Consider the following 168,272-nt stretch of genomic DNA (forward strand, 5'->3'; position numbering starts at 1 on the left):
GATGCCGGCGGGGACGGCGCCCTTGACCTCGCTGTAGCCGTTCTCGGTCCAGCGGAAGATGTGGGAGCCGCCGCCGTTCTGGGCGTGCGACAGCGAGTCGTTCATGGTGACCCCGCCGTCCTTGGACGGGTCGAGGACGGGGCTGTCGGGGAAGTAGTTCCCGATGAGGATGTCGTTGTGGCCGTCACCGTCGAAGTCCGCGACGGCGGCGGTGTTGGAGTTCCACAGCGGGCCGTTGTACGTCGTGCCGCCGGCGCCGGGGACGAGTTCGACGGGGGTGAAGCCGTCGGGGCTCATCTTCGTGAGGTCCTGGCCGGCGCCCCGCGTGCCCTGGAAGATCACCGGCGTACGGCCCCAGTAGGTGACCAGGAGGTCGGTGACGCCGTCCTCGTTGAAGTCACCGGGGGTGCAGCCCATGGGGGCCATGGTCGTGCTGGTCGGCAGCGGGGCCGGGGCCAGCACGAACGGCTCGTAGGCGGGGCTGGTGCGGTTCGGGGAGGGGGCCGGTGTCACCACGACCTGGTCGATGCGCGGGTCGGTGACGCACAGGTCGTTGGGCAGGGAGTCGCCGTCGATGTCGTTCATGGCGATGCCGGCGCCGACGGAGGAGATCCAGGCGTCGATGTGCTCGTACGCCTTGTTGACCTTGCGGATGGTCTGCTGCTTGTAGCCGGCGGGCATCGCGATCGACTCGGCCTTGAAGGTGAAGTGCGAGGCCATGGCGCTCTTGTCGGCCGCGCTGGAGACGGGCAGGCGCACCGCGTAGAAGGTGCCCACCATCAGGGCGAGGGCGAGAACACCCGGCGCCTGCTTCCGCAACCAGATCCGTGGGTGGGTCATGAGAGGGCATCTTTCTGCGCGAGGGGAAGGGCGGTGAGCCGGCCGGCGATCTGCTGCCGCCAGGTCTCGTATGCGGGTTCGCCGGACGGCCCGGTGGCGCGGGCGTCCGGGCCGGGCATGAGGTCGGTGCAGATCCGGGCCGCCTCGGCGGGGGTCCGGCCGCAGAGCACGCGTGCGGCGAGGTGGGTGTGGTCGATGGTCAGACCGGCCTTCTCCCGGGCCTCGGCGGCGAAGGCGGCGCCCTGGGCGAGCTGGTCGCGGTGCGGGCCGGACTGCTCGGCGAAGCGCCGGAGTTCGTCCTCGCCGACGCTGCCCGCGTAGGTGGCCGCGAGGCCGGCCCCGGCGTACATGTCCGCGTGCCGGTGCTCGGCGTAGGAGCGGATGAGTCCGGTGACGACGTCGGGGTCGGTCCCGCCGACGAACCACAGGGCCCGTCCGATGCCCTGGTCGACCGCGCGCAGGCTGTAGTCCGCGGGGCCGCCCGCCCAGGTGAAGGGGTGGACGCGGTCCGGGTCGCGCACATAGGCGTCGGTGCGGAAGTACGCCTGGTGGAAGCCGTAGCCGTCCAGGATCAGCCAGCGCAGCAGCGGGTCGGTGCGGGTCACGTCCGGCCACAGGAAGCGCGGGAGCCGGGCCATCGCCCAGCCGATGCCGACGTACACCATGTAGATGTGGTGCTGTCCCTGCCCGGCCAGGAGGCCGTCGAGCCGCTTGGTGCTGCCGGCGAGCGAGTCGAGCATGACGGCGCCCATGCCGGCGCCCTCGTACGCGAATCCGCGGTACCGCTCGTCGATGGTTTCGAGGCGTTCCTCGGCCTCGGCGGACGACCGTGCCTCGACCACGTACGCATACCCGTCGAGGAACGTTTTGCCGATCATTTCCAGCTGGTTCTTCGACGCCGCATCCTTCACGTGGAATCCGCGAACGTCCATTCTGGTCGCCGACACATTCGGCGTGAGAATCCTGCGCCTCGCCGCGCGAAGAAGTTTTGACACGTGAAGACCGTCCCTCGTCGTCATTTCTGCGATCGCATCCGATGCCTTCGGCTTTCCGGAAAAAAGTGCCTTCCGCAGCCGATCGGTGTCTACTCCGGGAATGCTCAGCCGGCGTTCACGGGGAGTTTTCCGCGCACCGATTCCCGCCACAGCTCATAGGCGGGCAGCGCGCCGTCGCCGGATTCCACCGCGCAGTCGTCGGCGAGTGCGGCGGCGTCCTCCACGGACAGGCCCGCGAGTTCGCGTACGGCGATACGGGTGTGCTCGGGGACCACGCGGGAGTGGTGCCGGGCCTTGCCGGCGAAGACCGAGCCCTGCGCCACCTGCGGCGCGTGCTCCCCGGCCAGCCGGCGCAGGGCGGCCAGGTCCTCGGCGTGGGACGAGCCGGCGAAGGTGGCCGCGAGTCCGACCCCGCTCCACAGGTCGGCGTGGCGCGCGGAGGCGAAGCGGCGGACGGCGGCGTCCACGTGGGCGGTGTGCGCGCCGTGGATGAACCACAGCGCGCGGCCGATGCCCTGGTCCACCGCGCGCGAGAAGTAGGCGGCGTCGCCCTGCCAGGGGTAGGCGGCGGGGGTGTGCTGCGCGTCGACGTGCCGGGCGGTGTCGAAGTACGCCTTGTCGAAGCCGTAGCCGTCCACGGCGAGCCAGCTCATCTGCGGGTAGAGCGGGGGGCCGTCCGCGCTGTCCGTGAGGTCGGGGAGGACCTTCTTCCACAGCGGCCGCGGCAGCCGGGCCATGGCGAACCCGATGCCGATGTAGTTCAGGAAGATGTGCGGGGCGCCGGGGCCGCGCAGCAGGTCGAGGGTCCGGTGGCCCTTCCCGGGGCCCATCGCGTCGCGCACGACGCAGGCCATGGTCGCGCCCTCGTAGGCGAAGCCCTGGAGCTCCGGGTCGACCAGGGCGAGATGGCGCTCGGTCTCCTTCGGGTCGCCGGCCTCGATGGCCCACTCGAACCCGCAGACGACCGCCTGCGGAATGGTCTCCAGCGCGCGGGTGTGCGCCGTCTCCTCGACGGGAAAACCTCGTCGGGCGAAGGTCACTTCGTCCAGGGACGGCGCCATGAGAATCCGGCGCAGTGCTCCCACAGCCGTCACGATCTGCCTCCTTCGGACCGCCACGGGAGGCGGTGGAGGCTTCATGGTGGGCGGGGCGCCGGGGGCGGGCATCTTCCGCTGTGCGCTGTTGACCGGGCAGCCGGAATGTCCGCGCTCAGCGGGTCCGGCGGACCGCCACCTCGTCCGTGTGCACCTCGCGGTCGCAGTCCGTGCACCGCAGCTGGGCATGCACCGATCCGTCGCAGCCGAGGTGTTCGGCGGTACGCGGGGGCCCGTCGGCGAGGTGGAGGTTGCGGTCGCCCCACTGCATCAGCGCGATGACGGGCTTGGCGAGGTCGCGGCCTTTCGGGGTGAGTACGTATTCGTACCGGACGGGCTTCTCCTGATAGAGCACCTTCTCCATCAGACCGTGCTCGACAAGCCTCCCCAGGCGGTTGGCCAGCACGTTCCGAGCAATTCCGAGGTTGCTCAGGAATCCGTCGAACCGTTTGATACCGAGGAACGCCGAACGAGCGATGAGGAGGGTCCACCGTTCGCCTATCACTTCCAGCGAGCGGGCGACGTTGCAATCCTGTCCTTCATAGGTGTTCTTCAACATCCATCCACCGTAGGGACCGAGTGAGTCTCTTGAAAACACCAAGGTGGTGAAGTGTGCACGAGCGATCCGTCCGGACCCGGGAAGCCATTTTGAGCGGAGCCGCCGAGGTATTCGGAGAAAAGGGGTATCTGGGCACACGACTGGAGGACGTCGCGACGCGGCGGCAACTGAGCAAGGGCGCCGTGTACTTCCACTTCGCGTCGAAGACCGACCTCGCGAAGGCCGTCATCGCACGGCAGTACGACCTGGTGCCGCGGCTGATCGGCCGGCTGCGCCCGCGCTTCCCCCGGGCCGCCGGCCTGCTGACCGCGCTCGCCCAGGAGGTCGCGCGACTGCTGGCGGACGACCCGGAGGTACGCGGGAGCTTCCGGCTGCTGGCCGAACGAGGGCTCATCGACGCCTCGGTGGACGATCCGTTCGCCGCCTGGTCGGCGGCCGTGGAGGACGTCCTGCGGGAGGCGGAGCACCAGGGCGCGGTCCCGGCCGGTACGCACAGCGCGGCCGTGGCGGGACTCGTCGTCTCCGCGCTGGTGGGGCTGCACCACATGGGCGAGGGAGCCGCCGGCCCCGGAGTGCCGGGTGACTGGCCGCCGCTGCTCGGCGCGCTGCTCGCCCTGGACTCCCCCTACGAGGCCCGCGCCAGCGCCGGGGCGTCCGTGCCCAGCCGGGCGTGCATGTAGGCGGCGGACATCAGCGCCATGTGGTGGTGCCAGCCCGGATACGAGCGGCCCTCGAAGTCGGCCATCCCGTAGTCCTGCTCCAGCCGTTCCAGCGTCTGCGTGGAACGGGTCCGCAGCCGGGTGAGCCGCAGTACGTCGTCCAGCCGCCGGCTGACCATGTTGGTGAGCCACAGGGTCTGCGGGCCCGTCCCCCGCGCGGGGCCGGCGATGAGCCGGTACGCGCGGGCGGCCGCCGGGTCCGCGACGGGTCCCGGGAGCCGTACGAGCGCGGTACGGAAGGTCAGCGGGCGGCCGATGCCGTCCCGGATCGTGTGCGAGCCCACCAGGTGCTGGTCGCGCGCGGCCTCGAAGAGGTCGGCGGCCGGTGTCACGAGGGGCGCGGCGCTGTCGCAGGGCCGCACGCGCAGGTGGCGGTCGGGGACGACCGGGAAGCGGGCCGGCACGCCGACGAGGAAGTCCCGGTGGCTTCTGCCCAGTCCGCGGATCAGCGACGTACCGGGGCAGTGGCTGCTGAGGTCGGCCACGAAGGGCACCTCGCCGAGCCGGGACCTCTCCCCCATGGCCCGGACGAGTTCGAGCGCACACGTCTCCAGGCCCCGCGCGTCGACGTCCTGGGGGATGCGGGTGCGGCTCCGGCGCGCCGGGTCCTCGGTCCAGAGGCGGGGCAGCAGCAGCCGCCAGCCGACCGGCAGCGCGTCGTCGTCGGTGACCAGGAAGGCGCCGATGCCCACCTGGCAGTTGACGGACCGCCCGGTGCTCGGCACGAAGCGGCGGTGGACCCCGCAGGAGTGCTCCCCGCGCTTGCGGACCACGGAGACGTCGATGGTCCAGGCGCGCGGCACCGTGTGCTCCTCCGCCCACCGCAGCAGTTCCCCGTACGCCGGTTCCCACGGCCAGGGGCTGGCGTTGACGAACTGGTGCAGCGACTGCGCGGTGGACGTCGATCCGGCCAGCGACTCGGCGAGCCGGCGGACCGACTTCTTGCCGGGCGTGGCCAGGAGGGCGCCGAGGTAGGCGTGGGCCCAACGGCGCTGGTCCACCCGGGGGAGGTGGCCGAAGACGACCTCGGTGAAGTCGAAGGCCGAGACCGGTCCGGGGCGCGGCGGGAGGGACGTGAGCACAGTGCGACTCCCTGTCGGCAGGGTGACTGGACTCGCAAAAGAATAGCGGACGTCCTCTTTTTTTCCTCCCGCCGGTACGGCCTCGGTTCCACTTCGCCACGTCGGAACCGGGTCCGGTGTGATACGGCGCCCGAACTGTCGCACTTTGCCAACTCCCCCTTGTCAACCCTCCGTTGCCCCGTGATCGTGACCGCGTATTGGATACGGCAGGACAGATCCGGAGTGACTATGGCTAAGCGGGTCAAGGCCCTGCGCACACGTGCTCTCCTCCTGGAGGCGGCGGCTTCGGCGTTCAGCGGGAACGGCTTCCACGGCACGTCGCTGGCGCAGGTGGTGGAGAAGTCGGGCATGACGATGGGGGCGCTGACCTACCACTTCGCCAGCAAGGACGATCTGGCCGACGCCGTCGAGGAGGAGGGCACGGAGGTGACGCGCTCGATGGTGCGCACCTTCGCGGCACAGGCGTCGCCGCCGCTCACCCGGCTGGCCGACCTGTTGCTGGGGCTGGCCCGGCTCCTGGAGGAGGACCCCCTCGTGCAGTGCGCGGTCCGGCTGTCACGGGAGCGGTCGACCGCCCCCTGGTCCCGGCTGTGGCTGCCCCTGGTGACGGCGCTGGTGGACGACGCCTGCAAGCAGGGCCAGGTACGGGCGGCGGCACGGCCCGACGACGTCACCGAACTGATCAGGCTGCTGCTGCACGGCACGGCGCTCGGCCCGGACACGCAGCGCAAGGACGCGCTGGCGAGGCTGCGGGGGGCCTGGCAGGTGGCGCTGGGCGGCATCACCGCCGAACCCGAGCCGGCGGTACCGGCCTGAGACCCCGGGCACCGGCCCCCGCGTCAGGCGGGCTGCTTCCGGTACCAGTCCGCCGCGTCCGCGAGAGCCGCCAGCGGCCCGGGCCCGGGATCGCACTGCGCCACGTCCCAGATCTCCTCGCTCCGGTACCAGTGGTCGCGCGCCAGCAGCTCGAACTGCCGCTCGCTGACGGGCCCCGGGACCGCGCGCAGCCGCTCCAGGCAGCCGGGCCAGTCGAGTTCGCCGCGCTGGGCGGGCAGTACGGCGTGCGCCGCGAGGGTGTCCATCAGGTCCCGGTTGCGCACGGGCCGCGGGTGCGAGGCGTGGAAGACGCCCCCGGCGGCCGGACCGGACCCCGGCGACAGGGCGAGTGCGGCGATCAGCCGGGCGAGGTCGTCCACGGCCACCGCGGACAGCAGCCCCCGGCCGCCGTCCCACCGCGACGGCACCCTCCGTACGAGCTCCGCCAGGGCCGGAACGACCCAGCGGTCGCCGCTCCCCAGCACGAGGCCCGGCCGGAGCACGAACGCGCCGGCCTCGCGGGCGGGGCGCTCGGCGAGCAGCCGGCTGCGGCTGGCGGCGGAGACCGGTGCGGGCACGATCTCGTCCACGCCGATGCCCCGGTGCGGACCCCGGCCGTAGACCGCGGCGGTCGACAGATGCACGATGCGCCGGACCCCGGCCCGGACGGCGTCGGCCATCACGGCCGCCGTTCCGCCGGCGTTGACCGCCTCGCAGCGGGCCGCGTCCGGGCCCAGCGTGGAGGCCAGGTGCAGGAGCACGTCGGCGCCCTCGCAGGCACCCCTGAGCGAATCCGGGTCGGTGAGCTCGGCGGACACCCACTCGTCGGCCGCGGAGGCCGGCCCCTCCGGACGCGGGCCGCGCCCGACCGCGCGGAGCACGGTCCCGGACGCGGCGCGGTGCCGGCCGAGTTCGCGCAGGACCGCGCCGCCGATGAAGCCGGTGGCCCCGGTGAGCACGACCCGTACGGGGCTCACCCCCGCGGCTCCGCCCAGTCCGGCCGCACGGTGAGCCGGGCACGGGCCTCGGGGGCGGCGATCCCGGGGAGGAGGTACCGCCAGAGCGAGGCGATGCGCTCGATGAGGTCGACGGACCCGGTGGCGACCTTCGAGTAGAGCTGGGTGCCGCTGTACGCGCCCACCAGGACCTGGGCGAACTCGCGCTCGTCCACCTCGGGGAGGAGTTCGTCGTCCTCGCGCGCCTCGACGAGGATCGCGTAGAACTGGTCGGCCCAGCCCTGGTAGGCGCTGGCGTCCTGGATCCCGATCTCGCCCTGTTCCACGGCGAGCCGGACGCCCGCACGGAAGAGAACGTTCCGCTGGAGCTCCCTGGCCAGGTAGAAGTTGACGTCCAGGAGCCGTTGCAGGCCCCTGCCCCCGTCGGGTATCTGCACGAAGGTGCCCTGCGCGTGCATGACCTCCTGCGCGATGGCCTGCTTCGTCTTGAAGTGGAAATAGAGAGCGCCCTGAGTGACGCCGGCCTTGGCGCTGATCCTGGCGACGCTCGCGGCGTGGTAACCGCTCTCCTCGAACACCTCGGCCGCCGCACGAACAATCAAGTCCCTTGTCCTGATTGCTCGTTCCTGTTTCGGATCCCTTGTCGCCACCACACGCGCCCCTCTTGGAAAAATACCGAGCAACCGTTATTTTATCAGCCTGCTCCACATCCCTAGAAGGTTGCATCCAGCCCACCCCGCTAGGAGTCACCATGCTGACTGAGCACGTGGACACGACCGCTCGACATGACCTGACCACGACTGTGGCCAAAGAGTATGTGCATCGAGCGGCTCTCGCCGAGGTCTTCCTGACCGGATGGCGGCGCACCGGGCCGGACGCCTTCACCCTCACCGCGCAGTGGCCCCGCAGCCACAGCTTCTACTCCGTCAGCCAGGCGGTGTACGACCCGATGCTGTTGTGCGAGACCATCCGCCAGACGTTCCCGCTCCTGATGCACGCGGCGTACGAGGTCCCGTTCGGCTACCAGCTCAGCTGGAAGGACTTCCGGTACACGGCCGATCCCGAGGCCATGCGGGTCACCGGCACCCCGGCGGAGATCGTCCTGCGGGTGTGGTGCCACGAGATCAGACGCGTCCGCGGACTGCCCTCGGCCCTGGCGATGCGGTTCGAGATCAGCCGCGGCGACGCCCTCCTGGCGGTGGCGAGCACCCGCATCGGATGCAGTTCCCCCGCCGTCTACCGGAAGGTCCGCGCCGGCCGGGGCGGTGTCGTACCGGAGCCGGTCGCCGCCGAGCGGCGCAGGCCCCTGGCCCCCCACACCGTGGACCGCCGCTTCGCCGCCGACGTCGTCCTCGCCGAGCCGGCCCGGCCGGCGGCCGGTGGTCCGCCCGGCTCCGTGGAGTGGCAGCTCCTCCTCGACCCGACCCACCCCGTCCTCTTCGACCACCCGGTCGACCACGCACCCGGCATGGTCCTCTTCGAGGCGGTGCAGCAGGCGGTCCTCGCGCTCGGTGATCAACCTGACATGAGCATGCCAATTTCGATGGACATGGCCTTCCACCGCTACGTCGAGTTCGACAGCCCCTGCACCATCACCGCCGAACCGGCCGCGTCTCCGGCGGCCGGGACGCGCCGCGCCCTCCGGGTCAGCGGTCTCCAGAACGGGGCCTGCGCCTTCGAGGCGACCGTCGAGGCCGACACGGTCCGCCCGCTCCCCGCACCCGGTCTCCGGTCCGGGGCGGTCGCCGCCGGCACGGCCTGATCCACCCCGTACGACGCACCCCCCGCCACTGGCCGCCGGTCCGCCGGCGGCCAGGACGGACCCCAGGAGACCTGATGCACGTGCACGGCAGCCCGTTCGAGGCGGCGCGGTGAGCCTTTCCGACCCGGCCGAGCTGAACGTCGCCTTCGAGCTCGAACTGGGACGGCGTGCACCGTTCACCATGCTCGGGGACTGGGTGCTCCTCTCGGGGGCCTCGTCGGAGGCGCGCGCGCTGTGGTGGGCGCTGTCGTCGCACCTGAACGTGAAGCGCAACGACGCCGAGGTGTGGCCGGGGCTGGCGACCCTGGCCCGGCTGCTCCACCTCAAGAAGCCCGAGCACGTGGCCCGTTACCTCCTCGAACTGGAGGTCATCGAGGCGGTGACCGTGAAGCGGGTGGAGGCGGGCCTCAAGCGCCGGCACCGTTACGTCATCCACCAGACCCCGTCCGCCGGATACGCGGGCCCCCGCTCGATGGGCGAGTGGTACGCCCTCAACCGGGGGCCCAGGTCCGAGACGGACGAGCAGCGGCGGCAGCGCGAGTCGGAGTTCGACCTCTGGCTGGAGGCCGTCCGCAAGGGGCTCAAGGAGCACTGCGCGCGGGTCGCCGCCGAGCGCACCCGGGCCCGCCGGGACAAGGAACGGCCTCCACCGCTGACCGCGTTCCGCGCTCCGGCCATCGAGGATTTCCGTACCCCCCTGGGAGGAGGTACGGAGCCGTCGGCGCAGACGTCCGCCCTCGAAGACGTACCCCTCTCCGAGGGGGTACGGCCCCCTGCGCGAAGGGGTTCGGTACCCCCTCCGGGAGGGGTGGAAGAAGACGAAGGTGAAGCAGACCAACATCAACGAGACCGCGATGCGCCTGCGGCGCGCAGCGCCGGTGACGGCCGTAGGCCAACTCACCGTAGTAAGGCCGCGGATCCGCGCCCGGCGCTCACCCGGGAACGGTCGTTCCGGATGAGCGCGGAGCAGAGCCGCGCGGTACGCACGGTGGAGGCGGCCTTCCCGTCCGAGCTCAGGGAGGGGCTGCCCGGGTACCGCCCGAAGGTGCTGCGCGACGCGGTCCTCGCCGCGCTGGAGTGGCGGTCGGCCGAGGAGGTCGCCGAGCGGGTGGGCCGCCGCTGGTACACCTGGGGCTTCTGCGACGACGCGGCGCACGGCCGGCTGGAGCGGCCCGTGGGCATCGCGGTCCGCCTCGTCGGCGACGGGGACTGCGGGGCGCCGCGCTGCGAGGACGGGGTGGACATCGACACGGGCAGCGTGTGCCCCCGGTGCGCGGAACGCGCCGCCCGCCGCTCCCGCTCGTCGGCCCGCCCCGTGGAGGCCCCGCCGGAGCCCCCGGCCACGCCGTCGCGGCCGGGCCCGATGTGGGAGTGCCGGCGGCCGGACTGCCGGACCCCGGTCAAGGGCCCGCGCCCGTCCGACCAGCTGTGCCCGTCCTGCGCGGCGGAGTACGGGGGGAACTAGTCGTTCATCACCCGGCGCACCTCGACCGGCTGCTGCGTGGGGACGCCGCCGGGGCCGGGGACGGCGGAGATGCGGGCGGCGATCTCCAGGGCGCGGGCCTCGGAGGCGACGTCGAAGATGTTGAAGCCGGCCAGGTGCTCCTTGGCCTTGGGGTCGGGGCTGTCGGCCACCTTCGGTGCCGCCGCCCCGTCCGCGCGCACGATCTTGGTGAGCTGGGGGTCGGCGAGCGCGGTGAACTGGATCATCTCGCCGCTCTCGGTGAGTTCCTTGGTCAGGACCTCGTAGTACTGGAAGTGCGCGGCGATGTCGCTGGGGTCCCACTCGTCCATGGGCTGCTCGAAGACGCCGCCGTCGTGGTTGACCATCAGCATGAACTTCGGCATGGGAACTCCTTGTGTCGTGGTGGTGCGCCGGTGCGCTTTCTCACCCCTGGGTCGGAGCGGGCGGGCCGTTCTCGACATCCCCCGGGAAGAAAGTTGAGAAGTTTTCCGGCGGGGCCCCGGCCCCGGGTCAGCGCAGCTTCCGGGCGAACTCGCGTACGTCGTCAACGAACAGTCCGGGCTGCTCCAGGGCGGCGAAGTGCCCGCCCCGGTCGTGCTCCGTCCAGTGCGCGAGGGACGGCAGGATGCGCTCGGCGAAGCCGCGGACCGGCCGGACGATGTCCCCGGCGAAGTACGCCACGCCGACCGGCATGGTGAGCGGCCACGGACCGGCCCAGGTCTCCAGGAAGTCCTCGACGGTGCGGTTGGACTCGTAGTACAGCTGGGCGCTGGTCCCGGCGGACGCGGTCAGCCAGTACACCGAGGCCACGGCCAGCAGCTGGTCGCGCTCCACCGCCTCCTCGGGGGCGTCCTTCGAGGACGTCCACTCCTTGTACTTCTCCGCGATCCAGGCCAGCTGGCCGACCGGTGAGTCGGTGAGCGCGTACGCGAGGGTCTGCGGGCGGGTGGACTGGATCTTCCGCCACCCCGTGCCGTCCTCCTCGAAGGCGACCGCGTGCGCGAGCCGTGCCGCGTCGGTCTCGCCGAGGCCGGCCATCGCGGCGGGGTCCTCCGGCGGGATCGTCACCAGCATGTTCACGTGCACCCCGGCGACGTGCTCCGGGTCGGCGAGGCCGAGGTGGAGGGAGATGGAGGAGCCCCAGTCCCCGCCCTGGGCGATGTACCGGTCGTAGCCCAGGGACGCCATGAGCTGCGCCCACGCCCGCGCGACCCGCTTCACCCCCCAGCCGGCTTCGGCGGGCGCGCCGGAGAATCCGTACCCGGGCAGGGACGGGATGACCACGTGGAAAGCGTCGCCCGGGTCCCCGCCGTGGGCGGCCGGGTCGGTCAGCGGCCCGATGACGTCGAGGAACTCGGTCACCGAACCGGGCCAGCCGTGGGTGAGGATCAGGGGCGTCGCCGTCGGTTCGGGCGAGCGCACGTGGAGGAAGTGCACGTCGACGCCGTCGATCCCGGTGACGTACTGGGGCACCTGGTTCAGCCGGTCCTCGACGGCGCGCCAGTCGAACTTCGTGCGCCAGTGGTCCGCCAGGTCCTTCAGGTATTCCAGGGGGACGCCGCGGTCCCACTGGACGCCGGGCAGTTCGGCCGGCCACCGCGCGTCGGCGATCCGGCGGTCCAGGTCGTCCAGGGCGGCCTGGGGGATGTCTATGCGGAACGGGCGCATGGTGTCACCTTTCATCGGCCCGGGGCCGAGATCACGAGGCCGGTCTCAGGGAGCGCCGGAGCACCCGGAGAAGAACGCGGGGGCGCATCAGCGCCTGGGGTGGATCGATGAGGCCCGCCGCCCGGATGAAGGCGTTGGATATCTCCGCATCGTGCTCCGCCGCTTTCTGGAGCCGCGCCACATAGGCGTTCACCAGGCGGGTCTTCACCGTGCGCTTTCCCCCGACGCCGGGAAATCCGAGATCGGATCCGGCCGACAGGTCCCAGGGCGCGTCGACGTCCTGGGAGATGTCGCGGAAGAAGGAGAGCGGCTGCGGGAGCGCGCCGTTGCGCAGATGCCGGAGCAGGGTCAGTGATTCCAGGGCGGACACGGTCATGCCCTGCGCGTAGATCGGGTTGAAACTGCAGAAGGCGTCGCCCATGACGAGCAGCCGCTCGGGGAATGCGGCGAGTCCTTCGTAATGGCGGCGCACACTGGCCGGGAATCGGAAGGTCACCGGATCGTCCAGGGGTTCCGCCGTACGAATGGCCTCGTAGATCTCCGGGACCGGAAGGGATTTCGCGAAGGCGAGGAAGCCCTCCGGATCGGTCGGCGGATGGTCCCCCAGCATTCCGGTCAGGGAGAGTTCGAAGCGGTTTCCGTCGCCGGGCAGCCGGTAGAAGAACGCGCCGCGCGGGTACGCCGGGGTGGGCGCGGGGATGATCGCCAGGTCGGTGCCCAGGGGGTCCTCGGCCAGCTGGTAGTGGCGCGTGGTGTAGGCCAGGTCGACCTTGACGTGCTCCTCGCGGGGGGCCGCGTACCCCAGCTCGCGCAGCCATGCCGGGGTGCGCGAGCCACGCCCGGTGGTGTCGACGACCAGGTCGGCGTGGAGCGTCCGCTCGGCGCCGCCCGGGGTCCGGGGCTGGACGCGGGCGCCGGTGACGCGGGCGCGGTCGGGGGTGGTCTCCAGGCCGGTGATGTCGTGGCCGTCCAGGAAGGTGATGTTGTGGATCTTCCGGACCCGCTCGCGCACGTGGTATTCGAGCACCGGTCTGGTGGCCGGGACGCAGAGGAGTCCCGAGTGCCCGGGGCGCATCCGGCGGCCGTTGAAGCACCACCGGTTGTCGCCGTTGAAGTCGCCGGAGGTGATGCCGGCGGCCGTGAGCTCGGCCGTGAGACCGGGGAAGTGCGATTCCAGGATCTGCTGGCCCCTGGCCACCAGGCCGTGGGCGTGGCGGGCGTGCGGAACCCCGCGGCGGTACTCCACGGTGTTCGGGAGTTCGTCGCGTTCCACGATCGTCACGTCTGTGAAGAATTCCGCGAGGACCCGGGCGGCGAGCATTCCCGCCATACTCCCGCCCAGGACGACCACGCGATCTCCGACGAGGCTGGTCACCACCAGCGCCTCCTCAATTCATAGGTGTCACCGCGATGTTCGAATGGTCGTCCTCAGCCGTTCGTGCGGCATCTTCCCGTGTGCGCTCCCTTGCCTCTACGGTTCAGCCGCCGGCCATCGGAGGGATCAGGACGACGGTGCTTCCCTCGGGCACCTCGGTGGTGGCCCGGGATTTACGGGGAATGAGCGTGTCACCCACGCACATATTGATGTAGCCGGCGGGTTCGCGGTCGGTACCGAGCAGCCGGCGGGCGTAGGACGGGTGGTCGGCGACGAATCGCTTGATGACCTCGTGCAGCAGCCCGGCGGGTACCTCGAACTCCGTCTGGCCGTCGGCAGCCCACACCGAGGGAAGAACGACCTTCACCATGGAATCCTCCTTTATTTCAATCGTCTTTCGCGCACCGGAATCCGTGCGCGAAACTGGCCCATCCGCTGGGATCGCCGTGCATTCTTTCGGCGCAGCGCACCTGGTACCGGAGATTCATCCAGGAGCCGCCGCGGATGACGCGGTACCGGCCCAGGGCCATGCGCACGGTCGGGTCGCAGTCCACCGCGTCGTCGTAGAGGTGCGAGAGCGTCGACGTCCACTCGTAGACGTTGCCGGCCATGTCGGCGCAGCCGAACGGGCTGTCGCCCCGGTCCGAGAAGGCGCCCACCGGCGTCGTGCGCGGCAGCGCCCCCTCACGGGCGCACTCCGCGGCCCACCACTCCTGCCATGCCGCGTACGAGGTGAACGAACGCGCGTGGAACTCCGTGGTGTTGGCGTTCCCCGCGTCCCAGCTGTCGCCCCACGGCCAGATCCTGAACCCGGTCCCGCGCGCCGCGAACTCCCACTCCGCCTCGGTCGGCAGCCGCTTGCCGGCCCACCGGGCGTACGCGCTCGCGTCGCCCCACGAGACGTGGACGACCGGGTGGTCCTCGTATCCGCTCACCGTGAGGCCCGGGCCGCCGGGCGCGTCCCAGCGGGCGCCGGGCTGTTCCACCCAGCCGCCCGCCCCGTAGACGAGGCTGAAGCCGCGCTCCTCCGCGTCGGTCCGGTAGCCGGTCTCCGCGACGAACCTGCCGAACTCGCCGACCGTCACCGGGTACTGGTCGATCCGGTAGGGGGCGACGGTCCGCGCGACGACCGGGGTCTCGTCGGCGAACCACTGGCGCGGGAACGGCTGGTCCGCCTCGTCCAGGAGGTCGAGCATCCGCTGCGGCGAGCCCTGGAGGAACTCACCGCCCGGGACCCGGACCATCCGGCCCGTCGCGATCGTGCTCCCCGTCGCGGTCATGCCGCACGCGCCACGGGGGCGGCGGCCTCCGCCAGCAGCTCCCGCAGGACCTCCCGGTACTCGTCGGCCATCCTCACCACCGTCGCCTCGTCGAAGCGGTCGGTGCGGTACATCAGGTTGCCCATGGCCTCGCCGGAGGGCTCGAAGCTGAGGGTCCACAGGGCGCCGTCCGGGAGCTCGGAGACCACCGGCGCCGACTGCGGCTGCCAGGGGATCTCGGAGAACGCCGGTGTGCCGGCGTCCGGGTCGCCCTCGTCCTCCTCCAGGGCGCGGGCGCGCGGGAACACCTGGAAGGTGACCGGCGCGTGGTCGTCCCGCATCGCGAGGGACATCAGGTCGGGCAGCGCCTCGAAGAGCTGGATCGCGGGGATGTCGTGCGCGTAGGCGTCCAGGCAGGTGGCGCGGGTGCGGCGCAGCAGCTCCCCGACGTCCGCGCACCCGGCGAGGTCGACCCGGAGCGGCAGGAAGTTGAAGAACGAGCCCACGGTGTCGTTGAACTTCCCGTTGGCGCGCCCGGGGGTGTGCGTCGAGACCACGACGTCCGTGGCACCGGTGATCCGGTGGACGAGCCGGTAGTACGCGGCGAGCAGCACCATGAACGGTGAGCAGCAGGCGTCCTTGGCCAGCGCGGTCGCGCCGGAGACGAGGTCCGCGCCGACCGTGAACCGGTAGGCGGCGGTGACGGACGGCAGCCCGGCGGACTTGAGGTGGTCGGTCCTGAGGGCGGTCAGCCGGGCGTCGCGCAGCTTCCGCCGCCAGTGGTCCAGCGATCTGGCCGTCGCCGCGCTCGCCGCCTGCTCCCGCTCCCAGGCGACGAACTCGTGGTACGGCCGTACGGGCGGCAGCCCGGCGTCGGTGCCGTCCTTGCGGGCGGTGTAGTACGCGGCGAGGTCCCGCGCGAGCAGGCGCATCGACATGCCGTCGGTCGCGGTGTGGTGGGTCTGGAGCAGCAGGACCGCGTCGCGGGCGTCGAAGCGGAGGAGCACGGCCCGCAGGTGGGGCAGCTCGTTGATGTCGAGCGTCCCGGCCTCGATCTCGCGGCGCAGTTCCTGCGCCCGCCGCGCCCGCTCCGCGACCGGGACACCGGGGCACTCCCGGACGTCGAGGCGGGGCGGGGTGGCGGGGAAGACCCGCTGGTGGCCGGCGCCCGCCTCGCGGACGATCTGGCTGCGCAGCGGTTCGTGCCGGTCCACCACGTCGGCCAGGGCCCCGCGCAGGTGGTCCGGGTCGACCGGACCGGTCAGCCGCCAGACGCCGACCATGTGGAACCGGGGTCCGAACGGGCCCGACTCGTCGCCCGAGTCGAACATGCGGAGGAACTCCTGGTTGAACGACAGCGGCAGCCGGGTCGTCCCGTCCGCCGTGCTGGATGCGGTCATGCCTGCGTACTCCTACTCCTGTGACGTGCGGGCCGGAGGTGCGTGCTCAGCGGGCGAGGGCGAGCTTTTCGAGGGTCGGGACGATGTCGCTGGGGCTCGGCGACGCCATCAGGTCCATCCGCAGCCGCCCGGCGCCGTCGCGGAACGCCGGGTCGGTCAGGAGCCGGGTGACCTGTTCGCGTATGGCCTCCACGGACGGGCTGCCGAGGTCCATCACCTCGCCCGCGCCGAATCCGGTGATGTAGGCGCCGGTCACCGGCGCGAGCTTGTACCGGGGGTAGGCGATCCGCTCGGACGGCGGCTCGTCCTCCTTCTTCTCGTCGGTCTCCGGGAAGTCCACGACGATCTGCGGGACGCCCACGCAACCGGCGGCGGCCATGGTGCCGATCCCGCCGTGGTGGATGAGGAGTTGGCAGGTCTGCATCAGGTTGTCGAGCGGCAGGTAGTCGACCACCCGGATGTTCGCGGGGAGTTCGCCGGCGTCCGCGAGCTGGCTGGCGTCCAGCGTCGCGACGACCTCGATGTCCAGACCGCCCAGCGCGTCCAGCAGCGTCCGGACGTACGCCCAGTCGGTGGCCGGCACGTACTTGCGTACCGAGAGCCCGAGCGAGAGCGCGACCCGGGGCCGGTCCGGCACGGGGTACAGCCAGTCGGGCATGGCTGTCTGGGCGGTGTGCGGTATCCACCGCATCGGGAGCCGCCGGGTGTCCACGTCGAAGTTCATGCCGCTGGGGACGACGTCGATCGTCCACTGCCCGTAGAGGGTGTCGTGGTCGATCGGGACGTCGTACCGCTCGGCCATCGCCCGGATCGTCTCGACCATGGGGTTGGGCTCGTCGGGGGCGTCCGGGCCCTCGGTCAGCTTCTCGTACAGGTCGAGGAACCAGCCGTTGTAGTCCGTCCCGGACTGCCGGGCGTGCCGGGCGCCGACCGCGCGCGCGGCGACGGCCGCGCCGGGCATGCAGGGGTCCCAGATGACCAGGTCGGGCTGCCAGCTGCGGAAGAAGCCCACCATCCCGTCCATGGCGGGCAGGGGTTCGTCGGGCGAGCCCTGGAAGGGGGTGAAGTCCCACATCGCCGGCAGGAAGCCGTGGCAGATGGTGCCCCACTCCATTTCGTTCTCCTCCGGGACGCGCAGTGCCTCGGTGATGCGGGTGACTTCCTTACGGGCCTGCGGCCACGCCCCGGTCGGTCCGGTGGGTTCGGGCATCTCGTCCGCGCCGCACATCTCCTTGAAGGTGAGGCCGGACGCCGTGACCGTGGGGCCGAGCGTGGGGTGGGAGACGACGACGACGTCATGTCCTGCGGCGCGCAGCGCCCAGGCCAGGGGGACGAAGGGGTAGAGGTGGGCGGCCGCGGGCCAGACCGCGAAGGCGACACGCATGGGAGGGCTCCTTACTCGTTTTCTTCGGACGGTTCGGGCGAGGAGCCGATCGGCCGGACGCCGCGCAGGGTCTTGTGGGCGACGAACGCGAGCCCGAGGAAGAGCAGCATGGCCAGCAGCGCGACGGAGGTGGCTCCGGTGTTGAAGGTGTCCCGCGCGGCCGCCAGGACCTGGCTCCCGGCCCGGGCCGGGAGCCGGCCGGCGGCGTCGATCGCGTGGGGAAGGGTCTCGTTGATCGCGGAGGCGGTCTTTCCGGTGACGGATGCGGGGATGTTCACGTGTCCGGCGTAGAAGGCCGTCATGAGGCTGCCGAACACGGCGACGCCGAGCGCGGAGCCGAATTCGCCGCTGATCCCGCTCAGGGAACCGGCCGAACCCGCCCGCTCCTGCGGCACCGCCTGCATGACCAGCTGGCCGCTCAGCACGCCGACGGGGCTGGTCCCCAGCATCACGACGCACAGCCCGCCGATCAGCGTGGCCACCCCGCTCTCCGCGGTCATCCGCGTCAGCACGGCCTCGCCGGTGGCGGCGAGCAGCAGGCCGCCGGTGAGTACCCTGCCGGGCGGGAAGCGCTTCGCGAGCATCGTGGACAGATGCACCCCGAGGATCGCCATCGAGACCGGCAGCACCATCCACAGGGCCGTCTGGAACGCCGAGTAGCCGTCGACCAGTTGGAGGTGCTGGTTGAGCACCAGGCCGTTTCCGCTCTGCACGATCCCGACGAGCAGGAACACCAGCAGCGTCGCGCCGACCGTGCGGACCCGGAAGAACCCCATGTCGACCAGCGGGTCGGCCAGCCGGCGCTGGCGGCGCGCGAAGGCGACGCCGAACGCCAGCCCGACCGCGATGGCCACCAGCGGGAGCACGGACAGGCTGCGGGCCAGCGCGGTCAGGCCCCAGATGGCGGGGAGCATCGTCGCCAGCGACAGGCCCACGCTGACGAGGTCGAGCGGCTGCGCCGAGTCGTCCCGGGACTCGGGCAGGACGAACGGCCCCACCACGAGCAGCAGGACCATCACCGGCACGGCGATGAGGAACGTGGACCCCCACCAGAAGACGCCCAGCAGGAAGCCGCCGACGGTGGGGCCGAGCAGCACGCCGAGCATCGCCGCGGTCGCCATCATCGAGAAGGCGGTGGCCATCTTCTTGGGGTCGGGGAACATCTCCTTGATCAGGGCCATGACGGCCGGCCCGATGGTCGCCCCGGCGATGCCCAGCAGGGCACGCACCACGATGAGGACCGCCGGACTGTGCGAGAGCGCCGCGAGCACCGACAGGACGGCGAACGCGGCGGCACCGATCAGCAGGAGCTTCCGGCGGCCGATCCGGTCGCCCAGGCGTCCGATGGTGACCATGAATCCGACGACGAAGAAGCCGTAGATGTCGATGATCCACAGCGCTTCGAGGTTGCTGAGGGACAGGTCGCTGACCATGTAGGGGATCGCCAGGAAGATGACGCCGAGGTCCAGCATCACCAGCATCATCGGCAGCAGGAGTACGACGAGACCGAGCCACGCCTTCCTTCCGGACGGCCCGGTCTCCTCCCTCGCGGGTTTCTGACTCACGGAAGTGCTCATCATGCTCCTGTACTCAAGGGCTCGTGGTGGTTGCCCGGTCGGGCGGACTCGTGTGCGCGGATCGTCAGGGGGACGGCCGGGGTGTAGTGGACGTCGCCGTACGCCATGACCTTGACCAGCGCCCAGGACGCGGCCGGGTCCGTGCCGTGCGGCACGCGCACCGGATAGGCGAGATCGGTCCGGGCGCCGGGGCCGAGGGCGAACGTCCGCGTCCACGGACCGGCGAACTCCCAGGTGCCGTACGGGGTGATGAGCTGGGCCTCACCGCGCACCTCGTCCAGGCTGTGGCTGGTCAGCCGGACCCGCAGCTCGCCGTCTCCCCCGGCGTCGACCACCAGCTCCGGGGTCAGGCTCTCGACGCTCAGCCGCCCCTCCTCGCCGGGGGCGCCCATCCGGACGGTGGCGACGTCCTCGACCGGCGGGCAGCCCTCGCCGGCCAGCCGGGCCGTGAGGTGCCGGATGCCCGGGGGCGCGCCCTCCTCGGGGCGCAGCAGCACGTCGAAGCACCGGTGGTCGTCGTCCAGGTCGAAGCGCAGGTCGTCCGGCGCGCTCGCGGTCACGCCCGGCGGGAGGGTCAGTTCCACGGTGCCGGACGCCGTGCCGACGGCGGAGACCGTCACCCGCACGGTCACCGGACCGGTGAGGTCGATGTCCCGGGGCTCCACGTACACGGTGGCCGGCTGGTGGCCCAGCGGGGCGGCGCCCTTGTTGTGGAGCCAGTACCGGGCGAACACCGGTGCGTCCGGCCCGGTGCCGGACCTGGCCGGTCGCACCTGGTCCGGTACGGCGGGCAGGGCCGTCGCGGTGACGGTCGCAGCCGGGCCGAGGGCGAGGCGGAGTGTGCCGTCGTCGGTGTCCAGGGGTGCGCGCGGCTGTTCGTGGAGGTCGGCCTCGGCGCCGTCGTGGAGCGGGACGAAGGAGTGGACGCGGGCCCGCGTGGCGCGGCCGCGGGTCTCGTAGCAGCGGAGGGTGATTCCGGCGCCCGGGTCGCCGTGCCGGGGCTTGAGCGCCGTGACCACCACGTTGTCGGGTTCGGCCCGGAGCAGGCTCGCGGAGGCGGGCAGCTCGCCGTCGTGGGAGTCGGTGAGCCGGGTCAGGAAGCGGCTGTTGTAGGCGTGGCCGGCCCGTACGAAGCCGGCGTCCCGCCAGTCCCCGGCGCCGCTGACGAGGGCGTATGCGAAGGTGTGGCTCCAGTGCTGGAGGGCGAAGCTCGATCCGTCGGGGGCGGTGCGCTGCGGCGGCTCGATCCAGGTCCCGGCCGGCCATCCGCTGCACGCCCGCAGCAGGGACAGGCAGAGCGTCCCGTCGGGCTCGACCACGACTCCGGGGGTGCCCCGGTGGAGCACCGCCGCCGAGTGGTCCTCCAGCATCTCGTCGGCGGGGACGGCGTCGGGGGCCCCGGGCTGCTCGATCCAGATCTCCGCGCCGGACAGTCCGGCGACGAGGTCCGCGACGGCGCCCGCGAGGGCCGGGCCGTCGTGTCCGGCGACGACGAGGACGGGCAGGTCGCGTGCGCCGCGCAGATCGGTGCCCGGCGCCCACATCTCCGTACGGGAACGGGTCGCCGGCACCCAGAGGCAGGCCGTGCCGTGCTCCTTCAGCAGGGCGTCGAGCCGGTCGGTGTACCAGTCACCGGCCGCCGCGAGGACGCGGGCCGTGAAGGCGTTCTCGGCGGGCCCGCCCACGCTCACCCGGACGTCGGGGAGGTTGGAGTCGACGTCGAGCGAGCCGTACCGGGAGCCGTCCGGGCGCGAGGTGGTCGCCGTGACGCCCTGCTGGGCGAGGGCGGCGACCAGGGCGCGCACCGCCGCGTCCTGGTCCTCACCGCGCCCGTGGTGCGCGACGACCTCGGCGACGCCGATCGCCTGCGTGGCGACGGGGACGCCGTGGCTTTCGAGCACGACGCGTGCGGCGGAGGAGAGGCCCGCCCAGTTGTACGCGGGGCTGTCGAGCGCGTACGGATGCTCGGCGACGTCGAGCTGGGACGAGCCGAAGGTGCGGCCGATGACGGCGTTGCCCACCTCGTACACCGGCCGGGCGCCCGCGATGTCCAGCGGGAAGCGGACGCGCAGCAGCCGGTCCTGGCCGCTCGCGCCGTCGACGCGGGTCCGGAACTCCAGGCGGTCGAGCCCGTGGAGGAGCGTGACCTCGGTGGTGATGCGGAGGTCCCCGATGCGGCACGCCGAGACCAGGCGCAGGCCGGCCGGGGACGTCTCGACGTGCACCTCGGCCGGTGCCTCGGCCGGGGTGCGGCGGTGGCCGGTCGGGACGATGTGCCACGGTCCTTTGCCGAACGCCGGGTGGTCGGGGTACTCGTCGTCCAGGACAGGACCGGCCGCCTCACCGGGCCGCAGCAGCTCCTTGCCGGTGCGCTTGTCCAGGACGCGGGTCAGCGCACCGCCGCGCGCCGGGTCCGCCTCGACGAGGAAGGCGTCGTTCTCCGCGCGGTGGCCCTCGGTCCGTTGCCAGCCCTCCTCGGCCGGGGCCGCCGCGTCCACGAGGCGGAACACCCGGTGGCCGGTGGCGGGGACGCGGGCGGCCACGAACGACAGGGTGACCGTGGCGAGTGCGCCGCCGGGGTGCCGGGAGACGCCCGTGGCGACGGCGGGGACCTCCTGGCCCTCGGTGTCGAGCACCCGCACTCCGGCCGGGCCGTTCTCGGGGAGGCGGACGGTGACGGTGGCGAGGTCGGTGCGCTCCCAGGACTGGGTGTTCACGACGAGCAGCGGGCGCCCGGCGCCCCGGGTGTCCGTGCGCCCGGCCAGGTGGGCCAGGGCCTCGTCGCGCACCCCGGCCCCCAGCTCGTACGCCTCCCGCCAGCCGGCCGCGAGGTCGAGGTAGACCTGGTCGGAGGTGACGCCGGTGATCCCGTCGTGGTGCGCGCCGAAGAACAGCTGCCGCCAGGCTTTGTCGATGGCCCCTTCCGGGTAGGGCGCGCCGAGGACGGAGGCGAGCGTGGACAGCTTCTCCGCGTCCAGGACCGCCGTCTCGGCGGCGCGCTGGGCCTGCTTGATGTCGATGTACGAGACGTCCTTGCCGGGGTAGACCGGGTTCATGTCGCGGGACTGCGGGGTGAACGCGATGTGGTCCCGGTCCGCGTCCTCCCGTACCCGGGCGAAGAACTCGCCGGGCAGCGCGACGACGAACCGGGGCCAGACGTACCGCTCGTTCCAGTGGCGGTGGATCTCGGTCGTCCAGCGGCCGGGGGCCACGTGGTTGTAGCCGACCGGCAGGAGCACGTTGCGGGTGGACGCCACCCGTTTCAGGGTCCGGAACTGGTGGTACGCCTCGTCCTCCGCCTCGGCGAGGGTGTCCACCTCGTTGAGCCGCCATCCGGCGGGGTAGTGGTGGGCGAGGTAGCAGGCCGGCAGCCCCGTGCCGTCCGGCCCGATCCACTCGATCTCGCTGGCGAACTGCATCCCGGTGTCGTCGCCGCCGGTCACCTGCGGCCCCCACTGGTGGAACGGGCCGCGCGCGAAGGCCAGTTCGGTGAGCCCGGCGTCGGCCATCAGGGACGGGAACGCGGGGTCGTGCCCGAACACGTCGAGCATCCATCCGGTACGCGGTTCACCGCCGATCAGGCCGCGCTGGAAGCGCACCCCGTGGGCGATGTTGCGGATGGTGGCTTCCAGGCTCGTCAGGTTGGTGTTCGGCTCGTTGTACATGCCGCCCACCAGTTCGATCCGCCCCTCGGCGATGAACCGGCGCAGGTCCGCCCGGTCCTCCGGGCAGACGTCCCAGTACGGCTTGAGGTAGTCGAACTCGGCGAGGACGAACTTGTAGTCCGGGTCCCGGCGGGCGAAGTCGAGATGGGCCCGTACGAGGTCGAAGGCGGCGGCCTGGTGGGGCTTGCGGAGCTTCTGCGCCTCGGCCGGCTGGGAGTCCCACTCGGAGAGGTAGCCGGCCTGGGTGTTCCACCAGAACGGGTCGTAGTGGAAGTGCGGGACCATGAACATGGTCCACCCCGGGGCGGCCGCGACGAGTTCGGCGGTCGTCTCCCGGCGCCGGCCCCCCGCCTCGACGGACACCGTCACCGCGAGGCGCGTTCCCTCCTCGGTGCCGGGGCCGACGGCGACCGGCACGTCGAGGACGCGTTCCTCGCCCGGCCGCATCCCCGTCACGACCACGGGCCGGGGCGTGGTCACCCGTGCGCCCTCGATCCGGACGGTGACCGGCTCGTCCTCGCGTACGGACTCCGCCCCGCGGTTGGTCAGGGTCACGCGCTGCACCTGGAGCGGATGCCGCTCCGAACCCACGAAGAGTTCGGTCGAAACCACCTGGTCGATGTCCACGAAAATCTCCGGCCTTCGCGCCCCGTTGAGCTCGGTCGTCCAACGTCCTCGGCGGCGCCGCCGGATGTCATCTCCCCGGTTGCGCTGCACGCCCCCGCAGGCCGTTCCGCCGCGTCGGCCACCCCGGCGGGCAACCAGGAAGATGCGCGCGCCCGGGCGGCCCGGCACGGTGGCGGCCGGACGTCATCCACGGGTGCCACGGCCTCACGGCCGCCAACAGAAGGGTCGGACGATGAAGCCGCTGGGAATTCCAGGTGCCTGGACCGAGGAGAAGAAGCTGTTCCGCGACGACCGCGGCAGCTTCCACGAGTGGTTCCGGAACGACGCGCTGCACACCGCGACCGGCCGGGAGATGGACGTCCGTCAGGCCAACTGCGCGGTGTCGCGGAAGGGCGTCCTGCGCGGCATCCACTTCACCGAGAACCCGCCGGGCCAGGCCAAGTACGTCACCTGTCTGCGGGGTGCGGTGGTCGGCGCGGTCGTGGACATCAGGGTCGGCTCCCCGACCTTCGGCCAGTGGCGTACGGCGGAACTGGACGACACCAACTGCGCCGCGCTGTACGTCTCCGAGGGCCTGGGCTTCGGCTTCATGGCCGTCAGCGACGAGGCAACGGTCATCTACCTCAGCTCCGCCACGTACGACCCGAAGCGGGAACACGGCCTGGACCCGCTCGATCCGGAGCTGGGCATCCAGTGGCCCGCGGACATCACGCCCGTCGTCTCCGACCGGGACGCGAGCGCACCGGGCCTGGCCCGCGCCGGAGAGCTCGGGCTGCTCCCCGTCTACTCCGATTGAGCAACGAGCGACCCCCAGGAGGGCCCCATGGCACTGACCCCGCACGAGCGTGAAGCGTTTCTCGCCGAGCCGCACATCGGCGCCCTGTCCGTCGCCCTCGAACCGGGGCGGGCCCCGCTCACCGTCCCGATCTGGTACGCCTACGAGCCCGGCGGGGAGCTGTGGATCCTCACGGCCACCGGCTGCCCCAAGCACCGGGCGATCGAGGCGTCCGGACGGTTCTCGCTCATGGTGCAGCGCACCGAGCCGACGACCCGTTACGTCACGGTGGAGGGGCCGGTCGTCGCCGTGGTGCCGGGCAGGGAGGAGGAGCTGCGGCGCGAGCTGGCCAAGCGCTATCTCCCCGCCGACCAGGTGGAGGGCTACCTCGCCATGGCCCGCGAGGTGTACTCCGCCAGCGACCAGATCCGGATCCGTCCGGAGCGCTGGCTCTCCGCCGACTTCGGGGGCCCCGGGGCGCGGCTGTCCGCCGAGGAGGTGCGCGCCGCGCTCGGCGACGTCTGGTCCGACGCGGTGGGGGTCCGCCCGCGCGACGAGGACGACTTCTTCGGGCTGGGCGGCGGGTCCATGGAGCTGGTCATGCTGCTGATGGCGGTGGAGGACCGCCTCGGGGTGAACATGTCGATGGACGAGCTCTTCACGGACGAGTTCACGTTCGGCGCGAGCGTGGCCGCCGTCACCCGGGCCCTGGACGCTCCTCGGTGACCAGGTTCCTGCTCCTCGCCCACGGCACGCGCGGTGACGTCGATCCGTTCGTCGCGCTGGCCGGCGTCCTCGTCCGGCGGCACCAGGACGTCACCGTCCTCACGCACGCCCCGTACGGGGAGGCCGTCGCGGCCACGGGGGCGGACTTCCGGGCGGTGGACGACGCGGCGGGCTACGCGCGCCATCTGCGACGCGCCCGGGACCTGCTGGGCGGGCGGCACCTGCTGGGCGGGCGGCACCACACCCGCGTCGCCGACTACTACGGCGACGCGGACCTCTTCCTGGACCGGGTGTCCGTGGCCGGCGGCTTCGGGCAGATCCGGCGCGAGGCCGAGGCGATGGCCGGTGCCGGCGGCGACACCGTGGTGGTCGGCCGGCTGACCTCGTGCCTGTCCGGGCTGATGGCGGCCGAGCTGACGGGCAGCCCGGTCTGCCAGGTCTCGCTGTCCCCCTTCCAGTCGTTGACCGCCCCGATGACCGCGCTGCACCTGGCGCGGTCGGCCGGGACCGGACTCAACGCCGTCCGGGCCGGCCTCGGACTCCCCCCGGTCACCGGCTGGTCGCGGTGGCTCCAGCGGGCGGACCTGACCGTCGGCCTCTGGCCCCGGTGGTTCGACGCGGCGGGACCGGCGTCCCCCGGCCCGCTGGTGCTGACCGGCTTCCCGCTCGGGGACCGTGCCGCCGGGGAGACCCGGCGCGCCCCGGTCCCGGACGCCGGCCGGGAGGACGTCGTCGTGGTCACCGGCGGCACGGGCCGGATGCTGCACCCCGCCTTCTACACCTCGGCCGTCGCCGGACTGGCCGCGGCCGGACGGCGTGGCATCGTCGTCACCCCGCACGCCGACCTGGTCCCCCGCGTGCTGCCGCCCGGGGTGGTGCACCGGACCTCGCTGCCCTTCGCGGACGTCCTGCCGCGCGTGGCCGGTGTCGTGCACCACGGCGGCATGGGCACCCTCGCCCGGGCCCTCGCCTCGGGCACCCCCCAACTGCTGCTCGCGGACGGCGCGGACCGCCCGGACAACGGCGCCCGGCTGGAACGCCTGGGCCTCGCCCGGAGCCTCGAAGCGCACGACTGGTCCGCCGGGACGGTCGGACGCGAGATCGCCCGGCTGGGCCCGGCGGGCACGCAGGACCTGATGAACGGTCCGGACCCCGTGGAGCTGCTGGCGGACCGGGTCGTGGCGCTCGCCGGCCGGGCGCGGGCGAAGAGCGCGGAAGGGTGGGCGGTCCGGTGAAGGTGCTGCTGGCGCAGAACATGTACTACCTGCCGTCGCACGGCGGGGCCAACAAGTCGAACCGGCTGATCATGGAGCGGCTCGCCGGGCGCGGCCACGCATGCCATGTGGTCGCTCCGGTGACGGGGCGGCTGAGCCACATCGGCCCGGACCGGATGCCCGGCTACCTCGCCGAACGCGGGGGCGAGGTCCTCGAACACACCGACCGGATACTCCGGTACCGGCACGAGGGCGTCACCGTGCACGGGGTCCTGCGCGCCCAGGACCTGCCGCGCACGGTGATGGACGTGGCGGAGGACCTCGGGGCCGACTGGACGCTCGTCCCCTCCGACGACCCGGGCATGATGATGCTCTCGGCGGCGCTGCGGTCGACGGAGCGCGTCCTCTATCTCGTACACACGCTTCAGCAGCTGCCGTTCGGGCCGCGTTCGTTCCGGCCCAGCAGGGCGGCGACGGCGATGATCGGGCGGTCGGCCGGGCTGGTGTCGGTGAGCCGGGCGGCGCGGGAGTACGTGGAGCGGTGGGCGGGTCTCGACTCCGAGCTGATCTACCCCGACATCTACTCCTGTGCGCCGGTCCGCGAACCGCGGCCCGCCGAGCAGACGTACGTCACCCTCGTGAATCCGTGCGGCTACAAGGGGATCGACGTCTTCCTCGCCCTGGCGGATGCCCTGCCGCACGTGCCGTTCCTCGCCGTGGAGAGCTGGGGCATGACCGACCGGGACCGTGCGGCGCTCGCCGCCCGGGCGAACGTCGTCGTGCACCCGGGCGCCGACGACATGGAGCAGGTGTACGGGCGCACCAAGGTGCTGCTCATGCCGTCGTTGTGGGACGAGACCTTCGGCTACTGCAGTGTGGAGGCCATGCTGCGCGGCATCCCGGTGCTGGCGGCCGACGTCGGCGGATTGCGTGAGGCGAAGCTCGGGGTGGGCGATCTGCTTCCCGTGCGGCCCATCACGCGCTACCCGGGCGCCGGGCCCGTGGCCCTTCCGGACGCCGAGATCCCCGCGCAGGACGTGGGGCCGTGGCTGGACGCGCTGCGGGGCCTGCTGGACGACGAGGAGGACTACGGGCGGCTGTCCCGGGAGTCCCGCCGGGCGGCGCGCGGGTTCGTGGACGGTCTGGACCCGGACGCGATCGAGGCGTACCTGACGCGGCTCAGTACCCCAGCGCCTCGTTGACGGCGGCGCCGACGGCCCGGGCGGGTCCCGGCTCCATCATCTCCGTGTGGCGGCCGTCGACGCTGCGGGCGAGGACGCGGCCGCCGACGAACGGCTGCCAGGACCGCCGGGCGGGGCCGCCCGGTGCGGAGGGTTCGAGGCTGAGCGCGTCACCGTCGAACACCCTGCTGACCGGTGTCCGGTACAGGTGCTCGTTGGTGCGGTAGACCTCGTACACCGCTGTGAGCGCCGGTTCCGTCAGGCGGCGCATGGGGTGCCCGGTCCGTACGAGATGGGCGCTGAGGGACGCGTAGTCCAGGGGGAGGCGGCAGAGGCGCGCCAGTCCGGCGTCCAGTTCGTCCACGCCGGGCGGCAGCAGCATGGCCCGCAGGATCTCCTCGGGGCCGGGCAGCGGCTCGGGCCCGGGCGGCGAGGTGCTGACGAGCGCCAGGAGGCCGACGTGCTCGCCCTGGGCGCGGAGCCGGCACGCGATCTCGAAGGCCAGCCGGCCGCCCACGCACCAGCCGAGCAGCCGGTACGGCCCTGCGGGCTGGACCCGGCGGATCTGCTCGGTGTAGTCCGCCGCCATCTCATCGAGCGAGGACGGCAGCCCGTCCGCCGTCACCAGGCCGCGCGCCTGGACGGCGTGGACCGGCACCCGCGCGTCGAGATGCGGCAGCAGGCCGGCGTACGGCAGTCCGAAGCCGCTGCCGGGGTGGACGCAGAACAGGGGCGCACCGCTGCCGCCGCGCCGCAGCGGCAGCATCACGTTCCGGTCGGCGGTGGGCCGTTGGGTGGGTGCCGTCATCTCGTCTCCCCGGGAAAAGTCCCCCCAGGCTCCCCGCCGGTGTTTCCGGATGTCATCCTCCCGATTGCGGACGCACACCCCCGGCGCATTCCGCGCGGGCCGGAAAAGGCGGCGCAACCGGGAAGATGACACGCCTGGCGCCGACGCGAATTCTGGGTGCGCAGAAATCGCGCCGGTTGGCCCGCCCTTCGCCGCACGCGACGCCGAGGCGCCGGCAAAGGAGGCTTTGTGTACCCCGCGAATCGCTCCCCCGAGCCGATCCGGATCAGGCTCGCGTCCACTTTCACCGCCGACCCGCTCGCCGATGTACTGGAATTCTGGGGCGACGAACTGGGAGGGGAACTGGAAGCCGCATTCGCGCCCTACGGGCAGGTGTTCCAGGAGCTCCTGGCCTCCCAGGACGAACCGGAATCCGCCCGTCCGGCCGCCCGGGTGCTCCTCCTGCGCCTCGACGACTGGCTGGCCGAGGGCACCCGCCTCGCCGCATCGGTGGCCGATCTCGCGGCGGCCGTGCGCACGACGGCCGCGCGCGGCGGCAGCCCGGTCATCGTGCTGATGTGCCCCTCCCCGCCGGGCGCGCCCGACGCCGTACGGGCCGCCGAGGACCAGCTCGTCGCCGCCCTGCACGGGGTGCCACGGGTCCAGGTCGTCTCCTCGGCCCGGGTCCTGTCCGGCTTCCCGGACAGCGGCTGGCACGCCCCGTACACCGACCGGCTCGGCGCGGTCCCCTACACCGAGGCCGCGTTCGCCGCGCTCGGGACGGTGGTCGCGCGGGCCGTCCACGCCTGGGTGGCGCCCCGGCCGAAGGTGATCGCGGTGGACTGCGACAACACCCTCTGGGACGGCGAGATCGCCGAGGGCGGCATCACCGTGCCGCCCGCCCGCCGGGAGCTGCAACGGATGCTGGTGGACCAGACGCGCGCCGGCCGCCTGGTCTGTCTGTGCACCCGCAACGACGAGGCGGACGTCCTCGGCGTGCTCCGGGACCACCCCGACATGGTCCTGCGGCCCGAGCACGTGATCGCGGTCCGGGCCAACTGGCGGCCCAAGTCGGAGAACCTGCGCTCGCTGGCCGGCGAACTGGACCTGGGCCTCGACACCTTCGTGTTCCTGGACGACGACCCGCTGCAAGTGGCGGAGGTGCGCGCCGCGACCCCCGAGGTCACCGCGCTGCACCTGCCCGCCGACGCCGGAGCGGCCGCCGCGTTCCTGACCCACTGCTGGCCGCTCGACGCGCCGCAGGTGACCGCCGAGGACGCCCGCCGGACGGCCAGCTACCGGGACAACCACCGCCGCGAGGAGGTGCGCCGGCGGTCGGCGACGCTCGCGGACTTCCTGGACCGCCTCGAACTGGTGGTGACCGTACGCCCTCTCGCCGCGCCCGAGCTGGACCGGGCGGCCCAGCTGACCCAGCGCACCACCCAGTTCAACCTCGGCGGCGTCCGGCGCACGGCCGGGGAGATCGCCGCCCTCGCCGACCGGGGCACGGAATGCCTGGTGGTCGATGTCCGGGACCGCTTCGGCACCTACGGCATCGTGGGCCTCATGCTCTTCGACGCCCGTGACGGGGCGCTGTGCGTGGACACGTTCCTGCTGAGCTGCCGTTCGACCGGACGCGGCGTCGAGCACCGGATGCTCGCCCACCTGGGCCGGCTCGCCGAGGAACGCGGGCTGGCCGAACTCCGGCTGCCGTACGTGCCCACCGCCCGCAACGTCCCGGCCGCCGACTTCCTGGAGGAGGCCGGGGGCAGCTGGGAGGCGTCCGAGGACGGGCGCCGCGTCCGTGTGCTCTCCGCCGGACGGGCCGCCGGGGCCCGGCACGCGCCGGACCGGGGGACGCCGGACCGGGGCACGTCCGCCCGTAAGGCGCCGGACCGTCCCGCGCCGAGCGGCCGCCCCGCGCACCGGGACGCGGCGGAGCTGGTCCACCGCACCGCCGAGGAGCTGGCGACCCCGGCCCAGGTCGTCGCCGCGATGCGGGCCCGGCGGACGGACGCCGGCCGGCACGCGGTGGCCGGGTCCGGCGCCGTACCCCCGCGCACCCCGCTCGAAGCGCGCGTGCTGCGGCGCTGGGAGGAACTGCTCTCGCCCCGGCCGCTCTCGGTGCACGACGACTTCTTCGCACTCGACGGCGACTCGTTGAAGGTCGTCCAGTTCCTGGGCTGGGTGTACGAGGAATTCGGCGTCGAACTCCCCGTCGGCGCCTGGTCCGAGGGCTCGCTGACGGCGGCCGACGCGGCGGCGGCGATCGAGGAAGCGCTTCACCCGGCACCCGTCCCGGCCTCGTAAACCCCGCGGCACTTCCCCGCTCCGGAGCACGGCAATCCAAGAGATGACCCGCCCGCCGCCGTGGGATGGGATAGGCGTTCGGTGGGCGGCCTCTGCCCATCCGGACGCATTCCGGTCCGGGACCGGAAGCGACTACGGAAGGCAGTGGATCGTGAAGGCACTGGTACTGGCGGGCGGTTCCGGAGTACGCCTCCGGCCCTTCACCTACTCGACCCCGAAAGCGCTCATTCCCCTCGCGAACAAACCGGCTCTGGAATATGTCGTCGCCCATCTCCGGGATCTCGGCGCGCGGGACATCTGTCTGGTCGTCGGCGACTGGGCGGACACCATCGCGGAGGCCATGGGCGACGGCTCCCGCTTCGGGGTGCGCCTCACCTACCTGCGGCAGGAGCAGCCGCTCGGCCTGGCGCACGCGGTGCGCACGGCCCGCCCGTTCCTGCGCGACGACGACTTCCTGCTGCATCTCGGGGACAACGTGTTCCCGGACGGCGCGGCCGGCATCGTCGAGGAGTTCCGGCGGGCCCGCCCGGCCGCGGGGCTCGTGGTGCAGCAGGTCGCGGACCCGCGCGCCTACGGGGTGGCGGAGGTGGCGGCGGACGGCGCGGTGCTGCGGGTCGCGGAGAAGCCGGCGCAGCCGCGTACCGACCTCGCCGTGCTCGGCCTGTACTACCTCACCGCCGCCGTCCACGAGGCGATCGGCTCCATCGCGCCGAGCGCCCGGGGCGAGCTGGAGATCACGGACGCGATCCAGTGGCTCATCGACCGGGGACGGACGGTCGAGGCGAGGCGGTACAGCGGCTTCTGGAAGGACATCGGCCGCTCCGACGACGTCCTCGCGTGCAACCGCCGGCTCCTGGACGACCTCGTCCCGGCCGTCGACGGGCACATCGACCCGGCGAGCGAGATCCGCGGCCGGGTCGTCATCGAACCCGGCGCCCGGGTGGTCCGCTCCCGCGTCCACGGCCCCGCGGTCATCGGCGCCGGCACCCTCGTCGAGGACAGCTGGATCGGCCCGGGGACCTCCGTCGGGCGCGACTGCACCGTGCGCGCCACGCACCTGTCCGACTCGATCGTCCTCCAGGGTGCCCATGTCCACACCCCGCGCGGCCTGTACGGGTCGCTCGTCGGCCGGTACGCCACCGTCGGCCCGGCGGAGCCGGACGAACCGGCCCACCGCCTCGTGGTCGGCGACCACGCGCGCGTCGAAATCATCGCGGCATGAGGGCCGGCCCCTCCGAAGCGCCGGCTCGCGCGTTCCGAAGAACCGCCCCCGATCAGGAGACTGCCATGACTGACGACCGGATACCGCCCGAGGACCACGGATCACCGGACGCGCCCACCGTGGCCGTGGTCGGACTGGGATACGTGGGCTCCTGCCTGGCCGCGACGCTGGCCGACCGGGGCTCGCACGTGGTGGGGGTGGACGTCGACACCGCCCTCGTGGACGAACTCGGCGCGGGGGTCGTCCGCTTCGCCGAGCAGGGGCTGAAGGACATGGTGGGCCGCGCCGTCTCGGCGGGGCGGCTCCGGGTCACGACGGACTTCACCGCGGTCACCGCCGCCGACGTCGTGGTCATCGCCGTCGGCACCCCCGCCCACGACGACGGCTCGCTGGACGACCGGCAGTTGCGCGGCGCGTGTCTGGCCCTGAGCGGCCACCTCCGCGCGGGGCAGCTGATCGTGGTCAAGAGCACGGTCACGCCCGGCACCACCAGGAGCCTGGTGGCCTCGTCGCTCGGCAGCGGTGGTCTGCGCGCGGGCGCCGACTTCCTGCTGGCCTACAGCCCCGAACGGCTGGCCGAGTCCACCGCGCTCGCCGAGCTGCGCGCGTTCCCCATCGTCGTCGGCGGGCTCGACGCGCCGAGCACCCGGGCGGCGGCGGACTTCTGGCGGCGCGCCCTGGGCGTCGACGTCATCGAGCAGGACTCCCTCGAAGCGGCCGAGATCGTGAAGCTGGCCGACAACTGGTGGATCGACCTCAACATCGCCCTCGCCAACGAACTCGCCAAGTTCTGCGCGCTGTACGAGGTGGACGTCCTCGACGTCATCGAGGCGGCCAACTCCATCCCCAAGGGCAGCGGCCACGTCAACATCCTGCGCCCGAGCGCCGGGGTCGGCGGCTCCTGCCTCACCAAGGACCCGTGGCTGGTCTGGCGGGCGGCCCGCGGCCACGACGTGGACCTCCTCACCGTCCCGGCGAGCCGCGCGGTCAACGACGGCATGCCCGGGCACACCGCGCGGCTGATCACCGACGAGCTGACCGCGCTCGGCAAGGACCCGGCCGCTTCGACGGTCGCGGTCCTCGGCGTCGCCTTCAAGAACAACACCAGTGACCTGCGCAGCAGCCCCGCCCGGGCGGCGGTCCAGGCGCTCGCGGCGGCGGGGGTGCGGATACGCGTCCACGATCCGCTGGTGGACACCGTGCAGGCGGAGGAGCTGCTGAACGTACGGCCGAGCGCCACGGTGGACGAGGCGGTGCGCGACGCGGACTGCATCGCCGTGCTGGCGCTGCACAAGGAGTTCGAGGACATCGACTTCGGCGCGCTGGCCGTCGCCGACTCGTGCATCGTCATGGACGGGCGCGCCTACTACTCGAAGGAGAAGATCGCCGTGCTGCGTCGGCTGGGCTACCGCTACCTCGGGATCGGCCGATGAGCGCGCGGCGCGTGGTCGTCACCGGCGGCTGCGGGTTCGTCGGAAGCCATCTGGTGGAGCGCCTGGTGGCTCGCGGCGACGAGGTGACCGTCTTCGACGGTGCGCCGTACCCGGCCGACCTGGACGACGACGTACGCAAGCAGGCTCGGCACGTCCGGGGCGACATCCGCGACGCCGACGCGCTCACGGCCGCGATCCGCCCCGGCACCGATGCCGTCTACCACCTGGCCGCCGTCGTCGGCGTGGACCAGTACCTGGCCCGGCCGCTCGACGTGATCGACGTCAACTTCACCGGCACGCGCAACGTGCTGGAGGCGGCGGCGCGGGCCGGGGCGAAGGTGGTGGCCGCGAGCACCAGCGAGGTCTACGGCAAGAACCCGGTCGTGCCCTGGGCCGAGGACGGGGACCGGGTGCTCGGTCCCACGACCGCCGACCGCTGGACGTACTCGACCAGCAAGGCGCTCGCCGAGCACATGACCTTCGCGTTCGCCCGCCAGCACGGCCTGGAGGCGACGGTCGTCCGCTACTTCAACGTGTACGGGGCCCGTCAGCGCCCGGCGTACATCGTGAGCCGCACCGTGCACCGCGTGCTCAACGGCCTCGCCCCGGTCGTCTACGACCAGGGCCTCCAGACCCGGTGCTTCACCCATGTGAGCGACTGCGTCGAGGGCACCGTCCTGGCGGCGGAGAAGCCCTCTGCGGCGGGCGGCGTCTTCAACATCGGCAGCATGGACGAGACCACGGTCGGCGAGGCGGTGGGCCTGGTCGCCGAACTCGCCGGTTCGGACGGCGCCGTGATCGAGGTGGACACGAAGGACCGGCTCGGACCGGCGTACGAGGACCTGCTGCGCCGGGTCCCGGACAACTCCCGGGCCAGGACCGAGCTCGGCTGGACCTGCGGGACGTCCCTGCGCGACGGGCTGGCCGACACCATCGCCTGGGCCCGCGCCCATCCGTGGTGGCTCGCCCTACCCGACAACGGCGCGCTCTGACCCGGCCCCCGCGCATCCGACTGCACCGGCGACTCCTGGACCCTCGGCCCGCACGGGTTTGCCGTCAGCCGAGGATCAGCGGGAGCCGTGCCGCCAGGTCGCCCAGGTCCGCGGTCTGCGCCGGGGTCGGGGTGCCGCGGCCCGTGCCGGTCCGCAGCGCGTCGGCGTCCGTGAGCGAGGCGGGGAACGCGGCGCCCGCGACGGCCTCCAGCGCGGTGCGCGCCGCGGCCAGGGTCTCGACGGGCGGCCCGGGGGCGGCGGGCAGGTGGGCCACGAGGTCGAGGTGGTGCAGGGTGCCTTCGAGGACGTACGCCGAGAGGTAGTCGGCGACCGTGAGAACCATGTCCTGCGTACGGACCCGGGCCGCCGGGTCCGCGAGACCGGCGGCGCGGACGGCCGCCGTGCCGACGTCGTCGATGTGGTGCTTGAGCAGGCGCGGTTCGCCGTACGCGGCTGCCAGCCGGGGGATCAGGGCGTCGAGCGGGTCGTCGCCCGTCGGTGGTTCGGGGAGCAGCGTCCAGTAGCCGGGCGCGTCGGTCGTGGCGGGCGCGTCGGCGGGGGTGACCAGGGTGATCAGGACGTCCTGCGCGTCGATGACCAGGTGGCACACCAGATCCCGGACGAGCCACCCCGTACAGCCCGAAGGTTTCCCGAAGTCCTCGTCGGGAAGACCGGCCACGGCGTCGAGCAGCGCCGTCCAGGAACGCGAAAAGGGATGCATGGGGCCACGCTAGGTGTACTGACCCGTGAGGTTAGGGACGCGGCTGGCGGGTGGTTGGCCCTTGAGCGCGGTGTGTCCGCGGTGGTGATTGTAGGTGTGGAGCCATCGCGAGTAGGCGTCACGCCGTTCGGTCTCGGTCCGATATGCCTTGGCGTAGGCCCACTCGTCCAGCAGGGTCCGGTTGAACCGCTCGACCTTCCCGTTTGTCTGGGGCCGGTAGGGGCGGGTGCGCTTGTGTGAAATGCCCTGTGAAACAAGTGAGTTGCGCCAGAGGTACGACGTGTAGCAGGAACCGTTGTCGGTCAGGACGCGCTGGACGGTGATCCCGGCGGCGGCGAAGTAGGCGTGGGCGCGCTGCCAGAATCCGACGGCGGTTTCCTTCTTCTCATCGGTGAGGATCTCGCTGTAGGCGAGACGGGAATGATCATCGACTGCGTTGTGCAGGAAACTCATGCCGGCGCCCGCCCGGTTCTTGCGGCCTGCTTGCCGGCCGAGGGCCTTGTGGCCGCCGCCGTCGGGAATGTTGCCGAGCTTTTTGATGTCGACGTGCACGAGGTCACCGGGGGCGGCATGCTCGTAGCGGCGGATCACCCGGCCGGTCGCTCGGTCCAGATGGGCCAGGCGGGCGAGTTTGTAGCGAGTCAGGACGCGGTGCACGGTCGCCGGGTTCAGCCCGAGCAGATAGGCGATGCGGGCTGGTCCCCAGCGCCGCAGGACACGGACCTTGATGATCCGCCGCTCGGTACGGGTCGGTGTCCGGCGCGGGCTGTAGTGGGGCCGGGAGGAGCGGTCGGTCATCCCGGCCTCGCCCCGCTCGCGGTAGCGCCCCGCCCACCGCTGAGCCGTGGTGGGCGAGACCTGGAAGCGCTCGGCGGCCCGGCGCAGAGGCCAGCCGTCCTCGACGACGCAGCGGGCCAGACGCAGACGCCCGGTCTCGGTCAGGGGTGCATTACGGTGGGGCATGAGGGCCTTCTGATCGTTCCGTGTAGATGTCGCAATCCACACCGAACCCGGAAGGCCCTCACTCGTTCAAGATCCCCAAGCCGTGGGATCCGTCACCAACCTCCATGGACAGAACAGCTAGGGCGTGTGCGCCTCATCCGTAGTGACGCAGCCGCGGCCACATCTCGGCCCAGGGGTGACGCGGGTCCGTACAGACGTAGACGTGACCGCCCCATTCCACGTTGTGCATGCCGTACGGGTTGGTGAGGCCGGCGGCCGCGGTGACGTGCCGGAAGTACCTGCGCAACTGGGCCTCGTAGCCGGGGGCGTGCTCCGGGCCGGGGGCGACCGCCAGGACCGTGGTGGCGGCCGGGTCGCCGGGGCCCCACCACCAGTCGGTGTTGTGGGCGCTCACGGCGTGCGGCAGGCCGGTGCCGCGCCCGAGTTCGTTGAGGGCGCCGGCCTCTCCGTAGTCGGCCGTGTAGATCACCGTGTGGGCGCGCCGCTCCTGGGGGAGGCCGTCCCACACCTGGCGCACGGTGCCGACGAGTTGGGGCCAGCCCAGGGTCTCCCCCGCGTTCGTGCTGACGCCGTACGTCCAGGCGACCGCGCCCGGCGGCAGGACGGGCAGGACGATGACGGCGAGCACCGCGGTCGAGACGGCGGTCGCGATCGTGAGGGAGCGCAGGCGGTCGCGGCGGGCGCGCAGCCACCCGTCGAGCCCGACGGCACCGGCCGCCAGCAGGCAGACGTACAGACCGCCCAGGTAGTAGATCTGGGCGCCCGTCGTCACGGCGAACACCACGAACAGCACGGCGTACGCGGCGACGAGGCACTGCCACAGGGGCCGCCCCGAGCGCCAGAGGAAGCGCAGGCCCCCGAACCACAGGACCGCCGTGGCGAACCCGGCCGTGGCGAGCTGCCCGACGATCCAGGTGGGGATCTGCCCGGGGCCCCCGTTCTTCTCGTTGAGCGCCCGGGTCATCTCGAACATGGCCCAGTCGTGGTGCGCCTGCCACCACAGGTCCGGCAGCACGAGCAGCACGGCGAGCGCGGCCCCCGCCAGGAGCCACCGGTCGGCCGCCGTGCGCCGGGCCGGGCCGAGCAGGACGGCGGCCACCAGGACGATCCCGAAGATCCCGGCGAGGTGGTTGAACTCGGCCCCGATCCCGGCGAGCGCCCCGGCCGCGAGCCACCAGCGGGTGTCGCCGGTGCGGCCGATCCGTACGACCACGAGCGCGATCGCCGCCCAGGCCAGCACCTCGTACGCCGTGGTGTTGGCGAGGTGCGCGCCGCCCAGGAGCACGGGCATGGCGGCGGTCGCGACCGCCGCGAGGAGCTGCGTCCGCCGGGCGCCGCCGAGCTCCCGCGCCGTCAGCCCGCCCACGACGACCGTGCCGGCCGCGGCGAGCGCGGGCCAGAGCCGCAGCCCGGCCTCCGAGACGCCGAACAGCTCCAGCGAGACGCGTGCCAGCAGCGGGGCCAGGACCGGCTGGTCGACGTAACTCGCCTGGAGGTGCCGGGCGCTGTCGAGGAAGTACAGCTCATCGATGTGGAAGCCGTAGCGCGTGGACAGCGCCATGAGGAGGACGAAGACCGCGCCGGCGACGAGGAGGACGCGGCGGTCGGGCGGGGCGAGGGGGCGGCTCGCGGTGTCCGGTGCGGGGGTGTCCGGTGCGGCCGTGTCCGGTCCCGGTGCGTCCGTCTCGTCCGCCATGTCGTCCGTCCCCCGGGTGCGGCGTCCCGGGGCGTCGTCCGTGGCCCGGGCGGCCCGTGCGCTGCGGGCCGCCCACACCCTAAGCCCCTTACCTGTCAGGGGTGTTGGGGCGGCTCACGCCTCCTGCCGGACAGCCCACTGCCCCTCAGCGCCCCGGCCAGGCGAGTTCGTCCACGGCGAGAAACGGTTCGGCGGCCAGCGTCGCCGGGGTGGCCCCGGTGAACGCCATGACGTCGCGGTGCAGGTGGGACTGGTCGGCGTACCCGGTGTCGGCGGCCACCCGGGCCGGGCCCTCGCCCGCGACCAGGCGGTGGGCGGCGTGGTCGAAGCGGACCAGGGTCGCCGCGCGCTTGGGCGGCAGGCCGAGCTGGGAGCGGAAGCGGGACCACAGCCGCTTGCGGCTCCAGCCGACGTCGGCGGCGAGCTCCTCGATCCGGGGCCGGCCGTGCCCCTCGGTGAGCCGCCGCCAGGCCCGGGCCACCTCCGGGTCCACCGGCGCCCCGGCCGCGTACCGGCGGGTGATCAAAGCGTCCGTGAGCGCGAAGCGGGCCTGCCAGGACGGGGCCTCGCCGAGCTGTTCGCGGATCCGGGACGCCTCACGGCCCCACAGCGCGTCCAGCGGCACGACGGCGCCGTCGAGCTCGGAGGGCGGCACGCCGAGGACCGCGCGGGCGATCACCGGGGACAGCCGCACCTGCACGCACTCCACGTTCTCCCCGCGCACCCGCACCGCTCCCCCGGAACCGAGCCCGGGCCCGGCGACCAGGCACCCGCGCTGCTGCTCACCGGTGGCGCGGTCGAGAACGGGCGTGCCGGCGCCGAATTCGAGGAGCAGCGTGACCGCGGGGTGCGGGACCATGCGCAACGCGTCCAGGTCGAACACGCCGAACCCGGCCATGGTGACTCCGGCCACCCGGCTCGGCCGCTGCGGACGGGCGACGTCCCACACAGCCGTACCGTGCGTGAACGTGTTCACCCCTCCATGCTACGGGTGCTTGCGCCTACCGGAACATTCGTTCAATACGCGGGCGGCGCCGGTCGCGACAGTGGGGGCATGACTGCTTCCGGAACCACCGAGGCGTCGTCGCTCCTCACGCTGGACGACGGCGACACCCTCCATGTGTGCCAGGACGGGCCGCGCGAGGCCCCCGTGCTCCTGCTGATCCACGGTTCGGCGTCCTCTGCCCGCTCGTGGGACGCGCTGGTACCCCTGCTGACGGCGCCCGGGACCCACCGCGTCGTGCGGGTCGATCTGCTCGGGCACGGCGGGTCCGACAAGCCGGACGACGGCCGCTACGCGATCCCGGACCAGGCGCGGCGGGTCGGCGAGGTGCTGGACCGGCTCGGTGCCGAACGGGCCGTGGTGGTGGGCCATTCCAGCGGCGGGGTGACCGCGACGGCCCTCGCCGAGGAGCGCCCCGGGCTGGTGTCCGCCGTGGTGCTCGTGAACACCGGGCCGAGCCTGGGCGCGTTCATCGCCACCGGCTCCGGCGCCGCCGGTCCCGCGCAGTGGCCGCCGGGCGACGAGCAGATCCGGCAGCTCGCGAGCACCGGCTTCAGCCGCCCCGGCTACCGGGTGCCGGACGCACTGCTGGGCGAGGTGCGCGCCATGACGCTGCACTCCTTCACGGCCACCATGCGGGCCACCCGCGCGTATCTGGAGGAGCGGGCGCTGCCGGAGCGCCTGGCGGTGCCCGGGAAGCCGCTGCTGGTGCTCTTCGGCGAGGACGACCGCCGCTGGCGCTCCTCGTCCGCCGCCGACTACCGCGCCGTCCCGGGCGCCCGGGTGGAGCTGCTGCCGGGGCTGGGGCACTCTCCCATCCTGGAGGACCCGCCCCGGGTCGCCGGGCCCCTGCTGGACTTCGCCGCGCTCCACGGCTGAGGGGAGGACATCGTGCGGATTCTCGTCTCCGGGGCCGGGATCGCCGGTCCGGTGCTCGCCCACTGGCTCACCCGCGCAGCGCGCGCCTCTCCCACGCGATGACCGTCGAGGACTACGCACCGCCCGCCGCCCGCTGACGGCCACCCGACCTGTGTGACGCACACCACAATCGCCCCATGTCACATCCGAGGGCCCCGCCCCCATCCCCTGGTCGTCAGCGACGGATGAGGGAAGGGCCGGTCATGAACACGCAGCGGAAGACCCGTACGGAGGACACGCACCACGTGGTGGTTCTGGGGGCCGGGTACGCGGGCATGGCCGCGGCCGTGCAGCTGGCGGCCCGGACCGGGAAGCGGCGGGACGCGGTGCGGGTGACCGTGGTGAACGCGCGGGAGCGGTTCACCGAGCGGATGCGGCTGCACATGGTGGCCGCCGGGCAGCCCCTCGACGCGATGAGCATCCCGGAGATGCTGGAGGGCACGGGCGCGCGGTTCACACGGGGCTGGGTGACGGCGGTGGACGCCGGGGCCAGGACCGTACGCATCGACGACGAGCGCGTCCTGTCGTACGACACGCTGGTGTACGCGCTGGGCGGGGTCGCCGACACCTCGGCGGTGCCGGGCGCCGACGACCACGCGTACACCCTGAGCAGCGCCGAGGACGCGCAGCTGCTCGCCGGCCGGCTGGAATCGCTCGGCCGCGAAGGCGGCCACGGCACCGTGGTCGTCGTCGGCACCGGGCTCACCGGCATCGAGTCGGCGGCGGAGATCGCCGAACGGTACCCCCGCCTCGACGTGGTCCTGCTCGGCGGCGAGGAGCCCGGCGCGACCATGAACGACAGGGCGGCGGCGCATGTGCGGGCCGCCCTCGACCGGCTCGGCGTGCGGGTGCGCGGCGGCGCGGACGTGGTGAAGGTGCTCGCCGGTTCGGTGGAGCCGGCGGACGGCGAGAGCATCGCGGCCGACGCGGTCCTGTGGACCGGCGGCACCCGGGTGGCACCGCTCGCCGCAGCGGCCGGCCTGGACGTGGACGAGCGCGGACGCATCGTCACCGACCGGGCGCTGCGTTCCGTTTCGCACCCCGAGGTGTACGCGGTCGGCGACGCGGCCGCGATCCGCCAGGGCTACGGGGTCCTGCACGGGACCTGCCAGGGCGGCATGCCGACCGGGGTGCACGCCGCGCTGTCGATCGACCGGGTGCTGCGCGGCAAGGAGCCCAAGCCGTTCCGGTTCGGCTACTACCACACGCCGGTGAGCCTGGGCCGGGGCGACGCGGTCGTCCAGTTCACCCGGCCCGACGACAGCCCGCGCCGGATCTGCCTGGTGGGGGCGGTGGCCGTCCGGTACAAGGAGACCGTGACCGCATCGCCCTGGCCGACGTACGGCCGTATGAAGAAGATGCCCGCGTCGGGCGCGTTCTGGCCGCGCGGAGGGCGTTTCACCCGCATCCGAGGAGACAATTGACCGGCGCCGCCGACCGTTTCGCCCATCCCGCTCAGCAGGTGTTCCTGGAATACCGGCGGCTGCTGTTCTCCGTGGCGTACCGCGTCCTCGGCACCGCCGCCGATGCCGAGGACGCCGTGCAGGACGCCTGGCTCAAGTGGTCCGCCGCCGACCGTTCGCAGGTGGCCGACCCCAAGGCGTACCTGACCCGGATCGTGACGAACCTGGCGCTTGAGCGGCTGCGGTCCGCCCGGTACCAGCGGGAGACGTACGTCGGGCCGTGGCTGCCGGAGCCCATCCTGACCGGCGGCGGCCCCTCCGAGCCCGTTCCGGACGCCGAATCGGCCGCGCTGGGAGCCGAGTCGGTGTCGATGGCCCTGCTGGTGGTGCTCGAAACGCTCAGTCCGCTGGAGCGCGCCGTGTTCGTGCTGAGGGAGGTGTTCGCCTTCAGCCACGCCGAGATCGCCGAGGCGGTGGAGCGTTCCGAGGCGTCGGTACGGCAGGCCGCGCACCGCGCCCGTGAGCATGTGCGGGCCCGGCGCCCGCGCTTCGAGGCGGACCGGTCTCGGCAGCGCGAGGCGGCGGAACGTTTCCACGCCGCCGCGACGGGCGGTGACGTCAACGCGCTCCTCGAACTCCTCTCCCCCGACGTCACCCTGTGGACCGACGGCGGCGGCAAGGTCCGCCAGGCCCTGCGCCCGGTGAACGGCGCGGCCACGGTGGCCGGCTGGTTCGCGGCGATCGGCACGGTCGCGTACCAGGGCGTCGAGCCCGCCGACATGAAGGCCGGACTCGCGGAGATCAACGGCGGTCCCGGGCTCGTGTTCAGCGGCCCGGACCGCGTCATCGCCACCATGACCTTCGACTTCGACGCGCGGGGGCTCATCACCGCGATCCACAACGTGGCCAACCCGGACAAGTTGCGGGCGGTCGCCGAGGGCGTCGCGTACGACCTCGGGGCACGGTAGCCGTCACCCTCGCCCGATCGGGTCGAAAACCGGCGGCTCCGCTCCGCCTTCCCCACCTTCCGGTGCGACGGCTACAAGATCGTCAACGAGTCGTCACCGGCTCGGCGGAGCGCGCCCGGGTACGTCATGGCGCCACGTCACCGACACGGCCGGGCCCCGGCCGTGTCCCCCAAGTCCCGCCCGGCCGCACGACGCCGGGCTCGTACGAAGGAGATCCCGTGATCGCACAGGGCAAGCGGATCCTCGGCTCCCTGGCCATGGCATTCGCCGCCGCGGCCTCGCTGACCGTCGCCGTACCCGTAGGGTCCGCCTACGCCATCGACCACGTGGAGTGCGTCGGCGGCGCGGACTTCCTGAAGATCTACTCCCACCTCGACGGCCGTCAGAGCGTCGACTGCTACGCCAACGCGGGCAGGACCGACTTCGGCAGCTGGTGGGCCGACCGGATCGTCACCGGCAACAACGACCTCATCTACTACGACGTCAACGGGGACTCGGTCCGGATCAACCGCTGGACGGACATCACGTTCCCGAACAACCCGCCCCGGATCAAGAGCATCCAGATCCTCTGAGCGCCCGGAAGTGAACCACCGGTCACCGCCGTTGCCGAGCGGCGGTGACCGTCAGACCACGTCGAACTCGTTGCCCTCCGGGTCCAGCATGGCGGTGGCGTAGAAGTCCATGTCCGGCAGCTCCCTGACCTGCGCGACCGTGGCACCGGCCCCGACCAGCCGCGCCACCGCGGCGTCGACCCGCCGCTTGCGCACCTCCCGTGGGACGGCACGCCCCCCGCCGACCTTGAGGTCGAAGTGCCACCGGTTCTTGACCGCCTTCACCTCCGGGACCTGCTGGAACCACACCCGCGGCCCGTGCCCGGCCGGATCGATGATCGACTCCGGTACGTCCCCCACCCCGGGCGGCAGCTCCTCCTCGGGCACCCCCATGTCCTCCCAGTAGGCGCGCCAGCTGGCATGCCCCTCCGGCGGCGGCTCGGGGACGTACCCCAGAGCCTCGGCCCAGAAGGCCACCATGCGTTGCGGATCGGCACAGTCGATCGTCAGCTGCACCGCCATCTCGGGCGCCATCTCCCTGTCCATCCCCATCTCCATCCCCATCTTCATCTCCATCGCCGGAGCATCCCAGACGGGTCTGACAACGGGGGCCGCGCGTTCCCTACCGAGACGCCTTCGTCCGGGTGTGGCGGGGGTCACGGGAACCCGCCGCACCGGCCGGAGAGGTAGAGGTGTGAGATGTGATGATCAGGAAGACCGGGAGCGTATGCGCACACGCATCAGGGCGGGCGACCGCCAGGCGTTCGCCGCGCTCTACGAGGAGTACGCGCGGCCGGTCTACAACCATGCCTATCGGCTGACGGGCGACTGGTCGGCGGCCGAGGAGGTCATGTCCGAGACCTTCCTCGCCGCCTGGCGCACCCGGCAATCCGTCGAGCCGGAGGGTGATTCGCTGCTGCCGTGGCTGCTCGGCATCGCCACCAACAAGGCGCGCAACGCCAACCGGGGCACCGGCCGGCGCCTCGCCTTCCTGGCCCGCCGCCCCGCCCCGGAGCCCGTCGCGGACATCGCGGACGCCACGGCCGGGCAGGTGGACGACGCCCGGCGGCTCGCCGCCGTCCGGCAGGCGCTGGACGGACTGTGCCGCCAGGACCGCGAGGTGCTGGCCCTCTGCGTCTGGTCCGGCCTCGATTACGCGGAGGCCGCCGAGGCGCTCGGCGTCCCGGTGGGCACGGTGCGGTCGCGGCTGTCCCGCGCCCGCGAACGGCTGCGGCGGCTCACGGACGACCGGCTGGCCAGGGAACGGGAACGGAACGGCGACCGCACGGAACCCCAACCCCGTCGCGGAGAGGTACAGGGCAGGGCCGCGTTCGTGGCCCTGCCCCTCCAGGAGGAAGCCCGATGAACGACCGCACCTCCGGCCCCACCCGGGCCGAACGCGAGGAACTGGCCCGGCTGGTGCCGGCCCCGGCCGAACGGGATCTGCCCCCGGGGCGCCATCTCCACCACAAGGAAAACCTGATGCAGCTGATCGACCAGGACGGCGACCGCACCACCGCCCGCCCCCGGCCCCGCCTCCTGCGCCCCGCCGTCCTGCTGCCCGCCGCCGGGCTGGCCCTGGGCGGGGTCCTGTTCACCACCCTCGCCGTGACCGGCCGGGACGAGACCCCCCGCGCCGCCGCCACGGCCCCGGCCCCGCGCGGTGCGACCGTGCTGCTGGACCGGATCGCCACGGTCGCCTCGAAGAGCGACGCGATCGAGGTCACCGACGCCCAGTACGTGTACGTCAGGACGTTGCAGGCCGGGAACACGGGCGCGTACGGCGGTCCGGTGAAGCTGGGGAAGCCCGGTGAGCGCGAGGTCTGGATGACGCAGAAGTCCGGGCCGGTGATCGATGAGGGCCTGATCCACCAGGACGGCAGGTACTTCCCGATCACGGTCGGCGTCCCGGACGGCGAGAAGCCCGTCGGCTATCCGGCGGGCCTCAACCGGCCGACGTACACCTGGCTCGCCTCCCTGCCCACCGACCCCGACGCCCTGCTCCGCAGGCTCGCCGCCGAGATCACCGCGGACCAGGACGCGCGCGACACCCCGGCCGACGAGCGGGACCCGGACCAGGACGCCTTCGAGGCCATCGGCGAGCTGCTGCCGGAGACCCTGATGCCGCCGAGGACCGCGGCCGCCCTGTACAAGGCCGCGGCGAGGATTCCGGGCGTGAGCGTGGATTCCGACGCGGTGGACGCGGCCGGGCGGCACGGCATAGGCGTGGCCCGCGACAACGAGCGCGCCGGCTGGCGCACCGCCTGGGTCTTCGACGCGAAGACCCTGGCGTACCTGGGCGAGCGGACCTACCTCATCCGGAACACCTCCATGGGCCCGAAGGGCACCGTCACGAACACGTCGGCGGTCCTGGAACGCGCGGTGGTCGACGCCCTCCGCGAGAAGCCGTCGACCACCGCGTGACCTCGCGGGTCCTACCCTGACGGCATGACAGACGCGGTACGGGGAAGCGGCGAGGCGGCACCCTGGCGTCCCGAGGGGGAACCGGGCGGGGCGCCCCTCGCCGTGCCCAACGCCTCGCTGTCCCACTGGCAGGGCGACGGCCACCGCCTGAGCCTGCGGCTCTGGGGCGGGACCGCGCACCTGGAAGGCGGCGGGGCCGCGTGACGGGCGACGACGTGCTGGAGATCCTGGACCTGCTGCGGGAGGCCGGTGCGGAGGTCTGGGTCGGTGGGGGGCTGGGGCATCGACGCGCTGGTGGGGCGGCAGACGCGGGAGCACGAGGATCTGGACCTGATGCACCGCCTGGAGCAGGAGCCGGCGGTCCTCGGTGCTCTCGCCTCGGCCGGGTTCGCCGAAACGCTCGACTGGCGGCCCGTGCGGTTCGTCGTTTCGGATGCGACGGGGCGCCAGATCGACCTGCATCCGCTTGTGTTCGGCGCCGACGGGGGCGCCCTCCAGGAGTCGTTGGAGCCCGGGAAGCCGTTCGTCTATCCGGCGGACTGCTTCGTCACGGGCAGCGTCGGGGGCCGCACCGTGCCCTGCCTGTCCGCCGGACAGCAGGTCTCCTTCCATCAGGGTTACGAGCCCAGGGACCGGGATCTCCACGACATGGCACAACTCCGCGAGGCGTTCGGGATCGGCACGCACTTCTGACCCTGGATTCAGGTCGACCGGCAGCCCAACCGCACACGTGAAGCGCTCGAAGACGACTTGAGGCCCGCTCGCGAAGTTCCTTGGCGCACCACGCGAAACACCCGTGCGCCCGGGGTCGGGTGCTTGAATGACCTCGATCAACACGGTATTCGACCCAGGGGGGCGAACTCCGCCATGCGGAAGTCGTATTACGCAGCACACGTCTACATGATCGTCGGAGTGATCTCGGGTCTGTTCTACCGGGAGTTCACGAAAATGAAGGACTTCCACGGCGACACCCAGCTGGCGCTCATGCACACGCACCTGCTGGCGCTGGGCATGCTCGCCTTCCTGATCGTCCTCGCCCTGGACAAGGTCTTCGGACTGTCCGGCTCGAAGCTGTTCACCGCGTTCTTCTGGTTCTACAACATCGGCATCGCCATCTCGACGGCGATGATGGGCGTCCACGGCATCCTGACGGTGCTCGGCCGCGACGAGGACCACATCGCGGAGGCCGTGCCGCTGACCGCCGGACTCGGCCACATCCTGCTGACCGTCGGGCTGATCCTGCTCTTCATCCTGCTCGGCAAGCGCGTCAACGAGCACGTCAAGCCGGCTTCCACGCCGAACGAGCCGACCGCGGAGACGGCGGGCGCCGTCTGAGCTCGCACCCGGGGGCCTCGATTATTACGGCGTAATAATCGAGGCCCCCGCGCCGCGCAACCGCGCGCCCTCTACCGCGCGGGCGCCTGGAACGTCACCTCGGGATTGCCCGGCGTCGGGCCGTCGAGCAGACGCTGCGGTACGCCCTTGAGGTGGAGGTCGAAGAAGGCGGCGACGTAGTCGCGGGTGATGTCGCCGGACCGGTCGGCCGGCAGCGGTGCCGAGGGGTCGGTGATGCCCAACTCCGCCGCGAGTATGGGCAGGTCGGTGAACGTGAAGTGGCCGGCGTCGGCCACCGTGAGCCACCTCTTCCAGCCGTCGAGGCGCGCCCAGTCACGGTCCCACGTGGTGTCGAAGGTGCCCCCGGACGTGTGGTCGACCTCGGTGCCGAGCATCATGAACGGCCGGCCCCGGAGCCCTGCGGCGGGGACCGGCTCGTAGAAGGTCCCGTCCATGTTCACGCCCGCGCGCACGCGCCGGTCGGCGGCCATCGTGGACGCGGCGGAGTTGCCGCCGATGGAGTGCCCGGCCATGCCGATGCGCCGCCGGTCGATCATCGAGGCGTACCGCCAGGCGGGGTGACCGCCCGTCAGCCGGTCCAGCAGGAACGAGACGTCCTTCGCCCGGTTCCGTGCGACCTCCGCAAGCCCCGCGTCACCGACCCGCTCCACGTAGTCGCAGGCGGCGCAGGGCAGGACCCGCCCGCCCGGGAAGACGGTGGCGACGGACTCGTGGGCGTGGTCCACGGCCGCGACGACGTACCCCCGGGAGGCCAGGTCCGTCGCGAGGGACGTCAGCGTGGAGCGGCTCTGCCCGAACCCGGGCGACAGCACGACGAGCGGGAACCGCCCGCGCGCGGGGGCCGCCCCGGTACGCGCGTACGTCTCGGTGGCACCGATCACCTCGGGCGCGACGATGCCTCCCAACCCCCGGCTCTCCAGCAGTAGTTCCCCCTCCTTCGCGCTCATGTACGGGGCACGCGCCCCGGTTCCGGCCCGCGCCGGGTAGAACACGGAGACCAGCAGCTCACGGGCCCCCGCCTCCGGCACGTACGGGTCCGTGCGCCCGGTGTCCCGCAGGTGCACGGTGTCCTCGCCGACGGCGTACGGCCCGGCCGGCGCGGGCAGCCGCAGCTGCTGGGCGGGGGCGGTGAGGGCGGGGCCGTTCCCGGCGGGCGACGGGGCGGCGGCGACGGCCGGGACGGCGGCCGTGGCCCCCAGGGTGAGGACGAGGAGCGAGGCGGCCAGGGCACGGTGACGAGTTCTCATGCCCCGAACGCTAGGTGCGAGACCGCCGCCCCAACGTCCGCCCACGGGCTGCGATTTGGTACCTCTGCGGTCGCATGCGCGGGGCGCGTGTCGTCCTACGGGCTGAGGACATTCGCAAAGAGTTCTTCGCGAAGAAGTCTTTGCGAAGAACTCTTCGCGGTCTATCGTGTGCCGCATGGCTGATGTGGTGAAGGGGCCGGACGACCCGGCCCTCGACAAGGACTCCGTCGTTCTGGACGCCAAGGGACTCCGCGCCCTGGCCCACCCGGTTCGCGTACAACTGATCGGACTGCTGCGGAAGTACGGTCCCTCCACAGCGACCCGGCTCGCGGAGCGGCTGGGGGTGAACTCGGGGACGGCCAGCTACCACCTGCGGCAGCTGGGCGCGGCCGGCTTCGTGGAGGAGGACGCCGAGCTCGGCAACGCCCGCGAGCGCTGGTGGCGCTCGGTGCACCGCACGATCTGGTTCAACGACCCGGAGCTGGCCGAACGGGAACCGGAGGCCGTCCTCGCCTACCTCCAGTCCGTCGCCGCAATCCACACCCTCCGCCTGCAGCAGACGCTGAACGAGCTCCTGACGATGCCCCCGGCATGGCGGAACTCCTTCGACATGAGCGACTGGGCACTGCGCCTCACACCCGAGGAAGCCGGCTCCCTGGAGCAGGAGTTGAAGGAGGTCGTCTCGCGCTACCGGCGGGACGAACCGGAGGCCGCGGCAAGCGCCCCCGAAGGCGCCGAGCGGGTCACCGTGATCACGTACGTCCTGCCCGAACTGGACGTGCCCGGCGCGTCGCCGTACCCCGTGCCCTCGGAAGCGGACGACGGGCCCGCGTCATGACCGAGGACGCGTCGGAGAGCGGCGGCATAGCGGCCACGCGGTCCTTACGGCCGCTCGTCGGGGTGCTGACGGCCATGGCGATGTCGCTGACCGGCACGCGGATCTCCGTCGTGGCGCTGCCCTGGTTCGTCCTCGTCACGACCGGCAGCGCCGGCCGCACCGGACTCGTCGCCTTCTGCGAGATGGCCCCCTACGTGGTGGTCAAGGTGTTCACCGGACCGCTGGTGGACCGGACCGGGCCGCGGGCCGTTTCGTGGACCACCGACCTGGCCAGCGCGACGGCGGCCGCCGCGATTCCGGTTCTGCACGTCCTGGACGTGCTCTCCTTCCCGCTGCTGCTGGGCCTGGTCGCGCTGATCGGGGCGGCCCGGGGCCCCGGTGACCTGGCCAAGGAGGTGATGGTCCCGGAAGCGGCCGAACGCGGCCGGGTGCCGCTGGAGCGGGCCACGGGTCTGTCCGGCGTGATCGAGCGGCTGGCCTCCACGGTCGGCATGGCGGCCGGCGGCTCCCTGGTGGCGCTGCTCGGCCCGCTGACCGCGCTCGCCGTCAACGCGGGCTGCTTCGCCCTCGGTTCGGTGGTCATCCGGATCGCGCTGCCCCGGGACGCGGGGCGCTCCGCCGACGATGCCCCCGACCCGGCGGAGGAGACGGAGCCGGGCTACTGGCAGCGGTTCGGCGAGGGCTTCACCTTCCTGCGCGGCGAGCCGCTCCTGCTCACCGCCATCGTCATGATCGGCGTCACCAACCTGCTGGACGCGGCGTTCACCTCGGTCCTCGCCCCGGTCTGGGCCAGGGACTCCGGCAACGGGCCGACCGCGATCGGCCTGATGGGCGGTGTGATGGGGGTCGGAGGAGTCGCCGGGAGCCTGATCGCCGCGGTGGTCGCGCACAGGCTGCCGCGCCGTCTGATGGTGCTCGCCGGGTTCCTGCTGGCCGGGGCGCCGAGGTTCCTGGTGCTCGCCTCCGGCGCCCCGCTGTGGGGGGTGCTGGCCGTCTTCGCCGTCAGCGGCTTCGGGGCCGGCTTCGTCAACCCGGTGATGGGGGCCGTCCTGGTCGAGCGGGTGCCGCGCCGGATGCTGGGCCGGGTCAACGCGCTCGGTGACTCGCTGGCCTGGGCCGGCATCCCTCTCGGCGGACTGCTGGCCGGGGCCGCGGTGACCGCTGCCGGACTCGTGCCGATACTGGTCACGTGCGGGGTCGCGTACTTCCTCACGACGAATCTGACCGGGCTGCGGCCCGAGTGGCGCGAGATGGACCGTACGCGGGCCCCCGGCGACTACCCGCCGACGGCATCCGGCCCGAGCAGGTCCCGCGCCGCGTAGTACGCGTGCAGTGCGGCCTCGCTGCCGGAGCCCAGGGCCGTCATGATGCGCTGGTAGCGCGCGGAGCGGAGGTCGCCGGCGACGAGGACGCGGGGGTGCTGGTCGGAGGGCGCGCCGTACCCGTCCGCGCCCCGGACCAGGTCGCCCGGCGGGGCGGCGGGCGCGCTGCCGAGGCTGAGGAAGACGGCGTCCGCGGCGAGGGTGCGCCGCAGGCCGTCGGGCGCGGTCACCTCCGCCGACCCCGAGAGCGTCAGGTGTTCCACGGGGACGAGCGTGACCCGGGGGTCGTCGCGGATCTCGTCCGTCTTGTACGCGTCGGCCGCCGGGTACGCCACGAGCAGGCGGGTGTTCGTGTCCGGGTGGGCGCGCAGGAAGGTCCCGATCGGGCGGTCACCGCCGAGTACGAGAAGGGTCCGGCCCTCCTCCGCTCCGGCCTGCCACAGCGGCGGCAGGGTGAGCCCGTCCGGCGCCGTGATCCAGGGGACGTCGCGCGGCTGGAGCGGCCCGACTCCGGTGGCGACGACGGCGTACGGGGCGGTGAGGCGGGCCCCGGTGTCGAGTGTGGCGGTCACATGGTCGTCGGCGGCGCGCAACTCGGTCACGTAGCAACCGAGTTCGAGCCGGCACAGCTCCGTGCCCAGGAGCTCCGCCGTGATGGCGTCGGCGAGCGCCGGGCCGCTGGTGTGGCCGCCGAGCACGTTGTTCAGGGTGGGGACGCGGTAGAGGTTCCGGCACAGCCGGTCCGGCTCGACCAGCACCGTACGCAGACCGACCCCGGCGGCCGTCCGGGCGGCGGCACAGCCGGCGGGGCCGCCGCCGATGACGAGCAGGTCGGTGTCGTACAGCGTGTCGCCCATGGGGCTATTCCAGCATCAAGGGCCTCGGAGGCGAACCGCCTGACGGGGTCCTCAAGGCGTCAGTGGTTCACCGAGTGGCCCGTGCTCCTGTTCCAGGGCTTCGGCCCAGTGGGCGGGCCAGTCCGGCTGAGTGCCGTCGGCGTCGGTGAATCCGTACTCCTCGTAGAGCCCCCAGGTGGCCAGGGCCTGCCCGGTCCTGGCCATGATGCCGGGGTCGGCGGCCAGCGCGGCGACCGCTCGTCCGAGATAGGCGGGGGTCTCGGAGTACGCGAAGTGCGGGTCCTTGGCCGCGCCGTCCCGCCAGTTGGCCTCGGTGACACCGAAGCCTTCCAGCATCGCCTCCGAACGCAGGAAGCCCGGCGTGATAGCCAAGGCGGCGACGCCATGGGCCTTCAGCTCGGCGGCCTGGGCGACGGCGAGTCGGATCACCGCCGACTTGGCGAGGTCGTAGAAGAACGAGCCCCGGTAGCGGGCGGTGTTGCCGTCGGTGACCTCCACGACGAGACCGCTCTTGCGGGCGACCATCAGCGGCAGCGCGAAGCGGCTGGTGATCACATGGGTCTCCACGGCCCGCCGCATGAGCCGAAGGCCCGTGTCGAGGTCCTGTTCCCACAGGGGCCGCTCCCAGTCGGTCAGTGGATCTCCGCCCCAAACGGAGTTGACCAGGATGTCGAGCCGCCCGCCCTGTTCGGCCGCGATCCGGTCGACCAGAGCACGTACCTCGTCCGGGCGGCTGTGGTCCGTACGGACCGGGATGCCGCGTCCGCCGGCGGCGGCGACCTTCTCTGCGGTCTCCTCGATGGTTTCCGGACGGTCCAGGTCGGAGCGTCCGGCCGCACTGCTGCGGCCGGTGACGTACACCGTCGCGCCCGCGGCCCCGAGTTCGACGGCGATGCCCCGCCCACCGCCTCGGGTGCCACCGGCAACGAGGGCGACCTGCCCGGCCAGAGGTCGTGCGTCGGTGCTCATGATTCCTCCGTAGCGGAACGTCGGTGAGGGGACAACAGGTGGTCGAGCTCCGCACGGACCCGCTGTGCGAGGGTCCCCCTGCGGTCGAGGGCCCACAACAGGCCGGCGCCGGAGGTGATCGCCTGTACGGACCCCGCCAGGGCTCCGACATCCGTTCCGGCACGGAGCTCCCCCGTGCGCAGGGCCTCCGCGAGCAGCCCCTCGATGGCCCGGCCCTGGGCCTGGTGGATGGCCAGTGCGTGCCGGCGGAACTCGGGATCCGTCAGATCGATGCACAGGAATGCCAGATGGTTGGCGTAGGTCTCGGGCGCGTCCATCAACGCCATCGGCTCCACGACCAGCGCCGCGAGCGCCCCGAGCGCCGATTCGTGCGCCGCGCGTCCCGTGCCGGACCGTGCCTCCGCATCCTTCGCGGACCGCTCGGCGAGGGCCAGAAGCAGCCCGCGCTTGGAGCCGAAGCGCTGCACGAGCGTGCCGGGCACCAGCCCCACCTCGCGCGCCACCACGGCCAGGGTCAGCCCCGCAGGACCCACCCGGCCGATCACCTCGGCCGTCGCACGCAGGATCACCGCGTCCTCGACCCCCCGGGGGCGTCCCATGGTTCACAGCTCCTCATTAATAAATGCCTGTTCATTCATTAAATACCTCGGCCGACCGGAAGACAACCCGGGCCGCGGCCGGGGGTTCCCCACCGGACATCCGGATGTGCCGGGCGCACGGCCCGCCGGCGCCGTCCGTAGGTTCCGCTGATCTCCACATCGGCCTGCACCTACAGTGCAGAGGCAGCAGCGGTGAAGCACTCACGGACATGATGGAAACGGGGTCGGCGTTTCGATGCAGGTGGCACTTGAGCATCCCGATATGTCGGAGAAAGCGCGCTTGGCTGCCTACAGCGCTGTCTCTACCTCGCTCGCCCTGCGAAGTGACAACCGGCTGGCCGAGCTCGTGGACGCCGCTGTGCCGCTCGGCTCCGGTATCGGCGGCAAGTCCGCGCTCATGGAGATCGACGGGAAGCCGGTCTTCGTCAAACGGGTGCCGCTCACGGACTTGGAGCGGTTGCCGGAGCACGTACGGTCCACCGCCAACATGTTCGGGCTGCCCATGTACTGCCAATACGGTGTCGGTGGGCCTGGTTTCGGTGCGTGGCGTGAGCTCGCGGTTCACACCATGACGACGAACTGGGTACTCGGAGGGCAGTACCAGGGGTTCCCGGTGATGTACCACTGGCGGGTGCTGCCGGACACGACCGCTCTTCCTGAAGAACTCGCGGACGTGGAGCGGGCTGTGGCCTATTGGGGAGGTCGACCCGAGGTACGCCGTCGTATCGAGGCCCTTCAGCACTCCTCTGCGAGCCTCGTCCTGTTTCTGGAGTACATCCCTCAGACGCTCCACGATTGGCTCACCGAGCAGGTGCGGGCGGGTGAGGAATCCGCCGACCGGGCCCTCTCCCTGGTGGAGCGCTCGCTGGAAGCCGGCACGTCCTTCATGAACGCTCGCGGACTGCTGCACTTCGACGCCCATTTTCGGAACATCCTGACCGATGGCCGACGCCTCTACTTCACGGACTTCGGCCTCGCCCTCTCCTCCCGGTTCGATCTGACACCGTCCGAGACACAGTTCTACGAACTGCACCGGACCTACGATCGCTGCTACACGGTCAGCTGGCTGGTCAACTGGTTGCTCACTGCTCTCCACGGATACGAGCGGAACGAACGCGTGGCACTCATTCACGCATGTGCCGGTGGCAAGGAACCACCGGGCGGATCACCGAAGGCCAGGGCGATCCTCTCCCGTCATGCCCCGCTCGCCGCAGTGCTGACGGACTTCTACCTCAAGATCCAGGAGGAGAGCAGGGAGATCCCGTACCCCTTGGAGACGCTTCACCGGGTCCTCGAAGCGGACAGGTCAGGTCCCAGCTGAGCGGGCATCAGGGCCCGCACAGGCAATCCGCAACGGCGTGGCCGACCGTCAGCCGTCGACCAGCCGCCCTCCCCGCTCGAACCCTGCCGTCCAAACAGGCCCTCAACAGAGTGGAGCATCAAGGACGGCAAGACCTCGCCGGACCGCCGCCGCTGCCTCATCGAGTACATGGCGTTCGTGCACCCGCCGTTCCGCATCGATGCGGAACGGGTCTCCCCTGAAGCGGGGGAAAACATGCAGGTGGACGTGAAAGACCTCTTGGAAGGCCGCCTCGCCGTCTGCCACTAAGCGCCGCGCTGTTTCAGTAGCTGTTTTCGAAATCCTGGCTGCGGTACGCCTGGCTTAGGGGCGGGACTCTGCCTCGGTGTGCTTGGCGCGGCCATGCCAGTTGCTTCGGATCTCACGTACGCGAAGTGGCCTTCGGGCGGGCATTCGTGTGTAGCCGGTATGTGTGCGTGTCTGCGGGGGTGAGTGATCGTTTTCACTCGGAGGTCCTTGTCGGGTGGCCTCACCTTCTTCGATTCCTCTGGAGGAACCATAAGCTTGCTCCGCTTTGACGGACACCATTGGTGTGGTGGTCAGACTGCGAGTGCGGTCTCGTACTCAGCTGGGCTGAGGTAGCCGAGGCTGCTGTGCAGTCGGTGCAAGTTGTACCAGCCCTCGATGAAATCGAAGATCGCGGTGCGGGCGGTGGCCCGGCTGGGCCACGCGGAGGTGCCGAGCAGTTCACGTTTGATGGTCGAGAAGAACGACTCTGCCAGCGCATTGTCCCAGCACTGACCGGTCCGGCCGACCGACAGCCGAACCCCGAACTCGGACGCCAGGGAGGCGAATTGCTGGCTCGTGTATTGACCGGATTCAACCAGTCGTTGCAACACCAGCTTGTTGAAGCAACTGTAGCTGCTCGTTGAATGCCTCGGCGGGCGTCTTCCAGCCGAGCGTCTTGCGGGGTCTGTTGTTGAGAGTGTGAGCGACGGCCTCGAGTTCCTCGGCGGACCACCGCGAGAGGTCGGTGCCTTTCGGGAAGTACTGGCGCAGGAGCCCGTTGGTGTTCTCGTTCGTGCCGCGCTGCCATGGACTATGCGGATCAGCGAAGAAGACTGGAATTCCGGTCTCGACTCTGAACTGCGCATGCGCCGACATCTCTTTTCCTCGGTCCCATGTCAGCGATCGTGTCAGTTGCTCGGGCAGCGTCGACATCGTGTTAGCGAGTGCCGTCTTCATCGTGATCGCCCCATAACCGGCCAGTCGATGATCGTGGCGACTGCCCTGGGACCTCTACCCATCTCGCGGCGGATCCGCTGGGCCAGTGCGTCGCGGATCTGACCGATAACCCCGGCCGCCGCCCAGCGGGCCATAAACCCCCAGACCGTCCTCCAGGGCGGGAAGTCCGCAGCTAAGGCCCTCCACTTGCAGCCGGTGTCTACGACGTAGCGGATCGCGTCAACGATCTGGCGCCGGGGGTGCTTCTCCGGCCGGCCGCCGCGGGCGGTGTCGCAGGCTGGCGGTGGCAGCAGCGGTTCGATCAGTGCCCATTCATCATCGGTCATGTCCGAGGGATAGCGGCGCTGACGCACTTCCCCTCCTGTCTGTGAACTGCGGCGGGGGCCGACCGGCGAAGCTGGTCGGCCCCCGCGAGGAAGGGTCAGGCCGAGGCGATGAGGTCGAGGGTGGATTCGATGGAGTTGAGCTGGGCGACGATGTGCCGTACCCACTTGTCGTTCGGGTGGGCAGCCGCGTGCGGGGCGACGGTGCCGGTGATGAACCGCCGGAACTGCGTCAGCTTCTCGGACAGGACCTGGCGCTCGTAGGCTTCCAGTGCGGCCCGCTCCGCGCCGAGCTGGTAGCCGTGTTGCTGGGCCTGCGCTTACGGCACTCGGCGGACGGTCCTGCCCCGAAGAGCCCGGATCAACAACGTGACCGGGAGGTCCTTCCGGCTGACAACACCGTCTTCCAGCGCGGCGGGAACCGTCGACGGGGGCTCGGGCTGACGGAGCAACAGCTGTCCTTGTCGCATACGTGCTGAGCCATGTCGCCCCGACCGCAGCCCGCCTACCACGGCCTTACGGAGAGGTGCGGACTCAACGGGACTGACGGGACTGAGTTATCGGCATTGCGAAACAGAGCCTGGTCCACGCCCCCGGTCTCGGAAGTGCTTCTTCCTCAAGTCCCGAAACCTGAGTCCCGTCAGCCGCCGAGGGCTTCAATCCCGCTCAACATCTATACAGGTCACAGGCTTACGGATCTGCAGTACGGGACTGACGGGACTGAACCTGTCAGTTATAAGCCACATAATGCACCGCCTGCATGCACGCCCCCGCGTGTACACGACAGTACGTATGCAGCCGATAACCCCCAGGACCAGCCCCGTCAGTTCCGTAAAAAAAGAGGTCACCCTCACTGACCTGGCCTTTCTCCCTACGGGACTGAACGGGACCGAAGCGCCACGGGATCGAGAAGAGGCGAGCCGCCCTCAGGCTGTGCACCCTGGCGCTCTCAGAACCGTCGGCCCGGTGCGCAAGGTCGCGCCGCTTACCCAAATCCAAGCCCGAACCGCAGTCTTGACCGAGTCCTGGGGCGTGTCCGGCGGAGACCGTACGTCATGCCTCGTCCGCCCAGACGGCCTTCGCTCCGTCCGACTGGATGTGCACTGTCGGAGACATCTCCCGGTAGCCCCACGGGGCGGCGGGTTCGGCCACCCACGCCCCCGCTGGTCCGGCGTACGGCAGACCGCGAGCCACGGGCCGTCCGCATCGCATACGCTGCCCCGCATGCCCGAAATCACCGCATCCGCGCCCCGCGACGACACCCCCGAGGACTCCCGGCGGGAGCGGCTGCGGCAGACGTTCGACGAGGACGCCGAGCTGTACGACCGGGCCCGCCCGGGGTACCCGGTGGCGCTCTACGACGACCTCGCGGAGCTCGCCGGGGCGCGGCCCGGCAGCCGTGTCCTGGAGGTGGGCTGCGGGACCGGGCAGGCCACGGTGCCGCTGGCCGGGCGGGGGTGCCGGATCACGGCCGTCGAGGCGGGACCGAGCATGGCCGCGGTCGCCCGGCGCAATCTGGCCGGGGCGGCGGACGTGGAGGTGGTGACGGCCTCGTTCGAGAGCTGGCCGCTGCCCGCGGAGCCGTACGACACCGTGCTCGTCGTCACCGCGTTCCACTGGATCGACCCGGCGGTGCGCGTGCCCAAGGCCGCCGACGCCCTGCGGACGGGCGGGGCGCTCGCCGTCGTGCGCACCCAGCATGTGCGGGGCGGCACCGAGGAGTTCTTCGTGGAGGTCCAGCGCTGCTACGAGCGCTTCGACCCGGAGACGAAGCCCGGGACGCGGCCTCCCACCGCCGCCGAGGTCGGCAACGCGGACCACGCGGAGGAGGTGGCGCGCGGCGGCCGCTTCGGCCCGACGGTCTTCCGCCGCTACGAGCACGACGTCACGTACACCACGGCCCAGTACCTGGACGTGCTGCGCACGTACTCCGGGCACCGGGCGCTCCCGGAGGCCGCCCGGCGCGGGCTGCTGGACTCCATCGCGGAGCTGATCGACGGGCGGTACGGGGGCCGGGTGACGAAGCGCTACCTGATCGAGCTGGGGGTCTCCCGCAGGCGCTGACCGCCTACTCGCTCACGCCCGCGATCCCCCAGCCCCGTCGGGCGGCCTCGGCCAGGACGTCACCCCAGTTGGTCAGGAGCCGCACGAAGGCGTCGAAGTCGGCGAACCGGAACCCCGAGGAGTGCTCCTCGAAGGGCGCGCGGAGCTCATCGAGCCGGGGTCGTACGCGCTCCCAGGTCGCGAGCAGATCCCGTACGCCCTCCGGGGATTTCGCGACGAGCAGGCCATAGCCCCCGGAGAAGAAGGCATGTCCCTCGCTCGGCTCCTCGTCATCGAAATCCGGCCCGTCCCAGATCAGCCCGCCGAGCAGCGCGTCCAACTCCGCCCGCACGCCCGCGTCGACGTGGTCGCGTGCCTTCTCCCACCCCTCCCCCGCCCAGAAGTGCGGCTTGTACGAACCGCGGGTGCCCGGGAAGTCGTACACGCCGAAGCGCGCACGGTGCGGCCCGCGCGGCCACTCCCACCCGCCGTCGGTCCCGTTCTCGTCGTAGTCCCACAGCCCGGTCGCCTCGTCGTACCAGGCGTCCCGCAGGCGTGGCAGCCGCTCGGAGGGTGGGACCTCGGCCAGCCAGGACCAGTCGGCGATCAGTGTGGTGAGGTCGACGCCCATGGGGGCGAGCCTATCGACCGTCGGCCGGGCGCCCCGGACCGAATCAAGGTAGCCGGCAGGCGCCGGTCGACAACGGCGCGATAGATCTGACCATTTACCCTGATGGGGGATATTCGGCAGGATTCATCAGGATACGGGTCGAACGGCATGGATGATCTTGGGCGAGGCGCATTCCACCCCGGAGGAGCCGACCGGCCCCGGGGCGCCCTTCCCCCACCCTGGAGCAACCATGCGACACCGTGTGTCCCGCCTGCGCACCCGCGCCCTGACCGTCGGGCTCGTGCTCGCGGCATCCGCGCTGCTGCCCTCCGGCCCCGCCGGCGCGGCCGACTCGTACGAGTGGGCCGCGCTGGGCGACTCGTACACCGCCGGCGTCTTCGTCGGGACCCCGCAGCCCTCGCTGGGTGACGCCTCGCGCGACGGCTGCGACCGGACCTCGAACGCGTACCCGGACGTCGTGGACCAGGAGCTCGCCGAGTTTCCGCCGGGGAAGCCCGTCCACCTGACCAACGTGAGCTGCGGCGGCGCCGTGGTCTCCGACATCGCCACGACCCGGCAGACCCCGATCAGCCCGGTGCAGCCGCCGGCCGCGGGCTGGCCCTCGGTGGACCCGCAGACCAAGCGGGCCGGGCTGGACGACAAGACGGACATCGTCACCATCGGCGTCGGCGGTAACAGCCTGCCCTTCGCCGGGATCCTGACCAAGTGCCTGGAGATGGGCGCGGCCGGCCAGTCATGCCGCGACTACTACACCAATCCGCCCGAGGGGGAGGAGAGCCTTCAGGACAAGCTGAGCCGGGTCCAGGACGAGTACATCGAGATGCTTGCCCAGGTGCACCAGGCCGCGACCAACGCCAAGGTCATCACGGTCGGCTACCCGGCCGTCCTCCCCGAGAACAGCGGCGACTGCAACCGCCTGTCCCTCACCGAGCTGAGCCTCATCGGCCACGCCGACATCGACTGGCTGCGCGACGACGTCCTCAAGCCGCTGAACAGCACGATCCAGCGGGTGAGCAACTTCTTCGGGGACCGTTACGTGGACGTCTACTCCTCCAGTGAGGGCCACGACGCCTGCCGCCCGGCCGCCACCAAGTGGGTCGAGGGTGTCTGCGGCGACGCCGAGGACTACTGGCCCGCCAAGGTCCCCGGCACGGCGCTGAACTGCGGTGTCATCGGCAAGCGCGTCACCCTGGTCCACCCCAACGCCGCCGGCCACGCCAACACGGCGGCCCACGTCGAACGGGCCATCCGCATCGCCCTCCTCGAACGCTGACACCGCGTACGCGACGGTGGCTGCTCTCCTCCCCTCCTCGGGCCGGGGTGGAGGGAGCCACCGTCAGCGGAGAAGTGCTGACGCGCCCTACGGGCCTTCGATCCCGATGACCGTGCCGAACGGGTCGCGCAGCTGAGCGATCCTGCGCCCCGGTTCGATGGTCAGCGGCCCGCGATGGTGCGCGCACCCGGCCGCCAGCAGCCGCTCGCGTACCCGGTCGAGGTCCTCCACGCCCCAGTACACGACGGGGCTGCCGCCCCGGGGGTTGCGCTCGTCGTCCACGGGGTGGAACCCGAGCTCGACCCCGCCGACCACCACCCAGGCGTAGACGGCCCCGGTGTCACCGATGTCCTTCTCCACGGGCACGCCGAGGAGTTCGCCCCACCAACGGGCCGACGCTTCGGGGTCGACGGCGAAAGTCATGACGGTGCGGACGGCGTTGAACAACGGCTTGCCTCGATGGGTGCGCTCTACGGGTTCCGGATCTGGCTCAGCTACGGGTGGTCACCTGCGCGGCAAGGAAGTCCAGCAGAGCGGCGTTGAAGTGCTCGGGCTGCTCGGCGCCCGGCAGGTGGCCGGCCTTTTCGATGACGGTCAGAGTCGCGTGGGGAACGAACTCGCGGATCGCCTCGGCGTCCGCGACGGGGGTGTAGGCGTCGTCCGCGCCCACGACGATCAGTACCGGCTTCCGGACCGCGGCCAGCGTGTCCCGGTAGTCGGGGCGTTCGGCCCGCCCGCGCAGCGCTGCCGCCGCGCCGTGGGGGTCCGTGGCGCGCATCATGCCCAGGACACGCCCGGCGACCTCCGGCATCGCGGCGACGTTGTACGCGGCGAGCATCTTGTCGATCACCTCGCTCGCGTACCCGTCCATGCCCTCGGCGAGGAGCCGGTCCGCCAGGCGGTTGCGGAACTCCTTGCCCTCCTCGGTCTCGGCGGGCGCGGAGGTGTCGGACAGGACCAGGGCCTCCACCCGCTGCGGGTGGAGACGCTGGAACTCCATGGTGATCTGGCCGCCCATCGAGACGCCGCCGACCACCGCCCGCTCGACACCCAGGTGGTCGAGGAGCGCGGCGAGGTCATCGGCGAAGTCGGAGAGGAACACCTTTCCCCGGGTGACGCCGCTGTCGCCGTAACCACGCAGATCGGGGGCGACAACCCGATACCCCGCCTCGACCAGCGCCTTGACCTGGGGTGCCCACAGGGTGCGGTTGAACGGATGACCGTGAATCAAGAGGACCGGCAGCCCGGCCGAAGGACCGAGGTCGTCGTAGTGGAACGTGGCACCGCGCAGCACTATGGCGTTCATGTCGGGCACCTTAGCCGGGTGATCAACAGGGACGCAGAAGTGTTTTGCCTGCTGAGCTCATCTTCGTCTTCGGCGGGCCACGGCTGGGTCGGGTGGGCCCATGAAGGCGTCGAGCTCTTCAATGATCTTGCGGAGCTCGCGGGCTCCGCGGGACGACATCGCTCGGATCACGCTGTCGAGCAGGGCTCGGCCTTCGAGGGGGTTGCCGCAGCAGTACCAGTGCACGTTGCCGAACTCGTCGTCGTGCCAGAGCTCACGCTCGGACTGGTGAACGTATGCCTTCCACAGGCGCAACGCCGCGTTGACGTCCCCTGGTTGGAGATAGTTCCGCGTGCGTTCAAGGCGCACGATCTCGGACAGCGCTCGCGGGGAGAGGCGGTCGATCGCCGGCCATGAGCACTGCGCCTGCTGCCGTTCCGGGATTCCGGCCCGTCGGATGCGTCCTGGCCGTCTACGCGGCATGAACCTTTCGGTTGGTCGTCATGCCCTACATGGTGCCACGGGGTCGAGCGGCGTCTCGAATGGATTCGCTCAGCTCGGACACTGGCAAGAACCGGCCGGTGGCCCCTCTCCGACGCAGAGGGGCCACCGTTTTCGGGTCCGGATCGGCGGTCAGCCGCTGACGTCAGCGGTGAAGGCCGTCCACGCCGCTTCCGAGACCTTCAGACCGGGGATGGCGGTGTCCTTGGAGTCCCGGATACGGACCATGGCATCGGCGCCGGGCAGGGCGCTGTCGCGCGTGGCGTCGAAGTAGCCCCGGGTGCCCACCACGCTTGACTACCCATCAGCAGCACCCCGACCCGTCATGACCGGCGGCGAGGCCGCGTCAAGGAGAGCACGTCCGGCCTTGGTGAGCTCGTGCGTGGCCGTACGACCGGCCCGGCTGCTGTCGATCAGTCCGGCGTCCCGCAGGATTGCCAGGTGTTCGCTGGCCGTCGGGGGCGTGACGCTCACCAGCCGGGCCACAACGGTCGTCTGAAGCGGAGTGGCGAGCGCGGCCAGGATCCTCGATCGAGTCACCCCCAGAAGACGGTCGAGCGACCTCGGAGTAGGAGGTACCGCCCAGAGGTACCGCCCGGATGCCGGGTAATAGATCGCCGGTGTCCAGTGGTCCGAGGTGGTGCACTGCATCCGGTCGGTGATGAACAGCGACGGGACGAGAATGAGTCCCTCGGGGCAGTCGACGTCGATGTCGACGGTCTTATCGACGGTGATGGTGTCGCCCTCGCACGCAGCGGAAGGGTGCAGGCGCGGAAGGACTGCGCGTAACCCCTCGCGGTTGACCTGGATGGCCCGATCCAGCATCTCGGCACGCAGCGCCTGCCGCATGGACGGCCATTCCGGTTCGACAACTGCCTTCCAGAGGCGGCGCAGTGCATCGGCGGCCTCGGACCTGGCCCGGTCGGGGGCATCGAGCAATCGGCGGCCTGTCTCCGCCCCGCACTGCCTCGTAGCGTCGACCAGCTCGGCGTACGTCTGGTCCGGCGGCGCGGCGAGGAGGGCATCCATGCCTTCCTCGAACGTCGGCTCACTGGACATCGGCGACGGGTCGAGGAAGTCGGGTCGATACGCGCTATCGGCCATGAAGACCGTGAGCGCCCTCAGGTCCGGGAGCGAGAGACGGTGGCGGCGACGGCGAAGCCACGGATGGAACATCGGGTGACGCTGCGGTTCGGTCAGGAGCTGGGCAAGACTGACCACTTCGTGCATCGGTGACATCGCCCACCGCACGCTCGCAGCACCAACGCCCAATCGGTAGCGGATCACTCCCCTATTGTTAGGCCACCGCCGAAGTGAGCGCGAGCAGAACGGCGAAGCATCGAGACTCGGGCCATGACCGACACGGAGTCGATTGCCCGTTGTTCCGAGGACCCCGAGCGAGCCCAACAGACGCGAACGATCCGGCTGGGCGCCGGCGGATCGACCATCGAGGTTCTCGCGGGTCCGGCGGAGACCAACGGGATCGTGAGCATCTACCGGTGGCGCATGTCGCCCTCCAGCCGGGGACCTGACCCGCACTTCCACGCCACCTTCAGCGAGACCTTCATCGTTGAAGAAGGTGAGGTCGACTACTTCGATGGGCGTGCCTGGCGAACTCTGCGGCCCGGCGACACCGCGCATGCCGCAGTGGGTGACGTCCACGCCCTCCGGAAGGAGCGCGCCGAACCTGCCACCCTCCTGATGGCGCTCTCGCCAGGTGTACCGCGGGAGGAGTACTTCACACAGCTCGCCACTGCGAACGAGGGTGACCTGAGCCGGCTCCACGAAGCCCACGACAACCATTTCGTCGACGACTGCGGGCGGTAAGGGTAACGGCATGTGCTCGTCCGCAATCCTCAAGGTGTCGGTGATCTCTGCCTACGGCCTGGTGCGGGCCGGCGAGGCGTTCGCGCTCACCGTCGCCTGATCCACCCCTTTCCCAACGGTTTCCCAGCAAAGGATTCACTGTGCCCAGCATCGCCATCGTCGGAGCCGGCCCCGGTATGGGCCTGGCCATCGCCCGTACCTTCGGTTCCCGCGGCTTCGACGTCGCTCTCATCGCCCGCAACCGCGACAAGCTCAACGACCTGGCCCGCCGGCTCGACGCCGAAGGCATCACCGCCGCCGCGTTCCCCGCGGACGTGCTCGACCATGACGCGCTCACCCAGGCGCTCAAGGACGCCGCCACCCGCTTCGGCGGCATCGACGTACTGGAGTACTCCCCGGGCGGGAGCCTCGCATCCACGCCGCTCACCGTTCCGTCCGAGACCAACCCGTCCGATGTGCGGTGGGTGATGGACGTCCTGCTCTACGGAGCCATTGCCGCCACACGAGCCGTGCTGCCCGCAATGCGCGAGGCCGGCGCGGGCACCCTGCTCTACACCAACGGCGCCGGCTCGGTCGACCCCACTCCGATGCTCGGCAACCTCAACGCCGCGCAGGCCGCGCTGCGCAACTGGGTACTCAGCCTGCACAAGGAACTGGCCGGCACCGGCGTCCAGGCCGCACACGTCGCCATCGGCGTGTGGATCGGCACGGACGGCCCGCCCGGAGTACCGGCGGCCTCGGCCGAGGAGGTCGCCCCCCTCTACTGGGACCTGCACACGCAGCGCGACGACGTCGAACGCGTCTACACCGCGTGACGCCGTCCCGCCCCTCGTCCCACCGTCACGGCGTGCTCCGCAGCCGCTCCAGCGCCTGTGCGGATTCGGCGGTGAGCGCGTCCACTCCGGCGCGGTCCTCCGGTCCGAGACTGCCGCGTTTGGCGGACCAGGCGCTCTGTTCGGCCAGCAGTTCATCGACCCGGGCGCTGTCGCCCGCCTTCCTCGCCTGGGCGATCAACCCGGAGTAGGCCCCCACCACATGGTTGATGCCCTCCAGGGCCACCTCGTACGCGACGCCGTCCTCGGCCGACCAGGAGGCCGTCCCCATCCCTGCCAGTACCGGTTCCTGCTCTGTCATCATGCTCTCCTGTCCTGTCGTTCACGCACGGCTCGTAGCGGTCACGGGCGAGGGTCGCCGCTCACCACCTGTCCGAGGACATGGTGGTCGAGGAAGTTCAGCACCGTCTCGTACATGAGGCGGATGTGGTTCGGCGCCCCGATCCCGTGGCCCTCGTCCGGGAAGTGCAGGAAGCTGACGGGCGTCCCGAGCCGCTGCAGATCGCTGTGCAGGCTCAGTGCCTGGCCCATCGGGACGCGGTGGTCCTTGCCGGCGTGCACGATCAGCATCGGCGTCGTCACCTTCGCCGCGTGGAAGTGCGGCGAATTGGCTTCGTACCGTTCGCGCTGCGTTCGTGGGTCGCCGAAGATCTTCCGGAAGTATGCGTGCAGGTCCGTGTCGAGCTGGAACGCCTCAAGGTTCCACATCCCGGCGTGGGTGACGATCGCCTTGAAGCGGTCGGTGAGGGTCGCGGCCCGGTTGGCCAGGTAGCCGCCGTAGGACCAGCCGACGAGGCCGGTCCGGGTCGCGTCGAGGTCGTCGCGTGCCAGCGCCGCGTCCGTCAGCGCGATGAGATCGCGGTAGGGCTGACCGCCGTACTGGCCTCGGCCTCGCTCCTGCATGCGTTGCCCGTAGCCCGTGGACAGCGCCGGATCCGGCAGCAGTACCGCGTAACCGCGGGCCGCGAACGGCCACGGGTTCCACAGCCACGTCCAGGCGCTCCAGGACATCTGTGGTCCACCGTGTGGGGCGACGATCAGCGGCGCCGGGCGCTCGGCCGAGGCGCCCTCGGGCAGCGCGAGCCAGGCGCGCAACGGGAAACCGTCGTCCGCCTCGACGTGCACTTCGGTCAGCGTGCCGGGAAGCGGGGTGAGGGCGCCGGGGCCCTTGAGGAAGGCGGGGTGCTGATCGGCTGTGACGGCGTCCAGCCGGACCGCTTGAGGCGGGCTTTCGATCGTGCTGCGCAGTGCGTAGAGGGTGGTCCCATCGGGTGACACGCAAAGCGCGGCGTAGGCGCCGGAGGCGGTCAGGCGGGTGACGGTGCCATCTGCGTCGCGGCGGAAGATCGGGCGGTGGCCGCGTTCGTCGCCGGTGAACCACAGCGTGGCGTCCCCAGGGATCGGCGAGAGGACCGCCCGTCCGGGCCACGGCCAGTTGTCGAACTCCGGCAGCAGGTCGGTCTCCTCACCTGAAGCCAGGTCGAACGCGACCAGCGTGACTCGCCACTCCGTGTCGTAGGTCTCCTCTCGCTGGCGCTGGCAGACCAGCGCCGAGCCATCGGCGGTGAACTCCGAGCGGTAGTACTGATGACCGGGGCGCGAGAAGGTGTGGCGCTGGATGCCGGTGGTCGCGTCGGCGACCACCACGACATTCGTGTCGGGCGCTCGGCCCGTCGCGGCTCGCACGTGGGCCACCAGCGATCCGTCCGGCGAGAGCGCCATGTCTCCTGGGCCCGCCAGACCCTGGCTGCCGGCGTTCACCGGAGCGCCGTCGGGGTGCAGGACGAAGGTGTGGGGTTCGTCGGGGCCGGGGCCCGCGCCCAAGGCACAGGTCGCGGTCGCCTCGTACAGAACCGCGTTGACCATGGCGCTCTCGCGCTCACGAAGAAGTGCGGCGTACGCCTCGGCGTTCACCGCGCCGGGCAGCAGGTCAGCGGTGTAGGCGACCGTGCGGGCGTCCTTGGCGACGGCGAAGGCGGAGATCCCTCCCGGGTGCTGGGCGATCTGCCTGGCCTCGCCGCGGTCCGGCAGTGCCCACAGTCCGACGCCCTGGCTCTCGCTCTCGCTCTTGCTCTCCTCAGCGGCGGAATCGGTGTTCGCGCGGCCGGAGAGGAACAGCAGCGTGCCGTCGGCGTCGAAAGCGGGAGCGAAGTCGCCCTGCGCGGAGCGGGCCACGAGGCGGCTCTCGCGCTCGCCTGCGGGATCCACCTCCCACAGCCTCGAAACATGCCTGTTTCCCTGGCCGTTGATGGTCTGCACGGACGCGATCAGGCGCGTTCCGTCGGGCGCCAGGACCAAGTCGGTCAGGCGGGGATGTGTGGCGAACAGGTCGTGGAACGGGGTGGCGTCATCCAAGCCGCGGATCATGACCATCATCCTGCCCGCCGCCGCCGAGGTGTGACAGGGGCCGACGATCCGAGAGGACGTGGCGGAGCCACTTCGAGCGAACCGCGGGCGTGTCTCCTGCGGCCGTGTCTCCTACGGCAGGGAACGAGTGAGCCACACCAGCTCGCCACGGTCGTCGGCCGAGACGTGGTCGCGCTGGAACCCAAGCTTCTCGAGCACGCGAAACGATGGCGCGTTCCAGGGACGCACCGTCGCCCAGAGCCGTTTCCGCCCTGTCGCGATCGCCGCGTCGAGTACCGCGGACGCCGCCCCGGTGGCATAGCCCTGTCCGTGCACGCGCCGAAACAGCTCATAGGCGATCTCCGGCTCGCCAACGGAAGCCCGGCCGACAGTGAGCCCGCAGTACCCGATGAAATCGCCCCCATCGCGGCGGACGACAGGCAGCAGAGCCATCCCTGTCAGCGCCGACGCGGCCCGCTGACCCTCGATCATCCGCCGGTTGTCTTCGATCGACGACATGCCACCGCCCCGTTCGGCGACGAGCCCACGATGGGCATCGATGTCGGACTCGGTCCACTGACGCAACATCAGCCGAGCGGTGTCAAGGCGGGGCGGCATCGGCACATACGGCATGGCGACACCCTATGCTCGGGCACGGACAAGACCGGGCGGTGGCCCCTCTCGAACGCAGGGGCCACCGCTCTCGGGTCCGGAGCAGCGCTCAGCTGCTGATATCAGCGGTGAAGGCGGCCCACGCCGTCTCCGTGACCTTCAGACCGGGGATGGCGGTGTCCTTGGAATCCCGGACTCGGACCACGGCATCGGCGCCGGCCAGGGCGACCTCGACGCAGGCACCACCGGAGTCGTTGCTGTACGAGGACGTGAACCAGGCCGGCTCGGCGGACAGGTCGGGGTTCATGGCGTGTGTATTGATGGCTATTTCCACTCTCGTGCTAGTTGTTGCAGAAACCCGGCTGTGCGTGCCGGAGGCAGGGCGCTGTCGCGCATGGCATCGAAACGGCGGACGTTCCGCTGCACGTCGAACCGCTCGTCGGTGACACTGATCGTGTTCCACATGTCGACCTGAACCACAGGGTCGAGTGCGCCCGCGAAGTCGAGCAGGATGAAGTTGCTCTCGGAGCGGTACGTGACCACGTCATGCGTCAGGATCTGGATCGTGACGTTGTCCAACTCCCCGAGATCCGCGATCTCCTTGTACTGACCGAGCATGACTTCCTGGCCCCCGACCATCCGTCGGACGGCCGTCTCGTCCATGATGACGCGGAGCTCCAGAGGGTCTTCGGAGCGGGTGATCAGCTCCTTCCGTTCGAGACGGAGCCTCACGTTCTGGTCGATGTATTCGCTGGTGGTCTCATCAACCGGTTTCGCGGTCTGGTAGAGCGCCCGCGCGTACGCCTCCGTCTGGAACAGCCCGAAGACGAAGCTGGGCTGGAAGGCTCGCATCACCGTGGCGTCCTGCTCAAGGCCCCGGTAAGTCGGCATCTTTGACGGCATGAACGCCTTGTACGGGGTCCAGGGCTCCTTGCTCAGCGATTCCCGGTGCAGTTGGAGCAGCGTCTCCAGGTCCTCCTTGGGGAGGTCCGGCTCCAGGAAGTCGATGAGCGCTTCCAGATCACCCACCCGTGGCAGGTCGTTCTCACCGATTTCGACCCGGGCGAGCTTCGTGTGCGAGAACTTCAGCTCGCCCGCCACGTCCTGAAGGGTGAGCCCCTTCTTCTCCCGGAGCTTCCTCAGCTCCTTGCCGAGTTCTCTCCGCCGGAATGTAGCTCCGCGCTTCGCTGCCACTGCTGCCCTCTCCCTGTTGGTGCTCGTCGCGCACTGTGCCCGGCCTCGGCAGGGGGCGTGTACCGAGTGTCCCACCCCGTACCCCCCTTTGAACAAGGCCCTGTTGGGGGTCAGGCATGTGCCAATTCCCCGGGAGTCGCCAACGCGCTTGCACAGTAACTCGCCAATGCGCCACGGTAGTCGCATCGGCACTTGCAGTGACTGTGAAGTGCGGAAACTCGCTTTTCTGTGCGAGAGGCGCCCTCCTCCCGCTCCTTCTTCACACCCCCACGGAGGACTGCCCATGGCTCTCGCAAAAGCGGATCGAGCGCCGGTGCCTGTACGCCCCGGATCCCCCGGCGCGGCCGAAGCGATCATCGGCGGCATGGAAGTGAGCATCGCCCGTTCCACTCCCCCGGGCCGGGCGGAGCTCACGGAGAGCGACCGGCGGTGGCCCGGCCGGCTGCGCCTCATCGCCCGGTCGTACCTCCGGCTGTGGGCGCTGGAGCGCCTGACGGACAGCGTCGAACTTCTGATCACCGAGTTGGTGACGAACGCGCTGCGGTACGGGCGCGCGGAGGCGATCGGGGTGCGGGTTCTCCGTACCGCACACGTGGTACGCATCGAGGTGGCGGACGGGACGGCCGTAGCCCCGACGGTGCGACATGCCTCCGCCCTCGACGAGTGCGGGCGGGGCCTCTTCCTCGTCGAAGCGGTCGCGGACGACTGGGGAGTCGGCGACGGTGGTGCGGTCATCTGGTGTGCGCTCTCCCTCACCGAAGAGGCTTGCGCGTGAAGCCTCTTCCGGCGGAGCCGGTCCGTGAGTCGCCCGTACTGCAGGAATGGCTGATCGATCTCCCGCCGACCAGCAGCGCCGGGGGCCTCGCCCGTATCCACACCCGTACCTGTCTGACCGTGCTCGGCTGGGACGGCAGCATCGGCGCCGCTACGGAGATCACGGACCGGCTCGTCCGTAACGCGCTCGTCCACGGGTGCACCCGAGCCGGGCACGTCATGGACATCCGCCTGCGCCTCGCACTCACCGAAAGGCGCCAGCTCCTCATCGAGGTCAGCGACTCCAACCCCGCGTTCCCGGACTTCGGCGAAGCCGTGCGCGGACTGAGGGGGCGCGGCCTGTGGGAGGTCCACCGCCTGGGCGGCAGCGTCTCCTGGTTCCTCCCGCACTGCGCGAACGGCAAGACCGTACGCGCACTGGTCACCCCGGGCTCGGGCCCGTCCGACTGAATGGAGAAGACCATGACAACCGCCGAGCAGCGCGAAGCGTTCCCCCTCAACCCGCCCGGAGGCCGTATCCCCTACAGCGCGGAGACGCCTTCCGGCCCCCTGACCCGGCCATGGGTCTTGCGGTTCGCCCGGGTGCCCGAGGCGACCGGGGCGGTCCGTGTCCCGGCCCATTTCTACGACCACGGGCGTCAGGTCAACCTGTCGTACGACGGGGGCCTGCTGACATGCATGGCCAACACCCACTCGCCGACCGTCCCCGACGGCTCGACCATCAACCCGCCGCCGCTGGACGAGGGACCGAAGGACTGATGGCCGCACCCATCCTCGTCATCGCCGCCGCCGACGACTGGCCCACCGACCGGGTCGTCACCGAGCTCCGGCGACGCGGGGCCGAAGTCTTCCGCATGGACACCGCGGACTTCCCGCAGCGGCTCTCGCTGGCCGGAAGGATCGACCAGGAGGCGGCTTGGACGGGCGCGCTGTCCACCGAGCACCGAGCGGTGGACCTGGTGCGGGTCGGCACGGTGTACTACCGCTCCCCCGGGGCGTTCCGCTTTCCCGACGGACTCTCCGGGCCCGAGGAGAGGTTCGCCGCGTCCCAGGCCCGGGCCGGGCTCGGCGGCATTCTGTCCTCGCTGAAGTGCCGGTGGATGAACCACCCCGCCTCCATGGCCCGCGCCGAGTACAAGCCCGTGCAGCTCGCCGAGGCGCGTAACTGCGGGTTACGCATCCCGCCCACGCTGATCACGAACCGGCCGCAGGACGTGCTCGACTTCGCCGACGCGTTGGGTGACGTGGTGTGCAAGCCGGTCGCCTCTCCCGTACTGATCGAGGGCGGCCTGCTCAAGTCGGTGTACACCAAGCGCCTGAAGCGCGCCGATCTCCACGACCTTCGGGGCATCGACACCACGGCGCACCTGTTCCAGGGCTGGGTCGCCAAGGAGTACGAGGTGCGGCTCACCGTGGTCGGTGACCGGATGTTCGCGGCGGCCATCCACGCCGGGAGCGATGCGGGGCACGAGGACTGGCGCAGCGACTACGGCTCCCTGGCCTACTCGCGTACGTCGGTGCCGACCCCGGTGGCCGTCGGCATGCGACTCCTCATGCGCCGGCTCGGGCTGCGGTACGGGGCGGCGGACTTCGTCGTTGGACCCGGTGGCGGGTGGACGTTCCTGGAGGTCAACCCGTGCGGTCAGTGGGACTGGATCCAGGGGGCGACAGACCTGCCGATCGCCGAGGCCATCGCGCACGATCTCGAAGGAGCGACCTGATGAACTGGAAGCCGTACGCCGCCTCGCTGGCGGCCGATGTGACCCACCCGGGGTCCGACTGGTGGGAGCCGGTGCGGGAGACGCCCCGACATGTGCTGGTCGAGCGGTGGTTCGCGCCCGGTGGGGGCGGGTGGCAGGCCGTCGACGGGCCTGCGGACGAGGAGGGCTGGGCGGGCGCCGCGTACGCGAACCGCACGCTCGTGACCAAGGTGGGGCCACGCACGCGGACCAGGCTGCCCCGGAGCGGGTCGTGACCGGGCATCCCACGTCGTCCTCGACCGAACCCGGGCTCGTCGTCTCGATGCTGAGGCACGGCCGCCTCGCGTCCGGCCTCCGGCTGCTGGACCTGGCCACCGGGTCCGGGTACAGCGCGGCGCTGGCATGCCACCGGCTGGGCGACGACCGGCTGGTGACCACGTTGGACGTCGACCCGTACCTGACGCGGGCGGCTGCCGAACGGCTCGACCGGATCGGCCGGCACCCGGTCGTCGTGACGGCCGACGGGACCGGCGAGCTGCCCGGCACCTTCGACCGGATCGTCTCCATGGTGTCGGTCCCCCGCATCCCCGCGACCTGGCTCGCCGCCCTCGCGCCCGGCGGCCGTCTCGTCACGACCATCACGGGCACCGGCCTGATCATCACGGCCGACAAGACCGAGGACGGCGGTGCGCGCGGGCGAGTCGAGTGGGACCGGGCGGCGTTCATGGCGACACGTACCGGCAACGCCTATCCGCCCCCGCTGAACGAGCTGTTCGTCAGCAGCTCCGAGACGGAAGGCGAGACGAGCGTGTCACCGTTCCCCGTGCTCGACGTCATGCGGGCATGGGAGGTGTGGTCGATGCTGACCCTGCTCGCCCCGGGCATCGAACACCGCACCGGCACGGGGTCCGGCGGCAGCCGCATGGCGTGGATGCTCCACCCCGACGGCTCCTGGGCCCGCGCCACCACCCACCCCGGCGACCGCACCGCCACCGTCCACCAGGGCGGCCCGCGCCGCCTGTACGACCTGCTCGACGCGGTGCGGTGGCGGTGGATTGAGGAGGGTGAGCTGCCGGTGTACGGGGCGGGGGTCACCGTCACCCCGGAGGGCGTTACGACGCTGACGCGTGGGGGGTGGGTGGGGGTGTTGTAGCGCTGTGTGGGCCGAGCGTTCGTTGCATCAGTACGGTGTCGATCCAGCGGTCGTGCTTGTAGCCGACGGCGACCAGCCGGCCCGCTTCGGTGAAGCCGGAACGGCGGTGCAGTGCGACCGAGGCGTCGGTGCCGGCGTCCGCGATGACCGCGATCATCTGCCGTACGCGAGTCCCGGCACAGGCGGTCAGCAAGGCTTCCAGCAGCGCTCCACCAAGACCCTGGCCCGTCCGGTCGGGGGCGAGGTAGATCGAGTTCTCGACGGTGTTCCGATAGGCGGGCTTGGGGCGCCAAGGGGCCGCGTAGGCATAGCCGACGACTTCGCCGGACAACTCGGCCACCAGAAAGGGGAGGTGCTGGGCGGCGAGGTCGTCGAGCCGCTGGTGCCAGGCGGCCGCTGGTGGAGGGGTCTCCTCGAAGGTGATCACGGTGTGGCGGACGTAGTACGTGTAGATCTCAGTCACGGCGTCCAGGTCGGCCGGGACTGCCGGGCGGAACACTGCCTCCATGGCGGTCTCCATCAGCAGGAGTGAATGCTTCCGTGCCCAGCATGAAGGACAGCCCGAGGTAGACGACGAACAGGGCGTAGGCGGTGGTCAGGATGGTGTTGACGTTCTTCAGCGACACGGTGCTTCTCCTTCGATGCCCTGGTCCCCGATCCGGAGCAGGCGCCCACACGGGCGGCACTGCGCACCTCGGCCGTGCTGGGGCTCGCGCTGACACGCTACGTACCGCGGTTCCCGGCGAGCGTGGCGCTCGACCGTGACGAGATCATGGACTGGCTCGGACCCACGGTCCAGGGATGTCTCACCGCACCCACACCCTGAAAGAACGCGCACGGCCGCCGGTTCGTCCTCGGCCACAGAACGGAAGTGCAGAAATGGGTCGGCTTGACTCCGGCGTGCGGAGGTACCCGAGCCGTTCGGCCCCTCGGGCCGGGCGGCGGAGCCCGGCACCTGGTCAGCCCCTCCTGCTCTTGCTTGTCCGTCACGGTCCGGGCCACCCGAGACTCAGATCCGCTGATGCCCCCTACGGTCCGAGGGGCCCCACGGAATCGCACGCGAAGCAGCCGTAACCAGCCCTTCAGGCGGTGAGCAGCGGCGTGTCGGTGCTTGATCAGGGGCGCTCTGAGCGTTATCACGCGCGCGCACGCTCTATAGAGAAGATCCAGGCATTTTCGCAGGTCAGAGCGTTGGCCGTGAAAAGTTATGTCAGTTCTGGACTGACATAACTCGGACTGGATGTCAGCTGCTCCTGACCCATCGACAGCGTTTTGTGGCACTACTGCCACGAAACTCCATGAGGTGCGTCAGTTGCCGTGCAGGCATGGAAGCGGGCTGCGCGCCAGATCTGGACTGACGTTCGACCCCATTGGTGGCAGCACTGCCGGTTTTTTGTGTCACTAATGCCACGGAACTCGATAGAGTTCTGACGTCACGATGGCCAGGGAAGGCGGCGACCCCATGAGTTCAGGGCCTCTGGACGGCGGAACAGCGCCCAAGTTGCCCGGCGTGCCGTACCCGCGTCGGCGTCGCCCGAAGCCTCCGCCTACCGCGTACAACCGAACCTTGGGTTCCACGATCGACTTACCCGCCGGGCATGCCGCCCAGGTCTACCCGATCGGAGCCAGCACCGGCTTCATTGGCGAGGCGTTCTCCATGGACAGTCTGGAGTTCATGCGCTGGGCCGCCGTGCACTACGACAGCGACCGATTCGTGCTCGTGGTGCTGTTCACCCTCATGGGATCTCAGAAGCCGGGAGGACTGATCGAGGCAACCCACGAGGACGTTGCCAACGTCCTCGGGTACAGCCGCTCCCATATCAGCCGGGCCTTCAGCGTCCTGGAAGACGACGGGGCGCTGCGAAGGCTCCGGCGGGGCCACTACCAACTGAACCCCGCCGCTTCGCTCAGGGGAGGGCTCAGGGAGCCGCGCGAGGGTGAGAAGAGGCGCTCCAAGGCGGGTATGGGCGAAAGGGTGGAGCAACTCGACCTGCTGCGCGAGATCATGGAGGATCCGGACGCGCCCGGCGCGTTCCGGGCGATGGCCGCTCCCGGCGCGAAACTTGAAGCGCGCAAAGAGTCGGATGGGGAAAGGAAGGCCACGTCATGATGCCCGCTGCCGAGGAATGGGTTCCGCGCCGCAACGTGCTGTGGGGCAGCTTCAACGGCCTCGCGTACGTCCCCCGGCTTCCTCCCACCGCGTATGCCCTGCTGCTGCACATGATGACCGAGCAGGAACCCGGCGGGCTCGTGGCCGCCACGCACGAGGAGCTCGCCGCCGGCCTCGCCATGGAACGCGGCATGATCAGCCGCGCCATGCCGCACCTGGTCGCCGCCCGCCTCGTCACCGTCATCCGACGTGGCCGCTTCCGACTCCACCCGATGATCGCCGCGTTCCATGACCCCCGCGAGCAGCAGCGCGCCATCAAGGCCACACCGGATGACATGCGACTGGACCTCGGTGACTTCGAGGACGCCTACGAACGCCGCTTCCAGCTCCACTTGGACGAGAAGGCCCGCAAGGCCGAGGCCAGGGCCAAGGGAAACGTCACGCCCATGACCAGGCAAAGCCGCCTCAAGGCCGTCCACTGATCTCAGCCCCGATGCCGCCTCATCTGGCCCGACACACCCAGGCCCTCCGCCCATCCCGATCACCGACCCGACCCCGGTCTACCCCCACTCCCTCCTCTGGCACTGGGGGCGGCGGGGTGGGCGATCGGGTAGTGAACGAGAGGCGATCCGTCGCACGCGAAAACTCCGAGGGGCTCAGCCCAGTACTTGACAGGCCCGGGTTGATTCCGGTCGGCACGCGGGGTACATGATTCAGGACTCCCTTGCCTTTGCGAAAGCAACGTTATATCTTCCCTCTTGTGAATGCGACGAGGGGTCAAGTCCCCTTGGTTTTTGATGATATGGGGGATATCCGCATGCCTCGATGGCCCGCAGAGGTTCGCAGAGTGCAAGCCGCAGCGCATGCGGATGACGGCTCGGAGAGGCTCGTAGGGACTGCCCGGGCCGAGGGGGGCACCCGATGAGTGCACCCGCGCGGTTCCGGGCCGTCTTCGCCCTGGCTCTCGCCGCCGTCGTGCTGGCGGGCACACCGGCCGGGGCCGCACCCTCCGCGGAGAAGGCGCCGCCCCGTATCGAGACGGTGCTCGACGTGTCCGGGTCGATGGCGACCAAGGACGCGGGCGGGCAGACCAGACTCGCGGCCGCCAAGACCGCCGTCCGCCGTCTCCTCGACGGAACACCCGACGGGACGGCCATGGGGCTGCGTGTGTACGGGTCCGAGTACGCCGGTGAGGCCAAGAGCCGCGGGTGCAAGGACACCGAACTCCTCGCCCCTGTCGGCCGGATGGATACCGACGCGAAGGCGTCCGCGCTGGCCCGGGTGCAGGCGCTGGAGCCGGTCGGGATGACGCCGATCGGGCGCAGCCTCCAGGCCGCGGCCGCCGACCTCGGGGACACCGGACCACGCCGGATCATCCTCGTCAGCGACGGTGAGGACAACTGCGCTCCGCCGAGCCCGTGCCAGGTCGCCCGTGAGCTCAAGGGTGCCGGCATCGACCTGGTCATCGACACCGTCGGGCTGAGAGTCAACGCCGCCGCCAAGCGCGAGCTGACGTGCATCGCGAAGGCCACGAAGGGGACTTACGTGGACGCGGGTGACGCGGACGAACTGGCCGACCGGCTCGACGAGTCCGTGAAACGCGCCCTCACTCCGTACGCGCGGAGCGGCACCAGGACCAGCGGCGGCAAGGACTGCCCCAGTGCCCCCACCCTTGCCCCCGGGCAGTACCTCGACAAGATCCGCAACGGCGAGTCCCGCTGGTACAAGGTCGCGCTGCACCCGGGACAGTCTCTCCGGTTCTCCGGCTCCGTCATTCCGTCCGGCGCATGGGAGACCCCGACGTCGGTCAACGTTCAGCTGTCGCTGCCCGGCCAGGCCGGAGTGTGGGGGACGGAGACGGCGGTCGAGGACCGGTGGTCCAACATCATGTCGAGCGGCGTGCAGTCCGAGCGCCTGCCATGGGACAAGATCCCCGCCGGGGCCGACAGCACCGAGGTCTGTGCCCGGATCCACAGCAAGGTCCGGACAGGGCAGGCCGAGCCGGTCGAGGTGGCCGTCGGCATTGCCGACCAGGCCGTCCGCCCCGACGGAACACCGGACGAGCGAGTCACCGGTGCGGGCGCCGAGGCCGGACAGCCCACCGCACCCCCGGCCACCGACAGCCCCCGTGCCGAGGCCACCAAGGCCACCGAGACGACCGCGGCCGCCACGTCCTTCATGGACCGCCCAGCGGCCCTCGCCCTCGCTGCCGCAGCCGCGTTCCTGCTGACCATGGCCATTCGATCCGTCGTCGCCCGCAACCGCCGCAGGGGAGCCTGACATGCGCGTACGCACCGCACTCATGACCGCCGCGGCGTTCGGTTTCCTTGCCACCGGCACCGCGAACGCGGCCGACGGCGACACGGGATCGCCGGGGGGCTACTCGTTCAACAGCAGCACCCCCCTCGACAAGGGCGCCCAGCGGCAGCTGACGGTCGGCGACTTCCACTTCTGGAAGATCACCCTCAAGCCCGGCCAGCGCCTGGACGTCAAGGCATCGGTCGAGGTGCCCGGCGGCTACGACCCCGGCCCCTCACCGCACTACGAGCGGCTCGGCGTGCGGATCTACGACCCCACTCGGCGGCCCATCCTGTGCGACGGCGGTTCCGGCGGCACCGAGATGATCTACCGCGGTCACGCCACGGCGCGGAGCGGCGGCACCTTCACCGCCGAATGCACCGTGGGAACCGTCGACTACAAGCCCATCGAGCGAGCCGGGACCTACTACGTCCAGGTCGGCATCGGCGGAGCCACCCGGACCAAGGGCGACACGCTCCCGCTCACGGTGTCCGCCGGCACCGGCACCGGTGTCACGCCAAGACCCGCCGATTCCTGGAACCCCGGTACTCCGGCGGGCGCCGTCCCTGCCGAGCCGAAGCCCGCCACCGTGTCCACGCCACCCGGGCCGGCGACAGACACGGCCACCGCCGCCGCGACAAGCGAAGGGCTGCCGCCATGGGCGATGCCCGGCGCGCTGGTCGGAGGTGTGATCGCCGCTCTGGCCCTCGGCGCCGCGCGCCGCCGAACCGGCTCCGTGGCCCAGCAGCGGGTCAGGTCCGCCCGCACGCCCGAAGCCGTGCCCGCAGGCCCACCGCCCCATGCCGCCTGGCAGCCGTCGCCCGTCCACCAGGTGCCGCACACCCACGCACCCGGTGGGCTGCCACTGCCTCCCTTCCACACCGGACCGTCCGTCGTCCCACCAGGACAGGCCGGGCCCCTCGGACAGGATGGCAGCCCCCGCATCCGCTGACGGCCTCGCTCCCGGAGGCCGATCGGGCGGCCGTCCTGGAGGGCTCATGCTCCCGTTCGGCGCCCGATCACCCACCCCGGCACCCAACTCCCCGCCGCCCCGTACTCCCCCGCCGCCCCCAGGTGCCCCCGCAGCGTCGTCAGTCCCGGGTGCGGGTTGTCGCGGTGCCAGAGGAGGGAGTGGGGGTAGACCGGGGTCGGGTCGGTGATCGGGATGCGGCGGAGGGCGTGGGATTCGGGCCAGATGAGGCGGGAGTGTTCGCCCATGAACGTGGCCAGGGACGGGGTGTCCGCGATGGTGTCGAGCAGGACGTCCGAGCCGAAGTTCGGGCCCGTCGCCTCGATCGTGAGGGCGAATTCCGCGACCAGGTCCTCGTAGTAGGCGCCCCACTCCGTGCCGGGGGCGATGCCCGGCATCCAGATGCGGTGGCCCACCAGGTCGGCGAGGGCCACCGAGGGGGCATCGGCCAGGGTGTGGGCGGGGCCGGTGAGGAGTTGGAGGGGTTCGTCCAGGACGCGGGCGGACTCGATGTCGTCGGGGAGGGGGTGGCCGGGGGCGGCCACCGCGCGGAACGTCGCGTCGAGTTCGCCGGAGCGGAGGGCGGCGACGGCCGTGTCCATGCTGACCAGCGTCATCACGTCGAGGGCGATCCCGGGGTGCGCGCGGTGGAAGGCGCGCATCAGGCTCGACTGCGCGGTGCGGGACGCGATCACGTCGACGCGGAGCGGCCGGCTGCCGGGGCGTACGGACGCGCTCGCGCGCTCGGCCGCGCGGAGCAGTTCGCGTGCGTGAGGCAGGAACGCCCGGCCGTCGATGGTGAGCTCGGCGCCACGCGGGGCGCGGGTGAACAGCCGGACGCCGAGGGCCTGTTCCAGGGCGGCGATCCGCTTGGAGACGGCCTGCTGGGTGACCGAGAGGTCCGCCGCGGCCTTCTGGAACCCGCCCGCTTCTGTGACGGCGACGAAGGTGCGTACTGCTTGGAGATCCACGTCGCCCTACCTTAGGGAAGGGGAGCGCCCCGTGTGGCGCTCCCCTTCGTGGTGCGGCCTCCGGGCAACGTCATGCGGCCTTGGTGAGCGCCTTCCCGGTGCCGGCGGCCGGGGCCGACGCGGCAGCGGCCAGTCCTCCGGCGGGGTCCGACGCCGCGGCAACGCGCCCCCGCTTCGCCGCTCGGCGGCCATACGCGTTGTTGGCGATGACCGCCGCGAGGGTGAGGGCGACGCCGAGACCGCGCCCCCAGTCATCTGACAACCAATGGTTGTGCACGAACATCCCTTTGGTTGTTTGACCTGCGGTTCCGCCGAGCGGTTAGCTCGCACCCGGCTATGACGGGTTGTACGGGTGAGGCGGCGTGGGCAGAAGAGCGTTGGGGCGGCCGTTCGGCTGGTTGTGGGCCGCCTACGCCGTGAGCGCGTACGGGTCGGGGCTCGGGTTCGGGGCGTTGCCGCTGCTCGCCGTGCTCGTGCTGGACGCCGGGCCCGCCCAGGTGTCCGCGCTGTCCGCGGTCGGGCCCGCCGTGGGGGCGCTGATCGCGGTGCCGCTCGCGCCCTGGGTGGAGTTCCGGCGTAAGCGGCCCGTCATGATCGGGATGGACCTGGTCCGGTTCGCGGCCATGGCGTCGGTCCCGGTCGCGTACGCCTTCGGGCTGCTCGGGTTCGTCCAGTTGCTGGTGGTGTCGGCGGTGATCGCCGCGGCGAAGATCGCGTTCGGCGCGGCGAGTGGCGCGTATCTGAAGACGCTCGTCCGCCAGGAGGACCTGCTCGTCGCCAACGCGCGCTTCGAGTCCACCAACTGGAGCTCCATCGCGGTCGGCCCGCCCCTCGGCGGCGCGGCGATCGGGGTCTTCGGGCCGGTCACCACCGTGGTGGCCGACGCGCTCAGCTATCTGCTCTCCGCGCTCGGCATCACCGCGATCCGGGGCAAGGAGGAAGCGCCGGGAACGACAGGCAGGACTCCGCTGCGGGCGGGCGCGCTGCTCGCCGGGTGGCGGCACATCTTCGGCCACCCCGTGCTGCGCGCGCTCTACCTCAACCAGGTCCTCGTCGGCGGCCTCATCATGGCCACCGAACCGCTGCTGGCCGTGCTCCTGCTGCGCCGGCTCGGGTTTCCGCCCTGGCAGTACGGTCTCGCCTTCGCCGCTCCGTGTCTCGGCGGGCTCATCGGCTCGCGGCTGGCCCGCCGGGTCGTCGCCCGCTACGGCCGCGACCGGGTCTTCCGGACCGTGGGCACCCTGCGCGCGGTGTGGCTGATCGGGCTGGTGTTCGTACGGCCGGGTGTCGTCGGGCTCGTCACGGTGATGGCCGTCGAGCTGGCCATCATCGTCAACATGAGCCTGTACGGGCCGGTGCTCTCCACGTACCGGCTGGAACACACGCCCCAGCACCTCGTCGCCCGTATGCTCACCGCCTGGTCGATCGGGCAGCAGGCGTCCATCGCCGTGCTCACCGCGCTCGCCGGGCTGCTCGCCGACGCCACCGGGCCGCGCACGGGCCTCGCGGTCGCCGGGCTGCTCATCCTGGGCACCCCGTTCCTGCTCCCCCGGCGGGAGCCGGCACCCCGGACGGCCCTCGACCTCGACCGGACTTGATCTCAAGCGGCTTGATCTCAACCGGACTTGAGGTTGCACGATGCCTGGCATGGATACCGAGACCGAAACACGCACACACGCCGCCGACCTCGAAGCGATCCGCGCGGTCGTCGCCACCGTCGAGCGCTCCCAGCAGCGCAAGGACCCCGACGCGTTCCTGGCCCTCTTCCGGCCCGACGCGGTCTGGACGACGGCCCACGGCAAGGTCCTCATCGGCATCGACGCGATCTCCGCGTTCACCAGGACCGTGCTGCCCGCCGCCGACTGGGCCGGGCACGTCACCTACGAGGTGGCCCACGTCCTCTTCATCCGCCCGGACGTCGCGGCGGTCAAGATCCGGCAGCGCTACCTGGCGCCGGATGAGGAGAGCGAGGGCGCTCCGCTGTACGTGATGAGCCGGGGCGACGACGGACGGTGGCTGCTGACCGCCGGTCAGAACACGCAGGTCGTGACGGGCTGAGCGGGTCCGCGCCGGTCAGCCCGCGAGGGCCTTTTCGAGGAGCGTGAACGACTTCGGCGTACCGCCCGGCTGCGGCTTGCCCTCCTTGCGGCCGACCACCCGGTAGCCGGCGCCGAGGTAGTACGCGGTCAGGGGTTCGTTCCCCGCCAGGCAGTCCAGGCGCACCAGCGTCCGGCCCGCCTCGGCCACACGGCGTTCGGCGGCACGCAGGAGCCGGCGTCCCGTGCCGGGCGCGACGCTGCCGCGGTCCACCATCAGCCGGTGCACGTAACCGGCCGGCGCCGGCTGCGGGCCCCAGGCGTCCTCGTCCTGCCACCACAGCTCCCAGGCGCCGACGGCCCGGCCCCCGGCCTCCGCGAGCCATACCTCGCCGGTCTCCATGATCCGGCGGAAGTGGTCCTCGCCCAGTTCGCCGGGGTGCCATTGGCCGGTGACGCCCCGGGCGAGCAGCCGGCGAGCCGCGTCGTCGCGCAGCCGTACGAGGGAGGCGAGGTCGGCGCCGCCGGCGAGGCGGAAGCGCAGGTCGGTCGGGCCCAGGTCCTTCATGCCCCGATCTTCGCACGCGTGTACGCATGCGGTGTCGGGCGCGGGAGGTGGCGTCCTCCCCGCGCCCGCGCCGGGCCCTACGGCATCTTCGGCGCGATGACCGAGAACGGGCCACCCTGGGGGTCGGCCAGGACCGCCATGCGGCCGGCGACCATGTCGAAGGCGGGAGCCAGAACCGTGGCGCCCGCGCGGACGGCGGCCGCCTGGATGTCGTCCACGCTGTCCACGGCGAAGTACGGCTGCCAGTGCGGCGGGACGCCCGGCGGCATCTTGCTCATGTCCATCATGCCGCCCACCGCCCGCCCCTCGACCTGGAACTCGACGTAGCCGTCGGCGCCCTCCATCTCGGAGGGGGTCGCCGTCACCGGCAGGGCGGCGGAGTAGAACGCGGACGCCGCGTCCGGGTCGGGGGTGGTCAGCTCGCTCCAGACCAGCGCGCCGTGCTCGTTGACGATGCCCGCGCCGCCGAAGGTGCCGGGCTGCCACAGGCCGAAGACGGCGCCCGCCGGGTCGGTGATGACGGCCATGCGGCCGAGGTCCATGACGTCCATCGGGGGGACGACGGCCGTGCCGCCGGCCTCGGTGACGGACCTGAGCGTGGCGTCGATGGCGTCGGTCGACAGATACGTCGTCCACGCCGTCGGCGGCATCGGATCCGGCACCGTACCGTCCTGGTTCATCGCCTTCATGATCCCGGCGACGGGCTTGCCCTTGAGCGTGCAGACGGAGTAGCCGCCCTGCTCCGGCGGGCCCACCTCGCCCTGCCAGCCGAAGAGGTCGCAGTAGAAGTCGATGGCCGCCTGCTGGTCGGGGACCATCAGGTCGATCCAGCAGGGGGTGCCGGGCCGGTAGGGATCGTTCATTTCGGGCACGGGTGCCTCCGGGAGGCTGCTCGGGGACGGACGGGCCGTCCTTACCCGGACCCCGCGCGAGTGGAATCGACCCGTACGGGTGACAACCCCGTTCAGTACCAGGGCCGCTCGTCCTGCGTGGGCAGCGGGCGGAGGGCCGGCCAGCGTTCCAGCAGGCGGGTGGCCAGGGTGGAGGCGAGGCGGCCGAGGGCGTGCAGGTGGTCGTGGTCGCGGGTCAGGTCCGCGACGACGCCCAGGCGGTGCACGAGGCGTTCGCGGGCCGAGACGTACCCCCACTCGAAGTCCTCGGTGGGCACCCGGGCGAGCTGGTCGGCCGTCCCCCGGTGCGCCCGTTCGACCAGCGCGTCGCCCTGGATCAGCCAGCCCGCGCACGCGTCGGCGAGGTCGCCCGGCACGTCCTTCCCGGTGAGGTCGCGCCAGGTGCCGCGGTAGACGGCCTCGACCTCCGTGAGCGGCGCGGCGGTGACCGACAGGGCGCACCAGCAGGTGGGGAAGCCGATGCGGAAGTACGCCAGCTCGACCAGGCCGTTGCCGAGTGCGGCCCGCTCGAAGTCCACGAAGCGGACGCCGTCGGGGGTGCGCCGGTCGTTGCCGGGGCAGGGGTCGCCGTGGAGCAGGGCGTGGTGCCCGGTGGGGTCGAGCCGTGCCAGGAGCCCGGCGAGTTCGTCCGGGACGGCGGCCGGTACGGGCACGTCGAGCGCCCGGGCGAGGGCGAGGAAGGACTCCGCGTCGGCGGCCGTGGGGCCCGACCAGGCGGGGAGCGCGCCCGCGTCGGCGGGCCCGGTCAGGGCGTGCAGCCGGGCCAGCGCTTCGGCGTACCCCGGCATCCAGTCCTCGGTCCGGCCGAGGTCGTCCACGTACTCGAGGAGCATGACCCGCGCGGCCGGGTCCGTGGCGAGCAGCGCGGGGGCCACGGAGCCGCGCCCCGCCAGCCGCAGCCCGGCGGCCTCCCGGGCGAAGCGCGCGTCCGCGTCGGCGGTGGTGTCCCCGTCGTCGGTGATCTGCTTGACGATCACGGGCCGCCCGTCGCCCGCCCGCACCCGCCAGACCCGGGACCGGGGGCTGCTGTCCAGGGGCTCGGCCTGCGCGGGGATGCCGCCGATGGCGGAGAGCAGGGGAGCGGTCAGCGGGAGGGAGTTCGGCATGGGGAGGAGCGTATGCCCTGCTCAGGCATCCCGGGTCCGCTTTTCCACGAGCGCCGCGACCCCGTCCAGCAGCCGTTCGAGGCCGAAGGTGAAGAGCGTGCCCAGTTCGAGATCGAACTCCTCGTCGCCGAAGAGCGTGGAGAGGGTCGGATAGGAGCCGGCGGTCTGAATGCTCTCCATGCGGGTCTCGTGGAACGCCATCCACTCCTCGGGCGTCATCCCCGTCTCCTGCCACGCCTGCGACTCCAGCTCGACGGCCGCCGCGATGCCCTGCGCGTATCCGAGGAGGGCGAGGTGTACGTAGATCATCTGGGTCGGTGTCAGGCCCAGTCCCTTCAGGGTGCTGAGGGTCCGCTCGGTGTAGCGCATCGCGTGGGGCGAGGCCGTCGGGCGGGTGAGGGCGGACATCGCGCGCGCCATCCACGGGTGGCGCCGGTACAGGGTCCACAGCCACCGCGCCTCCCGCTCCAACCGGTCCCGCCAGCCGGTGGGGAGCGGCCCGGGCGGGGCGCCCTCGAACACCGCCTCCGACATCAGCCGTACGAGTTCGCCCTTGTTCGGGACGTGACGGTAGAGCGCCATGGTGGACACCCCGAAGTCGGTGGCGATCCGGCGCATGGAGAGCGCGGGCAGCCCTTCGACGTCGGCGAGGGCGATCGCGGCGTGCACGATGCGGTCCCGGGTGAGGCCGTGCCGCGGGGCCGGGGGCCGGGCGCGCCCCGAGTCGGCGACCACGGTGCCGACGCCGGGCACGGCCCGTACCAGACCCTCCTGGCCGAGGGCGGCGAGCGCCTTCGTCGCGGTCGCCATGGCGACGCCCCACTCCTGCGTGATGCGCCGGGTGGAGGGGACGCGGTCCCCGGGCACGAGCTCGCCGGAGGCGATACGGCGCCGGATGTCCCCGGCGATGCGGAGGTAGGGCGGTTCCTCGGTCATGGCCGCACTGTACTAGTGCGCTTTACGGGTGAACGGGCTGCTGGGCAAGGCATGTACGGGAGTGCACTAGGCATCCGCTTGCGGTGTACGCGGGCGCACCGCTTCCCTGCCGCTCATGGAGAACAACACGCCCCGTGCGGGGCGCAAGGAATGGACCGCCCTCGGCGTCCTGATGCTGCCCCTGGCCCTCGTCTCGATGGACGTCTCGGTCCTGTACTTCGCGATCCCCTACATCAGCCGGGACCTGGAACCCAGCGCTACCCAGCAGTTGTGGGTCCTCGACATGTACGGCTTCGTGCTCGCCGGGCTGCTCATCCCGATGGGCGCGCTCGGTGACCGTTTCGGCCGGCGCAAGCTGGTGCTCGTGGGAGCGGTCCTCTTCGCGGTGGCCTCGGCGGCAGCCGCGTACGCGCACACGGCCGAACTGCTCATCGCTGTACGGGCGTTGCTCGGTGTGGGCGGCGCCGCGCTGATGCCGTCGACCCTCGGCGTGATCCGCAACCTCTTCCACGACGCCCGGCAGCGCGGCCGGGCGGTGGGCCTGTGGACCGCCGTGATGACGACGGGCATCTCGCTCGGGCCGGTCGTCAGCGGTCTGCTGCTGGAGCACTTCTGGTGGGGCTCGGTGTTCCTGATCAACGTGCCCGCGATGGCGCTGCTGCTCGTCCTCGTGCCGTTCCTGGTGCCGGAGTCCCGGGCGGCGGGGAGTGCGCGCTTCGACCTGCTGAGCGCGGGGCTGTCCCTGGGGGCCCTGCTGCTGGTCATCTACGGCATCAAGGAGTGGGCCCGGCACGGCTACGCGCCGCTGCCCGCGCTCGCCGTCGGTGCGGGGCTGGTGCTCGGTGCCGTGTTCGTCCAGCGGCAGAGGCGCGTCCCGCATCCGATGATCGACCTCGGCCTGCTCGGCCGGCGGACCTTCGGCGGGCCGGTGCTCGCCAACCTCCTCGCGATGTTCGCCACGGTCGGGATGGCCGTCTTCGTCACCCAGTACCTGCAGTCGGTCCTCGGCCTGAGCCCGTTCCGCGCCGCGCTGTGGAGCCTGGTGCCGGCCGTCGGGGTGGCCTGCATGGCCCCGGCCGGGGCGGCGCTCGCGCAGCGGATCGACCGGGCGTACGTGATGGGTGGCGGGTTCCTCGTCTCCGCCTGCGGGTTCCTCTGGCTGTCCCAGGTCCGGACGGACTCAGCGCTGTGGTTCGTCCTGGCCGGCGGGTCCGTGTACGCGGGCGGCCTGGTCGCCGCGATGACGCTGGCCAACGAACTCGCCCTGGGCGCGGCACCGCCGGAGCGCGCGGGGGCGGCGGCGGCCGTGCTGGAGTCGGGCCAGGAGCTGGGCGGCGCGCTGGGCATGGCGGTCCTGGGCTCCGTCGGTGCGGCCGCCTACAGCCGGGACATGGCCGGGGCGCTGCCCTCCGGCGTACCGCAGGCCGACGCCGTACGCGAGACGCTGGGCGGGGCCACGGCTGTCGCGGCGCAGTTGCCGCGCGCGTCGGCCGACGCGGTGCTGACGGCGGCGCGCGACGCGTTCACGCACGGGATGAGCATCGCGGCCGTCGGTGCGGCCGTTGTCATGGCCGGGGCGGGCCTGCTGTCACTCACGTGGCTGCGAGGTGCGGGCAGGACGGCGGCCACCGGGCAGACTGGGGTGTCCAGGACCGTGTCGAGCGCGGAGTCATGATGAGCGAACCAGTGGCGGAGCTGCATCCCGACTACAGCAGTGCCGGTGCGACGGCGACCCCGTGGGCCGAGGTGGTGGCCGTCCTCGAAGGGGCCGAGATGTTCTGGCTCTCGACGGTCCGGCCGGACGGGCGGCCGCACGTGACGCCGCTGCCGGCGGTGTGGCTCGACGGGGCGCTGCACTTCTCGACGGGACTTGAGGAGCAGAAGGGCCGCAACCTCACCCGCAACCCGAACTGCGCCCTGACGACCGGCAACAACGCGTACGGGCGCGGGCTCGACGTCGTGGTCGAGGGTCCCGCGCTGCGCGTCTCCGAGCGCGGGACGCTGGAACGGCTCGCGGAGCTGTGGATGGCGAAGATCGGGTGGCCGTACGACGCGGTCGAGGGCGGTTTCCGGCACCGGCCGGAGGGGCCCCAGCCGGAGACCTCCGGGGAGCCGGGCGCGGTCGTCCCGGTGTTCGCGGTCCGGCCGACGAAGGTCCTCGCGTTCGGCCGGGGCGAGAGGTTCAGCCAGACCCGCTTCCGGCCCTGACGTCCGACGAGATCATCCACCCGCGCAGGCTGCCACAATTGCGTCCCGCCGCCGGGGGCACCCCCGTACTCTGGACTCCGGCACTTGACCTTCCTGTTGCATTCCCTTTGCGCAGAGGAGAGTTGACTTGCGCAAGCACCGCCGCACCGGCAGACGCTGAAGGGTCAGGCAATGGAGATCGCACAAACGCTCGCGCTCATCGCGGCCGCCGTGACGACGGGGCTGGTCAGCGGGCTGTTCTACGGCTTCGCCATCTCCGTGATGCCGGCGCTGCGCGGGACGGGGGACCGCACGTTCATCGATGTGATGCAGCGGGTCAACGTGGCCATCCTCAACGGGTGGTTCGTGCTCGGCTACATCGGGGCCCTCGTGTTCACCGGGCTCGCGGTCGGGCTCCAGTTCGGCGGCGGGAACCGGGACGCGGTGGTGCCGACCGTCGCGGCACTCGTCTGCTACATCGCGTCGATGGGCGTCACCAGCCGCCTGAACATCCCGCTGAACAACGCGCTGGACGCGGCGGGCCCGGTGGACGGGATCGCCCGGCCCGAGGCGGTGCGGGCGGCGTTCGAGGGGGCCTGGGCGCGGGGGAACGTACTGCGGACGCTGCTGTGCACCGCTGCCACCGGGCTGCTGTGCTGGGCCCTCGTCCTCAACGGCGGCAGCTGAACGCGCGGGAGGGCGGGTACGGGCTCATGCCCGTACCCGCCCTCCCCGGAACGTCGGCTCAGCGGCCGGCGGACAGCAGCGCCTCCGCGCGGCCGTGCAGCTTGGCGGCGTACGCCGCACAGCCGAGGGCCGCCGTGTTGAGGAGCGTACGGAAGATGTTGACGGTCTCCCAGGTGCCCTTGAACTTGTCGACCAGGGAGAAGTCGTGGATCTTGGCCGGGTTGCCGAGGTCGGCGAGCTGGTTGTTGAGCGGGATCTCGACACCCATCGTCAGCATGAGGACGACGAGGTAGAGGACGGCGGCGAGACCGGCCCACAGGGCGATGGTCCTGCGTCCCCGGCGGAACTCCAGGAACGCGGCGAGACCCGCGGCGACGATGGCCCCCATGAAGACGAGCGCGAACAGGCCGTTGCCGTCGATCATCGCGTTGAACTGCTGCATCGCGGTCACGTAGGTGCGGTCGTCGGTCTTGGCCAGGCCGGGCATGACCGAGACGTCGAAGGCGAAGAACAGGCCGGCCATGAGCCCGAGCGTGATCACCGAGATCATGTGCAGCCAGCCCGCGGCCTTGTTCGGGCGGTCCTCCCGCGGCGGCACGGGCGCGGCTGGCTGACCCCACGGCTGCTGGTACGGCGCCTGCGCGCCGGTGGGGCCCTGCTGCTGCGGGTACTGATTGGGTGTCATCGGTACGTCCTCGCTCTTGTCCGGTTCGTAAGTAGGGTGCCGAGGCGCGCTGTTGACGAGGATAGAGGTGCTTTTGCTCCCGCCGCGGGCGCGGAGGCCGCCCTGGACAGGATCACGAGCGTTCCTCCAGCGAACGTCGAGCGATACTCGAACGGGCGTGCCCGGGTGCGACGGATCAGCGGATGCGCATCTGCGCCATCATGCCCATCGCGGAGTGGTCGAGCAGGTGGCAGTGGTAGACGTAGGTGCCCCGGTAGGAGTCGAAGGTCGCCTGGAGCTTGACGGTCTCACCGGGCAGCAGGCACACGGTGTCCTTCAGCCCCGCCTCCGCCCCGGTCGGCGACTTGCCGTTGCGTTCCAGGACGCGGAACTGCACCAGGTGCATGTGGAAGTTGTGCGGCACGTCGGTGTTGGTGTTGGTGACGGTCCAGACCTCACTGGCGCCGTACGGGATCTCGGTGTCGACGCGCGCCGGATCGTAGACGCGGCCGTTGATGGTGCCCTGCGGTTCACCGCCGACGACGGCGACGTTCAGGTCGAAGGAGCGCCGCCCGGTCACCGGCGGCAGCGGCGGCAGTGTACGCAGTACGGGCGGCACCCGGCTCGGGTCGGGGGCCTTGCGCACCACGTCGAAGCGCATGACCTTGCCCGTCCGGTCCGGATCGCCGGGGCCGAGGGTGTTCTCCAGGACCAGCCGGGTGCCGACCGGGTAGCGGGAGAAGTCGATGACGATGTCCGCGCGCTCGGCCGGTGACAGGAGCAGCGAGTCGGTGGTGAAGGGTCGCGGCAGCAGGCCGCCGTCGGAGCCGATCTGCGTGAAGGACGAGCCGTCGGCCAGGCGCAGCGCGAAGAACCGCAGGTTGGACGAGTTCAGCAGCCGGAAGCGGTACGCGCGGGCGGCGACCCGGAGATACGGGTACGGCTTGCCGTTCGCGAGGATCGTGGAGCGGCCCGCCGCGTCGTCCAGGACGTACAGCAGCTGCCCGTCGTCGCCGAAGTGGGCGTCGCGCAGCGCCACGGTGACGTCGTAGCGCCCGGCCGGCAGCGGCAGCGCCTCCTCCACGTCGTCGGTGAGCAGATAGCTGCCCGACAGGCCCCGGTAGCAGTTCTCGGACTCCGAGTGGTGGGCGTGGTCATGGTACCAGAGCGAGGCGTGCGGCTGCTGATTCGGGTACGTGTAGGTGCGGCTCGTCCCGGAGGCGAAGGTGTGCATCGGGTCGCCGTCGCTGGCGACGGGCACCGAGGCGCCGTGCAGGTGCACCGAGGTGTCCACGCCGAGCTGGTTGTGCTGGCGCATCACCACGGGGCGCCCGGAGCGGGCCCGGACGATGCCGCCGGGGAAGTGCCCGTCGTAGGTGAGGACGTCGGTGCTCAGGCCCGGCAGGATCTCGGCGCGGGTGCGGCGCATCGTGATGTCGTAGACGTCGGCGCCGCCGCGCGTCGCGCCGGGGGTGAGCACCGGCAGCAGGGGCAGCGGCACCTGGAACGGCTGGACGGCGGGGCCGACGGGGACGGCCTGGCCGGCCGCGGCGGCGTCCTCGCGCGGGGCGGCGCCCGCCGTCATCAGCGGGGTGAAGGCCGCGCCGGTGAACAGCCCGGCGCCGGTGACGCTCAGGGCGGTCATCAGAGTGCGTCTGGTCACCATCACGGAACTCCTGCTGCTTGATTCGGCGGACGCGCCGAGTGCAGCAAGGACGGCTCGCACGCGTCTCGGGGGCTGCTAGGGCGGGCACGAAGCTGGCCACTTTGTCGCGATATGTACAGGTACGCCGCTTGAGAACGGGTCCAGACCGGGGCCAGATCCGCCAGGGAATCGCTTGCGGTCGGCTTGCGCTGCGCTCCGTATACCTGAGCCGTCCGCTGCCCCACGCCCCTGCCCACCTCCCCCCACCGGAAGGCCGACCGTGGATCTTCGTTACTGGCTGCCGCGTGCCGTAGACGTGGCCGAACACTGGGGAGAGCGCTTCGGCCCGTACCGGGAGCACCCGTCGCACCTGGTCGGGGACGAGGAGTTCGGTGCCGCGTTCGCCGCGTTCTCGAAGCGGCTGGACGACAACTATCCGTTCTTCCATCCGAGCTACGCGGGGCAGATGGTCAAGCCGCCCCATCCCGCGGCGGTCGTCGGCTACGTCACGGCGATGCTGTTCAACCCGAACAACCACGCCGCCGAGGGCGGTCCGGCCACCACCGAGATGGAACGCGAGTGCGTGGAACTGCTCGCCGGGATGTTCGGCTTCCGGGGCTCGCACCTGGGCCATCTGACGACGAGCGGGACCATGGCCAACCTGGAGGCGCTGTACGTGGCGCGCCAGACGCATCCCGGACGCGGCATCGCGTACAGCGCCGAATGCCACTACACGCATGCCCGCATGTGCGGGGTGCTCGGCGTCGAGGGCCACCGGGTGCCCGCCGACGGCCTGGGCCGCATCGACCTGGACGCCCTGGAACGGCTGCTCGCGGCCGGCCGGGTCGGCACCGTGGTGGTGACCACGGGGACGACGGGGCTGGGGGCGGTCGACCCGGTGCACGAGGTGGTGCCGCTGGCCCGGCGTTACGGCGTACGGGTGCATGTGGACGCCGCCTACGGCGGGTTCTACGCGCTCCTCGGGCGCTCGGACCGGCCCGAGGGCATCGACGTACGCCCCTGGCGGGCGATCGCGGACTGCGACTCGGTCGTCGTGGACCCGCACAAGCACGGCCTTCAGCCCTACGGGTGCGGGGCGGTGCTGTTCAACGACGACGCCGCCCGCAACCACCTCGCGCACGACTCGCCGTACACCTACTTCACCGAGGCCGCACTGCACCTGGGCGAGATCAGCCTGGAGTGCTCGCGGGCCGGGGCGGCGGCCGCCGCGCTCTGGCTGACGCTGCACCTGCTGCCGCTGACCCGGGACGGCTTCGGCGAGATCCTGGCCGGCAGCCGCCGCGCGGCCGTCGGATGGGCGGAGCGCATCGAGGCGTCCGAGGAGCTGGAGACGTACCAGGCACCCCAGCTGGACATCGTCAGCTACTTCCCCTCGGCCCGGCCGCTGACGCTGTCCGCCGTCGACGCCGCGTCCGGCCGGCTGCTCACGGACGGCATGCACGCGGAACGGGACCCCGTGTTCCTCAGCGTGCTGCGGACCGACGCGGCGGACTTCGCGCGGCGCAGACCCGATGTGGTGGCCGACGCCGCCACGGCCCGGGTGATGCGCAGCGTCCTGATCAAACCGGAAGCCGAACTCCACCTGGACCAGCTGCACACCCGGGTGGAAGAGCTCGCCGTCACCGGGCGCGTCCGACCGCCGCACCCGGCACACCCCTCATCGAACGGGAGGAGAACTTCGTGACCCACCTGTCCACGTTCCCGCCGCCGCCCTTGCCGACAGCACCCCGGCCGGCCCTGCGGCGCGCCCGACGCGACGAAACCGGCCCCCTCGCGGCGCTGCTGGCGGACGCGTTCCACGACGACCCGCTCACCCGCTGGATCACCCCGGACCCGGAGCGCAGGGCGCGGGTGCTGCCCGGCCTGTTCGAGGTGTTCCTCGACATGTCGTTCGCGTACGACGCGGTGACCTGCACCCCGGACCTGGACGCCGTGCTGCTGTGGACGCCGCCGGGCGCCCAGGCCGGGCTGGAGGCGCGGGGCGAGGAGTTCGCCGTGCGCTTCGAGGACGTCCTCGGTGTGCGCGAGGCCGCCTCGCTGGCGCTGATCGCCGAGCTCCAGGCGTCCCGGCACCCGGCCCGGCCGCATTACTACGCGTCGTTCGGCGCGGTGCGCGGCGGCGCGCGCGGCCGGGGGCTGCTCGGCGCCCTCGTCGCCGACGTGCTGCGGGAGGCCGACGCGGCGGGCTGCGCGGCCTACGCGGAGGCCAGCTCGCCCGGCGGCGAGGCATCGGCGCGGGGCCAGGGCTTCGTGCGGCTGGGCGAGGACATCGTGCTGCCGGACGGCGGACCACGCCTCCGGCCGCTGTGGCGGGAGCCGCGATGAGGGGCGACAGCCGGCTGCAGATCTACACGCCGGGTCAGGTGGACCGCGGTCTCGTGCCGGCCGGACAGCTCGGGCCGCTGCGCGCGGTGCTGGAGTGGAGCCGGACCTTCCTGGTGTCGAGCCATCCCGAGCTGGGCCGCAGCGGCCCGGTGTGCCCGTACACCCAGCCCTCGCTGCGCGCCGGCCGGTTCCTGCTCGCCGTGCCCGCCGAGAGCACCCCGGCCGCGCTGCCCGGTGCCGTGGAGGCGCTGCGCACCTGGTACGAACGGCTGGCGTCGGAGCTCCCGGAGGACGAGCGGGAACTCCTCACCGTACTGATGGTGCTCCCGGAGCTCGACCACGCGGACCCGGCGGGCCTGGACCTGTTGCAGGCGGACGCGAAGGACGACTTCGTGGCCGAGGGGCTGATGATCGGCCAGTTCCATCCGCTGTGCGCCGAACCGGGGCTGTGGAACGAGGACTTCACGCCGCTGCGCTCACCGGTGCCACTGCTCGCGGTGCGCCGGCTGCTGGTCTTCGACCTGCCGTTCCTGGTCGGCGCGGACCGGCACATCGACCACTATCTGCGCCGGTTCGCCCCCGACATCCCGGCGCGGGTGCGCGACCAGCTGGTCAACCGCGTCGTGTCCTGAGGGCGGACAGAACGAAGGGGGCTCCGTGGCCACGGAGCCCCCTTCACGCGGTGCGGACACTCACGACGGATGGAGGGCCGGCTGTACGGTGCGGCGCCGGCTGCTCTCCAGCGTACGCAGCCACTCGCCGGGGTCGCCGCTGCGCAGCAGGGCGGTGCCGACGAGGAGGCCCTTGTAGCCGGCGTCGAGCAGCCGGGCCGCCGTCTGCGGGCTGTCGATGGCGCTGGCGCTCACCGGGCAGGGGGTGCCGCTCGCGCGCAGGGCGGGCAGCAGCTCGAAGCTGCGGGACAGGTCGCCCCGGTCGCGCTCCCGGGTCTTGATGTCCTTGTTGTTGACGGCGATGACGCACTCGTCGGCGTGCGGCACGGCCTCGATCTCGGCCTCGGTGGTGGCTTCGACGAACGGGGTCAGGCCCGCACTGAGCGCCGCGACGGTGAGATTGCGCAGCGCGGACGCGGACAGCAGTCCGGCGGTGAGCAGGACGGCCGAGGCGCCGAGCTCCCGCGCGGTCTCCAGCTGGTCCTTGCGGGTGATGAAGTCCTTCTGGAGCAGGGGGAGTTCGGTCAGCCGGGCGACATCGCGGAGCAGTTCGCGGGTGCCGCCGAACCAGCGTCCCGTTACGACCGAGATGCAGGGCGCCCCGGCCTTCTCGTAGGCGGTGACGATCTCTGCGGGGGTGTGGCCGGAGATGAGGTCGAAGCCGAACGCGTCGCGCCGCTTGACCTCCATCACCAGGGGCTGCGGGGCCGACAGCAGGGACTCGATGAAGGGAAGGCTCATGGCTGCTCCGTAGGCCGTGTGGTCGGGGTGTCCGTGGCGGAAGGAGTGCGGGGGTCCGGGTGGCCCGGCCCGGTGTCCCAGGCGTGGGCCAGTCCGGCCACCTCGGGTGTGCCGAAGCGGCCGTCGCCGCCGCGGGCCGCGGTGTCGACGTCGATGCCGCGCAGCCGGGGGTGGCGCAGGACCCGTTCGTACGCGGACCGGTTGGTCCGGTCGAGTCCGCCGGCGAGCCAGAACGGCAGGGTGAACCGTTCGGCCAGCCGGAGGACGGTGTCCTCGTCCAGGCGCTGCCCCGTGGAGCCGACGCGGCCGTCGGCGGTGGTGGCGTCGATGAGGAAGAGGTCGGTGCCGGCCCGCTCGTACGCCCCGATCAGGGGGCGTTCCGGGCAGGTGCCGTCCGCGACGTGCAGCACCTTGACGATGACGGCGTCGGGCAGCGCCGTACGCAGGGCGCGGACGGTGGCGGGCGGCTGGTAGGCGTGGAGCTGGACGATGCGGATGCCGGTGCGGCGCAGGACGCCCGCGACCGCGTCCGGGTCACCGAGGAAGGTGACCAGGACGGGGTGCAGGGCGCCGGTGGCGCGGACGGCCGCCGCGAGGGCGGCCACCTCGTGCTCGGGCAGGTCCGCGGGGCCGCCGGGGACGCCGTGCCACAGGCCGACGAGTCCGGCCCCGGCGCCGGCCAGCACCTCGATGTCGCGGGTGCTGGTGGCGCCGCAGACCTTGAGGGTGCGCGGTGGGGACAGGGTGGTCATCGGCCCAGGCCCAGCTTGGACGCGATGCGGTTGTACTGGATCTCGTTGCTGCCCGAGTAGATCGTGCCGCCCACGGCGTTGCGGACGTCGATCTCCAGCCCGTACTCGCTCATGTAGCCGTGGCCGCCGAAGACCTGGACGGCGGTGAGCGAGCCGGCGAGGTTGGCCTCGCTGGTGATCAGCTTGGCGATGGCCAGGTCCTCGGTGACGTCCTGCCCCTCCTCCAGCCGCTCGGCGGTGTCGTACAGCCACTTCCGGGCCGACTCCATGCCGATCTTGGCGTCCACGATCTTGTTGGCGACGGACTGGTAGGAGCCGATGGTTTTGCCGAAGGACCGGCGGGTGCGGGCGTACTCGACGCAGCGGTCGAACCGGTGCTGCATCTCCCCCACGTTCACGATGAACGAGAGCAGGATCTCCCGCTTCATCACGTGATCGAGGACGATGAAGCCGCCGCCCACCCGGCCGAGGACCCGGTCGCGCGGGATGCGGCAGTCGTCGAAGTACAGCTCGCTCAGCGGAGAGGTGCGCAGGCCCATCTTCTTGACGGGCTTGCCGACGGTCAGGCCCGGGGTGTCCCGGTCCACGAGGAACGCGGTCACACCCAGGGCCCCGCCGTCGGGGTGGGTGCGCGCGTACACGATGAACACGTCGGCGACGGGGCCGTTGCTGACGAAGCACTTGCTTCCGTTCAGCACGAAGTCGTCGCCGTCGCGTTCGGCGCGCGTGGTCATCGCCATCGCGTCGCTGCCGGACTCCGACTCGGTGATCGCATGGGCGCCGATCGCCTCGCCGGAGCTGATCCGGGGAAGGTATTCCGCCTTCTGCGCGGGCGTGCCGAACCGCATGAGGGGGACGCCCGTGCTGGCGAGCGTGGTGGTGACGCAGAAGTTCAGACCCGCGTCACGGCAGTGCTCGCCGAGCCCTTCCAGGACGTACATGGTGGTGAGGAGGGACTGGCCCAGGCCGCCGTGCTCCTCGGCGAAGGGCAGGGCGAGGATGCCGGCCCGGCGCACCAGTTTCCACTTCTCCCAGGAGAACTCCGCTCGTTCGTCCTGGGCGATGTGGTCGGCGCTGAGTGCCTCGCCCCACCGGACCAGGCCGGCCCGGAGGTCGGCCTGGTCGGTGTTCCAGCGGATCACGGGGCCCCCTTTCAGAGGTGCTGGTGCACGGTGCGGTCAGTAGGCGGAAGAGTTGTGCGCGTCGAGGCTGTGCACCTCGTCGCCCTGGAGCGCCGGGGTGAAGACGCAGACGAGCCTCAGGTCCTCGTGCGGCGAGGCGACGAGGAAGTGCGCGTCGTGCTCGTCGAGGGAGTACAGCCGGCCCGGCGTGATGGGGTGCACGGTGCCGTCGAGCTCGACGACCTCGCCGGAGCCCTCGATGCAGTAGCAGGACTCCAGGTGGTTGCGGTACTCCAGGCGGGACTTGGTGCCGGCTCTCACCGTGGTGTCGGTGATCGAGTAGCCGACGCCGTCGGATTCGGTGAGGAAACGACGGCTGAGCCCGTTGCCCCAGTCGACGCTCTTGACGGTCTCCAGGTCACGGATGATCATGGTCAACTCCTTGTTCGGATAGGGGTATTGGCCGTGCTGTTCTCGTCCGGTCCGGGCTGGAGCGACCGGACGAAGTCGCGCAGTGCCGTGGTGACGGAGCCCTCTTCGTTGAGGGCCTGCTCCACGCGCGCCACGCCCGCGGAGCCGACGATCGCTGCGTCGGCGCCGCTCGCGGCGACCGCCGCGACGTGGCTGCGCGTACTGACCCCGAAGCCGACGGCGATCGGGGAGTTCGTGTGGGCCCGCAGCCCGGCGACGACCGGGGCGAGCGCGGCGTGCCCGGCGGGCGGCGCGGTGCCGCTGCGGCCGTAGTGCGCCACCAGGTAGACGTACGCGGAGGACTCGCGGGCCGCCCGGGCCCGGGTCTCCTCGGGGCTGGTCGGGTAGCAGGTGGTGACGACGGCGGTGCCGGCCGCCTCGGTCGCCTCCCGGTAGGCGTCCCGCAGCCGGGGCGGCAGGCCGTGCACCAGGAGCCCGTCGGCGCCGGACGCGGTGACGTCCTTGACGGCAGCGCCGAGGTCGCGGCGCTTGAGGGAGTGGCTCCAGTCGGCGAGCAGCGCGATCCGCAGCCCCCGCAGCCCCGGCCGGACCCGGGCGACGAAGCCGAGGACGTCGTCCAGGCCGGTGCCCCGGTCCAGGGCGCGGCGGGCGGAGCGGCGGACGACCGGCCCGTCGGTGAAGGAGTCCGGGAAGGGCACCGCCAGTTCGAGGCAGTCGACGCCCTCCTCGTCCAGCATGTGCACGACCTCGGCGAGCTCGTCCAGGGACGGGTCGCCCGCGTTGAGGAACAGCGTGAGCCCGGGCCGGCCGGGTCCGCGCCCGGTGAAGAAGTCAGCCATGGCGGACCGCCCCCGCCGTCGCCGCGGTCCGCCGGGAGCGCAGCCGCTCGACCAGGGCCACGGCGGCCCCGCTGGTGACGGCGTCGTCCGTGGCGTCGAGCGCGTCGCGCCAGGTGGTGTGATGGCCGGCCGCGAGGGCGAGCGCGGCGGCGTTGAGGCGGACCGTGCCGGTGGCCGCCGGATGGGCGCGCCCGGCGAGCACGGCCAGGAAGTGGTCGATGGCCGCGTCCTTGGGCGCGGGGGCCAGCGCCTCGAAGCCGCCGTCGGCCGGGATCAGCGCGCCGGGCTCCAGGACCTGGTCCTCGCCCCGCGCGATGTGGAGGGTGTTGCGGGCGAAGCCGAGAAGTTCGTCGGCGCCCCGGTCGTTGCTGGTGAGCCACACCGTGCGGCCGGTGATCGTGGCGGCGAGGCGGCGCAGGTCGTCCAGGGGCATGGTGTGCGAGACACCGGTGACCTGGGCGGTGACCGGCAGATCGGCGAGGAGCGGGCCGAGGGCGTTGAGGAACCGCCCGAACGGCTTCATGCTCACGGGCGCGATCAGCCGGGCGAGCCGGGCGAGCTCGACCGGGTAGACGAACGGCCCGGTGAAGGCGATCCCGTCCCGCTCCAGGTGCTCCTCGGTCTGCTCGTACGAGGAGGTCAGGCGTACCCCGAGGCGTTCGAGGAGGTCGACGGAGCCGAGGCTGGAGGTGTAGGCCCGGGAGCCGGACTTGACGACACGCACGCCGGCGGCGGCCGCGACGAAGGCCGCCGCGGTGGAGACGTTGAAGGTGGCGGGCCCGCCTCCGGTGCCCACGACGTTGACGGTCGCGGGCCAGGCGGTCCCGGGGCGCGCGGGGCGCCGTTCCAGGAGTGTGCCGTGCAGGGCGGCAAGCGTCGCGGGGTCGGGGAGCCGGGTGGTCAGCGAGGCCAGCAGGGCGACGGCCTGCTCCCTGGGGAGCGTGCCGTCGCCGAGCCGGTCCCACAGAGACCGCCAGGTCTCGTGCTCGGCCACCGTGCGCCGCGCCAGCAGGCCGGTGAGCGCGTCGTGCATGGTTAGCGGTTCACCTCCTGGCGGGCGCCGGCGACGAACGTGTCGATGGCGGTGACGCTGCGGAAGTTGTTGGGGTCGAGGTCCGTGTCGTCCACGGCGAGCCCGAAGCGCTCCTCCACCCAGGCGATGAGCTTGAGCAGGCCGAGCGAGTCGATGGCTCCGCTCGACAGCAGGTCCTGGTCGTCGGCGAGTTCGTCCTGCGCGAGGTCCGGCAGGAACTCCTCGATCAGGAACTGCTTGATGGTGGCCGTGTTGCTCATGACGTCCTTCCTTCTACTGTGGTCAGCCGGCGGGAGTGGTCCGGCGCCTGGGACGGTCCGCGCAGCCGGTCGAGCGCGGTGCGGTCGACCTTTCCGGTGGGGGTCTTGGGCAGCGGTTCGTCGGTGATCCGCAGGACGCCGGGGACGGCGGCCCTGGGCAGGGCGCGGGCGCAGTGTTCCTTCAGGAGCAGGCTGTTGAGGCCGCTGCCGGGTGCGCGCCGCACCCCGGCGACGAGCCGTTTGCCGGTGAGCGGGTCGGGCTGCGCGGCGACCCCGGCCTCCAGGACGGCGGGGTGGCTCAGCAGCACCTGCTCGATCTCGGCGGTGTTGACGGCGACGCCGCGCACCTTGACCTGGAAGTCGCTGCGTCCGGTCAGGTACAGCAGCCCGTCGACGTCGCGCCGTACGAGGTCGCCGGTGCGGAACCAGGTGCCGTCGTCGTGGCCGAGCGGGTGGCCGGTGAACCGGCCCTGGCTGCGGGCCGGGTCGAGGTAGCCGGCGGTCTGGAAGGGCGTACTGACGTGCAGCTCGCCGGCTCCGGGGCCGGTGACCTCCCGGCCGTCGGCGTCCAGGACGAGCACCGAGACCCCGGGGAGCGGGGTGCCGATGGGCAGCGGGCCGAAGACGGTGGCCGCGGTGTCGACGTCGTACGTGAAGCTGTCGTTGGTCTCGGTGCAGCCGTAGATGTTGGTGAGGCGGGCGGCGGGCAGCACCTCGCGCAGCTCGGCCAGGGTGCGTTCCGGCAGGACGTCGCCGGTGAAGGCGGCCCGGCGCACCGAAGGCAGCAGCACGCCGGCCCGGCGGGCGGCGTCCAGCACGAGCCGGTAGAACATCGGCACGGCCTGGACGATCTCCACGTCGTGCCGGAGCAGCAGGTCGAGCAGGTGGCGCCCGTCGACGGCCTTGTCCGGGTCCACGAGGACGACCCGCCCGCCGTGCGCGAGGGTCGTCCACACGTCGAGGAAGCACAGGTCGAAGTTGAGCGGCGCGTAGTTGAGGACGGTGGTCCCCGGCGCGACGGCGAAGGCGGGCCCGGCCCAGGTGACGAACCGGTCCACGGCCCGCTCGTCCAGCGGGACGGTCTTGGGCAGCCCGGTGGAACCGGACGTGGTGAGCATGAAGGCGGTACGGGGAGGCACCGGGTACGCCGCCGAGCGGGCCGGGACCCGCACCCCGCTCGGTCCGCCGCCCGGGGTCAGCACGTGCCGGCAGCCGGCCTGGGCGAACAGCTGGGTCAGCAGCTGCTCGCCGAGGTGCGGGGAGGGCAGCAGGAACGGGCGGTGGGCGAGCAGGCAGCCGAGGACGAGCGCGAGGGCGGCGGGCGACTTCTCGGCGAGGATGCCGACGGGTTCGCCGGCCGGCAGCCCGAGCAGGGCGAGGCGCTCGCGTTCGCGGCCGGCGCTCTCGTACAGCTCGCGGTAGCTGGTCTCCTCGCCGTGCCAGACCAGGGCGGGCGCGTCGGGGCGCTCGCGGACCTGGGTGAGGAAGCCGGGGAGCAGTCCGGTGGTGGCGCTCCGGCCGGTCATGGCCGCCGTCCCGCCAGCCGGGCCCAGCCGCTCTTCACGGCGATGCCGGAGGGGGTGCGGCAGGTGAAGCGGACCAGGGTGCGGTCGGCGTCCGGGGCCAGTTCGATCCGCAGCGGCACGTCCGGGACCACGGGGGCGGAGAACCGCCCGCTGACGGCGAGGACGCGGGTGACGTCGCCGTCCGCGTACCGGTCGGCGATCTCCTCGACGGCCAGGGCGAGCACGCTCATCCCGTGCGCGATGACGCTGGGGAAACCGGCGTCCTGGGCGGCCCGGTCGTCCAGGTGGATCGGGTTGAGGTCGCCGGAGGCGTGGGCGTAGCCGCGGATCCAGGCGGGGGTGAGCCGGTGCTCGGCGGCGGCCGGCTCACCGGCTCCGCCGGACGGGGCGGGCGCGGCCGGTGCCGGGATCTGGCCGAAGGGCTCGATGGCGGCGGCGCCCACCAGCAGGGCGCTGGTGAGGAGTTCGGCGCGCGGGGTGCCGTCCTCGCCGGTGAGGCGGGCCCGGACGGCGACGCGGGTGCCCTTCGGTTCGCGGCGGGCGCCGGCCACGTCGAGGCCGACGGTGATCCGCTCGCCGGGCAGCAGGGGCTGCTCGATCCGGATGTCCTGGCCGAGATGGACGACGGAGACGGGCTCGGGCTCGGCCGCCGCCAGGTCGCGTACGGTCGCGTCGGCGAGGGTGTGCGCGAGGACGAAGGCGTGCACCGGCGAGGCGCCGGGCTCCCCGGCCGCGGGCAGGTCCGCGCGGACGGCGGCCCGGAAGGCGGCCACCTCGTCGGCGGTGAGGGTGCGGATCGCGGTGCGGGGCTGGGCGGTGGTCTGGGCGGTGGTCTGGGCGGTGGTCTGGGCGGTGGTCGTCATACCGGCGCCACCACCATGCTCGCGTTGTGGCCGCCGAAGCCGAAGGAGTTCGACAGCGCGGGCCCCAGGGCGACGGGCCGTGGACTGGTGTGCACCACGTCGATCTCCATTCCTGGCTCCAGGTGTGCGTGGTTGGCGGTGGGCGGCACCTCTTGGGCGCGCATGGCCTGGACGGCGGCGATGATCTCGACGGCACCGGCCGCTCCGATGAGGTGGCCGATGACGCCCTTGGACGCGGTGACGGGCGGACCGTCGGAGCCGAAGACCTTGGTGAGGGCCGTGGCCTCGGCGCGGTCGTTGTGCGGGGTCGAGGTGCCGTGCGCGTTGATGTGCGTGATCTCGTCGGGGGCGAGCCCGGCGGCGGTGAGCGCGCCGGTCATCGCGGCGACCGCGCCGGCCCCGTCGGCCAGCGGCATCGACAGGTGGTACGCGTCCGAGGTGGCCGCGTACCCGGCGATCCGGGCGTAGGTGCGGGCGCCCCGGGCCAGCGCGTCGTCCAGGCGTTCCAGGACGACGAAGCCGGCCCCCTCCCCCATGACGAACCCGTCGCGGTCCCGGTCGAAGGGGCGGGAGGCGTGCGCCGGGTCGTCGTTGCGCCCGGAGACCGCGTTCAGGTTGCCGAAGGCGGCGAGGGTGACCGGGGTCAGGGTGGACTCGCAGCCGCCCGCGATGGCCACGTCGGCCTGGCCCGATGCGAGCAGCGCGGTGGCGTGCCCGATGGCGTCGACGCCGCTGGCGCAGGTGGTGGCGATGGTGGTCGCGGGGCCGGTCCAGCCGAGGCGCATGGCGATCTGGGCGGCGGCCGCGTTCGGCATGGTCAGCAGCGGCATCAGCGGGTTGACCCGGTGCGGGCCCGCCTCGCTGTAGTGCGCGGACTCACGGTCGCTGGTGGCGCGGCCGCCCACCGCGTTGCCGACGACGATGGCGGTGCGCCCGGGCTCGGGGACCGGGGCGCCGGCGTCGCGGTGGGCGGCAAGGGCGGCCGTGGTGCCGTACAGCGCGAAGGGGTCCATGCGCCGCGCGTCCTTGGCGGACACGAGGGCGTCGGGGCCCTGCGTGTCGAGTCCGCTGACCCGGCAGCCGATCCGGACCCGGTGGCGGGACAGGTCCAGGTGGTCGAGCGGGGCGGCGGTGGATCGGCCGGCGCGGAGCGCGGCCCACAGGGCGTCGGGGGTGCACCCCGCCGGGGTGACCACACCGATCCCGGTGATCACCACCGGGGTGCGGTGGGAGGCTGCGGCTGTCATCTTCGGTCTCGTCTCCGTCCGGTGTCCCGGGGCCTTGACCGGCTGGTCAGGCCGGGATGATGCCGCACTCGCGGGCGGACTTGATGAACGCGTCGGCGGCGAAGTCGATGTCCTCGGGCGTGTGCCGCGCGGTCACCGCGATCCGCAGCCTGGCCAGGTCGTTGGGGACGGCCGGGGTGACCACGGGGATGCCGATGACGCCGTTGCGGCGGCAGGCGGTGGCCAGGTCGTACGCCTTCTCGTCGGAGCCGGCGATCAGCGGCAGCACCGCGGTCTCGCTGTCCTGCGTACGCAGCCCCTGGGCGTTGACCAGGGCGCGCAGGCGGGCGGACTCGCGCTGGATGTGGGTGACCCGCTCCGGCTCCCGCTGAAGGATGCGCAGGCTCTCCAGGGCGGCGGCGGCCTGGGCCGGGGCGAGGGCGGCGGAGAAGAGGAACGGCCGGGCGGCGTAGCGCAGGTGGCCGATCAGCTCGGCGGGTCCGGTGACCCAGCCGCCCATGGACGGGATGCCCTTGGACAGGGTGCCGAGCTTGATGTCGGCCTTCACCCGGTGGTCGAAGTGCTCCTCGATGCCGTGGCCGGTGGCGCCGATGACGCCGAGCGCGTGGGCCTCGTCCACCATGAGCAGCGCGTTGTGCTCGTCGCACACCTTGCGGAGCTCGGGCAGCGGGGCGACGTCGCCGTCCATGGAGTAGACGCTGTCGACGATGACGAGCCGCACCCCGTCGGGCGAGGCGGCGGCCAGGCGCCGGTCGAGGTGGTCGACGTCGTTGTGCCGGAACCGGGTGACGGTGGCGCCGGAGAGCCGGCAGCCGTCCACGATGGAGGCGTGGTCGTACTTGTCGATGAAGACGGTGTCGCCGGCGCCGACGAGACCGCCGACGGTGCCCACGTTCGCCGCGTAGCCCGAGCTGAAGACCATGGACGCCTCACGGTCCGCGAAGCTGGCGACCTCGGCCTCCAGCTCCTCGTGCAGCGGGATCGTCCCGGCCAGGGCACGCACGCCGTGGTTGCCGCTGCCGTACAGGTCGACGGCGGCCTTGGCGGCGGCGACGACGCGTTCGTCGCCGCCCAGACCCAGATAGCTGTAGCCGGACATCATCAGCAGCCGTTGTCCGTCGAGATCGGCGTAGGCGCTGTCCCGCTCGACCGTGTAGGAGACGAAACTGTTGCGGCGCTCCGGCTCCGACTCCAGTGCCGCCACGCGCCTGTTCGTGGCGGCCAGCTTCGGCGCCAGCCGTTCCCAGCCTCCGGTTGCGTTCACGTGGGTCTCCTCAGACTGATTCAGTCGGCCGGCGAACGGCCTATTCATGACAGGATTTCTACGCCGCGCTCCGCAACGCGGCCGCAACAAGGAAGCCGGAGCCCTTCTCGAATTACGCTCGAAGCCGCTCGGGATTCACTAGAAATCCCCTGGTGAATGCATGGAGAAGGGCGGAAACATGGACCCTCGATTCAGCGGAACTTGGGCTTCCACTCATTCCCCCCGGTATGTTCCCGGGCTCAATTGACACGGCCTGAACGCCCCTGCGAGGGTCACGACGACATCACGGGGAATGGCGAGAACTGAACGGCGCAAAGAGAAAGCAACGGCGCCGTGTTCCCCGCTCGGTTTCCTGATCTGCCGCAGGGGGAGTGTCGACGTGTTGATCCGGCTCGTAGGACTTGTCAGCATCGAGCACGAGGCGGAACCGCCCCGGCACCTGTCGAGCGCACAGGCCCAAATCGCCTTCGCCCGGCTCGTCCTGGAGCGCTCCGCGGGCACCAGCCGCGACCAGCTCGCGGACACGCTGTGGCCACAGGGTCTGCCCGACACCTGGGCGTCCGCGCTGCGCAGCGTCGTCAGCCGGGTGCGGTCCTTCGTCACCAGCGCGCACCAGAAGCCCGGCGAGACTCCGCTGGTCGCCCAGAGCGGGCGCTACCTGCTCCAGCTGCCGAGCGACGCGCTGACCGATGTGGAGACGGCCGAGGCGTCGGTCTCCGAGGCCCGGCAGGCGTGCCGGGAGGGCGCGCACGCGGTGGCCCTGCAACTGGCCTCCGGCGCGGTCGCCAATCTGCGCGGCGCGTTCCTGCCCGCCCACGAGGGCGAGTGGGTGAACACCACCCGCGAGCGCATCGAGGCGGTACGCCTGAGCGCCCTGGAGCTGTCCAGCGCCTCGGCCGCCGCCCTCGGCAACAGCCACCACGCCCTGCGGTACGCCGACGAGGCGGTGCGCAGGGCGCCGTTCCGGGAGAGCGCGCACCGCTGCCGGATGACGGCGCACGCCGCCGCCGGCAACCGGGCCGACGCGCTGCGCGTCTACCAGCAGCTGCGCGAACTCCTGTCGGACGAGCTCGGCATCGAGCCCGCCCCGTCCACCCAGACGCTCTATCTGGGCCTGCTCCGCGAGCCCGACCCGGCCCGCGAGGCGGCCCGTGCGGTGGCCCCGTACGGCGGCCCGGCGAGCATCGACCCGCTCCTGATGCGCGCGTACGAGCCCCTGCTCCCGCCGGCCGCGTAGACCCTGCCCGGACAGGGAAACGTCCGCGGAATGCTCCTGCGAAATCCGGTTCGCAGGAGCATTCCGCGGACGTTTCGTGCGGAATTTTTTCCGGGGGGCTTTCCTCGGAAAGCCCCCCGGGGCGGATATCAGGTGATGGTGACGCCGCTGTCGATGCTGATGACCTGGCCGGTCATACAGTCCTGGTCGAGGAAGAGGGCGGAGCTGCGCGCGACCTCTTCCACCGTCACGAAACGGGGCACCGGCGCCTTCTTCTCCATCGATTCCACCACGTGGTCGGGGAGGGTCTGCGTCATGCCCGTGATCATGAATCCGGGCGAGAGCGCGTTGACCGTGACGCCCCGCCGCCCGCACTCGGCGGCCAGCGTCCGGGTGAAGCCGATCAGGCCGGCCTTGGACGCGGAGTACGCCGTCTGCCCGGCCGTCGCGATCAGACCCGACGGCGAGACCACGTTGATCACCCGGCCCCACCGGCTGCGCAGCATGTGCGGGACGCACACCCGGGCCGTGTGGAAGGAGCCGATGAGGTTGGTCTGGATCACCGCCGCCCAGTCCTCGGGCTTCTGCATCGCCATGACCTGGTCACGGCGGATCGCGCCGTTGTTGACGAGGACGTCGACCGGGCCCAGTCGCTCGGCGATCTGCGCGTGCATCGCCGTGACGGCCTCGTACGAGCCGACGTCGCCGGTCACCAGGACGGAGTCGTTGGTGAGCTTCTCCTGTACCGCGAGCGCGGCGTCCTTCGCGCTGTTGTAGTGGACGGCCACCTTGCAGCCGAGGGCGTCCAGTTCGATCGCCAGCGCCTGGCCGAGCCCGCCGGAGGCGCCCGTCACCAGGGCGACGGGGTGCTCGGGCCGGATGCCGGCGGGCTTCTGCGTACTCATCGTGTCCCTCCGCGCCATTCGAGGAGCATGGAGCCCCAGGTCATGCCTGCGCCGAAGCCGGCCAACAGGACCAGGTCGCCGTTCTCGATGCGGCCCTCGTCCAGCGCCTCGGCCAGCGCGATCGGGATGGACGCGGACGCCGTGTTCCCGTACTTGTGCAGGTTCGCGACCAGGGCCTCGGGCCGCAGCCCGGTGTGGCTGAGGATCGAGTTGATGATGCGGATGTTGGCCTGGTGCGGGATGACGTGGCGTACGTCGGCCGCCTCGACCTTGGCGGTCTTCAGCGTCTCCCGGACCGTACGGACCGTGTACCGCACGGCGTTCAGATAGATCTCGTTCCCGTTGATCTGCGCGTAGTGCAGACCCTGGCGCACCGTTTCCTCGGTGGTCGGCATACGGCTGCCGCCCGCGAGGACCTTGAGGCTGCCGGTGCAGCTGCCGTCCGCGCCCAGATTCCAGGCCAGGACGTTGCTGTCGGCCGCGGGGACGAGCACGACGGCTCCCGCGCCGTCCCCGACCAGGATCGACAGGTCCCGGTCGGCGGGGTTCGCGGTCAGCGTGTGGGTGTCGGAGCCGATGAGCAGGATCGGCCGCGGGTCGATCGCGATGAGGGCCATCGCGGAGACGAGCCCGTAGACGAAGCCCGCGCACTCGGAGTTGACGTCGTGCGCGCTGCCGGCGATGCCCAGTTCGTGGTGGACGAACGCGGACGTCGCCGGCGAGGGCTGCTCGGGCGTGGCGGTGGCGACGATCAGATGAGCGATGTCGCCGCCGCTCAGGCCCGCTTTGGCGAGGGCGCGCCGGCCGGCCTCGACGGCCAGCGAGGCAGTCGTCTGGCCGGGCCCGACGGCGCGCCGTTCACTGATCCCGCACCGGCTGGTGATCCAGTGCTCGTCCACGCCGAAGCGCTCGGCGAGCTCCGCACTGGTGACCACCTTTTCGGGGACGGATATGCCCCATCCGGTGATGTCGAAGCCGTTCATGCGCGCCCGCTCAGGCCTGCGCCGGCACGAGCGCCAGGATGCGGTCGTAGACGTGGCGCAGCGTCGTGGTGTCGTCCAGGTCGGCGAAGAGCGACTCGTCGGCCGGGATGTCCGGGTAGGTGTTCTGGAACCCGTACAGCCACTCCATGAGGTCCAGCGAGTCCACGTCCGGGATGTGCTGGAGCGGGTGGTCCGGGTCGACCTTCTGGGCGCCGGACACGGCCTCGAGCTGGCTCGCCAGTTCTTCGATGGTGGGCAGAGACATGGGGTGAGGTCCTTCCTCCGCAGGGCTTGGCCTTTTCGAGACGCATGGAACCCGTACGCACGCAACCGGCGCGCAACAGCCGGCGCCCCCGTCGTGTTGCACGTCTCTTGCGACGCGGGGGTTTTCTTCGTCTCGCGATGACATCGCAGGCACCACGCCATGAGCATGAGCCGGACGGGAGTTGAGGACGAAGATGACCACGGTCGCAAGCCAGTCGGTCCCCGAGGTCGACGCGATCAGGCACCACTACGAGGTGAGCAACGACTTCTACCGCCTCCTGCTGGGCCCGACGATGATGTACTCCGGCGGTTACTGGGAGGAGGGCGAGGGTCTCACCGAGGCCCTCGACGAGGCCCAGGAGCGCAAGCTGGACAAGTTCGTCGAGCTGGCCGGAGCGGCGAACGCCCGGCGCGTCCTGGACGTGGGCTGCGGGTGGGGCACCATGCTCAACCGCGTCACCACGGTGCACGGCGTCGAGCAGGCGGTCGGGCTGACGCTCAGCCGCACGCAGGAGCAGTTCATCGCCGGCCTGGACAACCCGCGGATCACCACCCGGGTGGAGTCCTGGGAGGACCACACCACCGACGACCCGTACGACGCGGCGTTCTGCATCAACGCCCTGGAGCACTTCGTCTCCTCGACGCTGCCGCCGCGCGAGCGCACCAAGAAGTACCGGGTGTTCTTCCAGAAGGTCGGCGCCGCCCTGAAGCCGGGCGCCCACTTCGTGCTGCACACCATGACGGCCGAGGCGCTGCCCATGAACCGGCAGCTGCTGGACGACCTGAAGTTCCTGCAGCGCTCGGAGTTCGAGAACTGCCACATCCCGCACCTGCACGAGCTGACGCAGGCCGCCGAGGGCCTGTTCGACGTGGTCGAGATCGTCAACGAGCGCGAGTCGTTCGCGGTGGCCTGCCGCGCCTGGCTGCAGCTGCTCGCCGAGCGCCGTGACGAGGCCGTCGCCATGGAGGGCGAGGAGGTCGTGGCCCGCTTCGAGCGCTACCTCGACATCTTCGCGTACACGCTTGAGGACAAGTTCTTCAACAACTTCCGCGTCACCATCGCGCGCCGCTAGGAGGCTGACGTGACGAGCACTCTAGAGCCGCCGCGCAGCGACGAGGACAGCCGCCCGGCCGGCGGCGGCGGACCGCAGCGGCATCTGCGCGTCGCCGTCATAGGCAGCGGGTTCTCCGGCCTCGGCATGGCGATCCGGCTGTTGCAGAAGGGCGTGGACGACTTCCTCGTCTTCGAACGCGCCGACGAGGTGGGCGGCACCTGGCGGGACAACTCCTACCCGGGTGCCGCCTGCGACGTGATGTCCCACCTGTACTCGTTCTCGTTCGCGCAGAACCCGGAGTGGAAGTCCACGTTCGGCAAGCGCGACGAGCTGTACGCGTATCTGCGGGACACCGCCGACCGGTTCGGGGTGCGGCCGCACATCCGCTTCGGCCACGAACTGCTCGGGGCCCGCTGGGACGAGATGACCCGGCGCTGGCACATCGAGACCTCGCAGGGCGACTACACCGCGCAGGTCCTGGTGAGCGGCACCGGCTACCTCAGTGAGGCGGCGGTCCCCGACATCCCGGGTCTCGCCGACTTCGAGGGCGCCGTCTTCCACTCCTCCCGCTGGCGGCACGACCACGACCTGAGCGGGCGCAACGTCGCCGTGATCGGCACCGGCGCCTCCGCCATCCAGTTCGTGCCGAAGATCCAGCCCGAGGTGGGGCGGCTCGACCTCTACCAGCGCACCCCGCCGTGGATCGGCCCGAAGAACGACAAGGCCACGAGCCCGCTCCAGTCCAAGCTGCTGCGCGGGGTACCCAGTTACCAGAACTTCCGGCGGAACTTCAACATGTGGGGCCGGGAGATCCTGGCCTTCGTGATGAAGCGGCCCAAGGTCGCCGGGAAGATGCAGAAGATGGCCAGCGACCACCTGAAGAAGTCGGTCGCCGACGAGACGCTGCGCGCGCGGCTCACCCCGGACTACGTGATGGCGTGCAAGCGCCTGCTGTTCTCCAACACGTGGTACCCGGCGATCCAGCAGCCCAACGTGGACCTGGTCACCGACGGCATCGCGAAGGTCACCGCCCACTCGATCGTCACCGCCGACGGGGCCGAGCGGGAGATCGACACGATCATCCTGGGCACCGGCTTCAAGGCCACGGACCGCCCGGTCGCCGGGCGGATCACCGGCCGCGAGGGCAGGTCGCTGCGCGAGGTGTGGCAGGAGGACGGGATGGCCGCGCACCGCGGCACCACCGTCGCCGGCTTCCCGAACCTGTTCCTGCTGCTCGGCCCGAACACCACCCTGGGGCACTCCTCGCAGGTCGTGATGATCGAGGCGCAGATCGGCTACGTGCTGGACGCGCTGAAGGTCATGGGCCAGAAGGGCCTGGCCTCGGTGGAGGTTCGAAAGACGGTCCAGGACGACTGGAACGAGCGGCTGCAGGCCCGCCTCGATGGCACCGTGTGGAACGCAGGCAACTGCAAGAGCTGGTACCTCGACGCACACGGGCGCAACCCGTCGATCTGGCCGACGTACACCTGGCGCTTCCGCCGTCAGACGAAGCACTTCACGCCCTCCGAGTACCAGCTCGCCACCCTCGCGGGCGCCGGCCTGCCGGCCCTGAACCACACGTAATGGACGGGAGACAGACCGAATGAGAAGCAGCAGCACCCCCATCACGCGGCGCAGCATCCTCGGGGGCATGGCGGCCGCCACGGTCATCGGCTGGAGCACTTCGCACCAGGCGTGGGCACGTGAGTCGGACTCCTTCGCCCCTACGGCGGCGAGCCTGCCGGCGCTCGACGGCACGCTGGAGACCTCGGCGGGTGTCACGTCCACGTTCAACCACGACTTCGGTCACATGGTGGCCGGCGCGTGCTGGGCGGTGCTGCGTCCCGGCTCGGTGCAGGACATCGTCAAGATGGTCAACTACGCCCGGGCCAACGGGCTGAAGATCGCGATGAACGGCCGCGGCGGGCAGAACGGCGACGAGGAGTCGCACTCCTGCTACGGGCAGGCGCAGGTCCCGCAGGGCGGCATCGCGATCGACGCGCGCGGTCTGACGAAGATCGTCCGCATCGGCTCGACGTCCGCCGTGGTGGAGTCCGGCGTCACCTGGGCCCAGCTCACCGACGCCGCGCTCGCCCGGGGCCTGACCCCGCCGGCGCTCACCGACTACCTGCACCTGTCCATAGGCGGCACGCTCAGCGTCGGCGGCATCGGCTCCACCGTGGCGCGCTACGGGCTGCAGATCGACACCGTGAAGTCGATCGACATCGTCACCGGCAACGGCGACCTGATCACGGCCAGCCCCAGCTGCCACGCCGATCTGTTCAACACGGCGCTCGGCGGCGGCGGCCAGGTCGGCATCATCGTGCGGGCCGAGGTCGCCCTGATCCCGGCACCGCCGAAGATGACCGTCTTCACTCTCTACTACAACGACGTGTCCGCGTTCCTCGCCGACTCCGAGAAGCTCATGGCCGAGAAGCGGTTCCAGGGCCAGGTCGGCGAGATCGCCCGCACCCCGGACGACTCCGGCTGGTGGTACAAGCTGGAGGGCCAGGCGTACTGGAAGGGCAGCACCGCGCCCAACCGCACCGCGCTGCTCACCGGTCTGCACGACGAGCGGGCGTCCGCGACGATCGAGGACCTGCCCTTCCGCGAGGCCGTGTTCCGTACCGACGCCGACGAGGCGTGGCTCAAGGAGAACGACTTCTGGGGTCAGCCCAAGCCGTGGCTGAGCCTGTTCGTCCCGGCCTCGAAGGCGAAGGCGATGGCGGACCTGCTGACCGCCGAGCTGAACAGCGACGACCTGGGCGCGGGCTTCCTGCTCTACTACCCGTACCCGACGTCGAAGCTGACCCGCCCGCTGTCGGTGCAGCCCTCCGAGCCGACCGCGTACCTGTGCGACGTGCTCCGCTTCCCCGCCCCGGGCGCGGACATCGCGCGGATGCTGGACCAGAACCGCCGCCTGTACGACAAGGCGGTCGCGCTGGGCGCCAAGCGGTATCTGGTGGGCGCGATCCCGAACATGACCTCGGCGGACTGGCGGGCCCACTTCGGCTCCCGCTGGAAGGTCCTCGTCGCGGCCAAGCGGCGCTACGACCCGGCGGGCATCCTCACCCCCGGTCAGGGCTTCTTCGGCTGATCCGGGACGCCCCGGGCCCCGGCCGGCGACACCCAGACCGCCACCCGGAACACCCCGACAGGAGAATCGGCATGACAGTTTACGACTTGACCGACGAGGCGATCGTGGACGCACCGCCGGAGGCGGTGTGGGAGGCGCTGATCGCCGAGTTCCGCGGCGCCGGCCGCTGGTGGGTGCCGGCCAACACCTTCGCCACCGTGTCCGGTTCACCGGACGAGGTGGGCGGCGAGGTCGCGGTCACGGTGCACACCAAGGGCGTCGACAAGGGCGGCCCGAAGCTGCGGTTCACCGCGCGCACCCGGGCCGTCGAGCCCCAGCGGCTGCTGTCGGTCGACTACGTGTCCGGGGTGTTCCGGGGCACCAGCGACTTCTACGTCGAACCGCTCGACGGGGGCCGCACCAAGGTCGGCATGCACTTCGTGGGCCGGCCGAACGGCTTCCTGAAGCTCCTCGCGAAGGTCGCCGACATCGGCGCGGAGCACTCCACCGCCACCAGCGAGGCGTTCGTCCGGCTCGGGCGGATCCTCGCGGCGGAGAGCGCTCCGGCCGTACGGTCCGGTGAGGCGGCACAGGCCCGGAAGCTGGAGGGCAGTACCCGATGACGACGGTGGCCGCGGCACCGGCGACCGAGACGCAGGTGCGCACCGACGACGGGGCCCGCCTGGCGGTGTCCGTCCTTCCGCCGCTCACGCCTCCGACCGGCGTGACCGTGGTGCTGGTCCACGGCTGGGGCGCTTCGCGCCGGGTGTGGAGCACGGTGGCCGACCGGCTGATCCGCCTCGGGCACCGCGTCGTCTCCTACGACCTCCGGGGCCACGGCGCCTCCTCGCAGGGCGCCGAGCCCTTCGGGATCGCCCGGCTCGGGGCGGACCTGGGCGCGGTCCTGGCCCATGTGGAGGCGCCGGACGCCGTCGTCGTCGGGCACTCCGGGGGTGGGTTCGCCGCCCTGGCGTACGCCGCGTCGGAGGGCCGGAACGCCGGTGCGCTGAGCGGTCTGGTGCTGCTGGCCACGGCGGCGCACGACCAGGAAACCCCGGACAGCGAGGTCCGCATGATGGGCAGCGCGCTGTTCCAGCGGGCCGTCTCGCGGCCGGCCCTGGGCCGCAAGCTCCTCGGGCAGAACATGCTCGGCCCGAAGGCGGACCGGCGGCTGAGCGAGGTGAACCGGCAGATGTTCGCCGCGGCCGGGCCCGCGGTGCGCGCGGAGGCGTTCCGTTCGTCGCGGGGCATGGACCTGCGCGAGGCCCTGGTGTCGGTGACCGTGCCGGCGGTGGTCCTCGCGGGCACCGGCGACAAGGTGATCGCGCCGAAGCTCGGCCGGGTCGTCGCGGAGGCGCTGCCCCGGGCGCGCTTCGAGGAGGTGCCGGACGTGGGGCACATGCTGCCCCTGGAGGCGCCGCAGACGGTGGTGGGCGCGGTCAGCGAGCTGACGCGGGACCACGGATAACTGCGGCGCGCGGAGAAGGGCGGCCGGTCCCGGGCGGGGCCGGCCGCCCTTCCGTGTGCGCGGGCGGAGGCGGTGGCTCAGCCGCGGGCCCGCAGCGTGAGCGCCCGGCCCAGGCAGGCGAGGGCCGCCGTGCAGGCCAGGGTGCGGGCGGCGTTGGCCGGGGTCCAGGCGCCCCGGAACCGGTCGCGGATCACGGCGATCTCGGGTCCTGACGCCTCCGCGGTCAGCCGGGCGAGCTGCCGGTTGAGGGGGATGTTGACCTTCATCGTGACGGCGACGGCGGCCGAGTAGAGGGCGAGGGCGGCCCAGGTCCAGCGGGCGGCCCGGGTGTGGCCGAGGCGGCGCAGGGAGGCGCCGGAGACCCCGGTGGCCAGGAACGCCCCGAAGAAGACGAGCCCGAAGAACCCGTTCTCGATGGCGTCGTTGATGTGGCCCATGGCGCTCGCGAAGGCCGCGTCGTCGGTGCGGTCGAGCCCCGGCATGACGGACACGTCGAACGCGAAGTACAGCCCCGCGCTCAGCCCCATCGCGATGGTGGCCGCGTACAGCGACGCCTCGGTGCGTCCGCCCGGCCGGGCCGGGAGGGAGGTGGTCGGCGCGGTGGCGGTCATGGCTTCTCCTCGACGGTGCGCAGTACGGGGGCGAGCAGGCGTTCGTAGCGGCGGCGCAGCACCGTCCGGCCGAGCAGCCGTACCGGTGGCGGGATGGTGGCGGCGACGTGGGCCGCGGCGGCCGGGTCGGCCCCGTCGAACATCCAGGGCTGGAGGCGGCCGAGCACGCCGGGCGGCGCGGTCCGCAGCAACCGCCGTTCCACGGACGCGTAGCGCGTGGCGCCGAGCGCGGTGAAGGCGGGGAAGGCGATGCGCTCCTCGGCGGCGAGGTGGTCGCGCAGGACGACGGCGAAGGCGTCGGCCGCGGGGCGCAGCGCCCCGGGGTGGGCGCCCGGGCGGAACGCGGCGCCGACGGCGTCCATCGCCGCGTCGAGGCGTCGGTGGTCGCCGTCGATGGCGTCGGCCGCCCGGTCGAAGCCGGGGACGGCGCGCCGCAGTTCGGGCCAGAGGACGGCGTCCTCGCTGTGGTGGTGCCAGTCGATCACCTCGCGCAGACTGTGCCACCAGGTGACCGTCCCGCCGGAGCGGGCGCCGGGCCCGGAGCGTGCGACGGCCACGAGGCGGGCGGCGTCGCGGCGCATCGCGATGTGCATCAGCGCGAATCCGTGGAAGTGCCCGGGCAGCGACGGGAGGTGTTCGCTCGTCATCGGTTCGGTACCGGTCATGGGTGCCTCCTCACGCGAGGGGGACAGGGACGGGCGGCCGCGTGTGCGGCCGCCCGTCCCACGGGTCCCGGTGTCGGTCAGGCGTTCCAGACACCGCTGGCGGCGGCGTCCCGGGCGAAGTCGGCGAAGTCCTTCGGCTTGCGGCCGGTGGCCTCCTCGACCCCGTGCACGAGGTGGGCGTTGCGGCCGTCGAGGATCAGCCCGAACAGGTCGGCGAACTCGACGGGGAGCCCGTTCTCCGCAAGCGCCTGGCGGTACTCGTCCACACCGACGGGGATGTACGTGATGGTGCGGCCGGTCGCCTTGCCCAGCTCCTGGGCGATGTCGCCGAAGCTGAGCAGGCGCGGGCCGGACAGCTCGTACGTCTTGCCGATGTGCTTGTCGTCGGTGAGCGCGGCCACGGCGACGTCCGCGATGTCGTCGGCGTCCACGAAGGGCTCCACCGCGTCCCCGGTCGGCAGGACGATCTCGCCGGCCATGACCAGGTCGTGGAAGAAGCTCTCGCTGAAGTTCTGGTTGAACCAGCTGGCGCGGACGACGGTCCAGTCCGCGCCGGACTCCTTCACCTTGTCCTCACTGATGACCGCGCCCTCCTCACCGCGCCCGGACAGCAGCACCAGGCGGCGCGCCCCCTTCGCGACGGCAGCCTTCGCGAACGCGCCGACGGTCTCGGCGGCCCCCGGGAAGGCGAGGTCGGGGTAGTAGGTGATGTAGACGGCGCTCACCCCGTCGAGGGCGGCGTCCCAGGTCGCGGGGTCCTCCCAGACGAAGGGGGGCGTGCCGGAGCGCGATCCGATGCGTACGGGGAGCCCTTTGGCGGACAGCCGATCGGCGACCCGCCGCCCGGTCTTACCCGTGCCGCCGATCACAAGGGTCGTGTTCGTCATGTTCGTCCCGTCTGTCGTGGCCTGCGTGGTGGTGTGGTGCTCTGCTCGTCGTTGCCGTCATGAGGGAGCGTAGGCAGCCCTTCGTCGCCCGAGCCACGAAACCGGGCCCCGTCTCCAGCGGTTCTCCAGGGGGTCTCTGGGGGATCACCTCGTACGGCTGTGGGGGTCAGTAGCGGTAGTGGTCGGGCTTGTACGGGCCGTCGACCTCGACACCGATGTACGAAGCCTGCTCCGGGCGGAGCGTCGTGAGCTTCACGCCGAGCGCGTCGAGGTGGAGACGGGCGACCTTCTCATCCAGGTGCTTGGGCAGCACATACACGTCGGTCGGGTACTCCTCGGGCTTCGTGAACAGCTCGATCTGCGCCAGCGTCTGGTCCGCGAACGAGTTGGACATCACGAACGACGGGTGACCCGTCGCGTTGCCCAGGTTCAGCAGACGCCCCTCCGACAACACGATCAGCACCCGGCCGTCGGGGAACGTCCAGGTGTGAACCTGCGGCTTGACCTCGTCCTTGACGATGCCCTCGATCCTCGCCAGACCAGCCATGTCGATCTCGTTGTCGAAGTGACCGATGTTCCCCACGATCGCCTGGTGCTTCATCCTGGCCATGTCCGAGGCCATGATGATGTCCTTGTTGCCCGTCGTCGTGACGAAGATGTCCGCCTGCTCCACCACGTCATCCAGAGTGGCAACCTGGTAGCCGTCCATCGCCGCCTGCAACGCGCAGATCGGATCGATCTCCGTGATGATCACCCGGGCACCCTGACCCCGCAGCGACTCCGCACAACCCTTGCCCACATCGCCGTAACCACACACCACGGCCGTCTTACCACCGATCAGGACATCGGTGGCACGGTTGATGCCGTCGATCAGCGAGTGACGGCAGCCGTACTTGTTGTCGAACTTCGACTTCGTCACCGCGTCGTTCACATTGATCGCCGGGAACAACAGACTTCCGTCGCGGTGCATCTCGTACAGGCGGTGCACACCCGTCGTGGTCTCCTCCGTCACACCACGGATCTCGGAGGCCAGCTGCGTCCACTTCTGCGGCGACTCACCCAGCGTCCGGTTCAGCAGCGTCAGAATGTACGCGTACTCCTCACTGTCCGCCGTCGCCGGATCCGGAACCGCACCCGCCTTCTCGAACTCGACACCCTTGTGAACCAGGAGGGTGGCGTCACCACCATCGTCCAGGATCATGTTCGGACCACCGGTCGGCGTGTTCGGCCAGGTCAACGCCTGCTCCGTGCACCACCAGTACTCCTCCAGCGACTCCCCCTTCCAGGCGAACACCGGCACACCCGCCGGCGCCTCGGGGGTGCCGTTCGGGCCGACCGCGATCGCGGCAGCCGCGTGGTCCTGGGTGGAGAAGATGTTGCAGGACGCCCAGCGGACCTCGGCGCCCAGGGCGACCAGCGTCTCGATCAGCACGGCCGTCTGCACCGTCATGTGCAGCGAACCGGTGATCCGGGCACCGGCCAGCGGCTGCGCCGCGGCGTATTCCTTACGGATCGACATCAGGCCGGGCATCTCATGCTCGGCCAGAGTGATCTCCTTCCGCCCGAAAACGGCGAGAGAGAGATCGGCGACCTTGAAATCGATGGTCTCAACTGGCATGGAGGCTCCTAGTGCTCATGACGTTGCGGTGGATGTCGAGGGTCGCCGTCGATTTGTTCAGCGTGATGTAGTGCAGCCCGGGGGCGCCTTCGGCGAGCAGCCGGTCGGCCATCAGCGTCGCGTGGGCCACGCCGATCTCGTACGCGATGTCGGGCCGGTGCTGCGCGGCTTCCAGGCGGTGGGCCAGGTCCTCGGGGAACGCGGCGTCGGAGAGTTCCGCGAAGCGGCGGATCTGCCGGACGTCGGTGGCCGGCATGATCTCCGGGATGATCGGGGTGGTGCAGCCGGCCGCCGCCACCCGGTCCCGCAACCGCAGGTAGTCCTCCACGTCGAAGAACATCTGCGTGATGGCGTAGTCGGCGCCGGCGCGGCACTTGGCGACGAAGTGCCGGATGTCGCTGTCCCAGTCGGGCGAGCGCGGGTGCCGCTCGGGGAAGGCGGCGACACCGATGGTGAAGTCCCCCAGCGAGCGGACCAGTTCGACCAGCTGGTAGGCGTGGTGGAAGCCGTCCGGATGCGCGGTCCACTCCCCCTTGGGGTCGCCGGGCGGGTCGCCCCGCAGGACCAGTACGTCCCGCACCCCGGCGTCCGCGTACTGGCCGATGATGTGCCGGAGCTCGGCCACCGAATGCCCGACGGCGGTCAGGTGGGCGACCGGCCGCAGGGTCGTCTCGGCCACCAGGCGCTTCGTGACCTCGATGGTGCGGTCCCTGGACGACCCGCCCGCGCCGTAGGTGACGGACACGAAGTCGGGGCCCAGCGGCTCCAGGCGGCGGATGGCCTGCCACAGGGTCCGCTCGCCCTGGGCGGTGCGGGGCGGGAAGAACTCGAAGGAGTACGTCGGACGGTCCGCGACCAGGCCCATCACCGGCCACCCCCCGCCCGGCCCGCGTTGAAGTACGAAGCCTCGGGGTGGTGGACGACGATGGCGTCGGTGGACTGCTCCGGGTGGAGCTGGAACTCCTCGGACAGGTGCACCCCGATCCGCTCCGGCCGCAGCAGGTCCGCGATCTTGGCGCGGTCCTCCAGGTCGGGGCAGGCCGGGTAGCCCAGCGAGTAGCGGCAGCCCTGGTACTCGGTGCGCAGCATGCCGTCCAGGCCGTCGGGTTCGCGGTCGGCGATCCCGAGTCCGGCGCGGACGCGCGCGTGCCAGTACTCGGCCAGCGCCTCCGCCAGCTGCACGGAGAGACCGTGGAGTTCGAGGTAGTCGCGGTACGAGCCGGAGGCGAAGAGCTCCGCGGTGGCCTCGCCGATCTTCGAGCCGACGGTCACGATCTGGAGCCCGACGACGTCCGTCTCGCCGGACTCCTCGGGCCGGAAGAAGTCCGCCAGGCACAGGCGGCGGCCGCGCGACTGGCGGGGGAAGGTGAACCGGGTCCGTTCGTGCCCGTTCTCGTCCAGGATGATCAGGTCGTCGCCCTTGGACACGCACGGGAAGTAGCCGTGCACGACGGCCGCTTCGAGCAGGTTCTCCGTACGCAGCCGGTCCAGCCACATCCGCAGCCTCGGCCGGCCCTCCGCCTCGATCGTGTCGCCCTTCAACCCCCACTGGCCCTTGAACAGGGCGGCCTCGTCCAGCCAGGAGGCGTACTCCTTGTGCGGGATGCCCTTGACGACCCGGCTGCCCCAGAACGGCGGGGCGGGGACCGGGTTGTCGACGGCGACGTCCGACCGGCCGACGTCCGCGGGTTCCTCAAGCTTCGGCTCCCTCAGCGGTACGCGGCGCTGCTTGAGCGGGGGCAGCGTGGCGCCGGGGACGCCGCGCTTGACGGCGATCAGCGCGTCCATAAGGCGCAGGCCCTCGAAGGCGTCGCGCGCGTAGCGCACCTCACCCTCGTACAGCTCGTGCAGATCCTGCTCGACGTAGGCGCGGGTCAGAGCCGCGCCGCCGAGGATGACCGGGTAGTCGGCGGCCAGCTTGCGCTGGTTCAGCTCCTCCAGGTTCTCCTTCATGATCACCGTGGACTTCACCAGCAGCCCCGACATCCCGATGACGTCCGCCTTGTGCTCGGCAGCCGCGTCCAGGATGGCCGAAACGGGCTGCTTGATGCCCAGGTTGACCACGTTGTAGCCGTTGTTGGAGAGGATGATGTCGACCAGGTTCTTGCCGATGTCGTGGACGTCGCCGCGGACGGTGGCCAGCACGATCGTGCCCTTGCCCTCCTCGCCCTCGGCCCGCTCCATGTGCGGTTCCAGGTACGCCACCGCGGCCTTCATGACCTCGGCGGACTGAAGGACGAACGGCAGCTGCATCTGGCCGGAGCCGAAGAGCTCGCCGACGACCTTCATGCCCTCCAGCAGCGTGTCGTTGACGATGTCCAGGGCCTTGCGCGTGGTCAGCGCCTCGGCGAGGTCGTCGTGCAGACCGTTCTTCTCGCCGTCGATGATGCGGCGCTTGAGGCGCTCGTCCAGCGGCAGGGCGGCCAGCTCCTCGGCCCTGCCCTCCTTCATCGACTTCATGTTGACGCCCTCGAAGAGCTCCATGAGCCTCTGAAGGGGGTCGTAGCCCTCGGCACGCCGGTCGTGGATCAGGTCGAGCGCGACCTTGACCTGCTCCTCCTCAAGCCGCGCGATCGGAAGGATCTTCGACGCGTGCACGATCGCCGAATCCAGACCCGCCTTCACGCACTCGTCCAGGAAGACCGAGTTCAGCACCACACGGGCGGCCGGGTTCAGGCCGAACGAGATGTTCGACAGGCCCAGCGTCGTCTGCACGTCCGGATGGCGCTTCTTCAGCTCGCGGATCGCCCCGATGGTGGCGATCCCGTCCTTGCGGGACTCCTCCTGACCCGTGCAGATGGTGAACGTCAGGGTGTCGATGAGGATGTCCGACTCGCGGATGCCCCAGGTGCCCGTCAGGTCCGCGATCAGGCGCTCGGCGATGGCCACCTTGTGCTCGACGGTACGGGCCTGGCCCTCCTCGTCGATCGTCAGCGCGATCAGCGCGGCCCCGTGCTCCGCGGCCAGCTGGGTGACCTTCGCGAAACGCGACTCGGGCCCGTCCCCGTCCTCGTAGTTGACCGAGTTGACGACGGCCCGCCCGCCCAGCCGTTCCAGGCCGGTCCGCAACACGTCCACCTCGGTGGAGTCCAGCACGATCGGCAGCGTCGACGCGGTCCCGAGACGCCCCGCGAGCTCGTCCATGTCGGCGACCCCGTCGCGGCCCACGTAGTCCACGCACAGGTCGAGCATGTGCGCGCCCTCGCGGACCTGCTCCCTGGCCATCTCGACGCAGTCGTCCCAGCGGCCTTCGAGCATGGCCTCCCGGAACTTCTTCGACCCGTTGGCGTTCGTACGCTCACCGATCGCCAGGTACGCCGTGTCCTGGCGGAACGGGATGGTCTGGTAGAGCGAGGCGGCGCCCGGCTCCGGCTGCGGGGTGCGGTCCGGCGGCACGCTGCCGCGTACCCGCTCCACCACCGCCCTCAGGTGGTCCGGCGTCGTCCCGCAGCAGCCGCCCACCAGCGACAGGGCGTAGTCCCGTACGAACGCCTGCTGCGCGTCCGCCAGGCCGTCGGGACCGAGCGGGAAGTAGGCGCCGTCCGCGCCCAGCACCGGCAGACCCGCGTTGGGCATGCACATCAGCGGGGTCGCCGAGTGGCGGGCCAGGTGGCGCAGGTGCTCGGTCATCTCGGCCGGTCCGGTCGAGCAGTTCAGGCCGATGAGGTCGATGCCCAGAGGCTCCAGGACCGTGAGCGCCGCGCCGATGTCCGAACCGAGGAGCATCGTCCCGGTCGTCTCGAAGGCGAGCGAGCAGATCAGCGGGACCCGGACCCCCGTCGCGTCCATCGCGCGGCGCGCGCCGACCAGTCCGGCCTTCGTCTGGAGGAGGTCCTGCGTCGTCTCCACGATCAGCGCGTCGGCGCCACCGGCGAGCAGCCCCTCGGCGTTCGCCTGGAAGCCGTCCCGGATCGTGGCATACCGGATGTGGCCGAGCGAGGGCAGCTTGGTGCCCGGGCCCATGGAGCCGAGGACCCACCGCTGTTCGCCGGTGGACGCGGTGAACGCGTCGGCGGCCTCCCGGGCGATGCGCGCACCGGCCTCGGACAGTTCGTGGACCCGCTCGGGGATGTCGTACTCGCCGAGCGCCGCTTGGTTGGCCCCGAAGGTGTTGGTCTCGACGCAGTCCACGCCGACGGCGAAGTACGCGTCGTGGACCGAGCGCACGATGTCGGGGCGGGTCACGTTGAGGACCTCGTTGCACCCTTCCAGCTGCTGGAAGTCCTCAAGCGTCGGGTCCTGGGCCTGGAGCATGGTGCCCATCGCGCCGTCGGCCACCACCACACGGGTGGCGAGCGCGTCCCGGAGCGCGGCGACCCGCTCCCCCGCCGTCATGACGCACCGCCCAGGACGGGGGCGAGCGCGGCCGCCGCCTCGGAGCCGTACTGCCGCCGCAGGATGTCCAGCAGCCGCCCGGCCTCCGGCTCGTACGCCTGGGACCCCACGGCGGCCAGGGCCAACGAGGCGACCGCGCAGCCGAGCCGAGCCGCCTGCTCCGGGGCGGCGCCCCTGACCGTGGCGGCGAGGAAGCCCGCGCGGAACGCGTCGCCCACCCCGGTCGGGTCGGCCGTCTCGACGCCCTCGATGCCCGGCACCGTCAGGGCGGGGGCGCCGGCGCTCTCGACGCGGACGCCCCGCGCGCCGAGCGTGGTGACCCAGGTGCCGACGTGGCCCAGCACGTCGTCGCGGTCCCAGGAGGCGCGTTCCAGCAGGAGTGCCGCCTCGTACTCGTTGGTGAACAGCCACCGGGCGCCGTCGACCAACTCGCGCACCTCGTCACCGGTGAGGCGGGCGAGCTGCTGGGAGGGGTCGGCGGCGAAGGGGACGCCGAGGGTCCGGCAGGCCGCGGTGTGCCGCAGCATGGCGGCCGGGTCGTCGGGGGCGACGAGGACGAAGCCGACGCCGCCGGCCCGGGCCGCCTCCACCGTCAGGTCGATCTCCCGGGCCTCCGCCATGGCGCCCGCGTAGAACGCCGCGATCTGGTTGTCGTCCTGGTCGGTGATGCACGAGAAACGGGCGGTCTGCCGCTCGTCGCTCACGCGCACCGCACCGGTGTCGACCCGGTGCTCCTTGAGCCACACCTCGTAGGTGGCGAAGTCGCTGCCGACGGCGCCGACCAGCAGCGGATCCAGTCCGAGCGAGCCGAGCCCGAAGGCGACGTTGGCCGCTACTCCGCCGCGCCGCACCTCCAGGTCGTCCACGAGGAACGAGAGCGACACATGGGCGAGCTGGTCGGCGATGAGCTGGTCCGCGAACCGGCCCGGGAAGACCATCAGGTGGTCAGTGGCTATGGAGCCTGTCACCGCGATACGCATATGAATCCCTGTCCCTCTCGACTGGGCCGGTGGACGCCGGTCACAGACCGGCGGCGGCCTTGAGCTGCTCGACGCGGTCGGTGCGCTCCCAGGTGAAGTCGGGCAGCTCGCGGCCGAAGTGCCCGTAGGCGGCGGTCTGCCGGTAGATGGGGCGCAGCAGGTCCAGGTCGCGGATGACGGCGGCCGGGCGCAGGTCGAAGACCTCGCGGATGGCGCTCTCGATCCGGGCCTGCGCGACCTTCGCGGTGCCGAAGGTCTCCACGAAGAGACCGACCGGCTCCGCCTTGCCGATCGCGTACGCGACCTGGACCTCGCAGCGGGTGGCGAGGCCGGCGGCGACGACGTTCTTGGCGACCCAGCGGGTCGCGTACGCCGCCGAGCGGTCCACCTTCGACGGGTCCTTGCCGGAGAAGGCGCCGCCGCCGTGCCGGGCGTAGCCCCCGTACGTGTCGATGATGATCTTGCGGCCGGTGAGGCCGGCGTCGCCCATCGGGCCGCCGATCTCGAAGCGGCCGGTCGGGTTGACCAGGAGCCGGTAGTCGTCGGTCTCCAGTTTGATGCCCTCGTCGGCGAGCTCGTTCAGGACGTGCTCCACGACGTGCTCGCGGATGTCGGGGGCCAGCAGTCCGTCGAGGTCGATGTCCGCGGCGTGCTGGCTGGAGACGACGACCGTGTCCAGGCGCACCGGACGACTGCCCAGGTAGCCGATCGTCACCTGGGTCTTGCCGTCGGGGCGCAGGTAGGGGACGGTGCCGTTCTTGCGCACCTCGGTGAGGCGCCGCGAGAGCCGGTGCGCCAGGTCGATCGGCAGCGGCATCAGGCTCGGCGTCTCGTCGCACGCGTAGCCGAACATGAGCCCCTGGTCGCCGGCGCCCTGCTGGTCGAGCGTGTCGTCGCCGGAGCCGTCGACGCGCTTCTCGTACGCCGTGTCGACGCCCTGTGCGATGTCCGGGGACTGCGCGCCGATGGAGACGGAGACCCCGCAGGAGGTGCCGTCGAAGCCCTTGGCGGAGGAGTCGTAGCCGATGTCGAGGATGGCCTGGCGCACGATGCCCGGCACGTCCGCGTACGCCGACGTCGTCACCTCGCCCGCGATGTGGACCTGTCCGGTCGTGATCAGGGTCTCCACCGCGACGCGGGAGCCCGGGTCCTGTGCGAGGAGCGCGTCCAGGATCGCGTCGCTGATCTGGTCGGCGATCTTGTCGGGGTGTCCCTCGGTCACGGACTCCGAGGTGAACAGACGTGTCGTCATGACTCTCCTGAGATGTGAGGTGGGGCGGTTGGCGGTGACCGCGGCGGTCACCGGATGCGGCGGACCACCGCTTCGAGGGTGTGGGCGAAGGCCCCGGCCGGCGTGGCGGTGCCGGTGAGGACCACTCCGGGCGGCCGGGAACCGGCGGCGACGAGTTGCCCGGCGAGCGCGTAGGCACGCTCGCCGCCCCCGCAGAACGCGCCGAGCACGAGGGGGTCGCCGAGGTCGGTCAGCGCCCCCACCACGGCATCGGCGGCCGGGGCCGACGCGTCCGCGTACGGCGGCGGCCGCAGCAGCACCACGGCCTCCGGCCCCCGGTAGGCGTACGCGACCCGGGTCAGCGCGGACAGCGGGGTCCCCGGCGCCCGGACCAGGCAGACGGTGCCGGTGCCGGGGCGCGCGGCGGGGCGCAGCTCGGTCAGGGCGGCCCCGCGCCGGACGCCCTGCCGTCCGCGCGGCGTCCGGTCCTGCGGTCCCGCGAGGAGCGCGAGCGCCCCGCCGACCGTCGTCGCGGGCGTCGCCGTGCGGGGCAGTTCGCGCAGGGCGTGCGCGGTCCTGGTGAGCAGGTCCTCGGTCTGGGCGAGGCCGGTCCCGAGACAGGTGGCGGTGAGCACGAGGCCCCCCTCGTCGTCCCGGTGGGCGACGAGCGTGAGGGGGAATCCGGTGCGCGCCCCCAGCGTCTCGGGGGTGCTGACGCGGACGCCCAGCGCGGCGAGCGCCGGTGCGAGGTCGCCGGGCGGGCGCGGCCGGTTCTCGAAGACGACGAGGCTGCCGGTGCGCGGGACGGCGGCCGGGGCGGCGGGGCCACCGGGGCGGGTCCAGGACCGGATGCGCCCCTGCGACACCCACTCGTACCCGGCCACGTCCACGGCCTGGTCGCGCAGCCGGGCCGGGAGTTCGGCGAGCGGGGCGTACGGGTTGACGCCTGCGGTCATCGGCAGCGGGTTGCGCAGGGCGGCGGGCAGCCGTTCGACACCGTCGAGGAGGATGCCCCGGCCGGAGACCGCCGCGCTGAAGCTGATGTCGGCCGCGCCCTCGTGGCCGCCGGCCCGGTAGAGGGCCAGCGCCCACACGGCGTGCAGGGCGCTGCTCTCCGGGCAGCCGAGGCCCCCCGCCCACGCGGCGAGCCGTTCGCTCTCCTCGGGCGTGATCCGGGTGCGGACCTGGCCGGTGCCGTCACCCGCGGGCGGAAGCGTGGCGGGGCCGGGCGGGGCGTCGCGCCAGAACTCGCGGGCCGGGGCGGTGTCCTGGGCGGCGAGCCAGCGCGTGTAGTCGCCGAGGTCGGGGCGGCGGGCGCCGCCGGGCAGCTCACCGCCCGCCAGGTAGGCGCGGTAGAACTCGTGCAGCAGCAGCCGCACGCTCCAGTCGTCCAGGAGCGCGGGGTGGAAGCTCAGCAGGACGCGGGTGCTGCCCGCCGCGTCCGGGCCGCCGCCCAGGAAGGTGACGCGCAGCGGTCCCGGCCGGCGCGGGTCGAGTCCCCGGCGCCGGTCGGCCTCGACCAGCGCGTGCCAGTCCACGCTGCCGTGCGGGAAGCGCAGCACTTCGGGGCCGGCGCCCCCGTGGCAGACGATCCACGGCTCGGGCCCCTCCTCGAAGGCGGCCCGCAGCACGCTCTCCCGTTCGGCGACGGACTGCCAGGCGGCGGCGAGCCGTTCCGGGTCGAGCGGCCCGTACCAGGTGACCGCGAGCTGTTCGCACCAGCCCTCGGTGCCGGGGTGCGCGTCCGCGTCCGCGAGGAGTTCGCGTTGCAGCGGGGTCGGCTCGATCCGGGGCGCGGGCCCGGGGCCGCTCTCCGTGACGGTGAGCAGGTCCGCGAGGAGCCCGGCGGGGAAGGGCGCGGCGGCGTGTCCGGCCGGCGGCCCGTCCGGGGTCAGGCGCAGGGTGTGGTGCCCGTCGTCGGCGGGTTCCAGGCTCGGCAGCCAGGAGGGGGCGGGGCGCGTACCGAGCCGGGCCAGGCGGTCGAGTGCGGCCTCGACGCGGTGCGGGTCCACGGGGCCGCGCAGCTCCAGGACGGGCGGTGCGGCCGGGTCCTGGCCGGTGGGGTCGAGGACGACGGTCATCGGGCCGCCGGGGGTGGCCCGGGCGGGGGTGGTGTGCGAGGAGTGGTCGGTGGTCATCGTCCTGCGGGGCACGCATGCGGGAGCGCGGCGGACCGGCTGCGGCGCGCATGCGGGAGACCCCCTCCCTCCCCTCTGTCGGCGAATGCGGAACGAGTATGCGAGGGCCCGCCCACACGGGACCGACACGGCACTGACACGGCGGTGGTCCGGTGGTGGGGCGCCGTGGTCCCGCAGGGTTCCGTCGGGGAGGCGACCGGATCCGTACCGTACGCGGGCATGCGAAGGCCCCGCGCCTTCCTCCAGCGGGACTGGACGCGGGGCCGAGCAGGACGCGATTCAGCCGAGCAGTTCGGTGACCGCCCCCGCGAAGCCCGTGTCGAGCATGGTGCGGACCGTCGTGTCGGCGGAGGCGGCCAGGCCGGTGTCGTGGCAGGCGACGCTGAGCATGTACCGCCCGCCCAGGACCCGGTGGGTGGCGAACGCCCAGTCGCCGTCGGCGGCGGGCCGGCCGTCGGGCGCGAGCAGTTCACCGCCGCCCTCGGCGAAGCCGAACTCGGTGAAGTCGAGCCGCAGCCCCTGCCCGAGCGCCTTGGTGTACGCCTCCTTGAGCGTCCACAGCCGCAGCAGCCGCGCCGCCCGCTCCCCCTCCGGAAGGTGTTCCAGTGCCCCGCGCTCGGCGGGCGTCAGCACGTGGCCCTGGAGCAGGTCGTACGACATGGGCCGGCCGGCGGGTTCGACGTCGACGCCGATCCGGCCGTTGCGGCTGATGCCGACGGCGATCATGTCCTCGGTGTGCGTGAGGCTCACGTCGATCTGGTCCAGGCTGCGCAGGTAGGGCCGGCCGCCGATCCGGTACGCGAGGTCGAGTTCGGCCGGTCCGGTGCGCAGGGCGGCGGCCGCCGTGTACTTGGTGACGAGGCGGGAGGCGAGGAACCGGTAGCGGAGCGTGGGGTCCTGGGTGCGCCGGTAGCGCTGCCAGTCACCGCCGAGCAGCCGGCGCAGCGCCGGCTGGGTGACGGCCGCCCCGAGCCACTCGCCCCAGGTGGTGTGGACGACGGCGTTGCCGTGCCGGTCCATGGCCTCGCGCACCAGGTGCCAGGGCGCGCCGGGCCCCGCGACGTGAAGGGGTGCGCTGATCCGCCCGGCGCCGATCCGCCCGGCACCGGGCGCGGGGATGCTCGTCATGGCCTGCCTTCGTACGGGAGCGCGTCGAGGTCGTAGCCCAGACCCTGGCCGTGCCGGCGGAGCAGCTCGGCGAGCACCTGGTCCTGGACGCCGTCGGGCAGGGCGGGCACGGGGATGCCGAGGCGCTGCCCGGCCCGGGTGAGGGCGAGCACGGCCCAGGCGGGGTCGGCGAGGAACGGGTCGGCGCCGTCCTGGCCCTCCCAGACGGCGAGCACGGCCGCGGCGCCGACGATCCGGCTGTAGCGGTCGCTGAGCCGGACGACGGCCGGGTCGGCGAGGGCGGACGGGTCGGCCGGGATGCGGCGGCACTGGGCGCGCAGCCCGCGCAGTTCGGTGGCGAACGCCTCGGCGAGCCCGGCCAGCGCGCCGGTGTGGCCGCCGGCTTCGCGGAGCGGGGCGAGCCGTTCGGCGGTCGCGACGAGCGAGGCGGCCATGAAGTCGCCGCCCCCCGCGATGCCGAGGAGCCGGTAGTCCAGGTGGGGCAGCACGGCGCCCGGGGTGAACAGTTCGGCGGGCGGCTCGGGTTCGGCGAACCAGGAGCGTTCGGCGAGGCCGCGCAGCTGGGGCACCAGGACCGACTGGCAGGAGGCGGATCCGGCGTGCCCGAGCCCGGCGACGGGCAGGTCGCGGCTGAGCTTGCCGAGTGCCCCGTACGCGGGGCTCGTGTGGTCGTAGCCGCGGGCGCCGAGGACCGTGGCGAGCTCTTCCAGGTTCTCCCGCAGCAGTTCGGGCACCACGTATTTGACGGCGGCGGCGAAGAGGTGGGCGCTCGCGGGCAGCAGGCTGAGGGCGCGCAGGACGGTGGTGGACATCGCGTCGCAGGCCAGGAGGTCGGCGAAGACCCCGGTGAGCGGCTTGTGCCAACGCCGGGCGACCCCGCTCGCGCGGCCCTCCGTCGCGGCGCGCGCCGCGGAGTGCAGGACCGTTCCGGCGGCGGCGGTGACGAGCCCGCAGATCAGGCTCCGGTTCACCTGGAAGGCGCGCAGGGCGATACCGGCCCCGTCGCCGGGGTGGCCGACGAGTGCGTCCTCGGGCACGGGCAGCTCGGCGAACTCCAGGCCGGAGAAGAGGGCCCCGCGCATCCCGGAGCTCTCCACCCGGGGCAGGTGGCGCAGGTGGGCCGGGTCCTGTCCGGCCGGGTCGAGCAGCAGGACGGAGTGGCTGCGCGGGCCGGGGGCCTCGTCGGTGCGGGCGTAGACGACGTGGAGGTCGGCGCGCGACGCGTTGAGGATGACGTCCTTGCGGCCGCTGATCCGGCGGCCGCCGGGGGCCGGGCGGGCGGTGAACTCGTGGCGCAGGATGGCGTTCGCGTGGGCGAGTTCGTGGTGCAGGATCGCGACCCGACCGCCGCCCAGCAGCAGCCGGGCGGTCTCGCGGCGCTGCGGCTCGTCCCCGGCCGCCCACACGGCGCCCGCCGCGAACAGCGAGATGAGGCCGTGGCCCATGCCGAGCCCCAGGTCGCGCCGGAACACCGGCCGCATGGCCCGGGCCAGCAGATCGGCGCGGGTCAGCAGGCCGCCCAGGGCGACGGGCACGCATTCGGCGCCGAGCCCCGCCTCGGTGAGCAGGGCCTCGGTCGCCTCGGGCGGGGTGCTGCGGGCGTCGGCGTCGAACAGGGCGGCGAACCCGTGCGGGTTGCCGGGGTCGTAGGGGTCGCCGAGCCGTGCTTCCAGGCGTCGCGCCCGTTCGAGGGCGTCCGCGTCCGCACGGTCCGGGGCAGGGGAGGGGGCGGGGCGCCCGGGGATCTCTGCGAGGGTGGTCATGACGGCGGCGTCCGCCTCCTTCGTCGTACGGGCACGGGGTGCGGGTGAGCGTGGCTCGACCCTGCGGGCGGCCGCTCGCGACGCGGTGGAGAACGGCTCGGGAACCGCTCCACGGGCGCTCCGGACATGGCCCAGAGGGTGTCTCACAGCATGCGGATCGCGGTCTCCGCGTGCCGCTTCGCCAGGTTGAGCGTGGCCGTGGAATTGCGGCCCAGCGCCTCGCGTACGTAACGGCGGGCCTCGGGCAGCCCGGCTCCCGCGCCCAGGACCTGTTCGACGGCGGTCTCCCGGAGGACGACGGTGTGCTGGGAGACGACGGTGACGCCGGTCGCGTCGGGCACCACGGACCACTCGCCGGTGTGCGCCTCCATCAGGGCGGGGGTGGCGGTCTGCTTGTAGACGATGCGCCCGGCGTGCGGGAAGCAGATGCGGACGGACTCGGTGGTGTGCGTACTGCCGTCGGCGGTGACGGTGTCCATGGCCATGACCTGGACACCGGGGGCGGGCTCGGTGAAGTCGAGGCGCGAGACGTGCGGGACCAGCTCGGGCCAGTCGCCGACGCGGTACAGGAAGTCGTACACCAGCTCGGCGGGGCCGTGGACGCGTACCGAGTCCTCGAAGGACAGGACGAGGTCGTCCAGGAGGGTCCAGCGCTCCGCGATCCCCTTCAGACCGGCCAGCTCCGCGCGGGAGTTGGTGTCGCACGCGGTCTCGACCCACCGCACGTCCCCGGGGCGGTCCCCGGCGACGGTGAAGTCGTGCAGCAGGACCAGCCGGGTCCCGCCGCCGGGGCGTTCCTCCACGATCCAGGTGCCCTCCATGGTCTCGACCGGGGCCTGCGGCCGGGTCTGCCGGAAGGTGATGCGGCGCGCCGCCGGGTCCTGGGCCCGCTCGGAGAGCCAGGACCGCACGTCGCCGTTGGCGATCGCCCACATGCGCAACCGCTCGTCGCGGCCGTCGAATTCCAGCCGCTCCACGTGCACGTTGGGCGGGAAGAACAGCGGCCAGCGCTCGGCGTCCGCGATCAGCCCGTAGACGACGCCCGGCTGGGCGTCCACGTCGACACTGTGCCTCGTCCGGTGCACACGTACGTCCGACACCACACACCTCTTTCTGGGTTGTTCGTGGACCCCGCCCCGCGCGGCGCGGGCGGTCCGGGAGGGTCAGAAGTTGCCCAGGCCGCCGCAGACGTTGAGGGCCTGCGCCGTGATGGAGGCGGCGGGGCCGGACGCCAGGTAGCCGACCAGGGCCGCGACCTCCTCCGGGGTGGAGTAGCGCCCGAGGGGGATCTTCGCCTCGAACCGGGCGAGGACGTCCTCGTCGGTGGTGTCCCAGGCGGCGGCGTATCCCGCGCGCACCCGCTGGGCCATCGCCGTCTCGACGTATCCGGGGCAGACGGCGTTGACGGTGACCCCGGTCGGCGCGAGTTCGCGGCCGAGCGCCTTGGTGAAGCCGACGACGCCGTGCTTGGAGGCGCTGTACGGGGCGCCGAGCAGGACGCCCTGCTTGCCGGCGGTGGAGGCGATGTTGATGATCCGCCCCCGGGCGGCGGCGTCCTGGAGCCCGCCGTTCGCCAGGGCCTCGCGGGTCACCAGGAACACGCTGTTGAGGTTGGTGTCGATGACGTCGTACCAGAGCTCGTCGGTCAGCTCGGCGGTCACGCCGCCGCCGCTGCGCCCGGCGTTGTTGACGAGGACGGTGAGCGGCCCGTACGCGGTGACGGCGGCGCGCACCAGGGCGGCGACGTCCTCGCGGGACCGCACGTCGGCGGCCTGCCCGGAGACGTCCAGCCCTTCGTCGCGCAGGGCGTCGACGGTCTCCTTGACGGCGGCGTCGGTGCGGGCGCACAGGAACACGCGGTGTCCGGCGCGGCCGAGCGTACGGACCACTTCCAGGCCGATGCCGCTCGTGCCGCCGGTCACCAGGGCGACGGGGCGGGTCTCGGAGGTGGCGGTCATGGGCGGGGCTCCTTCGTCGTGGCCGGGTGTACGGGGACGGGGCGCGGCTCCACACGGGCCGGCAGCGCGAGCGGGGCGGACGGCCCGACCGGTTCGAGCGCCCGGTCGAGCGCGGTCCGGCTGAGCACGGGTCCGCGCGCGGCGACGTATCCGTCGGGGCGCACCAGGAGCCAGGAGCCGGGGCGCAGGCCGAGCGCGGTGCGCAGCGCGGCGCCGGGGTCGGCAAGCGGTGCGGGGCCTTCGGTGCCGTCGGCGCGGCCGCCGAGGGTGCGCACGGAGAGCCATTCGGCGTACTGGGCGGCCGCGGTGACGGCGACGCCCACGGGCACGTCGCCGGGTCCGGTGCCGCCCGCCCCGAGCAGCAGGCTCCACCGCACGTCCCGCAGTTCGCGGGCGAACGCCTCGCGCACGGTGGGCTCCAGGCCGTCCAGCGCGACGCCCCGGGCGCGGCCACCCGGGGCGGGCCCGGTGGCGGCGGTCGCGGCGGTGGTGAGCGGGGATGCGCCGTAGCCGATGCGCAGCCCGGACATCCCGCCGAGGACCTTGCGCTGAATGGCGCGGCGCAACGGGGTGACGTTGCGGACGATGGTGAAGACGACGGGCAGCACGGCCGCGGCGAGCAGGTTCTTGAGCTGCACGAGGACGGTGGCGGTGCGGGTGGAGTCGAGCAGGGCGGCGCCGATGGGCACGCGCTCGGCGCCGTAGCTGTCGAGCAACCGGTCGGCCGCGTGGCCCTGTTCGACCTGGGCGAGCTTCCAGGCCAGGTTGTACGCCTCCTGGATGCCGGTGTTCATGCCCTGGCCCGAGGCGGGGCTGTGCACATGGGCGGCGTCGCCCGCGACGAAGACCCGGCCCTCGCGCATCCGGTCGACCCTGCGCTGCTGGAACGTGAAGACGGACGTCCACTCGCTGGGGCCGACGGTGACCGGCCGGCCCAGGCCCTTGGACAGCTTCGCGCCGAGGCGTTCCTCGGCACCGGCGGGGTCGCGGTCCGGCACGGTGTCGAGGAGGCGCCAGTACCCCTCGCGCGCGTACGGCACCATCATCAGGGCCTGTCCGCCGGTGTGCGCCCAGTAGATGGTGTCGGGCGGCAGGTCCATCGTGACGGGCACGTCGGCGAGCATCCACGTCTCGCTGCTGGTACCGGCGAGTTCCAGACCGAGGAGCTTGCGGACGGTGCTGTGGCCGCCGTCGCACCCGACCAGCCAGGAGACGTCCGCGGTGCTCCGGACACCGTCGGCGTCCTCCAGCGTCACGCGCACCCCGTCCGGGCGCCGGTCGAGGCCGGTGAGCCGGACGCCCCACTCGATGGCGACGCCGAGCCGGGCCACCGCCTCGCGCAGCACGGCCTCCGTGTCGGTCTGGCCGATGACCAGCGTGAAGGGGTACGCGGTCGGCATCGACGCGTAGTCGGCCTGGAGGCGGACCAGGCGGCGGCCCTCGGCGTACATCGTGAAGGCGGCGTTCCGGCGGCCCCGGGCGAGCATGGCGTCCACGACGCCCATCTGGTCGTACGTCTCCAGGGTGCGCGGGTGCGTGGCGACGGCGCGGCTGGTGCGCGCGGGGCCGGGGGCCGCGTCGACGAGGCGGACCCGCAGGCCGCGGCGGGCCAGTTCGTGGGCGGCGGTCAGGCCGACGGGGCCGGCGCCCGCGATCAGCACCTGCGGCGGGGCGGCCGGCTCCGTGCCGGAGTTCACCATGGTCGGTCTCCCGGGTCGGGGGCGGACGGTCGGGCGGTCACAGCGCGGCGCTGGCGCGCAGCTTCTGCCGTACGGCACGGCGCCGGGGTTTCCCGGTGGGCGTGCGCGGCACGGTGTCGATCGCCTCGGCGAAGCGGATCTGCTCGAAGCGGCCGAGGCGGTCGTTGGCGCGCTCGATGATCGCGTCCAGCACGTCGAGCACGCCGTGGCCGTACGGGTCGCCGTCCGCCCCGGCGTCCTCGCGCAGCACGATCCCGGCCCACACCAGGGCCCCGTGCTCGGGGTCCGGCCAGTCCGCGACCAGGCAGTCGGCGACCCGGGGGTCGTCGGCGAGGATCCGCTCGATGCGGCTGGGCGAGACGATCTCGTTGTCGTACTTGAAGACGTCGGCGAGCCGGTCGACCAGGGTCAGGTTGCCCTCGTCGTCCAGGCGGCCGACGTCGCCGGTGGCGAAGAAGCCGTCCGCGTCGACCCGGGCGGGGTGCTCCTCACCCAGGTAACCGGCCATCAGCTGCGGCCCGCGCACCAGGACCTCGCCGACCGACCAGGGGCCGAGCGGGCGCCGGGTCGTCAGGTCCACGATGCGGCACTCGGTCCCCGCGACGACGGAGCCGACGGTGCCGGGGCGGTAGCGGCCGGGCCGCTGGCTGTGCGTGAGCGGGGACAGCTCGGCCATGCCGTAGCCCTGGATGACGGGCACGCCGAGCCGTTCCTCCAGGACGCGCGCCGTCTGCGGCCGCAGCGCCGATCCGCCGGACAGCACGGCGGTCAGCCGCAGCCCGTCCGGCGCCCCGCCCGCCGCCAGGCGCTCGTCGGCGGCCAGGGCGTGCAGCCGGGCGGGCAGCCCGTAGTAGTGCGTGGCCCCCGCGTCGGCGGCGGCGCCGAGCGACGCGAAGGGGTCCGGGTCCTGGCAGAGGACCTGGCACGCGCCCGCGTACAGGGCCGAGTTCAGATGCATGACGTGGTAGAGCGGCAGGTGGTTGAGGGTCACCGACGCGCCGGTCAGGCCGTGCGCGTCGGCGGTCTGCCAGGCGTTGGCGACCACGTTGCGATGGGTCAGCAGGACCCCCTTGGGGGCGCCGGTGGTCCCGGTGGTGAACTGCACGCACGCCACGTCGTCCGGCGACGCGGCGGGCCCGGCGTACGGCTGCGCCCCGGCGATCAGCTCGTGCAGGGGCACGGTGCCGGCGGGCGCCCGCCCGTGGGGGGCGTCCACGACCACGACGGTGCGCAGGGCGGGCAGCCCGGGCGCGATCCGCGTGAGGGACGCGGCGGTGGCGGCGGGTGCGAGGACGATCTCGGCGCCCGAGATGCCGAGCACATGGTGCAGCCCCTCCGGCGGGAGCAGCGGGTTGACCAGGACGACGGTGGCCCCGGCCCGCATGACCCCGTGGTACGCGGCGGCGAACTCCGGGGTGAGGGTGTGGGTGACCCCGACCCGGGTGCCGCGGCCGGCGCCCGCCGAGGAGAGCCGGCCGGCGATCCGGTCGGCGTAGGCGTCGAGTTCGGCGAAGCGCAGCACGCGGGTCGCGGTGCGCACGGCGGTGCCGTCGGGGTCGCGCCGCGCGGCGCGCCGCAGCAGTCCGTCCACCGGGAGGTCGCTGTACGGGGTGTCGCGCACCGGGGTCCCCTTCCGTCGTCCACCGGCGGCCTTTACCTCCGGATTGCCTTCACCCTCCGCCCGTGCGCTTGAGGAATCTTCGAAGAGCGCTCGATCAGCACCACGGAAGGTGACGGAGAACCGCCCGAAGACCCCTGCGGAGGAAAAGGAAGACACGATGACGGCCGACACCACGCACCTCACCGGACACGCGCCGGACACCTCGGACTTCGGTTCGCTGTACGCCGAGGTCCAGCAGTTCTACGCCCACCAGATGCAGCTCTTCGACCGGCACGACGCCGAGCGCTGGGCCGCCACCTTCACCGAGGACGCCGTGTTCAGCGTGCCCACGCTGGACAGCCCGGTGCACGGGCGCGCGGAACTGGCCGCCAACGTCCACCGCAACCGGGCCCGGCAGGAGCGCGAGGGCGGGCAGCTGCGCCACTGGATCGGCATGCTCGACGTGGACGTCCGCCCCGGCGGCGTCCTGCACACCCGCGCCTACGCCCTGGTCTTCGCGACGCCCCGGGGCGGTGTGCCGGTGGTGTCGCGGTTCTGTGTGATGGCGGACGAACTGGTCCGCTGCCGGGGCCGGCTGCGGGTCCGCAGCCGTGTGGTGTCGCGGGACGACCTCACGGCCGGCTACCCGGCCCCGGTGCTCGTCTGAGGGATGCGCGGGAGCGTCAGGCGCGGCAGACCGGCAGACCGCCGTGGTACCGCGCCATCTCCTGGAACAGCGCCCCGATGTCGAGGGGCGCGCCCGGGAGGGCGCCGCGCTCCTCCGCGTACGCCCGGTGCAGATTGGGCACCAGGCGCTCGGAGTCCAGGAGCCCGGCGTACGGGCCCGGCCCCGCCTCCCGGGCGGCGTCGTACGGGGTCAGGCCGGCGGCGACGCCCTCGCGGGCGAGCTCCTGGAGGCGGCGGAAGTACCCCGCGTCGGCGTCGAGGAGTTCCGGGCCGCCGACGGGACCGTGCCCGGGGACGACCGTGAGCGGTTCCAGGGCGCGCAGGCCGGCGAGGGCGCGCAGGGAGCCGCTGACCGAGCCCATCGGGCAGAACGGGGTGACGCCGTTCATCACCACGTCACCGGCGAACAGGACGCGCGGCCCCGGCAGCCACACCACGGTGTCACCGCAGGTGTGCGCGGGCCCCACGTGCAGGAGTTCGGCCCGCAGCTCCCCCACGTACAGCGTCATCCGCTCCTCGAAGGTGACCTGCGGGACGACGACCTCCAGGTCCCCCCAGCGCACTTCGGGCCAGAGCCCCGTCAGGTGCAGCCCCGCCGCGGCCGCCTCGTCCCGGGCCCGCGCGTGGCCGACGACGACCGCCTCCGGGAAGACGCAGTTGCCGAAGGTGTGGTCGCCGTGGAAGTGCGTGTTGACCAGGTACCGGGGCGGGCCGGCCGTCACCGCGAGGACCCGGGCGCGCAGGGCGCGGGCCCGGTCCAGGGTGGCGACGGTGTCGACCAGCGCGCTCTCACCACCGTCGGCGAGCAGCCCGGAGTTGTTCAGGCACCAGCCGCCGTCGCCCTGGACGTGGGCGTGGACACCGTCGGCGATCTCGGCGAGCAGGCCGTCCGTCATTCAGGCCGCCGACCGGGCGGCCGGCGCCCCGTTGACGAGGTCGAGGTACGCGCGCGGGGTCTGCGCCTCGTCCAGCGCCTCCTCGTCAAGCGCCAGGTCGTGGTCGCGCTCCACGATGCCGGTGACCTGGAGCAGGGCCAGCGAGTCGTAGCCCAGGTCGAGAAAGAGGGTGTCCAGGGCGGCCTCGTCCAGCGGCACGCCCTCGTCGCTGCCGGCGGCGTCGCGCAGCAGGGCGGCAAGGTCGGTCAGGTTCAGGCGGTCCACGGTGTTCCCCTCCTGGTACGGGTGTGCGTTCGGGTGGTGCTCAGAGCTGTACGGCGCTCACGCGCGGGGCGCGCGCACCACGGCCGCCGCGTTGAAGCCGCCCCGGCCCCGGGCGAGGACCAGCGCGTGCCGCAGCCGTGCCGGGCGGGGCGCGCCGGTCACCAGGTCCACCGGGCAGTCGTCGGCGAGCCGGCCGACCGGTGCGCCCGGCGGGACGACCTGGTCGCGCAGGGCGAGCAGTGCCGCCGCCAGATCGAGGGCGGACCCGCCCGAACCGAGCCGCCCGAACAGCGACTTCGGGGCCGTCACCGGCACCCCGTACGGGCCGAAGAGGGCGGTGAGCGCGGCGGCCTCGGCGCGGTCGGCGTCCCGGTTCCCGGCGGCGTCCGCGAAGACGACGTCCACGTCCGCCGCGTCGACCCCGGCGTCGGCGAGGGCGAGGCGTGCGGCGTCGAGCAGCCGGGGCGCGCCGCGTCCGGGCGCCGGGTCGAAGGTGGCGGCGCAGCCCTCGACGGTGCCGAGGACGCGGGCCCCCCTGGCGTGCGCGGCGTCGCCGTCCTCCACGACGAGCAGGGCGCCGCCCTCCCCCACGACATGCCCGGAGGCGTCGGCGGAGAACGGCAGGTAGGCGTCGGCCGGGTCGCTCCGGGTGCTCAGGCCCCCGGCGGCCAGCTGGGCGGTGAAGCCCCACGGGCACACCGTCGCGTCGAAGCCGCCGGTGAGGACGGCCCGGCCGCCCTTGCGCAGCTGGCGCCGGGCCTGGGCCATCGCGTCGAGGCCGCCCGCCTGCTCGGAGACGACGACCCCGCTGGGGCCGCGCAGGCCGTGCCGGATGGAGATCTGGCCGGAGTTGGCGGCGTAGAACCAGGCGAAGGACTGGAAGGCGCCGACGTACCGGCTGCCCTTGCTCCACAGTTCCTGCAGTTCGCGCTGGCCGAACTCGAAGCCGCCCGCGCCGTTGGCGGTGACGACGCCCATGCCGTACTCGGGCAGGGCCGACGGGTCGATGTCCGCACTGGTGAGGGCCTCGGCCGCCGCCGCGAGGGCGAGCCGGGTCACCCGGTCGGTCTGCGGAAGCAGCTTGGCCGGCACGTGCGCCGCGTCCTCGAAGCCGGTGACCTCACCGGCGAGGACGGCCGGGTAGCCGGAGGCGTCGAACCGGGTGACGGGGCCGATCGCGCGGTGCCCGCGCAGGACCGCCGACCACCAGGTCTCGGTGCCGACTCCGCCGGGTGCGGCGATCCCGATGCCGGTGACGGCCGCGGTCGCGGTACGGGCGGATACGTCTTTCTCCTGAGCGGCGACGGTCATCGGCGGGACTCCGTCCGGGGGGCGGTGAGCACCATCGCGCTCTGGAAGCCGCCGAATCCGCTGCCGACGCTGAGCACGGTGTCGGTGCGCTGCTCGCGGGCGACGAGCGGTACGTAGTCGAGGTCGCAGCTCGGGTCGGGCTCGTGCAGATTCGCGGTGGGCGGGACCGTGTCGTGCTCGATGGCCAGCGCGCACGCGGCGATCTCCAGGGAGCCGATCGCACCGAGCGAGTGCCCGATCATCGACTTGATGGAGCTCACGGGCACCCGGTAGGCGTGCTCGCCCAGGCTCGCCTTGAAGGCGGCCGTCTCGTGCTTGTCGTTCTGCTTCGTCCCCGAGCCGTGCGCGTTGACGTAGTCCACGGCGGTCGGGTCGAGCCGCGCCTCGTCCAGCGCGATACGGACGGCCTCCGCCATCTCCCGCCCGTCCAGGCGCAGTCCGGTCATGTGGTACGCGTTCGAGCGGCTGGCGAACCCCGCGATCTCCGCGTACACCCGCGCCCCCCTGCGTACCGCGTGCGCGTACTCCTCAAGCACCAGTACGGCGCTGCCCTCGCCGAGGACGAAGCCGCCCCGGGTCCGGTCGAAGGGGCGTGAGGCGGTCTCCGGCTCGTCGTTGCGCGCGGAGGTGGCCCGGATCGCGTCGAAGGAGGCCAGGGTGATCGGGGTGATCGGCGCCTCGGACGCCCCGGCCAGCATCACATCGGCGCTGCCCTCGCGGATGAGCTCCGCGGCGTGCCCGAGCGAGTCCAGGCCGGAGGTGCACCCGGTCGAGACGACGGCGACGGGGCCGAGCGCCCCGGCGTCCCGGGCGACCTCGGCGGCCACGGAACTCGGCACGAGGTAGTCGCCGAGCCGTTCCTCCGCGCGGGCCGGGTCCAGCAGCCAGTGCTCGCCGCGCTCGCTGACATGTGCGTACACCTCGTCGAGCCCGCTGCTGCACCCGACCGCGGTGCCCAGCGAGACGCCGGTGCGCTCGCCCCCGGCCGCCAGGTCGAGGCCGCTGTCGGCGACGGCCTCGCGGGCGGCGGTGAGCGCGAACTGCGCGACCCGGTCCAGGCGGTGGGCCTCGCCGGGGTCGAAGCCGTGGTGCGCGGGTTCGAAGTCGGCCTCGGCGGCGATCCGGGACCGGAACGACGTGGCGTCGAAGCGGGTGATGCGGCGGGTGGCGGTACGCCCCTCCGTCAGCAGCGACCAGAACGCGGCGGTGCCGGTGCCGCCCGGGGCGACCACCCCGATACCGGTGATGACGACCCGCCTCATCGGACACCCGCGGGCTGGGGGGCGAGCCGGCGCACCACGCGTGCGGCGCGGCCCACCAGACGGGGGAGGTCGTGGCCCCGCAGGAAGAAGTGGTCGCCGGGCACGGTGCGGACGGCGAACGGGCCGGTGGTCCAGGCGCGCCACTGCGCCATGGCCCCGGGCTGCGCCAGCGGGTCGTCCGCGCCGGCCACCGCGAGGACGGGGACCGTGAGCGGCCCGGCCGGCGAGGGTTCGCGGGCGGCCGTCCGCAGCTCGTGGGCGAGGACGAGGTCGTCGCGGAGCACCGGCAGCACGGCCTGGTGCCAGAAGTCGCCGGGCCGGGCGCGCGTGGGCAGGGCGTTGGCCTCGCCGAGCAGGCGCAGCAGCTCCTCGTCGCCCGCCCGGCACTGGTCGGCCAGGGCGGACAGCGCGTCGGGCGGCGGGCAGGCGCCGACGACGAGCAGCGCAGGCCCCGGGAGCCCCGCCTCGTGCAGGGCCCGGGTGACGCTGTACGCGACGAGGGCGCCGAGACTGTGCCCGTACAGGATGTACGGTGCTTCGCCGCCCTCGCCGGTGAAGCCGGTGAAGTGGTCCAGCTGGTCGGCGAGCAGGTCGGCGGGGCGGGTGAGGCGCGGCTCGGAGCGCCGGCGTTCGCGGCCGGGCAGCAGGTGCGGCACGGTCTCGACGCCGGGGCCGAGGCGCGGGCCCCAGCCGTAGAAGGCGGAGACGCCCGCTCCGGCGTGCGCGAAGCAGTGGAGCCGTACGGGCCGTTCGTCGGACATGGGCCGTCCTCTCGCGTAGGAGTCCGGGCCCTCGGCCTGGGCCCTCCCCGACCGCAGCCTGGCAACTCCCACTCGAACGGTGCTGGACCTCGGCTCAGGCCGCGTACAGATCGAACGTGGACAGCCCGCGCCGCCCGCTGAGCACGTCGAGCGCCGGGTCGACGGTGAGCATGGCCCGGTGCAGCCGCTGCATCTGCGGCGACGGCTCCACGCCCAGCTCCTCCACGAGGCGCAGCCTCAGCCTGCGGTAGACGTCGAGGGCGGTGGCCTGCCGGCCCGACCGGTAGAGGGCGACCATCGCCTGCGAGTGCAGCCCCTCGTGCTGGGGGTGACGCATGATCAGGTCGGTGAGTTCGGCGAGGACCTCGGTGTGCCGGCCGCAGCGCAGATCCGCGTCGATGCGCCGTTCGACGGTGACCAGGCGCGACTCCTCCAGCCTCATCACCTCGATGTCGAGGACGGGGCCCAGCCGTACGTCGACCAACGCCGAGCCCTGCCACATGGCGAGCGCCTCGCCGAACAGCGACGAGGCCCGGACGTCCTCGCCCCGGTCGAAGGCGCCGCGACCGGCCGTCACCAGCTCCTCGTAGCGGTGCACGTCGACGGCGTCCGGCGGGACCTGGAGCAGATAGCCGCCGTGCCGGGTGGCCAGGACCTCCTTGGCGGCGCCGGGGATGTCGGGCCCCATCGCGGTGCCGAGCCGGCGGCGTAACTGGAGGATGTACGTCTGGAGGGTGGTCATGGCGCTCTGCGGCGAGTTGCTGCCCCAGATCTCTTCCATGAGGGTGGGCACGGGCACGACGCGGCCCGGGTGGAAGGCGAGCAGCGCGAGGAGCTGTCGCGGCTTGCCCGCGGTGGGCACGATCGACATCCCGTTGACCTCGGCACTCAACGGACCCAGAACCTGTATGCGCACGGTGGCCTCCCCAAGGACCCGGCCGGGGTGGGCCCGGCCGTGATCGCGTGCGCCGGCGCCTTCGCCCCCGTGGCCGAAAGCCGTCGGCGCCAGGCACGCTAGCCCCGGGCACACCGTGCGCCTCATTCTCTCGATCAGTGTTCGAGCAGCCCTCCAAGCAGGCATTGCGGCCGGATTGCGGCCCCGGGGCGCCGCCTCAAGAACACGCGGACGACGGCTGGAGGGGCACTCGGGCGGTCTCCCCCGGCCATCGGGTGGTCGTTACCGTCCATGCCGTGACCGGATTCCGAGGGAGAGCCACCCGATGAGCGTCCTCGCCACTCCGCGCCCGGAGGCGGCGCGGTCCGCCGCCGCGCACAGCCCCGTGGAGTTCCGGCTGCTGGGTCCGGTCATGGTCCACGACGCCACCGGGGGCGCGGACATCGTCCCGGCCGGCTCGAAGCAGCGGGCGCTGCTCGCCGCGTTCGTCACCCACGCCGGGGTGCTGCTCGACGTGGACCGGCTGGCGGCGGAGCTGTGGGACGGCGCACCTCCCGGGAACGCGGCGAACGCCCTTCAGGCCCATGTGGCCCGGCTGCGGCGGCTGCTGCCCGCGCCCGGGGACTACGGCCATGCGTGGATCAGCACCCTGCCGACGGGCTACCTGCTCGACCTGGGCGGCGCCTCCACCGACGTCCAGCGCTTCACCCGGCGCTCGGCCGAGGGGCGGGCGGCCGTCGCCACCGACCCGGCCCGGGCGGCGAAGCTCCTGCACGGCGCCCTGGAGTTGTGGCGCGGACCGGCGTTGCAGGACTGCCGCCGGGGGCCGGTGTGCGCGGCGGAGGCCGACCGGCTGGACGAGATGCGGCTCACCACGCTGGAGGCCCTGCACGAGGCACGCCTGCGCTGCGAGCGGCACGGCGAGTGCATCGGCGACCTGGAACGGCTCACCGCCGACCACCCGCTGCGCGAGCGCTTCTACGACCTGCTCATGGTGGCCCTGTACCGCAGCGGCCGTCAGGCGGAGGCCATCGGCGTGTACGAGCGGGCCCGGCGCCGCCTGGTCGCCGCCCTCGGCATCGAACCGGGCCCGGCGCTGCGCGGCCGCCTGGAGTCGGTGCTCACCCACTCCCCCGGCCTCGTGGCCCCCGGCGTCCTGGACGAACTGGACCGGCTGCGCCGCCGGGTGGACGAGCTGGGCAGGCAGCAGCTGGAGCTGACCCGCCGGCTGAACGCGGCGACGGCGGGCCCTCAGGCGGTGGCGAGGTGAGCGGCGAGCGCGGTGAGGTCCGGGTGGTCGTGGAGGACGACGGCCCGCTCCCGTAGCCCGTACAGCCGGTTGACCGCCGTCATGAACTCCGCGCCCGCCCGGGCGTCGACGCCCAGATCGCTGAACGGGGTGCACGGGTCCAGGTCCCACGGATCGCAGGCCAGGATCTGCGCCAGCTCCTCGCGCAGCTCGTCGGCGGACGGCAGGAGCCGGCACGGCGGCGCGGCCGGGGCGGCGACGGGCGCGGGGGCCGGCCCGCACCGCGCCTCCCGCGCCACATATACGGCGAACGCCTCCGGGCTGGGGTGGTCCAGGACGGCCGCGCCCTTGATGGCCGTGCCGAAGCGGGCGTTGACGGTCGCCACGAACTCGGTGCCGAGCAGCGAGTCCAGGCCGATCTCCGGGAACGGCTGCCAGGGGTGCAGGGTGCACGCGTCGCGCCGGGTGACGTCGGCCAGCAGACCGATCAGCGTGGCCAGGACATCGGCGGGGGCGGAGTACATGTCACGCGGCCCGCACGGCCTCGGCGCGGGGCCGTGGCGGCGCCGTACGGTAGCGGCCGGTCCGCCCGGGGCCCACGAGCACCGGCAGCAGCAGCTGCCACAGCGCCCCGCCGTCCCCCGGCCCCGGCCCGGCGGTCCGATCCCCGGGCGGCGCGATCCCGTACAACAGGCCGGCAAGCAGCGCCTCGGCGCCGTCGCCCCGGGCGTCCCCGCTCAGCTCCCCGGCCGCGTCGGCCTCGTCCAGCAGGCGCCGGGCCTCGGCGAGCCACGCCCGGCGCAGGCCGCCGATGCCGGCAGGACCGGCCACACCGTCGTCGGCCAGCCGGAACGCGGCCCGGGCGACCGGGTCCTCGCGCCGGGCCAGGGTCAGCCAGTGCGTCAGGTCGATGAGGTGCTGCACCGGCCCGTCGCCGGTGGCCCGCCGCTCGTCCAGGAACTCCCCGAGCCGGGTGCGGCCGTGCAGCGCCACCGCGTCGGCCAGCGCCTCCTTCGACGGGAAGTGGAAGTACAGCGCGCCCTTGGTCACGCCCGCGGCGGCGGCGATCTGGCCGAGCGTGGCGCTCGCGTACCCGCTCCGGGTGAACAGCTCCGCCGCCGCGTCGACGAGCCGGCGCCTGGTGCGTTCCGACCTCTCCTGCATGCAGCCCTCCCAGGACCATGGGACCCTCGCTCAGCCGACCTGGGTCAGCCGCTCGCCGGTGTCGGCCGCGGCCGTCCCGGGTGCCGGTGCGGACCCGGCCCTCAGAATGGAGCGCTGCAGTCGTTGCAGCCCTGCGGATGGCTCGAGCCCCAGCTCACCGACGAGCCTGGCCCGCAGCCGGTGGTAGGCGTCCAGCGCTTCGCTGCGCCGGCCCGAGCGGTGCAGGGCGACCATGTAGTGGGCGTGCAGGTTCTCGTGCGTGCGGTAGCGGCTGACCAGGACCGTGAGTTCGCTCAGCAGCTCGCGGTGGCGGCCGAGGCGCAGGTCGGCGTCGATGCGCTGGTCGAGGGCGCACAGCCAGGTCTCCTCCAGGCGCCGGAGCTCCATGTCCAGCCGCGGCCCCGTCCGGACGTCCACGAGTGCGGACCCGGTCCACAGCGCGAGCGCGTCCCGCAGTTCGCGTGCGGCGCGCGGGAAGTCGCCCGCGTCGCTGGTGCGGTAGCCGCAGCCGACGAGCCGCTCGAACTCGCGGACATCGACGGTGCCGCCCGAGGTGTCCAGCAGGTACCCGCCGGGGGCGGTGACCAGGACGTCCTTGGCGGTACGCGACGAGGCGTCGGCCGGGGCGCGTTCCAGGGCCGCGGCGATGAGCTCGCGTACCTGCAACACGTAGGTCTGCAAGGTGGTACGGGCGCTGCGCGGCGGATTCCCGCCCCACAGCTCGTCGATCAGATCGGGTACGGAGACGACCCGGTCGGCGTGCACGGCCAGGAGCGCCAGTACCTGCCGGGCCTTCGGCGCCGTCGGGGCGACCGAGATCCCGCCCTCGGTGACGACCAGCGCGCCCAGTACTTCGATGTCCATGGTGCTCCCCCTTTTCACGCATGAGTCATCAGCGAAGCTAAAAACAGGGCACGCGGTTTGTCAATACCAAACCGCGTGCCCGGTTTACAAGGGAGCTCCAGGAAGCCTCTACTGCGGGGGGTTGCCGTGCTTGCGGGCCGGCAGGTCGGCGTGCTTGGTGCGAAGCATCACGAGCGAGGCGATCAGGACCTCGCGCGTCCCGGCCGGGTCGATGACGTCGTCCACGAGCCCCCGCTCGGCGGCGTAGTAAGGGTGCATCAGCTCGGTCCTGTACTCCTTGACCATGCGGGCACGCATCGCCTCGGGGTCCTCGGCCTCCGCGATCTGCCGCCGGAAGATGACGTTGGCGGCGCCCTCGGCGCCCATGACCGCGATCTCGTTGGTGGGCCAGGCGTAGGTGAGGTCCGCACCGATCGACTGCGAGTCCATGACGATGTAGGCGCCGCCGTACGCCTTGCGCAGGATCAGCGAGATACGGGGCACGGTGGCGTTGCAGTACGCGTACAGCAGTTTGGCGCCGTGCCGGATGATGCCGCCGTGCTCCTGGTCCACGCCGGGCAGGAAGCCGGGCACGTCGAGGAGCGTCACGATCGGGATGTTGAAGGCGTCGCAGAGCTGCACGAAGCGCGCGGCCTTCTCGGACGCCTCGATGTCCAGCACCCCGGCCAGCGACTTCGGCTGGTTGGCGACGATGCCCACCACCTCACCGCCCAGCCGGGCCAGGGCGCAGATGATGTTGCGCGCCCAGTGCTCGTGGACCTCCAGGTACTCGCCGTCGTCCACCAGCTCCTCGATGACCTCCGCCATGTCGTACGGGCGGTTGCCGTCCACCGGCACCAGGTCGAGGAGGGTGTCCGAGCGGCGGTCGGCCGGGTCGGCGGTCGGTGCCACGGGCGGGTTCTCGCGGTTGTTCTGCGGGAGCAGGGACAGCAGGTAGCGGACCTCGGCGATGCAGGTCTCCTCGTCGTCGTACGCGAAGTGCGCGACGCCCGAGGTCTCGGCGTGGACGTCCGCGCCGCCCAGGCCGTTCTGGGTGATCTCCTCGCCGGTGACCGCCTTCACGACGTCCGGACCGGTGATGAACATCTGCGAGGTCTCGCGCACCATGAACACGAAGTCGGTGAGCGCCGGGCTGTAGGCCGCACCGCCCGCACAGGGGCCGAGCATCACGCTGATCTGCGGGATCACGCCCGAAGCCTTGGTGTTGCGCTGGAAGATCCCGCCGTACCCCGCAAGGGCCGAGACACCTTCCTGGATACGGGCGCCGGCGCCGTCGTTCAGGGAGACCAGCGGCGCACCGGCCGAGATGGCCATGTCCATGATCTTGTGGATCTTCGTCGCGTGGGCCTCGCCCAGTGCCCCGCCGAAGATCCGGAAGTCGTGCGCGTACACGAAGACCGTCCGGCCCTCGACCGTGCCCCAGCCGGTGACGACACCGTCGGTGTACGGCTTCTTCGCCTCCAGGCCGAAACCCGTCGCCCGGTGGCGGCGCAGCTGCTCCACCTCGTGGAACGAGCCCGGGTCGAAAAGGAGCTCGATGCGCTCGCGCGCCGTCAGCTTGCCCTTGGCGTGCTGCACCTCGGTCGCCCGGTCACCGGGCCCGCGCTCCGCCGCCGCGTGGATCTCGCGCAGTTCCGCCACGCGGCCACGGAGACCGGCCTGCCCCAGCAGTTCCGGGACGGGGGAAGTGGTCATCGACATGTCGTCAGGTCCCTTCCTGGAATGCGTTGCCGCACTATCGCCAGCTGCGCGGAGCTCGGTAGACGGGCTCCGGGCTCCATCCCAAAACGCGCCCGGCCGGGGCCTCGTCCCGCTGCCCGCCGGCTTCCGCGCGCAGGGCGAGCAGCACCACCGTGAGCGCGGCGAGCTCCTCCTCGGTGGCCCGTCCGCGCTCGATGCGCAACGCGGACACTGCCGGTTCCGGACCGCCCATACCCCACCTCCAGCGTTTACGGCAGCATCGGCCACCCCGCTGGAGCACCGCTCCGGCTCCACTGGAGAGCCGCTCGACAACCGCTCAACGGCTCCCCGCGCGGACGGACTTCAACCCGGTCGCCAGCGCACCGGCACAGGCCGGGCCGCTGCCGACCCCCGTCATGACGACGGCCGTGACCGTGCCCTCGTCGGCCGCGCACGCCATCTCGTACGCGGCCGCGCCCCCCGGCCCCGCGCCGCACAGCACCAGCCGCCCGGACCCCAACAGCGAGGGCAGCGCGGAAGGGTCACCCGGCCGCGCCGCCCGCAGGCTCACGATCCGTTCCGGGCCCCGGTGATGGCGTACCAGGGCCTCGTACGCACCCACGGGCACACCCGGGGTCCGCACCAGCACGATCGTGCCGGCCGCCGGGTCCCCGGCGCGCAGCACCACCACGTCGGGCCCCTCCGGCACGGGCGGACGGGGCAGCACACGGGGCACCTCCAAGCCCTGGAGGAGTTCGAGGAGATCGCCGACGGCGGACTGCGGATCGCGGTGGTCCGGCAACGACCTCAGCAGGCGCACGCAGTGCGCCAGCAGCGCGGACGCGTCCACGTCCCCCAGGCACCGGCGGTCGTAGCGCACCGTGAGGGCCAGCCCGCCGTCCGCGTCGTGCCGGGCCGCGAGGGTGAGCGGCAGTCCGGGGTGGGCGCTGATGCTGCGTGGGGCGTCCACCTCGACGTCCTGGGCACGCAGCTCCGCAAGCAGCGCCGCGGGCAGCTCGACCCGGTTGTCGAACACGATGCCGGTCTCGAAGAGTTCGGTGTCGGGGTTCCGGCCGGTCCAGACCCGGACCCGGTCACCCGGCACCCAGGCGTGGACGGCCAGGTCCAGCGCGGCGTCGCGCGCCTGCCCGAGGAGACCGGCCACCGGGTCTGCGGGATCGACGGTGACCGTCATCGGCAACGGGTTGCCCAGCAGCCCCGGAATGCCCGCGGCGCCCTCCATCGGAATGTCCCGGGCCGACAGATGCACGCCGAAGCTGACCGGCACCGGGCCGACCGCACCGGCCGCCCGGTACAGCAGCAGCGCCCACACGGCGTGCAGGGCGCTGGACTCCCCCGCCCCGCGCATCGCGGCCCAGGTGCGCAGCCGGGTGGTCTGGGGCGGCCGGAGCCGCCGGTGGACGCGTCCGGTGCCGAGGGGCCCGGCCGGGGACCCGTCGTCCGGGACCTCGGGCGCGGCCGTCTCCGGGGGCGCGGTGGCCGTCGCCCAGTAGGCGCGGGCGCCCTCGGTCCGCTGCCGGGCCAGCCACCGGGCGTGGTCGCGCACATCGGGGCGCCGCTCGCGTCCCGGCAGGGCGCCCCCGCGGGTGTACGCCCGGTAGAACTCCCGCAGCAGCAGGTGGACGCCGCGCTCGTCCAGCAGCGCCCGGTGGTAGGTGAGCAGGACCCGGGTGGGCGCGCTGGTGCCCCCGGGGCGGGGCGGCCCGTCCATCAGGGTCACGCGCAGCAGGCCGGGGCGGTGCGGTGCGAAGCCGCGCAGGCGGTCGCGCTCGATCAGGTCGCTCCAGGAGACGGCGCCGTGTGCGAGGTGGGCGACGTCGATCGCGGCCCAGTCGTGCAGCACCAGGCGGGGCAGGTGCGTCCAGTCGAAGGCCGCCCGCAACACGGACTCCCGGTCCGCGACGGACAGCCAGGCGGCGGTGAACCGGGCGAGGTCGACCGGCCCCGTCCAGTTCCAGGCGACCTGGCCGACATGCCCGCCCGCCGGCTCCTCGACGGCCGCGCGGATGAGGTCCTGCTGGTGTCCGGCCACCGTGACGGTGTCACGCGCGCCGCCCGCCAGCGCCAGGACGTCGGCGAACACCGCTGCTCCGGGCCGGGCCGGACCACCCTGCGCGTGCGCGACGCGCAGGGTGAGGCGTCCGGCGCCGGACGCCTCCGCCGTCACCGTGTACGCGTGACGCTGGGTCACCCGAGCCGCCACCGCCTCGGCCAGGCCGGGGTCGAGGGGGCCGCACAGCTCCGCCTCGACGGACGGGCCGGAGGCGGCCGGCACGGGTGCGAGGACCACCGCAAGCACCAGATCGTCACTCATCGGGCCCCTGATCCCGCGTGCGCCGCATCACTTGCCCTCCCTCAGCCGGTACGGCTGCCCTCTCAGGCGAGCCGTACTCCGCTCGCCCCCGCGACGCCCTCGGGCCGGGCCATGAGAATGGAACGCTGCAACTTGGCCAGCGCGGGCGAGGGTTCGAGCCCGAGCGTGCGGACCAGCGTGGAGCGCAGCCGCTGGTAGGCGTCCAGCGCCTCGCCGCGCCGCCCGGAGCGGTAGAGGGCCAGCATGTACTGGCCGCACAGGCTCTCATGGGTGGAGTACCTGCTGAGCAGGACGGTGAGTTCGGAGAGCAGTTCGCGGTGGCGGCCCAGCCTGAGGTCGGCCTCGATGCGCTGGTCCAGGGCGCACAGCCGGCTCTCCTCCAGCCGCTTGATCTGGGTGTCGAGGTGCGGCCCGGTGTGGACGTCGGCGAGCGCCGGGCCGGTCCACAGGGCGAGCGCCTCGCGCAGCAGCCGCGCGCCCTCGGGGAAGTCCTCGGCGTCCATGGCCCGGTATCCCATGCCGGCCAGCCGCTCGAACTCCTGCACGTCGTGGCCGCCTTCGCCGCCCTTGAGTAAGTAGCCTCCGGGGACGGTGAGCAGGACGTCCTTGGCGGTGCGGGTGTCGTCGCCGTGCTCTTCGAGCGCGGCGGTGATCAGTTCGCGCAGCTGGAGGATGTAGGTCTGGAGGGTGGGCCGGGCGCTGCGCGGCGGCTCGCTCCCCCACAGCTCCTCGGTGAGGGTGCCCACGGGCACCACCTCGTCGGCGTGCAGGGCCAGCAGGGCGAGCACCTGCCGGGGCTTGGGCGCGGTCGGTGTGATCGAAGCGCCCATTTCCCGCACGGCGAGCGTGCCGAGTACGTCGATGTCCACGCGGTCTCCCCGTCATCCCCTGGCCGCCGGAACGGCCTGGAACTTCTGCTGACGGAACGATTTAAAAACAGCACGGGCGGTATGTCAATACCAAACCGTGCGCCCTGTTTAGTCTCGCGCGGACCGCCAGCGATCCTTGAGGGACGGCCGCCTTGATCCGATAAATTTCCCCAAAAGGGACAAAAAGAAGGAGATTGGGGCGCCCAAGGGGGTCCGCGTCGAGGCAATGAAGGCCCGAATTACCAGACCGAGTGGACTGTTTTACGAGGTGGAGGCGCTGCCGGCAACGCGCCGGAGGCCCGGCGGCAGCGGGCGGCCCGGTGCACGGAAGCGTCCTGCCCGGGCCTGCGGCGCTACTCCGCCGGAGTCAGCCGCGGCAGGGCGAACGACCACAGCTGGACCAGCCGCTCCGCGGACCGCCAGTACCGGTCGGCCGCACCGAGGGTTTCCAGGCCGAGCGTCGCCGCCACGATGACCACCGCCGCGTCCTCGGCCGAGACGTCCTCGGCCAACTCCCCGTTGGCGCGGGCCTGGACGAGGGCATTGCGCACCCACTCGTACCACCAGTCGTGGAGCTTGGCCTCGCTCTTGCGCGAGGGATCGCCGCCCAGCCGGAAGCCCGCGCGCACGACAGGATCGTCGGTGACCGCGTCCATCAGCCGGCCCACGGCGGCGACGAGCGCCTGGAGCCGGCCGCCCTTGGCGGTGCGCGCGCTCTCCTCGGTCAGCGCGAGGGCGGACTCCGCGGCGGCGTCCTCCACGGCGGACGCCAGCGCGTCCTTGTTGGGGAAGTGGAAGTGCAGGGCGCCCGAACTCACTCCGGCCCGGCCGCTGATGACCGGGAGCGTCGCCATCGCGTACCCGTCGGCGCCGAAGACCTCCGCCGCGGCCGAGATGAGGGCCTGACGCGTCACAGCCGCTCGCGCCTGCTTCACCATCGTGTCCTCCTCCGGGCGGGGCGGGGGAAGCGGCGTAAAACCGTCCGATTCACCCTGGATTCTCCATACTGACTCGTGCACACCCTAGCAAACCGCACGGCTGGTTGGTTTAGTGCCGCAGCGTGCGCCTCGCGGTGTTCAGCTGATCATTTTGCATGCGGCCGGGGGGCCTCGTGAGCTCCGACCTTGGAAACAGTTGGTTTCTCCAGCCGTTCTCCCCGAAAAATGCACCGCGAACCAACAAAAGAAACCGTCCGATAGGTTTCTTATTCCCCCAGCCCCGGCGGCGGTCGCTAGCAGCACGAGGCGTTATGCGGCTTATGTCTGCTTTCCTGCGCTATTGCAAGGGCGCATATGCCTGCCGGAGACAGTGAAACGGAATAAGATATTCAAGTAAACGCTCAGCTCTTGGTAAACTCTTTACTTTTGGGCCGATTGAAGAAAACCGGTAGGTCCGTATCTTAAGTGGCGTCGCCGAACACAGGTTTCATGTCCAGACGGGGGCCCCAATGAGTCTCACCACCGCTGAAGCCAGAACCGCACTCCCGGCCGCACCGCGGCTGACCAGCACGGTCGCGAAGGAGTACGTACACCGCGACTCCGTCGCGGAGGTGTTCCTCACCGGATGCGACTCCCGGGACGGGATGAGCTTCGCGCTGACCGGCCAATGGCCTCGCGCCCACACCATGTTCCGGAGCCAGGACGGCACGAGTCACGACCCGCTGCAGATCGCGGAAACGTTCCGGCAGGCGGGCATCTACGTCTCCCACGTGGAGCTGGGTGTGCCGCTCGGCCACAACTTCGTGATGTCGAGCATCACGTACACGGCCGATCCCGAGAACCTGCGCATCGCCTCGGGCCCCACCGACTTCGACCTCGACACCCGGTGCACGGACATCGTCCGGCGCAGGGGCATCGCCAGCCGCGTCGCCTTCGAGTTCGCGCTCCGCCGGGGCGGCCGCTCCCTGGCCGGCGGCACCGGTCAGATCTCCGTGATCCCCCCGGCCGTCTACAACCGGTTACGCCAGAACCGCGCCGCCCAACCGCCCGTCACCGCACCGCACCCGGCCCGCGAACCGCTGCCGCCGGCCGTCGTCGGACGGCCGTACACCACGGATGTCGTGCTCTCCCCCGCCCCCGGCTCCGCACCTGGCGGAAGACCGCGCTGGCTGCTCACCCCGGACCTCGACCACCCGATCCTCTTCGACCACAAGGGCGATCACGTGCCCGGCATGGTCCTGCTCGAAGCGGCCCGCCAAGCCGCCTGTGCCGTGATGGCGCCCCGGACGTTCACCCCGGCCGCCGCCACCAACGACTTCCACCAGTACGCCGAACTCGACCGGCCCTGCTGGATCGAGGTGACCCGGGTGGAACGCGAACCCGGCAACATGGTCACGATGGAGATCACCGGGCACCAGGACGGCAAGAACGTCTTCACCTCGGTGCTCACCGGCCCGGTCGACTAGGCGGACCCTACCCGCCGCCCGGGACCTCGCCCGCCCCCATGAACAAACCGGATGTCCTGTTCGGATGGATGAACGGAAGCCACCGGTACGGAGAACAACCGGTACCGCCTTGGGTCGCTGACCCGCCCCCGCGGCGAACCAGCAGGTCACGTCCGTACGCGCCGCACCACAGCGACCGAAGCGACCGAAGAACCCGCTCGCGCCTGTACGCGGGAGGCCGCCCCCGCGAGAGGGCCGCGTCCCCCCGCGTACAGGCGGGCCCGACAGCCCCTTCGCGACGCCCCGTCAGAGGTCGAAGGCGACGTGCTCCAGGTCGGTGTACTCCACGAGGAGCCCTTGCGCCCGGCGCCCGGCGTCCTTGAAGTAGATCTCCTGCAATCCCTCGGCGGCGACCTCCTGGAGCTGACGGTCGCTGCCGCCCTGCTCCCGGAGTTCGAAGAGCCGGGCCGCGTACGCCGGCGGGAGCGCCACGGTGAGGTGGCGCAGCCGGGCGTCGTCGGTGGAGCCGGGCGCCGCCGTGTAGCCGAACCGGGCCCGGGTGTCGATGACGATGCCGCCGGTGGTGGCCGCGGCCTTCCGGGCCTTCGCCTGGATCTGCGGCTGCCAGCGCTGCTTGACCTCCCGTTCCATGCGGGCGGCCAGCTCCGGGCGGGGCTTCTTCAGCTGGTCGCGCACGTACCGCTCGACCGTGCGCTGGGTGATCCCCAGGAGCGCGGCGGCGGCCCTGGTGCCCTTGAGCTGCTTGACGAGGTACCGCATCTGCGCACCGGCCGACTTGGGCGCGGGCCGGGTGAACGCCCGCTGGACCGCCTCGTCGAGACCTTCCCCGACCGTGTTCATCGGCTGGTTCCCCTACTCTCCGTCGTCCTTGGCGGTGACTGCGCCGTCCTTGATGTACCGGGCCAGGTTGAGTTCAGGACCGTACTCCTCCCGGACCGCCTCCGCCCACAGCGTGGTCTGCGAGCCCTCGTGCTTCACCATTCCCGGGCTGACCCCGAGCCGGAAGCCCCCGGGCAGCGGTTTGCCGTCCCGGTACGGCAGGAAGTCCAGCGGCGAGGGCCCGTCGGAGGCGTACACCGCGCAGTCCGAGAGCACGGCGACCGGGTACTGGCCCGTCGCGGCCGCCATCCGGACCATCTTGCGGTGCATGTTGATCCGGGCCCGCGAGATGACGGCGGCCCGGATGTCGGGGCGCCAGGTCGGCCGGCTCAGCGCGGGCCACGGCTTGCCGGGCCGCCACCCGCCGCCGCGCGGCCGCTCCCTCAGCTTGCCGATGCCGCCCTTGACCGTCGCCTTGACCGCCGACAGCACGACCGCCAGCTGAGGATCACGGTCCCGGTACCCCTCCATCGCCGCCAGGAACGCGTCGGGCGCCAGCCCGTCCCCCACGCCCAGGTCCGCCATGGTCGCCACGTACGCGTCGCGCAGCCGCTTGTACCAGCCGTCCAGGTAGCGCCCGTTGGCCGGGCGCACCCACGCCTCGACGGGCGTCACCTCGTAGCCGAGCTCCACCGCGTACGCCACGGTCGGCGTCGCGTACCAGGCGAGGCCCTCCGGGCGGTCGCCCTTCGGAGTGAAGGGGCTGGGCAGCAGGTCCCCGTCGATCCGCCGCCACTCCTTGCCGATCACCACGTGCGACGGGTCGACGTGCGACAGGTCCACCAGCCAGGAGCCGGGCAGCGCCGGGTCGAACGTCGGGCTGTTCACGTACTCGGGCGCCCCCAGGCCGACGACCGCCCCGTTGGCGGCCGCGCCGAAGGCGAGGTTGACGTCGATGCCGACCAGATGGCGCCTCAGGCACTCGTCGTCGGTGAGGGGCCGCGCCCAGTCGTACGCCTCCTCGAACAGCATCTCGGCCGGGCCGCGCTGGTGGAAGCGGGGCAGGTCCGCGAGGAGCGGGTGCCCGTCGGGGGCCTCACAGGGGGCGCACTCGACGGGCTCGGAGCCCAGTGAGCCGGGGTTGCGCTCGCTGTGCCGCTTGCCGTCCGCGTCGGGCGCGCTCGCCCGGGTCGGCGGGTGCAGCGAGGTCATGAGTTCGAGCCCGGTGACGGCGGTGGAGCCCCGGGGCGTCATCACGCGCGACGCGTACGTTCCCAGCAGCCGTACGAGTTCGGCCGGCGGGAGCTGCGAGGCGCCGTTCCAGTGGCGGACGTCGAGCGCGTTCCAGGCCGGGACGCAGAGCTGGACGCAGCTGCGGCGCGAACCACGCGCGGGCCGGTAGATCCGGGCCCACGGACCGAACCCGCGCCGGGTCAGCTTCCACTCCGCCCGCGCCAGCTGCTTGAGCACCTTGTGGTCCTCCGGCAACCTCCCGGCCAGGCCCTCCTCCCGCGACAGTCGTACGGGCAGCCCGAAGCGCTCGCACGCCGCCTCGGTGAGGACGAGCAGCGGATCGGCGTCCTGCCCGCTGGGGTGCAGCCGCTCGGCACCGAGGTGCGCCTCACCGAGGGCCCATTCGACCAGGGCGGGCAGCGACTTGGCGGGCACGTCGAGCACCAGCCCACCCACGCAGTAGGCGACCACCTCACCGCCGTCCGCGTCGACAACGGCAAGCGGCCCGTGCTCGTACGGAGAGGCGCCGCTCCTGGGCGTGCGAGGTACGGGGACGGGGCCGGCGGGTGCGACGACGACGGATTCGTTTTCGGCGGGCGCGGCTTCGGCGGGCTCCTCGACAGCGGGTGCGGCGGCCTCGGCGGCCTCCGCGACCGGCTCGGCCGTCTCCTCCTCCGGATACCGCGCGGCAAGCCCCTCCAGCAACCGGGCGTACGCGGCGCGCTTGGGCGGCCGGGGCTCGCTGCGCCCGGACTCCCAGTTGCCGACCGACTCGCGGCGGCTCTTCAGCGCCTTCGCGACCTGGTCCTGGCTCAACCCGGCGGCCTCGCGCAGCCGCTTGCGTTCGGCCGGCGGCGGCAGCGGGTCCTGCGCGATCTGCTCCAGCAGCGCGTCGACCGCGCTGAACAGCAGCTGCTCCTCTTGGGACAAAACGATCACCTCGTGCACCACCCTATCGAACCACTCACCGGAACACTCATGGATGTCACACGGATTGCGCATGCCGGGTCGGTGTCACTGGAGCTGGGGTTCAGCCCGGCTGGAGACGACCGGACTGTTTTCCCACATCCGGCGACCGGACCGGAGCGACCGGGGGTCCGCTCGGTAGCTGGAGCTCCGGAAAGGGAACCGCAGGTCACGCGCCCGACCGGGTCGCAGAGCGACCGAAGCGACCCATGGGTCAGATATATGCGGCCATTGGCGTGTGCGCGCGTGTGCGTCATATATGGAGAGCTTCGGTCGCTTCAGTCGCTTTTCCGTCGACCGTACGGCGATGACCTGGGGGTTCACGGACGCCGCACGGAGCGACCGAGCGACCGGGGACCGTGCGCGGTCCGGTCATCAGTAGCTCGGGGCACCTTTAGGCGGGTCCATCCGTTCTGCCGCATGGACCTCTTCTTCCCCGGGGGTTTCGCTAATCTGATTTTGCGAGTTGAGTCGCTTCAGTCGCTGATGGGGGAAGTGAATGGCAGCTGAACTGCGGGTCTCGCGCGGCGACTCACGGCAGTTCACGGGGTCTGAGCCGGTCGCCGCGCAGCCTCTGACGACAGCGTGGTGGTGTGCGCGCCAGGGGTGGCCGGTTCATCCCCTTGCGCCGGGCCGCAAGACACCGGTGGCCAACTGCGAGGCGTGCCGCCGCCCGGACCACGACCGCGCCCGGTGCGGCTGTCTGCGTGCGGGCCACTGGTGCCACGGGTTCCACGCCGCGACGCTCGACCTCGACCGGATCGGGCAGTGGTGGGGCGTCCGCCCGGACCTCGGGGTCGGTGTGGCCACCGGCCCGGCGGGCCTCGTCGTCATCGACATCGACGCACACGCCCGCGAACTCCCGCGCCGGGAACGCCTGTTGCCGGGCGTGGGGATAGCCACCGGGATCGACCTGACCGGCCTGGCCAGCGGCTTCCACACCCTGGGGCTGCTGGCCGCCCTGCGCGGCGCCACCAGCCCCGCGGACGACGCGTCCACGCTCCGGGTCCGCACCCCGTCGGGCGGCATGCACGTCTGGTACCGCAACGACGGCGGCCACCGCTGGCAGTGCTCGGCCGGTTCGAGCGGCGGCCGGGCCCTCGCCTGGCAGGTCGACGTCCGGGCGCACGGCGGGTACATCGTCGCGCCCGGCACCGTCACCGAGGCCGGGGCCTACCGCCCGGTCGGAGCCGTACGCACCCCCGCCCCACTGCCCGCCTGGCTCGCCCGGGAGCTCCAGCGCACCGGCCACCTGCCCGCCACCCCCGCGCCGGGGCCCAGACCCGTGCCGCCCCGGGCCCGGCAGGCGGTGCTCGCGGCGGGCGGCAGATCCGACGCGCCGGGCGAGCGCCTGCTGACGGGCCTTCTTGCCGAGGTCGCCGCCTGCGCGTCCGTCCCGGAGGGCGCCGCGTTCTCCGAGAAGCTGAACCGGGCCGCGTACACGGCGGGCGGTCTCGTCGCCGCCGGGCACGTCTCCGAGGACGACGCCGTACGGGCGCTGCGGGAGGCCGCCGGTCTGGCTCGCCCGGACCAGGAGCGGCGGAGCCTCGCCATCATCCGGGGCGGGCTGGGCGCGGGACGGCTGCGGCCGCTGGCCCTCGGGGGGCGCGCGTGAGTGCGGACCAGGACAGAGTGCTGCCCTCGCCCTCCTTCGACGTACGGGCCGTGGCCGCGCAGATCCTCGCCCAGCCCGTACCGCAGCCCCGGCAGCGCGACGACGCCTCCACGCCGTACGCCACGTCGGACGGGCTGCTGCCCGACACCCTCACCGACCGGGGCAACGCCAAGCTGTTCGTCCGGCTCTACCGCAACGACTACCGGCATGTGCCCGGCATCGGCTGGTTCCGCTGGGACGGCACCCGCTGGCAGTTCGACGAGGACGACACCGTGATGTGGTCGGCGGGCGACCTGGCGGAATCCCTCGCCACCACCGACCCGCGCGGCGTCTTCACCCCCGTCGCGCTCCAGCAGCACCGGCGGCGCACGCTCAGCACGAGCGGGATGAACGCGATGCTGACCCAGGCCAGGTCCGCGCCGGGCATGGTCCTCAACGCGGCGCTCCTGGACGCCGATCCGTACGCCCTGTGCACTCCGGCGGGCGTGGTGGACCTGCGTACCGGCTTCATCCGCCCCGCCGAGCCCACCAAGGACTTCCACTCCCGCTCCACCTCGGCGGCCCCCCAGGCGATGCCGACACCGCGCTGGGACCGCTTCCTGGCCGACACCTTCGGCGAGGGCCCGGACGGCGAGGAGATGATCTCCTTCCTCCAGCTGCTGCTCGGCTACTCCATCACCGGTGACGTCGGCGGCCAGGTGATGCCGTTCCTGTTCGGCTCCGGCAAGAACGGCAAGTCGGTGCTGCTGGACGTCCTGATGAAACTCCTGCGGGACTACGCGGACGCGGCGCCGCCCGGCTTCCTGATGTCACGCCCGTACGAGGGCCACCCCACGGACCTCGCCGAACTGCACGGCCGGCGGGTCATCGTGTGCAGCGAGGTCAAGCCGGGCGACCGCTTCGACGAGGCCCGGGTCAAGCTGCTGACCGGCGGGGACCGGATCAAGGCCCGCCGGATGAGACAGGACTTCTTCAGCTTCGAACCGACCCACAAGATGTGGCTGCTGGGCAACCACCGCCCCGAAGTCGGCACGGGCGGCTTCGCGTTCTGGCGGCGCATGCGCCTCATCCCGTTCGAACGCGTCGTCTCGGACCACCGCAAGATCGACAACCTGGCGGACATCCTGGTCACCCAGGAGGGCCCGGGCATCCTCAACTGGCTGATCGAGGGCGCCCGCCGCTACCTGGGCGGCGACAAGGACCTCTCGGGGCCCGAGCGCGTGCGGATCGCGACGACCGTGTACGCGGAGACCGAGGACCACACCGGGCGGTTCGTCGGCGAGACCTGCCGGCTCGACGCCGGGCTCCGGGCCGAACAGGCCCAGCTCTACGCGGCGTACAAGCGCTGGTGCCAGAATGAGGGCGTTCCGGCGATTTCGTCGCGAGCCTTCGCGGCGCACATCCGCGAAGTGGTGGGGCTGGCATCACCGAAGGAAATGATCTTTTCCAACCAGCGCAAGTACTACCCGGGCATCGGCCTGCTCGCGGACGAGGAGACAGTATGAGCGCCCTCATCGCAGAAGACGAGATCGTCCACGAGGTCGACCTCGTGTGGCTTGAGGACATCACCGTGCTCGACTACGTCCGCCAGAGCCTGGACCGCCTCCCGACCCGCCGGGGCAAACCCGCCTACCACCGCGACGGAAGAATGGTCGGCTACGCCCTCCTCGGCCCGAAGGCCAAGCCGTCACGCTCCTCGGGCACCTTCCGGCGCCGGGTGTTCTGGCTGCTCCCCCACGACCGGGACACCGAACCCGACGGTCTGTACGCGCGGGGCGCTCCGGCCGAGGCCGTGGACGTACGCACGCTTGCCCCGGGCAGCAAGGGGCACAAGACCGAGCGCTCGGAGGGCGGCCCGAGGTCCTCGGCGGCCGCCCGGGAACTTCAGCCATAGCGGTACGCCCACGGCGGTTTTCGGTCCGGATCCGGGCCAGGATGGTTAAGAAACAGCACGTCCGGTATATTTCTGTGCGTCGGGGGACAACCGCGGACAGGAAGGGCACCGCCGTGCAGGGGGAACGTCTCATCCAAGCCCACGTGCTCGTCGCAGGCGGAGGCCCCGTCGGCATGCTCGTGGCGGCCGAACTCGCGGCGTACGGCGTCGACACCGTACTGCTCGAACCCAGGACCGAGGTCTCCGACCAGCCCAAGGCGACCACGCTGCACGCCCGGGCGGTGCAGTCCCTGGCCCGCCGCGGCCACCTCCCTGGTTCGACCCCGCCCTCGTACGCGGTCGAACCCGCCACCAGCGCCTTCCACTTCGCGGGGCTCCCGGGCCTGACCATCGCCGCTCCCCCGGACGAACCGGAACCGGTCCTCAAGTGCGCCCAGGCCACCCTGGAACGCCACCTGGAGGCCAGGGCGCGCGCCGCCGGGGCCCGTATCCTGCGCGGCCACCGCCTCACCGACGCCGTCCAGGACGCGGACGGCGTACGGGTCGAGGCCGAGGGCCCCGAGGGGCCGGAACACTTCCGCGCCGGGTACCTGGTCGGTGCGGACGGCGCCCGCAGCACGGTCCGCACCCGGGCGGGCATCGAGTCGGACACCTTTCCGGCGACGGTGTCCGCGCTGATGGGGACCGTGACACTGGCCGATCCGGGAGCCCTGCCCAAGGGCTGGCACCGCACCCCGCGCGGCTGGATCGTCGCCAAGCACGACGGGGACCGCACGCACCTGCGGACGCTCAACTGCGACGGTGCCCACCCGGACCGGCAACGGCCCGTCACGCTGGAGGAGCTGCACCGCGAGGTGGCCCACATCGCGGGCCGCGACATCGCGATGCGCTCCCCGCACTGGCTGAGTCGCTTCAGCGACTACGCCCGCCTGGCCCGCACCTTCGTCCAGGGGCGGGTCTTCCTGGTAGGGGACGCCGCGCACGTCCACTTCCCCATCGGCGGCCAGGGTCTGAGCACCGGCGTGCTCGACGCGCTGAACCTGAGCTGGAAGCTCGCCCTCGCGGTGCGCGGCTCGGCGGGCCCCGCCCTGCTGAGCGGCTACGACGCGGAACGCCGGCCGCTCGCCCGCCGCGTGATCGACGGCACCCTGGCCCAGCTCGCCCTGATGCGCCCCGGCCCCGAGGCGGACGCCCTGCGCACGGTGTTCACCGGCCTGCTCGCGGACGAGAGCGGCAGCGGCCACCTCAGCGGCCTGATCAGCGCCCAGGACACCGTCCTGCCCGACTCCACCGGCGCGGGCGGACCGGCCGCGGGGACATACCTCGGCAACACCGCGCTCAGCACCCCGGACGGCGACACCGACGTCATCCGCCTACTGCACGACGGGCGGCCGCTCCTGCTGCTCCTCGGCGAGAAGGCGGACCGCCACCGGGAGGAGGCCAGGGGGTGGGCGGGGGTCATGCGGACCGTGGAAGTGCGGCCCACGCCGGGCGTGCCGCACGAAGCGGTGCTGCTGCGGCCCGACGGCTACCTCGCCTGGGTCCCCGGCGACGGCAGCCTGCGACAGGCCCTGACGGCGTACTTCGGCCCGGGCACCCCGGCCGGGTGAGACCGGCGGACGAAGGGGCGCCCCGCGTCTCTCAGCTCGCCGTCTCCAGGACATCGCGCAGGTCGGCAGCCTTCACGGCCTCCGCGTACACCTTGGCGCCCCGGAATTCGGACAGGTCGAGCGAGGCCAGCACGGACGGCACCACCGCACTGGGCAGCAGATGACGCATCAGGGCGGACACCCGCACCACGAGGTCGCGGTACTCGCACACGGCCTGCGACATGGACTGGATGCCGGCGAAGGAGCCCACCATGACCTCGGCCGTCTCCTGCGGCGAGATGTGCGGCAGCAACTCGCCCTGGGCCTGCGCCTGCTGGAGCAGGTCGAGACCGACCTCGCCCCACCGCAGGAACGGGCCGCTGCGGTCGAGGTTCTGCGTCAGCTGGTCCATCGTCAGCCGGACGCCCGCCCGCACCATCGGGTCGGTCTGGAGCCGGTGCGCCTGGAGCATCACGACGTCCACGACCTCCTGCACCTTGGACGCGCGGATCGGCACGATGATCCGCTGGTCCTGCTCGGAGAGAACGCCCTGGGCCAGGTCTTCCTTGGAGTGGAAGTGGAAGTACAGCGCGCCCTTGGTCACCCCCGCCTCGGTGAGGATCTGGGAGATCGTGGCCGCTTGGTACCCGTGCTCCTCAAAGATCTTGGCCGCTGCCGAAAGAATCGTCTGCCGGGTACGGATGGCCCGCAGCTGCTCAGCCACTGTGTCTCCTCCCTCCTCGGGATGGTCGAACGTGGGGGGATAAATAAACCGTCCAGTTCGTATCTTACAGGCCGGCCTCTTCCCTCCGCCCTGGTCGGGGAAATGTCCGGCAGGAAAGGGAAACCATGATCCTCGTCACGGGCGCAACCGGGACGATCGGCCGTGAAGTGCTCCGCCGCCTCCCCTCGGACCTGCCCGTACGCATCATGGCCAGGCAGCCCGAGCGGGTCACCGGCGCCCCTCCGGCCGCCCGGATCGTCCACGGAGACTTCACCGACCCCACCTCCCTGACGGACGCTCTGCACAACGTCCACACCGCCTTCCTGGTCACGAATCCCGACGGCGACGACGACACGCGCTTCCTGGACCCGGCCCGCGCGGCCGGCGTCCGGCACATCGTCAAGCTCTCGGCCGCCGCCGTCACCGACCCGGCCGCCGACGACCTGATCACCCGTCGCCAGCGCCACAACGAGGACCTGCTGCGCGCCTCGGGCATCCACTGGACCCTGCTGCGCCCCCGCGCCTTCATGTCCAACACCCTGTCCTGGGCCCGCTCGATCCGCTCCGGCCAGGTTGTACGCGCCCCGTACGGCAGCTCGGCCAACGCCTGCGTCGACCCGTGGGACGTCGCGGAGGTGGCCGCCCTGGCCCTCACGGGGCGGGACCGGGACCACGCGGGCGGGGCCTACACCCTGACCGGCCCTCAGGCCCTGTCGGCCGCCGAACAGACGGCCCAGCTCGCCGGGCTCCTCGGTGAGCCACTGCGCTTCGAGGAGCTAAGCCCTCAGCGGGCCCGTGCGGCCCTGGAAGCGCGCCACCCGACCGAGATCGCCTCCGCCCTCCTGGAGAGCGCCAGACGGCAGCACAGCGGCTCCAAGGCGGACGTGGACCCCACCCTCCCCGGCCTGCTCGGGCGCCCCGCCCGGACGTTCCTCGACTGGGCATCCGACCACCTGGACGCGTTCCGGCCCGACCCCACCGCGAGGACCTAGGCGGCAGGGACCGAAGTCCGTTCAGTCCCTCGCCGTTCGGTCCCTCTTGGGTCCCTCGGATGAAAGTGCAGGTCAGAAGCTTGCGTTCTCCAAGACCCAGGGCCCAAAGGGACTGAAGGGACTCAAGGTCGGTAGTTATAAGCCAATTGTGTGTGCGTGTGTATGCGCACACGCGTAGAACGACCCTATATATCCCTTTGTACCTACTACTCTGGTCCTGAAGCGCTGATAACTACTGACCTTGAGTCCCTTCAGTCCCTCCGTTTTTCCCCCACAAGCTTCTGACCTGCACTTTCATCCGAGGGACCCAAGAGGGACCGAAACTTCCAGTCCCTCCGTTCCGCGTTCAGTCCCTCCCCTTCGGTCCCTCCCCGTGGCGCCGGGCTCATCCGCCCGACGCGCCCGGCCCGGACGCGCAACGTGCCCTCGGGGAAGGGACCGAAGGGACTCGCGGAACGAAGAGTCCCGCCCACTGAGGGACGCCTGTTGTAGGCTCTGATCCGAATCTGAAAACTCAGTCCCTTCAGTCCCTCAGCCTGGCAGTAAAACCGATCTGACCTGGGCTTTCTCCGAAGGGACTGAATCGTTCAGGACTGAACAACCTGTTGGCCCCTCGGCAAGGACGATCAGCGTGCCGCGTCAAAGAGAGACCAGTGGCCCGCATGCGGCGGGACCCACGAGTCCCTTCGACATGGCCCGTTGGTGCGCGGCGAACGGCTGGCCCGTCCACCCCCTGGCCGCCGGCCGCAAGACTCCCGCGGGCAACTGCCCGGCCTGCCGCGAGGACCCCCACCGCCCGGCGGACTGCCCCTGCCTGCCCGCCGGCAAGTGGTGCCATGGCTTCCACGCCGCGACCACCGACCCGGAACGCCTGGCCGCCTGGTGGGGCGTCAACCCCACGCTCGGCGTCGGCGTCTCGTGCGGCCCGCCCGGCCTGGTCGTACTGGACATCGACGCACACAGTTCCGAAGTCCCGCACCGTGACCGGCTGCTGCCCGGCATCCCGATCCACGAGAGCGTCAATCTCACCGGCCTGGCCTCCGGCTTCGACACCCTCGCGCTCCTCGCCGCCCTGCGCGGTCACCCCAGCCCCGCGGACGATGAGGCCACCCTGCGCGTCCGCACTCCGTCCGGCGGCCTTCACATCTGGTACCGCACCGCACCCGGCGGACCGCGCTACCGCTCGTCCGTGGGCTCCAGCCCCAAGGTCGCCCTGGCCTGGCAGGTCGATGTCCGGGCCACTGGCGGCTACATCGTCACCCCGGCCACCCGCACCCGCGCAGGCACCTACACCCCCGTCGGCCCGGCCCGCATGCCCGCCCCCCTCCCCGACTGGCTCGCCGCCGAACTTCTGCGCACCGGCCACACACCGGGCCCAGACCCCGTACGAGTCCCCGCGCCCCGCCCCGTACGCGCGACACGCGCCGCCCGGGGCGGCGCGCGCGCGCTCCGGGTGCTGGAACCCCTGCTCGCCGAGGTCCGGGCCTGTGCGGCGGCCACCGAGGGCACCGCGTTCACCGAGAAGCTCAACCGGGCCGCCTACACCGCGGGCGGACTCGTCGCCGCCGGGCGCCTCACCGAACCCCGCGCCAAGGACCTGCTCACCGATGCGGCCGACGCCGCGCGCCCGCATCGCCACCGGCACAGCCTCACCGTCATCGCCTCAGCCCTGTCCGCCGGCGCAGCCCGCCCGCTCGATCCCGAAGGACGCCCATGAGCAGCGCCGACAGCAGCCCGCGCTTCGACGCCACTGCCGCAGCGCAGCAGATGCTCGCCCTCGAAGCCGAGGGCGGCCTTCCCGGCCTGCCCGCCCAGCAGAACGCCTCCGTGGTCAGCGAACCGGCCCCGCCCGAGGGCCGGCTGCCCTCCCTCCTGACCGACCGGGGCAACGCGAAGCTGTTCGCCGTGATGTTCGGTGACCAGTTCCGGCACGTCGAGGGCTTGGGCTGGTACCACTGGGACCAGTACCGCTGGAAGCGCACGGGCGGCGAGAAGGCGGCGGTCTGGGCGGCGGGCGATCTGGCCGAGCAGATGCCCCCCACCGATCCCACCGGCCAGTTCACGGACCGGGAACTGCGCGCCCATCGCCGCCGCTCCATGTCGACCCCCGGCATCAAGGCCATGCTCACGCAGGCGAAGGCATCCCCCGCCCTCGCCCTGGACCCGGACGTCCTGGACGGCGACCCCTACGCCCTGTGCACCCCGGCCGGCGTCGTGGACCTCCACACCGGGAACCTGCGCAAGCCCGACCCCGAGGGCGACATGCACTCCCGGGCCACGAGTGTCGCGCCCGAGGAGACACCGACCCCACGCTGGCACCGCTTCCTGCACGACACGTTCGGCGCCGACGCCAAGGGCGAGGAGACGATCCACTTCCTCCACCTGCTCCTCGGCTACTCCATCACCGGCGACGTCGGCGCGCAGGTGCTCCCGTTCCTGTACGGGACCGGCGCGAACGGCAAGTCCGTGCTGCTGGACGTGATGACGCAGATCCTCGGCGACTACGCGCAGGCCGCGCCGCCGGGCTTCCTCATGGAGAAGGGCAAGTTCTCCGAGCACTCCACCGAGCTCACCGAGCTGCACGGCCGGCGCATCGTCGTCTGCTCGGAGCTCAAGCCGAACGACAAGTTCGACGAGTCCCGGGTGAAGCTGCTGACCGGCGGCGACCGCATCATGGCACGCCGCATGCGACAGGATTTCTTCAGCTTCAATCCCACCCACAAGCTCTGGCTGCTGGGCAATCACCGCCCCGAAGTCGGCACCGGCGGTCACGCGTTCTGGCGCCGCATCCGCCTCATCCCGTTCGAACGCGTCGTTCCCGCAGCCCGCAAGATTGACAACCTCGCCAAGGAGCTCGTCCAGAGCGAGGGGCCCGGCATCCTGCAGTGGCTCATCGAGGGCGCCAAGCTCTACCTGGTGACCCGCGACCCGCTCGACGGCCCCGCCACGGTCCGCTCGGCCACCGCCGCCTACGCCACCACCGAGGACCACATCGGCCGCTTCCTCGCCGAGTGCTGCACCACCCACACCGCGGACCTCCGCGTGGAACAGGGCCTGCTGTACGCGGCGTACAGCAGCTGGTGCGGAGCCGGCGAAGGCATCCGTCCCGCCACGGCCCGCGCGTTCGCGACCAGGGTCCGCCAGGAACTCTCCCTCGCCTCGCCCGCCGACATGATGAAGTCCAGCGGCAAGAAGTACTACCCCGGCCTGGGACTCCTCACCGACGAAGACTCCAGGACCGGCCTTGGCTGACGTACGCACCCGGCACACACCCGCCGGTCCGGCCTACCATGAACACGGTGCCCCCACCAGGGAACGTGCTCACACCCACCCCGGCCTCCTCCCGGCCGGCCGACACACAAAGGGGCTGCAGCCATGAGCTCGCTGCTGAACGAGAGCGACCTCCACCACGAGAACGCCGTGGTCTGGCTGGAGAACCCCGACAATCTCGACTACGTACGCCAGGCGCTCGACAAGACCACCCGCCGTCGCGGAAAGCCCCGCTACGAACGCGACGGACGCATGGTCGGCTACACCGAGCTGGAGCCCCACACCGAGGCCGACCCCGACAGCGGACTCCACCTGCGCCGGGTCTTCTTCCTGCTCCCCCACGACCGTGATGCCGACCCCGACGGCCCGTACCACGAGGGCGCCCCCGGCGAGGCGGTCGACCCGAGCACCATCGAGCCGAAGCGCGTCGGCGACAAGACGCCCCGCTCACAACGCGGCCTGGCCGCGACGTCGGAGACCGGCAGCTGACGGGGTGGGGGGATTATTACGCCGTAATAATCCCCCCACCCCGCCGACTTATTACGCCGTAATAACCGTCCCACGCCCCCTCCCCCGGCCCTCCAAGCCCGGCTCCCCACCCCCCAGGAGCCGGGCTCTTGAGCGTCCCTCAAACAAAAAACAGCCAGAACTAACGCGTCGATACCGAAAAGGATCATTGGGGTTAGTAAGGTGGCTGCCATGACTTCGCCCTCCCCCGGCGACCGCGAAAAGGTCGTCTCCAAGCTGCCCCCGGTACTGCAACAGGACCTGAAGATCCGGGCCGCCCAGCACACCATCGACATCCAGCACGCCGTCGAAGCAGGCATCGAGGCATGGCGGCGGCTCGGATCCAACCTCTCCCCCATCGACACCGCCGGCGCCAAGTCCTTCGCCACGTTCCTTCCTGACGGCCAGTGGGACGGCTTCCGCGCCGACTGCGCCTCCCGGGGCGTCTCCCTCATCCAGGGCCTCGCCCAGTCCGTCATGATGTGGCTGGAGACGAACCCGGCGCCCACCGTCGTACGCCCCGAGCACCCGAAGCGCATCATCACCTGCAACCAGAAGGGCGGCGTCGGCAAGACCGCCATCGCCGCAGGCACCGGCGAAGCCCTCGCCGAGGACCCGGGCGCGCTCCACCCGGTCCGCATCTCCAAGCACTTCGCGGCCGCCCTCGCCGAGGACGAGAACCCCTCGCCCCTCGATTACGAGGACCTCCCCGGTCTCGGACTGCGCGTCCTCCTCGTGGACTTCGACCCCCAGTGCCACCTCACCAAGCAGCTCGGCCACCAGCCGCTGCCCATCGAGGGCGACAGCCTCACCAAGCACATGGCCGGCGAGGCCAAGGGCAGCCTGGCCGATCTCATCGTCCCCATCGAGGACGCCCGCTTCGGCGACCGCCTCCACCTGCTGCCCGCCTGCACCGACGCCTTCCTCCTGGACGTCAAGCTCTCCGGGGTCCGCGCCCGCGAAGCAGCCCTGGAACGCGCCCTGTCGGCCATCGAGGCCGACTACGACGCCGTCATCATCGACTGCCCGCCGAGTCTCGGCCTCAGCATGGACGCCGCCGCCTACTACGGCCGGCGCCGCCAGGGCGAGGCCCCGGGCAACTCCGGCGTACTCGTCGTAGTCCAGGCCGAGGACAGCTCCGCCGACGCCTACGGACTCCTCACCTCCCAGATCGAGGACCTTCGCGACGACATGCATCTCGAACTCGACTACCTCGGCATCGTCGTCAACCACTACGACGCCCGCCGCGGCTACATCGCCACCTCGTCCCTCAACTCCTGGATGGACATAAAGGATCCCCGCGTCGTCGGCGTCATCGGCGACCTCAAGGAACAGAAGGAAGCCGTACGCGTGAAGCAGCCCCTGCTCGCCTACTCCCCCCGATGCGACCAGGCCGTCGGCCTGCGCGCCCTCGCTCGGGAGATCTCATGAGCAAGGCATCCCGCCTCGGCGCCGGCTCCTCCTTCGGCCACACCCAGTCCATCAGCGCCCGCCGCGCCGCCATCAACCAGGTCGCCGCCGCCCCCACCGAGGGCGCCCCGCCCCCGGTCGAGCTCTCCGTCGACATCATCAGCCTGAACCCCGACAACCCGAGGTCCGACCTCGGCGACCTCACCGACCTCGGCAACAGCCTCCGCGACCACGGCCAGAAGACCGCGATCAGCATCATGGGCCGCTTCGCCTACCTCGAAGGCAACCCGGGCCGCGAGAACGACCTCGAACCAGGCACCAAGTACGTCGTCATCGACGGCAACTCCCGCCTCGCCGCCTCCCGCGAAGCCGGCCTCACCGAGATCAAGGTGATGCTGGACGACAAGCTGGGCAGCAACCCCGACGAGATACTGGAATCGGCCCTCGTCGCCAACATCCACCGCCAGGAGCTCAACCACCTGGACGAGGCCAAGGCCCTGGAACAGCTCCTGAAGATCCACGGCACCCAGGAAGCCCTCGCCGCCCGCCTCCACCGCTCCCAGGGCTGGGTCTCCCAGCGCCTCGCGCTGCTGACCCTGACCCCCTCACTCAAGGAGAAGCTCCAGTCGGGCGAGGAATCCGCGGCCACGCTGCGTCTGGTCGGCAAGAAGAAGGCCGAGGACCAGGAGGCCCACCTCCAGCAGCTGAAGGCCACCAGGCCCCAGAAGCCCCGCACCCCCAAGCAGAAGCGGCAGTCCCCCGCGGAGCCCCCCACCCGCCTGCCCTCGACCGACGCCTACACCCTGGCGAGCCTGATCATCGAGGAGCTCGACGTCGCGTCCCGCCGCAAGCTCACGGAGCTGCTCGTCGACTTCAAGATCGAGGAGTCGAAGCGGATGAGGGCGGAGAAGTAGCCGCCGCACAGGGCTGGGTGCTCATTATTACGCCGTAATAACCGAAGCCGCAGTCTGCCTCCCGCCCACACGGCGGCGGTGGTACGAGACGGTCACCGCGCCGAGCAGCGGCCCCCAGGCGACCAGAGGCAGATAGAGCAGGCCCACGACCACGCTGCCGTGTGCGGTCAGATCGGGGTGGGGAAGCGCCCACCAGGCGACGAGCGGCGTCCACAGAACCGTCAGCACCAGTGCCCCGAAGGCAGCCGGGACGACGACAGCGAGCCGGGGGAGAGGACGCCCGCCGAGCAGGGGAATCCAGTGGGGGAGTAGCTCACCCCACGGCCGCACGAGCCCGAGGGTCAGGAGCGCGACCGCTTCGCTGAGCACGCTGAGGCCGAGCACGTAACCCGCACCCCAACCGGTGAAGTCCATCGCCGCGTAACCCGCGTCGGTGTAGCCGGCCGTGTGGCCCGTCGCCAGAAGAAGGCGCCATATGCCGGTCGGCAGCGTGACGAGCGCGCAGAGGTGGGCGGCGCGGACTGCCCAGCGAGGCGGTGCGGAAGTCATGTGCACCATCCTGTTGGCACGTCGGCCCACAGTCGTCGCCTCCGGGTACGAGCTCCCGCCCGGCCCGGAACGAGATCCCGCCCCACCGTCTCACCCGCGCGGGGGAGACCTGCCTCCTCCTACGGACCGCCCGCAGTATTACGCCGTAATAATCCACGCACCCGGCCCCGTGGGCCGCCGCATTATTACGCCGTAATACTGTGGCGCTGTCCGGCGCTCAGGCCCCCTCGCCCTGCCATCGCCCGGCAAGCACCACCGCACCACCCGCGACCGCGAGCCCCGCTAGGACGACACCGAACACCGTGGCGGCATCGGTCAGCCCCACGCCGTCGCTGAGGTACCCGACGGACACGGGCAGCAGCCCCGCCGGCACATAACCGCCCACGTTCAGCGCGGCATTGGCCTCGGCGAGGCGCCCGGGCGGAACGCTCGAGTTGAGCAGCGACAGACCGCCGAGCTGCCCCATGCCCTGCCCCGCTCCGGCGAGCAGCGCGGAGGCGATCAGCGCCATTATCGAGGCGTCCCGTACGGCGGCGATCAGGGCGACCATGCTCAGCACGGTGCTGACGGCCCCTGCGGTCAGGATGGCGGGCCGGGAGAGCCGCTGGACGGCGAACTGCACACCGGTGGCGGCGAGGAACATGGCGAAGGCCATGGCACCGGCGACGATCCGGCTGGTCGTCCCGAGCAGCCCCGACAGCAGCGAGGGCCCGAGCGACAGCACGAAGGAGGTCGCGGTGATGCCCGGCGCGAACACGGCGATTCCCAACCAGAGCTGACGACGATTCCCACGCGGCACCCCAGGCACCCGCACCCACACAGCGCCCTTCACCGGCCCGACGGGACGCCGGAGAGGCATCCGCACCACGGCGCCCACTGCAGTCATGAGCAGCACGGCCTCTACGACGAAGACGGTGACAGTGGGCGCGGGCAGCGTCTCGGAGAACACCCCGGCCAGGAGTGGCCCGAGACCGGCCCCGAAGACCATCGCGCAGGAGGCGAGCAGGGCGGCGAGGCGCCGCCGCCCGGGCCCTGCCACGTCGGTCACCGCCGCCATACCGGCCGAGACGACGGCCCCGACGGCGACCCCGGTGAACAGCCGCGCCACGATCAGCGAGGTCACGGTGGCGGCGGTCGCGAAGACCACGCAGGCGACCAGGGCGAGGCCCAGAGCCGGCAACAGCACGGGCTTACGCCCGAGCCGGTCGGAGGCCACCCCGGACACCAGGAGCGAGCCCAGCAGCCCGACGATGTAGAACGCGAACACGACGGTCAGCGTGCCCTTGGAGAACCCCATCTCCCGTTGCCACAGCACGTACAGCGGCGTCGCCGCATTGGACAACACGAACACGGCGGCCACTGGCCAAGCGGCCACCCACACCCACCACAACGGCGGCGTGGCCTCCGCACCGCCAACAGCGCCCCGCACAACCCCGACCCGAGTTCCGGACACGGCTGTTCCTCCCCACTACCTCAGTACGACTGAACTCGAACTTAGCATGAAGTACGATGAAACTCGTACAAGAAATGTGAGAGGGAAGACCCATGCCGTCACCCGCAACCACACCCGGTGAGCTCCCGAATCCCCTACCGGAACCCGCGGTGGAAGACCTACGCCTGGAGACCGTCCTGGGGGCGCTCAGCGACCCCCTACGCCTGACGATCGTCCGCAAACTCCTCCTGGAATCGGACCAGTACGACCACCCCTGCGGCTGGTTCAACCTGGACCGCCCCAAGTCCTCCCTCACCCACCACTTCAAGGCCCTACGCGAAGCCGGCATCACCCGCCAACGCCAATACGGCCTGGAACGCCGCAGCCACATTCGCACCTCCGACCTCAACACCCGCTTCCCCGGCCTCCTCGACCTGGTAGCGGCCTGGACCCCGGAGCTGTAGGGGAGACACGTCGACCGCGGATTATTACGCCGTAATAATCGCGACCGACGCGACAAGGAGGCAGCGTGCGGGGCCCCGGCGAGCCCACGACGATCCAGCTGTTGGCCGACCGGCACGACTCCCGGGGCGTCCCTCGTTTGACGAGGTGACCGACGGGGATCCGTGCGGGCGTCGCACCCATGACGAGCCTGAATGACGTCCTGGAGGAGGCCGTGGATGAGAGTTTGGGGCGGCATCACGGTCTTTTGAGATGCCGAACAGCGGGGGGAGCAGGGTCCTTCAGTGGCAGACCTCACGGTTGACCTCTACGAACTGCTTTCCACCTGACGTGGAGGTCAAGGCGCCAGCGCGGAGGCCACCTGAGCCAAGCGATCGGCAGGCAAGGCAAAGGGGTTGGTGGGGTTGCGGAAGGAGTACTTGCCGTCGTTCACGGAGAATCCGCCTCCGCCTATCGTCCAGCGCGCGGGGCCGGGTGCCCCTTGGTCCTTCAGGAGCGCAGCGGCGAGGGTCTCGGGGTCTTCCACGCTTGTGCGGGCGCGTAGCGCATCCGCCAGACGGTCGACAGCGTCGTCGGGTACTGCATCGTCGCCGAACGCAGGCAACAGGAGCAACAGACGGGAGTGGGGATCGGTGGTGCTGCCGCCAGGCCGCAGGTTGTCCGCAGCTGCCACGAGTTCAGGCCATGACAAACCCGGGCCCATGAAGTGCCCGTCGTCCCGGGCCAGTACCTCGGCCTGGTCCCAGTCGGGGTGGTGGAGAAGGTAGTCGGTTCCGGCATCGTCCGGGACAGTCCGGTAGACCACGCCCCGCTCCCAGAGCTGTCGCTGGAAGTCGCCGGCCACATCATAGTCCGCGCCGAACAGCAGCTCCTCGGCCTCCTCGCTCTGGGCACACGAGTAGAGGTGCCCCAGCCAGAAGAGCGGTTCGTCCAAGAGCCCGACCTGGTACGTGAAGAGACCACCGTCGTAACCGGCTATCCGCGCAGGATGAGGGTTTGTACTGTTCATCACGGAGGACATCATGCCGCCCTGGCTCCCACGCCCCTGAGACCGGGCGTACCCCAGCTGGTCATTGCCGGACGGCCATGAGAACTCCTACCGAAGTGGGTGGCGGGGGCCGGTCGGTTCGGTGGCTATGAGTCAGAGCGGTTGGCAAGCGGCCGCGTTTTTCCGGGGTGTTCGCCTGAACCGAGTGGTCTGGCTTGTGCAGAATGACGACGGAAGTCCGGCACACCTCTCGGCGCGGTTGGATACCTGGTGCGAGCACGTTCTGTCCGCCGCCGCACGGGACGGATTCGTGATCGGTATCAACCTGGTCGAGCGGATCGGTTGGGCAGCGGTGGTGAAGCATGCTCGGCGGGCTCTTGGGGGGATGCCGGATGAGACCGTACTTGCTGGTGTGTCCATGGGGGCAAGCGTCGTGGCCGATCTCTGGCCCGAGCGTCCCGCCACCACGGGCGTTCTCCTCCTGCACGCAGCCGTAGACCTCCCCGTCTCCGTTCGCCCCGGTCTGCGGGTTCAGTTGCACGCCGCTGAGCCGGATGACTTCGCACCGCCCGAGCGGGTTGCTGCTTTCTGCCAGGCGGCACGAGAGGCCGGCGTCGATGTGGAAGTCTTCCGTTACCCGGGCGTTGGCCACTTCTACATCGACGGTGAACTCCCTGACCACGATCCGGCGGCGGCCGAGCTGACCTGGCGCAGAGTGCTGGATTTCCTCAACCCGTCCGGCAGTGATGGCTGCGATGGGACGATCGCCTCGTAGCGGACCGCGAGCTTGTCGTAGTGCGCGGCGATGGCGCGGTGTCTCTTGAGTCGGTTGATCCCGCACTCGACCACTGGCGCTCGTGGTAGTCGACCGGGTCGAAGCGCGGCGGTCGGCCGCCGAGGGAGCCGAGTTTCCTGCGGTTACGCGCCTGGTCGGCCTTGTCCGGGATGGTGCAGCGGATCCTGCGGCGGCCCAGGTAGGCGCGGTTCTTGCGGGAGGCGTACGCCTTGTCGGCCCGTACGCGGTCGGGTCAGATGGGCGGCCGTCCCGCGTTCGCCCTTTCGGCAACAACGGCTCCAAAACCGCCCACTGTTCACCAGTGAGATCTCCCCGGGCCATGAAGCACGATCATTCATGGCTCATGATCCACTTTCGATACACGCCCTAGCTGTGTCTGCCTTGTACCGGCGGCACGGCTAGAGCGGGAGCGGGACGAGCTGAGTGATGTCGTTGTGGTTGCGGCCAAACTCGCCCCTCGACCTCTTACTGTTTTGTCCGCGCGAGCTCGGACTCTCGGATCATTGGTCCTTAAGTGATCCAACTATCTCGAAGATCAATTTCGAGGAGTTCTCAGGCGGATTCGGATGGGGTATAGCGGATTCCCGAGTAAATCTAGAATTCAGAATGAAGCACAGCGTTTCCGCCATGGAGCGGGGAGATGCCTGGAGCGAACAGGCAAATCCTCCGACAAGTCGCTCGCGAAGCGGGCTTCTGGCCCGGGAGCGAAGCGGACGGGCTGGGGTGGAGCGAAGCGGAACCCCTGACACGCTGCCATAAAGCGACAATCTGTCAGAGCATTCCGAAGTAAGGCAGCTTCGCTGCGTTCACGGAGCGAAGCAGAGGGAACGCCCGCGCTTCGCGCGGTGCGGGGCGCGAAGCGCGCCGGCATCTGTAGCCCTGGAGCGAAGCGGACGGGCGCGCCAAGCGAAGCGCGGCGCTTCGCTTGCTCATCGCGCAGCGATGAGG

At 71.9% G+C, this 168,272-nt stretch carries 163 protein-coding genes and 8 pseudogenes (1 of these 171 cut by a window edge); 69 read left to right on the forward strand and 102 right to left on the reverse strand.

Annotation, left to right across the window (positions count from 1 at the left end):
- The 4 genes from OG867_RS31985 to OG867_RS32000 all read right to left on the reverse strand — a co-directional run.
- On the reverse strand, window positions 1-840 hold the beginning of the coding sequence (locus OG867_RS31985) for a VCBS repeat-containing protein (protein WP_328904608.1). It extends 1,086 nt beyond the left edge of the window; 840 of the gene's 1,926 nt are visible here — the first part of the coding sequence; its start codon is at window positions 838-840; its stop codon lies off the left edge, out of view.
- The gene (locus tag OG867_RS31990; RefSeq protein ID WP_328904609.1) at window positions 837-1,859 is read right to left on the reverse strand and encodes a DUF1702 family protein; all 1,023 of its coding nucleotides are present in this window, start codon (window positions 1,857-1,859) and stop codon (window positions 837-839) included. Before OG867_RS31990 ends, OG867_RS31985 begins: the two co-directional genes overlap by 4 nt.
- Before the next feature lie 80 nt (window positions 1,860-1,939).
- Entirely contained in the window at window positions 1,940-2,932 is a 993-nt protein-coding gene (locus OG867_RS31995; RefSeq protein ID WP_328904756.1) for a DUF1702 family protein, read from the reverse strand.
- A 112-nt stretch (window positions 2,933-3,044) separates the two neighbouring features.
- The gene (locus tag OG867_RS32000) at window positions 3,045-3,488 is read right to left on the reverse strand and encodes a helix-turn-helix domain-containing protein (protein ID WP_328904610.1); all 444 of its coding nucleotides are present in this window, start codon (window positions 3,486-3,488) and stop codon (window positions 3,045-3,047) included.
- An 89-nt stretch (window positions 3,489-3,577) separates the two neighbouring features.
- Here OG867_RS32000 and OG867_RS32005 point away from each other — a divergent pair, with 89 nt between their 5' ends.
- On the forward strand, window positions 3,578-4,168 hold the full coding sequence (locus OG867_RS32005; RefSeq protein ID WP_406281314.1) for a TetR family transcriptional regulator: 591 nt from the start codon (window positions 3,578-3,580) through the stop codon (window positions 4,166-4,168).
- On the opposite strand, the gene OG867_RS32010 is transcribed toward OG867_RS32005, so the two are convergent.
- Window positions 4,114-5,289 (reverse strand): transposase, encoded by a 1,176-nt coding sequence (locus tag OG867_RS32010; RefSeq protein ID WP_328904612.1) that lies wholly within the window; start codon window positions 5,287-5,289, stop codon window positions 4,114-4,116. The genes OG867_RS32005 and OG867_RS32010 overlap by 55 nt on opposite strands.
- A 228-nt stretch (window positions 5,290-5,517) precedes the next feature.
- Here OG867_RS32010 and OG867_RS32015 point away from each other — a divergent pair, with 228 nt between their 5' ends.
- Complete coding sequence (locus tag OG867_RS32015) at window positions 5,518-6,105, forward strand: helix-turn-helix domain-containing protein (RefSeq protein ID WP_331720345.1); 588 nt, start codon at window positions 5,518-5,520, stop codon at window positions 6,103-6,105.
- Between the two features lie 23 nt (window positions 6,106-6,128).
- Here the strand turns inward: OG867_RS32015 and OG867_RS32020 are convergent, their stop codons facing one another.
- Together OG867_RS32020 and OG867_RS32025 are read right to left on the reverse strand one after the other, a co-directional pair.
- Complete coding sequence (locus OG867_RS32020; protein ID WP_331720346.1) at window positions 6,129-7,082, reverse strand: NAD-dependent epimerase/dehydratase family protein; 954 nt, start codon at window positions 7,080-7,082, stop codon at window positions 6,129-6,131.
- Window positions 7,079-7,714, reverse strand: a complete 636-nt coding sequence (locus OG867_RS32025; RefSeq protein WP_328904615.1) for a ScbR family autoregulator-binding transcription factor — start codon at window positions 7,712-7,714, stop codon at window positions 7,079-7,081. The genes OG867_RS32020 and OG867_RS32025 overlap by 4 nt, the downstream gene beginning before the upstream one ends.
- 98 nt (window positions 7,715-7,812) lie before the next feature.
- Here OG867_RS32025 and OG867_RS32030 point away from each other — a divergent pair, with 98 nt between their 5' ends.
- Together OG867_RS32030 and OG867_RS32035 are read left to right on the forward strand one after the other, a co-directional pair.
- Window positions 7,813-8,823, forward strand: coding sequence for a ScbA/BarX family gamma-butyrolactone biosynthesis protein (locus OG867_RS32030; protein WP_328904616.1), 1,011 nt, complete (start codon window positions 7,813-7,815; stop codon window positions 8,821-8,823).
- A gap of 109 nt (window positions 8,824-8,932) precedes the next feature.
- On the forward strand, window positions 8,933-10,288 hold the full coding sequence (locus OG867_RS32035) for a hypothetical protein (RefSeq protein ID WP_331720347.1): 1,356 nt from the start codon (window positions 8,933-8,935) through the stop codon (window positions 10,286-10,288).
- On the opposite strand, the gene OG867_RS32040 is transcribed toward OG867_RS32035, so the two are convergent.
- The 9 genes from OG867_RS32040 to OG867_RS32080 all read right to left on the reverse strand — a co-directional run bounded on the left by OG867_RS32040 (window position 10,285) and on the right by OG867_RS32080 (window position 23,243).
- Window positions 10,285-10,671 (reverse strand): YciI family protein, encoded by a 387-nt coding sequence (locus tag OG867_RS32040; RefSeq protein WP_328904618.1) that lies wholly within the window; start codon window positions 10,669-10,671, stop codon window positions 10,285-10,287. The genes OG867_RS32035 and OG867_RS32040 overlap by 4 nt on opposite strands.
- Before the next feature lie 127 nt (window positions 10,672-10,798).
- Complete coding sequence (locus tag OG867_RS32045) at window positions 10,799-11,956, reverse strand: epoxide hydrolase family protein (RefSeq protein ID WP_331720348.1); 1,158 nt, start codon at window positions 11,954-11,956, stop codon at window positions 10,799-10,801.
- A gap of 31 nt (window positions 11,957-11,987) precedes the next feature.
- Window positions 11,988-13,331: an FAD-binding monooxygenase gene (locus OG867_RS32050; RefSeq protein ID WP_331720455.1), complete on the reverse strand. Its 1,344-nt coding sequence runs from the start codon at window positions 13,329-13,331 to the stop codon at window positions 11,988-11,990.
- Between the two features lie 103 nt (window positions 13,332-13,434).
- Window positions 13,435-13,701, reverse strand: a complete 267-nt coding sequence (locus tag OG867_RS32055) for a MoaD/ThiS family protein (RefSeq protein WP_328904620.1) — start codon at window positions 13,699-13,701, stop codon at window positions 13,435-13,437.
- A gap of 16 nt (window positions 13,702-13,717) precedes the next feature.
- On the reverse strand, window positions 13,718-14,611 hold the full coding sequence (locus OG867_RS32060) for a formylglycine-generating enzyme family protein (RefSeq protein WP_328904621.1): 894 nt from the start codon (window positions 14,609-14,611) through the stop codon (window positions 13,718-13,720).
- Window positions 14,608-15,990, reverse strand: a complete 1,383-nt coding sequence (locus OG867_RS32065; RefSeq protein ID WP_331720349.1) for a condensation domain-containing protein — start codon at window positions 15,988-15,990, stop codon at window positions 14,608-14,610. Before OG867_RS32065 ends, OG867_RS32060 begins: the two co-directional genes overlap by 4 nt.
- Before the next feature lie 46 nt (window positions 15,991-16,036).
- A complete protein-coding gene (locus OG867_RS32070) occupies window positions 16,037-17,374 on the reverse strand; it encodes a nucleotide disphospho-sugar-binding domain-containing protein (protein WP_331720350.1) in 1,338 nt (445 codons plus the stop codon).
- A gap of 11 nt (window positions 17,375-17,385) precedes the next feature.
- Window positions 17,386-18,939 (reverse strand): MFS transporter, encoded by a 1,554-nt coding sequence (locus OG867_RS32075; protein WP_406281325.1) that lies wholly within the window; start codon window positions 18,937-18,939, stop codon window positions 17,386-17,388.
- Between the two features lie 11 nt (window positions 18,940-18,950).
- Complete coding sequence (locus OG867_RS32080) at window positions 18,951-23,243, reverse strand: glycoside hydrolase family 38 C-terminal domain-containing protein (protein ID WP_331720352.1); 4,293 nt, start codon at window positions 23,241-23,243, stop codon at window positions 18,951-18,953.
- A gap of 232 nt (window positions 23,244-23,475) precedes the next feature.
- Between OG867_RS32080 and OG867_RS32085 the strand changes: the two genes are divergently transcribed.
- The 5 genes and pseudogenes from OG867_RS32085 to OG867_RS32105 all read left to right on the forward strand — a co-directional run bounded on the left by OG867_RS32085 (window position 23,476) and on the right by OG867_RS32105 (window position 27,160).
- The gene (locus OG867_RS32085) at window positions 23,476-24,039 is read left to right on the forward strand and encodes a dTDP-4-dehydrorhamnose 3,5-epimerase (protein WP_331720353.1); all 564 of its coding nucleotides are present in this window, start codon (window positions 23,476-23,478) and stop codon (window positions 24,037-24,039) included.
- Between the two features lie 27 nt (window positions 24,040-24,066).
- A pseudogene (locus OG867_RS32090) lies at window positions 24,067-24,486 on the forward strand (pyridoxamine 5'-phosphate oxidase family protein); the annotation flags it as partial.
- A 30-nt stretch (window positions 24,487-24,516) separates the two neighbouring features.
- Window positions 24,517-24,744, forward strand: coding sequence for an acyl carrier protein (locus OG867_RS32095; RefSeq protein WP_331720456.1), 228 nt, complete (start codon window positions 24,517-24,519; stop codon window positions 24,742-24,744).
- Entirely contained in the window at window positions 24,741-25,979 is a 1,239-nt protein-coding gene (locus OG867_RS32100; protein WP_331720354.1) for a glycosyltransferase, read from the forward strand. The genes OG867_RS32095 and OG867_RS32100 overlap by 4 nt, the downstream gene beginning before the upstream one ends.
- On the forward strand, window positions 25,976-27,160 hold the full coding sequence (locus OG867_RS32105; RefSeq protein ID WP_406281331.1) for a glycosyltransferase family 4 protein: 1,185 nt from the start codon (window positions 25,976-25,978) through the stop codon (window positions 27,158-27,160). The genes OG867_RS32100 and OG867_RS32105 overlap by 4 nt, the downstream gene beginning before the upstream one ends.
- Here the strand turns inward: OG867_RS32105 and OG867_RS32110 are convergent.
- Entirely contained in the window at window positions 27,138-27,947 is an 810-nt protein-coding gene (locus tag OG867_RS32110) for a thioesterase domain-containing protein (protein WP_331720356.1), read from the reverse strand. The two genes, OG867_RS32105 and OG867_RS32110, sit on opposite strands and share 23 nt — an antisense overlap.
- 228 nt (window positions 27,948-28,175) lie before the next feature.
- Between OG867_RS32110 and OG867_RS32115 the strand changes: the two genes are divergently transcribed.
- From OG867_RS32115 to OG867_RS32130, 4 genes are all read left to right on the forward strand, one after another.
- Entirely contained in the window at window positions 28,176-30,236 is a 2,061-nt protein-coding gene (locus OG867_RS32115) for an HAD-IIIC family phosphatase (RefSeq protein WP_331720357.1), read from the forward strand.
- 151 nt (window positions 30,237-30,387) lie between these two features.
- Window positions 30,388-31,458: a glucose-1-phosphate thymidylyltransferase gene (locus OG867_RS32120; protein ID WP_328904631.1), complete on the forward strand. Its 1,071-nt coding sequence runs from the start codon at window positions 30,388-30,390 to the stop codon at window positions 31,456-31,458.
- 65 nt (window positions 31,459-31,523) lie between these two features.
- Window positions 31,524-32,891, forward strand: coding sequence for a nucleotide sugar dehydrogenase (locus OG867_RS32125; RefSeq protein WP_328904632.1), 1,368 nt, complete (start codon window positions 31,524-31,526; stop codon window positions 32,889-32,891).
- The gene (locus OG867_RS32130; RefSeq protein WP_331720358.1) at window positions 32,888-33,883 is read left to right on the forward strand and encodes an NAD-dependent epimerase/dehydratase family protein; all 996 of its coding nucleotides are present in this window, start codon (window positions 32,888-32,890) and stop codon (window positions 33,881-33,883) included. The genes OG867_RS32125 and OG867_RS32130 overlap by 4 nt, the downstream gene beginning before the upstream one ends.
- Window positions 33,884-33,947: 64 nt before the next feature.
- Here the strand turns inward: OG867_RS32130 and OG867_RS32135 are convergent, their stop codons facing one another.
- The 4 genes from OG867_RS32135 to OG867_RS32150 form a co-directional block, all read right to left on the reverse strand.
- Window positions 33,948-34,604 carry a maleylpyruvate isomerase N-terminal domain-containing protein gene (locus OG867_RS32135; protein ID WP_331720359.1) on the reverse strand — a complete coding sequence of 219 codons (657 nt, stop codon included), beginning with the start codon at window positions 34,602-34,604 and terminating at the stop codon, window positions 33,948-33,950.
- 9 nt (window positions 34,605-34,613) lie between these two features.
- On the reverse strand, window positions 34,614-35,567 hold the full coding sequence (locus OG867_RS32140; RefSeq protein ID WP_331720360.1) for an IS481 family transposase: 954 nt from the start codon (window positions 35,565-35,567) through the stop codon (window positions 34,614-34,616).
- Window positions 35,568-35,700: 133 nt separating this feature from the next.
- A complete protein-coding gene (locus tag OG867_RS32145) occupies window positions 35,701-37,341 on the reverse strand; it encodes a glycosyltransferase family 39 protein (protein WP_331720361.1) in 1,641 nt (546 codons plus the stop codon).
- A gap of 67 nt (window positions 37,342-37,408) precedes the next feature.
- On the reverse strand, window positions 37,409-38,239 hold the full coding sequence (locus OG867_RS32150) for an AraC family transcriptional regulator (protein WP_331720362.1): 831 nt from the start codon (window positions 38,237-38,239) through the stop codon (window positions 37,409-37,411).
- A 78-nt stretch (window positions 38,240-38,317) separates the two neighbouring features.
- On the opposite strand from OG867_RS32150, the gene OG867_RS32155 reads away from it, so the two are divergent.
- The 4 genes from OG867_RS32155 to OG867_RS32170 all read left to right on the forward strand — a co-directional run bounded on the left by OG867_RS32155 (window position 38,318) and on the right by OG867_RS32170 (window position 42,127).
- On the forward strand, window positions 38,318-39,145 hold the full coding sequence (locus OG867_RS32155; protein ID WP_331720363.1) for an alpha/beta hydrolase: 828 nt from the start codon (window positions 38,318-38,320) through the stop codon (window positions 39,143-39,145).
- A 242-nt stretch (window positions 39,146-39,387) separates the two neighbouring features.
- On the forward strand, window positions 39,388-40,608 hold the full coding sequence (locus OG867_RS32160) for an FAD-dependent oxidoreductase (protein WP_331720364.1): 1,221 nt from the start codon (window positions 39,388-39,390) through the stop codon (window positions 40,606-40,608).
- Window positions 40,605-41,555 (forward strand): RNA polymerase sigma-70 factor, encoded by a 951-nt coding sequence (locus tag OG867_RS32165; protein WP_331720365.1) that lies wholly within the window; start codon window positions 40,605-40,607, stop codon window positions 41,553-41,555. The genes OG867_RS32160 and OG867_RS32165 overlap by 4 nt, the downstream gene beginning before the upstream one ends.
- Window positions 41,556-41,773: 218 nt before the next feature.
- A complete protein-coding gene (locus tag OG867_RS32170) occupies window positions 41,774-42,127 on the forward strand; it encodes a beta/gamma crystallin domain-containing protein (RefSeq protein ID WP_328904646.1) in 354 nt (117 codons plus the stop codon).
- A gap of 51 nt (window positions 42,128-42,178) precedes the next feature.
- Here OG867_RS32170 and OG867_RS32175 read toward each other — a convergent pair whose 3' ends face one another.
- A complete protein-coding gene (locus OG867_RS32175) occupies window positions 42,179-42,682 on the reverse strand; it encodes a VOC family protein (RefSeq protein WP_406291300.1) in 504 nt (167 codons plus the stop codon).
- Between the two features lie 151 nt (window positions 42,683-42,833).
- Here OG867_RS32175 and OG867_RS32180 point away from each other — a divergent pair, with 151 nt between their 5' ends.
- The 5 genes and pseudogenes from OG867_RS32180 (at window position 42,834) to OG867_RS32200 (ending at window position 45,865) form a co-directional block, all read left to right on the forward strand.
- Window positions 42,834-43,472, forward strand: a complete 639-nt coding sequence (locus OG867_RS32180; RefSeq protein WP_331720366.1) for an RNA polymerase sigma factor — start codon at window positions 42,834-42,836, stop codon at window positions 43,470-43,472.
- A complete protein-coding gene (locus OG867_RS32185; RefSeq protein WP_331720367.1) occupies window positions 43,469-44,530 on the forward strand; it encodes a CU044_5270 family protein in 1,062 nt (353 codons plus the stop codon). Before OG867_RS32180 ends, OG867_RS32185 begins: the two co-directional genes overlap by 4 nt.
- Window positions 44,531-44,554: 24 nt before the next feature.
- On the forward strand, window positions 44,555-44,734 hold the full coding sequence (locus OG867_RS32190) for a hypothetical protein (RefSeq protein ID WP_331720368.1): 180 nt from the start codon (window positions 44,555-44,557) through the stop codon (window positions 44,732-44,734).
- Window positions 44,731-45,223 (forward strand): annotated as a pseudogene (locus OG867_RS32195) (nucleotidyltransferase domain-containing protein). Before OG867_RS32190 ends, OG867_RS32195 begins: the two are co-directional and overlap by 4 nt.
- A gap of 174 nt (window positions 45,224-45,397) precedes the next feature.
- On the forward strand, window positions 45,398-45,865 hold the full coding sequence (locus OG867_RS32200; RefSeq protein ID WP_331720369.1) for a DUF2871 domain-containing protein: 468 nt from the start codon (window positions 45,398-45,400) through the stop codon (window positions 45,863-45,865).
- 71 nt (window positions 45,866-45,936) lie between these two features.
- On the opposite strand, the gene OG867_RS32205 is transcribed toward OG867_RS32200, so the two are convergent.
- On the reverse strand, window positions 45,937-47,133 hold the full coding sequence (locus tag OG867_RS32205) for an alpha/beta hydrolase (protein ID WP_331720370.1): 1,197 nt from the start codon (window positions 47,131-47,133) through the stop codon (window positions 45,937-45,939).
- 175 nt (window positions 47,134-47,308) lie between these two features.
- On the opposite strand from OG867_RS32205, the gene OG867_RS32210 reads away from it, so the two are divergent.
- Together OG867_RS32210 and OG867_RS32215 are read left to right on the forward strand one after the other, a co-directional pair.
- Window positions 47,309-47,971 carry a winged helix-turn-helix domain-containing protein gene (locus OG867_RS32210; RefSeq protein ID WP_331720371.1) on the forward strand — a complete coding sequence of 221 codons (663 nt, stop codon included), beginning with the start codon at window positions 47,309-47,311 and terminating at the stop codon, window positions 47,969-47,971.
- Window positions 47,968-49,293 carry an MFS transporter gene (locus tag OG867_RS32215; RefSeq protein WP_331720372.1) on the forward strand — a complete coding sequence of 442 codons (1,326 nt, stop codon included), beginning with the start codon at window positions 47,968-47,970 and terminating at the stop codon, window positions 49,291-49,293. Before OG867_RS32210 ends, OG867_RS32215 begins: the two co-directional genes overlap by 4 nt.
- Here OG867_RS32215 and OG867_RS32220 read toward each other — a convergent pair.
- From OG867_RS32220 to OG867_RS32230, 3 genes are read right to left on the reverse strand one after another with little or no spacing between them, the layout of a single operon-like run.
- Window positions 49,248-50,150 carry an FAD-dependent oxidoreductase gene (locus OG867_RS32220; protein ID WP_331720373.1) on the reverse strand — a complete coding sequence of 301 codons (903 nt, stop codon included), beginning with the start codon at window positions 50,148-50,150 and terminating at the stop codon, window positions 49,248-49,250. The genes OG867_RS32215 and OG867_RS32220 overlap by 46 nt on opposite strands.
- A gap of 51 nt (window positions 50,151-50,201) precedes the next feature.
- Complete coding sequence (locus OG867_RS32225; protein ID WP_331720374.1) at window positions 50,202-51,119, reverse strand: SDR family oxidoreductase; 918 nt, start codon at window positions 51,117-51,119, stop codon at window positions 50,202-50,204.
- Entirely contained in the window at window positions 51,116-51,718 is a 603-nt protein-coding gene (locus OG867_RS32230) for a helix-turn-helix domain-containing protein (protein ID WP_331720375.1), read from the reverse strand. Before OG867_RS32230 ends, OG867_RS32225 begins: the two co-directional genes overlap by 4 nt.
- Before the next feature lie 262 nt (window positions 51,719-51,980).
- Between OG867_RS32230 and OG867_RS32235 the strand changes: the two genes are divergently transcribed.
- The gene (locus OG867_RS32235) at window positions 51,981-53,039 is read left to right on the forward strand and encodes a protein kinase family protein (protein ID WP_406291305.1); all 1,059 of its coding nucleotides are present in this window, start codon (window positions 51,981-51,983) and stop codon (window positions 53,037-53,039) included.
- 102 nt (window positions 53,040-53,141) lie between these two features.
- Here the strand turns inward: OG867_RS32235 and OG867_RS32240 are convergent.
- From OG867_RS32240 to OG867_RS32260, 5 genes and pseudogenes are all read right to left on the reverse strand, one after another.
- A pseudogene (locus OG867_RS32240) lies at window positions 53,142-53,324 on the reverse strand (HIT family protein); the annotation flags it as partial.
- 293 nt (window positions 53,325-53,617) lie between these two features.
- Window positions 53,618-53,917 (reverse strand): integrase core domain-containing protein, encoded by a 300-nt coding sequence (locus OG867_RS32245; RefSeq protein WP_331720377.1) that lies wholly within the window; start codon window positions 53,915-53,917, stop codon window positions 53,618-53,620.
- Window positions 53,898-54,287 (reverse strand): annotated as a pseudogene (locus OG867_RS32250) (IS30 family transposase); the annotation flags it as partial. The pseudogene OG867_RS32250 and the gene OG867_RS32245, both read right to left, overlap by 20 nt.
- A pseudogene (locus tag OG867_RS32255) lies at window positions 54,287-54,616 on the reverse strand (transposase); the annotation flags it as partial. The pseudogenes OG867_RS32250 and OG867_RS32255, both read right to left, overlap by 1 nt.
- Window positions 54,617-54,684: 68 nt before the next feature.
- A pseudogene (locus OG867_RS32260) lies at window positions 54,685-54,888 on the reverse strand (RacP protein); the annotation flags it as partial.
- A 922-nt stretch (window positions 54,889-55,810) separates the two neighbouring features.
- Here OG867_RS32260 and OG867_RS32265 point away from each other — a divergent pair.
- A complete protein-coding gene (locus tag OG867_RS32265) occupies window positions 55,811-56,650 on the forward strand; it encodes a class I SAM-dependent methyltransferase (RefSeq protein WP_331720378.1) in 840 nt (279 codons plus the stop codon).
- A gap of 4 nt (window positions 56,651-56,654) precedes the next feature.
- Here OG867_RS32265 and OG867_RS32270 read toward each other — a convergent pair whose 3' ends face one another.
- Entirely contained in the window at window positions 56,655-57,260 is a 606-nt protein-coding gene (locus OG867_RS32270) for a hypothetical protein (protein ID WP_331720379.1), read from the reverse strand.
- Between the two features lie 229 nt (window positions 57,261-57,489).
- Here OG867_RS32270 and OG867_RS32275 point away from each other — a divergent pair, with 229 nt between their 5' ends.
- Window positions 57,490-58,533, forward strand: a complete 1,044-nt coding sequence (locus tag OG867_RS32275; RefSeq protein WP_331720380.1) for an SGNH/GDSL hydrolase family protein — start codon at window positions 57,490-57,492, stop codon at window positions 58,531-58,533.
- A gap of 87 nt (window positions 58,534-58,620) precedes the next feature.
- Here the strand turns inward: OG867_RS32275 and OG867_RS32280 are convergent, their stop codons facing one another.
- The 5 genes from OG867_RS32280 to OG867_RS32300 form a co-directional block, all read right to left on the reverse strand.
- Complete coding sequence (locus tag OG867_RS32280; protein WP_331720381.1) at window positions 58,621-58,956, reverse strand: VOC family protein; 336 nt, start codon at window positions 58,954-58,956, stop codon at window positions 58,621-58,623.
- A 67-nt stretch (window positions 58,957-59,023) separates the two neighbouring features.
- The gene (locus tag OG867_RS32285) at window positions 59,024-59,839 is read right to left on the reverse strand and encodes an alpha/beta fold hydrolase (RefSeq protein WP_331720382.1); all 816 of its coding nucleotides are present in this window, start codon (window positions 59,837-59,839) and stop codon (window positions 59,024-59,026) included.
- Between the two features lie 57 nt (window positions 59,840-59,896).
- Window positions 59,897-60,301: a hypothetical protein gene (locus OG867_RS32290; RefSeq protein ID WP_331720383.1), complete on the reverse strand. Its 405-nt coding sequence runs from the start codon at window positions 60,299-60,301 to the stop codon at window positions 59,897-59,899.
- A gap of 150 nt (window positions 60,302-60,451) precedes the next feature.
- Complete coding sequence (locus OG867_RS32295) at window positions 60,452-60,610, reverse strand: DUF397 domain-containing protein (protein WP_331720384.1); 159 nt, start codon at window positions 60,608-60,610, stop codon at window positions 60,452-60,454.
- Window positions 60,611-60,616: 6 nt separating this feature from the next.
- Window positions 60,617-61,606: a DUF5937 family protein gene (locus OG867_RS32300; protein ID WP_406291309.1), complete on the reverse strand. Its 990-nt coding sequence runs from the start codon at window positions 61,604-61,606 to the stop codon at window positions 60,617-60,619.
- Between the two features lie 66 nt (window positions 61,607-61,672).
- On the opposite strand from OG867_RS32300, the gene OG867_RS32305 reads away from it, so the two are divergent.
- The gene (locus OG867_RS32305; RefSeq protein WP_331720386.1) at window positions 61,673-62,146 is read left to right on the forward strand and encodes a cupin domain-containing protein; all 474 of its coding nucleotides are present in this window, start codon (window positions 61,673-61,675) and stop codon (window positions 62,144-62,146) included.
- 140 nt (window positions 62,147-62,286) lie between these two features.
- The gene (locus tag OG867_RS32310) at window positions 62,287-62,961 is read left to right on the forward strand and encodes an SDR family oxidoreductase (protein WP_331720387.1); all 675 of its coding nucleotides are present in this window, start codon (window positions 62,287-62,289) and stop codon (window positions 62,959-62,961) included.
- Between the two features lie 25 nt (window positions 62,962-62,986).
- Here OG867_RS32310 and OG867_RS32315 read toward each other — a convergent pair whose 3' ends face one another.
- The 5 genes from OG867_RS32315 to OG867_RS32335 all read right to left on the reverse strand — a co-directional run bounded on the left by OG867_RS32315 (window position 62,987) and on the right by OG867_RS32335 (window position 67,131).
- Window positions 62,987-63,280, reverse strand: coding sequence for a hypothetical protein (locus OG867_RS32315; RefSeq protein WP_331720388.1), 294 nt, complete (start codon window positions 63,278-63,280; stop codon window positions 62,987-62,989).
- Window positions 63,281-63,321: 41 nt separating this feature from the next.
- Entirely contained in the window at window positions 63,322-65,346 is a 2,025-nt protein-coding gene (locus OG867_RS32320) for a S9 family peptidase (protein ID WP_331720389.1), read from the reverse strand.
- A 111-nt stretch (window positions 65,347-65,457) separates the two neighbouring features.
- The gene (locus OG867_RS32325; protein ID WP_331720390.1) at window positions 65,458-65,958 is read right to left on the reverse strand and encodes a GNAT family N-acetyltransferase; all 501 of its coding nucleotides are present in this window, start codon (window positions 65,956-65,958) and stop codon (window positions 65,458-65,460) included.
- Between the two features lie 88 nt (window positions 65,959-66,046).
- Window positions 66,047-66,244: a DUF397 domain-containing protein gene (locus tag OG867_RS32330; RefSeq protein ID WP_331720391.1), complete on the reverse strand. Its 198-nt coding sequence runs from the start codon at window positions 66,242-66,244 to the stop codon at window positions 66,047-66,049.
- A 17-nt stretch (window positions 66,245-66,261) separates the two neighbouring features.
- The gene (locus tag OG867_RS32335; RefSeq protein ID WP_331720392.1) at window positions 66,262-67,131 is read right to left on the reverse strand and encodes a helix-turn-helix transcriptional regulator; all 870 of its coding nucleotides are present in this window, start codon (window positions 67,129-67,131) and stop codon (window positions 66,262-66,264) included.
- Window positions 67,132-67,495: 364 nt separating this feature from the next.
- On the opposite strand from OG867_RS32335, the gene OG867_RS32340 reads away from it, so the two are divergent.
- Genes OG867_RS32340 through OG867_RS32365 form a run of 6 tightly spaced genes read left to right on the forward strand, consistent with a single transcriptional unit; the run spans window position 67,496 to window position 70,758 of the window.
- Window positions 67,496-67,906 (forward strand): ATP-binding protein, encoded by a 411-nt coding sequence (locus OG867_RS32340; RefSeq protein WP_406291315.1) that lies wholly within the window; start codon window positions 67,496-67,498, stop codon window positions 67,904-67,906.
- Entirely contained in the window at window positions 67,903-68,355 is a 453-nt protein-coding gene (locus OG867_RS32345; protein WP_331720394.1) for an ATP-binding protein, read from the forward strand. Before OG867_RS32340 ends, OG867_RS32345 begins: the two co-directional genes overlap by 4 nt.
- Window positions 68,356-68,367: 12 nt before the next feature.
- Entirely contained in the window at window positions 68,368-68,664 is a 297-nt protein-coding gene (tgmA, locus tag OG867_RS32350) for a putative ATP-grasp-modified RiPP (protein ID WP_331720395.1), read from the forward strand.
- Window positions 68,664-69,626, forward strand: coding sequence for an ATP-grasp ribosomal peptide maturase (tgmB, locus tag OG867_RS32355; protein ID WP_331720396.1), 963 nt, complete (start codon window positions 68,664-68,666; stop codon window positions 69,624-69,626). Before tgmA ends, tgmB begins: the two co-directional genes overlap by 1 nt.
- Window positions 69,626-69,880, forward strand: a complete 255-nt coding sequence (locus OG867_RS32360; RefSeq protein ID WP_331720397.1) for a hypothetical protein — start codon at window positions 69,626-69,628, stop codon at window positions 69,878-69,880. The genes tgmB and OG867_RS32360 overlap by 1 nt, the downstream gene beginning before the upstream one ends.
- Window positions 69,877-70,758: a protein-L-isoaspartate(D-aspartate) O-methyltransferase gene (locus OG867_RS32365; protein ID WP_331720398.1), complete on the forward strand. Its 882-nt coding sequence runs from the start codon at window positions 69,877-69,879 to the stop codon at window positions 70,756-70,758. Before OG867_RS32360 ends, OG867_RS32365 begins: the two co-directional genes overlap by 4 nt.
- On the opposite strand, the gene OG867_RS32370 is transcribed toward OG867_RS32365, so the two are convergent.
- Both OG867_RS32370 and OG867_RS32375 read right to left on the reverse strand, forming a co-directional pair.
- Complete coding sequence (locus OG867_RS32370; RefSeq protein ID WP_406291319.1) at window positions 70,718-71,278, reverse strand: GNAT family N-acetyltransferase; 561 nt, start codon at window positions 71,276-71,278, stop codon at window positions 70,718-70,720. The two genes, OG867_RS32365 and OG867_RS32370, sit on opposite strands and share 41 nt — an antisense overlap.
- Complete coding sequence (locus OG867_RS32375; RefSeq protein WP_328904668.1) at window positions 71,214-71,384, reverse strand: hypothetical protein; 171 nt, start codon at window positions 71,382-71,384, stop codon at window positions 71,214-71,216. Before OG867_RS32375 ends, OG867_RS32370 begins: the two co-directional genes overlap by 65 nt.
- A gap of 26 nt (window positions 71,385-71,410) precedes the next feature.
- Between OG867_RS32375 and OG867_RS32380 the strand changes: the two are divergent.
- From OG867_RS32380 to OG867_RS32400, 5 genes and pseudogenes are all read left to right on the forward strand, one after another.
- Window positions 71,411-71,584 (forward strand): annotated as a pseudogene (locus OG867_RS32380) (TetR/AcrR family transcriptional regulator); the annotation flags it as partial.
- 741 nt (window positions 71,585-72,325) lie between these two features.
- Window positions 72,326-72,868 carry a helix-turn-helix domain-containing protein gene (locus tag OG867_RS32385; protein WP_406291321.1) on the forward strand — a complete coding sequence of 181 codons (543 nt, stop codon included), beginning with the start codon at window positions 72,326-72,328 and terminating at the stop codon, window positions 72,866-72,868.
- A complete protein-coding gene (locus OG867_RS32390; protein ID WP_331720400.1) occupies window positions 72,865-73,350 on the forward strand; it encodes a hypothetical protein in 486 nt (161 codons plus the stop codon). The genes OG867_RS32385 and OG867_RS32390 overlap by 4 nt, the downstream gene beginning before the upstream one ends.
- Before the next feature lie 439 nt (window positions 73,351-73,789).
- Complete coding sequence (locus OG867_RS32395) at window positions 73,790-75,148, forward strand: VWA domain-containing protein (RefSeq protein ID WP_331720401.1); 1,359 nt, start codon at window positions 73,790-73,792, stop codon at window positions 75,146-75,148.
- Window position 75,149: 1 nt separating this feature from the next.
- Window positions 75,150-76,118: a hypothetical protein gene (locus OG867_RS32400; protein WP_331720402.1), complete on the forward strand. Its 969-nt coding sequence runs from the start codon at window positions 75,150-75,152 to the stop codon at window positions 76,116-76,118.
- 44 nt (window positions 76,119-76,162) lie between these two features.
- Here OG867_RS32400 and OG867_RS32405 read toward each other — a convergent pair whose 3' ends face one another.
- Window positions 76,163-77,107: a LysR family transcriptional regulator gene (locus OG867_RS32405; RefSeq protein WP_331720403.1), complete on the reverse strand. Its 945-nt coding sequence runs from the start codon at window positions 77,105-77,107 to the stop codon at window positions 76,163-76,165.
- A gap of 70 nt (window positions 77,108-77,177) precedes the next feature.
- On the reverse strand, window positions 77,178-77,369 hold the full coding sequence (locus OG867_RS32410) for a hypothetical protein (RefSeq protein WP_406291324.1): 192 nt from the start codon (window positions 77,367-77,369) through the stop codon (window positions 77,178-77,180).
- 100 nt (window positions 77,370-77,469) lie between these two features.
- Between OG867_RS32410 and OG867_RS32415 the strand changes: the two genes are divergently transcribed.
- Both OG867_RS32415 and OG867_RS32420 read left to right on the forward strand, forming a co-directional pair.
- Window positions 77,470-78,705 carry an MFS transporter gene (locus tag OG867_RS32415; RefSeq protein WP_331720405.1) on the forward strand — a complete coding sequence of 412 codons (1,236 nt, stop codon included), beginning with the start codon at window positions 77,470-77,472 and terminating at the stop codon, window positions 78,703-78,705.
- Window positions 78,706-78,754: 49 nt separating this feature from the next.
- Window positions 78,755-79,165, forward strand: a complete 411-nt coding sequence (locus OG867_RS32420) for an SgcJ/EcaC family oxidoreductase (protein WP_331720406.1) — start codon at window positions 78,755-78,757, stop codon at window positions 79,163-79,165.
- Window positions 79,166-79,180: 15 nt separating this feature from the next.
- Here OG867_RS32420 and OG867_RS32425 read toward each other — a convergent pair whose 3' ends face one another.
- From OG867_RS32425 to OG867_RS32440, 4 genes are all read right to left on the reverse strand, one after another.
- On the reverse strand, window positions 79,181-79,711 hold the full coding sequence (locus OG867_RS32425) for a GNAT family N-acetyltransferase (RefSeq protein ID WP_331720407.1): 531 nt from the start codon (window positions 79,709-79,711) through the stop codon (window positions 79,181-79,183).
- A gap of 77 nt (window positions 79,712-79,788) precedes the next feature.
- Window positions 79,789-80,574, reverse strand: a complete 786-nt coding sequence (locus OG867_RS32430) for a VOC family protein (protein ID WP_331720408.1) — start codon at window positions 80,572-80,574, stop codon at window positions 79,789-79,791.
- A gap of 101 nt (window positions 80,575-80,675) precedes the next feature.
- A complete protein-coding gene (locus OG867_RS32435; RefSeq protein WP_331720409.1) occupies window positions 80,676-81,728 on the reverse strand; it encodes a phosphotransferase in 1,053 nt (350 codons plus the stop codon).
- 21 nt (window positions 81,729-81,749) lie between these two features.
- Entirely contained in the window at window positions 81,750-82,664 is a 915-nt protein-coding gene (locus OG867_RS32440; protein ID WP_331720410.1) for a TetR/AcrR family transcriptional regulator C-terminal domain-containing protein, read from the reverse strand.
- 115 nt (window positions 82,665-82,779) lie between these two features.
- Here OG867_RS32440 and OG867_RS32445 point away from each other — a divergent pair, with 115 nt between their 5' ends.
- The 3 genes from OG867_RS32445 (at window position 82,780) to OG867_RS32455 (ending at window position 85,538) form a co-directional block, all read left to right on the forward strand.
- Window positions 82,780-84,339 carry an MFS transporter gene (locus OG867_RS32445; protein WP_331720411.1) on the forward strand — a complete coding sequence of 520 codons (1,560 nt, stop codon included), beginning with the start codon at window positions 82,780-82,782 and terminating at the stop codon, window positions 84,337-84,339.
- Window positions 84,336-84,872, forward strand: a complete 537-nt coding sequence (locus tag OG867_RS32450; RefSeq protein ID WP_331720412.1) for a pyridoxamine 5'-phosphate oxidase family protein — start codon at window positions 84,336-84,338, stop codon at window positions 84,870-84,872. The genes OG867_RS32445 and OG867_RS32450 overlap by 4 nt, the downstream gene beginning before the upstream one ends.
- A gap of 171 nt (window positions 84,873-85,043) precedes the next feature.
- The gene (locus tag OG867_RS32455) at window positions 85,044-85,538 is read left to right on the forward strand and encodes an anthrone oxygenase family protein (RefSeq protein ID WP_331720413.1); all 495 of its coding nucleotides are present in this window, start codon (window positions 85,044-85,046) and stop codon (window positions 85,536-85,538) included.
- 58 nt (window positions 85,539-85,596) lie between these two features.
- On the opposite strand, the gene OG867_RS32460 is transcribed toward OG867_RS32455, so the two are convergent.
- Both OG867_RS32460 and OG867_RS32465 read right to left on the reverse strand, forming a co-directional pair.
- Window positions 85,597-86,223, reverse strand: a complete 627-nt coding sequence (locus OG867_RS32460) for a DUF1772 domain-containing protein (RefSeq protein ID WP_331720414.1) — start codon at window positions 86,221-86,223, stop codon at window positions 85,597-85,599.
- A gap of 175 nt (window positions 86,224-86,398) precedes the next feature.
- On the reverse strand, window positions 86,399-87,868 hold the full coding sequence (locus OG867_RS32465; RefSeq protein WP_331720415.1) for a multicopper oxidase family protein: 1,470 nt from the start codon (window positions 87,866-87,868) through the stop codon (window positions 86,399-86,401).
- Between the two features lie 259 nt (window positions 87,869-88,127).
- Between OG867_RS32465 and OG867_RS32470 the strand changes: the two genes are divergently transcribed.
- From OG867_RS32470 to OG867_RS32480, 3 genes are read left to right on the forward strand one after another with little or no spacing between them, the layout of a single operon-like run.
- Window positions 88,128-89,552: an aminotransferase class V-fold PLP-dependent enzyme gene (locus OG867_RS32470; RefSeq protein WP_331720416.1), complete on the forward strand. Its 1,425-nt coding sequence runs from the start codon at window positions 88,128-88,130 to the stop codon at window positions 89,550-89,552.
- The gene (locus tag OG867_RS32475) at window positions 89,549-90,193 is read left to right on the forward strand and encodes a hypothetical protein (protein ID WP_331720417.1); all 645 of its coding nucleotides are present in this window, start codon (window positions 89,549-89,551) and stop codon (window positions 90,191-90,193) included. The genes OG867_RS32470 and OG867_RS32475 overlap by 4 nt, the downstream gene beginning before the upstream one ends.
- Window positions 90,190-90,825 (forward strand): DUF6875 domain-containing protein, encoded by a 636-nt coding sequence (locus OG867_RS32480; RefSeq protein ID WP_331720418.1) that lies wholly within the window; start codon window positions 90,190-90,192, stop codon window positions 90,823-90,825. Before OG867_RS32475 ends, OG867_RS32480 begins: the two co-directional genes overlap by 4 nt.
- 60 nt (window positions 90,826-90,885) lie before the next feature.
- On the opposite strand, the gene OG867_RS32485 is transcribed toward OG867_RS32480, so the two are convergent.
- From OG867_RS32485 to OG867_RS32535, 11 genes are read right to left on the reverse strand one after another with little or no spacing between them, the layout of a single operon-like run.
- Window positions 90,886-91,605 carry an indole-3-glycerol-phosphate synthase gene (locus OG867_RS32485; protein ID WP_328904693.1) on the reverse strand — a complete coding sequence of 240 codons (720 nt, stop codon included), beginning with the start codon at window positions 91,603-91,605 and terminating at the stop codon, window positions 90,886-90,888.
- Window positions 91,602-92,357 (reverse strand): N-(5'-phosphoribosyl)anthranilate isomerase, encoded by a 756-nt coding sequence (locus OG867_RS32490; RefSeq protein ID WP_331720419.1) that lies wholly within the window; start codon window positions 92,355-92,357, stop codon window positions 91,602-91,604. The genes OG867_RS32485 and OG867_RS32490 overlap by 4 nt, the downstream gene beginning before the upstream one ends.
- Window positions 92,354-93,499 carry an acyl-CoA dehydrogenase family protein gene (locus OG867_RS32495; protein ID WP_331720420.1) on the reverse strand — a complete coding sequence of 382 codons (1,146 nt, stop codon included), beginning with the start codon at window positions 93,497-93,499 and terminating at the stop codon, window positions 92,354-92,356. The genes OG867_RS32490 and OG867_RS32495 overlap by 4 nt, the downstream gene beginning before the upstream one ends.
- 36 nt (window positions 93,500-93,535) lie before the next feature.
- Window positions 93,536-93,910 (reverse strand): ectoine synthase, encoded by a 375-nt coding sequence (locus OG867_RS32500; protein ID WP_328904696.1) that lies wholly within the window; start codon window positions 93,908-93,910, stop codon window positions 93,536-93,538.
- A 2-nt stretch (window positions 93,911-93,912) separates the two neighbouring features.
- A complete protein-coding gene (gene trpA, locus OG867_RS32505) occupies window positions 93,913-94,749 on the reverse strand; it encodes a tryptophan synthase subunit alpha (RefSeq protein WP_331720421.1) in 837 nt (278 codons plus the stop codon).
- A complete protein-coding gene (locus OG867_RS32510) occupies window positions 94,742-95,782 on the reverse strand; it encodes a hypothetical protein (protein ID WP_331720422.1) in 1,041 nt (346 codons plus the stop codon). Before OG867_RS32510 ends, trpA begins: the two co-directional genes overlap by 8 nt.
- 2 nt (window positions 95,783-95,784) lie before the next feature.
- Window positions 95,785-96,042, reverse strand: a complete 258-nt coding sequence (locus OG867_RS32515) for a phosphopantetheine-binding protein (RefSeq protein ID WP_331720423.1) — start codon at window positions 96,040-96,042, stop codon at window positions 95,785-95,787.
- Window positions 96,039-97,568, reverse strand: a complete 1,530-nt coding sequence (locus OG867_RS32520; protein WP_331720424.1) for an AMP-binding protein — start codon at window positions 97,566-97,568, stop codon at window positions 96,039-96,041. The genes OG867_RS32515 and OG867_RS32520 overlap by 4 nt, the downstream gene beginning before the upstream one ends.
- Complete coding sequence (locus OG867_RS32525) at window positions 97,565-98,431, reverse strand: MaoC family dehydratase (protein ID WP_331720425.1); 867 nt, start codon at window positions 98,429-98,431, stop codon at window positions 97,565-97,567. Before OG867_RS32525 ends, OG867_RS32520 begins: the two co-directional genes overlap by 4 nt.
- Entirely contained in the window at window positions 98,428-99,678 is a 1,251-nt protein-coding gene (locus OG867_RS32530) for a beta-ketoacyl-[acyl-carrier-protein] synthase family protein (RefSeq protein WP_328904701.1), read from the reverse strand. The genes OG867_RS32525 and OG867_RS32530 overlap by 4 nt, the downstream gene beginning before the upstream one ends.
- A gap of 46 nt (window positions 99,679-99,724) precedes the next feature.
- The gene (locus OG867_RS32535; RefSeq protein ID WP_328904702.1) at window positions 99,725-100,942 is read right to left on the reverse strand and encodes an aminotransferase class I/II-fold pyridoxal phosphate-dependent enzyme; all 1,218 of its coding nucleotides are present in this window, start codon (window positions 100,940-100,942) and stop codon (window positions 99,725-99,727) included.
- A 379-nt stretch (window positions 100,943-101,321) separates the two neighbouring features.
- On the opposite strand from OG867_RS32535, the gene OG867_RS32540 reads away from it, so the two are divergent.
- Entirely contained in the window at window positions 101,322-102,179 is an 858-nt protein-coding gene (locus tag OG867_RS32540) for a bacterial transcriptional activator domain-containing protein (RefSeq protein ID WP_328904703.1), read from the forward strand.
- Window positions 102,180-102,307: 128 nt separating this feature from the next.
- On the opposite strand, the gene OG867_RS32545 is transcribed toward OG867_RS32540, so the two are convergent.
- Genes OG867_RS32545 through OG867_RS32555 form a run of 3 tightly spaced genes read right to left on the reverse strand, consistent with a single transcriptional unit; the run spans window position 102,308 to window position 104,311 of the window.
- Window positions 102,308-103,063, reverse strand: coding sequence for an SDR family NAD(P)-dependent oxidoreductase (locus tag OG867_RS32545; RefSeq protein ID WP_328904704.1), 756 nt, complete (start codon window positions 103,061-103,063; stop codon window positions 102,308-102,310).
- The gene (locus tag OG867_RS32550; RefSeq protein ID WP_018105946.1) at window positions 103,060-104,046 is read right to left on the reverse strand and encodes a 3-oxoacyl-ACP synthase III family protein; all 987 of its coding nucleotides are present in this window, start codon (window positions 104,044-104,046) and stop codon (window positions 103,060-103,062) included. Before OG867_RS32550 ends, OG867_RS32545 begins: the two co-directional genes overlap by 4 nt.
- Window positions 104,047-104,056: 10 nt before the next feature.
- On the reverse strand, window positions 104,057-104,311 hold the full coding sequence (locus OG867_RS32555) for a hypothetical protein (protein ID WP_018105947.1): 255 nt from the start codon (window positions 104,309-104,311) through the stop codon (window positions 104,057-104,059).
- A 193-nt stretch (window positions 104,312-104,504) separates the two neighbouring features.
- On the opposite strand from OG867_RS32555, the gene OG867_RS32560 reads away from it, so the two are divergent.
- The 5 genes from OG867_RS32560 to OG867_RS32580 all read left to right on the forward strand — a co-directional run bounded on the left by OG867_RS32560 (window position 104,505) and on the right by OG867_RS32580 (window position 109,909).
- Window positions 104,505-105,383 carry a class I SAM-dependent methyltransferase gene (locus OG867_RS32560; RefSeq protein ID WP_328904705.1) on the forward strand — a complete coding sequence of 293 codons (879 nt, stop codon included), beginning with the start codon at window positions 104,505-104,507 and terminating at the stop codon, window positions 105,381-105,383.
- 9 nt (window positions 105,384-105,392) lie between these two features.
- Window positions 105,393-106,949, forward strand: a complete 1,557-nt coding sequence (locus OG867_RS32565) for an NAD(P)/FAD-dependent oxidoreductase (RefSeq protein WP_331720426.1) — start codon at window positions 105,393-105,395, stop codon at window positions 106,947-106,949.
- A gap of 19 nt (window positions 106,950-106,968) precedes the next feature.
- Complete coding sequence (locus tag OG867_RS32570) at window positions 106,969-108,462, forward strand: FAD-binding protein (protein WP_331720427.1); 1,494 nt, start codon at window positions 106,969-106,971, stop codon at window positions 108,460-108,462.
- Between the two features lie 71 nt (window positions 108,463-108,533).
- The gene (locus OG867_RS32575) at window positions 108,534-109,064 is read left to right on the forward strand and encodes an SRPBCC family protein (protein ID WP_328904708.1); all 531 of its coding nucleotides are present in this window, start codon (window positions 108,534-108,536) and stop codon (window positions 109,062-109,064) included.
- Entirely contained in the window at window positions 109,061-109,909 is an 849-nt protein-coding gene (locus OG867_RS32580; protein WP_331720428.1) for an alpha/beta hydrolase, read from the forward strand. The genes OG867_RS32575 and OG867_RS32580 overlap by 4 nt, the downstream gene beginning before the upstream one ends.
- A gap of 77 nt (window positions 109,910-109,986) precedes the next feature.
- Here OG867_RS32580 and OG867_RS32585 read toward each other — a convergent pair whose 3' ends face one another.
- From OG867_RS32585 to OG867_RS32655, 15 genes are all read right to left on the reverse strand, one after another.
- Window positions 109,987-110,520 carry an anthrone oxygenase family protein gene (locus OG867_RS32585; RefSeq protein WP_331720429.1) on the reverse strand — a complete coding sequence of 178 codons (534 nt, stop codon included), beginning with the start codon at window positions 110,518-110,520 and terminating at the stop codon, window positions 109,987-109,989.
- Complete coding sequence (locus OG867_RS32590) at window positions 110,517-111,185, reverse strand: hemerythrin domain-containing protein (protein WP_331720430.1); 669 nt, start codon at window positions 111,183-111,185, stop codon at window positions 110,517-110,519. Before OG867_RS32590 ends, OG867_RS32585 begins: the two co-directional genes overlap by 4 nt.
- A gap of 77 nt (window positions 111,186-111,262) precedes the next feature.
- Complete coding sequence (locus OG867_RS32595; protein ID WP_328904711.1) at window positions 111,263-112,072, reverse strand: NmrA family NAD(P)-binding protein; 810 nt, start codon at window positions 112,070-112,072, stop codon at window positions 111,263-111,265.
- A gap of 166 nt (window positions 112,073-112,238) precedes the next feature.
- A complete protein-coding gene (gene ahcY, locus OG867_RS32600) occupies window positions 112,239-113,690 on the reverse strand; it encodes an adenosylhomocysteinase (protein ID WP_331720431.1) in 1,452 nt (483 codons plus the stop codon).
- Entirely contained in the window at window positions 113,680-114,555 is an 876-nt protein-coding gene (gene metF / locus OG867_RS32605) for a methylenetetrahydrofolate reductase [NAD(P)H] (protein WP_331720432.1), read from the reverse strand. The genes ahcY and metF overlap by 11 nt, the downstream gene beginning before the upstream one ends.
- On the reverse strand, window positions 114,555-118,025 hold the full coding sequence (metH, locus tag OG867_RS32610) for a methionine synthase (protein WP_331720433.1): 3,471 nt from the start codon (window positions 118,023-118,025) through the stop codon (window positions 114,555-114,557). Before metH ends, metF begins: the two co-directional genes overlap by 1 nt.
- Window positions 118,022-119,005: a carbohydrate kinase family protein gene (locus tag OG867_RS32615; RefSeq protein WP_328904715.1), complete on the reverse strand. Its 984-nt coding sequence runs from the start codon at window positions 119,003-119,005 to the stop codon at window positions 118,022-118,024. Before OG867_RS32615 ends, metH begins: the two co-directional genes overlap by 4 nt.
- Window positions 119,006-119,045: 40 nt before the next feature.
- Window positions 119,046-120,257, reverse strand: a complete 1,212-nt coding sequence (gene metK / locus OG867_RS32620) for a methionine adenosyltransferase (protein ID WP_018106341.1) — start codon at window positions 120,255-120,257, stop codon at window positions 119,046-119,048.
- 47 nt (window positions 120,258-120,304) lie between these two features.
- Entirely contained in the window at window positions 120,305-122,374 is a 2,070-nt protein-coding gene (locus OG867_RS32625) for a condensation domain-containing protein (RefSeq protein WP_331720434.1), read from the reverse strand.
- A 279-nt stretch (window positions 122,375-122,653) separates the two neighbouring features.
- Window positions 122,654-123,502 (reverse strand): 4'-phosphopantetheinyl transferase superfamily protein, encoded by an 849-nt coding sequence (locus tag OG867_RS32630; protein WP_328904717.1) that lies wholly within the window; start codon window positions 123,500-123,502, stop codon window positions 122,654-122,656.
- Window positions 123,499-125,265, reverse strand: a complete 1,767-nt coding sequence (locus OG867_RS32635) for an acyl-CoA dehydrogenase (protein ID WP_331720435.1) — start codon at window positions 125,263-125,265, stop codon at window positions 123,499-123,501. Before OG867_RS32635 ends, OG867_RS32630 begins: the two co-directional genes overlap by 4 nt.
- A 143-nt stretch (window positions 125,266-125,408) precedes the next feature.
- The gene (locus OG867_RS32640; protein ID WP_328904719.1) at window positions 125,409-126,365 is read right to left on the reverse strand and encodes an aromatase/cyclase; all 957 of its coding nucleotides are present in this window, start codon (window positions 126,363-126,365) and stop codon (window positions 125,409-125,411) included.
- Between the two features lie 63 nt (window positions 126,366-126,428).
- Window positions 126,429-127,223, reverse strand: a complete 795-nt coding sequence (locus OG867_RS32645; RefSeq protein WP_073969568.1) for an SDR family NAD(P)-dependent oxidoreductase — start codon at window positions 127,221-127,223, stop codon at window positions 126,429-126,431.
- The gene (locus OG867_RS32650; RefSeq protein WP_331720436.1) at window positions 127,220-128,923 is read right to left on the reverse strand and encodes an FAD-dependent oxidoreductase; all 1,704 of its coding nucleotides are present in this window, start codon (window positions 128,921-128,923) and stop codon (window positions 127,220-127,222) included. The genes OG867_RS32645 and OG867_RS32650 overlap by 4 nt, the downstream gene beginning before the upstream one ends.
- 37 nt (window positions 128,924-128,960) lie before the next feature.
- Entirely contained in the window at window positions 128,961-130,544 is a 1,584-nt protein-coding gene (locus OG867_RS32655) for a class I adenylate-forming enzyme family protein (RefSeq protein ID WP_406291344.1), read from the reverse strand.
- A gap of 157 nt (window positions 130,545-130,701) precedes the next feature.
- On the opposite strand from OG867_RS32655, the gene OG867_RS32660 reads away from it, so the two are divergent.
- Window positions 130,702-131,190 carry a nuclear transport factor 2 family protein gene (locus tag OG867_RS32660; RefSeq protein WP_328904722.1) on the forward strand — a complete coding sequence of 163 codons (489 nt, stop codon included), beginning with the start codon at window positions 130,702-130,704 and terminating at the stop codon, window positions 131,188-131,190.
- A gap of 16 nt (window positions 131,191-131,206) precedes the next feature.
- On the opposite strand, the gene OG867_RS32665 is transcribed toward OG867_RS32660, so the two are convergent.
- The 6 genes from OG867_RS32665 to OG867_RS32690 all read right to left on the reverse strand — a co-directional run bounded on the left by OG867_RS32665 (window position 131,207) and on the right by OG867_RS32690 (window position 136,620).
- The gene (locus OG867_RS32665) at window positions 131,207-132,106 is read right to left on the reverse strand and encodes an MBL fold metallo-hydrolase (protein WP_328904723.1); all 900 of its coding nucleotides are present in this window, start codon (window positions 132,104-132,106) and stop codon (window positions 131,207-131,209) included.
- Complete coding sequence (locus OG867_RS32670; protein ID WP_328904724.1) at window positions 132,107-132,370, reverse strand: acyl carrier protein; 264 nt, start codon at window positions 132,368-132,370, stop codon at window positions 132,107-132,109. It lies immediately after the preceding gene.
- Between the two features lie 57 nt (window positions 132,371-132,427).
- Complete coding sequence (locus OG867_RS32675; RefSeq protein WP_331720438.1) at window positions 132,428-133,681, reverse strand: beta-ketoacyl synthase N-terminal-like domain-containing protein; 1,254 nt, start codon at window positions 133,679-133,681, stop codon at window positions 132,428-132,430.
- The gene (locus OG867_RS32680; protein WP_331720439.1) at window positions 133,678-134,943 is read right to left on the reverse strand and encodes a beta-ketoacyl-[acyl-carrier-protein] synthase family protein; all 1,266 of its coding nucleotides are present in this window, start codon (window positions 134,941-134,943) and stop codon (window positions 133,678-133,680) included. Before OG867_RS32680 ends, OG867_RS32675 begins: the two co-directional genes overlap by 4 nt.
- Window positions 134,940-135,704 (reverse strand): thioesterase domain-containing protein, encoded by a 765-nt coding sequence (locus tag OG867_RS32685; RefSeq protein WP_328904727.1) that lies wholly within the window; start codon window positions 135,702-135,704, stop codon window positions 134,940-134,942. The genes OG867_RS32680 and OG867_RS32685 overlap by 4 nt, the downstream gene beginning before the upstream one ends.
- Before the next feature lie 94 nt (window positions 135,705-135,798).
- Window positions 135,799-136,620, reverse strand: coding sequence for an AfsR/SARP family transcriptional regulator (locus tag OG867_RS32690; RefSeq protein WP_328904728.1), 822 nt, complete (start codon window positions 136,618-136,620; stop codon window positions 135,799-135,801).
- 304 nt (window positions 136,621-136,924) lie between these two features.
- On the opposite strand from OG867_RS32690, the gene OG867_RS32695 reads away from it, so the two are divergent.
- Window positions 136,925-137,869, forward strand: a complete 945-nt coding sequence (locus OG867_RS32695) for an AfsR/SARP family transcriptional regulator (protein ID WP_331720440.1) — start codon at window positions 136,925-136,927, stop codon at window positions 137,867-137,869.
- Here OG867_RS32695 and OG867_RS32700 read toward each other — a convergent pair.
- From OG867_RS32700 to OG867_RS32735, 8 genes are all read right to left on the reverse strand, one after another.
- The gene (locus OG867_RS32700; protein ID WP_331720441.1) at window positions 137,851-138,372 is read right to left on the reverse strand and encodes an acyl carrier protein; all 522 of its coding nucleotides are present in this window, start codon (window positions 138,370-138,372) and stop codon (window positions 137,851-137,853) included. The two genes, OG867_RS32695 and OG867_RS32700, sit on opposite strands and share 19 nt — an antisense overlap.
- Before the next feature lies 1 nt (window position 138,373).
- The gene (locus tag OG867_RS32705; protein WP_331720442.1) at window positions 138,374-139,012 is read right to left on the reverse strand and encodes a ScbR family autoregulator-binding transcription factor; all 639 of its coding nucleotides are present in this window, start codon (window positions 139,010-139,012) and stop codon (window positions 138,374-138,376) included.
- Between the two features lie 30 nt (window positions 139,013-139,042).
- On the reverse strand, window positions 139,043-139,876 hold the full coding sequence (locus OG867_RS32710) for an AfsR/SARP family transcriptional regulator (protein ID WP_331720443.1): 834 nt from the start codon (window positions 139,874-139,876) through the stop codon (window positions 139,043-139,045).
- 108 nt (window positions 139,877-139,984) lie between these two features.
- Window positions 139,985-141,571 (reverse strand): acyl-CoA carboxylase subunit beta, encoded by a 1,587-nt coding sequence (locus tag OG867_RS32715; protein ID WP_331720444.1) that lies wholly within the window; start codon window positions 141,569-141,571, stop codon window positions 139,985-139,987.
- A gap of 40 nt (window positions 141,572-141,611) precedes the next feature.
- The gene (locus tag OG867_RS32720; RefSeq protein ID WP_406291350.1) at window positions 141,612-141,788 is read right to left on the reverse strand and encodes an acyl-CoA carboxylase subunit epsilon; all 177 of its coding nucleotides are present in this window, start codon (window positions 141,786-141,788) and stop codon (window positions 141,612-141,614) included.
- A gap of 105 nt (window positions 141,789-141,893) precedes the next feature.
- A complete protein-coding gene (locus OG867_RS32725; protein WP_328904735.1) occupies window positions 141,894-143,891 on the reverse strand; it encodes a condensation domain-containing protein in 1,998 nt (665 codons plus the stop codon).
- Window positions 143,892-143,953: 62 nt separating this feature from the next.
- Window positions 143,954-144,760, reverse strand: a complete 807-nt coding sequence (locus tag OG867_RS32730) for an AfsR/SARP family transcriptional regulator (RefSeq protein ID WP_328904736.1) — start codon at window positions 144,758-144,760, stop codon at window positions 143,954-143,956.
- A 353-nt stretch (window positions 144,761-145,113) separates the two neighbouring features.
- Window positions 145,114-145,698, reverse strand: a complete 585-nt coding sequence (locus OG867_RS32735) for a ScbR family autoregulator-binding transcription factor (protein ID WP_331720445.1) — start codon at window positions 145,696-145,698, stop codon at window positions 145,114-145,116.
- A gap of 509 nt (window positions 145,699-146,207) precedes the next feature.
- On the opposite strand from OG867_RS32735, the gene OG867_RS32740 reads away from it, so the two are divergent.
- Entirely contained in the window at window positions 146,208-147,164 is a 957-nt protein-coding gene (locus tag OG867_RS32740; protein WP_328904738.1) for a ScbA/BarX family gamma-butyrolactone biosynthesis protein, read from the forward strand.
- Between the two features lie 285 nt (window positions 147,165-147,449).
- Here OG867_RS32740 and tpg read toward each other — a convergent pair whose 3' ends face one another.
- Complete coding sequence (gene tpg / locus OG867_RS32745; RefSeq protein WP_328904739.1) at window positions 147,450-148,004, reverse strand: telomere-protecting terminal protein Tpg; 555 nt, start codon at window positions 148,002-148,004, stop codon at window positions 147,450-147,452.
- Between the two features lie 12 nt (window positions 148,005-148,016).
- The gene (gene tap, locus OG867_RS32750; protein WP_331720458.1) at window positions 148,017-150,146 is read right to left on the reverse strand and encodes a telomere-associated protein Tap; all 2,130 of its coding nucleotides are present in this window, start codon (window positions 150,144-150,146) and stop codon (window positions 148,017-148,019) included.
- 682 nt (window positions 150,147-150,828) lie between these two features.
- Between tap and OG867_RS32755 the strand changes: the two genes are divergently transcribed.
- From OG867_RS32755 to OG867_RS32770, 4 genes are all read left to right on the forward strand, one after another.
- Window positions 150,829-151,797: a bifunctional DNA primase/polymerase gene (locus tag OG867_RS32755; protein ID WP_331720459.1), complete on the forward strand. Its 969-nt coding sequence runs from the start codon at window positions 150,829-150,831 to the stop codon at window positions 151,795-151,797.
- 17 nt (window positions 151,798-151,814) lie between these two features.
- Window positions 151,815-153,302, forward strand: a complete 1,488-nt coding sequence (locus OG867_RS32760) for a phage/plasmid primase, P4 family (protein ID WP_331720460.1) — start codon at window positions 151,815-151,817, stop codon at window positions 153,300-153,302.
- Window positions 153,299-153,691 (forward strand): DUF6009 family protein, encoded by a 393-nt coding sequence (locus tag OG867_RS32765; RefSeq protein WP_328904742.1) that lies wholly within the window; start codon window positions 153,299-153,301, stop codon window positions 153,689-153,691. Before OG867_RS32760 ends, OG867_RS32765 begins: the two co-directional genes overlap by 4 nt.
- 143 nt (window positions 153,692-153,834) lie before the next feature.
- Window positions 153,835-155,301 carry an FAD-dependent monooxygenase gene (locus OG867_RS32770; protein ID WP_331720446.1) on the forward strand — a complete coding sequence of 489 codons (1,467 nt, stop codon included), beginning with the start codon at window positions 153,835-153,837 and terminating at the stop codon, window positions 155,299-155,301.
- Window positions 155,302-155,332: 31 nt separating this feature from the next.
- Here the strand turns inward: OG867_RS32770 and OG867_RS32775 are convergent, their stop codons facing one another.
- Window positions 155,333-156,004 carry a ScbR family autoregulator-binding transcription factor gene (locus OG867_RS32775; protein WP_328904744.1) on the reverse strand — a complete coding sequence of 224 codons (672 nt, stop codon included), beginning with the start codon at window positions 156,002-156,004 and terminating at the stop codon, window positions 155,333-155,335.
- Window positions 156,005-156,129: 125 nt separating this feature from the next.
- Here OG867_RS32775 and OG867_RS32780 point away from each other — a divergent pair, with 125 nt between their 5' ends.
- The 6 genes from OG867_RS32780 (at window position 156,130) to OG867_RS32805 (ending at window position 163,097) form a co-directional block, all read left to right on the forward strand.
- Window positions 156,130-156,996, forward strand: coding sequence for an NAD(P)H-binding protein (locus OG867_RS32780; protein WP_331720447.1), 867 nt, complete (start codon window positions 156,130-156,132; stop codon window positions 156,994-156,996).
- A gap of 691 nt (window positions 156,997-157,687) precedes the next feature.
- Window positions 157,688-158,713 (forward strand): bifunctional DNA primase/polymerase, encoded by a 1,026-nt coding sequence (locus tag OG867_RS32785; protein WP_331720448.1) that lies wholly within the window; start codon window positions 157,688-157,690, stop codon window positions 158,711-158,713.
- On the forward strand, window positions 158,710-160,248 hold the full coding sequence (locus OG867_RS32790) for a phage/plasmid primase, P4 family (protein ID WP_331720449.1): 1,539 nt from the start codon (window positions 158,710-158,712) through the stop codon (window positions 160,246-160,248). Before OG867_RS32785 ends, OG867_RS32790 begins: the two co-directional genes overlap by 4 nt.
- 123 nt (window positions 160,249-160,371) lie before the next feature.
- Window positions 160,372-160,755 (forward strand): DUF6009 family protein, encoded by a 384-nt coding sequence (locus OG867_RS32795; RefSeq protein ID WP_328904748.1) that lies wholly within the window; start codon window positions 160,372-160,374, stop codon window positions 160,753-160,755.
- A 210-nt stretch (window positions 160,756-160,965) separates the two neighbouring features.
- Complete coding sequence (locus OG867_RS32800; protein WP_331720450.1) at window positions 160,966-162,204, forward strand: ParA family protein; 1,239 nt, start codon at window positions 160,966-160,968, stop codon at window positions 162,202-162,204.
- Window positions 162,201-163,097 (forward strand): ParB/RepB/Spo0J family partition protein, encoded by an 897-nt coding sequence (locus tag OG867_RS32805; protein ID WP_406291353.1) that lies wholly within the window; start codon window positions 162,201-162,203, stop codon window positions 163,095-163,097. The genes OG867_RS32800 and OG867_RS32805 overlap by 4 nt, the downstream gene beginning before the upstream one ends.
- Before the next feature lie 27 nt (window positions 163,098-163,124).
- Here OG867_RS32805 and OG867_RS32810 read toward each other — a convergent pair whose 3' ends face one another.
- Window positions 163,125-163,655, reverse strand: a complete 531-nt coding sequence (locus OG867_RS32810; protein WP_331720461.1) for a hypothetical protein — start codon at window positions 163,653-163,655, stop codon at window positions 163,125-163,127.
- A 208-nt stretch (window positions 163,656-163,863) separates the two neighbouring features.
- The gene (locus OG867_RS32815) at window positions 163,864-165,075 is read right to left on the reverse strand and encodes an MFS transporter (protein WP_331720451.1); all 1,212 of its coding nucleotides are present in this window, start codon (window positions 165,073-165,075) and stop codon (window positions 163,864-163,866) included.
- Window positions 165,076-165,191: 116 nt separating this feature from the next.
- On the opposite strand from OG867_RS32815, the gene OG867_RS32820 reads away from it, so the two are divergent.
- A complete protein-coding gene (locus OG867_RS32820; RefSeq protein ID WP_328904752.1) occupies window positions 165,192-165,542 on the forward strand; it encodes an ArsR family transcriptional regulator in 351 nt (116 codons plus the stop codon).
- Between the two features lie 335 nt (window positions 165,543-165,877).
- Here the strand turns inward: OG867_RS32820 and OG867_RS32825 are convergent, their stop codons facing one another.
- Window positions 165,878-166,549 carry a hypothetical protein gene (locus tag OG867_RS32825; protein WP_406291355.1) on the reverse strand — a complete coding sequence of 224 codons (672 nt, stop codon included), beginning with the start codon at window positions 166,547-166,549 and terminating at the stop codon, window positions 165,878-165,880.
- 238 nt (window positions 166,550-166,787) lie between these two features.
- On the opposite strand from OG867_RS32825, the gene OG867_RS32830 reads away from it, so the two are divergent.
- Window positions 166,788-167,303 (forward strand): dienelactone hydrolase family protein, encoded by a 516-nt coding sequence (locus OG867_RS32830; protein ID WP_406291357.1) that lies wholly within the window; start codon window positions 166,788-166,790, stop codon window positions 167,301-167,303.
- On the opposite strand, the pseudogene OG867_RS32835 reads toward OG867_RS32830, so the two are convergent.
- Window positions 167,288-167,556: pseudogene (locus tag OG867_RS32835) on the reverse strand (IS5/IS1182 family transposase); the annotation flags it as partial. The gene OG867_RS32830 and the pseudogene OG867_RS32835 sit on opposite strands and share 16 nt — an antisense overlap.
- Window positions 167,557-168,272 lie beyond the last annotated feature (716 nt).

This window comes from Streptomyces sp. NBC_00209 (assembly GCF_045206345.1).
In the GTDB taxonomy this organism is placed as follows: domain Bacteria; phylum Actinomycetota; class Actinomycetes; order Streptomycetales; family Streptomycetaceae; genus Streptomyces.

Coding starts and splice junctions, on each gene's coding strand:
- OG867_RS32705 (WP_331720442.1), bottom strand. CDS start 139,012: ATGCAGGAGAGGTCGGAACGCACCAGGCGCCGGCTCGTCGACGCGGCG.
- OG867_RS32820 (WP_328904752.1), top strand. CDS start 165,192: ATGCCGTCACCCGCAACCACACCCGGTGAGCTCCCGAATCCCCTACCG.
- OG867_RS32175 (WP_406291300.1), bottom strand. CDS start 42,682: ATGGAGATGAAGATGGGGATGGAGATGGGGATGGACAGGGAGATGGCG.
- OG867_RS32420 (WP_331720406.1), top strand. CDS start 78,755: ATGGATACCGAGACCGAAACACGCACACACGCCGCCGACCTCGAAGCG.
- metK (WP_018106341.1), bottom strand. CDS start 120,257: ATGACGACACGTCTGTTCACCTCGGAGTCCGTGACCGAGGGACACCCC.
- OG867_RS32490 (WP_331720419.1), bottom strand. CDS start 92,357: ATGACCACCCTGTCCCCACCGCGCACCCTCAAGGTCTGCGGCGCCACC.
- OG867_RS32065 (WP_331720349.1), bottom strand. CDS start 15,990: ATGACCGCATCCAGCACGGCGGACGGGACGACCCGGCTGCCGCTGTCG.
- OG867_RS32645 (WP_073969568.1), bottom strand. CDS start 127,223: ATGACCGCCACCTCCGAGACCCGCCCCGTCGCCCTGGTGACCGGCGGC.
- OG867_RS32055 (WP_328904620.1), bottom strand. CDS start 13,701: ATGGTGAAGGTCGTTCTTCCCTCGGTGTGGGCTGCCGACGGCCAGACG.
- OG867_RS32015 (WP_331720345.1), top strand. CDS start 5,518: ATGGCTAAGCGGGTCAAGGCCCTGCGCACACGTGCTCTCCTCCTGGAG.
- OG867_RS32595 (WP_328904711.1), bottom strand. CDS start 112,072: ATGACGAACACGACCCTTGTGATCGGCGGCACGGGTAAGACCGGGCGG.
- OG867_RS32215 (WP_331720372.1), top strand. CDS start 47,968: ATGACCGAGGACGCGTCGGAGAGCGGCGGCATAGCGGCCACGCGGTCC.
- tpg (WP_328904739.1), bottom strand. CDS start 148,004: ATGAACACGGTCGGGGAAGGTCTCGACGAGGCGGTCCAGCGGGCGTTC.
- OG867_RS32070 (WP_331720350.1), bottom strand. CDS start 17,374: ATGCGTGTCGCCTTCGCGGTCTGGCCCGCGGCCGCCCACCTCTACCCC.
- OG867_RS32330 (WP_331720391.1), bottom strand. CDS start 66,244: ATGAACCCCGACCTGTCCGCCGAGCCGGCCTGGTTCACGTCCTCGTAC.
- OG867_RS32265 (WP_331720378.1), top strand. CDS start 55,811: ATGCCCGAAATCACCGCATCCGCGCCCCGCGACGACACCCCCGAGGAC.
- OG867_RS32480 (WP_331720418.1), top strand. CDS start 90,190: ATGAGGGGCGACAGCCGGCTGCAGATCTACACGCCGGGTCAGGTGGAC.
- OG867_RS32220 (WP_331720373.1), bottom strand. CDS start 50,150: ATGGGCGACACGCTGTACGACACCGACCTGCTCGTCATCGGCGGCGGC.
- OG867_RS32590 (WP_331720430.1), bottom strand. CDS start 111,185: ATGACCGGTACCGAACCGATGACGAGCGAACACCTCCCGTCGCTGCCC.
- OG867_RS32625 (WP_331720434.1), bottom strand. CDS start 122,374: ATGACCACCGACCACTCCTCGCACACCACCCCCGCCCGGGCCACCCCC.
- OG867_RS32135 (WP_331720359.1), bottom strand. CDS start 34,604: ATGCATCCCTTTTCGCGTTCCTGGACGGCGCTGCTCGACGCCGTGGCC.
- OG867_RS32615 (WP_328904715.1), bottom strand. CDS start 119,005: ATGCGTATCGCGGTGACAGGCTCCATAGCCACTGACCACCTGATGGTC.
- OG867_RS32635 (WP_331720435.1), bottom strand. CDS start 125,265: ATGACCACCCTCGCAGAGATCCCCGGGCGCCCCGCCCCCTCCCCTGCC.
- OG867_RS32800 (WP_331720450.1), top strand. CDS start 160,966: ATGACTTCGCCCTCCCCCGGCGACCGCGAAAAGGTCGTCTCCAAGCTG.
- OG867_RS32325 (WP_331720390.1), bottom strand. CDS start 65,958: ATGCCGTATGTGCCGATGCCGCCCCGCCTTGACACCGCTCGGCTGATG.
- OG867_RS32085 (WP_331720353.1), top strand. CDS start 23,476: ATGAAGCCGCTGGGAATTCCAGGTGCCTGGACCGAGGAGAAGAAGCTG.
- OG867_RS32545 (WP_328904704.1), bottom strand. CDS start 103,063: ATGAGTACGCAGAAGCCCGCCGGCATCCGGCCCGAGCACCCCGTCGCC.
- OG867_RS32660 (WP_328904722.1), top strand. CDS start 130,702: ATGACGGCCGACACCACGCACCTCACCGGACACGCGCCGGACACCTCG.
- tgmB (WP_331720396.1), top strand. CDS start 68,664: ATGGCCGCACCCATCCTCGTCATCGCCGCCGCCGACGACTGGCCCACC.
- OG867_RS32225 (WP_331720374.1), bottom strand. CDS start 51,119: ATGAGCACCGACGCACGACCTCTGGCCGGGCAGGTCGCCCTCGTTGCC.
- OG867_RS32525 (WP_331720425.1), bottom strand. CDS start 98,431: ATGACGACCACCGCCCAGACCACCGCCCAGACCACCGCCCAGACCACC.
- OG867_RS32205 (WP_331720370.1), bottom strand. CDS start 47,133: ATGAGAACTCGTCACCGTGCCCTGGCCGCCTCGCTCCTCGTCCTCACC.
- OG867_RS32230 (WP_331720375.1), bottom strand. CDS start 51,718: ATGGGACGCCCCCGGGGGGTCGAGGACGCGGTGATCCTGCGTGCGACG.
- OG867_RS32680 (WP_331720439.1), bottom strand. CDS start 134,943: ATGAGGCGGGTCGTCATCACCGGTATCGGGGTGGTCGCCCCGGGCGGC.
- OG867_RS32430 (WP_331720408.1), bottom strand. CDS start 80,574: ATGAACGATCCCTACCGGCCCGGCACCCCCTGCTGGATCGACCTGATG.
- OG867_RS32190 (WP_331720368.1), top strand. CDS start 44,555: ATGACAGACGCGGTACGGGGAAGCGGCGAGGCGGCACCCTGGCGTCCC.
- OG867_RS32675 (WP_331720438.1), bottom strand. CDS start 133,681: ATGACCGTCGCCGCTCAGGAGAAAGACGTATCCGCCCGTACCGCGACC.
- OG867_RS32440 (WP_331720410.1), bottom strand. CDS start 82,664: ATGACCGAGGAACCGCCCTACCTCCGCATCGCCGGGGACATCCGGCGC.
- OG867_RS32795 (WP_328904748.1), top strand. CDS start 160,372: ATGAGCTCGCTGCTGAACGAGAGCGACCTCCACCACGAGAACGCCGTG.
- OG867_RS32395 (WP_331720401.1), top strand. CDS start 73,790: ATGAGTGCACCCGCGCGGTTCCGGGCCGTCTTCGCCCTGGCTCTCGCC.
- OG867_RS32740 (WP_328904738.1), top strand. CDS start 146,208: ATGAGTCTCACCACCGCTGAAGCCAGAACCGCACTCCCGGCCGCACCG.
- OG867_RS32805 (WP_406291353.1), top strand. CDS start 162,201: ATGAGCAAGGCATCCCGCCTCGGCGCCGGCTCCTCCTTCGGCCACACC.
- OG867_RS32110 (WP_331720356.1), bottom strand. CDS start 27,947: ATGACGGCACCCACCCAACGGCCCACCGCCGACCGGAACGTGATGCTG.
- OG867_RS32465 (WP_331720415.1), bottom strand. CDS start 87,868: ATGGTGACCAGACGCACTCTGATGACCGCCCTGAGCGTCACCGGCGCC.
- ahcY (WP_331720431.1), bottom strand. CDS start 113,690: ATGCCAGTTGAGACCATCGATTTCAAGGTCGCCGATCTCTCTCTCGCC.
- OG867_RS32765 (WP_328904742.1), top strand. CDS start 153,299: ATGAGCGCCCTCATCGCAGAAGACGAGATCGTCCACGAGGTCGACCTC.
- OG867_RS32685 (WP_328904727.1), bottom strand. CDS start 135,704: ATGTCCGACGAACGGCCCGTACGGCTCCACTGCTTCGCGCACGCCGGA.
- OG867_RS32585 (WP_331720429.1), bottom strand. CDS start 110,520: ATGACCGCCACCGCGCCGACCACCTCCCTCCCGGCCCGGCCGGGCGGA.
- OG867_RS32270 (WP_331720379.1), bottom strand. CDS start 57,260: ATGGGCGTCGACCTCACCACACTGATCGCCGACTGGTCCTGGCTGGCC.
- OG867_RS32160 (WP_331720364.1), top strand. CDS start 39,388: ATGAACACGCAGCGGAAGACCCGTACGGAGGACACGCACCACGTGGTG.
- OG867_RS32320 (WP_331720389.1), bottom strand. CDS start 65,346: ATGATCCGCGGCTTGGATGACGCCACCCCGTTCCACGACCTGTTCGCC.
- OG867_RS32715 (WP_331720444.1), bottom strand. CDS start 141,571: ATGACCACTTCCCCCGTCCCGGAACTGCTGGGGCAGGCCGGTCTCCGT.
- OG867_RS32285 (WP_331720382.1), bottom strand. CDS start 59,839: ATGAACGCCATAGTGCTGCGCGGTGCCACGTTCCACTACGACGACCTC.
- OG867_RS32130 (WP_331720358.1), top strand. CDS start 32,888: ATGAGCGCGCGGCGCGTGGTCGTCACCGGCGGCTGCGGGTTCGTCGGA.
- OG867_RS32785 (WP_331720448.1), top strand. CDS start 157,688: ATGGCCCGTTGGTGCGCGGCGAACGGCTGGCCCGTCCACCCCCTGGCC.
- OG867_RS32530 (WP_328904701.1), bottom strand. CDS start 99,678: ATGACAGCCGCAGCCTCCCACCGCACCCCGGTGGTGATCACCGGGATC.
- OG867_RS32570 (WP_331720427.1), top strand. CDS start 106,969: ATGAGAAGCAGCAGCACCCCCATCACGCGGCGCAGCATCCTCGGGGGC.
- OG867_RS32725 (WP_328904735.1), bottom strand. CDS start 143,891: ATGAGTGACGATCTGGTGCTTGCGGTGGTCCTCGCACCCGTGCCGGCC.
- OG867_RS32450 (WP_331720412.1), top strand. CDS start 84,336: ATGATGAGCGAACCAGTGGCGGAGCTGCATCCCGACTACAGCAGTGCC.
- OG867_RS32315 (WP_331720388.1), bottom strand. CDS start 63,280: ATGACAGAGCAGGAACCGGTACTGGCAGGGATGGGGACGGCCTCCTGG.
- OG867_RS32435 (WP_331720409.1), bottom strand. CDS start 81,728: ATGCCGAACTCCCTCCCGCTGACCGCTCCCCTGCTCTCCGCCATCGGC.
- OG867_RS32125 (WP_328904632.1), top strand. CDS start 31,524: ATGACTGACGACCGGATACCGCCCGAGGACCACGGATCACCGGACGCG.
- OG867_RS32790 (WP_331720449.1), top strand. CDS start 158,710: ATGAGCAGCGCCGACAGCAGCCCGCGCTTCGACGCCACTGCCGCAGCG.
- OG867_RS31990 (WP_328904609.1), bottom strand. CDS start 1,859: ATGACGACGAGGGACGGTCTTCACGTGTCAAAACTTCTTCGCGCGGCG.
- OG867_RS32060 (WP_328904621.1), bottom strand. CDS start 14,611: ATGACCGCGACGGGGAGCACGATCGCGACGGGCCGGATGGTCCGGGTC.
- OG867_RS32280 (WP_331720381.1), bottom strand. CDS start 58,956: ATGACTTTCGCCGTCGACCCCGAAGCGTCGGCCCGTTGGTGGGGCGAA.
- OG867_RS32700 (WP_331720441.1), bottom strand. CDS start 138,372: ATGTACTCCGCCCCCGCCGATGTCCTGGCCACGCTGATCGGTCTGCTG.
- metF (WP_331720432.1), bottom strand. CDS start 114,555: ATGGGCCTGGTCGCGGACCGTCCGACGTACTCCTTCGAGTTCTTCCCG.
- metH (WP_331720433.1), bottom strand. CDS start 118,025: ATGACGGCGGGGGAGCGGGTCGCCGCGCTCCGGGACGCGCTCGCCACC.
- OG867_RS32780 (WP_331720447.1), top strand. CDS start 156,130: ATGATCCTCGTCACGGGCGCAACCGGGACGATCGGCCGTGAAGTGCTC.
- OG867_RS32575 (WP_328904708.1), top strand. CDS start 108,534: ATGACAGTTTACGACTTGACCGACGAGGCGATCGTGGACGCACCGCCG.
- OG867_RS32580 (WP_331720428.1), top strand. CDS start 109,061: ATGACGACGGTGGCCGCGGCACCGGCGACCGAGACGCAGGTGCGCACC.
- OG867_RS32275 (WP_331720380.1), top strand. CDS start 57,490: ATGCGACACCGTGTGTCCCGCCTGCGCACCCGCGCCCTGACCGTCGGG.
- tgmA (WP_331720395.1), top strand. CDS start 68,368: ATGACAACCGCCGAGCAGCGCGAAGCGTTCCCCCTCAACCCGCCCGGA.
- OG867_RS32030 (WP_328904616.1), top strand. CDS start 7,813: ATGCTGACTGAGCACGTGGACACGACCGCTCGACATGACCTGACCACG.
- OG867_RS32155 (WP_331720363.1), top strand. CDS start 38,318: ATGACTGCTTCCGGAACCACCGAGGCGTCGTCGCTCCTCACGCTGGAC.
- OG867_RS32340 (WP_406291315.1), top strand. CDS start 67,496: ATGGAAGTGAGCATCGCCCGTTCCACTCCCCCGGGCCGGGCGGAGCTC.
- OG867_RS32185 (WP_331720367.1), top strand. CDS start 43,469: ATGAACGACCGCACCTCCGGCCCCACCCGGGCCGAACGCGAGGAACTG.
- OG867_RS32500 (WP_328904696.1), bottom strand. CDS start 93,910: ATGATCATCCGTGACCTGGAGACCGTCAAGAGCGTCGACTGGGGCAAC.
- OG867_RS32825 (WP_406291355.1), bottom strand. CDS start 166,549: ATGAACAGTACAAACCCTCATCCTGCGCGGATAGCCGGTTACGACGGT.
- OG867_RS32040 (WP_328904618.1), bottom strand. CDS start 10,671: ATGCCGAAGTTCATGCTGATGGTCAACCACGACGGCGGCGTCTTCGAG.
- OG867_RS32000 (WP_328904610.1), bottom strand. CDS start 3,488: ATGTTGAAGAACACCTATGAAGGACAGGATTGCAACGTCGCCCGCTCG.
- OG867_RS32235 (WP_406291305.1), top strand. CDS start 51,981: ATGTCGGAGAAAGCGCGCTTGGCTGCCTACAGCGCTGTCTCTACCTCG.
- OG867_RS32400 (WP_331720402.1), top strand. CDS start 75,150: ATGCGCGTACGCACCGCACTCATGACCGCCGCGGCGTTCGGTTTCCTT.
- OG867_RS32735 (WP_331720445.1), bottom strand. CDS start 145,698: ATGGTGAAGCAGGCGCGAGCGGCTGTGACGCGTCAGGCCCTCATCTCG.
- OG867_RS32560 (WP_328904705.1), top strand. CDS start 104,505: ATGACCACGGTCGCAAGCCAGTCGGTCCCCGAGGTCGACGCGATCAGG.
- OG867_RS32650 (WP_331720436.1), bottom strand. CDS start 128,923: ATGGTGAACTCCGGCACGGAGCCGGCCGCCCCGCCGCAGGTGCTGATC.
- OG867_RS32555 (WP_018105947.1), bottom strand. CDS start 104,311: ATGTCTCTGCCCACCATCGAAGAACTGGCGAGCCAGCTCGAGGCCGTG.
- OG867_RS32710 (WP_331720443.1), bottom strand. CDS start 139,876: ATGGACATCGAAGTACTGGGCGCGCTGGTCGTCACCGAGGGCGGGATC.
- OG867_RS32390 (WP_331720400.1), top strand. CDS start 72,865: ATGATGCCCGCTGCCGAGGAATGGGTTCCGCGCCGCAACGTGCTGTGG.
- OG867_RS32810 (WP_331720461.1), bottom strand. CDS start 163,655: ATGGTGCACATGACTTCCGCACCGCCTCGCTGGGCAGTCCGCGCCGCC.
- OG867_RS32515 (WP_331720423.1), bottom strand. CDS start 96,042: ATGAGCAACACGGCCACCATCAAGCAGTTCCTGATCGAGGAGTTCCTG.
- OG867_RS32305 (WP_331720386.1), top strand. CDS start 61,673: ATGACCGACACGGAGTCGATTGCCCGTTGTTCCGAGGACCCCGAGCGA.
- OG867_RS32445 (WP_331720411.1), top strand. CDS start 82,780: ATGGAGAACAACACGCCCCGTGCGGGGCGCAAGGAATGGACCGCCCTC.
- OG867_RS32665 (WP_328904723.1), bottom strand. CDS start 132,106: ATGACGGACGGCCTGCTCGCCGAGATCGCCGACGGTGTCCACGCCCAC.
- OG867_RS32180 (WP_331720366.1), top strand. CDS start 42,834: ATGCGCACACGCATCAGGGCGGGCGACCGCCAGGCGTTCGCCGCGCTC.
- OG867_RS32200 (WP_331720369.1), top strand. CDS start 45,398: ATGCGGAAGTCGTATTACGCAGCACACGTCTACATGATCGTCGGAGTG.
- OG867_RS32520 (WP_331720424.1), bottom strand. CDS start 97,568: ATGACCGGCCGGAGCGCCACCACCGGACTGCTCCCCGGCTTCCTCACC.
- trpA (WP_331720421.1), bottom strand. CDS start 94,749: ATGGCTGACTTCTTCACCGGGCGCGGACCCGGCCGGCCCGGGCTCACG.
- OG867_RS32360 (WP_331720397.1), top strand. CDS start 69,626: ATGAACTGGAAGCCGTACGCCGCCTCGCTGGCGGCCGATGTGACCCAC.
- OG867_RS32485 (WP_328904693.1), bottom strand. CDS start 91,605: ATGAGCCTTCCCTTCATCGAGTCCCTGCTGTCGGCCCCGCAGCCCCTG.
- OG867_RS32510 (WP_331720422.1), bottom strand. CDS start 95,782: ATGCACGACGCGCTCACCGGCCTGCTGGCGCGGCGCACGGTGGCCGAG.
- OG867_RS32695 (WP_331720440.1), top strand. CDS start 136,925: ATGAGCGTCCTCGCCACTCCGCGCCCGGAGGCGGCGCGGTCCGCCGCC.
- OG867_RS32370 (WP_406291319.1), bottom strand. CDS start 71,278: ATGGAGACCGCCATGGAGGCAGTGTTCCGCCCGGCAGTCCCGGCCGAC.
- OG867_RS32630 (WP_328904717.1), bottom strand. CDS start 123,502: ATGACGAGCATCCCCGCGCCCGGTGCCGGGCGGATCGGCGCCGGGCGG.
- OG867_RS32140 (WP_331720360.1), bottom strand. CDS start 35,567: ATGCCCCACCGTAATGCACCCCTGACCGAGACCGGGCGTCTGCGTCTG.
- OG867_RS32550 (WP_018105946.1), bottom strand. CDS start 104,046: ATGAACGGCTTCGACATCACCGGATGGGGCATATCCGTCCCCGAAAAG.
- OG867_RS32290 (WP_331720383.1), bottom strand. CDS start 60,301: ATGCCGCGTAGACGGCCAGGACGCATCCGACGGGCCGGAATCCCGGAA.
- OG867_RS32210 (WP_331720371.1), top strand. CDS start 47,309: ATGGCTGATGTGGTGAAGGGGCCGGACGACCCGGCCCTCGACAAGGAC.
- OG867_RS32460 (WP_331720414.1), bottom strand. CDS start 86,223: ATGACACCCAATCAGTACCCGCAGCAGCAGGGCCCCACCGGCGCGCAG.
- OG867_RS32425 (WP_331720407.1), bottom strand. CDS start 79,711: ATGAAGGACCTGGGCCCGACCGACCTGCGCTTCCGCCTCGCCGGCGGC.
- OG867_RS32455 (WP_331720413.1), top strand. CDS start 85,044: ATGGAGATCGCACAAACGCTCGCGCTCATCGCGGCCGCCGTGACGACG.
- OG867_RS32045 (WP_331720348.1), bottom strand. CDS start 11,956: ATGCGCCCGTTCCGCATAGACATCCCCCAGGCCGCCCTGGACGACCTG.